Below are 211,669 nucleotides of genomic sequence, written 5' to 3'. Positions count from 1 at the left end.
AATTGGTAATTGGTAATTGGTAATTGGTAATTGGTAATTGGTAATTGGTAATTGGTAATTGGTAATTGGTAATTGGTAATTGGTAATTGGTAATTGGTAATTGGTAATTGGTAAGTAGATGAAAGTCTGATAATGAGCGTGAATCTTATAGTCCTCACTTATTACTTTATGAAAAACCTGCCCTTAAGAGCCAGTCCCCAATCAAATCCCCTTAAATCCCATCCCCATTTCTACCTCTTTTTGAGATTTAACAGTAGTAATTTGAGAAACCGCAGCCTTTCTGCGAGATTCTTGATATCTCTTACCAATTTGGCTGAAGAATATACTCACCAATATTAAGCTACCACCGACATATTGAGCCATAGTTGGAGCTTCACCCAGTATCAGGTAAGCTGCAATAATACCGACGATTGGCGAAAAAGAACCAACTAAAGAAGCTTGAGTTACCGTAGCAGTTTTCAAACCTTTAGTCCAGAATGATTGACCCACTACCACAATTAACCCACCATATAAAAACATCCACTGCCATAAAAATGGTGAGAATACATCAGTAAAATGGTGACTGCCATAGAGTATTAAAGCAGTAAAGAAAAAGACTATAGTTCCTAACCCAGTCCGAAAAATACTAGAAATGCCTAACGGAATCTGAGAAAGGTACTTTTTGCTGATAATCGTAGCAATAACTACCGCTACAGAACCTAGCGCCACCAGAAGTTCCCCTAAACCTAATTGCCAACCTCCCATATTTACCATACCTGCGGCTGGCGGTTGCAGGAGAATAGTCAGGATCACACCAAAAGAAGCCGCCACCGCACCCATAAATTCCCAAACACTTACCCGTTCTTTCAGCAACCAGACTGATAAAGCTAAAGTCAGAGGCGGTTCTATGCGTCCTACCAAAATCACATTATTCACGCTTGTCAGTGCTAATGCTTGAAAAATTAAGCCAGGAGCTAACGCACCTGATAAAATAGCTACGGCTGTCAGACTAATCCAATCCCGTCTTGATAGTTGTAGCAAAGTAGGTTTGTTCCACTGTCTACCATAGATGAGAAGCATCACTATTAAGGCACACAAATTACCTACAAATAGGACATTACACAATGAAATCGGATTACGTCCATCGACAAAGTGATGAGTACCGATTTCTGTCAGCTTGCGGGTAACTGCACTAGATGCGCCAAAAATCAAGATTGCTAACCAGAGATATGTTTGTCCCGAAATTCTGTGAATTAGGCGATATCGTCTTTTGGATGTAATCACAATAACATGATCATAATTAAAGCTGCGTTCATAATCATAAGTTGCTATTCTTTAGTTGAGCATGAGGCATTGCTGAGAAAATGCTGAGAATATACTAAATATATTTAACAGAGAATTTCAGCAAAATTCGGGAATTGCTTCAATAGGTTTTCAGTTACCAGTGGCATAGTTGAGATGTTCGGAATAACTCAAGCATCTAGGAAATAATATGAAACTTGCACCTTTGGTTGCTACTGTTGCTTTTACTGGTTTTTTAACTGTTTGGGACGCACCGTTAAAAGTAATTAATCCTGCACTAGTTCAAGCATCGGCTCAGGAATTATCTGTTAATCAGAAAATAGCATTAATCTCTAAAAATAAGGGTCAAATTGGTAGTGGAGACCAGTTGCGTCGTTTCTTTTATGGTGATTTAGAGCCAATTGGTATCCAACCTGGTGGTGCGGGTCAGGTAGTTAATCTTTATAACAAAGCTAACAATGTTACATTTTCTTACTGTTCAACTTATGATGTGATTGTGGCTGTGAAAAAAGGGAAGATTGCTAAGTTTGAACCTAATGAAGTGAAGTAGTTATCAGTTATCAGTTATCAGTTATCAGTTATCAGTTATCAGTGAAGAGGCTTATGGTATGGTGTAACAGCGCATCAACGCCTTCCACTACTTGGTCTGGTGTTTCACCTTCGTATTTAACTGATAACTGTTTACTGTTCACTGTTCACTGTTAAAGAAAAGGCTAAAGCCTTTACTACGAACTCTCAAGTAACTTATACATCTATGCAGCAAGCATTTCATCCTACAGTCATCCTGGGTGGTGGCTTTGCTGGACTATTTACAGCTTTGCATTTAAGTCAGCAAAATTACTCCCAGCCGATTATTTTAATTGAACAGCGCGATCGCTTTAGTTTCAAACCGTTGTTATATGAGCTACTAAGCGGCGAACTACACAGCGAACAAGTTTGTCCTCGTTATCAAGAACTCTTAGCTGGTAGCAAGGTTAGCTTTGTCAAGGATAGGGTGCAATCAATTGATTTATCTCAACGCCGAGTTTGTACAGCTTCTGGTGGTGTGTTCGACTATGGTAACTTAGTGTTAGCACTGGGTAGTAAAACTACTTACTTTAATACGACTGGGGCGGCCGAATATGCCATGCCATTTACATCCGGGGAAGAGGCGATGTCTGCGACGGGCTACGCCTACGCACTCCGCAAACACCTGCGTCATCGGTTATATCAAGCCCTGCAAACACCAAACCCAGAACATCGTCGCCTGCTGCTAACTGTGGCAATCATTGGTGCAGGCCCGGCTGGTATTGAACTAGCTTGTACGTTAGCAGATTTACTTCCCATCTGGTATGACGAGTTGGGTGGTGATGGTAGCGAAATTCGCATTGTCCTAGTTAACCGCAGTCGAGAAATTCTCAAAGGTGATGTTAATAGCCATTTGCGCTGCACTGTCCAGCGTGCGATGAAAAATCGGGTGATTCCTGTGGATTTTCTTTTTGATGCGGCTGTGACTAAAATTACATCTGAAGGTGTAGAGTATCAGCAGCATGAAAAAACACAGATGTTGCAGGCGGGAACCATCGCTTGGACTGCTGGAACTGCACCCAATCCTTTGTTAATGGATTTACCAGTTGCTCAAAATCGAGGGCGGTTACTGGTGACACCTACATTGCAACTATCTGATTTTCCCGAAGTCTTTGCGGCGGGAGACTGTGCGACACATAGCGAAAATCCCCAACCACCCACAGCCCAAGTAGCCTATCAACAAGGAATTGCGATCGCCCAAAATCTCAAGCGCATGAAGGAAGCTAAACCAACCATTCCCGTACAAATCCAAATGCGCGGTACTTTGATGAAATTGGGACTAAACGAAGGCGTGGCGAACTTATTCAACAAAGTGCAAATCAAAGGACAACCCGGACATCTAATTCGCCAAGGAGCATATTTACAACTATTACCCAACTCTGCCCATAACTTCAAAGTCACCACCGAGTGGTTAACAGACGAATTATTTCAACGTCACCGCGCCGTTACCCCCATGCAGTTAGGACAAACACCTTGGTTATCGGGAATTGCTACCGCCGCAGCTGCATTAATTTTAGCCACCCCTCTAGTTTGGCGGGCTGCCCAACCGATGCAATTTCAACAAAGTCTCATGTGGACGGGCGTTCCCACATTATTAAATTACCTTGCACCCCCCTCTCGATAAATTTTTCCTTGTTTTATATCTTGCATCATTATCTTATTGCAAAAATCCAAGCTTAAAATCCGGCGTTGCTGATTGAAAATATGAATTTGCCTCACGCAAAGGCGCAAAGACGCAAAGTTACAAAGAAAAATAAAAGCTAATTTCATATTTCATACTCTGATTCAGCAACGCCTAAAATCCTGATGATTTCGTAGGGTGGGCATTGCCCACCACTTGCTTATTGAGAAGGTGCAAGATTTCAGTTGTTGTTTTTCTGAATTTTTGAAGAGTTCACCATGAATTACTTACTCAACCTCCGCACAGCCGTTACAGTTAATCGCATTATCATGGGCTTGTTCTTCTTCCTCTCCGGTATTGCCAACTACTTAAATTTCAGCGTCAATAACGGTTTTTACCAAACAGTCACAACTCTAAAACTGCAAATCATCGGCCCGGGAATTCCCCCTGGATGGGAAGGTGTGGGGCCACTACCTTTATTGATTGCTGTTCCCTATGCTTGGTTGTTACCTTTAGCAGAAATCGTCTTGGGTGCGTTATTTGCCCTCAACTATTGGGTGCGGTGGACAGGTTTATTATTAATTCTCATGACATTTAGCATTATTCTGGCATTTGGTATTATCCCCGCAGGTAGTTTGTTTCCCAATGGTGCAGAAAGCTTTAATAAAAATATTATGTTTATGACTTTAATTTGGATGTGCATTGCTTACGATGCTTACGAACAGAAAATGAGCCGTCGTCGTACTCAAGCAATGGCTGATTATACTGTGAATGCTGCTGGCGAAGATATGTAATATCATGTGCGCTTAAACACTTATCATATATTGGGGGAAGCAGTTTTATCAAAGACGCGGTTTTATCTTGTCGCCTGTTGCACCAATGACGCTGATGGTAATGTGTTTTTGTAGAGACGTTGCATGCAACGTCTCTACAAGATTTATCAAGAGAGGCAGAGGGCAGAAGGCAGGAGGCAGGAGGAATACTGTTTTCTGTCCTCTGCCACGACCGGAGGGAGTAAGGTGAAACGCCGCACTAAAACGTTCGCGCAATTCGTTGCGTAGCAAAGTTTAGTGGCTTCAATTAAGGAGGGGTTTGAATCCCCTTCTTAATTGTTCCTCCTGCCCTCTGCCTCCTGCCCCCTGCCTTCTTCAATTAGTGCGGCTTCTGATAGAATCGGTGTTAACAGATTTAAACAAGGGGATTGTGGGCGATCGCTATAATTACTATCAGCGCTCTTATGATTTCGGTGAGGTCACACGATGGTCATCCTAACCAATAATCTCACTCTACCAGACCACACTCAACTACCAGAGTCCGATGGTAATTTTGTGTTCGCGAAGCGTGCCGGAGGCAAGAATTTCCAAGAACATCCCCAAAGTATTTTATTAACTGATTCTATCTTGCCACGATTACAAGAAATTCATCCTGATGGCTATTATTGTATAGGTCAAGATTCTGGTATCTACTGGCGGTTAACAGATCCGCCAGAAAAAGGTGCAGAAGCGCCAGATTGGTTTTATGTACCTAATGTTCCTCCAACTCTTAATGGTGAACTGCGACGTTCTTATGTGTTTTGGCAAGAGTTAATTGCCCCATTGATTGTTTTAGAATTTGTTTCGGGAACTGGAGAGGAGGAACGGGATAAAACTCCTTATAAAGGAAAATTTTGGATTTACGAAAATGTGATTCGTCCTGCTTACTATGGTATTTATGAAGTTAAAAAAGCATCTGTAGAAGTTTATCAATTAATTGGTAATCGTTACGAAAGAGTACCTGCTAATAGTAGAGGACATTATCCAATTGAGCCTATGGGTGTGGAGTTGGGTATTTGGCCAGGTCGTTTTATCTTAGATACAGAGTTACCTTGGTTGCGGTGGTGGGATGAACAAGGTAATTTACTGTTAACGGGTGATGAGCGGGCGGAACTTGAACGTCAAACTGTGGAATTTGAACGTCAACGGGCGGAAACTGAACGTCAACGGGCGGAAGCTGTAGAACAAGAGAATGCGCGGTTGCGTAAGAGGTTGCTTGCTTTGGGTATTGACCCTGATACCCTGGCTTAAGGTAGCTTAACTGAGATAAGTAGAACGGACTGAATAAATCAAGGTTTGTAGTAAGGACTTCAGTCCTCAAAAAAGGACTAAAGTCCTTACTACGAAATCAATCGTGATAACTTTACATTACTTAACATATGTTGATTTATTTTCGACCGCTTACTTATTTAAATATTTTGTCATCAAATAACGATTATGATCTGTAAATCCAACTTGGCGGTAAAAACCTTGGGCGGAAGTATTTTCTCGTTCAACTTCAAGATGTAATGCTTTAACATTGAGAGAGATGCAAACCTCTTCTAGAAACTTGATTGTTTGCTTGCCTATACCTTGACCTTGGAAGGCAGAATCGATGTAAATTTCATCAATAAAAGCATCGCGTCCTCCATATTCTAAGCTATAACTCAGTGTGAGAATGACATAACCAATGGCTTGATTCTGGTATTGAATTAACCAGATTCTCCCCAGAGATTCATCACTCAGCAGTTGAATTAACGCCTGACGTGCAAGAACAGTATTAAAAGTAAGGCTATTGTCTACTGCATACAGTTTCTGCATCAAGTTTAGGAGTAATTCAATGTCATTATTGTCGGCGGATTTAAAGTTAATCTGTATCATATATTTGCCTTAAAAATAAATAGTATTCTTATATTCACTCCCGTAGCACATAACCTACACTACGGACTGTATGCACTAAACGTTTCTCGTTATTTTCTTCCAACTTCAGCCGTAAATAACGAACATAAACTTCAATTATATTAGAATCGCCCATAAAATCGTAACCCCAAACTTTTTCTAAAATTTGGTCTCTAGTAAAAACTTGTCGCGGGTGTGAAAGTAGATATTCTAATAAGTCAAACTCTTTTGCTGTTAATTCAATTGCACGTTTACCACGAAATACTTCACGGGTACGGCGATTTAAACTCAAGTCTTCAAACTGTAATATATCATCATCTGTTTCTTGAGTCCGGCGTAGATGGGCGCGGATTCTTGCTAATAATTCTTCAATACTAAAAGGCTTAACTACATAATCATCGGCTCCTGCATCTAATCCTGCCACGCGATCGCTCACTTCATCTTTGGCTGTCAATAATATCACAGGCACTTTGTTTCCAGTAGCCCGCAAGCGGCGACAAAGTTCTACACCTGTCAATCCTGGTAACATCCAATCGAGAATGGCTAAATCTAGGGTTAATTCCCGCGCCAAGGTTAAACCTGTAATACCGTCATGAGCTACGCTTACCTGATAACCTTCACTACTCAGTTCTAATTCCACAAATCGCGCTAGTTTAACTTCATCTTCTACAAGCAGAATATGTGCAGTCATAATTTACACGCCTAACGCTGGTAATTTGAGAATAAAAGTGCTGCCATAGCCTGGTTCTGAGCGAACCCCCACCTGTCCCCCCATGCGTTCCACTAGGCGTTTGACTATGGATAAACCCAAGCCTGTCCCGCCAGTTGCGCGGGTACGAGATGTATCTACGCGGTAAAAGGGTTCAAAAATCCGCGACTGTTCCGCCAAAGGAATGCCACAACCATGATCAATAACTTGAATAACTGCCCAATTATCAGCCTGAGTTAGCTGTAAAGTAATTGGCTCATCTATATTTGAGTGTTTAACTGCATTGTCAATTAAATGATTTAATATCTGCATTAGCTGGGTGCGATCTGCTTTAGCTTTGATCGGAAATGGAGCGAGTTCCAAGAGAATTGCCCGGTACTCAAATTTTTCGCTCATCTGTGCCATGTCTGCAATCACATCATTGATGATTAGTTGTTCAGTTTGCAAAGGCATGGCACTGCTACCGGCTCTTGCTAAATCGAGTAAATCTTGTAATATATGCGTCATGCGTTCTGCATCTGCAACTGCCATTGTTAAAGCTTCTTTTTGCGAGTCGGCTAAGTTATGACTACGTTGCAAGCTTCTTTGCAGATAAGCATAAACCATACTCAGGGGTGAGCGTAACTCGTGGGCGATGTCGTTGGTAAACTGTCGCTGCTGTTCTCTAACATCGGTAAGCCTGATGAGTAAATCATTCCAGGTTTTGGCGATCGCTTTCACTTCACTGAGTGTTCCAGTTAACTTTGGCTGATAGGGTGTCAATTCTTGTGCATAGGTTGCTGCCCATTGATTCATCTGTTGTAATGGTAAGAGCGATCGCTTGACTAGTAAATGGGCGATCGTTATAGTGATAGCCACTACAAACAAACTCACAGTTTTCACATTTTGCATCAGTATTGACAGCTTGGGATCATCGTAAGAGATACCATACTCTTGAAAAGTTACCATGAAAAATTTTTTGATTTCCCAATCTAGCCAAATAGTAAAACTACTATAACTAAGAGTAAAAATAATGATGATTCCCGCAGTCAACCGAAATTGTAGTGAAGAGGGATTAATTTTTACTAAAGGAACCTTAGCTAATTGTCTTTTTAACAGGTTTACTAAATTCATGAGAATGGCTCATCTGTACACATTTAAGTAATTTCATCTCGTCAATTAAGTTTAAAATTGAGATAATTTCACTTTAATATATATTTTTGTGAGAAAGATGAGTTTTTCCTGAGTATAACTAGAGCTTTCGCTGAAAGACCTTTCTGCTACTATCCTAATTATCGTCTGTTAATTTTAGGCAAATATATTCAATAGACCTCTTGCAAAAGTCGTTCTTAGCGTTCTTTTCTTTGCGTTTTTGCGCCTTCTCTACGAGACGCTACGCGAATGCGTGAGACAAAAAAAGATTTATGCAAGAAGTCTAATATGTTAACTTGTTGGGTGGTGCGATCGCCCAACCCAACCTACAGAATTGATTTACTTTTTAGCAACTTCCTGCTGCTACACTTCATACTCACCAAATTGCTGAATCAATTTAGCAACTAAACCAGTCCACCCTGTTTGATGACTTGCACCAATTCCCGCCCCATTATCACCATGAAAGTATTCATAAAATAAAATCAACTCTTGCCAATGCGGGTCATTTTGAAACTTTTGTGTTCCCCCATAAACAGGACGTTTACCAACAGCATCCTTCAAGAAAATGCTAGTTAACCTTTGAGATAATTCTGCTGCTACTTCCCAGAGATTCATCATTTTACCAGAACCCGTAGGACATTCTAGTTGAAAATCATCCCCTAGATAATAATGAAACTTTTGCAGAGATTCTATTAGGAGAAAATTCACGGGAAACCAAATAGGCCCCCGCCAGTTAGAATTACCCCCAAATAAACTACTACTAGATTCAGCCGGCTCATAATCTACACGAAATTGACAACCGTTGACATCAAAAGTATATGGATGTTCCGCATGAAAGCGAGAAAGAGCGCGAACACCATAGGGACTAAAAAACTCACTTTCATCGAGCATTTTTTGCAGAATACTTCTTAACTTATCCCCTGGAACTATAGCCAGTAACCTTCTAGCACCAACTCCTTGAGTTTCCATACAAGCAACATTCTGCCGTAAATCTGGACGGTTTTTAATAAACCACTCCAGCCGCTTTTTAAAACCAGGAAGCATTTTTAATGTGTCTGGTTCAATAGTTTCAATAGCAAATAGAGGAATTAATCCAACTATTGAGCGCACTTTTAATGTAATCTGCCGTTCTGGTAGATGCAGCACATCGTAGTAGAAACCATCTGCTTCATCCCATAAACTAGCTTCCATTTCCCCAATTTTATTCATAGCATCAGCTATGTACAGAAAATGCTCAAAGAACTTACTAGCTATGTCTTCATAAACAGGATTAGTCTTAGCTAATTCTAGAGAAATAGCTAACATATTTAAACAATACATTCCCATCCAACTTGTCCCATCAGATTGGTCAATATGCCCACCTGTAGGTAAAGCTGCGCTCCTATCAAATACACCAATGTTATCTAATCCTAAAAACCCGCCTTGGAAGACGTTATTACCTTGATTATCTTTGCGATTTACCCACCATGTAAAATTGAGCATCAGCTTTTGAAATACTCTTTCTAAAAACTGTCTGTCTGCTCGTCCATACATCTTCTGTTCAATCTTGTAAACGCGCCAAGTTGCCCAAGCATGAACGGGGGGATTAACATCACTAAATGCCCATTCATAAGCAGGAATTTGACCATTGGGGTGCATATACCATTCCCGCGTTAAAACATCCAATTGGTATTTAGCAAAATCAGTGTCAATCATTGCTAAGGGGATGGTATGAAATGCTAAATCCCAAGCAGCAAACCAGGGATATTCCCATTTATCAGGCATAGAAAGAATGTCTTCATTGTAGAGATGAAACCATTCTTTATTTCTGCCATTTTGACGTTCTGGAGGTGGGGTTGGTGTGTGGGTATCTCCTTTTAGCCAATCCTCGATAATGTAATGATAATATTGCTTACTCCACAGCATTCCTGCAAATGCTTGACGCTGCACATTCCGCATATCTTCACTTAAGTTAAATGGAGTAATACGGTGATAAAATTCATCGGCTTCCCGTTGACGCTGGCTAAATATTACATCAAACTCTTGATTAAATGGGTTAGTTAAATTAGGTACATCACAAAGTCTTAATTTGATGACTTTCGTTTCCCCAGCACCAACTGTCAACACATAATTAACAGATGCTTTTGTCCCCACTTTATCAGGGTTTACTGCTGATTTTTGACCATTTACAATATAGTTATTAATCCCATCCTTAACATAAATAGATGTATTAGGAGTATTAAATAAGCGCTGATGATTTGTTTCGTTTTCTGTAAATAGGAGTTCCTTTGCTTGCTGGCAGTATAACCATCTTTTACCTAGAGTTTCATGAAATGCTACTATTGTGTGAAAGCCATTATCTGTAATTACTTCTTGTAAAACAGGTTTATTTGTATCTCCATGCCAACACCAAGTATTGCGAAACCAAAGAGTAGGTAATAAATGCAGTTTTTTTGCTTCGGCTCCCCGGTTAACTACTGTAATTTGGATGAGAATATCTTCAGCATTATTCTTGGCATATTCAACAAATACATCAAAATATTTGTTCCCATCAAATATACCTGTATCTAACAATTCAAATTCTATTTCTTTACGACTACGCTGTTGATTTTCTGTTACTAATTGGGAGTAGGGGAAGGCTTGATGAGGATATTTATATAGCGCCTTCATGTAGGAATGAGTGGGGGTGTTATCTAAATAAAAGTAATATTCTTTAACATCTTCCCCGTGATTACCTTCAGTTCCTGTTAAACCGAAGAGTCTTTCTTTGAGGATAGAATCTTCACCATTCCAAAGTGCGATCGCAAAACAAAGCCGTTGATGATTATCACAAATCCCTAATAACCCATCCTCACCCCAACGATAAGCACGAGAACGAGCTTGATCATGGGTGAAATAGTCCCACGCAGTCCCATTATAGCTGTAATCTTCGCGCACCGTTCCCCACTGGCGATCGCTCAAATATGGCCCCCACCTCCGCCAATGGGCTTTATGAGTTAGGGCTGCTTCTAATCTAATTTCTTCTTGGGTGAGGTTTTTGCTCATAGCATTCTACTTTTATTTTTCCTGTTCCAGTTAAAACTCAATGTTCATCAAGAGTTATAATAAAATTCTATGCTGTTAAGTGGGGTGATAGTTCATGATTCCCAAAAACCCACTGTTCCAAAAATGTCTTACGTACCTTGAATCATTGCCTAATATTCAGGTGACTATTCAAGCAGAGCCTTATGTTTCTAGCAATGTTTTGGCGGATGGCCAGTTAATAATTGAAAACGCTCATAAAAGTGTAAACTATGTATGTGAAATTAAAACTGGAATTACTTTAGATTCATTTGAACAAGTTGCAGAATATTTTACAAATTTACGTCAAAGACTAAAACCTGGGCAAAGAGCTTTACTTGTTACACGTAATTTATCTGGTTTAGTTGTCGAGCAGCTTTTAAAGAAAAATATTGAATTTATTGATATTGGGGGAAACATTTATCTCAATAGTCCAGAAATTTATGTTTTTGTACGCAATGAAGTTTCAAAACAGGATATAAATAAATCTTTAGTACTGACTGCTGCCGCTTTACAAGTCATGTATGCTTTGCTTCAACAACCAGAAATTCTTTCGTTACATAATGATTACGATGAAAAAATTGCGGATATTTCCGGTGTGACTCCCAAAACAGTAAAAAATACAATTAAAAAACTTGAAGAATTAAATTATATTAGACATAAACGTGAAGGATATGAAATTGTTGATTATGTCAAACTTCTTGAGCGATGGGAGTTAGGCTATGCTGAAGAGTTACGTGCAAAATTACTGCTCGGTACATTTAGCCCTATTGGAAAACGCAACTTCTGGGACGTTGCAGATGGAATCCGCCAGGATAAAAATTTATACGGTTACTTAATTGGTGGTGAACTGGCTGCCTCAATAATGACTGAATATCTTCATCCTATTAGTGTAACTCTTCATGTAAAGAAAAACATCAATGAACGTCAGATATTAGTCGATTTAAAATTGAAGCCTGATGCTGAAGGGAGTGTTGTCTTGCTTCAATGTTTTGGTCAAGACAATAAGCTAAACAATAATTTTGGACGATGGGAAAATAATCTTGCTCATCCATTATTAATTCATGCAGAGTTAGTTTGGAGTGGTAATAGTCGATTAAGAGAAACTGCTCAACGTATTTATGATCAATACATAATAAAAATAGCTCAAAAAAATGCTCACTTCTAACGAAAAACAAGTTTTAACTGAGCTATTAAGCATAATCAGCCAATTAAATTTACCAATGATTTTAGTGGGTGCAGGAGCTAGGTTATTAATGTTCGATCAGAAATTTGCTGTTCAAGGTAGGAGAACAAAGGACTGGGATGTGGCAGTATCTATAAATAACTGGGAAACTTATCAGCAACTTAGTGAATATCTTACCCAAGGTGATTCTCCTCGCTTTAAATCTACAAAAAACTCTCATAAGTTTAAACATATTGAAACTAATATAGAAGTTGATATTGTACCATTTGGAGAAATTGGTGAACCTGATCAAGAAATTGTTTGGCCTGACAGTGAAAACCCTATGAACGTTTTGGGGTTTGCTGAAGCTCTATCATCTGCTAAAACTGTTGATATTGAAAATTTAGAAATTCCAGTGATTGATACACCAGCTTTTATAGTTCTCAAAGTTTTCGCTTGGGGAGACCGTGGAGAACGTACTAACAAAGATTTAGACGATATTGAATTTATTTTACGAAAGTATGAAGATGAAGAACGAGTATATGATGAATTAGCAGAAGAACTGGCTGACGGAGTAGTTGAATTTCTGGATGCAAATATATATTTGCTTGGACAAGATATTTACAACATACTTCAAGAAAAAACTCTGATTGAATTAAATAAATTATTGGACAACTTGATTGAAAATTTAGATATTGATCAGCCAGAAACTTTAGGCTATATGTTAAACGTGTTGCGGAAAGGCGTTAGTTCTTTATCCTCACAAAGTTGAGCTAACAATTCTCCTCAATTGAATTGAGGTTATTTACCTCCATCTAGATTAATCGATTTTAACTTTGAGACTCATAAATTTTTTACTTGTCAATTACAGCTACTTCTTAAAAAGTCATTAATTACTCAAACTAGCTGCACCAAAAGTAGCATTGAATTGGCGACACCAAATAGCAACAGATTTGTATACTGCTAAGTTAATATTATTAGGAATTAGATAATTTTGAGTACCAATATATTTTTTTAAAGGAGCTATAACTATATAATCTCCTTTTTTTAAAGAATAAGCTGGTGGTTTAGTTGAGCCAATAACATTATCAGAGCGGTGAAGAACTACTACTAAGTCTGGCCCTGATGTGGAAGTTTTAAATGACTGATCAAGCTCAATAAAAGACCTACCTTCTTTTTGGGTGATGCGAACTGTTCCTTGAGTTGTGTGTTCTCCAGAAACGAATGTACCTGATTTGATAGTAGTTTTATTTGCAGATTTATTAGATGGGGCTGAAATATTTCCGTCAGTAGGTGTTATGGTTGTAGCTGCATTTGCAAAATTTGTAGTAAGTTGTTGATTTGATATTTGTCTGGTACAGCTAACAATAACTAGAAAAGCTAGTGAGATTGTTACTAACTGTTTAGCTTTCATAAATGAAAATTCCTGAAGACAATAATGAGGAAACTAACTTTTAACTTGGTATTTAATCTGATTATTGCTGTAGTCACTAGTTAAAAAATTATGAATATCTAAGGAATAGTATCTATAACTCTGATATTCTGTTGAGAAAATTATCAGCTATTTCTCAGCAAAATTTCAGGATTAATGTTTTATTTTGAAGAAATATTTTTTTATTTATGATCAAAGCAGATAATAAAACTTTACAAAATCAAATGTGGCAACGGGAGCGACGAGCGATCGCACTTTTATCTTCTTTAAACTATCGGACTGGGGAGCTAAATAGCTATCTGTATAATGTTGCCTGTGGAGTCAGCGAGTTATTAAATGTAGATTGGTCAGTAGTAACCTTGTGCCAACAAGGATTTGAGAAGGTACTAGCCAGTAGTATTGACATAGGTGAAGGCGAACACCTTTATTCACTGCACGGTTCACTGACAGGTACTGTTGTAGAAACTGGTCGCTCTTTAGTAGTGGAAGATGCAAACAAATACCCAGAGTATGGGGAAGCTCCCGAAGGATATTGCGCTTATTTAGGAATACCTTTACGGACTGCGGAAGGGGAAGTAATTGGTACTATCTGCTCTTTCCATCAACAACCACGAGAATTTAACGAGGAAGAAATTCAATTAGGTGAACTGTTTGCTGAACGTGCCGCTACAGCAATTGATAATTATCATTTGTATGAGCAACAATGCCAATTTAATCATCTTCTAGAGGCTGAGGTACAAAAGCGTACAGCAGAACTACGAGCAGCACAAGCCAAACTTGTAGAACAAGAACGACTAGCAGCTATTGGTGAATTTGCGGCAATGATTGTACATGAAATTCGCAATCCTTTGACGACAATGAGCATGGGATTAAAGTATTTCCAGAAAATCGTTGCAACTAAATCTGCACAAGAGCGATTATCATTAGCACTTGGTGAAGCCAGCAGATTAGAAAATCTCTTGAGTGAAATTTTACTTTATGCCAAACCCCAGGTGTTGCAAATATGCGAATTGGATGTAGACACATTTATGAGTGAATTGCTCAATTACACTAGCCAGATGCCAGAAGCAATCTCACGAAACATTGAATTTATCCCTGCTTCCGTTCCTATCAAAATTTTAGGTGACAAAGATAAGCTCAAGCAAGTTTTTATTAATATTGTCTGTAATGCCTGTGAAGCAATCTGCCCTGGAAATGCCATTAAATGGGAAGTAAAGATGTTATCTCCAGAGCAAGTTGGCATTAATGTTTGCAATGGTGGTGAACCAATTCCCCCGGAATTTTTATCAAAACTGACTCAGCCATTCTTTTCGACAAAACCTAGTGGTACTGGGTTAGGGTTAGCTATCACTAAACGCATCATTAATGCTCATGGCGGAGAATTATCTATTCAGTCTGATACGGCAACAGGTACTACAGTAACTGTTCAATTACCTGTGATTTATTAATAGTTACGCATCGATTATTTATTTCAAATAAATCAATAAATTTAACCCTGGTATAGTGCGGGAGAGTGTCCACAAAACTAGGGTGATGTAGAGTAAACCCAAAGTCCATTGATACCAAGCGAGGGTAGCAACAAGTCCTGGTAAATGTTCGTCACGCAGACGGATATCGTTAAAGCCTAATTTGACTAAATTATTCAGACTAAAATCATAATAATTCAGCCAGTTCCAACGGCGATCGCTAAGTAATGGCATATATCTTTCCCGAAAGGTTTGATTTCGGGGAATGACTGGTAAACGTCCAATGAGTAGGCGTAGTTGTCGGAAGGTTCCATCTTCGGTAAAGTAGGAAACTTTCAATAAATCATGATACCGACCTTGTTGATACAGACGCACTAATAACCCTACTGGTACAGGCACAATTATGATTAAAAGACAGGTTAATGTCAGTAAAGGCTGTTCCGCATTCTCAAAAATAGCGAATAAACTAATAAATTCTAAACAGGTGAAACTAATTAAGATAGAAACAGTTTCGTAGTATGTAGGAATAATTGCTATGGGTCGTAAACGACGGGTGCGATCTACTAACCAAAATAGTAACCCAAAATAGGCGATCGCTACTCCCCCCACACCAAACACTAACCAAAAGCTTGTACCATAGCCACTCAACAATAGTAATACGCTCAATGCTAGCCAGCGCAAAGCTTCTAGCAACCAAGTTCCCAGAGATAAAGGTTCTGCAACCACTAGGCGATCGCTCAATTTGGTATATATTTCTAAATCGATATCTGCTAAACTAAGTAACTCGCTGCTATTACGAAATGCTTTGACTTCTCGACGTTGAACAATTACATTTGCTTGAGTAGGAGAAAAACCCAAATTAATTAAACTTGTTACCGAAGCACTATTAATATTTGTGCCTATTAAACGCTTAGTTAACTCCTTTAGGCGTAATTGTTGTTTAGTATATTCTAACTGATTAGCATCAGCAACTTGCTGCTGCTGTCGGAAATTCTGCCCCAAATTCCGCAAGACATTTTGATTACCTTGTATTGTAGGTACAGAAAACATTTTACCAATCTGCCCAGGATTACCTAAAATTTTGGCTTGGTTAGAATTAAACGTTAATCCAGGCACATTTAAAAATGCTGCTTGGGAAAATATAACATCACTAAAATCAGCTTGATTGAGAATACTTGCACCACGTAAATCTACTTGCTGATTGAATAAAGCTTCGCGAAAAATTACAGCTTGTTCAAAAGTTGTTTCTGCTAAGTCAAGCTGCTGATTAAAACTAGCTTTGGTAAACCTGACTTGATTGGCAAACCTGACACCAGAAAAATCAGCCTTTTCTTGCCACTGCACAGTATTAAATTTAGCTAATTGCTTAAAAAAAGCTTGTTTAAAACTGACTGTATTTTCAAAAAAAGTTCCTTGAAAATTAGCAGCCTCTTGAAATTGTGCCTGTTTAAAATTAGCTTTATCGAAGAAAACACTATCTTGAAAATCACTAAATTGGCGAAAGCTAGTATTATGAAAATCTACAGGACGGCTAAATCTGGCTTCATTCCAGTTAGTTGTTTGTATAAATGTGGCATTGTTAGCATCAACAGATTGTAAAAAGAACGTATTGACAAAAGTGACTTCACCATTAAAGCGCGTTTGCTCTAGGGTTAATGCACCACGGAAAACAGTCACATCACTAGATAATGATGATTGAGTACCTAACAGCGATCTACAATCTTTAGAATGGGGTAAACCCACAGCTAATGATTGTAAGCAAACAAGGCGTAAACGTTCTAATTGTTCTTGTTCAGTAGCAGTGAAAATGGGGGCTATAGCCTGAGCATATAAAGGCGTTCTCAAACCCAAATCACTACCGACAAAATTCCCTTGAATCAGGGTATAACTCAAATCCAAACCCAGAGGTTTAGCGCCAGTTTTTTGTAGTTCTTTGCGTAGTAATTGATAAAAAGCATCACGAAAACCGGAGTTTTCTGGACGCAAATCGATTACCATCTGCCGCAAATCTACTGTTAAATTACCTTCGCGGAGAATTGGCGATCGCAATCTTTCTTGTAATAATTCTATAGTTAAAGGTGTGCGTTCTGATTGTGTTGGTGCAGCCAACACAGGTAAAGGAAGCAGCAACACCAACAACGCACACAAAATCAATAACTTCCAGCCAGCAAACAATCTAAGCAATGGGATTTCAACTTATTCATCGCTAAGGAGCAGAACAATTTTACCCGCAATGCTACCAGATTCAAGTAATTGATGAGCCTTAGCTGCATCTTCCAAGCCAAACTTATGACTCACAACAATTCTTAACTTACCCTGATCAATCCAATCAGCACATTCTGCCAAAATTTCTGCCTGATGTTGCTGCACCTCAACCAAGTTTAACAGCATCGGTGTCAGCATTATTTCCAAACCAATCCGCAAGTTGCGGTTTCTCGCCACCTTCCACACCGTATTTGCATCTGGTTCCAGTATCGTCACAATATCGCCGTAAATTCGCACGGCGGGAAAGGTTTTATGAAAAGTCTCACCACCAACAGTATCAAAAGCTAAATCAACCCCTTCGCCATTAGTCCAATCTAAAGCAGCTTGAGCAAAATCTGTTTGTTTATAATTAATGACATGATCAGCACCCAGTTGTCTAACAAAACGTGCCTTTTCCTCAGAACTAACAGTAGTGGCGACAGTCGCGCCTTTAAGTTTAGCTAATTGAATCGCCACATGGCCGACACCACCCGCACCCGCATGAATTAAAACTTTCTCACCTGGTTCTAATCTTCCCCGTTCATACAAAGCTTCCCAAGCAGTTATAAGTACTAGAGGCGCACCTGCGGCTTCAGCAAAAGAAAGAGACTCTGGTTTATGTGCAGCAAAGCGTTCATCAACAACAGTATACTCAGCGTAATTACCTTGATGTCCGCCTAAACCCCCGTTACAGAAATATACAGCATCCCCCACCCGAAAACGCTGCACACCAGCACCCACAGCTTCCACAATACCAGCACCATCACATCCTAAAATAGCTGGCATTTGTTCAGGGTAAAAAGTCCCACGCTTACGTAGTTTAGTATCAATAGGGTTAATACCTGCCGCCACCAAGCGGACTAAAAGTTCTGTACTCCCCACCGGAACAGCAGGGTTTGGTACTTCCTGCAATTGCAACACTTGAGGATTTCCCGGCGCTGTCATCACAACGGCTTTCACAATCTTTTCCTCCACGCTGAAATTATATGCACTAAGTGCCAATTTAGCGTATGCAAGGGGACAGTTGACAGTTATCAGTTATCAGTTATCAGTTATCAGTTATCAGTTATCAGTTATCAGTTATCAGTTATCAGTTATCAGTTATCAGTTATCAGTTATCAGTTGTTCTCCCCCACTTTTTTTCCCCTCCTGGGAGGGGTTGGGGGTGGGTTACTCCCGGTTGGTGAGTTTCGACTACGCTCAACTACCGCGTAGTCGAACCACATCTCCCCCATCTCCCCCCACTCCCCACCCAGTCCCCTACTCTATCTCCTCGCAACGAATTAACAACTTTTCCATCGCCTCTGCTAGAGAAATTAAATCACTCCAAGAAGAACCACTAACTAAACTTTGCGCGTGTGCTAGTCGGTTGCGTAATTGTTCAGCAGATTTGAGGAAGCGTTCACCAGAACGTTTTGATTTGAGTTCTAGTTGGTCAAATAGTTCTGGTTGATGTAAAACCAATTCTCGCTTGTCACAAAACTGGAGATAATCTAATAAATCTGTGGCTTCGTTTCTTTCTTGGCTTTCTCGCCATAGCCGTCGCGCCGCTTCTAAACGCTCAGGCTTAAGATATTTCTGCCAAGAATCTTGAGGATAGTAAAGCCGTACCAACCTCAGCAGGTTCATTTCTAATAAAGTCACTAAACCAAATAGCAACATCCTCACAGGTGCTTTCTGTAAGTCCCCACAGGTAATAATGCCACTTACCTGATTACAATCGAGGACAAACAAACGCGGATTTTGTTGCAAGACAGGTAGCAACTTCATCAAGGGTGTAGAAATAGCAATTAGTTCCTTGGGATGAAACACGCGCTGATAGTCACCACATTTACCAGACTTCGCTAGCATTAAACTAGAGCGTTCAACGTAGCCAGTGATAGTTTCTCCCGTTTCTACACCGACTACATCAAAATCTTGCGATCGCATCCAGCCTAACACCTCTACCACTTCCGCCTCAGCCGATACAGCTTTTAAGGGTTCTGCCACATATTCAATTGTGATATTGTTCTCAAATAACCCCCGCAAGTCTTGAGAACGTGATTTTAACTGTTTCATCTACTCATAATTAATAATTCGTAATAGTCTACAGTCAGGCTTGCGCCCAAGTAATTCGTAATTACGAATTTAACCTGAATTGATGATAGTCGTAGCTATTTAAACAACAGTCTCGCCTTCTTCTTCACACCTCGACAAAAAATTTCTCAAACTCTCCTCCAACTAATATTAATTAATATTTCCCACTCCCTAGTCGAGAGAAAAAACATTCCCCCTTCCCCCCTTCCCCTTTCCTGACAGGTGTAGGTTTTTTATTGGTGTTCCAAAAACCTTGGTTTGGGGTGTAAGGGTGTAGGGGTGTAGGGGTGTAGGGGTGGATGAAACAATGATTTTCTCGTTAGTTTTATAGTCCTTACTCACTGCTATATTAAAAACCTACACTTGTGAGCTTCTCCTTTCCCCTTTTCCCCCTTTCCCCTTCCCCCTTCCCCCTTTCCCCTTTCCCCTTTCCCTCCCCCCAAACTTCAAGCGCCCAGACTAAACAGCCTGAGCGCTTGAATATTAGGTTGCAGATAAACTTCTGCTAGGTTGTAAAATTAAGCAGGCATCATTTGCATGGATCTGCAAGCTTCGGCACATTTGCGACAAGCCATTGCACAATCCATCATCATTTGATCATCGCTCATTTGTTCACAAGTCATTGCACAGCGATCGCACATTTCGGCACATAGCATACAGGTGCGTCCCATAAATTCGGAGCCACCCATCATCATATTCATGCACATCATACACATTTCCGAGCAATCACGCATCATGCCCATCATGCTCATATCCATGTGCATACCGCCCTTGCTCATGCAGTAAGTCATGGTTTCCATGCACATTTTATGACAATCCATACAAGCTTTCATGCAGGCTTGCATTTGGGCAGTCATCATTTCCGTCATCATCATCATCATAGGAAGTACCTCGTGATTTTTTGATGTACAAATAGTCCTTTAACAGGGACTACTCATAACATTAATCCCATCCTTTTAGAGAGTCAATAGTCTGTTTCCTGCTGAGATTTATAAGTCTACTTTTCCGATATAAATAGCGGTATTTTTGACTAAATCTACATAGTTTGTAGGGGATTGTTTACAGAATCCTTGTTAATCAAGGCTTATAAACAACGGTAATCAGGTAGTATTTATTTAAGTCTGTGAACTTTTTCCTTTGGGATCAAATTACAAAGTTCAACTTGACTGGAATTACAGTTATTTTTTTGTTTAATATAATTAAAAAGATAGATTAATTTTTGTAAAAATATCTGCATTTAATCATTCTCTAGTTAGTTGTCGCGAAAAGGCTATCAAGACTTATAGTCTGTTCAGACTGGATGTAAGGCTATAGGGGCTTAGGGTTTTTTCTTCTCTAGTAAAAGTAAAATTACCGTAGTAGCTGTAGTAGCTGTAGTGGACTGTCTAGACTAAAATGTGGCAATAGATTTGGATAAATTTGAACGCAGATAAACGCAGATAAACGCAGATGAGGGTAGGGGCGCACAGCTGTGCGCCCCTACAGATCATTTACTTTAGCCTTGCCACGCCAGTAGGGTATGTTAGGCGCATACTTCCAACGTAGTTTGTCAGGGAATCATTATCTAAGGGTTTCCACAGGGAAAATAGGGCGGTGCGTAAGGCTAAAGCCACAACACAACGTCAATAAAGCGGTAGGAACTACCGTTTTTTGCCTCCGCTACGGAATATTGGCTTTTTCCTCCCTTTTTAAGGAAGTTAGGGGTGAGCAAAAGGTTGGGAAGGTGAAAGGTCAAATATACGGATGCTGTGGAGATCGCCCGATTATGACAACTTCCCTTTCCCGTAAGGGTGACAACGAGTTCTTAAACTTCTACAATAAGGAAACTCTGTCGCTTCTCTTATAAGCTTATAAGCGTTTTTATATTACTAAGATTTAAACAAGATTGTTAAATGAATTTAAAGTAACCAGATATTTGCTGATTATCACTTTGGATGGTATTATCCTTAATAAGGAATGTATAAAATTACTTACTCAAGAGGTCAAAGCAACGTCAATAATTTTTAGATAATGTTGGAAAGCTTATGTACTGTATACTTTATGTTGATGTCACTAACATCATTTTAGATGAGTAGTGTGTTAACATTCATTGCTATCTCCGAGATTTGCCCTCAGAAGTAACTGCAATTTGGTTTGGTCTTTTGTTTTATGCCGATAAATCATAGACTTTTCCAGGCATAGCAGTACATCAAAAAGTCAATAAACGTGGTTTTTAACCAATAACCTTTGTAAAACTTTACAAATTCACCAGATTTAGAGCATGAATAAAAAATGGGCTGTTAAGCGGATAACTGTAAATTTAGCTTCAAATGAAGCCGAAAACCTGGAAAAATATTGTGACCAAACCGGAAGACCAGCAACCGATGTGATTAGAGAGTTGATTCGGGGGTTAACTACAGCAAGTGCTGAGAATAGGAGTCATTCAAATTCTCTTTGATGCACATAGATAACCCCCCGTCTGTTGTACAAAAGATTTGTGAGTGCAATCACAGATCAAATTTTTAGCTTTCTAGATACGATTGGTCACCATATAGTACTGGATTTGATAAACCTCTTTTCTGTGACTTGGCTAGGCTTCAGGACTTTCTGACGTTTCCTTGTTGCAATTAATCTACTTTAGATAGTTTATTTCGGATGAAACTCTTTTAACTTAGAGTAGCAATAAGAACTTAGGCTACTGGTAACTTCTGGATGAGTTCCTCAATCACATTAGTTACCTCTTTACCAGTATGCTTACAGTAGTCTTCAAGATTCTGAGCTTCGTCTGGTGTCAAGTCTAAAGTGATTTGTCTAAATGGCGATAATTGGCTAGGGAATGTAAAACTGGCTGATGCAATTGTGTTTAGGTTGTTCATTGGCTTCGGTTCGTATATACCACATTAAATATTGCCAATTGAGAAAGGTTTTTACCAGTGAAGATCGAGATTTTAAGCTTAGACTTAAGATTTTTATTTACTTTCTTCAGAAAAAAATACTTTTTTCAATATGGTAACAAAGAAGTTATCCATTTTTTGCAGTGGGTAACTTCTCCACCCTGAATCTATGACGAGCGCAAACATCTACTTCATGGGACATTGTGGTTGTTTTCCATAGGAAAGTTCCTTGCGTCCCTACCAGAAAAAGTAGTAATGGTAGTTTACAGAGTATGGATGAAAGTGTAAAACAAACCATGCCTAAAAATATGATTGATGCAAATACTTTAGCGAAAACTCGAAAGCAATTAGATACGGCGATAATATCTGCTTGGCAGACAGTCAAGACGAATCGTCGCCCACCAGCCTTGACCCCCACTCGTTGGGTATGGCGGCTGGCTGGTTTTTACCATTTGTGCCACTCTACTCCACGATTGATGGAGGAAGCGAAAAAGCGTTTTGCTTCAGCAAATCGTCAAACCTTGGCGGAGTGGGCTGGACAGAAAGCTAGAGAAGAGGCTGGTCACGACCAACTGGCCTTGTTGGATATTAAATCTATGGGCTATCAGTCCGAAGCTGTTGTAGAAGTGCTTTTTCCTCCTGCGGCAAAGAGTTTGTTGAACTATTTTACCCGCAGTGTACAAGACTTAGATCCAATTGAATGTGTAGGTTATTCCTATACGGCAGAACGCTTAGGGATATGTATTGGAGAGGGTTACATTCAATCAGTAGAGAGATTGCTACCGCCAGGTATCAGAGCTACTCGTTGTCTACGGGCGCATAGTGCTATGAGTACTGAGGTAGAACACGTCAAAGAGACAGTGGAAATGATTGCCGGGTTAACTGAGGAAGAGTGCGATCGCGTGGCGAAGGCCTGTTACCAAGCTGCTTTGTTGCGTTTTAGCCCACCCCAAGAAGCTTACATATCAGATCAAGAGATTGAACAAATATTACAACCCCTAAAACTTGATGCTAACCATAGGTAGATTGTATTCATAACTTTTGACAATCTTTAAAATAGACAAAAGGTACTTGTTTAAAACAAGCATAACAGTGTAAAATTCAGCACAAAACCATAAAACAAGATCATGAACACACCAACAGCTATTCAACAGGAATCTTTAAATCTTGATAATTCTGCTATCCAACAGCAATCTCTAAGTCTTGATGATTCTTCTAACAGCCTCAACCAAAGCAGTTTACACATATTGGATGACATGGAGTTTGAGTTGGAAAGAATCATGTTAGAGGAACTTGCACATGGTGGATTGCCAAGTGACATTCCTATGGCTGATTTCTAGTTTTTACCTATCTGCACGGTTTAAGATAGGTTCTAACTTGTAACCTAATATCCCTCATCTGTCTAGCTTGTGGTAGCCAAAGGTGTAAAGTGGTTTAAAAGCTGCCTAGCCTAAATATATTGACAGTTTAGATAGTGAGGGAATAAAACTGTTTGAGGAAAACATCTTCTATCTATGAACATGATTCTTCAAATACGGGCTACTGTGCGTTTTTCTGTATATAGTAAACGCACTGTTTTTTCCGTTTAATCACAAAATGAGGCTGTTCTGCTTACACAATAGCTCCCAAACTTTTTAAAGTATTAATATTTGCCGTGGTTAAACCTTTAACCCCTCTGATATTCATTCCTTCATAATATTTTTTAGCTTTCAAAGTTTTTAAGCACTTGCTTGTGCTTATATCCCATACTCGAATTGTTTCATCAGCTCCACTGCTAGCTAAAGTTTTATTATCTGAGCTAAAATCTATTGACCAAACCCAAGCTGAATGTCCATGTAACGTTCTTTTGCATTCACCAGTATTAACATCCCATAACTTAATTGTGTAATCAGGACTACTACTAGCTAGAAGCTGACCGTCCCGACTAAAGGCGACTACTTTAACGATACCGTTAACACAAACCTCAAAAGTTTGGATACAAGCACCAGTTTTTACACTCCACAATCGGACTGTTCCATCATAACTGGCACTTGCTAGCAATTCACCATCTGGACTAAAAGCAATTGACCAAACCCAATTGGTATGACCCTCAAAAGTTCTTTTGCACTCACCAGTGGTGATATCCCATAACTTAACTGTTTGATCCCAAGCACAACTGGCAAGTATCTTTCCTTTAGGAGAAAAGGCAACTGACTGGATGGCAGCATGATGTCCCTGTAACGTTTGCAAATTTTGACCTGTGTTGATATCCCATAACCTGACTGTGAGGTCTTGACTGCCACTTGCCAATGTCTGTCCATCGGGACTGTAAGCAACTGACAAAACCAGAGCTTGATGTCCGTGAAAACTTTGCAGGACTTGACCCGTACTAATGTTCCATAACTTCACTGTTTGATCGTCACTACCAGTTGCTAATATTTGTCCATTTGGACTAAAAGCTACTGCTCTGATTGCAGCATAATGTGCTTGGAAAATTTGTAAAACTTGATCCGTATTAATATCCCATAACCTCACTATTTGGTCTTGATTGCCACTTGCCAATGTCTGTCCATCGGGACTGTAAGCAATTGACCAAAACTGGCTGGTATATCCACTGAAAGTTTTCAGACATTGACCAGTACTAACGTCCCATAATTTCATTGTTTGGTCTGCACTGCCACTAGCAAGAATATTTCCTTGTTGATCAAAAGCAACAGAATAGACCCAACCGGAATGTCCCTGAAGGGTTTTGAGACATTGACCTGTGCTAGCGCTCCATAGTTTTACTGTATGGTCGAGACTGGCACTAGCAATAAGGTTGCCTTGAGGATTAATAGCAACTGACCAGATCGCTGCATTATGCCCTTGTAGAGTTTTAATACATTCACCAGTGCTAAGGTTCCATAACTTTACTGTTTGGTCATCGCTGCTACTTACTATCGTCTGACCGTCAGGATGGATAGTTATTGAGCGTATCCCATCATGATGCCCCCGTAAAATTTTCAGGCATTCACCAGTGTTAACATCCCATAATTTAATGGTGTTGTCATCACTGCCGCTTAAGAACATCTGACCATCAAGGGTGAAAATCACACAAACTATCCAGCTTGTATGTGCTTGAAAACTTTTGAGGCATTGACCACTATTAACATCCCATAGTTTGATTGAGCGGTCATTGCTACCACTTACTAGTATTTTACCATCTGGGCTGAAGGCAACTCCCCACACCTCATGTTCGTGTCCTTGTAAAGTTTGTAGGCATTTCCCTGTATTCACATCCCACAATTTCACATTGTGGTCGCTACTACTGCTAGCCAAGATGCTACTATCAGGACTAAAGACTAGTGATGGAATCCAGTTACTATGACCTTGACAAGTAAGAATTTGCCTTGCATCTGCCACTTGGTATAAGCGAATTTCGCCATTAGTATCACCCATAGCCATAAGTTTGTTATTAGGGCTAAAAGCTATTGATAAAACACCACCAAAGGTTTCAGCAAAAATAGATTTAGTTAAATCAGCATTTTGGAAATTGACATTGTGCAGTTTTACATTCCGCAAGTCTGCTTGCCAAATTGTCATTTCTGAGAAATTATACCCTGTTAAATCTGTTTGTAGTTGACAAAGCAAATTCAGAATATTTCCACCTGTATAGCCTAGTTCTTGAGGAAATTCTTCTCGTAACTTGGCTAGGATTTTAGTTAATTTATTTTCAATAGCTTTTTTGCTTCTAAAAACGGTGATCAGCCCATCAATAACTGGTTTAAGGATGAGGCGATTTTGCGTTTCTCTGATATAATCTTTAGCTGTTGCCTTACTCAATGCGTGGCATCGAAAAAGCTGAATATTCTCAGTTGCAATCTCTTCACAGACTTGCTCTATCAATACCTGAGTGACATATTCCATGACTACAGGCTGTAGAGTGAAGCTAGTGGTACTTTTCTCAACTAGCGATCGCCTTACCAGAGATTCTAAAGCCTCCAGTAATTTTTGTAATGGTACTGGCGATAAAATATCATCTCGCAACTCTGATATTGATATCGGCTCACAATTAATTGCTAGCCAATACATGATTTCTTTTTCTAAATCTGATAACCGCTCAAACTGCTGGTCTAAAATATCACGAATATCACCAAAAACAAAAGTATTTTGTTGCAGAAACTCAGTGACATTACCGCCGAATACGTCTTCAATGGTAGTAGCAACTATTTTTAAAGCCAATGGATTACCTCCATAGCATTCAATCATGGCTTCCCATTCATCTTCTGCTGCTGATAATCCTTTGACTTTTAAAATTTCCTGCCCTTCCACTACCTTTAAACCACTTAGTTGTAGAGAGCGAACGGGTAATGATTTTCCTTCCAATAAACTTAATTCTTTAAATTTTTCTCGACTAGTCAGCACTAAGCAGCTTTGGTGAGTTGCTTCTCCTAAGCGTTTAAACATCTCACCATACTCCTCATATCCTTCTCGATATTGTCCAGCCCGACTCCCATAACGTAATATTGACTCAGCATTGTCCAATATCAGCAGACAGCGATGCTGTTGCAGATAATGAATGAGTCGTGATATTCTATCGCTGAGGCTTTCTGGTAAGTTAGCTTCTATTTCCTGACCTTCCGATAGGAACTGGAGTAACTGAGTGAGTACAGTCTTGAAGGGTGGCGCTTCTCGTAGCGATCGCCAAATCACACATTCAAATTCTTCTTGAATTTGTTGAGCCAGCTTGACAGATAGAGATGTTTTACCAATGCCACCCATCCCTAATAATGCGACCAATTGGCAGCGCTCATCAAGAATCCATTCCTCTAATGTAGCAAGCTCTTCTTTACGTCCATAAAAAACAGGAATAAAGTTAGCATCGCCCCAATCTAGACGAGTAGTTGAGTTGAGATAGTCACTCTCATGTAATTTTGAATTAAAAATTAAAAACAATTTTTCCAGAGTTTTTTTATCAACGCCTCCTTCCCGATTCAGTACTTTTGAGATTGTACTCGTATGCAGCCCTGAAAGCGTGCTTATTTCTTCTAGCGTGTAGCTATTGCCAAAGTTGTCGTTTGCTTCTGACTTACGCCTTGCTTCCTGAAGTTTTTGTAAACCCCTGGTAGTAAGTGCAACACCTCGTTTGCGTCTCGAATTCTGTAATACCATGTATCAAAAAATATAAATAAGCTTTCAGTTCTAAGGCTTTAGTAATAATTAAAATTATCGCATCTATTCAAGTTACTGAATGTATTCCCCCACTCTTTGGTCTAACCAGCCACAAAAATATAATAGGGGCTAGATGTAAGGTGACAGGCTAAAAAGCAGCTTACTATAAATCATAGTCTATGATCCATTTATGTCCTATATCCTCATTTATGGGGCGACTGCTGTAGATTTTTGATTATCCAGAGTCCAGTACCCACTACAAAGTCACAGTAATCTTATCCCATTTCCCGAAAATATTGATACCGTTAATATCCTTAGTTTTCTCAGCTTCCACAGTCGCTGTTCTTGATGTGACCAAAGAGAATTTCTGAGGCTATGCTATTTTTAAATGGCTGCATAATTGCTTGATATAATGGTTTTACACAGCGATCGCTTATAGCAGGATACAGGCTTGAAAGTCTTTTATTGTCGAGTTTTTATAATTATTATAATCTCTATATCTATGGGAATTACTGAATAAAATATTATATTATGTTGGTGTATGCTAGCAAAAAGCCACATCCTAAGTTATTACCATAAAACTGTTGATAGAGAAAAAACTACAACAAGTGCTAATGTATTTTAGCAAACAAACAAGTTATCTTGATCAATATCCAAATCAATCGTTACTACATCTATTTGCTTGATAGTATTATCCTGATATCTACAGATTAATAAGATAGTTAATTAACAATTCAGTTTGTAGTAAGGACTTTAGTCCTTTTTTAAAGATTAAAGGCATAGGAGAGTTAATAGTTAACCAAGTCTACTGTTTCTAATTCTTGCCATTCCTTATCTTGTTGATAATGAAGTAACATTAACTCTGCTTGTTCTGCTAATATACGTCGCCTTGCTTCTAATGACAACTGCATAAATTCGCGTCGGTTAATGTTGAGAGATTTTCCCGATATATCTACAGCCTCTGGCTGGGAATTATTTATCTGACTAGTAGGTTTTGATACTTCCATAAAGTAGAAGTGAATGCTTCTTAGTTTTTTGTAGCGATCGCCTACTCATTATACAAGCTTTTTCTGAGGATATAGTTGAGCGATTACCTACAGTAGGGCGGGGCATCGTCGCACTTAATTACAGCATATTTTCATTCTGACTAACTATAGTCAAACGGCAACGCATATATTATGGAATAATTGAATGTAGATTTGAGCCAATAATTCAACTCAGCTTCAGCCTAAAGTCAATATTCCTGCTGAATAATTCACTGATAGCGGTAATATTGTCAACCATTGTAAACCCAATAAAGGCTCAGAAATGCCTTCACCAGCTAATACAGGAATAATATACTCCTGTCCATCTATTATGACTTTACCTTCATATATATTAAAGAACGCTTCTCCTCTTGCCATTTGCATGATTTTATCGCGTTCAATTAAGCGCCATCCAATACTTTCAGCATCTTGTATATCAACCGCCAACCAGCCAGATGTAAATCCTGTATCTAATAAAACTTCAATAGAAAAACTATCTTCATCAGATGAAATAATTTCTATCTCAAAGATTAACTCTCCAAGTTCACCAAATTGACCAGAAATCATATCCGTCCACAAGCGCCTGTTTCATTGAGACGGAATGTCACCAGCCAACCAGTAGGATATTTTTCCCGCGCTTTTTTTTCAGCTACATTGTCATTTACATCAATAAAATAATCACCACTATTTGGTTCAATCACAATAAACCAGTTGTAATGTTCATTTATTAATTGCGGACAAACTCTGTCAAAAACAACACGCGCTTTTTGACAACGAGCGTTTCTTTCATCTCTCCGTCTAGCTAATTCTTCAGGTGGTAGGGTAAATTCTGGAAAGATTCTTCCTGGTTGACGACGGCGCACGGGTTTTTTATTAGTCATAGATAATTAACTCAAGTCTACTTACTACCTATGGTAGTTGGTGAACAAGAGAAAATAAAGCATAGGCAGGACTACGCGCACTAACTTTTTGCAAAAGTGCGATCGCCTACTCATTCTACAAGCTTTTTACAGAGGATATGGTTGAGCGATCGCTCTTACTCATTCAAAATAAATAACATTTAGAATCATTCTTCTAGCCACTGTTGATAACCACAAGTAAGTAAATGATTTTTTAAATTAGCAACAGCGTCAGCTTTAGGAATATTAATTGACTGTACTCGATACACATCGTTAAGCACCAAACTATATTCTTTACCAAGGTAGTAAGCGATTACTTCTGCTAAGTTCCTATCTGACATTTCCTCACTTAGTAACGCTAAAAGTGGTTCATAATCTTCTGCTGCAATACCATTAGGGAAAGTACATTGGATTAATTTATAGGTGCTTTGTAGATGAGGTAGAATTGTTGTTTGCATAAATATTGACCAATTTCCGTCTAGATGCTATCTCAAGCCAAATTCAGCAATCAATGCCGGTTTAGAAGCTAACAGACTTTCCAAACGGCTTTCTGCCCACAACTCAATTTTCATCGCTGAGTCTGATAGATTATGCCGCTCAACAAAGGTAACAGCATCAGCTGTAAAACGTCCTGTCGTAGCAATAATTAAATTATCTATTCGAGGCGGTTCCCAAAGTTTTACTTGGTCTTTTAAAGGACTAATATCTGGTAAAGAAATACTTTTATTAAGCCAACGCTTACACTGGATGATAGTTCTTTGACGTATTACTCCACTCAATGGATCGCGATAAACTCGATAAACAGACAAATCACGTCCCCGATCTGGGGCATTTGTGTGCATTAACCATTCAGCGTTTTCATAGCTCTGTTCTGAAGTAACTAGATTAAAGATTAAACGTTCAAAATCTGCTTCAGAAAGGTTGTTCCACTTTAATTTAGTAATAATATTTCCTGAAGGGTTTGATGCAACAAGTTCACCTAAATCTTGAATATCTACTGGAATTGGCTCATCTAAGGTATAAAGAGATTTATTGATTCCAGCTTTCACAGATGGCCAATCATAAAGAATAATATCTCTTAAATCATGAATTTCTGCAAATGAAAGATGGCGGCTCATATCACTCCAGCCTTTAGGCCGATTTACACTACTGCCGATTAATACATCTATTTCTTTTATGTTTTCTTTGACTTTTTGCAAAGCAGAATCTTTAATTTTCTTAGAAGCTATCTCTTGCCATCTTTGAACATCTTCTTCATTGTCGAAATCGATTGTATCTTCATAATCAATAGGATAATTTTCTTGTAGTTTTTCTAAGAGATGATCTATTTCATTAGAAATTTGTATAATTCGATTTTGAATAAGGTTTCGTCGCTTCTGATTGAATTTATATCTATATTCTCTTAACTCTTTACCAGGCTGCTCAATTTGACGCTCTACATCAATTTGATTTATTGTATCTCCAAATTCACGAGCATCTAAACGATTTTGAGCTATCTCATCTAGATCCCAAGGTATTGTTTGTGGTTTCCACCCATCAATCGACGGCAATCCTGTGAGTATATGTTTATATGAGCGTAAAGCATCCTCATACATAGGATTTGCAGCGAAAACAATGCCATTAGGTATATTTTTTTGTAACAAATCCCATTGTTTCTCAAGTTTAACTAAATTTGCCTCAGTAGCTTCAAATTGACGTAGTGCTTTATCTAATTGAGTCATATAATTCCGTAGCTAATAATCTACCTTCAATTGGTTCATACTCATCTCCTAGTAACCATGATTTTGCTGCTTCATAATTACTACTAGAAAATACAATCTTATAACCCTGTGCTGGGTCATAAATTTGACAGTTTTGCTCACTATCACAGAGTAATAAAAGAATGTATGAAGGCGATAACATCGGCTCTATCCATACTTCTGTAAATTCCCAGTTATTCTTGACTTGATCTGGTGCGGGGGATGATGTGGTATTGGTTGTCTGCATTATTCCTCTAACCACTCTTGATAACCACAACTATGTAATTTGATTTTTAAATTATCAATAACTTCAGCTTTAGGAATATTAATTGACTGTACTCGATACACATCGTTAAGTACCACGCTATATTCTTTACCAAGGTAGTAAGCGATTACTTTTGCTAGGTTCCTATCTGAAATTTCCTCACTTAGTAAAGCTACAAGTGGTTCATAATCTTCTACTTCAATACGATTAGGAAAAGCACATTGGATTAATTTATAGGTGTTTTGTAAATGAGGCGGAATAATTAGCTGCATTAGTAATATTCCAACTCAACAATTTTGAAGTATAGTTTTAAATTTCTTTTTTAACCGTTTGGAAATTAACCCACCTTGCTGAATTTTTGATAAAACTGAGGGTGAACAAGTACCTTTAGGAATAGGACTACCAGCACTAATTAAACCTGCAAGTACAGTAGGATTCATTATACGAGCATATTGGTATGCTACAACAGACTCACGCACAATAAAATTAGGTACATCCGCACCAGGTAGAAGAATACAAACAGCTTCCGAATTAGGTTTACGAGTTGTTATATTGACGAATAAATACTCAGTGTCAGAAGTTTGTGCTATAGCAATATAAAGATGCTGTCCATTCGGAGGTGTGTCTATTAAAAAAGCATCCCCCAGATTAATGGTGATGCTAGACATTCATAACCTCATCTAAATAGGCTTCCCGAATAGCTTCTTGTCTAATTTCCTCTATTTCTTCGTTACTTTTACCAACATTTTGCAGAATTTCTTCTACTGCAATGGGAATAGCAGAACCATGAGGATCTTGCCATTCTGGTAAATCATGAGTCCATTCAGCAACATGAAATGGGTCAAGATGTCCAAAGGTTTGATATACTTCTAAAATAATCTCTTCTTCCTCTTGACATAATTCCTCATTTCCTGGGTCTTTGAGTAATTCAACAGAATTTGCGCTACGACGAGAAATATACTCAGACCACAGAGGTAGAGCATCATCGACAGGTTGACCTTTAATTAGGTCATAAACACCACTAAGGACAGGCCCATAATCCATCGATACATAATGATCACCAGTGATTGGTTGATCCATGCGTTCTAAAGCAATACGATCAGCTATGTACAGCATCTTTAGTAAGCCTAAATATTTCATAGGCTTACCATGCAGCTTCAGAAATGTAGCAGCCGCTTCCACAGCTTTTTCAGGATGAAACCTAAACTGGATAGTCATAGTTACCCTTGAGAAGCATTATTAGTACATATATATTATAATAACTTAACATCTGAAAACTAACGTTAAAATTTATTATACAGATATAGTTACGTAGCATTATTAAACATATTGAAAGAGTAATATTTCTCTTTATTTACGTCTTTGGGCGAAATAAAAAACGGTAGAGAAATTATCCTCTACCGCTTGCTAATTTTCACTTGAGAATTAAATTCCCAACTTTAACTATGACTCAACACCTTGGGGTAATAACTCCCGACGCTGTTGAGAACTAACTTGCACAGTGCCGTTTTCATCGACATCAACAAAGGCGATATCGCCATCTTTGATGCGACCAGAAAGAATTTCTTCGGCGAGGCTATCTTCCAGCAAGCGCATGATGGCACGACGTAATGGTCTTGCGCCGTAGCTGGGGCTGTAGCCTTCTTGGATAAGTCTGTCTTTGAAGCGATCGCTTACTTCTAAAGTTATACCTTTTTCTGTCAAGCGACCAAATACTTCTTTGAGCATGATATCCGCAATCTCGGTAACTTCTGCCTTGCTCAACTGACGGAAGACGATAATCTCATCTAGACGGTTGAGGAACTCAGGACGGAAGTATTGCTTCAATTCTTCGTTCACCAAGGAGCGAATACGGTTGTATTGTGATTCGCTTTGGTTGTCGGCGAACTCGAAACCGATACCGCCGCCACCTTTCTCGATTACCTTGGAGCCGATGTTGGATGTCAAAATCAGCAAGGTGTTCTTGAAGTCTACGGTGCGTCCTTTAGCATCTGTTAATCGACCGTCTTCTAAAATTTGCAGCAGCATATTGAAGACATCGGGGTGGGCTTTTTCGATTTCGTCGAACAGTACGACGGTGTAAGGACGACGGCGGACAGCTTCGGTTAATTGTCCACCTTCGTTATAACCAACGTAACCTGGCGGTGAACCAATCAATTTACTGACGGTGTGACGTTCCATGTACTCGGACATATCCAAGCGGATCATTGCTTCCTCGGAACCGAAGAAGTATGAAGCTAAGGATTTCGCCAACTCGGTTTTACCTACACCAGTCGGCCCAGAGAAGACAAAGCTAGCAATGGGTCGGTTGGGGTTCTTCAAACCAACACGAGCGCGACGAATGGCTCGTGAAACTGCTTTCACCGCATCTTCTTGACCGATTAAGCGCTGGTGCAAGGTGTCTTCCATGTGCAGCAGCTTTTCCGATTCAGATTCGGTCAGCTTGTTGACGGGAACGCCTGTCCAAGAAGCAACGATGTGTGCAATATCTTCCTCGGTCACTACAGGCTCTTCACCTTCTGTGCCAGAAGCATTGGTCTTGCTTTGGGCGATCGCGCGAATTTCGGCTTTGATTTCCATTTCGCGATCGCGCAGTTCCCCAGCTCTATCAAAGTCTTGGGAACGGACAGCATCATCTTTTTCTTTTAAGATTTGGCGCAGTTCTTTATCTAACTCTTTGGCTGCGGGGGGCAGTTGGGAGTTGATCAACCGCACACGAGAACCAGCTTCATCAACCAAGTCGATGGCTTTGTCTGGCAGATAGCGATCGCTAATATAACGATCTGATAATTTCGCTGCTGCGACTAAAGCCTCATCGGAGATTTTCAGCTTGTGGTGTTGCTCGTAGCGATCGCGCAAACCATATAAAATTTCTATTGTTTCATCGACGGTAGGTTCACCGACCATTACTGGCTGGAAGCGCCGCTCTAACGCTGCGTCCCGTTCGATGTGCTTGCGGTACTCGTCTAAGGTTGTCGCCCCGATACATTGCAATTCACCCCGCGCCAAAGCTGGCTTGAGGATGTTTGCCGCATCGATTGCGCCTTCCGCCGCACCTGCACCGATGAGGGTGTGTACTTCGTCTATTACAAGAATTACATTTCCCGCTTGCCGAATCTCATCCATGATTTTCTTCAAGCGTTCTTCAAATTCACCCCGGTACTTGGTTCCAGCGACCAACAGACCGATATCTAGAGTCACAACACGCTTATCTTCGAGGATGTCGGGGACATCTTTGTTAGCGATGCGTGATGCTAGACCTTCGGCGATCGCGGTCTTACCAACCCCAGGTTCACCAATCAAGACTGGGTTATTTTTTGTACGGCGACCCAAAATTTGAATCACACGCTCGATTTCCTTGGCGCGTCCCACCACAGGGTCAAGCTTGTTATCAGTAGCCATTTGGGTCAGGTTAGAGCCAAATTCATCCAAAGTTGGTGTTTTGGTGCGTCCAGATTGACCAGTCGCTGAAACCTCGGCGGTTTCTCCCAACATCCTGATGACTTGGGTTCTTACCTTCGATAGATCCACCCCAAGATTCTCCAGCACCCTGGCTGCCACACCTTCCCCTTCCCGGATCAGGCCCAACAGCAGATGCTCGGTGCCAATGTAGTTATGCCCTAATTGGCGCGCTTCTTCTAGGGATAGCTCTAGAACCCGCTTTGCCCGTGGCGTAAACGGAATTTCCACGGCCACAAAGCCCGAACCCCGGCCTATGATTTTTTCTACTTCAATGCGGGCATCTTTGAGATTGACTCCCATCGATTTCAGCACCTTGGCCGCAACTCCCGTACCTTCCCCTATCAAACCCAGGAGGATTTGTTCGGTTCCAACAAAGTTGTGACCTAAACGGCGGGCCTCTTCTTGGGCCAGCATGATTACTTTAATGGCTTTTTCTGTGAAGCGCTCAAACATGGCTTTATCCTATCACCTGCGTCGTGCCGGTACGCTGATTTTAGCACAGGCTAAGAGTTTGGATGTCTGTATCTAAAGATAATCAGCATCCAAAAGCTATCACATCTGTTGATAGCCTGATAGTTATTCGTTTATTACTTTTGCCCTGCCAACTTTACTGAGGAGTTTGAATTTATTGGCATTTGTGGGCTTGAATAATATACAGCCGAAGATTAAGGTGGCTATTTTTATAAGCTGTCACAAATATCCATTATTAGCACAATTAGGGTACTAATATCAAGATTTTTTATCAAAAAATATCTTATTTAAAACACTTTTCGTTTAATTATTAAATAATCTAATGGGTTTACATCAAGAAAATTACATTATTTTTCATTAAGTTAGTCTTTTTCAATATCGACAACTAAGCCAAGGTGTGTATTGGGGACAGTTATCAGTTAACAGTGAACAGTGGACAGTGAAAATAACCTGACAACTGACAACTAATAACTGTCAACTGTCAACTGTCCAGTGACTATGAGCCAAGTCATCGAGAATAATAGTTTCCCAGTGTTGTAATTTCTTTTGAAACTGAGGATATTGTAAGTCGGGAAGCCAGAGAATTAGGGCATCTTCGCCATTATCTTGGTAATAACCCCGTCGCTTGCCTGCGGTTTTGAACCCAAATTTTTCGTATAAAGATATTGCTGCTGTATTGGAAGCACGAACTTCTAGGGTGGCTCGCTCTAAACCGCGATCGCCAGCTGTTTTGAGGAGAAAATATAATAAAGCCTGTCCCAAACCTTGACGGTGATATCGGGGATGAACAGCCACAATTGTAATGTGGGCTTCTTCTAAAATTGACCAAAAACAACCCATTCCCAGTAACTTGACAGTGGACTGGGGAGAAAATAAACCTAGCAAATCACTGTTGGGACTATCCAACTCTCTTTGGTAGCCCTCCATAGTCCATAGTCCACCAAAACAGGCTTGATCCAGTTCAAGGATTGCAGTTAAATCCTGCGCGGTGAGGGTTTTAAGTTTTAAGCTGGATAATATCACTTTTATCTTGGATAAGAATACAAACCCTTTGTAAACTGGGATCGGGACAATTAATCCAGTGAACAGTGAACAGTGAACAGTGAACAGTGAACAGTTATCAAGCGTATAGTGAAGGATTCACACCCCCAACTAACGCCCACCACTAATTACTGTGGTGTTTCTCCAAGAAACCAACTGATAACTGATAACTGATAACTGATAACTGATAACTGAGTAATTTTGCACAAGGACAACTTATATAGTTATGGTATCAACTCACCCGGTTGGGGTTCAAAATACTGGAACTCAGTATTTACCCGAACAAAACACAAGTACAATTATTTCGCCCAATCAGGAACTTTTACCTTTAACTGCCAAAATTAACGGTGAGGGAAACCTGGAAATCGGTGGGTGTGATGTCGCAACTCTAGTTGAGCAGTTTGGTTCACCTTTATATATATTAGATGAAGAAACCCTCAGAACAGCTTGTCGGCAATATCGAGATAGTTTCCAAAAGTATTATCCAGGCGAATCTCAGGTATTGTATGCTTCTAAAGCATGGAATTGTTTAGCTGTATGTGCGATCGCCGGCTCAGAGGGTTTAGGAATTGATGTCGTTTCCGGTGGTGAACTCTACACTGCACTAACTGCTGGTGTAAGTCCCGCAAAAATTTACCTCCACGGCAATAATAAGTCTCTGGAAGAATTACGTCTAGCGATAGATGCAGATGTCACCATTGTGGTAGATAACTGGTACGAATTGCGTACCTTGGCGAATTTAGCTCAAGGAGAACAGCCAATTCGGATGATGTTGCGGCTGACTCCGGGAATTGAATGTCATACCCACGAGTACATCCGTACCGGACACCTAGATAGTAAATTTGGCTTTGACCCCAACGACTTGAATGATGTTTTTCAGTTTGTCAGTCAGCAACCAAGTTTAAACTGTGTAGGTTTACACGCTCATATTGGTTCGCAAATTTTTGAACGCCAACCCCATCGGGATTTAGCGGCTGTCATGGTGCAATGGCTGCGCGATGCTAGCAAATACGGCTTAAATGTCACCGAGTTAAATGTTGGCGGCGGTTTGGGAATTAAATATGTAGAATCAGACGATCCACCAAGTATTGATGAGTGGGTGAAAGCGATTTGTGAAGTAGTACAACAAGCTTGTGCAGCCGAAAACTTGCCTTTACCAAAATTATTATCAGAACCAGGGCGATCGCTCATTGCCACAAGCTGTGTTACCGCATACACTATTGGATCTACAAAAACAATACCGGATATCCGTACCTACGTTTCCATTGACGGGGGTATGTCCGATAACCCACGCCCAATTACCTATCAATCAGTTTATCGGGCAGTAATTGCCAATAAATTGTCTGCACCCCATACAGAAATAGTAACTGTTGCGGGTAAGCATTGCGAATCAGGCGATATTCTGATTAAAAATGCCCAACTGCCAAAAACTGAACCTGGGGATATTCTCGTAGTTATGGCAACTGGTGCGTACAATTACAGTATGGCCTCTAACTATAACCGCCTACCCCGACCGGCAGCAGTTGTAGTGGCAAACGGCGAAGCAAACTTAATTTTGCAACGCGAAACCTATCAAGACTTGATTAGACAAGATCGTCTACCAGAAAGATTGAAGAACTAGTCCATAGTCAACAGTCAATAGTCCATAGTCCATAGAGCAATCTATGTAACTAATGACTAATGACTGTTGACTAATGACTATTGACTATTGACTATTGACTATTAGAATCCAGATGTCATGAAAGATTGGTGGAAGCAATGGCTGGCAAACCTGGGATGGTCACAGTCCTTGCTACTGGGGACTCTGGATATTGTATTGGTGTTGATGCTGACCTACATGATACTGGTGATCATTAATGAGCGCCGGACTTTGTGGTTGGTGCGAGGATTTATTGTGTTGATGCTGGCTTCAGCACTGAGTGGCAGATTCGGTCTACCCCTGCTAAATTTTGTTTTGGAAAAATTGGTGATTGGCTGTGCTGTGGCGATGGCTGTGGCTTTACAGTCAGAATTTCGCCGTTTTTTGGAACAATTGGGGCGTGGTGAATTTCGCCAATTATTACAACCAGCTAATTTAAGCATTCCCAAGTCTGATAGTGTAATTGATGAAATAGTCGAAGCGGTTAAGGAACTTTCAAAAAACCGTATCGGAGCTTTATTAATATTGGAAACCACTGGCCCCATTGATGAGCGAGATTTTTCTGTACCTGGCGTTAAGCTCAACGCCGATGTTTCTAAGGAACTTATACAGACAATCTTTCAGCCAAAGACCTTGCTGCATGATGGGGCTACATTAATTCGTGGCTCAAGAATCGTATCTTCGGGTATAATCTTACCGCTTTCGGGACGCACAGCCTCGCGCCAGTTGGGAACACGCCATCGGGCTGCAATGGGAATTACTGAGCGGGTCGAAAATTGTATATGTGTCGTTGTATCAGAAGAAACGGGTTCTATTTCCCTCGCCGAAAGGGGAACTCTTAATAGACCACTGACAATTAGGAAGCTCAAAGAGTCTTTAGAGGCTCGATTATCTCCGGTTGTGGATCGGGAAGCTGTGGCTCCTGGGTTGTTCAGTTTGGGTCGTCAAATTAGTGATCAGGCAATAGCACTGGTTTCACGTATACCCGGTTTACCACGTCTTCGACGCGCTGTGCATAGTTTACTTCCCCGTAGGGACAAGACCGCTTCTCGAGATAAAAAATGACAATACAACAAACTGAACTTTTACAATTACCCTCTGATTTAAAACGAGAACTACTGCCCAAACACGTTGCGGTGATTATGGATGGCAATGGTCGATGGGCAAAACGTCAAGGTTTACCCAGAATTATGGGTCATAAGCGAGGAGTAGACGCGCTCAAGGATCTGCTGCGTTGTTGTAGAGACTGGGGGATTCAAGCACTGACGGCTTATGCTTTTTCTACAGAAAATTGGAAAAGACCGCAGGAAGAGGTAGATTTTCTCATGACCCTGTTCCAGCGAGTTCTGCGTCAAGAACTGCGGGAAATGGTCGAGGAGAATGTGCAAATTCAGTTTGTGGGAAATTTAGCAGCTTTGCCGCGATCGCTGCAAGCAGAAATTTCCCGTTCTATGGAAGAAACTAAAAATAATCCTGGTATTAAGTTTTCCGTTGCCACTAATTATGGCGGAAGGCAGGAGATTTTACAAGCTTGTCGGGCGATCGCCGAAAAAGTCCAGCAAGGTCTACTACAGCCAGAGGAAATTGACGAAGAACTATTTGAACGCCACCTCTACACAGCCGGAATTGATGACCCAGACTTATTAATCCGTACTAGCGGGGAAATGCGCCTTTCCAATTTCTTACTCTGGCAAATGGCTTACGGAGAAATCTATATTACCAATACACTTTGGCCTGATTTTGACCGTGCAGAGTTTCACCGCGCCTTGTGTGCTTATCAGCAAAGAGAACGGCGGTTTGGGAAAGTTTAGGGACAGTTGACAGTTGACAGTTGACAGTTGACATAACCTGATAACTGATAACTGTTAACTGATAACTGATTTTCACGGGCCGGAAAACACTGCTTGTTCGATATCTTCCCGACTGAGGGAATATTTAAACGCGCGTTGAATGTCTTGTCCGTTTTCCCCGGCTTGGATGTAGCGGACTACTATTTGCTCGATATCTAACCAGAGTTCAGCTTGCCAACTTGGACGTTGTACAAACCAACAGTGAAGTTGTGTATCATCTTGTTGACAACCTTGGTCTTTTAGCCATTGTTCAATTTGTGGCAGAGGATGACTGTATAAGGGAGTGTTAGCAGGAAGCAGAGACATAATTAATTCAAAATTCAAAATGAACTAAACAGTTGTAACAAGTAAGAAATGGGCTGTATTGTGGCTGTTGATGGTTGTATCTGTGGGGGGAAAAGTGCATCACCACGAATGAAGGCGACTGTGATGGCTAGTAGCAGACAACCCACAAAAGTCAAGCCGAGAATGAATAAGGCGAAAATTTCGCCGGAGGAGAGTGGGCGATCGCTAGCATCAAGGTAAGCTGATTTTGAGTAGTCGTAATTGTAGGACACAGGACGATTCAAATCAGCTGGTGCTTGAATCACCCCAAAACGAGAATAACCGATTTTTAAGTCGTAATTTAAACGCCTTTCTGGATTACTAAGAGTGGCGTAGGCTTCGTTAATTTCCTGAAATTTCGACGTAGCAACAGGAGCAGGCAATTCCGTAGTATCTGGATGATATCGTTTGCTCAGTTCCCGATAAGCGCGGCGGATGTCGATTACCGATGCTGAGGGATGCAGCCCTAGCAAGGAATAGTATGTAGGGTCACTGCTTTTCGCCATTGCACCGTTTTGATTCACGGCTGTTTGATTCACTTTGCAATCAAGTTTTTTCTAATATTCTAAACCCATCACTAGCCACAAATGTCATAGAACTTTAGGCAGAAAAGCATTTTCAAGTTACGATAAATTTTATTCAGGACTCACGCAACTGCACTTGGGGTAGGGTGCGTCAGATGCGGAAAATCCTTTAATGTGTACGAAATTATTGGGGCTGACGCACCCCAGAGTTAGTTTGATGATGACATTTGCGTAAGTCATATTATTGCCGGAGTGCATTTTCTACTCAATGACCAAAGCCGCAGACATCAGCACCAAAAAATTAATCAGCCTAGCACCCGACAACTGGGTAAGATGGGTAACACAAATTCCTAATATCGTAGCCCAAGAAATTCTCAGTTCAGACTTTCAATGGATTAGCCGAGAAAGTGATGTGTTAATCAAGGTCAATAGTCCTGAATATGGTGAATTTCTCGTCCTCAACGAATTACAACTACGCTATCACCCCCAAATGCCCAGACGGATGCGGGCATATACAGCACTGGCAGAGGAAAAGTATAATCTACCTACTTACCCAGTATTAATCAATATTCTCAGAACCAGTAACGAAGAAATACTCTTTTATAGCAAACTTTGTTCACTCTAATATGTTAAAGGTCGTCAAAGTCAAGTTATATCCAGATACCCAACAACAGCAATCACTAGCGCAAGCTTTTGGTTCTTGTCGTTGGCTTTGGAATTATTGCTTGAACTTGATCAACCAAACATATAAGGAGACAGGTAAGGGTTTATCTGGGTACGAAGTTAAAAAGATAATCCCACAGTTAAAGAAAGAGTATGAATGGTTAACATTGACCTATTCACAATGTTTGCAGCAAGTCTGTCTAAATCTAGGAGTAGCGTTTAACAACTTTTTTGAAAAACGAGCTAAATACCCTAGATTCAAATTCAAGCATGGTAAACAGTCGATTCAATATCCTCAAAATGTTAAAGTTGCCGACAATCATTTAATCCTGCCCAAGATAGGTGAAGTATCAGCAATAATTCATAGACCAATCGAAGGTAAAGTTAAGACTGTAACCATATCTAAAAACTGTTCTAACCAATACTTTGCAGCTATTCTTCTTGACGATGGCAAAGACAAACCTTTGGCAAGTAAGAACGGTAAATCTGTAGGTATTGATTTGGGGCTAACTCACTTTGCTGTCACCAGCGATGGGTCTAAATTTGATAATCCTAGAATACTAACTAAGCATGAAAAGAATCTGAAGCTAAGACAGCAGCAGTTATCTAGAAAACAGAAAGGTTCTAATAACCGTGTCAAAGCTAGAAAAAAAGTTGCTATAGTTCATAGAAAAATAACTAACTGCCGTGAGGATTTTCTACATAAGCTATCGCGTAGGATAGTTAACGAAAACCAAGTTATTGTTGTGGAAAATCTTAATGTTAAAGGCATGATGCAAAACCATAAACTAGCTAAATCCATCCATCAAGTTGGATGGGGAATGTTTTGCACAATGCTTAAATACAAGGCAGAAATGTCAGGGAAAATATATCAGGAAGTTGATAGATTCTTCCCAAGTTCAAAAACCTGTCATGTTTGTCTTAATCAAGTTGGCAGTTTGCCACTGAATGTAAGATTTTGGACTTGTGACAATTGCCAAACTAGGCACGACAGGGATGTGAATGCTGCTATTAACCTCAGAGATGAGGGACTACGAATTTTGACAAGCCAGTCGCCTCAAGTCGGGAAACCCGCCCACGGCGCTGGCTCCTCTGGAACGGGGGATAAAGCCTGTCGCCCAGATGTAAGCCGGAGTAAGGGAGGACGCAAGAAATCCACTACTGAGCTTTCTGTTGGACAGGAAGCCTACACGCTCACCGTCAGGTCAGTGTAGGTAGTTCACTTCAAGAAATTATGAGGTGGGATATGGCTGTGTTAAGAGAGTCACCTTGGTATCAAGAAATTCTGCGCGAAGGCGAAGCACGCGGCAAGGTAAGCGGAAAACGAGAAGGAATCATTTCTAGTATTAGAATTAATTTAAACTTAAAATTTGGTGAAGATGGGTTACAGTTGTTGCCACAAATCAACCAAATTGATGATGAAGTTGAATTGAACGAAGTTTTTAGTAAGATAGCAACTGCCCAGACAATAGAAGAATTGCGACAAATATTATAGCTTTTTTGCTACTTTGTTTCATGAATCATATTTAGGGCAGATGCGGGGAAGATGGGTTACAGTTTTTGCCACAAATTAGCCAAGTGGACGATTTAGCTAGCTTACAGGAAATTCTAGATAAAATTTTGTCTGCCACAATAATTGAGGAATTGCGGCAGATGTTGTAGAGTGCGATCGCCTATATTAATTAAATTAACGTGAGTTCGATGAACCTCTCCCTCCCAACCTCCCTCTCCTACGAGGCTACGGTGTACACACATCTCTATGTTGAGCCAAACAGATCATTTGATCCCCCATTATCCCCCTTAATAAGGGGGACTTTGAGAGCTTCCCCCCTTTTTTAAGGGGGGTTAGGGGGGATCAAAACGCCGTGGGACAAGTTTATATGACTTGTGTGTACACTGTAGCTCCTACGAGGAGAGGGAGGAGAAACGAAAAAATCACCGTCTTACTCCCCTCTCCTTGTAGGAGAGGGGTTGGGGGTGAGGTCAAAACCGCACTGGTCGAACTCACGTTAAATTAAATCAGCGCGGGGTTTGAAGGTTTCAATTTGCCGAATCTTTTCGTACAATTCTTTTTCTTCCTGGCTAATAGTTTTTGGCGTAACTATTTGAATTTCTACCAATTGGTCGCCACGTTTACCATTTTCTGTAGGATAGCCTTTATTTGCCAAGCGGAATCTTTGACCAGACCTGACTCCAGGGGGAATGGTCATTTTCACTGGGCCATCTAAAGTCGGCGCTTCCACCTGTCCCCCCAAAACTGCTTCACTGGGTGTAACTGGTACTTGTGTGAAGATATTCGCACCATCGAGTTTAAATAATGGGTGGGGTTCAACGGTAATCTTTAAATATAGGTCGCCACCGCCCATACCTTGGTTACGCAGGCGGATAGTTTGACCTGTGACCATACCTGGGGGCATTGTCACTTCTAGCGATCGCCCATCCTCTAATCTAATACGTTCGTTACCACCAGAATAAGCTTTTTCTAAGGGTAAAGTTAATCTCGCTTCAATATCTCGCCGGGTTGGACGGGGTGGGTTTTTCGGGACTGTATACTCAACTCGGCTTTTTGGTGTACGGAATGGGTCTGCTGTCGTGGTTTTACTAGCACCATTTTTATTTTCCCTACGACCACCAACACCAATAACTTGATTTAAGAAGTCTTCAAAATTAGAAAACTGACTGGGGTCTACATTCTCATTCCCGTTACGTTCCCCTGTGCGACTATCACCCCAAGCCTTAGATTTAGGAGTTTGTTTAGGAAAGCCCTTTTGTTTCCAATAGCGGCTAAACTGGTCATATTGGGCGCGTTTAGTTGCATCGGAAAGCATTTCATAAGCTTCGCCGATCACTTTAAACTTCTCTTCCGCCTCTTTATTCCCCGGATTTAAATCAGGGTGATACTGTCTAGCTAACCGTCGATAATTCTTTTTAATTTCTTCGTTAGTGGCATCTTTAGATACTCCCAAAATTTCGTAGTAATCACGAAAATTCTGCAAATTCTGCATATTCATTTATTTAGCTTTTAAATTTTAGATAGTGGTAATTGATTAGTAATTACCAATTATTAAATACAAATTCAGGAGGGGACTCAATCAGTTATCAGTTATCAGTTATCAGTTATCAGGATATTTTGACTGTTCACTGTTTACTGATAACTGTTCACTGACAGACCCACTCCCGACTTTACAACCAATCATCGTCATCATCCCAGTTATCCTGATAGCTGGGGCGGGGTGGTTTGCGGGGTGGACGGTTGTCATAGGAGGGACGGTTATCTCGTCCATAATCTCTGCCGTAGTCCCTATTGTTGTAGGAGTCACGTTCTCGATAATTATCTCTGGGATAGTCGCGTTCTTTGTCTTTATCGCCCACAAAGATATCTTTGATGGTGGCGAATAAATCATCGTCTTCGTCCTCAGCATAATACTGACGAACTTCCCGATTTAGCTCATATAAAGCATCTTGCAGGTCGGCGTAAGCTTGATCAATCCCGCGATCGTCATTTTCTTTGAGACTGTCTTTAAGTTCTCGGCTGATATTATCGATGCGTTGGCGACGGTTACGGGCAAACTGCATGCCAAATTCTAAAGCAACTTCTCGCAGTTGTCTTTCGGCTTGGAGAATTAAAGCTTCCGAACGGGTGCGTTTTTCTACCCTTTCCTTCCGTTCCCGGTCGATATCGGCGTATTTTTGAGCATCCTGAATCATCCGGTTAACTTCGGCTTCACTGAGGGTAGAAGCGCCTTGGATGGTGATACTCTGTTCTCTACCTGTGGTTCTATCTAAGGCTGTTACCTGTAAAATTCCGTTGGCATCGATATCAAATGCTACCTGAATTTGGGGAATGCCTCGCGGTGCTGGGGGTATGCCGTAGAGTTTGAAACGTCCTAGCGATTTGTTATCACCTGCCATTTCCCGTTCACCTTGGACTACGTGAATTTCCACAGAGTTTTGGTTATTTTCTGATGTGGAGAAGATGTCGGAACGGCGGACGGGGATGGTAGTATTGCGGGGGATGAGTTTTTTCATCACGCCGCCGATCGCTTCCAAACCCAAGGACAAAGGTGTAACATCTAGCAGCAGTACATCTTTAAATTGTCCCGCCAGAATCCCGGCTTGAATGGCTGCACCCATTGCCACCACTTCATCAGGGTTAACGTTCTCGCTAGGTTCAATGCCAATCAAGTCGCGTACTAATTGTTTCACCATTGGCATTCGCGTAGAACCGCCTACTAGTACGACTTCCTCAATATCATCGGGTCTGAGTCCGGCATCTTTTAAAGCGCGTTTCACTGGGTTGCGGATACGTCCTAATAAGTCGCCACACAAACCTTCAAATTGGGCGCGTGTCAAACGAGTTTCTATGTGCTTGGGGCCTTCTTCCGTGGCGGTGATGAAGGGTAAGTTAATATCGGTGACGCTGACGGCAGAGAGTTCGATTTTAGCTTTTTCTGCGGCTTCCATCAAACGCTGCAAGGCTTGGCGATCGCTCCGTCTTAAGTCTACACCTTCTGTTTCCAGAAATTGCTCGGCTAACCAATCCACAATTTTCTTATCAAAGTCGTTCCCCCCCAGTTGAGTATCCCCACTGGTGGCTTTGACTTCAAATACTCCATCCCCCACTTCCAAAATCGATACATCAAATGTCCCGCCACCCAAGTCAAAAACTAAGATGGTTTCTGTATCACCCCTATCTAACCCATAAGCCAAAGATGCGGCTGTCGGTTCGTTAAGAATCCGCAACACTTCCAATCCGGCAATTCTGCCAGCGTCGCGGGTAGCTTGTCTTTGGGAATCGTTGAAATAAGCGGGTACTGTAATCACTGCGCCTGTGACTTGATCTCCCAGATAAGCACTAGCATCATCTGCCAACTTTTTCAGCACCATTGCCGAAATTTCTTCGGGGGCAAAATCTTTAGCCAAACGAGGACAGGAAATTTTGATATTGCCAATCTCATCTTTGCGGATAGTGTAGGGTACGCGCTTTGATTCTGGGCTGAGTTCGCCATACCTGCGCCCTATAAAGCGTTTAACTGCAAAAAAGGTGTTTTGGGGGTTGAGGACTGTTTGTCGCCGTGCCATTTGCCCTACCACCCTTTCGCCATCTTTGCTGAAGCCGACAACGGAGGGGGTTGTTCGCATTCCTTCTGCATTGGCAATCACCACCGGCTTGCCACCCTCCATTACGGCGACTACTGAGTTGGTTGTACCCAAGTCGATGCCGACTACCTTGCCCATGCGTTACTCTTCTCCTAACTGTGTTTTACTATATATATTATGATTAGGCAGAACTACCTCTAGCTTTTTGCTATGGAAGCAACTTGCCTCAATGGTATAACATCCATCATTTAGGCAAAAACCAGAGGAATTACAGCTTGAGGATTTAGTTGCAAGACTAGGATAACATTGACGATGCTGACTATGTTCTAGCCTTTGTGAATGTTGTCGCCTCATCTGTGAATTTTATGACCCCTTCAAGTTGGGAAATCCGACCCTACCTTATTTGCTAATTGTGTCAGTGGTCATACTAAGTTGCAGTCAAAGATAGTATCTTACTCTGTGCTACTTCCCTTTCCCCTCTTGGGAGGGGCTAGGGGTGGGTTACTTCCTTTCCTGCTCAAACAAACATCTTTAAACACAACTTGGTATCAGTTGTTAGTTGTCAGTTGTTTTTGATAAAAGTTTAATACCCTAACTAGTGTAGGTGGTTTTAGAATATAAGTAGGCCACTGACCACTGACAAACACTTGAATTTAAAAGCAAGATTACACAATCACCTCACGCAGATAGCAAGAGAACGTGACCCTTATCTAGCAACTGCTGGGCATTTTTTTGTTCAAGAATACATCCGTCAAGAATTGTCTCAATGGGGAAGTGTGGAAATCCACACCTTTGAAGTCAATAATCAGTCTTTTAATAATCTCATTCTCAATTTACCTCCGCAATCTAGCGGCAAACAACGACAGCTACCACCTATTTTAATTGGCGCACACTATGATGCTGTACCGGGAACGTCAGGGGCTGATGATAATGCTACAGGTGTGGTAGTTTTATTAGAATTGGCGAGAAAGTTTGCGGCTGCGCCAGCTAAGTATCCTTTGCGGTTGGTGGCGTTTGATATGGAAGAATATGGTTTGTTGGGTAGTACCGACTATGCCAGGTTATTGCGTCAACAACAGCAACCGTTACGGTTGATGATGTCTTTGGAAATGTTGGGGTATCGTGATTATACTCCTGGTTCGCAGAGATATCCCGCGCCGTTAGAAAAGTTTTACCCGAATACAGGTGATTTTATTGCTTTAATTGGCAATTTACGCACCCTGCCTGATTTAATTGGTATGAGTCGCAGCATTCGCCAAGCTGGGGTATCAAGTCAATGGCTACCAGTACCAAATCGGGGTTTGATTGTTCCCCAAACTAGGTTAAGCGATCATGCGCCGTTTTGGGATGTGGGTTATCCAGCAATGATGGTGACAGATACAGCTTTTATGCGGAATCCTCATTATCATAAAGCGAGTGATGCGATCGCTACTCTTGATTTAGATTTCCTCACAGGTGTGTGTGAAGGCTTGGAAGTGGCTATCCGGCGTTTATAAGCAGATACGGTTTAGATAAGAATAATTAACCGCCGATAAATAGGATAAACGCCGATAGATGCGGATGATTATGATTTTAACTAAAGCTCAAATAGAGCATTAGCCAACAATCTAACATCTTATTCATCTGCGTTCATCTGCGTTCATCTGCGTTCAATTTTTTTCAAATCTATTGCCACATTCTAGTGGACTGACACGACTAAAATGTTGCATTAATTAACCACAGAGGCACAGAGACACAGAGGTTAGAGAGGAAACTTATTGCACTATTTTAGCCTTGCCACGCCACTACAAGGTGTAAGTAAAATCGTTGACTAACATCCCAGGAGCCATAATACCTCCTAGCTGGCGGTTTTCGTAGGTTCCTACTTCGGGAATAAATTCTTGGAAGTCGGTCAAATCTACTAGATTTTCTCCCCAGAAGCGGTATAAACTGTCGTCAAAGCGGAGGTTTTCTATGGGGGCGACAATTTCGCCGTTTTCTATCCAAAAACAGGCGTAACGGGTCATACCTGTAATTCTACCTGTGGGGCGATCGCTCCAATTCAAATAATGTAAATTAGATACATATAACCCTGTATCTAAACTCGGCAAAATTTGCTCATAAGTTAAACTACCTGGGCTTAATTCTGGCGCACGTAAAGTTTCTGAACTATTCGCACCATTAGCAGTTTTGTTATATTCCTTGGCTGTGCGAGAACTAACTAAACTATTAACTAAAATACCTTTTTCAATTATCGGTAATTCTGGTGCAGTCATTTCTCCCAATTCGTTAAATCTTGGTACTAGTCCTCGTTGGAAATTTTCTTTAAAACTGAACAATGAGGAAAGCTGTTTGTCTTTGCGTGATAAAATTGCCAATGCACTATTACCTTGTTGAATATCTGCTTCGCTAACTGCACCCCAAGAAAGCATACTCAACAAATCAGCAACAGCCGCCGGGGCAAAATAAGTTTTATACTGTCCTCTTGGTAATTGTTTTGTAGGAGTAGATAGCAGTTGTAATTGCTGTTTACCTTCACTAATTTTTGCTGCATAAGCTTCTTTATGCCAATCACTCCCGGCAAATGTTCCTTTAACAGCTTGCCCAGAACTAATAAATAAAGAATAGTCTAAAGTGAAAGAATCGGTAGCAAACCAATGTTTTTGTCCACTGGAATCACCATAAGCTCTAATAACTACACCCCCAGCATATATCCCAGTAAAATCTAATTCTTTTACTGGTTCTAATACATTGGCTACTACTGCTTCTGCTGGCAATATATTACCTGTATGTACTTCTCTGCTAGTGTTATTTCCTGATGGCACTACCAGATAGGGGTCAATTGGTAATAAAGGTAATTCATCACGCAGTTCTTGTAAAGCTTGGTATGCTGCTTGCCAGTCTTTTTCCCAATTTCCAGTAAAAGGAAACTCACGAAAACTGCTACGTTGGTCTTTAATTAAAGTTAGTTGAATCCAACCATCAGCGACAAAACCTGTTTGGCGAACTTTGGCTTGATTAAATCGGGTAAATTGACTACGTTCACTACTCAGTGAAACGGTGAATTGTTCATTTTCTGCTTTCTTAATTAGCAGTGTTTCTAATAATTGATTAAAACTAACTTCTAAATTAGATATATCTTCAAGCTTCATAAATATCAAAAATAATAAGTTGAATAAAGGTAGCAAGATTCTTGTGTATAATAAGCATTCAGCACTTACTATAAATAGCTTTTGTCTTTTTAATTAACTTCTTGTGCATTATTAATAAAGACATGGTGGGCAATGCCCACCCTACAATTTTGAATTTTGCGGAAAGTTCTGTAGGCGGGTTTCCCGCCGTAGGAAACTTTCCAAGACGAATTTTGAATTTCTTAGCCGCCTCCAAAAACTTCTACATTAGCAAATACACATACTGGTGAACCATGACCTACCCAAATTGCCTGATTGGGTTCACCTTTACCACATAATGGTGTGCCATACATTTCCCAGTTGGAATTATCACCGACTTGAATGAGGCTGTGCCAAAATTCTGGTGTGGTGGCTCGATAGTTGGGATTACGCAGGGTTTTGGTGAGTTTACCATTTTCAATTAGTTTTGCATACTCACAGCCAAACTGAAATTTATAGCGGCGATCGTCAATTGACCAGGAACGATTAGATTCCATATACACGCCATGTTCTATGTTACTAATCATCTCATCAAAGCTGGCGTTTCCTGGTTCTAGGTTTAAGTTTGCCATACGGTCAATTGGAGGTCGATTCCATGAGGAAGCACGCGCACAGGCTACCCCCGGTACATTAGCTCTGGCTTGGCTTTCTAAACTGCCTAAACCCCTTTGTAAAACGCCTTCTTTGATTAAATATTCCCTTGTGGCTACTGCACCTGTATCATCAAATCCATAGCTGGCATATTCACCAACAACGGTGGGGTCAAAGGTAATATTCATCAATGGCGAACCATAAGTTAGTTTGCCAAAGTCGCTGGTGTTGACAAAGCTACCTCCGGCGTAGTTGCGCTCATCTCCTAAAATTCGGTCGATTTCTAGGGGATGTCCTATACTTTCATGAATTTGTAACATCATTTGGTCTGGGGCTAAGACCAAATTGGTACGGGTGGTTGGGCATTCTTGGGCAGATAATAATTCTATGGCTTGTTCGCCAATTTGTCGTACCCGTTGCCACAAATGGTCTTGTTTTAATAGTTCAATTCCGCCTTGGTAACAGTTGGCTTGGGAACCGTTGTTAGTACGTTGCTGGACGATCGCTCCATCTTGCGCGATCGCTCCATAATGTGTTCCAATAGTGACAAACTTCTGGTAAACCTCAGAACCGTTACTACTGACAAACCAACTCTCTTTTTCGTTAGTAGAAGCATTAGCACTGGTTTGCACAATCTTGTCATCTACTTTTAAGGTGTGACAAATTCGCACCAACAACTCATTAATTTCCCCTGGAGTGAGGGCGTTTAAGGGTTCTAAAAACGGTGAATGATACTCACCCACCACCTTGGGGCGTTCCGTAGCACCAAAGGGATAGATGTACCATTCACTAGCGGCTAGGGCTTGTTTGTAAGCAATTTCCGCCGCCGCTTGCAAGGATGTTAATTCTAGGGAATTGGTAGCAGCATAACCCAAGGAACCATTCACCAGAACTTCTAACATGGCTCCAATGGTGGTTGATTTACCATTATGCTGGGGCAAACCATCACGGACATAATGATGAGCAGCAGTTTCTTTTACTACTCTAATACCGATCCAATCAGCAGGGATTTTAAAACTAGCGATCGCTTTTTTTAACTCTGACCACATAACAATAATCTAGGGAATGGGTAATGGGTAATGGGTAATGGGTAATGGGTAATGGGTAATGGGGGAGTCATTATTTTATCTTCTGCTCCTCTGCTCTCTGCTTTTTATCAGTCCCCAGTCGCTTTTAATTTCTATGCCAACGTGTGCCTTGGGGGCTATCAATTAGGGTAATACCTTTGGCTTGTAGTTCGTTACGGATACGGTCGCCTTCAGCAAAATTTCTAGCTTTTCTCGCCGCTTGTCTTCGCTGAATCAAATCTTCTATATCCGCATCGCTTAAGCCATCTTGCTCATTTTTAGGTGCTTCTGGCTGCGCTGTTAAACCGAGAACTTCAGCTAAAGTAACCAATGTTTGCCATTGTATTTTTAATTCTTCTATCGGTGTTTCCGTCTTGCCCTCATGCAATAAAATGTTTCTTTCACGATGCAGTTTTTTTGCTAACTCAAATAATACTGTCAATCCACCAGGGAAGTTAAAATCGTCATTGACTGCTTCTGTAAACCGCTCAACATAGGGATTGGATGTTAATTCCTTCCCAGTCCCCAGTCCCCATTCCCCATTCCCCAACTCCCAACCAGCTAATAACCCATCTTTGATTGTGTGCCAACCATTGGTAGCAGCTGCGATCGCCTCATCGGTAAAATCGATGGGTGTACGATATTGCGCCATCAGCACGAATAACCGCACAGCCATCGGGTCAACTCCCCGCCCTAGTAAGTCGCGGATGGTGGTAAAGTTGCCCAAGGATTTAGACATTTTTTCACCGTCAACTTTGACCATACCGTTGTGTAGCCAGTAGGTTGCTAGGGGTTTACCTGTGACAGCTTCTGATTGGGCGATTTCGTTTTCGTGGTGGGGGAAAATTAAGTCAGCACCACCTGCGTGAATATCTATTGTCTCACCCAGGCGATCGCGTACCATTGCCGAGCATTCTATATGCCATCCCGGACGACCTGCACCCCAAGGTGATTTCCAAGCAGGTTCTCCAGGTCTGGCGGCTTTCCACAGGGCAAAGTCAAAGGGGTCTTTCTTTTTCTGATATTCTGGATCATCTACGTTAACGCGATCGCTTGCTCCCGCCTGCATATCCTCCAGCCTGCGTCCTGAAAGTTTACCATAATCAGCAAATTGCCGCACCGCATAGTAAACATCGCCAGCCGATGGATAAGCAAAGCCTTTGTTTTCTAACTCGTGAATTAAGCGCTGAATGCCGTTAATTGTGTGGGTAGCACGGGGATATTCATCGGCTTCTTTAATACCTAGCTGTGCCATATCCTCAAAATATGCCTGAATGAAACGTTCGGCTACCGCCTCCATTGAGGAATGTTCTTGCCGCGCTCGCTTGAGGATTTTATCATCAATATCGGTAAAATTTTGGACATAGCGCACCTCATAGCCCAGGAATTGTAAATAACGCCGTACCACATCCCAGACAATACAAGCTCTAGCATGACCCAAATGGCAATAATCGTACACCGTCACGCCGCAGTAATACATCTTAACCTTGCCTGGTTCGACTGTCTGAAAGGGTTCTTGACGGCGGGAGAGGGTATTGTAAACAGTTAGTGCCATAACAGAGTAATGCTGAAAGAAGATAAGCAATAATAGGGTAATGCAGCTCGGACTTTTGTCGAGTATCCCTATGCTAGTGTTTTCTGGACAATCTACGCTACCATTTTGCCATCCTGCTGGAAAGCAGTTGCCCCAAAAGTTCTCTAATTTGTTCTAATTTTGCGATTTCCTTGCTATGCAATCAGCAGTTACTCATAATTCTCAATCAATGGATGCTCCGAAACAAGGAATGCCAGTAACGATTATTACTGGATTTCTCGGTAGTGGTAAGACAACTTTACTTAATCATATCCTCAACAATCAACAGGGCTTAAAAACCGCCGTTTTGGTCAACGAATTTGGGGAAATCGGCATTGACAACGAGTTAATTGTTTCCACCGATGAGAACATGGTGGAATTGAATAATGGTTGTATCTGCTGCACTATTAATAATGACCTTGTTGACGCGGTGTATAAGGTTTTGGAACGGGAAGAAAAGCTAGATTATTTAGTTGTGGAAACAACTGGACTGGCAGACCCTTTACCAGTAGCCCTAACTTTTTTGGGTACAGAGTTGAAGGATTTAACCCGTTTAGACTCGATTATCACTGTAGTAGATGCGGCAAATTATAGCTTAGATTTGTTTAATTCGCAAGCAGCTTACAGTCAAATTGCCTATGGTGATGTGATTCTGTTGAATAAAACAGATTTGGTCGATGAAACTACCTTGAATGAGTTGGAAAGAAAAATCAATGAAGTCAAGGAAGGTGCGAGGATATTGAGGACGAAGCGATCGCAAGTTCCCCTCGCCTTAATTTTAAGCGTTGGTTTATTTGAGTCTGACAAGTATTTTGATACAGTCGATACTGACAGTCACGACCACCACGACCACGACCACCACGACCATTCAGCCTGCGGTCACGACCATCACGACCATGATCATTCAGCTTGCGGTCATGACCATCATGACCATGACCACCACCATGACCACTCTCACCATTTAGAAAATGATGGCTTCACATCAATATCTTTCCAAAGTGATAAGCCATTTTCTATTAGGAAGTTTCAGTATTTTCTAGATAACCAACTACCCACAAACATTTTCCGCGCTAAGGGTATTATGTGGTTTGACGAAAGTCCCAAACGCCACATTTTCCACCTCTGCGGTAAACGTTTTACTTTAGATGATGAAGAGTGGAAAGGTCAACCAAAAAATCAAATAGTATTAATTGGGCAAAACTTAGACCGTGAAACCTTGCTGACTCAATTAGAAAACTGTCTCTGTCTTCCTTCAACTAATCGTGGTAAAGGTTTTGGGAAGTAGAAATATAGTAACTTAGGCTCTTGAGTAGAGATAGAAATGTTTTTCACTGTAGAGACGTTATATATAACGTCTCTACATTATTTATGAGTCGTGATGCGTAAAACCCCCGTCATTCATGCGGGGGTAAAGCGCGAATTGCAGGTTTAAAAACGCATTCTCTACATAATCTTAACAGTATTAAGTAGAAATTAATGAGATAATAACTTTCTGTACCTCACTGACTGGAAAACCGCTATAATTTAGACTTTCCAAACATCCTCTTAGGCGTTTCCCTTGTCGCCTATGCCAAGAGGTAATTGCCTCTTATTACGTAAATGAGCAGACCTAGCGTTTATTTTGTTAATAGTTACTAAAGCAGTTACACTTAATATTCCTATGATCAGCGAAGACTCAGGTATAGGAGTTATAGAAAAGGATGTGAGGGGATAACCTGTAAAGAAACCTTGCTGACCTATTTCTACATAGTCATAAGTGTAGAACACATTATATGATGTTTCCCCTATAATGTAAGCAAATCCAAATTCATCCACTTTAGGAAAACCAGTGAATAAGAGATTATTATTATCAAGAAATGTTCCTGAAGCTAACAAACCATCTATTGCTTGACCATTTCTTGTTCCAGTAATATCTATAATTTCATAACTATTAGTAGCTGGATCGTAAGCGCTAGTTGTTAATATCCCACTAGCTGTAACAACGTCATTTGGATTAAGTACATTTCCTCCAGAGTATGAAAATTTAAACTTGGCAGCCGAAACCGGAGCCATCATACTTGTTAAAATACAGGCAGTACTGGTGATAGTAAGTGCTAATTTCTTTTCAAAATTCATGAACTTTTTCCTTGTATCTCAAAACAAACACAGCAGCAGAGAAGTTTTCTCAACTGATACCATTTCTAGATGAAGATGCGTTTTATTCTCTAGTGTATAGACGTTATATATAACATCTCTACATTATTTATTTGGCCCATCTTCATAGAAAATTGAGATTATTATGTATTGTTTTTAGTTTCCTGCCTCAACCCAACCCACGGCAATTTTATCTTTTAGCTCTAACTGAACTTCGCTAAAATTCTGAAACAGATTCAAACTTATAAACCCTTGTAAATGCTGGATTTCTTAATTTCTGATATCTTGCACCTTCTCAATAAGCAAGTGGCTCCCTGCACTCCCCACCCTACGAAATAATCAGTTTTTCAGCCTGTTATCTTGTCAATAAGAGAGTGGTGCAAGATGTAAGATTTTGAATTGGGAATTTTGAATTGGTATAAGGGCTAAGGTAGCACGTCAAAAGGCAGCATCATGTCATTATCTTCGTGATTAAGCATATGGCAGTGCCACACAAAGCGTCCAGTGAATGAATTACCAAAAGGTAAATTAGGTGCGGCTTTAGCACCAAAGGGAACGATGAGACGAATAACCTCAAAGGGATTGACCACCGCAGTATCCTTCCAACCTGCTTCATTTGCAGCTGGCAATCTTGGTGAACCTTTTAGATAAGGGGTAGGATCTGGTGGTGGATAACCATAAGGTACTGTAGGCCCACCGGGTGCGTTTTCCATGAGAACTTGACGTGGCCCGGTAGCTCCGTATGCTGCATAGTATGCAGTATCATTGACAGATTGGCGATTAAGAATCTGAAATGGTACTAAATGTAGGTGTATTGTGTGGGCAAATGGCTGTAAATTAATAATATTCCACTGCTCTACTGTGTCTACTCGTACTTGCTCTCTTAATTCTGGGTGGTGAGCTGCTTCATGCCAGTAAACTGCATTGAGCATCATCGCTAACACTTGAAAGTTAGGATTCAAAACTTCAGTCAGAACTAAGTTGCGTTCTCTTACTGGTTTGGTAGAAATCTTAGTGATCAGTGGACTATTCACTCGCAGCCTTTTAGGAATCGGTTTAGGAGCAGCAGCACCCTGATTCACAGTAAACTGCATAATTTCTGGCATTTGAAAGTAGCCTTGGTTAATCACCGTAGCCAAACCCTTGGGATAGGGTGCAGCAGCATCATTTTGAAGTATAATCTTGTCTCCAGGGAGATAACCAGAAAAGTCGATTAGCACATCAGCTCGTTCACCAGGCCCTAACAATAGCTTAGACAAATACACCGGAGCATTCAGCAATCCTCCATCACTGCCAATTTGAATTAGTTGCTTATTTGAGGACAGCTTAAGTCTGTAGAACCGCGAGTTTGAGGCATTGACGATGCGGAAGCGGTATAAGGTGCGGTCAACATTGAGGTTTGGCCAAGCTTTGCCGTTGACAACAGCAACGTCACCGTAAAACTCATGGTGCCATCTGGCGGGGAAAAATATCGCACCATCGGCATTGAACGCATGATCTTGCAGAATCAATGGTATTTCATAGGGCGCTCCGCCTGGGATACCAAGAGGGCCATTGCCACCTATAGGATCATCTTCATCCCTGATCAAGTACACTCCAGCTAGTCCAGCTTGCAGATTCAGGGCGGTCATACCAACGGAATGGTCATGATACCAGAGCATTCCGGCTTCTTGATTGTTGTTATAGTTGTAAACTTTGCTCTGCCCTGGCAGATATGTATCTTCTGGATAACCGTCGCTTTCAGCTTCAGTATTGCTGCCATGTAGGTGTATGACGGTTCGGGGATTGGTGATATCAGAGGGCATGACACCGTGCAGGTTCGTATCAACCGACTTGGCTAATGGATGAGTCCCAAGTTTGTTGAATGCCTGAATCTTCACAGGCGTTCCTCTTGTCACCTCGAAAGTAGGGCCAAGGTAAGAGTAGCCGCCATAACCCCAGGTAGGAACAGACCCTAAGCTGCTATGAAATGAGTGTGTACTTGAAGCTATATCTAAAGTGCTAGGTGGTGAAATAGGGTATGGTATGGGTAGAGATTCGGTAAATTTTGAGAGTGAAGGGGAAGCTGCATAAGTTTTCTTTGTTTTCAGTAGTTCGGGCAGCAGGATGCCAACTCCTAAACCTGCACTCATCATTAAAAATTGCTTTCTCGTTAACATTTATAATTATTTCACAACAAAAATTTGGACAATTCCTCAAGGAATTTTACTTACGGGAATTTGAGTTTATGGAGTTACAAGTTGATGAGCGATCGCACCTTGTTGACGAACAAAAAAAGGTTGCTTTTGTTCGACCTCTTTAGCTGCTAATAATGTACTCAATGTGTTAATTACATGAGTGCTTTCTTCTACAGCAGAGTTCATTCTTTCTCCCAAAAAGCTATGGGTTGCTTTGAACTCTTGAATCAGGGTATCTCGGTCATTCTCAACAATTAATTGTGCCAAGCGATTATAAGTAATTGCTAGTCGCTCAATAGCTTCCCGACGCTCTGGTGTAGCCAGCATAATATCTACTACCAATGGCGCAGACTGAGCAAACAAGCGCCCAACTATGTCTAGTTCTAGACGAAAAATCGGGCTAGCAAAATCTAAGCTACGCCGGATATCAATTTCTTCTTCTCCTAAAAAGACCCCAAGACTAAATGTCTGAAAGTTGCGAATTGCTTGCACAGCAATCATCATTTGGTCATGTTCTTCTGGTGTAGATATAATCAATTTTCCACCGTCATTTTCCATCAATGCCAATAGCCATTGAAACGCATCATCTCCCCGACCTGGACAAACTACAACTGTTTGGGATGAGAATGATTTAATACCCGGCCCAAACATTGGGTGTAATCCCATGACAGGCCCACTATGTTGCTCAAGCATAGCCTGTAGTATGGGAGTTTTAATACTAGCAATATCAGCTAAAGCAGTAGTTGGAGAAAGGTATTGAGCGAGTTTATGAATAACTTCTATTGTATATTCTATAGGAACGCAGACTAAGACTAAATCTGCTTTTTCTAGTAGGGATTGTGCTTGTTCCCAGTCTCCCACATCGAGAATACTGATGTCATGACCTGCGGCTGATAATTTCTGTTTGAAGAAGTATCCCATCATACCTCTTCCCCCCACTAGAGTCACCCGTCGTGGCTGAGTTGCCACAGGGGGTGACAATGTACTAGCAACAGCAGCAGTACAACCTGTAACTAGGTTTCTCCACAGGCATTCAGGAACACCAGCCTGCACTAATGAAAATGTAAAACTAGCTATTTGTTCTTCTAAAGCAATAGATGGTGATTTAGCTAAAACTGCAATTCTCTCACCTAGTAAATCGATGAGTTGCTGGTCAATTTTTTTCAGATTTTCTGGAAGCATGAGACCCCTGAAATTTATGATGAATTTTGCTCCAGTCTGCAAGGAAAAGCGATCGCCTAACTATATATCGCTAAATCAGGACGTAATTGTGCAGCTTCACGCAAATAAATTGGGTGTAATGCACTCTGAGACAGAGGAGTATTCAAGTGAATTAGCACCCGAATACAGCGCTTCAAACTACTTTCAACCTGCATTTGCTGCACATCTAACAGGGGAACAAGTTCCCAACCGGGACGACGACGCGCTACCGCAGCAGGAAACATGGCATCTAAGTCAGGAGTAGCGGAAAAAGTGACACTAACGATTTCCGTAGGATCTAATGGATTATTGACTTCTAAAGCATTCAATAACTCATCCACAGCTTCAGCGATCGCTTGTGCTGAGTTATGAGACACTGTAGTTGCACCCCGTAGTCCCCGTACTCGCCACTCTCCGAATTTCGCGGACATATCAGTTTTTTTAGTTACTTGATATTGATGTGTGCGTAATGTGAGCTGATCCATATTGATTTGGCCTTTTAATAGTTAATTTTTGACGTTGCTGCGAGATGAATTGAGATTTTTAACCTTTGCGGTATAAGTAAATTACAATTCATCCCATCCATCAGCAACGCCTAATTTTTATCTCAGCACTAACTCTTAGCTACATCAAAGTGGGTAAATCTGGGGTTAACAGTTCACCAAACCAGCATATTTTCTACATCTGTGTACCCAGTAGATATCTTTGACGCTGACGACGCAACAAAAACCAAGCGCCCACTCCTAATAATGCAGGCAATAATGTAGGTTCAGGAACTTTTTCAATTCGGGTTTGAACGGTTCCTGAATACAGCAAGTTTCCTATTGAATTAGGGAAATCCACATTTGGATAGACATCAAGGACGGCAGTAGTCGGAACTGTTGTGCGTATGGCGGTAGATCCACCAAATGAACCCTTTGGGTAATGAAAATAGGCTACAAATGTGTATTGCGACGCTGGCTGACGTTGCACAGCACGTACTTCCCACTCAAAATCGTCGGTTTCTGGTGCTCTAATACCATCTTCACGGCGAGGTAAAAAAACAATCGGATTACCAACGCTTCCTTCAAATACGCCAAATTCCCCTAAATCAAATTTATAATCATATCCTCCGCCATAATACGCAGTGGAGTTGGAGGAAACTGGAGTTCCTACAGCATTGCTATCGTAAGTAAAGTAACCATTTACTCCCTCACCCTCGAAGCTGAATTTATACAATGCTGCTTGAGCGGTATTGATGTGTGATGTTACTCCTACAAATAATGCTGTTGCACTGCAAATGGCCGAAAGTGATACTTTAGTTAATAGGTTCATGTCTATCATCTCTAAAAAAAGTTGATTGCAATTTAGTTCCCGAAAGTCACCTAAGAATGAAAAGTCTTAGTTTTGATAAATGTTGGCAATTTTCTAAATCTATTTTAGGAAAGCTGACACATCAAAAATCTCATAAACGGCTTAAATTTCATCACGGAAACCTGAATAAATCAACAGAGAACTGCTTTAATGGAACCGTTTGGCATGGTGTAATTAATCTTGCTTGGATAATAATTGTCGGTGCTGACGACGGAACACAAACCAAGCACCTACTCCTAATAATGCAGGCAATAATGCAGGTTCAGGAACCTTCTCAATCCGAGTTTGGACAGTTCCTACAAACGCTGCTTCGCCCAAAGTATTGGGATAATCTACGTTTGGGTAGATTCTAGCAAATGCGGTGCTTGGGACAGTAGTCCTTTGAGCCGTAGACTCCTCAAATGTACCTTCTGGATAAATAAAATAGCTTACTAAAGCAAACCCAGTTTGTGGTTCTCTTTCATCAGCATGTTCCTGTAACATGAATGTATCAACATCACCATCTCCAAATAGACCTGCTGTACCATTCTCCTCACGCGACAAAACGACAATAGGGGTAGCTACTTTACCTTGAAAAATACCTTTTTCACCCAATTCAAATTTGTATTCTGTGGCAGCACCAATGTATGCAGCCACACCCGTATCTTCGCTAAATGCTGGGAATGAGGTGTCATAAATAAAGTAACCATTTACTCCCTCACCCTCGAAGCTGAATTTATACAATGCTGCTTGAGCGGTATTGATGTGTGATGTTACTCCTACAAATAATGCTGTTGCACTGCAAATGGCCGAAAGTGATACTTTAGTTAATAGGTTCATGTCTATCGTCTCTAAAAAAAGTTGATTGCAATTTAGTTCCCGAAAGTCACCTAAGAATGAAAAGTCTTAGTTTTGATAAATGTTGGCAATTTTCTAAATCTATTTTAGGAAAGCTGACACATCAAAAATCTCATAAACGGCTTAAATTTCATCACGCCAACCTGAATAAATCAACAGAGAACTACTTTAATGGAACCGTTTGGCATGGTGTAATTAATCTTGCTTAGATAATAATTGTCGGTGCTGACGACGGAACACAAACCAAGCGCCTACTCCCAATAATGCAGACAATAATGCAGGTTCAGGAACCTTCTCAATTCTGGTTTGAACTGGGCCTGAATATAGCAAGTTGCCTATCGAATTAGGAAAGTCAACATTTGGATAAATATCAAGAATTGCGGTACTTGGGACTGTTGTGCGTAGAGCAGTAGATCCACCAAATGAACCCTTTGGGTAATGGAAGTAGCTTACGAATGCGTATGGCGATGGTGGTTGACGTTGAAAAGCACGTACTTCCCACATAAAGTCGTCGGTTTCTGGAGCTGCAAGCCCATCTTCACGGCGCGGAAAAAAAATAATCGGAATACCAACGGAGCCTTGAAATACTCCCTTATCCCCTAAGTCAAATTTAAAATCAAATCCCCCATTTGGATATCCTGTAGCGTTAGGTGACAAAGGACTACTTCCTATAGCATTGATATCGTAAGTAAAGTAACCTTTTATTCCCTCCCCCTCGAATATGAATCTATACAAAGCTGCTTGAGCGGTATTGATGTTTGATGTTGCTACTACAAGTAATGCTGTTGCACTGGAAATAGCCGAAATTGATACTCTAGTCAATAGATTCATGTCTATGGTTTCTTAAACAATTTTTAGTTGCTTTAGTTGCTGAAAGTAGCCGAGTTATAAGAGGAAATTTTAGCCTTCACAAGTTTCCGCACTTTTGGCAATGAGGAGTTTAGAAAGGTTGCTAAATAATTATTTGATGGTACATTAGCGCAAATTTGCCTGTAAAATCAATAGAGAATTACAAATCGAAAACTTTTCGTCTAAAGCTTTTTAGTCCTTCATTGGGCTAGATAGGTTAAGCCAAAATTCAACAAAATTGCCTTACTGATCAAAAGGCTAATAAAATGCTTGAATTTGTTAGCAAAAAGCTAAATCTTTCAATAGTTTTTTGTGAAAAAATATACCAGTTTTACTCATTGTCCTGAACTTTGTGCAAATAATAATTGTCGGCGTTGACGACGGATAATTAACCAACCACCCACGGCTAGTAATGCCGACACTGATGCAGATTCAGGAACCTTCTCGATGCTGGTCGTCACAGTTCCTTCAAATGTGTAGTCTCCTGTTGTATTAGGAAAATCCCAGTATGGGTAGACTCTGATCCTAGCGGTGTTAGGTACACTCGTGCGGATGTCAACAGAATTAGCAAAGCTTCCCCCTGGGTAACTAAAGCGAACCGACAAACCATATTGCTCTCCACGAGCAGCCGGAGGCACGTAAAGGATAAAGTCATCAGCATCACCATCGTAACCTAAGTTACCAGCGCGTCCCAGATAAACAATATTTCTGGCCTCATCATGTATATTTTGCTGTGACCCCCTAGTTCCTTGGGCGACAATATCCCCTACACTAATGGAATAGCTGACTACTGAGCCATCATACTCAGCAAGAGGAAAATCAGACCCTAAAGGTTCTATTCTTTTAACTGAGTCATCAAAGATAAATTCTCCTTTTGCTTCCTCACCCTCAAAAGTGAATTTAAACAGGGCTGCTTGAGCCGTTCTCATCCCTGCTGTTCCTAAAGCTAAAATTGTTGCGACGCTGATAGCAGTATTTATTAAGAACTTATTCAACAAAACCATTGTAGTTCACTCCTAATCTAGCTACACCTTGAAGTTGAGAATTTTATAGTTTGGGAAGCGGTCATCGAACTAACAGACGCTACCGCATAGCTGGCTGGCACAAATGAGTACGAGTTATGCTTGCGGTATGCGTAAGTAAGTTCAAAGTTATACTATACAATCAGCCACAGGAATAATCTTAATGAGTAATCAAAATTTTATTTTCTTGTTGAAGGCTGACTGAGGGAGCAGGAGCAGCGCCAAGTGCGACATCGCCCCAGCGCATTACACTTGCACCAGCGTTGGATGAAGAACCCATTGTATATACAAGAACAAGATCATTTTCTTTAATCTTGCCTGCTTGTGCAGCGTGGTAAAGATTGGCTATAGGAAATGTTGGGCCGATATTGGCATACAAGGGGTTGAGGTTAATGGTGCGTTCTGGCTTAATACCCAAAGCACGAGTACAAACTTGTGAATACCAAGCACTAGGGGTATTAAACACAAAGAAATCGATGTCATCTAAAGTAAGACCAGCATCGGCGATCGCACCATGACAGCATAGACGAATAAACCTGACTGTAGTCTCATTAAACATCTTACTTGCACCCTTACCACCCCGGATGAACATTTTGACGTTGCCTTGCTCATCAGTTGTGAACTCATTATAAAAAGCTCCGCAGGTAGCAGAGGTATTAGCAATTTTCGTCCCCATAATGCCTTGGTTGGGCTTCAGTTCACCAACTATAAAGGCTCCTGCACCATCACCAGACAAAAATGCCAAAGTATCATTTTCATCTGTATAGCGAGAGTAAGTAGTGGAGACGACCACTAGCACATTGCGATACTCCCCTGTTCGCACCAAAGAACAAGCTGTCTGGAGGGAAACTAAGGCCGATGTGCAAGTTGATTCAATATTCCATGCTGCACCAACAAGCCCTAATTTTCCTGCCAGAAAAGCTGCGTTACCTGGGGTAACTTGTTCAGGAAATAAAGATGTGACCAACATTAAATCGATATCATCAGGGGAGAGGTTGGCAGCCTCCAGAGCATCAACAGCCGCACCATACTCTAGACTGAGTGAAGTCTCTTCCGGTGCTAGCACCCGTCGCTCAACAGTACCGCGAAACGGATCTGACATATATGGTGCGACCTCTTGCGACCAAATATCATCGTCGGCCGTAGTTGAGGCGTTATCAGGAACAAACAGCCTGGCCAAAGTTTTTTGTTCAGCTTGGGCAACTAACTGGGGATAATGCTTTCTATAGTAATCGTTAGTGCGAATGATACTGGGAAATTTAACTGCTATTGCGCGAATACCTACTGATTTAACCATGATAAAAAACTCCTTATTGTTTAGCGCCTTGAGATATTAAACTTTTGATTCGACCGCCAATTGGTGCAGGTTGATTGGGTTCGATAATGACATCAACAACAAATGGTACAGGTGAAGCCATAGCTGTTGCTAAAGCTGCTTCTAGGTCTGATTCTTTATAAACGCGGATACCTTCGCCACCCATAGCACGGGCAAGCATGGCAAAGTCTGTCATAGGAATCTCTGTATCTACGCCTTTAAATCCTTGCAATGCCATTCCTTGGGCGCACATATTGTAGCGTCCGTCATTCAAGACTATCCAGACAGAAGGAATCTCAAATCTAACAGCTGTGCTGATTTCGTTATTCATCAGCATTGCACCATCCCCAACAATGGCAACGGCTTTGCCTTGACGACCCAAAGCTGCACCTACTACTCCAGTGGCGGCGTGACCCATCGCGCCAACCCCAGTGCTGATGCGGTAACGGTTTGGTTGTGAAAATCGCAGTAAATTAGTTGCCCAAGCGAAGGAATTACCAGCTTCAGCCATAACTACTGCATCGCTGTTCTCAACTATCACTCGTTGTATTGCATCCATGAGGATATTCGGTCTGACTAAACCATTGTCACGAGGAATGTTGGTATAACCTTCAGGACGAGGCAGGATGGAGTTAGCAGACCAATTGAGACGTTCTGGCAGATGTTGCAAAAGTGCTTTGAGAAACACTTTGATTTCTGAGTGAATAGATAATGTTGGCGCTAATGGATAGGCTGATCCTGGAACTTTTGGATCGATATCTACATGGATGAAACCATTAGCCGGAACCATAACCGGACTCCAGAAGGAACTAGGCTCACCTAAACGGGTTCCCAGTACGAGCAGACGTTGCGGAAGTTGCTCATACATATATTTTAAAACAGACTCATGACCACTGAATCCAGTAACACCAACATATTGGGGATGATGTTCTGGAAAGATGCCTTTAGCACGAGGCGATGTCATCACCGCCGCCCCAGTTTTTTGTGCTAACTCTTGAATCTCTTGGGCTGCATGACGAGCGCCAAAGCCAACCCAAATACCAAAAGATTCTTCTGATAAAAGTTTTGCACATTCAGCGATCGCTTCCTCGGTTACAGTTGGTACAGATTGAGAAAATGCGGTTGCTGTGGGTAACTGGGTCGCCAATGGTGCAGTTTGCACCTTGGTCGGCACACTAATATGGGCGACAAAACCTCCAGGTTGTGCTAAACCTTGGGCCAGTCTGCGAGAAACTTCTGGTAGTTCCTCTCCTGTCTCAACGATGCTTGCGTAGTTAAATAGAGGTTCTGAAGTGAAAATACCAGAAAATGGCATTGTATGAGAACTGGTTTCTTGACAAGCCCCACGACCACGATTACCTGCTGGGGTCGTAGCCGACAAGAGAATCACCTTTGCACCTTCTCCGCGTGCAGCTAAAATTCCCGTCAAGACATTGGTGATTCCTGGCCCTGTGGTGGTAAACACTACCACAGGGCGACCAGTTGTAAAATAAGTTTCGATGGCTGCAAAAGCTGCTCCAGATTCGTGGCGGAAGTGCATCAACTCGATATTGCTAGAGTTTAATGCTGCCCATAGCGGGCCGATACCACCCCCGGAAATACCAAAGGCATATGACACACCTGCATCTTCGAGGATTTGCACCAAAGCCTTACCCACCGTGATCTGGGTTGATTCTGAATCAGTAGCTTTTTCATCAGATGAAGGTGGAGAGAAAATGGAGGAGCCAGTAGCAGTTTCCCGACTAATATGATGAGTGGAAAACTCTTTTTTTTCTATTACTGTTCCAGGTGGTTTGACTGTTTTATGAGTAGATTGAATATTCATGTTTGCGACTTTAAATTCCTACTAAATATTGCACAAAAGCATTTTCAAACTGAAAGATTATATTTACATTTCTCTCAGGAAGAACACAAAAACTATTTCAGATACCGACAGTAGATAATTGTGGTGATTGCTGGCGTAAAACTCGCTTTAGCACTTTTCCAGTCGGATTTTTCGGCAGAGAATCTACAAATATAATCTCATGGGGAACTTTGTATGCCGCCATTCTCTCTTGACAGAATTCAGTGATTTGTTGTGCCGTAATCTGATGATCTGGTTTGAGAATTATATTGGCTTTGATTATCTCACCTTTGACGGTATCAGCAACCCCATAAACAGCCGCTTCCACAACTGCTGGATGTTGATAAATGACATTTTCCACTTCAGTTGGATAGACTTTAAATCCAGAGACGTTGATCATATCTTTGAGGCGATCAACAATGTAGAAAAAACCATCCTCATCCATGTAACCAATATCGCCAGTGTAAAACCAACCATTTTTGATTACTTCAGCAGTTTCAAATGGGCGATTCCAATAACCAAGCATGACATTTGGCCCACGAATAATTATCTGCCCAACTTCACCTGGTGGTAGTTGATGACCATGATCATCAACAATTGCCATTTCTACGTTCTCAATGGGAGCGCCAATAGACCCAAGTTTATATTTCAAATCGTGATTATAACAAGCACAGGGTGATGTTTCCGTTAGCCCATAGCCTTCATGAATTACTTTGCCATATTTATCCAACCAAGTTTGTGCTATCTCGACAGGCATTGGAGCCGCAGCGCTAAAGTAATAACGAATATCGCTGAAGTTGTAGCCAGAGGTTTCTGTACTGAGTAAGTTGATATATATTGTTGGCACTCCAAAGAACATGGTAATTTGGTCATGTGCAATGCTATGAAGAACTTGCTCCATTTTGAATCTGCGGTGTAAAATTATGGTCGCACAAACGTTTAAGCCGGCATTAAGAATGGCATTTTGACCAAAGCAATGAAATAGGGGCAAGAAAAGCAATAATCGGTCATTTGGAGTCATGCCACAACAACGGTTGTGTGCATACATATTGGAAATTACATTCCCGTGGGAAAGGGTGGCTCCTTTAGGAAAACCTGTTGTCCCAGATGTGTAGACAATGCAAGCAGGAGCGTGACGATCCATTGCTACAGCACGAGCATGAGGGGAGGCTTTCTCCATGAGTTCTGTTAAACTCACTCCTTTAGATGCTTTACCTTCTGCAATTAGAATGTGTTGCAATTGAGGTAAATCTGCCTCTGGTACTTGTTGACTTTGTACCTCTGTAGTAATTATTGCCTTAGCGTCACAATCATTGAGAATGTAACTAACTTCAGCATTTTTGAGCATGACATTGATGGAGACAGCAACAGCACCAATTTTCAGAATGCCCAGATAAGAAATGATAAATTCGGGAATGTTGGGCAGGAATAAAGCGACGCGATCGCCTTTTTTAATTCCTAATCCACTTAGACTGTTAGCTAGGCAATTTACTAGCTCGTTCAGCTGCTTATATGTAAAAGACTTATCTTCAAAAATCAGAGCGATTTTATCAGGATATAATTGACAACCCCGTTCGACATGACTGGCGATATTCATAACTAAAAAGACTCACTCAACTTCATTACGGTTGCCTACTTCCAAAGTCATTTATCAGCAGGATTCAGAATTTACTGTTAATAATGACTTTTGCGTATTTAGCTGACTGACGTTATCAATTTCAGGTCGTGGCTCTAATGTCATGAGGATGCCTTGACTTGTTTGCAGAGTTAGCAATGGTTGCCGTTCAACTGGGTGTTCAGGCACAAGATTAAGGCGGAAACGTTGACAAACCATTGCGACAATCAATTGAATTTCCGTTAAGGCAAAGATGTCACCTAGACACTGACGTTGACCGCCGCCGAAAGGAAAGTATGCGTAACGTGGACGACCAACAGAGCGTTCTGGTGTGAAGCGCTCAGGGTCAAAGCCTTCAGGATTATCCCAGAAAGTTGGCAGGCGGTGCGTCACAAACGGACTGAGCAAAAGCATCGAGCCAGCAGGAATATGATAGCCACCAATCACATCGTCATTCAAATTGTTGCGGGCATAGATCCATGCACCAGGGTAAAGCCGCATTGCTTCTTGAACAACCATTTTGGTATATTTCAGGTGCGGCAAATCCTCGAATGTTGGGGTTCTTCCTGCCAGTACTGTGACCAGTTCTGCCTGTAATTGGCGTTCCACAGTGGGATACTTAGAAAGCAAGTACCAGATCCAGCTAAGTGTTGCAGCTGAGGTTTCAAATCCAGCAGAGAACAGTCCAACTATCTGGTCATGTAATTGTTGGTCACTAAGTCCTCCACCAGACTCATCTTGAGTGTTCATGAACATGGAAAGTATATCATGAGCAGGATGATTGCCTTGTTTGCGTTCTTGGATGATACGGTTGGCAACTGTGCGGAGGGTATTGATTGCTTGTTGAAACTGGCGGTTTTCTGGCGTAGGAAAGCTAATAGGCAGCTTGATGACAGCCCACAAGCGATCGCTCAAGAACTTGTAGATGGTATTCCAAGCTTGAATTAATTCGCTGGTGTTGCTATCACCGTCGATACTCAAAGTCGTTTTCAGAAGAATCTTCTGTGTCAGATCGAGCATCTGTTCAGAGACATCAAGGGTTGCACCGCTAGGAATTTTTTGCCAGCGTTCTATCATCTGGGCTGTCAGTTGGGTCATGTCATCGACCATCGCGGCGATTTGCTGGCGGTGAAAAGATGGTTGCATGAGGCGACGCTGATAACGCCATGAGTCACCCTCGCTAATTACCAAGCCTTCACCAATTACTAGCTTGATGTCCTGAAAGTTTTCACCTTTTGTATAATTTTGAGGATTTTCTTGCAGGACATATTTCACACAATCTGGATCAGCAATCAAGTAAAGCTGTTGTGGCCCAATTGACCCCAGATTAACAACGTTGCCATACTCACGTGCTGCATTTGTGAGGAATTGCAACGGATTTGTTGACATTTGGGGAAAGCAGCCAATAATCGGGAGATTGCGTGGCCCAGGAGGTCTTTTCTGTTGAACCATTGTATTTTGTCTCCAAAAGCAAGGGCGAAAGGCTTTGGGTTCTTATGGATGATTTGTCTCACGCAGAGGATCAGAGTTTGAGGGAGTTTTGTGTAAGCTTTGCTCAGAACTAGTACAAGTGTGGCTATATCAGAGCTAGGACTGGAAGAGATTGTTAATTGCTTGCACAATCTTGCCACCATTAGCTATGTCGATGGCAATTTTGGCAATGTGTTCGTCTAGGGCTTGTTCGTCGTCGTTCCAGATGTAGGGACGGTCGGCTGAAGGTGGTTGTCCGACTACATCACGAATTGCCACATACAAATCTCTGGTTGCGGGTGAGAGGGTCGCACGAGCATCATAATGTTCAGCAGTGACGTATGTACGTAAATCAACTGCTTGCACACCAAACATCAGGGCCATCGCCATATATTGTTGGAAGATTCTCACTGATTGACGTGCTAAGTTGGCTGAAGCAAAACCTTGGCTATTAAGGTTTTGGTTATATTGTTCAGCATGGGTGGGGAAGCGATCAGCGATGGAATTTCCATAGAAGCTTAACAAGGGCATAATCGAGTTGCCACTTATTTGTAGACCTTTCAATCCCATATTCACAGCCCGCCCTTTATTACCTACCAAAGAGGCTGGTAATCCATTATTAAATTCAGGTGTCACCAAATAAGCTATTTGTACATCTAAATGTTTAGCCAACAAGCCGATGTAATAACGCAATTGATCCATGCCTACACCGATGTACTGCCCTAAGAAGTTACCGCCATGATAACTTGCTTGATTTTCCACATCGATCAGAGGATTGTCAGTAACAGAGTTTATTTCAATTTCTATCTGTTGCTGAATCTGCTCAATGCCATCCACAATTGGTCCCATATATTGTGGTAAGCAGCGTAAAGAATAACGGTCTTGAATAGGCTCTTCACCCCGATAGTTGTGAGAACCATCTAACTCATCACGAACTAGGCGTGAACCCATTAACAGGTTCAGCATTTGACTAGCTGCCCATTTTTGACCATTATGTGGTTTGAGTTGATGGATGAATGGGTGGAAGGATTGATTAGTGCCATTCAAACCTTGAATAGCTAAAGCATGTGCGCCCATTGCTACTTTTAATAAAACTTTCGTGTCGTAGACACAGTTAGCGGCAATGGCTGTCATTACGGAAGTGCCATTCATCATTGCCAAACTTTCTTTAGGCAATAGTTGTAATGGCTTTAAACCCAACAACTCTAAAGCTGTGAGGGCATTCATTTCTTCGCCGTTAAAGTCAACGGTGTAACACTTTTCTAAACCAATTAACGCGCCAGTAATGTAAGACAATGGCACTAAATCACCACTAGCACCAATTGAACCAAATTCATATACATGGGGTGTAACACCTGCATTGAGGAATGTTTCCATGCGTTGGATCAGTTCTAGGCGAATTCCAGATGCACCATGCAGGTGGGAGTTAGCACGCAACAGCATGGCAGCTCGCACATCAGCTAGTGGTAGTTTTTGTCCGGCTCCTGTTTTGTGATACCAAACTAAATTATTTTGTAATAAAGCCGCAGATTCAGGAGGAATGACCACATTTGCCATACCACCAAAACCACTGGTAACACCGTAAATGGGTTGACCAGATTCCACTGCATTTCTAATGTAGTCACAAGAAGCTTGAACCCCTTGCAAAATCTCTGGATGATTGGTTAACTGCACCTTTGCACCGTGACGTGCCACATGGACGACATCATTTATATTCAGGTTGCCATCGCCTACTTTCACAGTTTTGCTGGTATTTCCTAAAAAGCTTGCGGTTGCATGAGTTGTTTTGTCCTGATTTAAAGATGTTTGATTCATGAGATTTCTAGCCTTAATGAGGATTACGCAAATTAAGTGAAGTTAAAAATGCTACGAGAGGTAATTTTGTTGTCCGCATATTGCCAACAGAATCCGTAAGATGGGTGCAAGGCTTGACGAATAGATTGTTATCCTTGCTCATCAATCTCAATTCATTTTGAACATCTGCGGGATCAACAATACTTGAGAGGTTCTACATTCTGGGAAACGCAAACTTAGTTGATTGTCAATCTAACTTTTGTACTAATCAGATGATTTTATGCAATAGACTCAAGTGCTGATTGCCAATCAAACTTTGATACTTATCAGACTTAGCTGATGCTTTTATGCAAGAAACCAAAGTCAGGGCGTTGCATATATGGTCAAATGGGATGATAACTTTCATTATTGTGTGACGGAACAATTGATTCTACTATGCAACGCTAGCTGAGATTTAGACCCGCGCAGTAACCGGAAGATTTGCAAATTTTGGTTTCACAGCTAGATGATGATTGGAAGACCAGCGTCCACAGAATTTGGCGAGGCTGGCGATGTCTTGCATTAACTCTTCAAAAGCTGGCAATGTCAAGGACTGAGGCCCATCTGAGAGGGCTTTGGCTGGATTTGGATGTACTTCAATCATCAGAGAATCTGTACCAGATGCGATCGATGCCATTGACATAGTTGAGACGAACTCTGATTTACCTGTGGCATGGCTGGGATCAACCATAATTGGTAGGTGAGTGAGCGATCGCAATACGGGAATTGCAGATAAGTCTAAAGTATTACGTGTATACTGCCGATCAAATGTGCGAATACCCCGTTCGCAAAGAATTACATTCGGATTACCTGCTGCTAAAATATACTCTGCTGACATCAACCAATCTTCAATCGTCGCAGATAGACCCCGTTTCAAGAGTATCGGCTTACCTGTCGCACCAACTTTTTTGAGCAGAGAAAAATTCTGCATATTGCGTGCGCCAATTTGAATTACATCTGCAACTTCAGCAACTAAGTCTAATTCAGCTGCATCCATCAGTTCTGTAATAATTCCTAAACCAGTGGCTTCACGAGCTTTTGCTAATAAATCTAAAGCACTCTCACCGTGGCCTTGAAAAGCGTATGGAGAAGTCCGAGGTTTATATGCACCACCCCGCAGGAATTGCGCTCCAGAAGCTTTGACAACTTGCGCTGTCTCAATAATCATTTCTTCATTTTCTACAGAACAAGGCCCAGCTACTACTACTAATGGGTGATTCTGACCAAAGGTTACATCTCCATTGGGTGTGGCTACTACGACCTCGCTATATTCCCCATAACGAAACTCTAAAGAAGCTCGTTTGAAAGGCTTTTTCACACGGATAACTTGTTCAATGAATTGGCTAATGTTTTGCACCTGCTTAGGATCAATTTCCGCAGTATCACCTATCAAACCAATTACTGTTTTATGCTGACCTTTACATATCTCTGCCACCAGCCCATATTCACGAATTTCTAATGATACGCGCTCAATTTCTTCGTATAGAGTACCTGGTTTCATCACTAAAAGCATGGCTTCATTCTCCACAAAATTGCTTTTTTTTGTCTATTTAGACCTTAAGAAAACGTGAGTTCGACAAGCGTTGTTTTGACCTCTCCCCCAACCCCTCTCCTGACGGAGACGCTACGCAAACGCCTTTTAGGAGAGGGAGGTTGGGAGGGAGAGGTTCATCGAACTCACGTTAAGAAACAAGACCTTATCCATGAACCTTGTTTCATGGTTTATGCCTCTACTCTTCCTGTGATTTCTGTTCTCTTTATTTTTACAAGCTAGAAGGTAAAAGAAAGAAGAAATGTAGCAGGAATAAAAATTTGATTTTTTTATTTGTAGTGCATAACGCACCTCCTATCAATGCGCTTTTGAGCTATTACGCTTTTAAATTACATAGTCACTCATGAAGTTGGTAGTTAACATTTAATAATCAGTTTTCAGCAGCTAATAGTAAGCACAAAGAATGTGCTATTTTGATGAGCGATAGTTTGGTACATATGTTTTTACATGGCAAGTCTACACCTTCTTATCAAGAAGGTGGCAGGCATTTCTAACTCTCAGCAATCATCAACTTTTTCAGCTATGATTTTCATCATTAGAGAGTGGTGCAAGATGTAAATTTATACATCTATTGGAAATGCGACCATCCTCTTGAGCATCTGTTGTTATATCAGGAAAGACAACATCTGAAAAGGCTGCTGGGATTTAATTTCTGCTTTTTGTGAGAAATAAAGCGTCAACCTTTTACTAGACAGTAAGTTTAAGAGTCTTACTTCAATTGTTTTTCCGGTGTGACAAGGCTGAGGGCTGAGTTACTTGTTTAAACGCCTTATGCGAGTTAAAGCTTTCCTGTCACTCGTAAAGATTTTAGCTTTGCTTTTGCCGCCTAATCTTGCCTAATGAACAGAATTATGTTTTTTTCGGACTGTAACTCATATAAATCCATTTAAACTAGCCTTTTTGTGAGCTATATATACTAATCAATCCCATCCATACATTTTACGCAAAATCTTGGTTTTATTTTTCTTACATTCATTGACAAGCAATTTCAACTTTCCATAACTGTTAACTACAAGCATTAGCAAACACACAAAAACAGGTAAGGTATTTACTTCACAGATTCTCTATTCATTAAATGAGAACACCTGAAGGGAATTACAGCACCAACATTAAAATTCCCTTTATTAGCAAAGCTAGAAATTTACAGAACAATCCTTACATATAAGATAGTATCAGGCTTTGCCAAGTTAAAACATTAAGATTTACGAAAGAGTTGCGGTTGATACTCTGCAATAGTTGCCAAATTAACCACACACCCAGCAAGGGAATAATTGCAAATATATAAAATAAAGGCTACTGAAATAAACTTGTTCTCGCACTTTCCTAAATTATCAGTGTGGTAACTGTAATGAAAGTTGCACCGATTAAAGTTGTCCAAGCGGCAAGTTTTGCTGTTTCATAGTGAGTTTCTTGAAAGTTTTCTGTAGCTTGATATACAGTATCTCCAGATAATTTTATCAGTGCTGAGTATTAAGTTATTTATCTCCTGCTATACAAACCTACGCGAAGCGATACTAAATGATAGCAATTAAAAAAGTTTGGCAACACATCATATATTTTTCCTAATCTTTACCTGCTGGCTAATTTCAAATACAAACAGGACTTACGCAACTGGCACATGGGGTAGGGTGCGTCAGATGTGGAAAATCCACAGAATGTGTACGAAATTATTGGGGCTGACGCACCCTACAGTTAGTTTGATTATGACACTTGCGTAAGTCCTAACAAAGATGAATAGAGTTCTACCTAATTGGATTATGATGATGTGTAGTGGATGAAACAACACTATCCTAATTACGAATTACTTGTTACTAATTATTACATGGATGCTTTTGCTCCCACTCCGCCTGAATGGACAAACAAGGCAGTTCATGCTTACGAGTTTTGCTGTCCTAGTTGCCGTGCTAGTAGCTTAGAGGCTTTACAAGTTTGGATTAATCGGCGATCGCCTGTTTTAACAGAAGACCATCGGCGTAAATGGCAGGAGTTCTATCATTGTAACTGTGGTTGTGCTTGGTGGGGGTGGAGTAGCGATCGCCCACCATCCGATTTATCTAAGCAACAAGATGCTGATTGGCAATAAAAAAGCCCTCTGTTGCAGAGGGCTTTGATTATATAGTAACCGCTTTAGAGAGTCATTAGTTTTAGAAAGTGAAGGTTGTACGCAGAGTACCTACATAAATGGTATCGTTTCTGTCATTATGCTCTGGGTTGAAGATAACTAACAAAGCTGGGGTGACGGAAATGCGATCGTTGACTTGGATTCTGTAGAGTCCTTCTAGGTGATATGAAGTGTCAGCATCTTTTTGCTCTACACCAGCAGCAGACCTAACATCATTGTCAGTTACTTTAGGTGGCTGACCAAAGATAAAACCGAGTACGTTCCCCTCTCTACCAAAGTCTTGCAGTCCCAGGGTTACGCCCCAGTAGAACAGTTCTGCATTATCACCTGATCTAACGGTAGTATTGGCAGCAATTCCAGTACCATTAGATGCAGCTTCAGCATAGCTTAAACCAGCCCAACCACCAACTGTTATCGTACTACTAGGTCTGAAAGTAGCCTGAACACCAAAGTGGTTAGCAGAGGTAGCTACGTTACCGAAAGGTCTGTTTGCTAAGTCGCTACCAGTAGAACTAAACAAGTTGAGATTATTGTTAGTATTACCAAAGCTATTTTGATATGAACGCACGTAGGTGAAACCCAGATTTAAAGCTTGGCTGGGTTGGAAACCTACCTGAGCCAAAAGAGCATAGTCACCATCAAACAAACCTGCTCTACTGGAAGGATCGTTAGCTGTGTTAGGGCTTCCACCAGCTAGATATCCAACAGATGCAGTGAAGGGGCCTTGGGAATTAAAGTTAACAGTTACACCTGCGCCACCAGCACCTTGACGATAGATGGGGCTAAACCGACCATAGCGGGAAATAGCACCTCTGCTGCTGCTAGCAAAGACGGGGTTAAAGGTGTTTATGTTTTCGTAAAATTCACCAGTGTTAGCGTCAATTTTGACGCGAATTGCATCGCTCAAGTTGAAAGCATAGTTAATTTTATCAACTTCAACGCTGTTACTGGTATTGTTGTCGTAAGCCAGACGGGTCATGTTTGTCCCAGTTCCACCTGTCCCACTGTTGTTACCGATAACATTTCCCGCTTGCAGACGGATTTGCAATTGGTCTTTGCCGGTGAAGCTGCTATTTAAGCTTAGACGAGTCCGATAAGAGAATGTAACATTGCTGTCTAAATCTCTTGTTGCCCCATTGGGATTGTTGACAAGTGTACTGGAAGAGAGAGCTTGATCGCCTCCAAAAGAATCAGACACGCTGAAAACCGCTTCCCCAACTAACTTGGTAGTTGTAGAGAATTGATTTGCTTCCAACTCAGAAGTACGAGCTTCTAGCGCATCAACACGACCGCGTAAGGTTGCTAATTCAGCAGAAAATTCTTCTTGTAGGCGCTGTAGGGTAGCTAAATCTTCTTTTCTAACTAAATCTGCTGTGGCTGTGGCGATCAGTTCGTTAACTCTGTCTAAACAAGCGTTTAAACCAGCAGCAAATTCATAACGGGTTAAAGCACGATTACCACGGTATGTGCGGTTGGGATAACCTACAATACAGCCGTAACGCTCAACTAGAGATTGCAATGCTTGGAATGCCCAATCGGTTGGTTGAACATCGGTCAATTGTGATACAGATGTTACTTCCTGACCAAGCTCTTGAGATTGGGTAGCCTGTGCTAACTGGGAGACACTAGTTACTTTCTCGTTAGCTTCAGCTGCTAGGGCGCTATTGGTAGCAAACAGGGTAGCAGCAAAAACTACTGGGCTGAACCTTAAAGCATTCCAGAATAGTTTTGTCATATTTTTCAATTCACTCACACCATACAGTTAACATTCATGGTTAAATATTTTACTCCCTTATTCATAGGGAAATTTACACATGATGTCTGTATTGACTATACATCTTTAGGCATACCTAAGACAAGATAGTTACCCATTTTTTCAACTGATATTCATAATTTTTTTATTTGATAAACATAGAATAATGCGACGCTTGTAACGTACTAGCGCACCTTCTACTTCAAACTGTTGTAGTAAGCGTGTTACAGTTACTCTCGTTGTGTTCAATACTTCGGCTATTTCTTGATGGGTAATATACAGTTCAATGAGCCTACCCTGAGTTAAGTCTCGCCCAAATTTTTCACTTAGCCAAACTAAGAATTGCCATAGACGTAGAGCTACAGGTTTACGATGAACTATGCTTAAAAGCTCTTCACTATATTGAATATGAGCCAGTAGATCATTAGTGTATTTATGCCAATGATGTTGCGGTATGGCAATAGCTTCTACACTTGTCAAACATTCAATTTGATATGGGTTAATTTTGGATAAAGGATAGCCTATTAAATCCCCTGCTCCCCAATAGCCCAAAGTAATAAATGTACCGTCTTCGCTCCAAGTCAGGGTACGGACTACGCCACGGTCAATTCGCCAAAGCACGTTCTGATTAGGCGTAATGATTTCTTTGCGCGTAAATAGTCTTGATGACAAATGCCCGTTGGCGGTAGAGTCATTCAATACGGTAGCAGTAGTTTCGGTGAAGGTGATAGAAGACATTAAAGGAGCAGTTGTGGGATTGAGAATAGTATAAATGGAACAAAAGCCGGATAAATACTATGTAGTAAGTATTTCTTGAAAAAATCTTGAGGATTGTTGATTTGTCTTGAAAAGATAGGGGTTTTTGCAAAAAATATAAAAAATCAAGAGAAAATAATTTAAATCTCTAAATTAAGAAAATATAGTCTACAAAAAATCTCAATTAGACTCTAATGTTTTACTATCATATTTTCGCTATTATTCAACAGTTTGAGCATTAATTTGGTTCGATTATTCTATATTCAATTTCCTATGTGACAATAATTTTAGTAGTAGTAACCTACATATTTCTCGAAATACAGCAAAATCCGTAGATGAATAGATTTTTCTGATAACGGACAGGGTAATTAATCACTAGTAGGTTTTATAATTTGAGATATACCCAATTCAGAGCATCGTGGGCAATCAAGACCTTTTCCTCATACTTAGTGCCTATTTTTATCTGTTGTCAGGCTCAATATTAATGTTGTAAGTTTAAGAACAGGTAAACATTGGGTAAAATAACACTTAATTTAAGTTCTTCTGACTACAAAAGCCATGAGGGGAAGGGGGAAAGGGGAAAGGGGAAAGGAGGAAGACTTTAAGCTCCTGCCTTCTGCCTCCTGCTATAAAAAATATTGAGATATTATCACTTGAGATACAAACCTCTCCAACCTGGGACGTAGTAAAAACTTCTATGGGACAAAATTTACCAAGTACAGACACCAAAGATTTCTATCCCTTAACAAAGTCATGGTCCTTTTACAAACTTAGTATAAAGAATTGGCAACATTAGGGAAAAGACAGTCAACAATAGCCATAGCTAAACTAGGAGCCTTGCTAACCTATGCAGCCAATTCGTACATTCAACGTTTCTCCTTCCTTGCCGGCGCGACTGGAACCGTTGCGGCGGCTGGCGTATAATTTACATTGGGATTGGAACGTCGAGACTAAAGATTTATTTCGGCGCTTAGACCCGGATTTATGGGAATCTAGCCATCATAACCCTGTGTTAATGTTGGGGACAATCAGTCAGGGACGGCTGTTGGAAGTCGTGGAAGATGAAGGCTTTTTGGCACAGATGGATCGTGCCGATCGCCAACTGGATGACTATTTACAAGAACGTAGCTGGTATCAAAAGCAGCGTAGTCAGAAACCCAAAGAATGTTATGCCTATTTTTCGGCGGAGTTTGGGCTGGTAGATTGTCTACCTGTCTATTCTGGTGGTTTGGGGGTGCTGGCGGGCGATCACTTGAAATCAGCCAGTGATTTAGGGCTACCCTTGGTGGGTGTGGGTTTATTATACCAGCAAGGCTACTTTGCCCAGTATCTCAATGCCGACGGCTGGCAGCAAGAACGTTACCCAATTAACGATTTCTATAATATGCCTTTGCACCTAGAACGCAATGCCGACGGTTCGGAACTGCGAATTGCGGTAGATTATCCAGGGCGCAAGGTTTACGCCAGAGTATGGCGTGTACAGGTGGGGACTGTACCCCTGTACATGATGGATACCAATATTGAACCCAATAACCCCTACGACCAGGATATTACCGATCAACTCTATGGCGGTGATATCGATATGCGTATCCACCAAGAAATTATGCTGGGTATTGGTGGTGTGCAAATGTTGAAAGCCTTGGGTTATCAGGTAACGGCTTACCACATGAATGAAGGTCACGCCGCCTTCTCCGCCCTAGAACGTATCCGCTTGTTGATTCAGCAAGAGGGTTTGAGTTATGCGGAAGCTAAACAGGTGGTGAGTTCGAGTAATATCTTTACTACTCATACCCCAGTCCCGGCGGGGATTGACCTGTTCTCACCTGACAAGATTCTGTATTACCTTGGTTATTATGCAGATATCTTTAACTTACCCAAAGAGCAATTTTTAGGGTTGGGACGGGAAAATACGGGGGATTTATCTGCACCTTTTAGTATGGCGGTGTTGGCGTTGAAGATGGCAACATTTTCTAACGGTGTCGCCCAGCTACACGGGGTGGTTTCTCGCCAAATGTTCCAAGGTTTGTGGAAGAAGGTTCCCGTTGAGGAAGTACCCATCACAGCAATTACTAATGGTGTCCATGCGCGTAGTTGTGTTGCTAAGTCAACCCAGGAATTATACGATCGCTACTTAGGGCCAAATTGGTCATCAGCACCAGTGGATAATCAATTGTGGGAACGGATGGACGCAATTCCCGATGAGGAGTTATGGCGGAATCATGAGCGTTGCCGCTTGGATATGATACTGTATGTGCGCGACCATTTGGTGAAACATCTGCGCGATCGCGGTGCTTCCCCTTCCGATATCGCCCAAGCCCAGGAAGTCCTCGACCCCAATGCGTTAACTATTGGTTTCGCTCGGCGCTTTGCCACCTACAAACGTGCTACCCTGTGGATGCGCGACATTGAACGGATTAGGCGCATTTTACTAGCCGATAAAGACCGCAAGGTGCAATTTGTCATCGCTGGTAAAGCCCACCCGAAAGATATTCCCGGAAAAGAACTGATCCGCGAAATTAATCACTTTATCCGCGAACAACATTTAGAAAAACAAGTCGTGTTTGTTCCCAACTACGACATTCACATTTCCCGGTTAATGGTGGCTGGCTGTGATATTTGGTTAAATACACCCCGTCGTCCCAGAGAAGCATCGGGTACAAGCGGAATGAAAGCGGCGATGAATGGCTTACCTAACCTGAGTGTGTTAGATGGTTGGTGGGATGAAGCTGATTATGTCCGTACAGGCTGGGCTATTGGACATGGGGAAAATTACGATGATCCCAATTATCAGGATCAAATAGAAGCTAATGCGCTGTACGATTTACTGGAGAAGGAAGTCGTACCTTTATTTTACGACCACCGTGATGTCGATGGTTTACCTAGACCTTGGGTAGCGAAAATGAAAGACGCTATCCGCTTAAATTGTCCATTTTTTAATACAGCGCGGATGGTGCGAGAATATGCACAAAGGGCTTACTTCCCTGCAAGCGATCGCTATCATACCTTAACATCTGATAATTACGCCCCAGCTAAGGAATTAGCAAAGTGGAAAGCCACACTTAGTGACCACTGGTTTAATATCAAAATCAAAGATGTCGATGTATCCGCAGGCGCAGATATTGAGGTGAATCAAACTGTGGCTGTGAAAGCTAAGGTAGACTTGGCAACTTTAACCAATGATGATGTACAAGTCGAACTTTATCAAGGTGCGATTGATGCCAACGGGGATATAGTTAATGCTGTACCTGTAGTGATGGATTATCAAGGACAGGATAGCGGTGGGTTGAGTGTGTACACCGCTAACATTCTTTACTCATCCTCTGGTTTACAAGGCTTGTCTTTGCGGGTATTACCCAAACACCCACATCTTTCTAATCCTTACGAACCCAGGTTAATTGCTTGGGCGGAGTAAGTTTATCAGTTATCAGTTATCAGTTATCAGTGAACATCACCTGATAACTGTTAACTGACTCACCTAGTCTCTCATTTTCGGGATGACAATGTAACCTGTGGTGCGATCGCCTAAAACTAGGTTACGTTGTTCTCCCCAATACCACCAGTAAGCGGCTACGTAGGCACAGATTAAGCTATCTAGTTTATCTTCTGCGGCTTTGAGTTCTGTCCCTGTGTGGGGAATCTCATCAAGGGATAACTTTTTTATACACAAGGCAGGCTCAAAGGTGGGTAGGATATCGACAATATATTGATACAGTTTGATTAATTCTAAGCGGCGCTCACTAATGCGCCCTTTTTTATATTTGAGGATACGATCTAAATTAAATAGATGGACTATTGCGGGATGGGGAAAGACTTCTATTTGATATCTGCCTAATTTTTGTGGTTCGATGGTGGGTGCATGGACAAAACCACGGGATTCTAATTCTAAGCCAAAATTGATGGTGCGATCGGCAAAGGGTAGACCTTGGTTAGCAGGATAACAACCAGCGTGATATTTACCAAAATATTTATGTGTGAGTTTGTCAGGAAGACGACTTCCTGTAGCATTAGGTATGAGAGTAGGCGCATCTACAGCGACGAGTGCGGGTGTGTTGGGTTGTACCCAGGTATCGATCCAGGTGAAAATGTGAGCGATCGCATCCTGACGATCCAAATCCAGTATCTCCAACTTCCCATCAACCAATTCTAAACAACACAGCCCACTCGGTTGAGACTTCCACCCCAAATCAACACCAATAAATTTCATAAATAATTTAGCGTTCTCCTTCGCGCCTCTGCGTCTTTGCGTGAGCCTTTAAAAGCCTTTCAACATCCCCAAAATATCTATTAACTTCTCCTATCTTTCCTCAGCAAACCTATCCGTAGCCTCAATCAAAGCACTACGAATCCCCGCTTCACTCATCGAATGACCAGCATCAGGAACTACAATAAACTCAGCCTCCGGCCAAGCGCGATGTAATTCCCAAGCTGACACCATCGGACAAACCACATCATAACGCCCTTGGACAATCACAGCCGGAATGTCACGGATACGATGAACATTTAATAATAGCTGATCCTCTTGTGCAAAAAAACCTTTATTGACAAAATAATGACATTCAATTCTAGCGAAAGCATCAGCAAAATTATCTGCACCAAAAGTTTGCATTAACTGAGGATCAGGAAATAATCTGCTAGTGCTACCTTCCCAAATCGACCAAGCACGGGCTGCTGCTAATCTTACCTGCAAATCTGGGCTAGTTAATCTTTTATAATAAGCTGTGAGTAAATCATCGCGTTCATCTTCTGGAATTGGTTTGAGATATTCTTCCCAAGCATCAGGAAAAATATAACTAGCACCTTCTTGATAAAACCAGCGTAACTCTTTTTGTCTGAGTAAAAATATCCCGCGTAAAATTAAGCCTAAACAACGCTCTGGATGAGTTTGGCTATATGCTAATGATAAGGTGCTACCCCAACTACCACCAAAGACTACCCACCTTTCTATACCTAGATGTTCTCGGAGTTTTTCAATATCATTGACTAAATCCCAAGTGGTATTTTCTCTTAATTCTGCATGGGGTTGACTTTTACCGCAGCCACGTTGGTCAAACATCACCAAGCGCCATTTTTCAGGATGAAAATATTGTCGATAAAATGGTGGACAGCCCCCACCAGGGCCACCATGCAATAATACTACAGGCTTACCTTCAGGATTACCTGATTCTTCAAAATGGATTGTGTGTAATTGAGAGACTTGTAGTTTACCCTCTTTATAAGGTTCTCGGTTTGGATAAAGTTCACGCATATTTATATCTACAATAGTGAGTAAAATTAGTTTATTTTCTCAACCTTGCCCAAGCAAGAAATAACACAGCCGTAACTACAGCACATTTTACCTCAGTAAATTATACAAGGGCGGGCAAGATGCCCACCCCACAAGATTTATCATATTAAATGTGTAGTATATTTATTGGTTTTCGCTCAAATTCCACCAATAGAACTGTTGACTATGGACTATGGACTATGGACTATTGACTAATGACTATTGACTAATGACAAAATGAAATAGTTTTGCGATCGCCACTGTCATAAGGTGGGAATTTGAGATAACTAACTAAGATTTATGGGTAAGCAGCGCGTTCTGTCGGGAGTTCAACCAACTGGTAATCTACATTTGGGTAACTATTTAGGGGCGATACGCAACTGGGTAGAAATTCAAGACCAGTACGATAATTTCTTTTGTGTAGTGGATTTACACGCAATTACTGTACCGCATAATCCAGCTACATTGGCGGCAGACACTTATGCGATCGCTGCACTTTATTTAGCCTGTGGGATTGATTTACAATATTCTAGTATCTTTGTCCAATCCCACGTTTCAGCCCACAGTGAACTGGCTTGGTTGCTGAACTGCATCACCCCCCTCAATTGGCTACAAGATATGATTCAGTTTAAGGAAAAAGCGCTCAAGCAGGGGGAAAATGTCAGTGCTGGCTTGTTAATCTATCCTGTGCTGATGGCGGCGGATATACTACTTTACCAAGCCGATAAAGTCCCGGTAGGTGAAGACCAAAAGCAACACTTGGAACTGACCAGGGATATTGTTAATAGATTTAACCATCAATTCGCCAAAGATGAACCTGTGCTAAAATTACCAGACCCTTTAATCCGCAAGGAAGGCGCAAGGGTGATGAGTTTGACAGATGGGACACGCAAAATGTCCAAATCTGACCCCTCAGAGTTAAGCCGGATTAATCTTTTGGATACACCAGATCAGATTGTCAATAAAATTAAACGTTGTAAAACTGATCCAGTCAGAGGTTTAACTTTTGACGACCCAGAACGCCCAGAGTGTAATAACCTGCTAACACTGTATATGCTGCTGTCTGGTAAAAGCAAGGAAGAAGTAGCCGCAGAATGTCAAGATATGGGCTGGGGACAATTTAAGCCATTGTTAACAGAAACAGCTATTAACGCCCTTAAACCCATACAAGATAAATATCACCAAATCACAGCCGACAAAGGCTATCTAGAGTCAGTGTTACGCGATGGTAGAGAAAAAGCCGAAGCCGTCGCCAACCAAACTCTAGCAGATGTGAAAGCGGCGTTAGGCTATTCTGTACCTGTTTAATTGGTAATTGGTAATTGGTAATTGGTAATTGGTAATGAGGGACTGCTGGGTGAAGAATTATATTTCATTCTTCCCCAGTCCCCAGTCCCCAGTCCCTCCCCTTGTTCTTTCAGGTGGTCATTCGTTATACCCTAAGAATGAACACCAATAATAACGTTATGGAAGATAACCATAGCTGTACTGCTTTGAATTATTTTAGTAAAGCCGCGCAAGCGGGGGAATTTTTAGTTACCGCCGAGGTAGCACCACCAAAAGGGGGAAATCCCAGTCATATGATGGAAATGGCGGCGACTCTTAAGGGGAGAGTTCATGCTGTCAATATTACCGATGGTAGCCGTGCTGTGTTGCGGATGTCTTCATTGGTAGCATCGGCAATTTTGTTGCAACAGGGTATTGAACCAATTTGTCAGATGGCTTGCCGCGATCGCAACCGTATCGCTTTACAAGCCGACCTCATGGGCGCTCATGCTTTAGGTATTCGTAATATCCTAGCTTTAACTGGCGACCCAGTAAAAGCAGGCGACCATCCCGAAGCCAAAGCCGTCTTTGATTTGGAAGCTGTGCGATTATTACAACTAATTCGCAAAATGAATCAAGGTTTCGATTGCAACGATAAACCTTTGACCGATGGCGCTACCGATTTATTTGTCGGTGCAGCCGTAGATCCGCAATGTGCGAGTTGGTCAGGTTTACAAAGCCGCTTTGAACGCAAAATTGAAGCCGGAGCGCAATTTTTTCAAAGTCAATTAATCACTGATTTTGAAAGACTAGAAAAGTTCATGGATAAGATAGCTTCTGCCTATAATAAACCAATTTTGGCAGGAATTTTCTTATTAAAATCAGCAAAAAATGCCCAATTTATTAATAGGTGCGTTCCGGGTGTCAATATACCCGAACACATTATTGATAGATTAGCAAAAGCCAAAGACCCATTAGAAGAAGGTGTCAAAATTGCTGCCGAACAAGTACAGACAGCGCGTCAATTGTGTCATGGTGTCCACATGATGGCTGTCAAGCGGGAAGATTTGATTCCCCAGATTTTGGACTTGGCTGGTGTTGCGCCAGTTAATCAGGTGTTGGTGTAGGTTAAATCAGTTATCAGTTATCAGTTATCAGTTATCAGTGAAGAGGTGTATAGTGAGGGATAAAAAAGCGCCACCAAAGCTTTCCACTAATTGGTGTGGTGTTTCACTTTCTTATTTAACTGATAACTGTTTACTGTTCACTGTTCACTGTTAAAAGAGGCGATCGCATTTCTTTTAGCAATCACCAAATAATTCCTGTAGAGACGTTGTATACAACGTCTCTACAAGTTTATGGGAGATGGCGATCGCCTCTTTTTTATGAAAGCTTTTGTTCAATTTCTGCTTCGTTAAGTAATTTTATTCCAGAGGCGATCGCTTGTTGACGAATTTCCTACAATTTCTTAGCTAAGGGTGTTTGTGGAATATATTCTGTATTGATTGTTGTTGCTTCTGATTGGGATTTTAGGGCTTCAACAAACTCTAAAACCTGTTGCTGTTTTTCGGGTGTGAGTTCTCGCCAGCCTTCAAGCAACTGTTCTTCTTTTCCCATAATCCACCTCACTATAGAGCGATGGTTTCATTGTGACTCATGTTTTTGGTAATGATACAATCACAAAGCCACACCATGAACACAGTTCAATTATTCCAGAAACAACTGCAAATTGAGTAATGATGACTGTTTACAGGTGGGTAGACGCGCAGCAACTTGGCTCGGCGTAGAACTAGAAACTTAGTGCTGGTGTATTGTTAAAACTTTCTAAAATCCTTGATTAAGTATAATCTCGTAGGGAGTAATCGCTTATACTCTTATTAACAGGTTCTATTTTGCAAGCGATTAATATAAATTCAAACCTTGTCCCTTTAAAAACACTATAGCTTTCATCAACTTTGATTAATTACTATGACTCAAAGCCAAGGTAATGAACCCGCTTGGTGGGAATCAGTACAAAAAATATTAGATAACAAATTGGTCGGTTGGGGTGTACCGGGTATTTTTGTTGCTATTGCTGCGGATCATGCCAAAAATCGCCGATGGCAAGAGTTTGCGATTTTTTTAGGAATCACCTTTGTTGTTGCACTGATTATTAGAATTGGCAGTAAGCTTCTTCCCTATTTCGACAACTTTATAGACTGGATACTTACTACTCAAATTCCCAAATGGTGGACAACAATTAAAGATAGGTTTGGGGCTGAGTATCTTGCTACACTAACAGCCGAATGTCAAGAATACCAGGGACGCGGATTTAGTGGTGAAGGATTGGATCTAGAAAATGTGTTTGTCCCTTTGGGTTTTAGTGAACAGCCATTGAACAATCCTCAAGATTTGACTGCTACTAACGAAACTGAGCCAGAACAAAATCAGGATTCTCAGCAATTAGTCACTTATGTAAGTATTGCAACTCAGCAGGAAACCGAAATAGGAAATTTGCTGAGAAACATTACTCAAAAGAAATTGGCGTGCCGACGACTGGTAATTTTAGGCGCACCGGGTTCAGGAAAGACTACACTTTTAAGACATATTACGCTGCTGTTTGCTCTGCGAAAACAATCAAAATTGCATCGAGGTTTGCCTCAACTTACTCCTGTTTTATTGAGACTGAGAGATGTCGCTTCTATCATCGTTGCAGATACTAATTCCTCTCTAGCGCAAGTAATTGCTAAAGCGAGGAAAGATGAATCATCAAAAACTCAGGATTGGTTTAACAAGCAATTAAAAGAGGGCAAATGTCTGATAATGTTGGACGGACTTGATGAAATTGCAGATGATGAACATCGACGACAGGTAAGAGATTGGGTTTCTCAGCAACTGCAAAATTATCAGCATAGATTACCTTTTATTTTGACATCACGCCCCCAAGCTTACAATCAAGCTCCTCTGGCAGATACCCCAGCTTATTTTGTGCGGTCATTTACGACAGAACAGCGCAATACATTTCTTTTCAACTGGTATTTTAATCTAGAGAAGCGACGCAACGCAGGGAAACAGCCAGAAAAACAACTTAAGAAAATTGCCGCAGCCAAAAAAGACGAGTTAGTGCGTCAAATTGAGGCAGTTCCTTCACTGCGCTTGATGGCAACAAATCCTCTATTATTGGCATTAATTATTAATACTTATAAAGAGAAAACAAGCCTTGCTCCCACCCGAATAGGAATTTACAAGCAGATTTGTGATGTGCTTCTTCAAGGAAGACAATCTGCTTCTGGAACTACCCGATATCCACTCAAGCCAGAACAAAAGCAAGAAGCTTTGCAAGCACTCGCATTGGAAATGACCAAACGCCAAGTGCTTCAGTTTACTCTAGATGAGAGAAATCAGGACAGTAATATTTTTATCGCAAAAGATTTTCTGCAAGCAGAACTAGTTCAAATGGTGGAAGCGGGGAAAGAGTTTAAACCAGAATATTTTATTGAAAAAGATGATATCGGTGTCAGAGAATTGTTGAGCGATCGCAAACAAGAAAAGCTCTATGAATTTACCCATCGCACATTTCAAGAATATTTAACGGCGGTTGAACTGACAAAAGCAGAGCATGAGCCTTATTTATTAGAAGTTTTTACTAAAGATAAAAAATATCTAGATTGGTGGAGACAAACTATATTGTTCTATGCTGGTCAGGTAAAAATAGATAAACTGATTGATGCAGCCTTAAACAAACCAACTGTAGAAAACCTCACCCTTGCTTATGAATGTTTACAAAATAAGCTTAGAGTCAGTCGAGAAAAAGAACAGAAACTACTCGACAAGGTAGAACAGGGGTTGCGATCGAATGATGTGGAAGTTTTTAAGTTAGCAGCATCAGTGCAGCTAGAAAAAAGGTTAAACTATCTCAACGAAGATTGTTTTTTAGGGAGTTTAGAAACCGAAGACCAAGCTGGAATAGTCATTACGGAAACAGATCAAGAAATATGGAGAGGAAAAGTAATTGATGATACTGATATCACTGAGGCAGAATATCGGTTGTTTTATCTAGAGACAATCAACAGCAACTTAGACTTGACTCTTGAAATCAACCCAGGTGAGATAGACTTTGCACAAAGTAATGCGTTTTGTGCTTGGTTGAGTCAGAGAAGTAGAGAACGATTTGGTGACGCAGGAATATTTTATATACGGGAAACCTCAACAAACACATTTCGCCTAGTTCGGTTCCGTCTACCAGAAATGTATCGTCAACTCGCCTGTTATTTAGCAGCAGGTATGTTGAAAGAAGCTGATGAAGAAACATTTAAAGTGATGCTAAAAGTAGCCAAACGGGAAAAACAAGGTTACTTGGGACTAGATGATATTCAAGAATTTCCCTGTGAAGACTTGAGAATTATTGATCAATTATGGGTCAATTATAGCAATGGACGCTTTGGCTTTAGTGTTCAGAAAAAAATCTATCTTGATGTCGGAGGAATCTTAGAAGGAAGGGAAACAAGTTCATCTTTCAAGCAGGTTTTTGCTTTCTTAAAATCGATATATACCCGTTTTGGTGGTAAAGTGAGAGGTGAAGATGACAAACGCTGCAAAGCTTATGAACATTTTGGAGAGCGTGTGGGTTGGGTAGTTGACAAACATTGGATGGCTTCAAGTGAGACAAATTATCATACATCTGCTCCAAGAGGATACTTACCCTTGGTGAAGAATGTTGGAATTAAACAGAGGAGATCATATTTGTTTTCTCGCCTCGATAATTGTTGTAAAGCATAACATCTAAAACATTCAAAAGTTGGTAAGTATTAAATTGGAAAAATAATGGCTCAGATATTACTTGAAAATTTAGACCCTCTGATTCTAGAAAAACTAGAACATCTTGGCAAACAACACGGTAGGTCTTTGCAAGAAGAACTAAAACACATCCTCCAACAAGCCGCAGAAACAGCGACACAATACCACACTGGCGGCGACATGGAACAAGCCAGAGAAGCAGTAGCACGCGCTCAGGTAAGATATGCAGGAAGATTTTTTAGTGACAGCACTGAACTTATCCGTGAGGATAGAGAGCAGTGAGTCGGTATGTTTTAGATGCAAGTATTGCTATCAAGTGGTTTGTACCGGAAATTCACTCTGATGTAGCTAGGCGTTTACTGATAAATAAGGCTAGTTTTTTAGTACCTGATTTTTTCTTTGCAGAAATAGGAAATGTTTTTTGGAAAAGAGTCCGTCGTGGTGAAGATACGGCTGAATAATGTCAAACAAACACTGGCAGATTTAAATACAATTCCTTTAGAAGTTTACTTATCTCAACCCTTAATGCCACTGGCTTTAGAAATTGCCTTCCAGAAAGATAGGGCAGTGTATGATTGCTTATACTTGGCACTGGCTATTACAGAGCAATGCCAAATGGTGACAGCAGATGAAAAGTTTTACAATGCTCTGCAAACCAGTAACTACACAAATAATCTGCTGTGGGTGGAGAATATTTAATCAGTTATCAGTTATCAGTTATCAAGTTGATGTGGGTGATAACTGAGAACAATTAAAGTGCGATCGCTCCAGCACTGCTAAACTAAAAAACAACCCCTTACTACATGCAAAGGTAATCTTATGACCTCTGCAACTAATCTAGACACCGACCTCACCCCATTTCCTGACCATACGCAGCTACCAGAATCAGATGGGACTTTTGTGAAAAATTGGCAAGAACATCCTCAAAGTATTTTACTGACTGATTCAATTCAACCAGTCCTGCAAGAATTACATCCTGATGGTCAATATTGTATTGGTCAGGACTTGGGCATTTACTGGCGTTTAACTGACCCGCCAGAGAAAGGCGCAGAAGCACCAGATTGGTTTTATGTAGGCAATGTACCGCCTTTACTTGATGGGATAACGCGACGTTCCTATGTGTTTTGGCGAGAACACATCGCCCCATTAATTGTTTTGGAATTTGTTTCTGGGGATGGGAGTGAGGAACGAGATAAAACTCCTTGGAAAGGCAAATTTTGGATTTATGAGCAAGTGATTCGTCCTCCTTTCTATGGCATTTATGAAGTGAAGAAAGCTAGTGTAGAAGTTTATGAATTTATTGGGGGAAAATATCAGTTACTAGCAGCAAATGAACGCGGACATTATCCTATTCCTCCTTTGGGCGTTGAGTTAGGAATTTGGCAGGGACAATATCAAAATGCTGAATTACCGTGGCTGCGCTGGTGGGATTTACAGGGTAATTTGTTGCTAACTGGTGAGGAAAGAGCAGAACAAGAAAGCCAAAGGGCTGAACAGGAACGCCAACGGGCGGAACAGGAACGTCAACGGGCGGAACAGGAACGCCAACGGGCGGAACAGGAACGTCAACGGGCGGAACAGGAACGCCAACGGGCGGAACAGGAACGTCAAAGAAACGATCGCCTGATGGCACAATTGCGATCGCTCGGTGTAGAACCAGAAGTGTAAATTTTGGTGGAGAAAGTGCGATCACCTACGGTGGGGCGCAGCCCATCGCTCTCCTTGCCCCTTCATTGCTAAACTAAAAAACAACCCCTTACTACATGCAAAGGTAATCTTATGACCTCTGCAACCAATCTAGACACCGACCTCACTCCATTTCCCGACCATACGCAACTACCAGAGTCGGATGGTACATTTGTGAAGAACTTTCAGGAACATCCCCAAAGCATTCTACTCACCGATTCAATTAAACCAGTATTGCAACAACGCCATCCAGATGGGCAATACTGTATAGGTCAAGATAGCGGTATTTACTGGCGTTTAACTGACCCACCAGAAAAAGGCGCAGAAGCACCAGATTGGTTTTATGTGCCGAATGTACCACCGTTGCTTGATGGTCAAACCCGCAGGTCTTATGTGTTGTGGCGAGAACACATCGCCCCATTAATTGCTTTAGAATTTGTCTCAGGCGACGGTAGCGAAGAACGAGACAAAACGCCTTGGAAGGGGAAGTTTTGGATTTATGAACAAGTAATTCACCCAGCTTTTTATGGCATTTATGAAGTAAATAAAGCCAGTGTAGAAGTTTATGAGTTAATTGGTGGACAATATCAATTATTATCCGCTAATGAGAGAGGGCATTATTCCATACAACCTTTAGGCGTTGAGTTAGGTATATGGCAGGGAGAATACCAGAATATGGAATTACCCTGGTTACGTTGGTGGGATTTACAGGGTAACTTGTTACTGACTGGTGAGGAAAGGGCGGAACAGGAGCGTCAACGGGCGGAACAGGAACGTCAACGGGCGGAACAGGAACGCCAACGGGCGGAACAGGAACGCCAAAGAAACGATCGCCTGATGGCACAATTGCGATCGCTCGGTGTTGAACCAGAAGCGTAAATGTGTGAATTATGGAATCTAACGTTGAAATCCGTCGTTTATTTGAAGTAATGCCGGCTTCTGGGAGGATGACTGTCAAAATTGTCAGCAAACCAGAACAAACTCAGGTAATTGATACTGATTTTCCCCTGCCTTGGAATCAGGAAAGGTTAATATATATTAACTTTGATTTGTGGGGACGTTTGACCAAGCCCCAACGGGATTTATTAATCTTACAAAAAGTTTCTTGGTTAACGGGGATTACTTGGTTTAAACCAGATATTTATCAGGGTGTGGTGTTGGCTGGGCTGTTGGGTGGATTGGTGGAGTCGGCACAGTCTGATATTGTGGGTGTGGCGATCGCTTCTGGACTCAGTGCGATCGCGCTATTACGGATTTGGCGGAGTAACAAATCTCAAGATGCCCAGTTAAATGCTGATAACGCAGCGATTAAAGTTGCTCAACGCCGTGGTTATACCGAAGCTGAAGCAGCAGGGCATTTATTATCGGCAATTGAGGCTGTAGCCAAAATAGAAGGGCGTTCTAGCTTAGATTTTATCACTTTGATTCGTTGCCAAAACTTACGAGCGATCGCTGGCTTGTCACCAGTAGGAGTACCAGATAATTTTCAGTAATTTCTAGCACCAGACAAGGCAAAACTTCACAATGTCTAGGTGTTCAAAACCCTTGCAACCCTACACTTATTCTTTACAGATAACCTTGGCGCGTAAGTCCTGTAGATATTACTGGTTTAGGACTTACGCATAAAAACGAAAAATCAAGCGTTTGGGCAAGGGTATAGGGGTATAGGGGTGTAAATCTTTAAAACCCTTACACCCTTACACCCTTACACCCTTACACCCTTACACCCTTACACCCTTACACCCTTACACCCTTACACCCTTACACCCTGCCTCAACAGAAAACTTCGATGCGTAAGTCCTGTGGTTATTTTGCTGGTTTGTCATCTAAAATAGAATCCGATTGTGGGAAATTTTATCCACCAGCATCGCCGATGAAAACTGTGTTATTGATTAGAGACTAGAAGAAGCGTGTTTTTATTTAAGATGGGCTGCAAACCCCGCTACACTTACTAGAATCTGACAAACAATCAGGGAAACTACTGCACAATAGATAAAATGTTTATTAATTGGTGCTTACTCACCGTGTAAACATTCATATCAAAATTACTTAAATACCATCAAGCTATGAGAATTATCTAAAGAGTAATTACTTATAACTTCTATTAGATAACTTAATCTTAAGTGTGTATTAACATTTGTAATATCAATACAAATGAAGTTGACCCAGTAATTCTTGCGGGAGGGTAAGGAGATTTGAGGAATGCAAACTCAACAGCCGATCCCTGTTGACAGCAGTTCAGACAGCAAAAAAGTGTCATTAGAAGAGCCATCAACATCAACAGATGAACTCCCAACCATAGAATTTCCCTCACGCGGGAAACTCAAAGCAAGTTCTTGGCGTATCCATCAAAAAATCGGTTACGGCTACTTTGTGGCAATTGGGATTGGCTTTTTTGGCTCACTCACTGGCTTAGTGATTGCTAATTACTACCGAGGTAGAGAAGTTAGGGTATTTAATCAAGCTCAAGAACAAAGACAATTGTTAAGCGATTATAAAGATGCTGTAGTCGGGGCGCAATTGCACAGCTCCAACATTGTGGCATTTTTAGACGATCCCCAACGCCTACCAGTCAAAAAAGCCGAGTTCGTGAGAAATGTAGATAGAGCTAAGGCATTAGAGCCAAAAATTTCTCGGTTTATTAAAAGTAGACCTAAAGATTTAGCTGCAACAAGTGCCAATTTACAAGCTTTATTACAAGACTACAGATATTATTTGGACTCCTATGTCAAGCAAATACACAATGTTTTAGAAGATATTCAGCAGCCCGTACCACCAAAACAAGCAGCCCAAGTCAGAGGGCGGTTACTGGAAATTATGCGTGGTGAAACAGCCACGCAGTTAGATGAGCTATCGCGCAAGCTGTCCAATATTTTACAAACGGCTGAATTAAGGGAAAGTATCCGCCAAAAAGATGTTGAGGAAGCCAAAAGCGTTGAAAGATTAATTGTGATGGTGAGTATGTTGGTGTCAGTGGCGATCGCCGCTATTGTCGCATGGCGAACGAGTCGGGCGATCGCTGAACCAGTCATCACCGTCACCCAAGTAGCCGAACAAGTAGCCCGCAAACACAACTTTGACTTACGCGCCCCCGTCACCACAGAAGACGAAATCGGCTTACTAGCGAAATCACTCAATCGGCTGATTGAGCGGGTATCAGAACGTACCAAAGAATTAGAGCAAGCCAAAGAACTAGCGGAAGCCGCCAGCAAAGCAAAAAGTGTATTTCTTGCCAATGTCAGTCATGAACTACGTACACCCTTAAACGCTGTCATTGGCTTAAGCCAACTCCTCAAAGATGATGCAGCTGATCTCGATTTATCAGGAGACTTCACCGCCGACTTAGAAACCATCAACTCGGCGGGTAGACATTTACTCGAATTAATTAACGATATCCTCGACTTGTCGAAGATTGAAGCGGGGAAAATGACGCTTTATCCAGAAGTATTTGAGATTGGCACACTTATCAATAATGTTGTCTTAACTGTCAAACCTGCTATAGAAAAAAATGGCAACATTTTAGAAATTTACTGTGATCAAAACCTGGGTAAAATGTATGCTGATCAAACCAGGATGCGGCAGGTATTGTTAAACTTATTAAGTAATGCTGCCAAGTTTACCACAAACGGTAGAATAATACTGACAGTTAAAATAGATAAACAAGACCCTTCACTACAAGCTCCCCTTGGCGTAATTACATTTACAGTCAAGGATACAGGTATCGGAATGTCTCTTGCTCAACAACAACAGTTGTTTCAACCCTTTACCCAAGGTGATACCTCAACTACAAAAAAATATGGTGGTACAGGGTTAGGTTTAGCAATTAGCCGTCACTTTTGCCATATGATGGGAGGCGAAATTCTTGTCAACAGTCAACTAGGTGTAGGCTCTACTTTCACTGTGTATTTACCACTTCAGGAGCAGGGTTAGGAGTGGGGAGATGAGGGAGATGAGGGAGATGAGGGAGTGGGGGGAGATGAGGGAGATGAGGGAGATGAGGGAGATGAGGGAGTGAGGAGAAAAACTATGGACTATGGACTGTTGACTATGGACTAATGACTAATGACCAATGACCAATGACTAATAACAAATGACTACTGACTTTCTCAGCCATCTTAATCCTAGCCAACGTCAAGCAGTGGAACACTATTGTGGGCCGTTGTTAGTTGTTGCTGGCGCTGGTTCTGGTAAAACACGAGCGCTGACTTATCGAATTGCTAATTTAATTCTGAAACACCGTGTTGCACCTGAAAACATTTTGGCGGTGACTTTTACCAATAAAGCGGCGCGGGAAATGAAAGAAAGGATTCAACGTCTATTTGCTGAACAATTGGCGTTGTCAGAATATGGCACAAGGTTGGATTTACTGGCAGAATACGAACAAACTAAACTGCGATCGCGCGTTTACAAAGATGTGATCAAAGACTTGTGGTGTGGTACTTTCCACAGTCTATTTTCTCGCATTCTCCGCTTCGATATCGAAAAATATCAAGATGAAAAAGGGCGAAAATGGAATCGCAACTTTTCCATTTTTGATGAATCAGATGTGCAGGGTATTATTAAAGATATCGTTACTAAACAATTAAATTTAGACGATAAGAAATTTGAACCCCGTTCTGTACGTTACGCCATTAGTAATGCCAAAAACCAAGGTCTTTCACCCCAAGAATTTGAAAAGGAACAACCCAATTATCGGGGTAGGGTAATTGCTGATGTCTACAATCGTTATCAAGATAGACTAGCAGAAAATAATGCCCTTGATTTTGATGATTTAATTTTAGTTCCGACGCGATTATTTCAACAAAATGAGCAAGTTTTAGGTTATTGGCATCGGAAGTTTTGCCATATTTTAGTAGATGAATATCAAGATACTAATCGTACTCAATATGATTTAATTCGCTTGTTAGTTACGAATGGCGAAGATAGAAAAAGTGAGTGGGATTGGCAAAATCGCTCAGTATTTGTAGTAGGTGATGCCGACCAATCTATTTACAGTTTTAGAATGGCAGACTTTACCATCTTGCTAGAATTTCAGAATGATTTCGGTGATGGTTTGCCCGATGAAGATACCCGGACGATGGTGAAGTTAGAAGAAAACTATCGTTCCTGTGAAAACATTCTCCAAGCAGCTAACGAACTGATTGAGAATAATACTCAACGCATAGATAAAATTCTCAAAGCAACGCGGGGAGCAGGTGAGGAAATTTATTGTCATAAGGCAGATGATGAATTAGAAGAAGCTGATTTTGCGATTAGGCAAATTCGCACATTAGAACATCAAAATCCTGAATTAGATTGGGGTAGCTTTGCTATTCTGTATCGAACTAACGCCCAATCTCGTCCCTTTGAAGAATTGTTAGTCAGAAATCAAATTCCTTACACAGTTGTAGGTGGGATGAAGTTCTATGACCGCAAAGAAATCAAAGATGTCATAGCTTATTTAAGAGCGATCGCTAATCCATCTGATACAGTTAGTTTACTGCGAGTTATCAACACACCCCGGCGCGGTATTGGTAAAGCTACCATCGATAACTTAATCAATGCTTCCCAACAATTAGGCACAACTGTTTGGGAAATATTAAGTGATGAAACCTCAGTTAATACTTTAGCTGGACGTTCCGCTAAAGCTGTGAATGGTTTTGCCCAAATGATTGCACGTTGGCAAGAACAGATAGCTACAACCCCAGTCACAGAGATAGTTACGGGGATTTTAGATGAGTCTGGTTATGTGCAGGATTTACAAAGCCAGGGGACAGACGAAGCCGAAGATAGAATTCAAAACGTGCAGGAATTATACAACGCCGTCCTGCAATTTCAAGAAGAAAACGAAGATGTTTCTTTAACAGCTTTCTTGCAAAGTACAGCCCTCAGTTCTGATTTGGATAACCTCAAGGAAGGACAAACAGCAGTTTCTCTCATGACTCTGCACGCCTCTAAGGGCTTGGAATTTCCTGTCGTGTTTTTGGTAGGCTTGGAACAAGGACTATTCCCCAACTACCGTTCTATGAATGATCCCGCAGCTTTGGAAGAAGAACGCCGCCTGTGTTACGTGGGAATTACCCGCGCCCAAGAACGCTTGTATTTATCCTTTGCGCGTGAACGCCGCTTGTATGGTTCACGGGAACCTGCATTGCGATCGCAATTTCTCGACGAACTACCCGCAGAATTATTAACAACCCAGCACAATGTCCGGCAAACTTATACTAAACCAGCATCAACCAGCAATGGTAAACAAGCAGCTTCCAACAATTGGCAAGTAGGCGACAGAGTATTACATAAAACCTTTGGTATTGGGGAAATCACACACGTTTTTGGTGCAGGTGGTAAGTTATCTGTAGCGATTAAATTCCCTAGTTTGGGACAAAAGATAATTGACCCTAGAGTAGCCCAGTTGCAAAAGGTGGAGTGATACCCTCTCTTGATGAAGATGCACTTTATTCTTCACTGTAGAGACGTTGCATGCAACGTCTCTACATTATTTATTCGGTGCAAGTTCATAGAGGATTGGTATGAGGTAAAACAGTTTAGTTGAAAAGTTAAGTAACAAGACTGTTTTAATTGCTCAGTATAGCCCTTTCTTCGCTACGCAAAGCTACCGCGTAGCTTGCTTTTCCATATGAGTAGAAATAAATTGTTATAAAAAGAACTTAGTTTCTTTTTTATTTACTTATTTTACTTAAGTAGAATATTTATCTAGAAATTTGATACGAAATCTACAAACTTCTGTAATACTACTGACAAGTCTAGAGATTACCTTGATAATATCTCGCAATTGAGGATTTAACAATGTCTCTGACATTTATTGAAGAAACCTTAGAATATGTTGCAGAAGCAGTAGCAGAGTTATTCAGTCCCAATCATGATAACTATCCCTCAACTGGCTACCAACCTTTTGAAGGTGAACCATACAAAGACAAGCCATCTCTAGAATAAATTAGTCAGAATTTTCCGACTAATAGACGATAAATAGGAGAAAAAATTGCATATTTAAATGTAAGTCCAATGAGGATTTACAAGGCAAATAACATCCTTACTGACCGTATTTTATGTAAGGGTGTTATTTTTAAAACGACAGTTAAATTTTAAGTAATTCATATAGAATAAGTCAAACTATATTTAGAAATATAAATTTACGTCAATCAAGTTCGTAGTAAGGACTTTAGTCCTTATTACATACCTTAAATTATTTACATCGTCAGAAGTAGTTTATCAAGTAAAAAGTGGATTGATTGCTTTAAAAATAATTGTGGAGTATGTAGGCGATCGCAGCACAAAATGGAGTATATTGTCCATCATTATCTAGTTGTTCGTTGTCCTATTAGTTGGGATATAAGAATGGCAAGACAGTCAAGAATACTTGACTTACCTACGCCGTTGATACCAATAATTACAGTTGGCTCAGTTTGGTCGAACTCTAGCGTCAAATCCCCAATCCCGCGAAAAGATTGAATTTTTAGACGTTTGACTTTCATACAACATTTAACCAATTTCCTTGTTATCTATATAATAAGCATTTTCACCTGCTTATAGATACATCTGTTAAACATTTTTACTATTTATATAACGTTTCCTAGCTTGCAGATGTACACATTTATCTGCGTTCATCTGCGTTCATCTGCGTTCAATTATTATTTTTTGTCGCCCGGTCAGTTCGTAGTAAGGGCTTCAGCCCTGATTTGAGGACTAAAGTCCTTACTACAAACCTTTAATTATTTACGACGACCTACTTCGCCCTAGCAAAAACATCGCTGCATTTACAGTCACTGTGTTTACAGTAATCTCTGACGCTAATGAATTATTAGTAAATTACGGCTGAACACAATACGTTAAGGAGGACATTTTGAATAAGAATGTAGTCAGCTTAATTAGTTTTATAGCTGCCACTCTTTTCAGTATTGGAGCTATCATTTTGATTCAATCTATGAATATACCTGCTTTTATAACACTCAGTGTATCGCTGTTGAGTAGTTGTTTTCTATTAGTTTTTATTTCTATATATAATCTGATGACTCAATATAAAAAGCCCTAACAATAAGTTGTAGAGACGTTGCATACAACGTCTCTACAGGATTTAGAATTGGTATCAGCTAATTAATAGCCAACACTACCGCTATTCTTTCCCGGTTGAATAATTACTTGTGATTGTTGAATGTTTACCCTACCACGACCTCTAGCAATTTGTTGTTGAGCAAACATTTCTCGCAAAACCATTGCTGGGTCTACATAATTATTGGCGTATTTCAACCCCCAATGCAGATGCGGCCCAGTGGTGCGTCCGGTCATCCCTACTCTACCAATTCTCGCTCCTGTGGGTATTATTTGTCCTTCCCAAATTTGAATCCCACCGATGCGGTCAATTAAAAAACGGCGACCACTAGCTGTGTCTACATATCCTTCCATGTGACAATAGGTGTGTTCCCACTGGCCTGATTTGATGACGACGTGCGTACCACAGGCAGTTTTATCACCTACTTTAACCACTGTACCAGCCCACCAATTACGAATATAACTACCTTGAGGAGCAGCAATATCTAAACCACTATGAAATTCCCAACCATTACCGCCAGTAGCTGAAGGGCGATAACCAAAAGCAGAGGTATAAGCTTGAAAGTTCTCTACAGGAAAAGAAGCTGCTAACCAACCATTTCCACTTGTAGCTGTTCTACTTGGTCGTGTTTCTCTGGCTATAACCACTTCGGCTTTAGGTAATAAAGTTATGAAACCCAGTATATTTAAACCCAATGCTAAAAGTGTAGCTCCTGAAAATGCTACTTTTCGTTGATTATAATTCATTTTTGATTACTCAAGCCGCTTAATAGTAATTGAAGCCAATCTTTATAAATCTTTGATAAAAAACTTTGTGAAAACTACTTACAAAATTTATATTTAACTATTGCCAAACGTGATGTTTATCATTTTTTTATAATTTTTCTTTCCGTATATACTGAAAAATATCTATACATAGTCAAATACATTAAGATATAAAGCTTTAACCTGTCAAATCTATCTAAAAAATAACTAAATAACCTGTTAATACATGGTTTGTAACGAGTTAAACGTAATGTAAAATATAATACTTAATATTGAAATTTACGCATATAATTAGTTAATTGAGAAATGATGGCAAAATATGGCACAGCAGCAATTGATGAAAACTTACTTCAAAAGATGGTTGTCAAGTACTCAAAATATTGTTAGGTTTTATGCTTAAAATTGCTGAATATGTCGATTGACCCCAGTTGGGGTGTCAAGGCGACGATTTGCAGGAAGACCTCAAGCCATGCTGACTGAAATTTTACCTTTCTCGTTTGAATTAAACACAATTGCGATCGCCGGAGCAAGTTTGTGGTCTTTGGCGCTATATCTAGGCTTTTTCCCGGTGAGTGAGTGGGTCATCGAACAACTCAACCGTTGGTTCAACTTTGCCGAGCGATCGCTGTATACTAGCAAGTCAGAATTTGAAAAAACTCGCAAAGCCAGAGAATCCCAAAACGCCTTTTACGCCTCACTTTTCAGTATTGTGCCGTTTCTGGTAGTTGGCGGCTTATGCAATTGGGGCGTAGAAATCAGCTTAGGCCGCAGTTGGGCTATCAGCATGGGCTTACTAGCCTGTATGGGTTGCGGTGTTTACGAACTAGGCAGACGTGATGGACAATCAGATTAATTAGTCAGTTGTCAGTTGTCAGTTGTCATTAGTTAGTAGGGTGCGTCAGTTTCAATATTTTTTTGGTCTAGCTAGGGTTTCTTATACTGACGCACCCTAAATTTTGCATATTTTTTATCTGCAAGTCGCTTAATTATTATTTGCAGTTGACAAAGATTGTTCCAAAAAATTTTTGACAGGAGACTTAATATTATCAGACTGTCCTTTATCATTAACCATGAGTTGAATTACTGCATAAGCTAGATCGTGAAAGAAAGCTATAGACGAGCCTATTTCCCCAAAAGCACCCCATCTAAAATAAACTTCTCCAGATCCGAATATATTGCTGATGCCATTTTCTTGTAACTTTAATTTTGCACCCTCAAAAATACTAGAAGCGTACTCTTCAATAATGCCATTTCTCACTACATCTAACGATGATGCAAGCGAATTGTCAAGTTGAGGCTCCGATTCAGTAGAGATACAAACAGTCAATACTAATTTGCCAGAGTTATTTGGCATAAACATAGCACCTAAGCAGCCATACAGGAATCTAGCTCCTAAAGGCGCTAATATCTCTATCATAACTTCCGTTTGGGAAAGTATACCCGTTTTTGTATCATTCAAGGTTGTCTCTATCCTTTCTTCGACTATAGGATAATAAATAGGTCGATAATTGCCAGGAAAAACAAATGGTTCATCCTGCCAAATACGAGCTTTTCCCTGTAAGCCTAAATCAATAGTTTGCATAGTTATTCAAGTCCCCAAGCTTTTATCCAATTTTTATTAAAATCTTCTAATCATAAACTTTTTATCGTAAATAAAAGGGTTTAAGACCCCTACGTCTATAGGTAGTATCAGTTTCAGTCGGAGTTTAAATCCCCATCTGTTCGCGTAGCGTGCCGTAGGCAAAATGTCTTTAATGCGCGAATTTTGAATTTTGAATTTTGAATTGTTAACTCTTCTTCTACTAAATTTGCTAACTTTTCGGCTGCACCGCCTTCGCCGCGAACAAGGCGAAGTTTTGCTCTTATGTCTTCTAACTTTTCTGGATGATGCAAATAATCTACAACCATTTCCCCAACTTCTTGGGGCTGGAGTTTACCTACAAGTTCTGGAACTATTTCTTCCTGCGCCCAAATATTAGGCCATGCTAATAAACCTTTGCGTCTGAGAAATAACCAATTAATGATTTTGGCAAAGGTCGAACCCACACCAGGTAAATTGGCTAATAATCCTGGTAAACCATCCCAAGAACGCATAGCATCAAGTTGTTGTGTGGGTAGCAATACAATCATCGGCACACCTAAAGCGCCTAATTCGGCTGTGTTTGCGCCTACTGTGGTTAAGCAAATACTACATTGCGATAATATTTCATAAGCAGGATTTTCTTGACACAACTCTACAACTAAACCATTACTTGTTTTCATGATTGAGCGTTGATGGCTTTCCTCTGCGACAATTAAGGAAGCACTAGAGAAACCAAAAGTTTCCACAAATGGGTTTTTTTGGGAGTCGGCAAAACTGGCTAAAGTTTGTAAATCTAATGTTGGCGCTACGGGAATGACAAACTTTGTTTGGGGTATTTTACTGTGGATGTATTCGGCGATCGCTAAAGTTAAAGGTACACCTTGAGATAATTTAGCAGCTTTCGACCCTGGTAAAATACCAATGATTGGGGACTGGGGACTGGGGACTGGGGACTGGGGAGTAGAGGACTCGGCTGATAGCATGAGGTCGCCGACAACGGTGAATTTGTCGACGTATTTGGGGGAAACTTTAGCTGCGACTTGGGGTTTCATGACTCCGAAGCGGTCAATTAAGTTATGCCATCTAGCCTCCCATTCAGCATAGACTACTGTACGGTATCCGAGTTTTTTGCCGATGACTACGGGGAAAAACTGGTCGCCTCCGAGGAAAACAACTACACCTTGGCTTCTCCAATCCCAATTTTCCCAGGTTTTGCCCCAGAGTAAAAATTGCCAGAAATACTCTGCTGATTGTACTCGGTCTACTTCGGGGTAAGAAAGTGCGATCGCTGCTTCTTTGCCACTAGCATTAGGACATGGTGACAAAACTACAGAAATCCTCACCTGTTCACGGTCATTACCCAATTTTTCCCGCAAAGCCTTCACTACAGGACGCACCCAAGTTGTAATTTCGCCAGGGCCATTGGAAAGAATGAGAATATCTACTGAACTCATAAGTTAATAGTTAATTATCTGTAGGGCGCTGCACTGCCCACCAAAACCATGATATTGTGAACAATGCCTACATATACTTCTAAAACTAAGTATTAATTATACATAAGTAATTAAATAGACAAGATAATAATGAAAGTCCATGTTTGATAACGTCTGTAAATTCCTTGCCGAATCATTTTCCAGTGACTTTGCAACTTGGCTACTGAATGAACCAATCACACTGACTCAACTTAGCCCATCTGAATTATCACTTGAACCTATACGTGCGGATGCACTAATTTTGTTGCAGTCAGATGAAATTGTCCTCCATTTGGAATTTCAAACTAAACCAAGTGCTGAGATTCCCTTTCGGATGGCTGATTATCGGTTGCGAGTATATCGAAGATTTCCTCATAAGCGAATGCGTCAGGTTGTGATTTATTTACAACCAAGCGATTCTGAGCTAGTTTATCAAACTGAGTTTGTTTTAGAAAATAGCTGGCACAGATTTGAAGTAATTCGACTTTGGGAACAGCCAACCGAGACATTTTTGAATTTTCCTGGTTTGCTACCGTTTGCAACTTTAACCCAAACCGATGACCAAACACGAACCTTAGAAGAAGTTGCCGAAGTTATTGAATCGCTTCAAGATACTAGAATTAGAAGTAATCTTGCTGCGTCAACAGCAGTGTTAGCTGGGCTAATATTAAATAAAGACGTGATTAGAAGAATTTTGCGGAGTGATATTATGCGCGAATCAGTGATTTATCAAGATATCTTGCAAGAAGGGATTGAACAAGGGATTGAGCAAGGGATTGAGCAAGGGATTGAGCAAAGAAATCAAGAGATTGCCATCAAAATGATTAATAAAGGTATCAATTTGGAAACAATTGTTGATGTCACTGGTTTAAGCATTGAACAGTTACAACAATTACAGGCTCAACAACAAAATACTCAAACTGAGTGATATTATGCGCGAATCAGTGATTTATCAGGATATCTTGCAAGAAGGTATTGAAAAAAGAAATCAAGAGATTGCCATCAAAATGATTAATAAAGGTATCAATCTGGAAACAATTGTTGATGTCACTGGCTTAAGCATTGAACAGTTACAACAATTACAGGCTCAACAACAAAATACTCAACCTGAGTGATATTATGCGCGAATCAGTGATTTATCAGGATATCTTGCAAGAAGGTATTAAACTAGGTATTGAACAAGGTATTGAGCAAATGACTCAAGAGATTGCCACCAAAATGATTAATAAAGGTATTAGTCTGGAAATAATTGTCGATGTTACTGGTTTAACTCTTGAGCAAGTTCAACAATTACAGGCTCAACAGCACACTCAACCTGAATGATATTATGCAAGTACCTATGATTAATTATGTCTTATAGCGACTTCTCGCTGGCAAAAGTCAAACGCGAATTTAGTTTAACTACCGTTGAAAATGGCAGGTTCTTACCCGAAACACCATCTATAGAACCTAGCTATTATCTTAAAGAAGCTTTAAGTGAAGGGCTACCATTAGCAACAGCCACTGGTTCCCAAAAAGCTCGCTCAGAGTTAATTATCAGCCCTATTCTTTTGGAAGTTCGGAAAATTCTTGAACGCAAAGTTAGCTTTTTTTCAGGTGAGGATTTTACTGTTGCACCTGATTTAGGTTTAACTGGAGTCTGTGATTTTCTAATTAGCCGTTCACCAGAACAAATATTTATCGAAGCGCCTGTCATTGTCATTATTGAAGCGAAAAAAGGCGATTTAAAACCGGGTTTAGGGCAATGTGCAGCCGAAATGATTGCGGCACAAAAATTTAATGAAATCAATAATATAGCGATTAAAACAATATATGGTAGCGTTACCAGTGGTACGGTTTGGCGATTTTTAAAATTAGCAGGGCAAACACTAAGTATTGATTTAAAAGATTATACAGTTCCTCCAGTAGAAAGCCTATTGGGAATGTTGGTTTGGATGGTACGGGAAGGTTAGTTAATAATTCAAAATTCGTCTTGGAAAGTTTCCTACGGCGGTAAACCTGCCTACATAACTTTCCGCAAAATTCGCGCATTAAAGACATTTTGCCTACGGCACGCTACGCGAACAGACGGTGATTTAAACCCCATCTAAAAATGATACTACGTTTAGGATTAGGTGTTTTAAAACATTTGATTTCAAATAAATTTATCAGTATTGATTCTATATTTTCTTAATCTATAGTTCAGAAAAAATTTGTTTATATCAACTAATTAAGAAACAAAATTAACTAAAAATATAAGATACAGTTAGGAAATAAGCTAATTATCTTTCCAGAAAAGCTTTTTTGCCGTCATTAAGCAAATATGATCTATGGATATTTTTAACATATAAGTATAAATTTTTACTTTTTTAATCGCTGAAACTGATAAAAACCCTGGTTTCCTGCTGCTTTTGCTACAAAAATGAGAAGCTAACTAATGTCCATAAGCCTGCGCTGATGGTTTGCATAAACAAACTCAAAGTGGGAAAACGCTTACAGTGCTTGACTTACAACAACAATAATGCTTCAAAATACAAATGGGCAAATTGTTAAATTTTATTTACAAAGAGTGAGTATTTGCTTTTATTATTTATTAATGTTTGTTAACAAATTTTGCGATTTTTATATCGATTTGTGTCAGATAAACGAGAAAATGCCCATTTGGTAAGGTTTTTCTGATAAAAAACTCATATTGCCGAACAAAAGAACTGACCTTTGACGGCAAAAGTCGCAAAGGCAATTTAGTAGAGAACACGCATCAAAGGAGCCGAGGAAGCATGTTCACCCACGTCAAGTCCACCATTAGACACATTGCCCCTGATAATCTGGGCGGACGTAACTTAATTAAGGTGGTCTATGTCGTGCTTGAGTCCCAGTACCAAAGCGCACTGTCGCAAGCGGTTCGCACGATTAATTCCAATAATCCCAACCTGGCGATTGAAATCAGTGGGTATTTGATTGAGGAACTGAGAGATCCAGAGAACTACGAAGAGTTCCAAAGGGAGATTGCCAGTGCCAATATTTTCATCGCCTCACTGATTTTCATCGAAGACTTAGCACAGAAAGTAGTTGCAGCCGTCGAACCATACCGCGATCGCCTCGACGTTGCCGTAGTATTCCCATCAATGCCGGAAGTGATGCGCCTGAACAAAATGGGCAGCTTTTCTCTGGCACAATTGGGACAGTCCAAGAGTGCGATCGCCCAATTCATGCGGAAACGCAAGGAAAAATCCGGTGCGGGATTCCAAGACGGGATGCTCAAGCTTTTGCGGACATTGCCGCAAGTGCTGAAGTTTTTGCCAGTGGAAAAAGCACAGGATGCGCGGAACTTTATGCTCAGTTTTCAGTATTGGCTGGGAGGTTCGCCAGAAAACCTGGAAAACTTCTTGCTGATGCTGGCTGATAAATACGTATTTAAAACTGTAGATAAACAAAATACAGCATCCCTGGAATATCAAGCGCCAGTGGTGTACCCCGACATGGGTATTTGGCATCCTTTAGCAACCACCATGTTTGAGGATGTAAGAGAATACCTCAACTGGTACACAGCCCGTAAGGATATTTCCAGCGATTTAAAAGACCCCTTAGCGCCCTGTGTCGGGTTAGTATTACAACGCACTCACCTAGTTACTGGGGATGATGCCCATTATGTGGCGATGGTGCAGGAGTTGGAAGCGCTGGGAGCAAGAGTATTACCAGTATTTGCTGGTGGTTTGGACTTCTCCAAACCTGTAGATGCTTACTTCTACGAACCCACTACCAAAAATCCCTTAGTGGATGCGGTAATATCTTTAACAGGTTTTGCCCTGGTAGGCGGCCCGGCTAGACAAGACCATCCCAAGGCGATCGAAGCCCTGAAGAAACTCAACCGTCCTTATATGGTGGCGTTGCCCCTGATATTCCAAACTACCGAAGAATGGTTAGATAGCGATTTAGGCTTACATCCCATCCAGGTGGCTTTGCAAATTGCTATTCCTGAACTAGATGGGGCGATTGAACCGATTATATTATCGGGTAGAGATGGGGCGACAGGGAAGGCGATCGCACTCCAAGACCGCATCGGCGCAGTGGCTCAACGTGCTTTAAAATGGGCTAACCTCCGCCGCAAACCCAAACTCAACAAAAAAGTCGCCATCACCGTTTTCAGCTTCCCCCCCGACAAAGGCAACGTCGGGACAGCCGCATACCTAGATGTATTCGGTTCCATCTACGAAGTGATGCAGGCGCTGCGAAACAACGGCTACGACGTGCAAGACTTGCCAGAAAACGCGAAAGAGTTGATGGAACAAGTCATCCACGACGCACAAGCACAATACGCTAGCCCCGAACTCAACATCGCCTATAAGATGTCAGTGCCAGAATACGAAGCACTCACACCTTATTCCCAACGCCTAGAAGAAAACTGGGGGCCACCACCAGGAAACCTCAACAGCGACGGACAAAACCTATTAATTTACGGTAAGCAATTCGGCAACGTCTTCATCGGTGTACAACCCACCTTTGGTTACGAAGGCGACCCCATGCGGCTATTGTTCTCCCGTTCCGCCAGCCCACACCACGGCTTCGCCGCCTACTACACCTACCTCGAAAGAATTTGGGGTGCGGATGCAGTCCTGCACTTTGGGACACACGGTTCCTTGGAATTTATGCCAGGGAAGCAGATGGGGATGTCCGGCGAATGTTACCCCGATAACTTAATTGGTACAATTCCCAACCTCTACTACTACGCCGCCAACAACCCCAGCGAAGCGACAATTGCCAAACGCCGCAGTTACGCCGAGACAATTTCCTACCTCACACCACCCGCAGAAAACGCTGGTTTGTACAAAGGTTTGAAAGAACTCAGCGAGTTAATTGCTTCTTACCAAACCCTCAAAGATAGCGGTCGTGGTATCCCCATCGTCAACACGATCATGGATAAATGCCGTATCGTTAACTTGGATAAAGATATAAACTTGCCAGAAACAGATGCCAAAGATATGACCCCGGAAGAACGGGATAATATTGTCGGCAGCGTCTACCGCAAGTTGATGGAAATCGAATCACGGTTGTTACCTTGTGGCTTACACGTCATCGGTAAACCACCAAGTGCAGAAGAAGCGATCGCAACCTTAGTTAACATCGCCAGCTTAGATCGTCAAGAAGAAGAAATCCTCAGCTTACCCCGCATCATTGCCAACAGCGTCGGACGCAACATTGACGAAATCTATCAAAACAGCGACAGAGGCGTATTAGAAGATGTGCAACTGCTGCAAGACATCACCCTAGCAACACGCGCCGCCGTCCGCGCCTTGGTACAAGAACAAACCGACGCAGAAGGAAGAGTTTCCTTAGTTTCCAAGTTGAATTTCTTCAACATGGGTAAAAAGGAACCTTGGGTAGAAGCACTGCACAAAGCAGGTTATCCCAAAGTAGACGCTTCCGCCTTAAAACCCCTGTTCGAGTATTTAGAGTTCTGCTTGCAACAAGTATGTGCAGACAACGAACTCGGCGCATTACTCAAAGGTTTAGAAGGCGAATACATCCTCCCCGGCCCTGGTGGCGACCCCATCCGCAACCCCGATGTATTACCCACAGGTAAGAACATTCACGCCCTTGACCCCCAATCAATTCCTACTGCTGCGGCTGTACAATCAGCGAAAATCGTAGTAGATAGGCTATTGGCTAGGAACAAGGCGGAAAACAATGGAAAATGGCCGGAAACCATCGCCTGCGTCCTCTGGGGAACAGATAACATCAAAACCTACGGCGAATCTCTAGCCCAAATCATGTGGATGGTGGGTGTGCGTCCGGTTCCCGATGCGTTGGGACGGGTGAACAAGTTGGAGTTAATCCCCTTAGAAGAGTTGGGAAGACCTAGAATTGACGTTGTAATCAACTGTTCTGGTGTATTCCGCGACTTGTTCATCAACCAGATGAACCTCCTAGACCAAGCCGTGAAAATGGCAGCAGAAGCGGATGAACCCACAGAAATGAACTTTGTCCGCAAACACGCCATGCAGCAAGCCGAGGAATTAGGTATCAACCTGCGTCAAGCAGCCACCCGCGTATTCTCCAACGCTTCCGGTTCCTACTCCTCAAACATCAACTTGGCAGTAGAAAACAGCACCTGGGAAAGCGAAGCCGAGTTACAAGAAATGTACCTCACCCGTAAATCCTTCGCCTTCAGTGCCGATAACCCCGGTATGATGGAACAATCTCGCCAGATTTTTGAAAGCACCCTGAAAACTGCTGATGCGACTTTCCAAAACCTGGACTCCTCCGAGATCAGCTTGACAGATGTATCCCACTACTTCGACTCAGACCCCACCAAGCTTGTGTCAACTCTGCGTGGTGATGGTAAAACCCCAGCATCCTACATTGCAGACACCACCACAGCCAACGCCCAAGTCCGCACCTTATCCGAAACCGTCCGCCTAGATGCGCGTACCAAATTGTTAAATCCCAAGTGGTACGAGGGTATGCTGTCTCACGGTTACGAAGGCGTGCGCGAACTCTCCAAGCGGTTGGTTAACACAATGGGTTGGAGTGCAACAGCCGGCGCTGTGGACAACTGGATATATGAAGATGCGAACGAAACCTTCATCAAAGATGAAGAAATGCAGAAACGGTTGATGAACCTCAACCCCCATTCTTTCCGCAAGATGGTATCAACATTGTTGGAAGTGAATGGTCGCGGTTATTGGGAAACTAGCGAGGAGAATTTAGACCGCCTCCGCGAGTTGTACCAAGAAGTTGAAGACCGGATTGAGGGTATAGAATAACCCTTAAAATAGAGACGTTCTTAAGAATGTCTCTATTTTTTCAACCGTTTTTACAGATTGTAAAAAATGACCCTTAAGAAAATTAGAAATATAATTATAGATAGGTATGCCAGCTAAAGATGTTTTTCATGAAGTTGTCAAAACAGCTTTAGAGAAAGACGGTTGGCAAATTACACATGATCCACTCACAATTAGCGTGGGAGGAGTAAATGTTTCTATTGATTTAGCCGCCCAAAAGCTGATTGCCGCAGAACGCCAAGGACAAAAAATAGCAGTTGAAGTTAAAAGTTTTTTACAAAAGTCGTCTGCTATTTCCGAATTTCATACCGCGTTAGGGCAGTTTATTAATTATCGAGGTGCATTGAGAAGGATAAACCCTGACCGAGTTTTATATTTAGCAGTACCTTTAACAACTTACAAAACATTTTTTCAACTTGATTTTCCCAAAGAAATGATAGCAGAAAATCAAGTTAAGATGCTGATTTATGATGTAGAGCAAGAGGTGATTTTCCAATGGATAAATTAACTCAGTATCGTCAGCTTGTACAAGAAATATTACAAGAATATAGTGAGCAAAAACCAGCTAATGGAAATATAGAAGTTGAAACAATATTTGATAAAGAACGTGACCATTATCAAATAGTTCATGTAGGCTGGGAAGGTCAAAATTGGGTACACAGTTGTATCATTCACATTGACATTAAAGGTAGCAAAATTTGGCTGCAATGGAATGGTACAGAGGATGATATTGCTGCTAATTTAGTAGCTGCGGGAGTTCCCAAGGAAGATATTGTCTTAGGTTTTCAGTCTCCTTTTATGAGGCAGTTTACAGACTATGCTGTGAGTTAGCAAATATATGTATTGCCAGCTTGTACAAGCAATTTATTTTCATAATAAAATTTGATATGGATATACTCTTCAAAAAATTAGTAGATTCTACAAAGCCAAGTATTGACATAAGTTTGGTAGAAGAATTGACCAGTTTATATGAACACTATGGAATTGAGTATAAAAATAGCCTCACCCTTAATCAAGTTCAGAAACATCTATACGAAAATATTCAAAATAACCTTGTAGGTAATAAATTATACAGAACGCATCTCTTTATTATTAAAGATCAACTACTGCTAACTCATTTTATCAAATCAACAAGTTTGCAACCCTACCTTGGAATTATAGAGATTATTATTGACGCTATCAGGAGTAATGATCATACACCAGAGCAGTCAATCCGCCAGCTAGTGAGTCTTGAGTGTGAGGATAAATGGCGTACTGCGCTTCAATCAGCCTGGGATTTAACAGTTATTAGCCCACGAAAGCTTGAGTATAATTTACAAGATTTACAGAGAAGATATAAAAGAAAATTTGTAGTAAGCAACTCTGCAAAAATTTTGCAGAATGAAGGTTGCGAAATTGCCATTGAAAATGGCAGAGTTGTAATAGATGAATCTCAAGCAAGGAGAGTAGCTAACCGTATAGAAGCTGACATTAGATTGTTGGGCGGAATTGAAGCTTTGAGAAAATTATTTGAAATATTAAAGCCTTGTTATAACGAGAAACAAGGGAGATACCATTTAGGTAGAACCTTTAATAGTCTAATGCAAGCTGAACTTCCATCAATTCCTGTTGCATATCTGCTGAATCTGTGTGTTAAGTATCCACGAAAACAGATATTAGTAGCAATAGAAAGTTCTGCTCAAAGTTGGAAGAGAATACTAAAAATGTCTATTGCATTAACATCTATTCTAGATGTAGAAACAGATAATCAATTCGCTTTATGGTTTCACAGTACCGACACAATAATTCAATTCTTACAAGAACTAGCAGTATATGATAGCTTATTCTGTCCCGTTCAACTACGTTCCTCAGATGTTCCTAAAATAATCCAAGGGCTGTTTGCCTGGTTATCTGAAACTACTCAACAAAAGTTAGGATGGACTCCTGAGCAAGCAGCCATAATAGCTGAAAATATCCTGAAAATAGGTGAAGCTAAACTGCATCCAGTAACTTTCCAAACTAGACAATTAGAGAATCTACAATTAGAAATAGGAAAAGATGAAATTGATAGAATATTAAAAATTTATTCTCATGATGTTAGCTGTGTTAATTCAAATTTTCATATACCGCAGGATATAAGCGAGATAGACCCCAACAATTATTTTCATCATAAACCTTTAATTCGGCTAAGTAAAGATGAGTATTTATTAACTAGCTCTTCAATTTGTTCACCTGCTTTCTATGAAGCCATCGTATCGGAGATTCGAGTAGAAGTTGACAAAAATATTAATGATAAATTAGGACATAAAATAGAAGATTTTATTAAAGGCGAGTTTTCAAGCCGAGGAATAAAATTTAATTTTGGTGAGTACGGTGGCACTAAAAAAAGTGGTAGTGACGAAATCGATATTCTAGTAGAAGCATCCGATACTTTAATCTTTTTGGAAGTAAAGGCAAAAGCATTGATAAGAAGTTCAAAATGTGGAAATGATTTGAATCTATTGTTTGATTTATCTGAATCTTTACTTAAATCACAGATTCAACTAAATAAACATGAGATTTCTATCAGAAAAAATGGTTATATCTCTTTCAAAAATGGTTATATTTGTGAACTAAATGATAAAGATATCGCACGAGTCTCAATTACACTTCTCGATTTCGGAAGCTTTCAAGATAGAACTATATTCAAATTTCTAGAAAATATGTTATTGGGAAACTTTGATTCAAGCAATAATTTAAACACATCTGAAGCTAAAAAATTGAATAAATTGAATGACAAAATTAATGAATTTAAAATTCAGTTTAAGGAACTTATTAAACTAAATTCAACATGGGCAAATCATCCTTTCAATAACTGTTGGTTTCTAAGTGTACCCCAACTACTTATACTCCTCGATAATGTAACTTCTAGTGATGATTTAAAGCGTGAGCTTTGGAGAACTCGTAGCCGCACCACAAGTTCTTTAGATTTTTACAGAGAATACGAGTATGCAAGGCAACTTGCAGCAGCTAAAGATTCTATGTAAAGAATTAGGTAATTATGAGTCGAGGGAGAAAAGTTACATGGCTATCGCTCAGAACCATTAGCTTTGACTGTATAAACAATAATATTAACTCTTTGTAAATGTAAAAAGATGCGATCGCTTATCTCTCCATACAGGCGATCGCTTTTGACAATGTGTGGAGTGCGATCGCTCATCTCTAATGGCATGATATAGAAAGCAAGCGATGAGCCAATACAATGCAAAAACCGCTTAAACAAATAGTTATATCCGATCCAAAAGTAATGATGGGTAAACCTGTAATTGCAGGTACGCGCATCACGGTTGAATTGATTCTAGAAAAATTAGCTGCTGGTGAAACCCCAGAACAAATATTAGAATCACATCCGCGACTGACACGCGAAGCCATTCAAGCAGCTTTGGCATTTGCGGCTGAGGCTTTACGATATGATGTAATTTATCCGATTGTTGAGAACGCTTCTTGAAATTCCTAGCAGATGAAAATTTAGATTTGCAGATTGTTGAGCGTTTGCGCCAAGATGGTCATTTAGTCTGGTATGTTGCTGAAATGGAGCCAGGAATTTCAGATGATGTAGTGCTGGATTTGGCTAACCAGGAAGAAGCAATATTATTAACATCTGACAAAGATTTTGGTGAGTTAGTTTTTCGCTTGCGTCGTATTGCTTCAGGTGTTGTATTAATTCGATTAGCTGGATTATCAATAATCAGCAAAGCAGAAATTATCGCCAATACTATCAATGAACACAGTTCTGAATTACTGGGAGCTTTTACTGTTATTACACCAACAACTATTCGTATTCGTCGGCTTCAAAATTAAATACTGCAAATAAAGTATATTTTACTATGCTAAAGGCAGGTGTTAGCACAGCTTACAGTATGTATTGCTAACCGTGCCATCATAGAATCAACTCTCCTGTTAGCTATAGTAGGCGATCGCTTATCTCTCCATACAGGCGCTCTTCGCAGCTTACCGGAGGTATCGCCAACTATGCGATTATAGAATCAGCGATCGCTTATGCTAAATCATGAGTCAAACAGATAAACTACTGGCTAAGATATTATCAGGAACATCAGACAAAAACATTGCTTTTGAACAGTTGTGTCAACTCCTAATTAAGTTAGGATTTGATGAACGTATTCGCGGTAGCCATCATATATATACAAAAGACGGTATTGAAGAAATATTAAATCTTCAGCCCAAACAAGGTAAAGCTAAAGCGTATCAAGTCAAGCAAGTTCGTGAAGTAATTCTCAAATATCAGCTAGGAGGACAAGATGACTCTACGATATGAAATTAATATTTACTGGAGTGAAGAAGACGAAGCATTTATCGCAGAAGTACCAGAATTAGCTGGATGTGCTGCTGATGGAGAAACTTATCAAGAAGCACTGCAAAATGTAGAAATTATTATGCAGGAATGGATTGAAACTGCTCAAGAATTGGGTCGTTCAATTCCTGAACCAAGACAGCGTTTGATATCTGCTTAGTTGGAATAAGAATTAATAATTTTTACTTCGTATTCTAAATCTAATATACATAGACTATTTTTTTATTTGACAAACAAGCAATATTCGTAACTCACCAGAGGTATCGCTGTTGAGGAATGTAGAGTAAGCGATCGCCCCGTCACAGGCGATAATGGCATGATAGGGGCGTGAACTCCGAATTAAACTCCTCCCAGGCGGTCAAAAGGCCAAAAGCGGAATATAGCCCTACCGATGATATTCTCCTTGGGTAAATATCCCCAGTAGCGGGAGTCATTACTATTGTTGCGGTTGTCTCCCATGACGAAAAACTGGTTTTCTGGGACTCTCACTGGTGGAAATGGTTGACTTGGTGGTTCAGCAATGTAATCTTCTTGTAATGGTTCTCCATTGAGATAAACTCTACCATTACTCACGCTGATGATTTCCCCTGGTACGCCAATAATGCGCTTGATGAATGCTTGGTCTTTATCATATCCGCGTTTTTGCAGTTCTAGAGGTGGCTGAAAAACGACTATATCCCCGGTTTTTGGCTGCTCAAAATGGTAAGTGACTTTTTCCACTACCAAGCGATCGCCTTCATATAATGTAGGATACATTGACTCAGAAGGTATGTAGCGGGGTTCAGCGATAAAAGTACGAATAAATAGGGCTAAAATTAAGGCGATCGCAATTAGAATTAAATTTTCTTGCCAACCACGCCATCCTTTTGACGGTGCAGCAGCTTGTTGCGTATCATTTTCCTGAGTCTTCATATAATTTTGCTGTTGACTAATGACTAATAACTAATGACAATTCCCAAATTAAAAGATTACCCCAATTTGGAGTAATCTTTTGATGAATATGAGCATTATGTAATGATTTACAAATTGGTGTGATTACTTTATTTAGGACTGAATACCCCTAGTTCATCACACCACCAGTCTTATTCTTCTTCCTCTAAATCAACTTCTTCTTCGTCTTCATCACTAGCTTTAGCTACAGAGTTAGCGGAAACGACAGCGCCTTTGTCTAATTTCTCGCGTACCAGTTGTTTAATTTGTTCAGCAAATTCTGGCTTTTCTTCTAGGTACTTGATGGCATTATCTCGACCTTGAGAAATGTTATCGCCGTTGTAACTGTACCATGCACCCTTACGGATGAGAACACCAGTTTCTTCCGCTAAGTCTACTAAACAGCCGAGCGTAGAAACGCCTTTACCAAAAATAATGTCAAATTCCGCGATTCTAAAAGGCGGTGCAACTTTATTCTTAGCTACTTTCACTTTCACTCTGTTACCAAATTCATCGCTACCTTTTTTCAAGGTTTGAATGCGGCGAATATCTAAGCGGACTGAAGCATAGAATTTCAAAGCATTACCACCAGTGGTAGTTTCTGGGCTACCGTAGGTAACACCAATTTTTTGCCGCAACTGGTTAATGAAAATTACTGTACAGCCAGATTTACCAATGTTGCCAGTAATTTTACGTAGAGCTTGGCTCATTAATCTTGCTTGTAAGCCGACGTGGGCATCACCCATGTCGCCCTCGATTTCTGCACGGGGAACCAAGGCTGCTACTGAGTCGATAACTACGATGTCAACGGCGGCGGAACGCACCAGTTGATCAACAATTTCTAAAGCTGATTCACCGGTGTCAGGTTGGGATACCAACAAGTTTTCGATATCGACACCTAAAGCCCCGGCGTAGGTGGGATCTAGGGCGTGTTCAGCGTCCACAAAAGCAGCAATGCCACCTTGTTTTTGCACTTCCGCGATCGCATGGAGCGCTACAGTAGTTTTACCCGAACTTTCCGGGCCATAAATCTCAATCACCCGTCCCTTGGGTAAACCGCCACCCAATGCTAAATCCAAAGTGAGCGCTCCAGTGGAAATTGTTTCTACACGCATCCGGGTAGCATCACCCAGGCGCATAATTGTGCCTTTCCCGAAGCTGCGCTCAATCTGGTTGAGTACCATAGTTAGCGCTTTTTGCTTGCCAGAAGTATCGGTATTGATAGCCATTCCTGCCTCTAAAGTATATGGATTTAAGGATTGTGGGGTTTGGATGAGTAGAACAGATATACTATTTTAGCCAGAAAATTCTACTATTAGGGGTTCTTAAATTAAAAAGTAACGTTGAAAAGATCGTAACCCAATCACTACCTAATTGGGGTATTTTTGCAGAATTGTCATTGGACTGGGGAAAGGGGAAAGGGGAAAGGGGAAGGGGGAAGGGGGAAAGTTCATAATTTCTCCCTCATCTCCCCCTACTCCCTCATCTCCCTATTCCCCTCCAGGGAGGGGTTAGGGGTGGGTTTACCTCATCTCCCCCCACTCCCTCATCTCCCTCATCTCCCCAGTCCCTCAAACTGCTGCATAAACCGCCTGTCAAGCCAGTCTTTCCACCGCCAGAGTAATGGGTGGGGTGGTAAAGTTATATTGCCTCTGGTGGCGATCGCATTTCCGTCACCTGTACCGATTAAACTTAAGTATTGTTGCTGTGGTATGTAGGGTTTGAGTGGTTGTCCCTGCAACATCCGCCGCAGATTTTCATATAAAGGCTTACCTTGGCGTACTGCAAACACTCCGGCTTTCGGACGGGGATAATTAATCATGGTGGCGATGTCCCCAGTTGCAAATACTTCTGGATGTGTGAGTGATTGTAATGTGTCATTAACTAGAATAAAGCCTCGCTCGTCAGTGGCTAAACCTGTTGTCTTTAACCATTGGGGGGCTGAAGCTTGTGTTACCCAAAAAATTTTGTCACATTTTACTCTTAAGCCAGATTCACATTTAATTTCTAATAACTCATCACATGGTGCAATTTTGCATACCGTTTCCCCTAAGTGTAACTTGACATCGCGTTTAATTAATATTTGCTTGACCTGACGCTGTACTGATGGGTGATGATGGGACATTAATTCAGGATGACGATGGAATAAGTGAATTTCCAGATTACTTAAGGGTTGTTGGGCTTGTTGTAAGATGCGCTGTAGATGTGCTTGCATTGATAGGGCTAATTCTACGCCACCCGCACCACCACCGGCGATCGCAATCCTCATCTTAATTTGCGGATTTTGAGTTACGCTATCTACTACCTCATACCAATGCTCTAATAATTGCGACACGGGTTTAGCAGGAACTGCATATTCTGCTGCACCAGATACAGACATTGTGGCGGGAGTGCTGCCAATATCAATAGATAATAGGTCAAAATCTACTGGCGGACGTTTAGCACAAATTACTTTGTGGTTGTTTAAATCTAGTCCAACTACTTCATCTATATAAAACTGCGCTTGAGCAAAATTAGCTAATCTTTGCAGGTTAATATGACATTCATCGCGGCTGTAAACACCAGCAATATGTCCAGGTAACATTCCAGAGTATGGTGTATCTGAAGCTGGAGATATTAAAGTTAAACTGACTCCAGATAGAGGTTTTATGCCCAACATTCTCAGTAGAATCGCATGACTGTGACCCCCACCAACTATTACTAAATTGTTAGCAAGTGGCTGTATATTTCGCGGCATCTATTGATGATTGAATTAAATGATGTATTTGTTTTAGCTGAATTTAATTTACAGAAAAACTTTTCTGCCTACACAGCAAGTTGCAGGTAAATTGTAAAATTCAAGTGGCGTTGGGACGAACAGCCCGCCCTTATGTACCTCACTCAGATGAAATGCGCGGTATTTCACCAGTAATAACTAACAATAGACTTACTCATTACTTTTTCCAACTATCAACAATGATTATATCAATATTGTGTTATGGCTGATGTAACTATATTTAAAATTACCAAAAACAAGTAAAAAACACAACAAAATCTATCAAATAATTATTGATAAATTAACATGATTAATGTTGTAATTGATACACGATCAAGGAAATAGTGATATTTAATTTAATATTTTTACCAATTATCGTTACATTTACGAATACTCAAATTGGAAAAAATCATGCACAATAGCAAAACAAAAGTCATCAATTATTTTTTTGATTTATGTTAACTAACATTGTTAATGTTTATCGTACATTTGCACAAAATATACAATACAGCAATCTCATGGTTGATTTCATCAATGACAGGGTTTTGCCTTGTAAAAAAATGAACGTCTATGCAGAAATCCCTGTTACCAATCAATACTTAAAAACGGTGATAAAAGATTTACAGCATCCAACAATGGAAGGCAGACTAAATGCTGTTTATCAGTTAGAGCGGATAGCTCATAATTATCTTCAATATCACTGGCTTATCATGGAAGTTATCTGCACTTTTATACGTAATCATGCAGCCAATATTTCCTTATCACGGTCAGACAATAGCTCAACATTAATTATGCAAGCAGCTTTAGATGTGATTGCCAAGAGAAATATCAAACATGACCCTGAAAATCAACAATTAGATTTAAGTTATGTTGATATGCGAGGAGCAAATTTAAGACAAGGTAACTTAGAGGGAGCTAATCTCTATCGCGTTAATCTTGCTGGCGCAAACTTATCTGAAGCTAATTTATGCGGCACAATTCTCACAGCTGCTAACCTTTCTGGCGCTAACCTAGCTGGAGCAAATTTATCTCTTTCAATTCTCAGTGCAGCAAACCTAACTGGTGCAAACCTTTCTGGCGCTAACCTAGCTGGAGCAAATTTATATTTAGCTAGTTTGTCAGAAGTAATTTTACACGAGACAAGACTTAATGGAGCTAATTTAAGAGAAGTAAAATTTACGACTAGCAATAGTCATACTCTCTGTACCCAGCATCCAAAATCCACAAGTGAAAATGAATCAGATAACTAATTTTCTCATACTCAACTTGAATTTGTCCGCCAGCCCTAAATTATAAAATAATTGTTAATATTTCTTTTTTGTCAGCAAAATCTGAATTAATACTATCTTTAGTATATTTAAATTTAGAGTTAAATAGTGTATCATTTGGGAAAAATACAACAGTATTAATTGGGTGTGGTAAGGGATGATACAATTATGCCTGCGAATAAAACAGAAAAATTATGGCGTTGGTCAATTGGTATAAGCGTTATATTTGCTGTCACCGTAGCCTTGATTGTATTTGCATCACCCAATTCTGAAGGATTGACTATTCAACAAAAATTGCTTTTTAGGAATCAGGCGTTAACCACCACCGCGATCATTTTTTTAGGTTTAGGCGTAACAGTTAATGCTTACTATGCGGCAAAGCGGATAGATGTGCTAAATAAAAGCGCTTTAACTGCGGAAAAAAATTTAGAAATCACTGTTCAAAATGCTAAATTGTCCGAGAATCGGATAATTTCCGAGCGTCTGATGACTGCTATTACACAACTAGGACATGACAAGATTGAAACCCGCACAGGTGCAATTTATGTTTTAGAAAAAGTTGCACAGGATTTTCCGCAAGAACACTGGACAGTTATTGAAATCCTCACAGCTTTTATTCGAGAGAATGCTGCTGTGGGAGAGATAGAAGCACCAGAGGAAGATGACTCACAGCCAACATCTTTGAAAAGGTATCGGAAAGGGGAGCGCCGGAAAACACAGTCCTATTTGAATGTGACTGAAGAATCTCCAAAAATACGTAGAGATGTTCAAGTAGCCTTGACTGTCATTGCTCGCCGTAATTACTTACATGATGAGGAAAATCAAAAACTCGATTTGCGTAATATCAATCTCAGGCGAGTAGAGCTTTTAGGCGCTAATTTACAAAGAGCGGACTTACGTGGTTGTGATCTGCAAGGAGCAGATTTGCGTGGTTGCGATTTTAGCGGCGCAAACCTGGAAGGTGTCAAGCTTGCTGGTGCTATTCTGTTTGAGGCTAGCTTTGTGAAAGCGAATTTACAAGGAGCCGATATACAAGGCGCGAATTTAAATCGTGCTGACCTGAGTGGCGCAAATTTACGGAGTGCTAACCTTACGGGTGCGAGTTTACGTGCGGCTAACTTGCAAGGAGCCAATCTTTACAAAGTTAATTTACAACAAGCAGTACTCAAATTAGCAAATCTTTCTGGAGCAAAGTTATTTTTAGCTAACCTGCAAGGAGCTAAGTTAGGCAAGGCTGAGTTGTATCTTTGTGGTTTAATTGGTGCAAATCTCAATGGTGCAAATCTTAATGGGGTAAATCTTGCAGGAGCAAATTTGAATGCAGCTAAGTTACAACAAGCAGAAGTTTTATTTGCTGATTTCACTGAAGCAAGTTTGACTGAAGCAGATTTGGTAGGAGCTAATTTAATGGGAGCTAATTTGCAAAGAGCCACCCTTTACCAAGCAAATCTTTCTGGAGCGAATCTTGTAGGTGCTAACTTAGGGAATGCTAACTTCTGTGATGTGAAATTGGCGGGAGCAAATCTGACGGGGGTGAAAAATTTAAATCCCCAACAAATTAGTATTGCCATTGGCGATCGCACAACTCGCTTACCTGATAATTGGGAAATACCAATTCAATGGCGAGAATCTAGTTAATCTTGTAGGTGATAGGGGATAGGGGACAGGTTGGAAACCCAGTAATTAGCTGTTTGATGATTTTTTGCTGTCCTCATGTCTTTGGCAACTACGATATTTAAAACCAAGGACTTTGCTCTTTATCCCAACACTCATTTCGGCTCCAGGTTCTACCTGTATATTCACATTCGTATTGGTTTTTAATCCAAGGAACTGAAGTAGGATAGCTAGATTTGGTAAAAGAATTGATGTAAAAAAACAGGGATTTAACAAATACTATACTAGCCGTGAATAGTAGAGTTGAACTAGTAATATATATTGTTATTTTGAGGATCATCTCCCAGTATAACTTGCTTTTACTACTATGCAAGCGGTCTTTCATAAGCTTTCTCAATATTTGATCATGAGTAGTTTAAAAAAATTGGTACTGTTTACTCCCTGACATTTATTGAGCAATAAAAAATAGTTTTTATTGAACAACTCTCATAATTTACTGTGAATTTGTTGTACTTAAGTAACAGTACCATTTTTTATTTAAAAATAAGCATATTCATATAAACTTTTCATAATGTGGAGTTTTCATCCAGAAAATCTTCATGTAATTTCACTAAGTATTTACTACTTCTTTACTTACAGCAGGGGAGAGGCGACAGGTGACTGGTTCAAAACCCCATTACTATAAAGATTTTGTAATTTATCATTGTCCTAACCTATGTAGCTACTGCTATAAAAATAAAAAACTAGGTTTTTTGGACTTTAAACAAGGTGCAATCCAAAATCATTAAATCTTTGACTGATTGAGGCATATCTTTTACCGACAATTTGTTTTTTTATTTCAGTATATTTAACTAAAGTTAAGTTTAGTACGGCTGATATGCAGCAAGTTTGTTTTTCACGTAAAGAAAGACCAGATTTTTAAGATTTTCGTAAAGTTAAGGCTAAAAATGTGGAAAATACTTAATTTGTATTCAAATTTACTCAGTGTGTGAGATTCGGTAGCTTGCATTTTCTCCGAATTTCTGATTGCACAAATCACAAGCTCAATCCTCACTGCGATAGATATCATGAAAGAAGTAATTTGTGCAATTCGGGCTGGTTTAAAGCATAAATTGCTAAAAATTAATATATTGATTCAGTAGGTTTCAACTTGCCCATTCTTCAGTAAGTTTAATTAGCTATGCCCCTAGATTTAGAAAGATTTTATCAGGCTTGCAATCCTAGCAGACCTCTGATGATGGGTAATCCTAGCGATCGCCGTTACTATATCGATTTTGCGGCGGTACGGGGCGGTAAAATTATCGAGGCTTTACTGCGTACTATTACTAGAATATCACCAGACGCGCCCACTTGTCAGCTATTTACTGGGCATCTTGGCTGTGGCAAATCTACGGAGTTGCTACGCCTCAAGGCTGAGTTAGAAGAACAGCAATTTCACGTAGTTTACTTTGAGTCTACCCATGTCCTAGAAATGGCGGATGTGGATGTGACTGATATTTTACTAGCGATCGCTGGTCAGGTGAGCGAAAGTTTAGAAGCGATCAAAATTCGCCTCAAACCCAAATACTTTACTAGGTTATTTGGGGAGGTTGTCGATTTTCTGCAAACACCGATAGAATTGGGTGTGGAAGGTGAGTTATCTGTAGGTATTGCCAAAATCACCGCCAAGACAAAGGAAAGTCCCCAATTACGCCGACGCTTGCGAGATTACTTAGAGCCGCGTACACAAAGTATACTGCAATCTATTAATTCTGAATTGCTGGAGCGGGCTAACAAAGACCTCAAAGCCTTGGGGAAAAGGGGTTTGGTTGTGATTGTGGATAACTTGGATAGGGTAGCAATTCGACCTTTACCATCGGGAATATCCCTACCAGAATACTTGTTTATTGAACGGGGTGAACAGTTACGCAACCTCAACTGTCATGTAGTTTACACCATTCCCTTAGCGTTAACCTTCTCCAACAATAGCGCCGAACTGCAACATCGCCTGGGGGGTGGAGTAGCACCGAAAGTTTTACCGATGATACCTGTACGCCTGCGGTCTGGGGAAATTTTCACCCAAGGGTTAGCATTGATGCGCCAAATGGTATTGGCTAGGAGTTTTCCTGACATTCGGGCAAGCGATCGCTTAGAATTAACTACAGAAGTGTTTGATAGTTTAGAAACATTAGATAGGTTGTGTTTGATCAGTGGTGGTCATGTAAGAGACTTATTAGGATTACTGTTTGACTGCTTGCGCGAACAAGACCCACCCTTTGGAAGAGACTGTGTAGAATTGGTAATTCAAAGACAAAGGGACTACCGCGCCAACGCCATCGACCCCCACGAGTGGGAGTTAATCTTTCAGGTAATGCAAGAGCAGAGGGTTAAGGGTGATATTGAATATCATGCACTATTGCGGAGCTTATTTGTTTTTGAATACCGCGACCATCAAGGAGCTTGGTTTGCTGTTAACCCAGTGATAGCGGAGACACAAAAATTTCAGTCATGGTTGAACCAAACCCATCAGTAGATATCAAAGCAGCCAATGAGAGAGCTTTGCGGAGTTTGTGGAGAGCGATCGCCCTATCGCATGGTAACTTTTCTGTAGCCTTGGTTTGCTGTAACTATCGCGTCTTGCAACAGCAGACATTGCAACGGCTCGATGAGATGGCGACTGATGCTCACATTCACAAAGTTGTTCTACCCCATAATACCAGAAGTTTATACACTGCACTGCATCTAAATCTGCCCGAACAGCAACCGCCATCAGCCTTGATGGTGTTAGGGTTAGAAACCGTCGATGAAATTGACGACTTACTGCGCTCAATTAATCACATTCGGGATGAATTTCCCAAACGCCATTCCTTTCCCATGATTTTTTGGGTAAATGACGAAGTTTTGCAGAAAGTGATGCGTTTAGCACCTGACTTTGCGAGTTGGGCGGCGACACCGATTCGGTTTGCCATGACGACCCCAGAGTTGTTACAATTCTTGCGGGCAGAAACCGACACTTTATTTGCCAGAATTTTACCCAAAAATCTCGGACAAAGGCAACAGATACAAGCCACAGGAGAATACAAGACCCTAGAGCAAGTTTGGCAACATAGCAATGAACTACAATATGGAATTGCTGAGTTAGATGAGCGAGGAATTACCTTAGAGCCAGAATTGAACGCCAGTTTAAAATTTGTCTTTGGCTTAGATGATTATGTGAGCGATCGCATTCATCACGCCCTCCATCATTTTCAACAAAGTTTGCAAATTTGGCAACAGTTAGGGGATTGGGGACTGGGGACTGGGGACTGGGAAAGGGGAAAGGGGAAAGGGGAAAGGGGAAAGGGAAAGTTAATAATTTCTTCCTCATCTCCCCCCACTCCCTCATCTCCCCCATCTCCCCCCACTCCCTCATCTCCCCCCACTCCCCCCACATCCCCCACACTCAGACAAGGGGTGTTGCAATTCTTCATTGGTCTATGTTACTGCCGTCTGGGCGAGCAGAATCAGCTAGATCATCGTCATCATTGGGAGAGGGCGAAATCTTACTTTCAAGACAGCTTGGAGATTTTTCAGGTAGCGGGAAGACCGGATATTGCAGGGGTGTTAATTGGTCAACTGGCGGAGGTTTTGGAACATCTGCAAGCTTGGGATGAATTGGCAACTGTGGCGAAAACGGCGCTGGAATTGCATCATAATTATGGTAATCACATTCAACTGGCTTGTGATTACGGTTTTTTGGCGCAGGTAGCGTTACAAGAGTCGCGCTGGGTACAGGCGAGTATTTTGGCGCAGGTATCACTGTTCAAATTAGGGGAGGCGCAACAAAATAATGATGGCGACCCCCATCATTGTCTATTTCCCCTGTTGTTAGCACAGGTATATTACTTAATTTTAGCTAAAGCCCAGCAAAATTTGGGTGAGCAAACAGTGGCAGAGAAATATTTAGATAAAGCAGCCAAAGAGTTACCAGCAGCATTGGAACATAGCGCCCATCAATATGATGCCCATCGTTATATTAGACTATTGCGGACATTGCGATCGCTCTATTTTGAAGCCGGCAGATATCTGGAAGCCTACCGCATTAGACAACAACGGCGGTCGGTAGAACAGCAGTATGGCTTACGCGCTTTTATTGGTGCGGGGAGGTTACAACCCCAAAGACAGGCGACCAACCCGGCTTTGATGTCAGCTACGGGAACTAGTACCTTAGCTTTAGAAATTGCCGCTTCTGGTCGAGAACAGGATATAAATAATTTAATTGGCAGAATTAGCCGTGCTGACCAGAAATTGATTGTCATTCATGGCCCTTCGGGGGTGGGGAAGAGTTCTACTGTCACGGCTGGGTTAGTACCTGCATTACAAAATCGAGCGATCGGTGATCAGTTAGCTATGCCTGTGGTATTGCAAGTATACACTGATTGGGTGCGCGAATTAGGTAAATCTTTAACTGAGGCGGTAAATCATATTCAAGGGGATGCTGCGATCGCCCCGGAGGTTTTGCCGACCTCTACACCACCGATGACAATGGCGGATATCTTACAGCAACTACGCCAAAATGCTGACAACCATTATATCACAGTTTTGATATTTGACCAGTTTGAGGAATTTTTCTTTGCTTATGGCGATGACGTTCCCCCGACTGTAGGAAATCGTCAACAACAGCAAGAATTTGATAATTTCCTCAGTCAATGCCTGAATATATCCTTTGTCAAAATCATCTTTTCCATCAGAGAAGATTATTTACATCGTCTATTAGAATTTAAGCATCTTTCCCGCCTGGAAGCAATTAATAATAACATTCTCGATAAACAAATCCGCTATCAAATCAATAACTTTTCCCCCGAATATGCCAAACTCATCATTCAGAAATTAACAGAGCGATCGCAAATCAACTTAGAACCCGCCTTAATTGATGCTGTAGTCGCCGACTTATCCACCGAATTAGGAGAAGTCCGCCCCATCGAATTACAAGTTGTTGGCGCTCAATTACAAGATGAGAGAATTAACACCTTAAAACAATATCAACCATATCGACCAAACAAACTCATAGAAAGATACATCAAAGAACTCATCAAAGACTGCGGCCCAGAAAATGAGCGTGCAGCCTTACTTGTGTTGTATCTCCTAACAGATGAAAGTAACCAACGCCCTTTTAAAACCCGTGCAGAATTAGCTGCTGAACTAGCAGAATTAGAAGACCCAGACAAACTAGACTTAGTTTTAGACATCTTAGTTAGCTCTGGTTTAGTGGTATTATTTCCCGATGTACCCGAACGTTATCAACTAATTCATGATTATTTAGTAGATTTAATACGCTATCTCCAACAACAGGAATCAAGCTTACAGGCACAACTGAAAAAATTACGTCGCAAAGTACAGCAAAGTCAAAATGAAATTGAGCGACTAAAAAGCGAACTTAGTCAAACACAACAGCAATCTCAACAGATAGATACTTACCCACAACAGGGATTAGATTTACTTGCAGAATTAAGGGAACTACGCAAGCGAGAAGAATTAACTCAACTAGAAATTGAACAATTACGTGCCGAATTAAAAGAAAAAGAGTTAACCGCCCAACTAGCAGAAAGTCAAAAGCAACAAAGACTAAGTGAAACCAAACTTAATCGTTCACTAACAATTGCCCTAGCTGCTTCCTGTCTTGCCATTTTGGGATTAAGCTATTCTATTATCACCGGGGTAGATAACGAAATTAAAACCCTGAGTGTTTCCAGTAACGCTTTGTTTGCTTCCCAAAAAGGTCTCGATGCTGTCAAAGAAGGTATCAAAGCCGGGAGAAAACTGCAACGAGCCATTTGGGTAGATGCGAATACTAGAGAACAGGTGAAAACAGCACTGTATCAAGCCGTCGTGGGAGGGAGAGAGTACAACCGCTTAGAAGGACATCTCGCAGGCGTAAATAGTACCGTATTCAGCCCCGATGGTTCCCTCATCGCTTCCGCCAGCGCCGATAATACCATCGATATCTGGCGTAAAGATGGCAGCTTAGTTAACACCTTGTCCCAACATAATAATGTAGTGAATAGCGTAAGTTTCAGTCCCGATAGCTTGTTAATTGCCTCAGCTAGCCAAGACAAAACGGTAAAATTGTGGCATCGAGACGGTCAACTAATCACAACATTACCAGGACATAACGACGGTGTAAATATTGTCAGTTTCAGTCCTGATGGTCAGTTGTTAGCCTCCGCCAGTAGCGACAACACCATCAAACTCTGGACTAGAGAAGGGAAATTACGCACAACCCTATCAGGTCATAGTGATGCAGTCTTAGGAATAGCTTGGTCTGCTGATGGGTTGAGTCTCGCTTCCGTAGGTGCTGACAAAACCGTGAAATTGTGGAGTCGGGAAGGTAAACTAGTCAAAAGTTGGCGAGGTCATGATGATGCAATTTTGGCTGTAGCTTGGTCGCCCAATGGTGATATAATAGCCACAGCTAGTTTTGACAAGACTATCAAACTGTGGAATCTTCAGGGTAAATTATTAAAAACCCTATCAGGACACACCGCAGAAGTCGCCGCAGTTACCTTCAGCCCCGACGGACAAACCATCGCTTCTGCAAGTATCGACGCAACCATCAAACTTTGGAGTCCTCAAGGTTTACTTTTAGGAACTTTGAGGGGACATAACAGTTGGGTAAATACTGTCAATTTCAGCCCAGATGGTCGCAGTCTCGTCTCTGGTAGTCGAGACAAAACGGTGATACTCTGGCGCTGGGATGAAGTCTTGTTGCGAAACCCGAAAGCTGATGGTAGTGATTGGGTGACAAGTGTTAGTTTTAGTCCTAATGGACAGAATTTGGCGGCGGCGAGTCGAGATCAAACCGTGAAAATTCTCGACAAAGAAGGAAAATTAGTCAATACTTTCAAAGGTCATACAGCGCCTATTTGGGGTGTAGCTTGGTCGCCTGATGGGGAGATGATAGCCTCAGCTAGTAAAGATAAAACGGTGAAGTTGTGGAATCAACAAGGTAAGCTACTCCACACCTTACAAGGTCATCAAGATGGAGTTTTAGCTGTAGCTTGGTCATCGGATAGTCAAGTAATAGCTTCCGCCAGTAAAGATAAAACAGTGAAAATTTGGAGTCGGGACGGTCAACTACTACATAGTTTACAAGGTCACACCGATGCTGTCAATTGGGTAAGTTTTAGTCCTGATGGTAAATTGTTAGCCTCCGCCAGTGATGATACCACCATCAAATTATGGAGTCGAGACGGTGAATTACTCCACACCCTCAAAGACCATAGCCGCCGCGTCAATGGGGTAGCATGGTCGCCTGATGGGCAAGTTTTAGCTTCAGCTAGTATTGATGGCACAGTTAAATTATGGAATAGGGACGGTAGTTTGATCAGAAATCTTGGCGGTGATGGGGATACTTTCATCAGCGTCAGTTTCAGCCCCGACGGTAAGATGTTAGCCGCTAGCAGTGATAATCAAGTCTGGCTGTGGAATCAGAAGGGGAGTTTGCTGATAGTCTTGAAAGGCGACAAGGATGAATTAACTAGTGTGAATTTCAGTCCTGATAGTCAGACATTGGCAGTAGGTAGCGGTGATGGTCAGGTGATGTTGCAGAATTTAGCTGAGATTAGCTTAGGGAATTTGCTGAAGCGTGGGTGTAATTTGCTGCATGATTATTTACAGACTAATGCGAAGATGAGTAAGAGCGATCGCACCCTCTGCCCTAATAATCATCACCCTTCAGATTAAGACATTTACTCTGTAAACACAAAAATCAGCCGTTCAATATTGCTTCTCACACCTAAATAAATAGGTTAAAATCCTATCTAACAAACACATTGTATAACTTATAACTATGATGGATATCGTCGCCCCAATAGTTTCATTACTTGCGCCCCATCTGCCATTTCTGCTGAATGTGGGTGGTAAAGTTGCAGAAGGTGCATATCAACAAGCTGGTGCAGATGCTTGGGATACAGTCAAGGCTATCTGGGGTAAGCTGAAACCCAAAGTAGAAGCTAAGGAAGCAGCAAAAGAAGCTGCTATTGATTTAGCTGGAAATCCAGATGATAAAGCTTTACAAACTGTTTTGCAAGTCCAGTTACAAAAGATATTGAGTGCTGATACAGTCTTGGCTGAGGAATTAGCCCAGATTTTGCAAACATTGGCGGAGAAATCAGGGGACAATATTCAGATGGGTGCTAATGCTTATGACCAAAGCACAGTCAAGCAAGTCGGAAAAATAGAGGCTAATGAGGTGAGTTTTTAAACGCGGAGGGGCGCGGAGTGTTGATAAGTTTAATATGCGTTGACTAAACTTCTTGCATAAATCTTTTTTTGTCTCACGCAAAGGCGCAAAGACGCAAAGAAAAGAACGCTAAGAACGACTTTTGTAAGAGGTCTACTGAAATAAAATTGTCAGCTTTGCGCCTGTGTCTCTCTGAGGAAGTAAAGATATAAGTAAGGTTTGTTAAGGCTGGCGTTTGAGAAATTATGAATCAAATAAATTCTACTGAATATAAACACATTCTGATTGATGAACATAATGTGCCATTCATCAAAGGAAGTTCAATGAAAGTTGTGGAATTAGTTACTTCTATTCATGCTTATGGTTGGAGTCCAGAAGAATTACATTTTCAGTATCCACATTTGAGTATGAGTCAGATTTATTCAGCTTTAGCTTATTATTGGGAACATAAAGCAGAAATTGATGCTGATATGCAGCAACGTTTCGAGTATGCGGAAAGATTACGTTTAGAAGCCGGAGAATCCCCATTAGCTAAAAGACTCCGTGCAGAAGGATTAATTAAATGAGTCTTGCTTTTTATGGCTCATTTTGTATTGTAATCTAACAATGGCATCACCTAGAAAAATTTGTACCTATGCTGATTAATCATGGCGGAAGAACCAAACCCTAAGAAAGCAAAAATTATTAAGTTAGAGGGAAATGCTCAAAATCAGAGCAAACTAACTCAAGTTGGTTCAATTGAAGCTGAGAATGTTTATTTATCCACAGATGTTGTTCATATAAAAAGTAGTAGCAAAGCAGAATCACCAGGGGTTCTTAAAGCAGGAAATCCTGGTAAAAGTTTAGAACATTGGCAAGGACGAGAAACAGAATATGCTCAAATACAGCAATGGTTAACTGATAAAAATACCTTTTTAATTGGTATAGAAGGCATCGGTGGCATAGGTAAATCAACGCTGGCGACGAAAATTTATGAAGAAATTGCGGGTTTCCCCAAGCGATTTTGGGCTGATGTTAGTAATGGGGTAAGTTTTAGTGATTTAGCTCGTCAAGTTCTGGGTGAATTTGGTTTTCCTATTCCAGAACAAGAAGCGCAGTTAGTCGAGGCGTTGGTTAGGTGTTTACGTTCTGGTCAATTTTTACTAATTATTGATAATTTGGAAAGTTTATTACAACCTAATAGACAATGGGGAAGTCTATTTTATGGCGAGTTTTTCCAAGCATGGATAGAATCTGGCGCTAATAGTAAGGTATTAGTCACTACCAGGGAAAGACCAGAATTAATAGGCTTTGAATGGCTACCCTTGAAAGGGTTACAAGTAGATGAAGGGGTAGCACTGTTATCAGAATTAGGTATTAGAGGGAATTTAGCGGAGTTTGTCGAATTAGTAGATGGACATCCCCTACTGTTGAAATTGGTAGCAGGTTTATTAAAATATGAATACTCGCAAGACCCAGATTTAAAAAGATTAGCCGATTTAGGCTTAGGAAATTTACGGCAGTTGTTAACAAATCCCCAAGTCGTAGGTGTACATCGTTCGGAAAATGTGGGGATGAAGTTGGTATTGGATGCCAGTCTGAATAGACTTAATAAGTTACAAAAAGATTTATTACTGAATATTAGTGTTTATCGTGGTGTGTTTGACAGTGCAGCAGCAGTGGCGGTGTTACCTGGAAATTCAGAGTCAGAGATTGAGAGAGAATTAAGGGATCTGGTAAAGCGTTCTTTGTTGGAAGATAAACTCAATGGTAAACAACGTTTTGAGTTTCAGCCTGTGGTGTTGGAGTATGTGCAGTATAAAGCAGGTGATCAGACAGAAGCACATCAACGAGCGATTTATTACTATCTTGTGAATGTTAAACAAAAACCTTGGCAGACTAAAGAGGATATAAAAGAATATTTAGAAGTTTTTTATCATTGGTATCAATTAGAAAAGTATGATTCGGCATTTGATGTATTAGCATTTTGTGATAAATTTTTGTCCTTGCAGGGTTATTACACAGACCAAGTAGAACTATATGAGCAATTGGTCAGTAAATGGGAAGAAATTGGTGATAGGGAAAATTGGAATTACTGGGCTTCTCTCACGTCATTAGGTAATGCTAACAACTCCCTGGGACAATACCAACGGGCGATAGAGTTATTCCAGCAGTCTTTGAAGATATCTAGGAACATAGGCGATCGCAATGGCGAAGGTGCTACTTTAATCGGTTTGGGCAATGCTTACAACCCTCTGGGAAAGTACCAACAGGCGATTGAGTTCTTCCAGCAGTCTTTGGAAATCTTCAGGGAGATAGGCGATCGCAATGGTGAAGGTGCTACTTTAATAGGGTTGGGCAATGCTTACAACTCCCTGGGACGCTACGAACTGGCGATTGAGTCCTTCGAGCAGTCTTTGGAACTATCTAGGGATATAGGCGATCACAATAATAAAGTCCATTCCTTAATCGGGTTGGGTAATGCTTACCACTCCTTGGGAGAGTACAAACTGGCGATTGAGTCCTTTGAGCAAGCTTTGGAAGTATCCAGAAACATAGGCGCTCGTAATAGTGAAGGTAATTCCTTAATCGGTTTGGGCAATGCTTACAACCCTCTGGGAGAATACCAACGGGCGATTAAGTTCTTCGAGCAGTCTTTGGAAATATTTAGGAAAATAGGCGATCGCAAAGGCGAAGGTAATTCTTTAAACAATTTAGGCATTGCTCACGACTCCTTGGGAGAATACCAACGGGCGATTGACTTCTACCAGCAGTCTAGGGAGATATCTAAGGAAATAGGCGATCGCAATAATGAAGGTCATTCTTTAATCGGGTTGGGCAATGCTTACGGCTCACTGGGACAGTATCAACAGGCGATTGATTTGTTCCAGCAGTCTTTGGAGGTATCTGCGGAAATAGGCGATATTCGAGGGGAAGCAGAAGCTTGGTTTAATTTAGGTGTGACATTAGAAAACGTCAAGCGAGAAGCAGACGCGCTAGGTGCTTATCGCAATGCTTGTGAACTATATCAAAAAATGAGACTTGATGCTGATGTGCAAGATTGCAACAATGCAATTGAGCGTCTTTCTCAACCAAAAAAGCCTGTAGTTTCTCGCCGTGGTTTTTGGTGGGGGTTGCGTCGGTTGTGGCGTTGGGTTCGCTCTCTGTTTAGGCGGTAATTTTGTCTCACGCAGAGTCGCACAGCCACAGAGAAGAAACTTTATAGAGATACTATTTAATGAATTTAAACCCAAAAGAATTGATTATTACCAAATTGGAGCAGGGATTACCCGCTATTACTCCAGCCTTTGGTGCAGCATTAGCAGAAGCTTGTGCTGTTTGCTTGAATGATCAAGGACATATCCAAGGTGTAGAACTTCAAGTTCAAGGAGACTTAACAGATGTTTTCAAAATTTATTGGCAAGAAGTCACAGAGCAAATGTTGCGCTGTTGGAATGATAATGAATACACTACAGAACAGGCAGCCTATGGAATTACCCTGTTAATCATTCAAGAACTGACTGAATATACAGTTGTCGAACGTTCCCGCAGAGGAACTGGATTTGATTACTGGTTAGGCAAAAAAGGTGATAATAATCAACTCCCATTCCAAAATGCAGTTAGGCTAGAAGTCTCAGGCATCCGTCAGGGTGATGACAGTAAAATAAAAGCTAGAGCTAAACAAAAATTGGAACAAGTAAACTCTGTTGATAGTAGTCTACCAGTTTACATTGTGATTGTTGAGTTTAGTAAACCTTTGTGTTTTGTAGTGAAAAAATGAATAACATTCAAGATTTACATAAACAAGCAATGGATTTAGCTGAAATGGCACAAGTTGCTAAACTAAAAGGCGACTCTGTTTTAGCCTTGCAACTTTCCAGAGAAGCATTTGAAAAAGAACGGTTAGCAGCAGAATTAATCGTCAATAATCTGGCAGCAGAACCTACACGTTCAGTATTACATCTTAGTGCAGCAACTTTAGCAATTGATTGTGGAGAAATTGCAGCAGCAGAACGTTTAATTGCAATAGCTTTATCAGGAAATCCACCTCAAGAGATTGCCGAAGAACTCAAGGATTTATTTGTGCAGATTAACATTGATAAATATTTTGCACGTCGTGGTATTGAATTTGATTCAGCTAAACTATAATTATAAGTTTTATTAGGACTTACGCATGAAAACGAAAAATCAAGGGTTTTGGCAAGGGTACAGGGGTATAGGGGTGTAGGGGTGTAAAAGCGCTAAACCTATACCCCTATACCCTTACACCCTTACACCCTGTCTCGACAGATAACTTCAGTGCGTAAGTCCTGTTTATTATCTAACGAGGAATTGTAGGATTTCATCATTAACCGAGAATTAAACGCGCTGGGTGAGCGATCGCCATGCTGGTGAACATTAATATAAGCTGTTAATTTCCAACTTATGAATTTCCTGTAATTGTTAATTCTAAGTTCGCATTGATTGTTTCTTGCTTAATAAATTGCTCAAATAACTGAAAAAACTTATAAAAAGCATCTTTTTCATCAGTAGAATTGGCTAGAATAATACCATCCCACCCTTGACTAGCAGTAACATCATATTTATTCTGTATCCATTCTTGAAAATTATCAAAATTCTTCTCTTGTTCGGTGCGAGGTAATCCTAATTCCATTCTGGCTTGGCTATAACCCACCAATAACATATTCAATCTAGTAATAGAACATTGCCCTATGTACATTCCTGGTCTTTGCTTAATCCTTGCTAATAAATGATAAAGATATTCGTTTTTTACATCTAACATATTCGTTAATATCCTCAAAATTCTATCTCTGTAATTTCAAATTGCTGCCCAAAATGCACTAAGCCCTGAAACAATAGATTTGCCATCCATTCATTTCTAGAAATGCCTGCTGGGTGATGATTATCAAAAACTGTTTCTATACCATTAATGATAATGGCAACGCCTTGATGACGACCATTAGTAGAAATAGCTGCTTCAGGAAATGTTTCATCATAAATAAAGCTGTTCGCACCCGTAGATGCTCCTGTATATAATTTAATCAGTTTGCCAGGAATGTTTTCGGAAATTAAGTAAGCTTGAATTGCTTGACTACATTCCACACATTGAAAGTTTTCATAACTGCTAGCAATAGTCTGAATTTGGTGCAGTTGTTCGGCATTAATAGAAATTGAATAAACTCCTGCAAAAATGTAACATTTATATTTTAATCTACATTCTGCGCCAAAAATTATAGTTGGGTAATAGGTAATAGGACTTTACCCATTACCAATTACCCATTACCCATTACCTATTCGCCAAATATTGATACATCTGCCAACGTGCATCAACTTCAGCCTGGGCCTGTTCTAGCAATTGTTTAGCTAACTGGGGCTTACTTTTGGTCAACATCTTGAAGCGAGTTTCTTGGTACATTGATTGCTCTACTGATTGAGTAGGCGATCGCATATCTAACTGTAGAGGATTTTTACCCTGTTGTGGCAACAGTGGATTATAACGATACAACAACCAGCGTCCAGAATCTACCAAGGCTTTTTGATGCTGCATCCCCGTCGCCATGTTGATACCGTGGGCGATACAATGGCTGTAAGCAATAATTAAGGATGGGCCGTCAAAAGCTTCTGCTTCCAAAAACGCCTTGAGTGTTTGGTCATCCTTCGCACCCAACGCCACACTCGCCACATACACATTCCCGTAACTCATCGCCATTAAGCCCAAGTCTTTCTTAGGCGCTGGCTTACCACTGGCGGCGAATTTAGCAACGGCTGCCCTTGGCGTAGCTTTAGAAGATTGCCCCCCGGTGTTAGAATAAACTTCTGTATCCATCACCAAAATGTTGACATTGCGACCACTAGCTAACACATGGTCGATACCGTGAAAGTCAATGTCATAAGCCCAACCATCACCACCAATTATCCAGACACTTTTCTTGACTAAATAATCAGCAAGTGATTTAAGATTTTGCACCGCCGATAAACGCTGATGAACCTTTATATCATCCTCTTCCATCTGCGTGCATCTGCGTGCATCTGCGTTCAATATTTCATCCAACTTTTCCTTCAACAACGCTATCCGTTGACGCTGTTCCCAAATATCAGCCTCGGTTTTCTGTTCTGCATTGAGAATAGACTCAACCAACTTATCACCCACTTCGGCGCTGAACTGTTGCAGAAGTTCCGCCGCAAACTCGGCTTGCTTATCCAATGACAGACGATAACCAAAACCAAACTCGGCGTTATCTTCAAATAAACTATTAGACCAAGCCGGGCCTCGTCCTTCGGCGTTCTTCGTCCAAGGTGTAGTGGGGAGGTTTCCACCGTAGATAGAAGAACAACCTGTGGCGTTAGCAACCACTGCGCGATCGCCAAATAGTTGTGTTAATAGTTTTACATAAGGTGTCTCACCACAACCAGCACAAGCACCGGAAAACTCAAACAATGGTTCTAGTAGCTGCTGCTGACGAATTTGGTTAAGTTTTAACTTTGTCCGGTCAGGATTCGGTAAACTCAAGAAGAATTGCCAATTTTCCCTCTCTTGTTCTCGCAAGGGTAACTGTTGCGCCATGTTAATGGCTTTAAGTGAAGGTTCGGCTTTATTTTTGGCGGGACAGACATTCACACAGACCTCACAACCTGTACAGTCTTCCGGCGCTACTTGGATAGTAAACTTCTGCTTGGCAAAGTCTTTATCCTTTGCATCCACCGACTTAAATGTAGGTGGTGCATTCTCCAACTCGGTTGGCTGATATACCTTAGCGCGAATTGCCCCATGTGGACAAACCATCACACATTTACTGCACTGTACGCAGACATCCCCATCCCAAACGGGTATTTCTTCCGCAACGTTCCGCTTTTCCCATTTCGCCGTACCTGTGGGAAATGTGCCATCTGGTGGTAATGTACTTACAGGTAAGTCATCACCTTGCCACACCATGATTTTTAAGAGAACGTCCCGGACAAATTTGGGGGCGCTGGTGGGGAAGGGAAGGTTAGATGCGAATGTTTCCTCGTCTATCCATTTCCCTTTTTCCTCAAGGGGAACCTTCACCTGGTGCAAATTCTCTAAGGTTTGGTCTACCGCCTGTAAATTCATGCGGACAACATCCGCGCCTTTCTTACCATAGGTCTTTTCAATCGCTTGTTTAATTTTGGCGATCGCTTGCTCCTGTGGCAATACCCCCGCTAACGCAAAGAAGCACACCTGCATAATAGTGTTGATGCGTCCACCCATCCCACTATTACGGGCGACTTGGTTAGCATTGATGACGTAGAGTTTGAGTTGCTTATCAAGAATTTGCTGCTTTACTTTCAGGGGTAAATTTGACCAAACAGTATCCGCATCATAAGGACTATTTAACAATATAGTCGCCCCTTGTGCAGCAGCTTTTAACACTTCGATACGTTCCAAAAAGCCCCAGTGATGACAACCAATAAAGTTGGCTTGGTCAATTAAGTAGGTAGAACGAATTGGTTGCGGCCCGAAGCGCAGGTGGGAAACTGTCATTGAGCCAGATTTTTTGGAGTCGTAGACAAAGTAGCCTTGAGCGTAATTGTCCGTTCCTTCCCCAATAATTTTGATGGAATTTTTATTAGCCCCGACTGTCCCATCAGAACCCAACCCATAAAACATCGCCCGGACAACGTTATCTGGTTCTGTTGAAAAACTGGGGTCATATTCCAGGGATGTATGCGTTACATCATCATAAATACCGATAGTAAAATGATTCTTCGGCGTAGCTTGTGCCAAATTATCGAACACAGCCTTCACCATCGCCGGGGTAAATTCCTTCGAGGAAAGCCCATAACGACCACCAACAATTTTAGGTAACTGCTTCCCTGCTCCTTTCCCCTCCTGGGAGGGGCTAGGGGTGGGTTGCTCCCCTGCTTCATACAAAGCCGTCACCACATCCAAATACAAAGGTTCCCCCGCACTTCCTGGTTCCTTGGTGCGGTCGAGAACTGCGATCGCCTGTACACTCTTAGGTAAAGCCTGAATAAATCTCTCGACATCCAAGGGGCGAAATAATCTAACTTTGAGAACCCCTACTTTTTCCCCACGGGCGTTAAGATAATCTACTGTCTCATGTACCGTTTCACAACCGGAACCCATGAGAATAATTACGCGATCGGCATCACTCGCGCCGTGGTATTCATATAGTTGATAATACCTTCCTGTGCGTTCCCCAAATTTATCCATAATGCTTTGGACAATTTCCGGACAAGCATTATAGTAAGGGTTTGCACCTTCACGGGCTTGGAAGAAGACATCAGGGTTTTGCGCTGTCCCCCGTAATAGTGGACTGTCGGGAGTCAGGGCGCGGGCGCGGTGGGCGAATACTTTCTCTTCGTTGATCAGCGATCGCAAATCATCATCTGATAATAATTGCACTTTCTGCACTTCATGGGAAGTACGGAAGCCATCAAAATAATGCAGAAATGATACCCTAGTCTCTAAAGTAGCTGCATGGGCAATGAAAGCTAAATCATGACTTTCCTGCACCGAAGCCGAACACAACATCGCAAACCCTGTACCACGCGCCGCCATCACATCACTATGGTCGCCAAAAATGGATAGGGCGTGGGTAGCCAAAGAACGGGCTGCTACGTGAACCACAGTGCTTGTCAGTTCACCCCCAATTTTGTAGAGGTTGGGTATCATCAACAACAGCCCTTGGGAAGCAGTGAAAGTCGTACTTAGGGAACCCGTTTGCAAAGCCCCATGTACAGCCGCCGCCGCACCGCCTTCACTCTGCATTTGTACCACATGGGGAACTGTACCCCACAAATTGGTACGACCTTCCGCCGCCCAAGCATCCGCCCATTCACCCATTGCCGAAGAGGGGGTGATAGGATAGATGGCAATCACTTCATTCAATTTATAAGCAACACGGGAGACAGCCTCATTGCCGTCGATAGTTGCAAAGGTTTGGCTCATAATTTGCTCGTTGTCCTAGCCTCTATGTACTTTCAGAATGTGGAGACAGAAGAATCAATTCAAAATTCGTCTTGGAAAGTTTCCTACGGCGGGAAACCCGCCTACAGAACTTTCCGCAAAATTCAAAATTCAAAAAATCAGATACAACTTATAATTTTGCTTTTGTATCTGTTAATTGATTTTGACGAATTGGTATGAATTATTTACACCAAACTGTCAAATATATATTTATAAAAATGATATCAAGCTCGTCTAATTACTTATGATATGATTGTCACAGTGTGTAATAAGCAATAGCAAATAGGTGATTTTTTCCTACCATTACCCATTACCCATTACCCATTACCAACCATCACGATATGATAAGTATTGGAGCAGATATCATATGAGTATTTAGTCTCAGCTATTGTTTCAACTTTCTATAAATACTCCACATCTTAGTATTGCATTCACAATACTTTATATATAGAATCTCTTAAGAATGTACTCTCTTCACCAATCTATTAATTAATCAGCCTTCCAGAACATTGATCAGCTTCTCTGGGGTAGAGGTTCTAGCTTTTCTCTGTGCCTCTGTGCCTCTGTGGTAAAATAACACAAAGCTTAATTATTGTGTGATTTGTGTTGATTAATTATAGAAGATGGACGCGGCACAGTTGTATTGCGGATTAAGAGTATAGGAATACTTAAAGCTCCCAAAACCATCACAACCCCAGTAATTATCCACACAGCTAATCGATTCGGTTGATAATCACCCCGTTCTATCTGCCAGAATACCTGATTGTAACGCCATGCAGCTAGAGCGATCGCTAAAATTCCACACAGTACCAAAATAATCCCCAAATTCTCCGAGTTGAATATAGGATGTACAGTAGTTTCCCGTTGTGTAATTGTTGTATCAAGCTGACGGAGAAATAGCCCAAATCTTGCAATAGCGAACCCAAAACCAATCAAAGCAATAGAAGTCCGCAACCAAGCTAAAAAAGTCCTCTCATTGGCCTGATGTTCTCGCTGACGGTCTATTTTCGGCAGCTTATTCATGAGTAATCTGCTGGTAAAGAAGAACAGTAAGACCAAAATCTTACCAGTAAATTAGAAATTTTTCTACTCTTCACAAGTAATAATTATTACTTCATAATCTACTCTTTAAGTTATATCTCAGAGTAGTTTGATGGTAATCTTCCAGCTTTTTATTGTTGAAATCTCTTCTTTTCTGACCCCACGATATTAATATGTATGTCTGTTACAAACGAATTAAGATAAAGTAGTATCCCATGTATAAAAATAGTCAAGCCCAGAATTTCAAAACATTCTTCGATAGTGGTAATTATTTCAGAAATCAAAGATTCCTGATGATATATGTTAGGGAAAAAACATACACCCAATAACTCAATCCCTACTCCACCTATAACAACACAAGCAAAGGCTAAAACAAAGAATCTTTTAATCTTTTTAGGTAAATGCAACAAAAACTTAAAATAAACTAAAATAAAAATTAATACCAATAAAATATTTAAAATATCTAACCTTTGACCAGTAGATTGTACAATTCTATTTAATATACTATTTATTTTTTCATGTAACTCTAACAATTCATCGAAACTTAAATAAATAAAAGTAATTGCTAACCCATGCCAGTAGGCAGAATAACGGTTGTTTTCTCTTTGTTTTGCTAGGGCAACAAATTCTAATAACAGAGAACAAAATAGTAATATCAAACCTGTAACTAAAGTAGGAATATTCTGCTCTTCATTTAAGTCAAACATCCTAACCACACCAGACAATTTATCTCCATTCAAGAAATAAACATAAAACTGTCCTGAGAGACTAGCAAAACCGATAGCGATGGTAATGAATATAAGTAGTCGAGTTATTTGGTTTGGAGAAATTTTGAATTCCACTAAATCTACCTCTTGCTTTTATGTCTATAAGTCAAAACCAATACATAGTGATGAAAGCTTTTCTAGGAAAAACTTCAAATATGTTTTAATCTAAAATTATTTTTTTCTTAATTTTATCTTAATTAAGATATATAACAGATTAGGAATTTTATCAACTCAGAAAAATAATGCCGCTAACCTCTCTACGGACATAACACCTAACGAGATTCAGTCAGTAATGGTTAAGTATCTGCATTTTCGGAGAATCGATGAAAACCTTACGAATCTAACTTGCAGCCCAAAATAAGCTAAAATTCAAGCAGAACAAGCATTTCCCGCTCAGTGATAGCCTATGCTGGAGACTCTGCAAACACAAATTTATCAACTCGAACAATTCGCCAACACTCTGGTATCTGACCAACTAACTCACCTGAGTTTGCTGAGTATTGGTATCATTTTTGCCGCAGGGTTACTTACTAGTCTTACCCCCTGTATGCTTTCCATGCTACCAATTACCATTGGTTATATTGGTGGTTATGAAGCTAAAAATCGCTGGCAAGCTGCCGCCCAATCAACATGGTTTGCGTTAGGTTTAGCAACTACACTGGCAGGTTTAGGTATTATAGCCGCAGTGGTGGGCAAAGTCTACGGTCAAATAGGTATCGGTTTACCCATTATTGTCAGTATTATTGCCATCCTCATGGGGTTGAATTTATTAGAAGCATTACCTCTGCAATTCCCCTCCTTTGGTGGTACTGATTGGATTTCTCAAGATTTACCTTCCGGTGTGCGTTCTTACGCCATTGGTCTAACTTTCGGTTTGGTAGCCTCCCCTTGTAGCACACCAGTATTAGCCAGTATCCTGGGTTGGGTGGCGAGTACACAAGATTTGATTTTAGGTGCTGTGTTGTTAATTTCTTATACAGCCGGCTATGTAACTCCCCTGATTTTGGCAGGTACTTTCACCGCCTCAATTAAAAAGTTACTAGAATTGCGTCGCTGGTCTGGTTGGATTAATCCAGTTAGCGGTGCATTATTAGTAGGATTTGGTGTATTTTCTCTCATTTCTCGCATTCCCTTGACAGTTTTTAAGCAATGACTATAGATAATTCAGCTTCCACAACATCCCCTTGGTGGTCAGTACCGGGAAGAGTTTTGCGGCGAGAGTTTTTACCTGTACTGACAGATTTACGTCTAGCGATCGCACTTCTACTAATCATCGCTCTTTTCAGTGTCACTGGCACTGTCATTGAGCAAGGACAATCACCAGCATTCTATCAAGCAAACTACCCAGAACACCCAGCCTTATTTGGTTTTCTCACTTGGAAGGTAATTCAAGTAGTTGGTTTAGATCATGTTTATCGAACATGGTGGTTTTTATCATTACTAGTTTTATTTGGAACTAGCCTCACTGCTTGTACTTTCACCCGTCAATTACCAGCCTTAAAAGCCGCCCAACGCTGGAAATATTACGAAGAACCAAGACAATTTCAAAAACTCGCTTTAAGTGCAGAACTAGAAACTGGTTCTGTAGATTCTCTTACCCAATTATTACAAAACCGTCGTTATAAAATCTTTCAAGAAAAAGATGATATTCTCTACGCCCGTAAGGGAATAGTTGGACGTATCGGCCCGATTATCGTGCATATAGGTATTGTCACCATCCTTTTGGGGGGAATATGGGGGGCAATGACTGGATTTGTCGCCCAAGAAATGGTTCCCAGTGGCGATACTTTCCAGGTGACAAATATTATCGATGCTGGGCCTTTAGCAGCCGCCCAATTCCCCAGAGATTGGTCTGTAAAGGTCAATCGTTTTTGGATTGACTACACACCCAAAGGTGGGATTGACCAATTTTATTCAGATATGTCAGTTTTGGATAAAGCAGGCAAAGAAGTTGACCACAAAAAGATTTTTGTTAATCAACCTCTGCGTTATCATGGCGTAACTTTTTACCAAACTGATTGGGGTATTTCTGCTGTTCGTGTCCGCGTCAACAACAGCCCCATCTTTCAGCTACCGATGGCGCTTTTAAATACCAAAGGTCAAGGGCGTATCTGGGGAACTTGGATACCGACAAAACCTGATTTGAGTGAAGGCGTTTCTCTGTTAGCTAAAGACTTACAAGGTATGGTATTAATTTACGATGCTAAGGGTAAGTTGGTTGATACTGTCCGTAATGGAATGTCTACTCAAGTTAACGGTGTTACCCTGAAAATTTTAGATGTGGTGGGTAGCACTGGTTTACAAATCAAAGCCGACCCAGGCATACCAATTGTTTACACAGGCTTTGGTATTTTGATGTTGGGTGTGGTGATGAGTTACTTTTCACACTCGCAAATCTGGGCATTACAAAAAGGCGATCGCTTATATATTGGCGGTAAAACCAACCGCGCCCAAGTCGCTTTTGAACAAGAAGTTTTAGATATTTTAGAAAACCTCAGTTCACAGTCTGTACAAACCACTAGCCAACAGTCCTAGTCCCCCCTTCCCTAAAACAATTCCTGTCCTTTATTCCCCTCCAGGGAGGGGTTAGGGGTGGGTTAAATATCCCATCCCTAAAACAATCCCACTCTCTTTTTCCCCTCCAGGGAGGGGTTAGGGGCTTTCAAGGGCAGGTTTTTAAACCTTCGATAAATAGTTGAGAATATTCTCAATTATGAAACGTAGTTTTAACTGTTCAGACAATAATTTTGGTTTTAAAAGCCCAAAAATTTGTCTAATAAAAAAAGCCTGCCCTTGAAAGGGGGTTAGGGGTGGGTTAAATATCCCATCCCTGAAACAATTTAACTCTCTTTTTCCCCTCCAGGGAGGAGTTAGGGGTGGGTTAAATATCCCATCCCTGAAACAATTTAACTCTCTTTTTCCCCTCCAGGGAGGGGTTAGGGGTGGGTTAAATATCCCATTAGCACCTTTAAAAACCCATGCCAAATAAGATTATTCCCTACAATCCACTCTTAAAAGAGAAAGCTAAACAACTTCGCCAAAACATGACCCCAGGGGAAATAACTCTTTGGAAATATCTTAAAGATAAGCAAATGTGTGGTTATGATTTTGATCGCCAACGTCCTATCGATCAATTTATTGTGGACTTTTATTGTAAAGAGTTGATGTTGGCAATTGAGGTTGACGGCTATTGTCATGATAGTCAAGAAGCACAAGAGCGCGACATGGAAAGACAAGCGCGTTTAGAAGCTTTGGGAGTGAGATTTTTGCGCTTTCGTGAAGAGGATGTTTGCCGTGAGGTAGAGGGGGTTTTGGCGGTGATTGAGGAGTGGATTAAAACCCACCCCTAACCCCTCCCTGGAGGGGAATTTGGACAGTCTTAGTCTCTCACAGGGGGATTGAAACCCACCCCTAACCCCTCCCTGGAGGGGAATTTGGACAGTTTTAGTCTCTCATGAAGTAAAATAGACACCCTTAGCCCGTCTCCCCTATAGTTTTGTGTCGTCAAATTAAGACAAATATAAAAAATTATTAATAGCCGTATAGTTATAAAGACATTAATAGTTAAATGGTTTTGGGGCTAAAAACAGTCTGAATCTATATGAGCAGTGGTAATTGCTAGATAGATTCATACAACTCCTCTCTACATCCAGAACAAAAATCCTCAGAACTCTGGTATTGACCGTAAATTGACGGCCTTGGTAGTGGCTGTCTAAAATCTGGCGCTTGAATAACAAGGAAGCAAAAATGAGTAGCAATCTAGCCATTAAACTGCGCTCTGGCACTCAAAAAGCACACACAGCAGCAGAAAACGTGGGATTCATGAAGTGTTTTTTGAAAGGTGTGGTAGATAGAGAAAGTTTCGCCAAATTTTTAAGCAACTTGTATTTTGTATACACTGAACTAGAAGCAGCTATCAAAAGTCATGTAAATAATCCGGCGATCGCACCAATTTATTTTCCCGAACTAAATCGCCAAACCTCCTTAGAAAAGGACATGATGTTTTATTATGGCCATGACTGGCGCAACCTGATTTCACCCTCACCTAGCGCCCAAACTTATATCAAGCATATTCGAGAACTTGCCGCCACCGCACCTGCATTATTAATTGGTCATACCTACACCCGCTACATGGGCGACCTTTCCGGCGGTCAGATGTTACAAAAAGTTGCTCAGTCAACCCTCAAGCTATCTGGCTATGAGGGTACATCTTTTTATAACTTCGAGCAAATCCCCGACAAAAAAGCATTTAAAGACAAGTATCGACAAGCATTAGACTCTATACCAGTTGATGAAGCCACGGCTGATAAAATTGTTACCGAAGCCGTTAGTGCATTCCAATTCAATATGCAAATGGCTAAAGACTTAGAAGCCAATTTAATTAAAGCTTTGGGTCAAGCAGTATTTAATAACTTGACTAACACCCATAACCCAGGTAGCACTGAAGCGCCTGTAATGTGAGAGGTTAGGGGTTAGGGGAATGGGGGGAGATGTGGTTCGACTGCGCTCACCAACCGGGAGATGGGGGAGATGAGAGAGAAATTATTAACTTTACCCTTTCCCCTTTACCCTTTCCCCTTTACCCTTTCCCCTTTCCCCAGTCCCCAATCCCGCATTTGTTCACTCAACACATCATGCGCTGGCTTTGATATCTACACTAAAAAGCAGCTAGAAAATCAGGCTTGTCTTGGCAATTTGCGGTGCTTCAAAAAAACAAATTGCTTGTTCCCTACACCTATATAACCAACCACTAGTTAGTTATGACGGAAATCAAAATATCATTTGCCGAAAATTCAACAAGATAATACAGCCGATTGCAGGTGAATAAGGTAAAAATTTTCTGTAAAAACAGAATTTCCACCCTGTTCCCTGTCCCCTGCTATAAATAAGCGTTGTTGAATTTTGTAGCCAGATTTCTAAGGTATTTTGAGTCCCTTGTAGCGACACTAAGGGGTGTGGTTGCAGTACCTTGGAGGTTTTGATGGTTTTTGTATCCCCTGGTGTCAAGTTTGATCTAGACATGATCAAAAAATATGATACTCCTGCACCTAGATATACGAGTTACCCACCCGCTACACAGTTAAGTGAAGGATGTACCGCCGCCGACTATCAAAGTGCGATCGCCGCTTCTAATCAACGTGAATCACCGCTATCTTTGTATTTCCACATTCCTTTTTGTCAAAGTTCTTGTTACTTTTGCGGCTGTAATACGGTAATTTCTAACAACAAGAATATTGCCAAACCCTACTTAGAGCATCTGGTAAAAGAAATCAAGCATACAGCTAACTTGATTAATGTTGATAGAAAAGTTTTGCAAGTTCATTGGGGTGGTGGTACACCTAATTATTTAGAACCTCAGCAAGTACAATTCTTGTGGCAGAATATCACCAGTCATTTCCAAATTGACCCACAAGCAGAAGTTTCCATTGAAATTAACCCGCGCTACGTTGATCAAGAATACATTTTCTTTTTACGCGATATTGGCTTTAATCGCATCAGTTTTGGCATTCAAGATTTTAATCCCCAAGTGCAGGTAGCTGTTAACCGCATCCAACCAGAAGAGATGTTATTTAATGTGATGAGTTGGATTAAAGCGGCTGAATTTGACAGTGTAAATGTAGATTTGATTTATGGTTTACCCCATCAAAACTTACAAACTTTTCGGGAAACTGTGAAGAAAACCGTGGCGTTAGATCCCGACAGGATTGTAGTTTTTAATTTTGCCTACGTCCCTTGGTTGAAACCAGCACAGAAAAATATTCCTGTGGAAGCATTGCCAGAGCCACAGGAAAAGTTAGAAATTTTGAAAATGACTATTGAAGAACTGACTAATAGTCAGTATCTATTTATTGGCATGGATCATTTTGCCAAACCTAACGATGAATTAGCGATCGCTCAACGTAATCGCACCCTACAACGTAACTTCCAAGGCTACACCACCCACGCAGGTACAGAACTCTTAGGCTTTGGTGCAACATCTATTAGTATGCTGCATGATACTTATGTGCAAAATCATAAGCAGTTAAAAGAGTATTACCAAGCAGTAGCAAGCAATAATTTACCTATTAGTAAAGGTATCAAACTCACCAGCGATGATATTCTCAGGCGAGACGTGATTATGTGCATCATGTCTAACTTTTATCTGCATAAACCAGAAATTGAAGAAAAGTATCATATCAATTTTGATGAGTATTTTGCACAGGAATTAGACGCATTAAAACCACTTGAAGCTGATGGTTTAGTTAATCTTGCAAGCAAACATATTCAAGTCACAGAAATTGGTAGATTGTTAGTTAGAAATATTGCTGTTGTCTTTGATATTTATCATCATGTGCAAGACAAGCAATTCTCTCGAACTATCTAAAAATTTAGGTAGGGTGTGTTACGGCTGTGTAAGGAATTTATGAGTTTGTGAAAGTAAATATTAGCCGTAACGCACCATATTTATTGGTGCGTTAACGTGAGTTCGACAAGCGTTGTTTTGACCTCACCCCCAACCCCTCTCCTGACGGAGACGCTACGCGAACGCCTTTTAGGAGCGAAAAGTCTGAGCGGAGGTTTCCTCCGATCAGAACTTTTCAAGAGAGAGGGAGGTTGGGAGGGAGAGGTTCATCGAACTCACGTTGGCGTTACGCTTCGCCATAACGCACCCTACTGGACTGGCAAGGCTAAAATGTGGCAATAGGTTTGGATAAATTTGAACGCAGATGAACGCAGATGAACGCAGATGAACAAGATGATAGATTTTTCGCTAATGCACAAGTTTAGGCTTGCCACGCCACTACTAAACTGTACCCTGTCCCCTGTCCCCTGTCCCCTAATCTGCTAAATTTGCAACAACCCCTCTGGATTCACTGAAAGAAGCGATCGCCTCTGCAAAGCTTCGCGGTGTAAAATTTCATTGGCTGCTAATAAACCACTACTAACAGCCCTTTCCATTAAACCGCAAGGGAAAGGCATTTTTACCCAGTCACCAGCAAACACCAAGTTAGATATATTGGTACTTGTTTCGGGACGTTCACCATAACTATTTGGTGGATAACCAGAAAAATTATGTTGATTTACCAATTCCCGATGCAGTAGTTTGGCTTGTTTCAACTTAGGAACTATATCATATAATTCCGTTTCAAAGGTAGTTAGTAAAGCCTCTTGAGTGGGAAATTCTTTCTCTTTATAACAGTAAGCGTGTAACTCTACCACACTACCACCAGTGCGTTGTGACCAGTCGATAAATTGCTGCTGAATGCGATGATATAAAGTGATGCTGTCGGTTAAACGGTAGCCGGATAAGGAAGTAAAATTACTTTGTTCCCACTCAAAATCTTGGTCAAACCAAAAACGACAAACAGCAAAAGGATCAGCAATACTTAATTTTTCCACTTGCGATCGCACTATCGGATCTATATCTCCATTAATTTGCTTAAATAATTGTTGCACCCCAGGCACATCAGTAGCAAATACATAATAATCTGCACTAATTGTCTCTGGTAAAGGCGCATCATTAGTTGCAGCTACCAGTTGTAACTCTTCGTTTTGTTTCTGCACAACTTGCAACTTTTGTAAATTGCGCTTGGCTGGGCCTTTTAACACTTTACCATCAGCCGCAAACTCAGCCCCATGACAAGGGCAACGGAAGTTACCATTTGCCGCTTTTTTGACAGTACATCCTTGATGAGTACAAGTTAAAGAAATTGCTGTATCACTACCAGATTCTACAGCAAATACTTCATCGGCTGCACCAAAATATGCTGTTTTTTCGTCGGTAATAATTGAGTTACGTTTTACCCAAAAAGGTACATTGTTTTGGTTACTGCCAACATAATATTTTAAACCTTTTATTCTGCCATCTTCAGCGATAATTTCGCTGACTGTAGCATCAGTGATAATTTTACCACCGTTATTTTTCACATTCTTGGCAATGGGTTGGACTAAACTTGTCCCCATATCATCTTTTGTACCATTAAAAGCTAGCCCTTCTGGGTTGCCAAAAAAGTAAAAATGGAAGAATTGCATGAGTTCTCCCACACTCATAACATCGGGTGCATTCAAGCTAGATTTAGCAAAGGGGAGAAAATACAAGTCATATAAACCTTGAGGAAATTCTGTTTTCACCCAGTCAGCAACAGATATATTGTCATAGCGCTGATAGTTTTTTTCGCGCTGAAAACCTGTGATGGCTTGAAATACTTGTAAGTGCTTGATTTTGGTTAAATTAATCCCCCATTGGAAGCGGTTGGGAGAAGCGATCGCTAAATCTATAATATTCCAAGGGAAAGCTGAATGGCTAGGACGAAATACTTCTGGTTTGTACTTGTCCCCACGATAAACCACTGAATAAAAGTTGAGTGATTGGAAATTCTCTTTAATTCCCAATTCTGCCACTATACTTTTTAAGTTGTAGTATTGCGGGAAAAAACCATGAAAGCCATGTTCCATCCTGAAAGTTTCGCCAACAGCCTCTATTTGCCAACTGGCAATTTTTCCCCCTAGTTGTGGTGATTTTTCTACCAGTGTAACAGCAAATCCCCGTTGACTCAATTCATACGCACAAGCTAAACCCGCTAAACCACCCCCAATGACTACGACACTTTTTTCTTGATTCAGTAACCGGGGCAAATCCAAGGTATCTTTTTGAAATACAGTTGGTTTTGGCTTGCTAAATCTAGAGTATCCTGTTACTCCAGTAATTGCACCAACTCCAAACACCTTAAGTAACGTGCGGCGCGAAACATTGGTAGATTCTGGCAAATTAGGTAATAGACTCATTGGTTACAAAAATAACTCTTCAGAATGGGAAAATAACGTAAAACTATAGCGTTGAATCAGTAAATTTTGGGGTATTTTTCCCTAATCAATGTTAATACTAAACCCAATTATTTTGTCAGAATCAAAAAAAATGTCAATGGCTTAGAGGATCTTTGGCAAAGTGCAAAGTATACCAGTTGCCTTAGAGGTTGTTTGGAAAGATGCAAAATATACTTAAGACCCCTCTCCAAACCTCTCCCCGACGCGGGGAGAGGCTTTAAAACCCCCATTCCCTTGTAGGGAAGGCAGGGTGGTTTCATACAATCAGAGAAAAAAACTCGTCTTTTTCAAAGCCTTTCCCCCCGTGGGGGAGCCAGTTGCGTGGGCGGGTTTCCCGACTTGAGCTTGCCTGGCGTGAGAGGTTTGGAGAGAGGGCAAAATCTCTGCTACAACACCAGAAATCAGAACTGATAAATTTTTCTTTTTTTGTATGAAACCACCCTGCTATTCCCTTGTAGGGAAGGGGGGTAGGGGGGTTAGGTCTTTAAGATTTTGATGTCAGCAATAATACTTTTCAAACAACCTCTCAGAGGTTGTTTGGAAAGTCACGATTATCGCTCATTTTTCCCAACTAAACTTATCTGTTTTTAAGCGCAACTTTCCTGTGTAGAACTTGAATTATTGAGATATTCAACATCGCGCTAACGCCACCGCTAATATACGCTAAATTATTCAATAACTCTATCTCTTGCTGGTGTAAATACGCACCATCATCTGTGCCTCAGACATCAACTGGCTGGGAACCCTACCTATGACCAACGAAGAACTGCTGCAAATCATCAGACAAGCCGCCAGAGACAACGCCACAATATTAGACTTTTCTGGCAAAGGCTTGACAAAGCTGCCAGCAGAGATTGGACAACTTTCCAACCTCAGCCAACTTAACCTCAGAGACAATCAACTGACAAAGCTGCCAGCAGAGATTGGACAACTTTCCAACCTCAGCCAACTTAACCTCAGAGACAATCAACTGACAATGCTACCAGCAGTGATTAGTCAACTTACCAACCTCAGCGTGCTTTCCCTAGGTGAAAATCAACTGACAACGCTGCCAGCAGAGATTGGTCAACTTTCCAAGCTCCGCCAGCTTTACCTCAGTCACAATCAACTGACAACGCTGCCAGCAGTGATTAGTCAACTTACCAACCTCAGCGTGCTTTCCCTTAGTGAAAATCAACTGACAATGCTGCCAGCAGAGATTGGTCAACTTACCAACCTCAGCCTGCTTGACCTCAGAAACAATCAATTGACAACGCTGCCAGCAGAGATTGGTCAACTTACCAACCTCAGCCTGCTTGACCTCGGTGGCAATCAACTGACAACGCTGCCAGCAGTGATTGGTCAACTTACCAACCTCAGCCTGCTTGACCTCAGTGGCAATCAACTGACAACGCTGCCAGCAGTGATTAGTGAACTTTCCAAGCTCCGCCAGCTTTACCTCAGTGAAAATCAACTGACAACGCTGCCAGCAGTGATTAGTGAACTTTCCAAGCTCCGCCAGCTTTACCTCAGTGAAAATCAACTGACAACGCTGCCAGCAGTGATTGGTCAACTTACCAATTTAGAAACCCTGGATATCAGAAATAATCAATTGATGAATCTACCGTCGCAAATACAGCTACTAACTAAACTCAAAAAGTTAGATTTGCGCGGTGATGGTAATGCTAACTTGCAGATACCACCGGAAATTTTAGGAAGTTCACGTAATAGCTTAGATGAACCATCCAAGATTCTCAACTACTATTTCTCTCTGCAAGCGGAGGAGAAACAGCCCCTCAATGAAGCTAAGGTATTGCTGGTAGGACAAGGCAGTGTAGGCAAAACCTCTCTTGTTAAACGACTGATTGAAAATAGTTACGACTCCCAAGAGCGCAAAACTGAAGGTATCAATATTAAAAACTGGCAGATTTCCGTCAATGACCAGTCTATTCGTCTCAATATGTGGGACTTTGGCGGACAGGAAATTATGCACGCCACTCATCAGTTTTTTCTGACCAAACGTAGCCTTTACCTGTTAGTAATTGATGCCCGGATAGATGAACGGCAAAATGAACTGGAATACTGGCTACAGATGATTCAAAGTTTTGGTGGCGATTCCCCTATCATTATTGTTGGTAATAAGATTGACCAACATCCCCTCGACCTCGACCAAGCTGGACTACGTAAAAAATACCATAACATTAAAGATATTGTCCCTGTCTCTTGTCAAGATGGGAGAGGACTGAACGAATTGCAGTCAGTCATCACTCAACAAATTGCTGATTTAGAAAATATTCACGATCCACTGCCCAAAAGCTGGTTTCAAGTTAAAACCCACCTAGAACAACTAAAAAAAGATTATATTCCCTACAGTGAGTACGAAAAGTTGTGTCAGGATGAAAAAATTGCTAATACTACTAGTCAAATTACCCTAATTGAACTTCTACATAAACTGGGTATTATTCTTAATTTTCATGATGAGCCTCGTTTAGCAGAGATGGGAGTCTTAAATCCAGAATGGGTGACAAACGCTGTCTATAAAATTCTCAACGATAATCGACTTCTAACTAAGTGTCAAGGCATGATGGATAGTGCTGAACTAAACCGTATTCTTAATGACCCCCGCTATCCCCAAAATAAGCAATTGTTCATCGTCGATATGATGCAGAAATTTGAACTTTGTTTTCCCTTGGAGGATGGTAGATTTCTCATCCCCGACTTGCTACCCAAGGAAGAACTCGATACAGGGAATTGGGAAGATGTCTTAGCATTCCAATATCATTACAATGTATTGCCCACCAGTATTATCTCTCGCTTTATTGTGCGGATGCACCATCACAGTTATCAAAGGACTTGGTGGCGTAGTGGTATTGTTTTGAGATATCAAAGCAACCGTGCGTTAATCAAAAGTGATAGAGAAGACCGAAAAATTTTCATCTCCATTGATGGTTCCCTTTCTACAAGACGAGAACTATTAGCAATGATTCGTTCTCAGTTTGATGCTATTCACCAAACAATCAAAGGCTTAGATGCAAAAGAGAAAGTACCTCTTCCCAACCAACCAAATATAGTGGTGGACTATGAATATTTGCGAAAACTAGAAGATTTAGGGGAAACTAGCTTCATTCCCCCCGGCCCGAACTCGCAAAAAATCAGCGTCAAAGAACTTTTAGATGGCATAGAATCAGCAGCAGAGCGAGAACGACGACGTAAACCCCATACCCCGGAAAATTCTATGAGCGAACCACCACCAGAACCACCCAAACCATCGCCACAAAACTCACCTGCTGAACGAGGTATAGCGCTGGGTATGGCTTTAGTAGTTTTAATGCTATTTGTCTTCATAGTCATCTTTCTTGTCAGACAAAGTAGCACTTCAGGACAGAATCTTTTATTGCCATTGGTTAGGCTATTAGCAGCCGTGTTTGCTGGGATTATAGGTTATTTAGTTACAGGAAACCTTGGTTTAGAGGCACACGTACCTTTTAGTAAAACTCATATTAGAGCCACAGGAGCTTTTGCTGCATTTATTGTTGTATTACTTCTATTCTTTTATGGTATTCCGGCATCTGAAAATCCAACTCCGCCTAAACCTGTTTCATATTTTGGGCGGTTGATGTAGCAATACTATTTGATTTATGAAAATCAGTGAGCTTCAGATCCCCGACTTCTCAAAGAAGTCGGGGATCTTGTTAGTCACGTATGATTTAGCACAATAGTAGGGTGCGTCAGATGTGGAAAATCCTTTACTTTGTACGAAATTATTGGGGCTGACGCACCCTACTGGCGTGGCAAGGCTAAAAGGTTGCAAAAAATTTTCTTGTGGTGTAGGCATCTTGCCTGCACTGGACGGGCAAGATGCCCATCCCACAAGAGTTTGCTAATGCACAAAAGTAGTCTGGTCACGCCATTACAATAATTTTATTTTTACTTTATCAAGATTTACACACCAAGGTTATCTGTTAAGACTAGATGTAAGGGTGTAAGTTTTGAAGGTTTACACTCCTATACCCCTATACCCTTGCCTAAACTCTTGATTTTTCGTTTTTATGCGTAAATCCTGTTTATAAATCATCTCTCAGTCTAAATAACCTGTTGAAAATAAATCAATTTGTGTTAAGTAATGTAAAGCCGTAACAATTAAGTTTGTGGTCAGGATTTTAGTCTTGACTACAAAGTTTGATTGATTCATGTCATTTTACATATACCAATTTCTTATAAAATTGCGCTAAACAAATAATAGCTCGGCAGTTACATCAAGAAACGGTATTAGTGGATTTAATGAATCTGGTGGTATGTTACTGAAAACAAATTAAGGATATAAGCATGACTAGTATTTGGATTTGTCTAATTTTAGGATTAGTTGCAGGAATTATTAGCGGGATGACAGGTATTGGTGGCGGCATAATTATCTTACCCTCTCTAATTTTTTTATTAGGATTCTCCCAGCAACAAGCACAAGGGACTACATTAGCATTATTAGTTCTACCGATAGATTTATTAGCAGCTTGGGTTTATTACAAACAAGGATACGTTGATATTAAAGTAGCTGCACTCATTTGTTTAGGATTTATTTTTGGTGGCTGGTTGGGTGCAAAGGTAGGAACAAATTTACCTGCTGGAGCATTAAGCAAAATATTTGCAATTATCATGATTATCAGTGCTATCAAGGTTTTCTTTACCAATCCTGCTGAAGGTATATAAGCAGCAGAAAAGTTTTAGAACATGGCATTTTAATTGACAAGGTTTGGTTTTTCTACGGCGGTTTACTTAAGTATTGAATGAAACTAACTATAGTTTAAGCGGATATTTTGAGGAATATTTCTTAGGGAAGACTATCTGGAAGCTATCCCTAATTTAAAATTTGCAGAGTACAGCATCAGACTATTCTCTGTTCTCTGCTATATATCCTCAATTAGCCACTTGACATAAAACTGTACTAATTTCACTCAAGCCACCAAAATAGTCAAAAATTTAACTATGACCACTGATATCAAGCTGTTAGGAAATATCCAGAACAACAACTCATTTAACAATTCAGCAAATGAAGAATTGCCAGCAGCATCTGAAATCTTCCAATGGACAAAGCAGTGGTATCCAGTAGCAGTGGTAGAGTACCTTGATGCTAGCCGTCCCCATGCCATGCAATTATTAGGCAAGGATATTGTTTTGTGGCGGGATGGTTCTGGTCAATGGCGCTGTTTTGAAGATTTTTGTCCCCATCGACTAGTGCCACTTTCAGAAGGTCGAGTTGAAGCTGATGGTACACTTTTATGTGCTTACCATGCTTGGCGTTTTGACGCTCAAGGAAACTGTGTAAATATGCCCCAGTCTAAAGACGAACAGACTGCGGTTAGAAATTGTGAAAATCAAAAATTCTGTGCGGTGGTTTATCCTACCCAAGAACGCCAGGGCTTGTTGTGGGTATGGGCGGAAGCGGGAGAAAAAGCTCAGGAAGAAAGCCAGTTGCAGACACCGCGTATTGTGACTGAATTAGAAGATAATTTAGATAGGGTGGAAAAGTCTCCTTGGAACTTTCGCGATTTGCCCTATGGGTGGGATTATTTTATGGAAAATGTCTGTGATCCTGCTCATGTACCAGTTTCTCATCACGGGATTGTAGGCGATCGCTACAAAGATTCCAAATACTACGATATGATTCCTGTACGCCACATATCCACCCAAGATGGGTTTGCTTTTGAGATTCAACCAACACAAGGCAACATAGTACAGGCAATTCACGATTTTCAGCCACCTTGTTACATGAAAATTACCTCCACTTCCAAGGACGGTAGACAGTTAATTTTAGCTTTGTATGCTACCCCAACCCGTCCAGGCTGGTGTCGTCATATTGGTTGCCAAGTTTTCGTCAAAAATTCCCAAGGAAAGAAACCCCAAGGATTATCTTTTTTTGGACTACCCTTACCAATTTGGTTGGTTCATGTATTAGCATCGTTATTCCTACACCAAGATATGGTGTTTTTGCATTATCAAGAAGCAATTATTACCCAAAAAAGAAAGGGTAAATGGCTAGATGCAGTTTATACACCAAATCCCCAAGATAAAATGGTGATTGCATTACGTCGCTGGTTAGAAAATCGAGCTGGTGGTGGTATACCTTGGGCAGAAGCATATAACAATGACATACCTCAAGCCGAAAAAGATAAACAAAAATTGTTTGATGTATGGACAACACACACTCAAAATTGCACAGTTTGCCAAAATGCCCTAAAAAATATCAATCGTTTGACTGTCTTGAGTTATGTAGCTGCGACTGTCTGTTTATTTGTGGCGGTAATTCTTGATGCTAGAACTGTGGCTATGCAAGCAGTAGGTGCATCTCTGTTCAGCCTCCCCCCGATAGGATTTTGGTTAGCGCTTGCGGCTGGTATTTTGTTGGCTGTATTGGGATATCAATTAAAAAGGTTTAGCCGACTATTTTATGTATATGAGTTTGAACACGCTCATAATGATTAAGAAATGTATAGAAATCTGCTTTGATAGCTGAAGTATATAGGAAACAGGCAACAGGTTTGAAAGCCTGTGATTGTAAAGGTTTTATGATTGGCTGCTTCATGACTATGTAAATTTACTTGTATTGCTAATATTAATTTACAATCAAGTTATGTGAATATGTAGCTGTGTACGAAAACTAACTAGACTAACCGCTAGTTGGCAGGTAGTTTGACGAGTTCATAGTACAACACATGAAACAGCAAAAAACTCGACGCAGCCGGGGTGTAACTTTAACTCTCCAAGGCTGGGCTAAACTTCAAGATGCCAAAGAGAAAGCTGAATGGAAAGATAATGCTGGAGATGGCTTTTCTTTGGAAGAATTGAGCGATCGCCCACATCAACGCTATCATCAAAAGTGCAATCGCTTGGAAAAATAAGCTAACTTGAGAACAGCCTTTATATCCAATACTTCCAAAACTTGGAGGTTTTTCCAATGAAATGGACACTTGAAGAAGCCAAAACACAGCTAACTTCCATAATTAATGCTACTAGCCAAGAACCTCAGCTAATTTATACTCAAGAGGAACTAGTGGCTGCAATTGTAGACCCTGAGCTTTTTAAAGAATTTTTAAACTGGCGGCAAAAAACTGCAAAAACATCTGTAGCCCAAGCTTTTAAAGAACTTCAGCAGTTATGTAGCGAAGAAAACTATAGCTTAGAGATACCACTACGAAGTAAACTACCTACGCTCCCGCAAGCGGTGAGCGTAGGCTTTTAAGTAGCCCTGAACTGTCTGTACTGAGTTCACAACACAAACAGTTCGAGCCTCCAGGCTGGTTTACAAAAACAGCCCCAATAGTAGCAACATTTTTTGCTCCATTAAAATCAGCGTCACCACTCCAAGAACAAGCCTCATTAGTACATTTAAAACGCTTGTCAGAACGCAGTCCAATGTGCAGACATTGGTGGCAAGTTTGGCTGGTATATGCCGGAGGTACGGTAATCACTTCTACTCCGAACTGAACACCTTTGTATTCCAAGAAAGAACGCAATTGATAAAAAGACCAAGAGTTAGAACGTCTACGTTCTGTTTTACTCCTTGGCTTTTGATTGGTTCTTTCACGAATACCCGTTAAGTCTTCAATTGCCACTGCTGCATTATTTTTTAATGCGTCTTGAATAATGGACTTACTGATGTTGTGGTTTAGCCATTGCTGAAATCTCCTCTCCTTGCCCGACAACCGTTGCAAAATCTGTGTTGCCCTGCGGCGAGTAGACCTTGTGCCTTTCGTGGCTTTTTTCTGGAGAGAACTTCTCACCCTAGAAAATTTATCTCTAACATCGTTAATTTGTTTTCCATCCCACTTATCACCATTGCTAGTTGCAGCAATGTCTCGCCTTCCGAAGTCAACACCAATTACGTTATTAGATTTAATTGGTTCTGGTGCTTCGTCTTTAATTTGGATGTGGATGTAGTAGTTGCCATCACGATGTTTACATAGCTGTGCTGATGTAGGTTTTCTACCTTTTAACTTACCTCTTTGATAATTACCAGCATCAATTTTGATATGTTCCCTACCGTTCATTAAAGTCAAGCTAACAGTCCAGTCCTTCTCTCTAAACGAGAAAATTCTGGCATCATAATCAGCCGATGTTGGCTTAAATACTTTAACTGGCTTGTCTTTAAGTTTGGCAGTTTTGCGATTAGCTCCAACCCTGGCACAAGCACGAACAGCTAAATTTGCACTCAATCCAAATAAAGCGCGAATCTCGTTATAAACCAGATTTTGAATAGTGGTCTTGCTGGTTATTTGAGGCTTAACTTTCTGGTTGGCGTAGTTACACGCATCAGCAAAACCTTTCAGTACCAGTTCGATTTCTTCTGCTTGTTTTTGAGAGGGACTGAGTTTGCAAACTAGCGTCAGCACTTGTTCCATGACGCGCGACCTAATCACTTATGAATATAATACATCAAAGTAGTCGCGTTGTATCAAAGACTTATTTGGCAAAAACTCAACTGCCTCTCTCCCTGTTAAACCTGCGGTTTAATTTAGTCAAGAGGCGTTTCGTTTTTGCCCCGCAATTCCTCAAGGGCGCTGACCCTATCGGGTTCAGTGTGAGCCTCCTTGCGGTAGTAGGTGACCGCGAAAATAATTACCTACCTACAGTGCGTAGATGCAAAGTGGCGTATTACCAAACATTGCCCACATCACCCCATCACCAAAAGAGTGATCGCTAATTTGAGACAGTTGCTCAGAGTGCGATCGCCTATATCACCCCATCATCAGCAGTGCGTAGGCGTAGCTTGTCGTAGATATTGCAGTATCTTTCTCAAAATACTTAATTACTTTCTCATTTCTATAAATTCAGTTAGCAAACCGCAGTTTGTTAACTCATTTAGCTAAAATGCTTTCTCATTTCAGTGTTTTTCGCAAGCAAACCGCAGTTTGTTTATTCATTTAGTTAAAATGCTTTCTCATTTCAGTGTTTTCCGCAAACAAACCGCAGTTTGTTTATTCATTTAGGTAAAATGCTTTCTCATTTCAGTAATTCGCGTATTTATCAATACTATTGCTTGTAGCAAAAGTTTTTGTATATTTGCCAAAATTTTCTCAGGCTGATTGATACCGAGTTTTTTTAAAGTAGATAATATTAACTCTACAATTTGCTAAAGTGCGTATATGCGTAGACAAAGAAGTTCTCCAATATTAAAAAAAGCAGTGCGTCGTGCAGCCGGGATGAACTCAATTAATCCAAATTTAGATGTAGGTAATGGACTGACTCTACCTGCTTTTTCAAAACTAATTAATACAATGCAAACCAAAGAGAACGCATACAACAGCGCTCTTGCTAACCTGGATAAGTTGTATCAAGAAATGCTGGAAACAGAGCGTCAGTTAGCAGATATGACAGAACATATACTGATGGGAGTGGGCGTTGTCTATGGTAAAAGCAGTGTAGAGTATGGTATGGCAGGAGGTGTTCCCAAAAATCAACGCCGTAAGAGACTCCGAGGCGAGTCGCTAACTAATTCTCAGCAATCTTCATTTGTTCCTAGTGTAGAAGATTACAAAAATGGAAATCAACAAGCAATAAATACCTAAAAATTATGCGATCGCCTTGATGAGATAGTTTATAATTATGCACTTGGCAATCGCAATTAATTTTTTAGTTGATAGAAAACACATTTTTAACAGTCAACAGTTATCAGTTAAATACATTAGTAAAAAGCGTCAATATACGCTTTTTTATTCCCCACTATACGCTTGATAACTGATAACTGATAACTGATAACTGATTTAAGAGGCTTGATTTGTGATTGTTGTTGAAACATCAGCTTTTAATTTCACCCAAGCAAAGAAAGGAATTGCTAAAAGCTGAGTTGCAGAAGAGAAAATAATCAATGTTATCAGAGAATGGTCGTACAAAACACCCATGAAAGTGCTACCTAAAAACCAAGATAAACCATAACCAGTGCTGAAAATGCCGTAAGCAGTGGCGCGTTTATTCATGGGAACCATACCAGCGATCGCCGCTTTTAAAATAGACTCTTGCGCTCCCATACCAATACCCCAAAATGCTATGCCTAAAAGCGCTAGCTGGCTATCTCCTAAAAATACCAATGGGGCAAACAGACAAGAAAGAAATGCAGCAATAATTAAAATAGAAATGCCTAATCTATCAAATAGGTAGCCAAAAATTAAAGCGGCGATCGCATCAACACCCATAGCCAAAGCATAATATAAAGGAATGGTTTGTCCCGTGGCTATATTTGATTTTTGAAAATGGAAAGCAATGAGAGGGAAATCTGCATATCCCGCCGCAATAATTGCCACCGCACCTAAATAAATCCAAAATATTCGGGGTAATCCTTCTTGTTGCTTTTGCTCCTCAGTTTCCTCTTCAAAATCACTAGGATTAGGATAAATAAATTGTAATACTAACAACACTATCAATCCCAATACCGCAGGTACAATCAAAATCGTAAAGCCATGACGATATTCCCCTTGGAAATAAACCATTGCAGCCACAGCCAAAGGCCCCATAACTGCACCGGTTTGATCCATTGCTTCATGTAAACCAAAGCCAAAGCCTCTGCCAATTTGACTAACACCGTGGGAAAGCAGCGCATCTCTTGGGGGAGTACGTATAGCTTTACCAGTGCGTTCCGCCATCATCAGCCCTGCGGCTGCTTCCCATCTTCCAGCAAAAGCTAAAAGCGGTACAACGGCAGTATTCAAGATATAGCCTAATGTTGTGATTCCCCAATATTTGCGTGATTGGTCACTAAGATAGCCAATTACCAAGCGCAAACCATAGCCAATTAACTCACCAAAGCCCGCTACTAAGCCTACCACAGTGCCGCTAGCGCCCAAAACCTCTAAATAAGCCCCCGTAATACTCCGCGCCCCTTCATAAGTCGCATCGGCACAAAGGCTAACAAAACCCAATAAAATAACAAACCTCAAAGCGGCTGATTTCTGTGGCATACCATTCTTTATCAGTGAACAGTTATCAGTTAACAGTGAACAGTTATCAGTTATCAGTTAACAGTGAACAGTTATCAGTTATCAGTTAACAGTGAACAGTTATCAGTTAACAGTGAACAGTTATCAGTTATCAGTTAACAGTGAACAGTTATCAGTTATCAGTTAACAGTGAACAGTTATCAGTTATCAGTTATCAGTTAACAGTGAACAGTTATCAGTTATCAGTTAACAGTTAACAGTGAACAGTTATCAGTTATCAGTTATCAGTTAACAGTTATCAGTTATCAGTTAACAGTGAACAGTTATCAGTTAACAGTGAACAGTTATCAGTTATCAGTTAACAGTGAACAGTTATCAGTTATCAGTTAACAGTGAACAGTTATCAGTTATCAGTTAACAGTGAACAGTTATCAGTTATCAGTTAACAGTGAACAGTGAACAGTTAACAGTGAACAGTGAACAGTTATCAGTTATCAGTTAACAGTGAACAGTTATCAGTTATCAGTTGTCAGGTTATGTTCCAATACGGTTCAGATAAGAATAATTAACCGCCGATTAACGCCGATTAACGCCGATAAATCAAGATGTTTAAACAGTATTGTCACCGAATCTAGCCTTAACTGAACTGTATTGGGTTATGTTTACCTTTCACTGTCACCTTTCACTGTCACCTGTCACCTGTCCACTCATCAAAATCAACCGTAGAGGATCTAATGTTACGTACCAAGGAAATGGTTGTTCTTTCATAGTTAGCCATTTTTCCTTGAAGACTTCTGCTTGCAGATGGTAATCTTGGGGGCTGTTAGCGGGGGAATGGAGTGTGAGGAATAATGTCATGCGGTGGGGTGTTTCACTTGTCCGCACTAGCCAGCAAGGGAAGGTGTTCTCTTGGTTGGGGTCGTTGGTAAAGTTGATTTGATGGGCGCGGATGCCTATGTGCGATAATTCTTGAGGAATTTGTTCAATTACCTTGAGACTACAACCCCAATCAATTGCTTCTACCTGTTGCGGTGATTGCACAACGGCACTAGAAAAGTTTTTACATCCGGTAATTTGGGCAACACTCATAGTCGCAGGATGCTCGAAAATCTCATATTTAGAGCCATAATGCACTGGGCTACCATGTTCTAACACCAACAAATTCGGGCAGATACGATAAGCTTCTTCCATGTTGTGGGTGACCAATAAAGACGCACCTTTGTAGTCTGCGAGAGTTTGAGTCATTTGCTGTTCTAATTGACTACGCAGATGGGTATCGAGGGCGGAAAATGGCTCATCTAACAATAAGGCTTCTGGTTGACTGGCTAAAGCCCTAGCTAATGCTACCCGTTGTTGTTGTCCTCCAGAAAGTTGATGCGGATAACGATCGCCTAATCCCTGTAACTGCATCGCCACAAGTTGTTCTTGTACTTGCGATCGCATACTGTTAGTTGATAAATTTTTAGGTAAGCCAAAAGCAATGTTTTGTGCTACCGTCATGTGGGGAAATAGGGCATAGTTTTGGACTAAAAATCCAATGCGGCGATCGCGGCTAGGTAAGTTAATTCCCTGTTCTGAATCAAATAAAACCCTACCATTTAAAACTATCCGCCCCTGTATAGGCGTTTCAATCCCCGCAATACACCGCAAAATCATACTTTTACCCGCACCTGAACCACCCAACAACCCCAAAGGTTGCTCATCAGTAGTAAAAGCTACTTTTAACTGGAAACTCGATAATTGCTTCTCTATATCTACCAACAGTTCCACCCCAGAAGTAGACGCAGACAACAACGCCACCTCAGTTTCTGGTTCTCCTTGTCCCTGTTGTCTTGTTTGTCCCCCTTGCTTCCCTTGTCTTTGCTTCTCCCTTAACTCTTGCCAAAAGTTAACCGCGAAAATCCCTGATAGGGAAGTAGCCATAATCACAATCGACCAAAACCAAGCTTCCTCCGTCGCCCCTGCTTCTACAGCAAAATAAATAGCCATCGGAATTGTCTGAGTTTGTCCGGGGATATTACCAGCCAGCATTAAAGTTGCACCAAACTCACCCAAGGCGCGGGCAAAAGCTAAAGTAGTTGCAGCGACAATTCCAGGGAATGCTAAAGGTAAACTGATGCGCCAAAATATGGTTGCTTCACTAGCGCCCAGGGTTCTCGCTACCCGTAGCAAATTACTATCAATCTGTTCAAAAGCTCCCAGTGCAGTTTTATACATGAGGGGAAAAGAGACAACTGTCGCTGCGATCGCCGCCCCATACCATGTAAAAACTATAGTCAAGTCAAAAGGCTGCATCAGCTTGCCGACAGGGCCATTTTTACCGAAAAATAACAGTAACAAAAAGCCCACAACTGTAGGCGGTAAAATCAAAGGTGCAACAAAAATCCCCTCAATCAGTGATTTGCCCTTACCGCGATAACTCAACATCCAATAAGCACTAGCAATTCCTAAAAAGAAAGTAATGAATGTGGCGAGTAAGGAAGTTTTCAGCGATATCCAAAGCGGCGACAAATCAAATGGCATGATGATAGGTAGGTGAAATTTGTAATTCTTAATTACTATGGGTTTAGGGTTTTTTGAACAACGAGAACAGGTAATAATTCCTTTTTTAGCTCTAAATAATAATCTACCAACTTTTTATCAGAAAGGTTGGTAGATTACAACAGATTAGCTGTCAAGGTTTATTGATATTGATTTTTGACCAGCATCACGTCCGTTTTTCTATTCGCCTAAGCCCTAAACAATTACCAATTACCCATTACCAATTACCCATTACCAATTAAGTTTGCTTTTTGTAACTAGCCACCGCTTCCCGCAAATTCCCTTGATGTGAGGCTAAAAGTTGATTACCTGCGTCTTTATCCAAGCCAGTCCAGTGCATGAGCAGCGCCAGCTTTACCCATTTACCACTACGTTCTAATAAGAAACCTGCCGCTTCTCGACTTAAACCGGTGAGGTCTTGTAAAATGCGTAAAGCGCGATCGCGTAACTTTTGATTAGTGACTGCCACATCCACCATGCGATTGCCATAAACTTTACCTAGTTTAACCATCACACCAGTAGACAAAATATTTAACGTCAATTTAGTTACAGTACCAGCTTTGAGACGAGTGGAACCCGCCAATATTTCCGGCCCCGTTAACAACCGAATATCAACATCAGCTGCAAAACTTACTTGTTCTGTGGGAACACAAGCAATGAAAATTGTCAAGGCTCCGCGTTGACGAGCGGCGTTAATTGCACCGTGGACAAAAGGTGTAGTTCCACCCGCAGTAATACCCACAACAACATCAAGTTGGGTAATATGACGTTGAGCGATCGCCGCATCTCCATCTTCAGCGCGGTCTTCTAAATCCTCAGAACTGCGTACCAGTGCGCCAGCACCGCCGGCGATAATTCCTTGCACCAACTCTGGAGGTGTACAAAAAGTTGGTGGACATTCAGCCGCATCTAACACCCCCAACCTGCCACTAGTGCCAGCACCAATGTAAAACAAGCGTCCTCCCTGACGCAAGCGATCGGCTGTTCGTTCAATCGCCTCTGCAATCTCTACCTTAGCCGCCGCCACCGCCGCCACTGCCTTTTGGTCTTCACTATTAAACAACTCCACCAACTCCAAAGCACTGAGTTGGTCTAAGTTCAGACTCAGAGGATTGACTTGTTCCGTCAATAAATGCCCGCGTTCCTGCAAATTTGCCATGTATTTAATGTTAAGCGCCATAAAGTAATTTAGTCAAAAATCCTCAGCCCATAGTTATTCTTGACTAATGACTAATGAATAAACGACTAAGTTACAACAATCCTTCCAATTTGCGACGAATATTATCCAACTCAGTAGCAGAAAATTCTGTATCTTGTGCTGGTGGTACTTGGTCAGCCTCGAAAATTTCGTCGTCAGTATCCTCATCATCATACTGACTATCAGCTTGCCAGTCAGTTTCCTCCACATTAACCTCTGGAGGAATCACCAAGTCACTGTTTTCAGGGATAAATTCCCAATCATAACCAGCACTTTCGCAAAATTCCTTAATTTCTTCAGCATCAATTCCCTCTACCGTAGGCGTAGGGAAATCCTGAGCTTCCAACATCAGCGCAAAACGAACAGCATCATCTTGAGATTCAAACATAAGTATTTTATTGCGTAGCTTGCCACCGGAGGCATCGCCCACACGCACCGTATGAATCCCTTCATTTTCCGTATTAGCGTTAAAAATTAAAACAAAAACCCGCATTGGCGTAATCATCTATCCTTATGTTCCGAGGTCTATTGATTAATTAAACTTTTAGACCGTGTACCTGGGAAAGTCACAGCAATATTTTCACTTTACCAAGATTGGTCATTAGTCATTAGTCATTAGTCCATAGTCATTAGTTATTCTGCCCTGTTCCCTCATCTTCCTCATTTTCTCCACCTGAAACTGCCCTTTTGACAGCCCGTCTTTTCGCTCAGAACGGGAGGTTAAACAGTCCTGACTTTTCACGGGATCTGAAAAACCCCACTTCCATTCCTCTCCCCACTAGGAGAGAGGCTTTGATTTCTCCCCCGGCTGGGGGGTTAGGTCTAGCGTTAGCTTTTCCACATGACGTGAAAAGTCAGAAACAGACAAGGGACTAAAGAAGAATAACTATGGACTATGGACTATGGACTATGGACTATTGACTATTGACTATGGACTATGGACTATGGACTATGGACTATGGACTATTGACTATTGACTATGGACTATTGACCATTGACTATTGACCAATAACAAAGCAGACCAGTCAAACTGATCTGCTGATACAAATAATGAATTTTAGTCAAGATTTAATATTGGCGGGAGTAACCACCATTATTTCTTCCCCAACTACCACCACCGGAACGGGCGGGTCTGTCTTCCTTCGGACGAGCTTTATTAACTTTCATAACACGCCCCATCCATTCAGCACCATCTAGAGCTTGAATGGCGGCATCTTCTTCGGTTGATGATTCCATTTCGACGAAACCAAAACCGCGCAAGCGCCCTGTGTCCCTATCAGTGGGTAACTGAACACGTGTCACTGTACCGTACTCGGAAAATACTTTAGTAAGGTCGTCTTGAGTGACGCTGTAGGATAGGTTCCCTACGTATATTGACATGAAACTCTCCAGAATCCATTGATGCAGAGATGTTTATCCGGGAGCCGCTTGCAATTATTACTAACAACAAGATACGTATCGCCGTTAACTTCTCTATTTTAAATGTTACCACATCTTTATTATTAGTAAAGCTTTTAGCGATATTTTTGTGCAAATGTATGGTAAAATACGAAATTTTTATAATAACTATTAGCTTTGCCTAGAGAAATCTTCTGGATCGACTCCCCAATTTACCCAACGGATGGCTTCACGGGCTGATTTTGTCTGGGGTGGAACCCGCAAAACGTGAATAAATCCTGTGCTGGGGCAGGTCATTTTTAATAAATAGACTGGCTCAACATCTATAGGGTTGTCAATCTGCAAAAGGGTATATTCAGCCCAGCTATCTAGTTCCACTGCTTGCAGTTCTTGGCAGATCCGCGCGTAACCGATACCTTGGATTAAGATGCGGCGTAGTTCGGCGTTTGTTTCTGTGAGTAGCCATTGAGGTTTCCATCGCTGCGGGTGGAGTTTGCCGTACTTTTCCGGTAAGGTAACGCCATGATAGGAGTAGATGCTGTATCCGTCTGCAAACTGAATAGCTGTTTCGCCTTCAGCATGGAATCGATTTTCATTGTCAAATAATAATTTAGTGGGGCGATCGCAAATAAAACAACATTCTTCAAAAGGAAATATAAATACCCCTGCACGCACAACTTGATCGACAAATTGATAAACTTTAGGGTCGTAGTCACAATCAAGCTCTGAAGTAAAGAAATCGAACGTAGCAGCAGTAGAAAACCAATCAAATGAGGAAATGCCTTTTGGTTCTATTTTTTTACACCAAAACTGCCAAACTAACTCAGATTGATTTATGCTAAAAATCATCCGTAGTAAATCTAAGTTATTTTCTTCTCTTGCATCTAATTCTTCTAATTCATCTAAGGACTCTATATTTATCTTTTCTTCATTATTTAGATTTTGTATATCTATTAAATTAGCTTTATATAAAGAAGTTTTTTTGGCAAAGTCTTCTAGTTGATCATTGACAATTTTTTCTACATTTTTTGTGATATTTTTTTGCAGATGCTCTTGATTGGCATCTACCAGCATTTGGTTAATAGTAGTATACGGGCTATTACAAAAAATAACTTTTGGGGTTTTTATTCCCACCAATGAGTACATATATTCAACAATTTCTACTGCTTTCCTCCTATCAATTGGCTCAGATGAAAGGACTATATTTCGCCACCTCTCCAAGTAAGATGGAATCAAAGCTTTTTTCTCAGACGTTAGCTTATTTATCATTTTATTACTTTAAATTATCAAGTAATGTCTACAAAATTTTATACTTATATAACGTTAATAGCAGTTATGATATTTGCCTGTGAGAAGTAATTTTTGAGGAGTGTTTTAAAACGCAGAGGGCGCGGAGGAACGCGGAGGCTTTAGGTTGAGAGGTGGGGATTTTTAATCAGCGATATAACGCCAACCTTCAGGTTCGTATTCGCGTTGAATTTTTATTCTCCAATAACCTTGAGGAATGGGAATTGCTTTATGTTCTTCATGGGTTAGCAAGGCGGTTTCGGATAATACACGCAAGTAAAGTGTGCCATCTTTGTTGAATAATTGTGCCTCGCCCTGGGTGATGCGGTGCTTATGCCCTGTTACCTCGCCTTCGGCTAAAGTTAAGTGAGGTATCATTTCTCCTGTAACTTCTTGCACAGGTAGTAAAATAACATCGCCTTGACGAATTGGCTGCATAGTTCGTCTCCTGGGGATGAGTAAAAACCCCACTTCGCTTTTTGTTTCAAGTTTGCTTTAATTTTGGCACAGGAATTTGGGGACTGGGGACTGAGGGGAGATGAGGAAGCAGGGGAGCAGGGGAGAATAACAACTGACAACTGTCAACTGTCAACTGTCTCCTGCCTCTAAAATAAACTCACGGGGGATTTTGGAAAATCACAGTCGCCAATTATGCTGTTGATAAGTTAAAGATGGAAATAGCTGGAAATTCTATTAGCATTCTTCTAACATATGCTCTAGAAAGGACTAAGCCCGAAGTTTGAAGGATATTTAACCCCCAAACAATTTTTGATGAGGCTCAAACTCAAGCGATCGTAACGTTTCATCTTGACATTTCACCGAAATTAGCCCAATTTGACTGTTTAGCTTCATAGCTATTCTTTTTTTTGAAATTCCATGTCAACTCTCGTCATTGTCGAATCTCCAACCAAAGCTCGTACCATCCGCAACTACTTACCCAAAGACTATCGAGTAGAAGCGTCGATGGGTCATGTGCGTGATCTACCCCAGTCAGCTAGTGAAATTCCCGCCACTGTGAAAGGGGAAGCATGGGCGCAGCTTGGGGTAAATGTGGACGCTGACTTTGAACCAGTGTATGTTGTCCCCAAAGACAAAAAGAAAGTTGTCACCCAGCTCAAGGAAGCACTCAAAGATGCTGATGAACTGATTTTGGCAACTGACGAAGACCGGGAAGGCGAAAGTATTAGTTGGCATTTATACCAGATACTCAAGCCAAAAGTGCCGACAAAGCGGATGGTGTTCCATGAAATTACTCAGGAAGCTATCAAAAAAGCTTTGAAGAACTGCCGCAATATTGATGAGCAGTTAGTACGCGCCCAGGAAACAAGGCGAATTTTGGATCGCTTGGTGGGCTATACCCTATCTCCTCTGTTGTGGAAGAAAATTGCCTGGGGCTTGTCGGCGGGACGGGTACAGTCTGTTGCGGTGCGACTGTTGGTAAATAAGGAACGCCAACGCCGCGCTTTCCGTGAAGGTACATATTGGGACTTGAAGGCATACCTGGAGCAAAATAAAGGCCCATTTACCGCCCAGTTAATCACCCTAGCAGGCAGGAAAGTGGCAACAGGTAGCGATTTTGACCCTTCAACAGGACAAATCGCTGCCGGACGCAATGTGGTGCTGCTGAGTGAAGCAGATGCACAAGCACTACAAGAACGCCTCATAGGTAAAGTTTGGAATGTCTCAGAGGTAGACGAACGCCCAGTTACACGCAAACCCGCGCCACCGTTCACCACTTCGACATTACAACAGGAATCTAACCGGAAACTGCGCTTGTCAGCAAGGGATACGATGAGGATTGCACAGAACTTGTACGAGCAAGGGTATATTACCTATATGCGTACAGATTCGGTGCATTTGTCAGAACAGGCGATCGCAGCTGCTCGCAGTTGTGTAGAACAGTTATACGGCAAACAATACCTCAGCCCCCAACCCCGACAATACACCACCAAATCTAAAGGCGCACAGGAAGCCCACGAAGCCATCCGACCTGCGGGTAGCACCTTCCGCACTCCCCAAGAAACTGGCTTAAGCGGTCGCGAACTTGCCCTTTATGATTTGATTTGGAAGCGTACCGTCGCCTGTCAAATGGCTGACTCCCGCCAAACCCAAATCACAGTCCAGTTGCAAGTCGAAGATGCACTTTTCCGCGCTTCCGGTAAGCGTATTGATTTTCCTGGCTATTTACGCGCCTACGTTGAAGGTTCCGATGACCCAGATGCAGCATTGGAAGACCAAGAAATCATCCTACCTAACCTGAAAGTGGGGGATCATCCAGATTGTAAAAATATCGAAGCAGTGGGTCACGAAACCCAACCCCCAGCCAGATACACTGAAGCTACCCTAGTCAAAACCCTAGAAAGTGAAGGTATTGGTCGCCCTAGTACCTACGCCAGCATCATCGGTACAATCATCGATAAGGGTTACGCCCAACTGGTGAATAACGCCCTCATCCCCACTTTTACCGCCTTCGCTGTCACCGACCTGTTAGAGAAACATTTCCCTGATATCGTTGACCCCAGCTTTACTTCCAAAATGGAGCAAACCTTGGATGATATTGCTGATGGTGAAGCAGAGTGGCTACCCTACCTCCGGGACTTTTATTTAGGGGATAAAGGTTTGGAAACCCTAGTCAAAGAACGGGAAAGCCAAATTGATGCGACTAAAGCCAGAACCGTAGAACTAGAAAACTTAGCAGCTAAAGTTCGTATAGGTAAGTATGGGCCTTACATTGAGGTAGAAAATGGTGATGAAGTAGTTACCGCCTCAATTCCTAAAGATTTAACACCAGCCGACCTCGACCCCAAACAGGTAGAAGTCATTTTGCGGCAAAAAACTGTCGGCCCAGACCAACTCGGCCGTCATCCCGAAACGGGAGAACCAATTTACGTCAAAATTGGCGCTTACGGGCCTTACGTCCAATTGGGTGATAAGTCTGATGAAAACCCCAAACCCAAACAAGCCTCTTTACCCAAAGGTGTGACCCCAGAAAATATCACCTTAGAAACGGCTGTGGGTTTGTTGTCCCTACCCCGGACATTGGGAACACACCCAACGACCGGAGGCAAAATTCAAGCTAGTTTAGGACGTTTCGGCCCCTACGTCGTCCACGACCAAGGAAAAGAAGGTAAAGACTATCGTTCCTTGAAAGCAAGTGATGATGTCTTGACAATTACCCTAGAACGAGCGTTAGAGTTGATATCTGAACCGAAAAAAACTCGTGGTTCTACTAGTAGCAAATCAAAAGCGGCTCTACGCGAACTAGGTACACACCCAGAAGACGATGCCCCAATCAACATCTACGATGGCCCTTACGGCCCTTACATCAAACATGGTAAGACAAACGTAGGTATCCCTGAAGGTACATCAGTTGAAGATGTGACACTAGCTACAGCGCTGGAGTTACTATCAGCCAAAGCCTCAACCTCTAAAACCACACGCAAAACCACTAAAACCACAGCGACTAAATCCAAATCAACAGCAAAGTCTAGCACGGCTACCAAAAAGAAAGGAGCCTAACAGTCAACAGTCAACGGTCAACGGTCAACAGTCAATAGTTAAAAGATTATTAACGAAGGACTAATGACTATGGACTATGGACTATGGACTATGGACTATGGACTATGGACTATGGACTAATGACCTTTAACCAATGACCACCTTAAGATGCGGTGCGATAAACTGCGGATGTGATACTCTAAAAAGTAAGGGAGATAACAACATTGAATTTTTAAAATTAGCCTGGGGCTGTAATAAAAAAATATGTATCAGCCCGGTTGTAGGCTAGAGGTGCAAAATTACGCTAGTTTGAGCGTAGCTGTTAGTCAAAGTTGAGTTAGTATCTCAGGAGCGGTCAGTTTAATGGACTATATAGAAAAGGTACTGGAAAAGCTGAAAGAATTGGCCCGCAAGCTTATTGAGTCTCTGCTGGGGCCAGAAGCAGAGCCGGAACCGGAACTGATTCCGATTCCTGTAAACGATCGCTCGCGTCGTCGTTAAAAGCCTGAAGGTACAAAACTTGACAGTGCAACCTCTAAGTATTTTGGTGCTACATGGGCCAAACCTAAATATGCTGGGGAAAAGAGAACCCGGCGTTTATGGCTCTACAACTTTGGCTGAAATCAATAACTTACTAGCAGAAGTGGCGCTAAAGTTACAGGCTCAAGTGTTTCCCCTCCAGTCAAATCATGAAGGAGTGTTAGTAGATGCTATTCATGAGGCTCTGGGGAAATATCAAGGAATTTTGATAAATGCAGGAGCTTATACCCATACGAGCGTGGCTTTGCGAGATGCGATCGCTGCTGTAAATTTACCTACAGTAGAAGTCCATCTCAGCAATATCTACCGTAGAGAAGAGTTCCGCCATCATTCTTATATCGCCCCTGTGGTGATAGGACAGATAAGCGGTTTTGGTGTGCAAAGCTACCTGCTGGGTTTACAGGCGTTGGTGGAGCATTTGCGAGGGAGTGGGGGGAGATGAGGAGATAGTCTTTTACCTTTCCCCCTTCCCCTTTCCCCCTTCCCCCTTCCCCAATCCCCAGTCCCCCATCTAGTAGAGTTAAAATAACTTGCTTTTAACTCTGGAAAATTATGCGCTACTCGTTGGTTAGTAGATTTAGGGGAACTCTGCTTGGAGGAGTATTAGGGGAAAATTTAGCTCAAAGTGGAGGAAACAAGCAGGGTGAAAGTGACCCGAACTTTAGTAAAAGTATTATTCCTGGTGTCGAAAGTTTGATAACCTTGGGAAAACTAGATGTAGATGAGTGGCTGGGGCGTTATCAACAAGAATTTCTGACATCGCCTGTAGACTTAGGTCATAAAATAAACATAATTTTTGCCACAATTCCCATAGCAATTTTTTTTCACGAAAACCCGGTGAAGTTGCGTCAGAATTTGCTGCGGGTGTTGAAAATAGGCGATGATGACCCAGTGATGCGTGATTGTACAATGGCGATAGGATATGCGATCGCTCAATCACTGACAGAGAAATTACGTCGCCAAACCCTGATACCGCAAATTATCTCTTTCATTGGGGAAACGGAAACATTACTCCCCCAGAAGTTATTAATTATTGACAAACTATTAGAACAGCACGCAGGCTTAGAAAAATTGTCAGCCCAGTTGAGTAAGGAAGAAAAACTTTCTTACGTTGTGGCTGTGGCATTTTACTGCTTTCTCAGCACTTTAGAAGACTTTCGTTTATCGGTGTTGCGTGGCTTATCGCTAGAATCTGTCCACTCTCAAACAATAGCAGCTATTACTGGTGCTTTATCGGGAAGTTATAACAGTACTGTAGGTATTCCCGCCAATTGGCAGATTTCACTTTTATCAACCGACTCAGCAGTTCACGCAAGAAGTAATGCCCGCCAGATGTTAGAATTAGCCGATGCCCTTGGGGCTGTGTGGTCAGGAGTGTATAATCTTCCCTTAGATTTGAGGATGTTCTCAGAACCAGGATTTATTATGTCTAATCAATCGGTTCCACTTTCTGTATATGCAGCACCTCGTGTAATTCGCGGGGGTTAGGGGAGATGAGGAGGATGAGGGAGCAGTGGTTCTCCTTTGGAGACGCTAACCCTTTGGCGCAGCCTCTCGTAGAGAACGGCTGCGCTCACCAACCGGAGCAGAGGAGCAGAGGAGAAAATAATTACTCAGCATTCCCCAATGCTCTCATTTGTACAATTGGAAAAAAAGCTCATTGCATCAGCTTTTTAGACTCAAAGAGCTAGCAAAATGGCAAAATCGTTCAAAAATAAGAATTGGATGGGTGCAGCAAGCCTGAGTTGGGTGCATGAAAAGCGTTCCTCAGTCGTTTTGGCGATCGCAGTTGTATCCCTGACTGGGGTAATTGGTCATAAGTTATATAACCAACCCAGACTCAAAATAGGTACTGTTGCACCACAGACGATGAGAGCGCCTTATAATGCTAGTATCGAGGATAAACAACAAACTGAAGCTCACCGTAAAGCGGTGAGTAGAACTTCCGCACCAGTCTTAATGATTGATGCGACAATTAACGCACAGATCCACCAAAATTTACAAAAAACTCTGGATGAAGGGAGCGAAATCCGCATCAGTGCAGGTTCTTTTCCTTTTTATGATACTTCATTGCTGTCTCTATCGAGCCAACATTATCTGCGCTCTTGTCCTGAGTCGGAATGGCAGATGATTTTGGTGGCTTTGGATAAGACTAATCAAAAGAATCTGGGGTTATTGTGGCAAAAGTCCAGCCAAAAACACAAGTCCTCTAACGGTGGAACAAAAACTTCCCTAACACTTCCCTTACCCAAGGTATCCTCAACTGGGGAAAGCCAAGTCCCAGGTATCTCTATTGACTCTAATCAACTCAACAAATATGCTTCTCCCGCCGCAAAAACTGCTGAAGTCGCTACAAAAATGGAGTTTATGCAGGCGTTGGCAGAATTATCTACTTATCGTGTCACAACTTCCGAGCAGAATTTATCTTCACTAATCAATAAAATTTCTCAAGCAAGAGAAGCTTATGCCCAAGCGACTGTACAACTTTTACACATAGATACAATTACGACACAAACAATTTATCATGACACTGCTCTATTAGAATTATCAGATGATGAATGGATAAAAACTCAAAAGGGTGTTCGCCAAAGTGCGGAAAGGATTTTAGCTCAAGGTATTCCTGTAGGTTTACCAGATAATGTTTTAAAAAATGCTGTCAGTTTGCAAGTGAAGGCGCTTGTTCCCGATAATGCTGAATCTTTGGCGACTAAACTATTGTTGGCTGTGCTGCAACCAAATCTGAAGAAAGATGAGGAACAATCTAAAAAACAGGCTCAACAAGCTGCATCGATTGTTGAGCCTGTCATGGTTGAGATCAAAAAAGATGCAGTTATTGTCAAGAAAGGGAAGAAAATTAGTCAGTGGGATTTTCAGGTATTAGAGCATTATCAACTGATTAGCCGAGAAAATAATTGGCTGGCTTTGCTGAATTTGGGCGGCTTGGTGACGGGGGGAGTTTTTATCTATGTTTTAGTGGAGAAGCAAGGTAAATGCCCATTACGCCAACGCGATCGCCTGCTAGTTTTGTTGCTAACCTTGAGTATACCTGGAGTCTTAGCGACTGGGATATCATATACTACCTGGAGTGCTGTAGGTTTACTGTTAGGTAGCTTTTACGGGCGTAGGTTGGGCATGACAGTAATTGGCTTACTGTTGTTTATACTACCTATAAGTATGGAAATCAGCATCATTGGGTTAGTTGCTGGTGCGGCTGGGGGACTTTTAGGTAGTTACATTGCTTATACACTGCGATCGCGTGAGGAATTGGCGCTGTTGGGTGTAGCGATCGCCGGCACGCAGGGTGGTGTTTACCTGTTGATGAAAGTCTTAGTTGGTGCGGTTTTTGGTTCATCTTGGTATTTCATCCTCCAAGAAGCAGGGTTATTTACTTTATCTGGGCTGGTTTGGAGTATCGTGGCTTTGGGCTTAAGTCCTTACTTAGAAAAGCTGTTTGATTTAGTCACCCCAATTCGGTTAGCAGAATTAGCTAATCCTAATCGTCCGTTATTAAAACGGTTAGCCACGGAAACACCAGGGACATTTCAACATACCCTACTTGTAGCTACCCTGGCGGAAGCTGCTGCTAAGAAGTTGGGATGTAATGTGGAATTGGTGAGGGCTGGAACATTATATCACGATATCGGGAAAATGCACGATCCCCTGGGTTTTATTGAGAACCAAATGGGGGAGCCAAATAAACACGAAACTGAGATTAAAGATCCTTGGAAGAGTGCGGAAATTATTAAGAAGCACGTTAGTGAAGGTTTGGTAATGGCGCGGAGACATCTGTTACCAACAGCGATACAAGCTTTCATCCCCGAACATCAAGGAACGATGTTGATTGCCTATTTTCATCACCAAGCAGAACAGATGGCACAGACAGATCCTAAAATTGTCGTGAATGAAGCCGATTTTCGTTATGATGGGCCAATTCCCCAATCGCGGGAAACAGGAATAGTCATGCTAGCGGATGCTTGTGAGGCTGCATTGCGATCGCTTAAGGATGTCGATAATGAAAAAGCCTTAACCATGTTAAACAATATTCTCCGTGCTAGATGGCAAGACAATCAACTAATTGATTCTGGATTAACGCGAGAAGAAATGTCACAAATTGCCGAAATCTTTGTAGAAGTTTGGCAGCAATTCCACCATAAGCGTATTGCTTATCCTAAGTCAAAGTCGGGGAAGGAATAACCTCTTAACTCTGTCCCTCGTGACTCTGTGGTTAAATTAATTATTTTTACCATAGAGTCACAGAGAAGAATAGGAGTTTTCCCAGACAGGGCTACATACCCCAATCTTTAATCCGCAGATGTCACTAAATCTTGAACAATACGGCTTTTAATGACTCTTGCAGGCGTACCTACAGCTACCGAAAACGGTGGGATATCTTTGGTGACTACTGCGCCTGCGCCAATGACACTACCCTTACCAATAGTAACGCCATCTAATACTGTTACCCCATGCCCTAGCCAACAATCATCCTCAATCACAATACCTTGACAACTCACACCTTGGTACTTAATTGGTAATATGGGATCTGTAAAATTGTGATTGTTTGCATATATACCTGAATTAGCGGCAATCATGCAACGCTTACCAATTTTGATATTCCCAGGCCCAGCAATACAAACATTAGGCCCAATAAAGGTTTCCACATCAATGTAAATACAGGTATTGTCCAAACAACCTATATCAACGTTTCGCTCAATCGCTACTCTATCTGCCAAACAAAGTTTATTATTTGGATGTCCTTTAGCATCAAGACGAACACCCTTAAATAGATATACACCATTGCCAATTTCAATATTACTAGCGCTAATCAGTTCAACTCCATGCTGAATGTACACTCGGCTACCCAAGTGAGCAAAAATTAATCTATATACGAGATTTCTTAATTTTGTTCCTAGTAGCAGCGTAGGGATATTTCCTAAAACAGTGATTGCTAAAAGTTCTTGAAATCGCTGTAGCTTTGCAGAATATCTCTGATTATTCATGATTAAGTCATCCGATGAATGGTGTGAAAAATATCGCTGATTTGTTGGAGATGTATCGCTTATTTTGTAGTGCCAATCATCCTGATATTTATCGAGCATCAGATGACATGGGTAGTGATACATGAAATACCCACCATCTTGGATATGTTGAAAAGTATTTTTGGGTAAAAATCTAGGTTAATCACATCTGTAATACTTAGAAGAAGTGTCAAAATTAATAGACAGTTTCTCTGCATGACAATTTTGTGAGCGCTGTTGTTAGCAACAATACCTCTTGACAGCATTTGCTGATCAATTTGAGCAAGGTATTGCTTTTCCCGGCTTCGCTAATACAGCAACTCCGAAGTAGTTACAGTGTCTAACCTTAGACTATTTAATTGTGAATTTGGGTGTTGAAGACAGGCTAACTTAACAGTTGTTAGCTAATAACAACAGGTCACAATATTCATGTTTAGTCTGGCATCCGCTTTGCAGCGAATTATTTTTACACAACCAAATTTGACAAGCTTCCGTCAACAAAACCACATTTTGTACAGGCTAACCCAAACCTCATCAAGGAATTGCCCTACATAAAAATGTAAGTTTTGTTGAATGATACTTGGTATTTTCACTTCAATAAAACCAAGTTATGGTGGAGTATCTCCAACTTCAGCCATCACATTAAAATTCACCATTGGTGCAAACAAGTAAGCACTTCCTCGATTGCTATGGCGACTTTCCGGCAACGAATTTTTAGAGTATGCTGCTCTCATCATGTTGCACACTGATGATTTACGAACCAATCCAATCACGCTTACAGTCACATGAATGGAATTTGACAATATTTGCTCACCAGCATAACACATTTTATTTTTCGTGGCTCAATCTCAAGAAGTAGTTTATTTAATATTGTTGATGTCGGATAAATTTGATGTGCCGTTAGTAACAAAAAGAGGATTTTGTATAAATACTTTCATTGATTGTCCAATGAATATTCAACTCAAATATTACACGGTAATGCAAGTGTTTACTTAATTGGGCGATCGCTGATTTGAAAATGGGGAGTGGGTAATACCATTTCTCTATGAAGTTGAGCTTAATATCGCTTTATATAACTCACGCAAAGGCGCAAAGACGCAAAAGTTACTGTAATTATATTAAGCTCATTTTTACAGAGATTTGGTATAAAAAGTTCTTTCATGTTTGACTATAACTCTTGTTTCATTGGGACTGGCTGAAAATAACTACAACTGTAGAAATAGTTGTAGTGAATGAATCGTCCAAAAACAAGATTTTCGATAGATATCTGTTGACTGGTAAAATATACTCACCAAATTATTGAGTGTATTGTCATGACTGCTGAAGGTAATGTAGTAAATTCCGACAATAAAGGCGCTGATGCTATTGATGAAGCGATCGCTAAAGGCATCGATTTTGATGGTACGCCAATTCCGCCAGCGAAGCTAGAACTTTATACCAAAGTCATGGCGTTGGAAGCAAACAGACAACGTAGTGGTGTATCTAATACTATGCGATCGCGCATCGTGCGGATTGGCGCAAAACACATCCCCCAACAAGAACTCGACAAATTACTAGAGGAAGCAGGCTTCGCACCTCTGAAAGAAAAAGAAATTGCCTTTTACTACGGCGGTAAATAATTTTGTGCGTAGGCCTAGCCTACGCATCAATGGAAATATATTGCATAACAATCTTTCATGCGTCGGGATTCAATTTTTTACCAACTATTCCAACAATCTCCTGCTTTATTATTTGAGTTTTTGACAAATCCTCCAGAAAATGCTAATGAATATAAATTTGACTCGGTAGCTGTCAAAGAACCTAAGTTTGAAATTGATGGGGTCTTTTTACCACCAGACAATCAAAGTTCGGGTACTGTATATTTCTGTGAAGTGCAATTCCAAAAAGACGAAAAGCTTTATGAAAGGGTATTTGCAGAATCTTCACTGTATTTCTACCGCAACCGTGACAGGTTTAGCGATTGGCAAGTTGTGATAATCTATCCATCACGTAGTTTTGAACAAAGTGATATTCATCCGCATCGAACTTTACTCAACGGCAACCAAGTACATCGGGTATATTTGGATGAGTTGGGAGAAATTCGTTCCTTACCTCTATGGGTGGCGGTGATGGTATTAACTACTGTAGAGGAAGAAAATGCTCCCTCAGAAGCTAGGTATTTATTATCGAGAGCTAGAGAGGAATCCTCCTTACCAGAAAGCCGTGCAATAATTGAAATTATTACGACGATCATAAGTTACCGATTTGATCAACTGAGTCGAGCGGAGGTGGAGTCGATGTTAGACATCACACTGAGAGAAACGAGAGTTTTTCGAGAAATTAAAGAGGAAGCAAGGGAAGAAGGACGACAAGAAGGACGACAAGAAGGACGCGAAGAAGGACGCGAAGAAGGACGCGAAGAAGGACGACAAGAAGGACGGGAAGCAACAGCTCATGTTATTATTCGACTGTTGACGAAACGGTTGGGTGAACTGCCCCAAGATGTGCATTCTTTGGTTGCGGGTTTGCCTTTGCCAAGGTTGGAAGAATTGGGTGAAGCATTGCTAGATTTTACCACCGTGGCTGATTTACAAGCTTGGTTGCAGGCGCGAATGAATTAGTCTACTGGATTACAAGGCGATCGCACTTTGACCGTACAAATTATGATGGTAGGCGATCGCTTGTGATATTTACAAGGTTCTCACAGTTAAAAGCTGCGGTGGTGTAGAATCTGGTGGATAAATTACATCTAGTTGCACATTACGTCCAGTTGATGGTGGCATGGTAAACTGCACCAACGGTTCTAAAATCTGTCCAGTTCTGTGCCATAGATGCACGTAACGGATTTTTTCTTGTCCCTGGTCATCAAAGTAACGCAGCCTCACTGTACCCCGAAAGAATGGAAAATCTAGGGATGGTTTACGGAAGCGCACACCACCTTGAGATAGCTTATCTTCCTTCAAAGGTGTTTCCAGAGTGACTGACACTTTTTGAGTTTGGTTAGTATTATTTCTCAAAGGTAAGCTGAGTTTATATTCCACCCCATAATTACCATGTGCTTCATAAGCTGTATCAGGGTAGCGTACCAGCATCTTCGCAGTTTGGTTTTGTTCTGTACCCATTCGACCACCCCGCAACGTAACTATAGGATAAGAAATACCTTTACCAGCTTGAGGTATTGTTAAAGTGGTTGCTTTGGGGTTATCGGTTAGCGTAGCTTGCCATTGGGAACCTTGAGAAACACCAGCCACACGTCCATAAATCAAAGCCCCACTCGTAGCATTTGGGGGGGTAGGTGTTTTATCCCTTGGCCCGGCAAAGTTACCATTATTAAGTAAAGCTTGCCATTCAGCCAGAGTAGGCGCACGGTCAGAACCATCAGCGTTTTTCTTAGCAAACATGGCTAGGCTGGCTGCATATACTTTATCACTACTCCGCAAACGCAGAAAACTAGACCGCCCATTCACAGGTCTTTCCAAATTCCGCAACGGAATAGCATGATTTAGCAACATCCGGCTTTGTCCGGGAGGAATGACCAACTTCGCAGGAAAATCAGCCTGTCGCACTCCCCGCAGCACATCAGCAACAGCCCTCGCCCCTGGCCCAGAGTATACTTTACCGTCGTTGTTTTCTAAGTAAGGGGGTAAGGTGACAAAGGGTGCATCCTGCATCAAATAACTGGCGGCTTGCAACACTTCAACTGTCACTGGTTTTTTTCCAGGGTTATTGACAATTACCCCTAAGTACAGCGTTTGTAAATCTTTGGGTGTGTGGGTGTAATGGTGGGCGAATAAATCAAACCGACCTTGAAAGGGAAAATTAAGGTGTGCGGTTGGTGTTTTTTTACCGTTTGCTGGGAAGGTAGAAAGTAAAATACCCTCTGTTTTAATCCATTCTGGGCTATTACTGTTAAAAACGGGGATATTATCTAACTTTCCAGGTAAAGCCCTGATTTCTCCAGGTTGGACAATAATTTGGGGTTCTGGCTTGGGTGGAGTTTGGGCTAGTGCAAAATCATTTTGAGGATGAGTACCGCCGACAGTTTGAGTCAGGGTAAGTCCTAATAAAAATATAAATAAGGATGATAATTTAGTTTGCATAGAAAATGCAGTGTGAAAAATAACCTACACTAACTACACTTTCGGTTATGCGGGTTTCTGAAGGCGATGACCTCCGGCCGGTCGAAGACCATCGCTATTTTAAGCAATGCAAAATTAACCTGTACTATATATTATTCCTTTTCTGCATAAATATCAATATAATACTCAATTTGTTATATTTATAAGTTAAATTTGAAGTTAGTTTAGGGTTTCATGCCTGGAATCAATTAAATGGAAATACTTATTGAGTCAACAAAGGAATTTGAGCAGGATTTAGAGAAATTCAATAATAAAAATAAATTTAAGATAGTTAAGAAATTAAATCGTTATGTAGAGCTATTATCAAAACATAAAAATTTATTAGAAAATCAAGCTTTTAAATTAAAAGATATAAAACTGAGTGCAGATTATGAATCTTCTTTATATGCGTTGATTATTGATAAAGATATCAGGTTAATAATTACGATTGACGATGATCCAATTTTTGATGCCACGGTCATCACTTTATTTAGAGTAGTCCATACTGAAGATGCAGCAAAAGCCTACGCTTCAGTCGCTGAATCTCTCTACCAAGATTTTAGTGTACAAAATCAAGAACTTGAGGTTCGCTCTAACTAATGTCACGGATTAAGCCACTTTTAGATGAGCATGGTGTTATCCATGAAGCTATGGATATCTTACCTGATCATTTAAAAATTGATTTCCTAGAAGCCTTGGCTGAACTGGAAGATAATGAATGTCACAGGACTAGGAGTTTTCCCAAAACAAGACTCCGTAAAGTTAAGGGTATTAAGCAAGCGATATACCGTGCTGATATCGATAAGTTATCAGGTTGGCGGATTCACTTACAGTATATTGAGGGGAAGATTCATTTAAAAGATATTATTGATGGTCAACGTCATGATGATGTGATTGAAGTGATTAAGTCAAAAAAACATAGGTATGATTAGTAACATTCATACCCCCTTTGTCTACCCCATTCGAGCCAAGCTTTAGTCATTTCCTTTGTATTTCCTCTAAACTCAAAAGGTACAGGGTCTTCTCTAGCAATAGATTTTAATGCCCAAAACCAGCGTCCAGATTTATTTGCAATTTCTCTTAGTAGTAAAGGTATAACAGCCTCACCCATTCCTATGATTTGTTGGTATGCAGGGTGCATACACATTTGATTAATAGATGATAAGCCACGAGTTTCTTCACGCCATTGCTTGGCTAATTTCATGAAAATTGACTCTATTTCTGTTGGAATTGAGGTATGATGAAAAATATTAGAACTAGCTTCATCTGATATTAATAGTTCTTCTTTCTGAGTCAGTTGTGCTGCGTAAGCAATAGCAGCTTTTATATTTTCTAATGTTAGTGGTGGATAATCTTTAACTATTTCCTCAAATGTTAATCCTTCAGCAAGATTATCAAGAATGACTGAAACCATGATGCGTGTACCTGTGATACATGGTTTGCCGTGACAAATCTTAGGATTAATAGTAATGTGTTCTTGCCAGTTGTTCACGGTTTTGAGTGCTTTTGGCTAAGGTTGTTGATAGGCGATCGCTCTTTTTTTACTATTATGTTAGTTGCAACAGTTACACCATATTTAGATAGGCTCACCATCTTCGAGAGTATATAAATCTGGTTCATCATCTAAAAAGTCAAATGTTTTACTTCTGTTTGCAAGTTCTATAATTTCTGCTGTAGATGGATAGGAAGAATTAAAAAATAGTTTTCCTTCTAGAAGGCAGTATTCTTCTTCCGATAGAGATAATATTAATTTAACTACATATTCAATAATTTTATTGTTCATATTTTTCAGGTTGTCAATCACTTTCGCTCATTTTGATGGGAAGATTATTAAATTTGCATTAAACAGTGCCAAGGCTATTTCCATTTGTCCGTTTTTAGATTTAGCTGCCTCTTTGTTCAGTCTTTGCTGATAAACTTCTCTAACATCAGACCACAAAATTTTTGTAGTTGTATTATCTCCTTTTTGCTGTAGCATCTCTAGATATAGGACTGCGTATGCTGCATTAGGGCCTAATAATTTATTGTTATTGATTTCTATAATATCCAGATATTTACAGGTTCGACCGCTATCAACAATACGACCTAAATACCATAAGCCGTATGCAGCATTCTTTGGACAACCTTTTGTACCACAACTCTCTTTTTCACCACCTAATTTTTTGTATGCTTCATACCAGCAATTATTCCAGATTTTTCGTGTTCCCTCTCCATGAATAGGCATTGCATTCATAGTTTCTTGAAACCAAGGTATAATCGGTATTCCGAACAATAAGTCAGACATCATCTCTCCTTTAAGTCGTAATTATATAGGACTTACGCATTGACAGAGAAGCCAAAATAATAGGTATAGTTTTCAAGGCTTAGAGCTAAATTTTTCCACAATATTTTGGCGATCGCAAGCAATCAAGTGTGATTGACAAAAGCCTGAAATAACCTATTTACTGTGATACACAAGATAGTTATTTTGTACAGTGCGTAAGTCCTATTATATTGTTCCCTTCCTTAGCTCAAGAAATTCATAATTTTATATGAATTGACTATGAGTTAATAAGTTGAAGGGCGGGCAAGATGCCCACCCCACAAGAATAAATGTAATATTTGAGGTTATTCTAAAGTTTCCCAGAAGGCAAAAAACAACTTCACCACCCCAACAAAAAATCCCCCACTTTGCGGCGGGGGATTTAATTACTTACCTACAAAACTAGAAGCCAGATCAACCGAACTTACCAGCAGTGGAGGCGATGAGGAAGGCTGCGTAGGTGAGGACATAGCCGACGGTGAAGTGAGCTAGACCAACTACACGAGCTTGTACGATGGAGAGAGCAACAGGCTTGTCTTTCCAGCGAACGAGGTTAGCGATAGGAGTACGTTCGTGCGCCCATACTAGGGTTTCGATCAACTCTTGCCAGTAACCTCTCCAAGAGATGAGGAACATGAAACCAGTAGCCCAAACTAGGTGTCCGAAGAGGAACATCCAAGCCCAGACGGACAGGTTGTTCACACCGTAGGGGTTGTAACCGTTGATCAACTGAGCGGAGTTAGCCCAGAGGTAGTCACGGAACCAGCCCATGAGGTAGGTGGAGTTTTCGTTGAACTGAGCAACGTTACCTTGCCAAATACCCAGGTGTTTCCAGTGCCAGTAGAAAGTTACCCAACCTACTGTATTCAATGCCCAGAAGAGTGAGAGGTAGAAAGCGTCCCAAGCGGAGATATCGCAAGTACCGCCACGACCAGGGCCATCACAAGGGAAGGCGTAGCCGAAATCCTTTTTATCGGGCATCAGCTTGGAACCACGAGCATCCAAAGCACCTTTGACTAGGATGAGGGTGGTGGTGTGCAGACCCAAGGCGATCGCATGGTGTACCAAGAAGTCGCCAGGGCCAATTGTTAAGAAGAGGGAGTTTGTGCCAGAGTTAATGGCATCTAACCAACCAGGCAACCATACGTTACCGTAGTTGGGGTAAGCGGTGTAAGCAACACTGTCAGGGTTAGACAATAATGTGTCTAAGCCGTAGAGTACTTTACCGTGAGCAGCTTGAACGAACTGAGCGAATACAGGTTCAATCAAGATTTGCTTTTCAGGAGTACCAAAAGCTACTACTACGTCGTTGTGAACGTACAAGCCCAAGGTATGGAAGCCTAAGAATAGCGATACCCAGCTGAGGTGAGAGATAATCGCTTCTTTGTGCTGTAGTACACGGTCAAGGACGTTGCCTTTGTTTTGTTCGGGGTCGTAGTCACGAACCCAGAAGATTGCTGCGTGAGCAAATGCACCAACTAGCAGGAAGACTGCAATGTATTGGTGGTGGGTGTACAGCGCTGCCTGTGTTGTGTAGTCCTTCGCAATGAATGCGTAAGGAGGCAGGGCGTACATATGTTGTGCTACCAGTGAGGTAACGGTTCCTAGCGCTGCCAATGCCAAAGACAATTGGAAGTGTAGGGAGTTGTTGATTGTGTCGTAAAGACCTTGGTGAGGCAGGTTGAACTGACCTTCACTTCTGCTACCAGGGACTAAACCAGCTTTGGCGTTGAGCATTTCTTTGATGCTGTGACCAATACCGAAGTTAGTGCGGTACATATGACCAGCAACGATGAAGATAACAGCGATCGCCAAGTGGTGATGCGCCATATCTGTCAACCACAGGGATTCTGTCTGGGGATGGAAACCACCCAAGAATGTCAGAATCGCTGTACCAGCACCTTGGGTAGTACCAAAGATGTGACCTGCTGTATCAGGGTTTTGAGCGTATACGCCCCAGTTACCTGTAAAGAAGGGTTGCAAGCCTGCGGGGTGGGGTGCGGTGCTTAAGAAGTTATCCCAACCTACGTGCTGACCGCGAGATTCGGGGATAGCAACGTGAATCAAGTGACCAGCCCAAGCCAAGGAGCTAACACCGAACAAACCTGCCAAGTGGTGGTTTAGACGGGGTTCAGCACTCTTGAACCAAGAGAGGCTAGGACGGAACTTGGGTTGTAAGTGCAACCAACCAGCAAACAGGAACAATGCAGCCAACAACAACAGGAAGACGGAACCTGTGTACAGTTCGTTGTTGGTACGCATACCGATGGTGTACCACCAGTGGTAAACACCAGAGTAGGCGATGTTTACAGGGTTGCTAGCGCCACCTTGGGTAAAAGCTTCGATCGCTGGTTGACCAAAGTGGGGGTCCCAAATAGCGTGAGCAATTGGGCGGACGTGTAGAGGGTCTTTAATCCACTCTTCAAAGTTACCTTGCCAGGCTACGTGGAACAGGAGGCTGGATGCCCAAAGGAAGATGATTGCCAAATGTCCGAAGTGAGTAGCGAAAATCTTTTGGTAAAGATTTTCTTCGGTCATGCCATCATGGCTCTCAAAGTCGTTGCCCATTGCGATCGCATACCATATGCGCCGCGTGGTTGGGTCCTGTGCGAGATCCTGGCTAAATTTTGGAAATTTAGTTGCCATAGGTTTTGATATTTCCTCTGACCTTTAGCCATCATTTATCAGCTTAAGGGTAGTTATGAGTTTTGAGTTAAAGGTATTATTCTATATCCATCAACTCATCACTCATAACTAGATGTAGCTAGTTGCTAGCCTACAGAAAGTATGTGTGCGTGGAAGAATGCCCAGGTTGTAGCGATTCCTCCCAGGAGGTAGTGAGCCACACCAACAGCGCGACCTTGAGTAATGCTCAGAGCGCGGGGTTGGATTGAAGGCGCTACCTTCAGTTTATTATGCGCCCAAACGATGGACTCAATTAATTCTTGCCAGTAACCGCGACCACTGAACAAGAACATTAAGCTGAATGCCCATACGAAGTGTGCGCCTAAGAACATTAATCCGTAACCGGACAATGCACTGCCATAGGAGTTGATTACTTGGGAAGCTTGCGCCCACAAGAAGTCACGCAACCAGCCGTTGATTGTGATGGCACTTTGGGCAAAGTTACCACCAGTGATGTGAGACACATTACCAGCTGCGTCTACAGTTCCCCATACGTCAGACTGCATTTTCCAGCTGAAGTGGAAAATTACAATTGACAGGGAGTTGTACATCCAGAACAATCCGAGGAATACGTGATCCCAACCGGATACTTGACATGTACCACCACGACCGGGGCCATCGCAAGGGAAGCGGAAGCCCAAGTTTGCTTTGTCTGGAATCAGACGAGAGCTGCGAGCGAACAGTACACCCTTGAGCAGGATGAGAACTGTTACGTGGATGGTGAAGGCGTGGATGTGGTGGATCATGAAGTCGGCTGTGCCTAGTGCAATAGGCATCATTGCGACTTTACCACCAACAGCCAGAATACCGCCGCCAAAAGCGTAGCTAACAGGCTCTAAAGCGTTGGGTGCAGTGCCACCAGGAGCTAAGGTGTGCAGGTTTTGCACCCACTGAGCAAATACTGGTTGCAACTGAATTGCTGTGTCGGAGAACATATCTTGGGGACGACCCAAGGCACGCATGGTGTCATTGTGGATGTACAGACCAAAGCTGTGGAAGCCAAGGAAAATACTAACCCAGTTCAGGTGGGAAATAATTGCATCCCGGTGACGAATCACCCGATCCAATAGGTTGTTTTGGTTCACTACAGGATCATAATCCCGCACCATGAAGATTGCCGCGTGAGCAGCACCACCCACAATTAAGAATCCGCCGATCCAAATGTGGTGGGTGAAAATACACAACTGAGTAGCGTAGTCAGTTGCTAAGTATGGGTAGGGAGGCATCGCGTACATATGGTGCGCGATGATGATGGTCAAGGAACCCAAAAAGGCAAGGTTAGTAGCCAATTGAGCGTGCCAAGACGTGGTGAGGTTTTCGTAGAGACCTTTGTGACCTTCGCCGGTGAAGGGGCCTTTGTGGTTCTCTAGAATTTCTTTGATGCTGTGACCGATACCCCAGTTGGTGCGGTACTGGTGTCCAGCGATGATGAACAATACAGCGATCGCCAAGTGGTGGTGAGAAATATCAGTCAGCCACAAGCCGCCAGTCACTGGGTTTAAACCGCCCTTGAAGGTCAGGAAGTCAGCATACTGACCCCAGTTCAAGGTGAAGAATGGTGCTAAACCAGCAGCAAAGCCGGGGAATAGGTCGATCAACAGGTCTTTGTTCAGGATGAACTCATGGGGCAAGGGGATATCTTTTACAGCCACCCCTGCATCCAAAAGCTTGTTGATTGGTGCGGACACGTGAATCAAGTGTCCAGTCCATCCCAAGGAACCGCAACCTAGCAATACTGCCAAGTGGTGGTTTAGCATCGACTCCACGTTTTGGAACCATTCCAATTTGGGAGCGCGCTTGTGGTAGTGGAACCAACCAGCGAACAAGAACAAGCCTGCTAATACCAAGCCGCCGATAGCTGTTACATATAGCTGGAAGGAGTTGGTGATACCCCAGCCACGCCATACTTGGAACAAGCCAGAGGTGATTTGAATACCGTGGAATCCACCACCAACATCACCATTCAATATGTCTTGTCCCACAATGGGCCAAACGACTTGAGCACTGGGTCTCACGTTCAACGGGTCGCTTAACCAGGCTTCGTAGTTAGAGAACTTCGCGCCGTGGAAAATCATCCCGCTCAACCAAATTGTCACAACGGCTAAGTGACCGAAGTGAGCCGCAAATATTTTGCGGGAGATGTCTTCTAAATCGCTTGTATGTGTATCAAAATCGTGGGCGAGAGCGTGGAGGTTCCAAATCCAGGTAGTGGTTTTGGGGCCTCTAGCTAGAGTTCTGTCAAAGTGTCCAGGTTGGGCCCATTTTTCAAATGAGGTTGGAACCGGGTCTTTGTCAACGATGACTCTGGCTTTCTTTTCCTCTCGCTCCGGAGGACTTATTGTCATTCGACCTCCTCTGGTGATAAGGAATGAGGAATCATGAAACCACAAAGTGTCTTTAGTCGCCTTCTCCAGTGATGTGGCTGGAGTAGCGATGAAGGAGCTATGTGGAAATTTGTTTCTGTTGAATTATAAAGTCTTCAGTTGTACTTTGTTGGACACATTTTAACAATAATTCAAATTCGCCGAAATATTTGTCAACTCTGCCTTTGCACTGCAAACTTTCTCGCAAAAAGTCAATACTTTCTCGATTTAATTTACAAAGGATAACAATTCGTAAAACTTATGTTTTCTTATACCAGAAAAGGCACAAATCTGCTGAGTTCGCTTTTGGTATATTTGTTTTCCCATAACTTTTAATATTATCATCAGTGATTACTACAAATTGTAAAAAAAATCCTGATTTTGCTTTTTTTCTAAAAAGTCGTGGTATGTAATCAAGATTTCACCTAATAGGTCGTAGTTTGCGATCGCTGATTTCAGTCACAATAATTCAGGGCTTACCTGTGGGAGGGTATAGGGGTGTAAGGGTGTAAGCGTTTTAAACATCTGTACTTCTTTGTGCCTAAGACCCCTCTCCAAACCTTGTCACAGGTCAGCCCTGTAATTGTTTATCACTGGGTGTAAAGCATGAATCTTTGGCACAAACAGCCGTTGGGAAACTTCCTCCCTGGAAGTTTTGCGATTTTTAGGTGGCTCGTTACATTAGTCTTAGTCTTGGCGTTGGTTAGCTGTGGTGACAAAGCTGTAAGCCAGCAAGTACCCGTTACCTCTACAGCCAAACCTCAGCAGATTTCCGGGCAGTTTTCCGAAGTTTCGCCACCAGCAGTCATTCAAGAACTACGCTCAAGTTTAGAGATATATCAACCACAGGTTACTATAGTTACGCCTAAAGCTGATGAAGTCCTCAGTGACAACACAGTCAGCGTTACGTTTCAAGTTAAGGACTTACCAATCTTTAAGCACCCGCAATGGGAACTAGGCCCCCATCTTCACGTAATCCTCGATAATCAACCTTATATACCCGTATACGATTTAAGTCAGCCCCTAGTGCTGTCTGATTTGTCTCCTGGTACTCATACTCTGCGCGTCTTTGCTTCCCGCCCTTGGCATGAAAGTTTTAAAAATGAGGGTGCTTACGCCCAGACGACATTTCACATTTTCACCAAAAGCGAGGACAATAATCCCGATCCCAGCCTACCTTTGTTAACCTACAGCCGTCCTCAAGGTAGTTACGGGGCAGAACCAATCTTGCTAGACTTCTACTTAACCAACGCCCCATTACACTTAGCGGCTAAAGATAACCCCAATGATCAATTCAGTGATTGGCGTATTCGCTGCACTATCAATGGTGAAAGCTTTGTCTTCGATCGCTGGCAAGCAGTTTACCTCAAAGGGTTTAAAACTGGGAAGAACTGGGTAAAGCTGGAATTTCTCGATAATCAAGGCAACCCAGTTAAAAATGCCTTTAACACTACAGTCAGACTTTTTAACTACCAACCCAAAGGTAAAGATACTCTTTCCAGAATTGTCAGAGGGGAATTGAAAGCTGATGAGGTACGTGGCATTGTAGATCCTGGTTATGTAGTAAAATCCCCAGTTCCCGAACCCACGCCTACAGAAACTCCTACTCCAGAACCCCAACCGGAAGTAACCCCGACACCGGAAGTTACACCACCGCAACCAGAAGTAACCCCGACACCAGAAATTACACCACCCCAACTGGAAGTAACCCCGACACCAGAAATTACACCACCACAACCGGAAGTAACCCCGACACCGGAAGTAACTCCAACACCAGCAACACCAACTCCTAAAGCTGAAAAATCAGGATTTGGTAGATATTTCAGCCGTCCTCGGTCTGAACCATCACCCAGTGAGAGTCCTACACCACAACCAGAGGCGACCGTTATCCCTGAACCACAGCCAGAGGTAACACCCACACCCCAGGCGACTGAAACACCACAACCAGAGGGGACTGAAACACCATTGCCAATAGTTACCCCTGAACCACAGCCAGAAGAAACACCACAACCAGAGGAGATAGTTACACCCCAGGCGACTGAAACACCTGTAACTCAGCCGAAGAGAACAAACTTAGGTGATTATTTTAAACGTCGCCCAAGTTTTACAACACCTACTGCCACAGAGTAAACTAACCCTCTGTGCCTCCGTGCCTCTGTGGTTTAAAGAAGATTTTTCACCACAGAGACACAGAGAAGCTAAGATTTCAAGTTTTGGGCTAAAGCTTCCATAAAAGCGATCGCTCCCACAGGATTACCTATACTATCTAAGGCTGGACTGTAGGCTGCGATCGCTCCTTGGTCTGGTACTATGGCCAGTAACCCCCCACCAATACCCGATTTCATGGGTAAACCAATTTTCACAGCATACTCAGCAGACGCTTGATATAAACCACACCTCAACATAACAGCATTGACAACTTGCCGATGCTGTGATGATATTTCACCGTCTAAAGCTAATACCTTTCCTATCAAGGCTAAGTCCTCAACTGTACCAGATAAACAGCATATTTGTTCGTAAGTGTCAATAGCTATATCAATATTTTCTAAATATTTTTTTTCGACGAGATAGTTAGCGATCGCAATATTGGCAGGCGAACGAGATAATCTGACAGAAGCCAACATTGCCTCATCTAACTTGAGTTGACAACCTGCTAATCGGTTTAACCATTGGCGTAGAGAGTGAGTGCGATCGCTAGCGTCTTTTCCTGGTAACTTATCAGCTAGAGTTATCGCCCCACTATTAATCATGGGGTTACGCGGTCTTCCATTATCAGCCACTAGTTGTTCTAAAGAATTAAACGGTGCATCCGATGGTTCTACTCCAACCCATTGAAAAACCTGTTCCACCCCCAGATGCTCTAATAGATACAGCAGACTCAATGGTTTAATCACACTCATCAGTGGAAACACAGAAGATGTCTCCCCTGCACTGTAATATTGTCCAGATTTACAGCAGATGTGAACTGCAAACCAACTACGATTAGCCACAGCTAATCCTGGGATACGGTCAGCTACTTGTCCGTAATTTGCCCGCGCCTTCGCCAGTTGTACCCAATCAGACAAATTTATCCTGTCTATTCGGTCAAGCCTCATCACAACAGATACAGACCTAAAGATTAATTACTCAACTGTATTGCTTAATGGGAAATTTTTTATGGGCTTGGTGAGGCTAAACTTTTGGATTGGCAAAAATCTAACATCTCAATTATCGACGGTTAATTGTACTGTCAAGTTTTAGCCTTGTCAGTCCCTGACTTTTCACGGTATGTGGAAAAGTCGGAGGGTGTGGGGTGTGGGGTGTAGGGTGTGGTGAGGGTTTCAAGTTTTCCCTACACCCTACCCCCTACCCCCTACACCCTGCCTTAAAGAGGGTTTCAGGACTTCCCGTGAAAAGTCAGGTCAGTCCACTACTAACCACAGACACTGACCACTAACACGCACATTACTATAAGTAAAATTAATGTAATTTCTTGCGAAACTTAGCTGCGGATTTGCTAGTCATCCAGTATAGTTTGGCAGGGGTTTTTAATTAAATTTCTGCTAAATCACCCCATATATCCAATTAATCATCAGCAAATCACAGCAGCCAAAAATGAAACATCAGGGGTTTAACTTTTCTTCATTCAGACATTTATTTTCAGTTTTATCCTTACCAACTGGAATCACCGCCTTATTAATTGCTTCTAGCGGGTTCATGCTAGTACCCAATGCAGTCAAAGCAGGTGCTACACCCTCCCTAACAGCACAAGTTCCCACCACAGCCCCAGTAATTTATGTCAACCCAGCAACGGGTGCAGATACATCTGGCGCTGGTGCGGACGCAGCAAGACCTTATAAAACAATTAGCTTTGCACTCAATCAGGCGCAACCCGGAACGATTATTCAATTAGCACCGGGAAATTACAGCAGTGAGACTGGTGAACAGTTTCCTTTGATTCTTAAACCAGGAGTAACACTACGGGGTGATGAATCAGCTAGAGGTCAAGGTATCTTAATTACAGGCGGTGGTTTTTATACAAGTCGTACATTTGCCCGCCAAGATGTAACTATTTTGGCTAATAACGATACCACCATAGCCGGCATCACCGCCACTAACCCCAATCAACGCGGCACTGCTGTATGGGTAGAATCAAGTAATCCCAATATCAGAAATAATACCTTTACTAATAGTGTCAGGGATGGGGTTTTTGTCACTGGTACAGGAAACCCCATCATTGAAGGTAATATCTTTGTGCAGAACAAAGGTAATGGAGTTTCCGTAGCTAGAGCAGCTAGAGGGGAAATTCGTAACAACCTATTCCAAGATACCGGATTTGGGATTGCGATCGGTGGAACTTCCACACCTTTAGTCACAGAAAACCAGATTGTCCAGAACCAAGACGGTTTATACATCTCAGAAACAGCCAAGCCTGTTTTACGTAAGAACGTCATTCAAAACAATAAGCGAGATGGAGTCGTAGCCACTATTAATGCGGAACCAGATTTGGGTACTAATGAAAACCCTGGAGGTAATTTAATCCGCAGTAATACTCGTTTTGATGTGAACAACGCCACCAAAACAGTACGTATCCTAGCTGTTGGCAACGATATCGACCAGAAAAAGATTTCCGGTCAAGTCGATTTTGTCGCTGCTACTGTTAATCAACCCCCAGGTCAAGGTACAGCTTTTACAGATGTAGCCACAAATTACTGGGCAAGGGCTTATATTGAAGCCTTGGCTTCGCAAAATATTATTGCAGGTTTTCCTGATGGTACTTTTAAACCCAACGAACCCGTCACCCGCGCCCAATTTGCCACTATTATTACCAAAGCCTTAACACCAGCAGCAAAACGCAACGCCATTGATTTCCGTGATGTTAGCCGGAATTTCTGGGCTTATGCAGCAATTCAAAATGCTTATCGCAGTCAATTTGTTTCTGGCTATCCTGATGGCACATTCAAACCACAACAGGAAATCCCCAGAGTTCAGGCGCTGGTATCTTTAGCTAATGGACTTGGCTTAACTGCCAACAATCAGAATGTAATTTCCATCTATTCTGACGCTGGTCAAATTCCTGGTTATGCAGTTGGGCCAGTCGCAGCTGCGACCACAAGGCAATTAGTAATCAACTATCCTACCGTTAGCCAACTCAATCCTAATCGTCCAGCAACCAGAGCAGAGATTGCTGCTTTTGTTTACCAAGCGTTAGTTAATGCTGGACGCGCACAACCACTTCCATCATCTTATTTAGTTCAAGTTCCCCAGTAAAAAGCAGAGATAGCAGGAGAAGTTGGTTTAACAGTGAACAGTTATCAGTTAAATAAGTTGGTGAAACACTACACCAATGGGTGGAAGGTGTATTTTGTCGCTTGTTTATCCTCCACCATATGCAGTCAGGACTGATAACTGATAACTGATAACTGATAACCGATTAATCCAATTGCTCCTGCTGGCTCTTAACTCACATCTTGCACCTAACCGAATAAACCCGCAATAGGGAAATAAAAAGCGCAAAATATCACAAGATATCAAGAATATTAATTCAGTATGCTAGAGTTAAGTATATAACTACTGTGAGCAGTAATAGTACATAAAAAAGCTGCAAAAACGGGCTGATGCTGGGATGACGCATTGTGTGGCATCCTAGAGTGCGATCGCACTATGCGAGCAAATGTTGGAATTGCTTATAGCAGTTTCGCTATTCGTGAAATACTGTAGAGACGTTACATATAAAGTCTCTACATGGTATTGGGTATTACGCTTGTACCTCATCTACCCAAAATCTGCTGTAGTTGACTCAAAACATGAGAGAAAGGGCGTGAAATGTATTTCGATAAAAAGCAAGAAAAATGCTTGCCCACGCCCAAGAACTAGTTTATAGCCTGAAAGAACTGATGCCTACGCAGTACCAGAAAGATAATTTAGAAGCGATGCTGACTTTATTTTTAGAGGCACAAGGACACCCGTTACCCGAACACAGTCAGACAAAATCCCCAAGTGCAATCAGCCGATTTCTAAATATCAATCCTTGGTCAACTAGGGAGATGATTCGTGTGGTTCGTTCCACTGCATTAGAAACAGTTTTCCAGGTGTTAGCATCATCTGGTAAAGGGAGAAAGCCATTTTTACAAGTAATCATTGACTTAACAAATGCGCGAGAAACGAGGCAAATTTCCGGAGTTTAGTGATTTAATTAGAGTTTACAATGGTAAACGTGGTTTACATCTAGTCGTAGTTTATTTAGTAATTGGAAGATGCCGTATTCCTTGGAACTTTCGTGTTTGGAGGGGTAAGGGAACGCCATCTCCCGCACAGCTTGGGCTAAAATTGGTCAAACGATTACCTCAATCTCTAACTCAACACTTTGAAACAATCATTTTGGCTGATACAGCCTTTGGTAGTATAGAGTTCCTGGAAGGTGTACGTCGCTTAAAATATCATGCTGTTACAGGTGTATCTATTAGCCGCAAGTTAGCAGATGGTAGGCTTTTAAGACGATTACATAAGCAGGGTCAACAGGTTTATCTGTTTGGTTTAAAGTTTCCTGTTACCGTTTCTTGGTATTACTTAAAACGCGATAACGGCAAACTAGAAAAACGCTTTGTCTTATCTACTCGACCAATTAAAGCTTCTACTCTTAAGTGGTGGGGTAAGCGTCGATGGCAGATTGAAGGATGGTTTAAAACTGCAAAGCATCGTTTTGGCTTACACCGTTTTGGGCAAGGGACTCTGCTGGGTATGTATCGTTGGCTTATTCTTTCGCTGACTGCTTACCTTATTACCCATTGGACTTATCTCCATATAAAGTCTGCATCACCACCTGATTGGGGGCAAGCTGCACAGATAGCCCTTGAATCCCACATTCCGCACCCTAAACTGTCACACAGGGAAATTACGGAAATAAGAAAGAAAACTGAGGCTAAAAAATAACAGATTAGCGAAAAATAAATTGGCGAAAAAGAAAAACACCAAAAATGGGGTCAAAACCCATTCTCAATAAGGAGCAATAAGAAAGAACACCACCCAGAGGAGTCAACAGATAAATAAATGAAGATATTCAAGATAGAGATTATAAGTCAGACTAATAAATTGAGGTAAAAAACGAAATTATAGACATAGTAAAATAGAGCAGTAAATCAAACAGATTAGCTCCTAAATCTGATATGAACTAAATGAGCGAAGAGAAGAATTAAGTGGCTAATTGATAGTAACGAAAACAATCATCTGGTAAAATATTCAGGATAAAATCCCTATGTGGAGTCCAATTAGAGACGTGTTTTTCGTTGTTATATTTAACTAAATGAATACCCTGAAAGCATTGAAAAATCCAGCGTAAAGTATGGCGGTCAGTTGCTTTACCTAATTGATTTTGAATTGTTGATTTAGAATCTTTAAGAGCATTTCTAATTTGACGTTGAGCCAAGGTATAAACCAACAAACATAAGCCCATAATCATTGCCAAAGACTCTATTCTCTCAGGACTTTTGAGGAAAATACTGTCTGCAAAAAATAATGGGTCTTTGAGAAAACCGAACCCCCGCTCACATGACTGCTGGGCTTTATATTCACTGAGCATGGAATCATTGCACAGTTCCTTTGAATCTAAAACATTCGTAGCAATAATAAAACGTCCTGCACTCAGCACTTCCGTATTAATTTTACTTTCATCCTCCCAGACTGTAGCTGATATTTGGTAAGATATTTCTTCTGGAGAATCTTTTGTCTTAGATTTGACTTGAGTAAGCGTACTTTTGTGAATTTGGTGATATTTGAACTGTTTTGATAATTTTGATAATGCCTTGATAGCATCTGCTTCACAAGCAAATCTTTCTTGTGACAACTTTTTCAAATCCTGCACAGCTTTTGATTCTGCCTTGGTAATTTTCTGTGAGAGTTTACGCAAGTCGGATTCTCTTCTTTCTTGACTTTGCAACACTAACCATCTTTGTTCTATTCCGGCATAATTTTCTGTCTTTGATACTAATTTATATCCTGATATTGTACTATCAACAAATTCTGATTCTGGTAATGTTGAGATTAATGATTTTGCTGATTTTACGCTTAATGGTACCCGACATAACCAGCGTAATTCTGACATCATTTTTAGGTTTGATTCTGTATATAAAGCAGAGTCAGCAACGAGAAGACTATTAACTTCTAATTGTTTTTGATATTCTACTGCTATTTTAGCAAAGCATGATGAATCTGCTTGGTTTCCTGATGCTAGTTTTAAAAATATTGGTATGTCTCCATCTCCTAAACATATCATTTCTATGATGAATTGTTTTAAGTCAGGACGGTGGTCACGGGAATAACCGTAAGTGATGGTGATTTCTTGTGGTGCTTTTACTGCTATTTCTTCTAATTCTTGATTATTTTCTCCCTTTTGATTCTCAAATATTACTGATGGTAAACTTGAATTATATTGCCCATGCACGTGCATGGATGATGAGTCTAGATGTGATATTGATAGGGATACTCCAAATTTTTTGGCTGCTTTTAGGGCAATGATAAAAAATATTGTATCTAATCCTTTTATAAATAGTTTATCCATCACTCTCCCCAGTTTATCGTCGTTAAGATATTCTGGCTTTACTCCTGCTCCTACCAGATGCTCACAGGCTATTGTTTCAAAATATTGGGGAAACATATATAAGGGTTTCGATACAAATCCTAACCCGTTTAATATCATGGCTTTTACTACTTGACCCGAACTTACTTTCTCCCCTTTTTCGACTCCTATTAATTCATTTATTATTCCTACTACTCCTATTGAATCTATTATTCCTGATACTATCCCTAGATGGTCTATGTTCTGAATTTCTATTTCTTGGGGTTTTAATGTCACAACAGTTTTCTCCACTTCTTCTGTTGTCATCAATTATTCCTTGTTTTGTTATCAATTATTTTTTTTAATGCTTGAATTTTCTCTTTCTTTCAGTCCCGTTACGAAGTTTTGCTTTCTCACTCCATGCCTAGCTTAATACTACTTCCTCTCATTAAGTCTCTTCATCTTTCAATTACTTATAGTTATTATGTACTACTTACTAGTCCTTTTCGATATGTGACACTTAAGGGTGCGGAATGTGGGTTGAATCTATTTTCCCCAACATGGTCGTGTATCTTCTTTTACTTAATATTGAACGCCTTGTTCATCTTGCACGTAGTTGTGGTTTTGACATCCAATTTTCCAGGTGCAAGATATGAGTTAAAGCAGGGAGGAAGCATTCCTAAATCAGCAAAAATTGATTCTTGATTAAATTTTGCTGCCAAAAAAGGTCTAAAATATCTACTTTTTGCTCTAGGCTTAAATCAAAATTGTTAGATTTAAGATTGATTTGAGCATGATAATTGATAGGCATTGGCAAAGTATTATCTAAAGTACCATTTGGTTGATTATATTCTTGGTTAAGCAACTTAGAGGTCATTTATAAAGTAAATATTAAGTAGGGTGTGTTACGGCTATGTCAGGATTTGAGCGTTGGCGAAATGAGGAATTAGCCGTAACGCACCAGCAAATACGGTGCGTTACGCGCTGCTCTAACGCACCCGACAATTTAAGGTTTACTTTATAAATCATCTCTAATTGTCATTAGGCATACCATTTTGTATTCTTAATAATAAATATAAATTTTTCAGCCTTTACTTCACTACAAATAAACAGAAACTTACTCTTAATCCATCCTCTATATAGAGAATACGATTTAATGATTATAAAAATTTAAGTATTTGTAGAGTGGGCATTGTCCGCCCTAATAACCAAAATTGCAAATTACAACAAACCTCTTTTACCGTTAGGGCGTATTGTCATCCAATTGGTTTTAGCTAATGCTAATTGCTCATCAGTAATTTTTGCACCCGTGAGATTAGCACCACACAAATTAGCCCCCCGGAGATTGGCGTTACTGAGATAAGCATGACTGAGGTCTGCGCCGCGTAGGTCTGCTCCTTCCAAATCAGCCTGATGGAAATAAGCTCTACTTAAATTGGCATCCTTGAGATTAGCACGTGTCAAACTAGCTTTGCCAAAATCACTGTTATGGAGATTCGCTCCTTGGAGGTTAGTGTTTTGTAATTGAGCAGAATGAAAATTTGTTTCTGATAAGTCAGCACCTTGGAGATTAAGCAAGTTTAAATTGTGCAGAGCAAAATCTCGCCTCCCTTTAAGATAGGCTTTCATCAAAGTTTGACTATCTAATCTACGTATCACTTTAGATTGTTGAGGGGGTGAAGCATGACCATTACTATTACTATTTGGTAATGATGATTTTGCTGCTGCATCTTTAGCTCTTCTCGCGCGAATTGCTGCGGCTACTTGTGCTACCCCTAAACCAGTAGCCCCTACAGAGGGATGGCTATTGAACACCGCAGAAACTTCTGGACGGTTAATTGTTGGCTCTTTATCTGATTTAACTAACAGTCCTTGAGCTAAACTTTCTAAATATGGTTCAATCTCTAAGGCTTTTAACACATCTTTAGCTGTCTGGTAGCGGCTGCGTACTGATACTTCTAACATCTTCCGCAGCACACCAATTAAATGGTCACTTGCATGGACTAAGTGTTCCCACATAACTTCTCCAGTTGTGGGATTGTACTCTAAGTCTTTAGGAGTTTTTCCAGTAAGGAGATAAATACAAGTAACTCCTAATGCGTAGATGTCACTAGCGTAAACTGGTCGCATTGCCATTTGTTCTGGAGGTGCAAAACCAGGAGTACCAATTGCATAAGCTGTTAATGCTGTGTGTGCTGATTGGTTGATAACTTGGCTGACTTGGTTTTTAACTGCGCCAAAATCAATCAATACCATTCTGGAATCTTGAGAACGGCGAATTAAGTTAGCTGGCTTGATATCACGATGAATTACTTTATTTTCGTGGATATATTGCAGTAAGGGCAGAGTTTCGCTTAAAAACTGTTTGATACCAGCTTCGCTATAAGTACCGTTAAGTTTTACTTCCTGTTGGAGAGTAGAACCACTAATATATTCCTGAACTAAGTAAAATTGTTCTTTTTCCTCAAAAAAGTCTAGAAGTCTGGGTATTTGCGGATGATTACCGATTGTGCCTAGTGTTTTGGCTTCGCGCTCAAATAATTCTCGCGCCATCTGTAAAACTTGTGGTGATGTTCCTGAAGGACGTAGCTGTTTAATTACACAACTTGGTTCCCCTGGCAAAATTTGATCGTGGGCGAGAAAGGTTGCCCCGAAACCTCCTTGTCCCAGTAGTTTCATCACTCGATAGCGATCGCGCAACAGTAGCTGCGAGCCACAAGCCGCACACCTTTGGCTAAATGCTACATTTTCTGGATTGGGACAAATCGGATTTAAGCAGTAGCTCATGCACCGTTAACTCGCTGCTCGAATAAAGAATAAAAAAGCGTTGTACGCTGTTTCAATTATTGATATACAAATTCGACATCCACTAGGTAAGTTATGCTGGAACTCCTTTAAAGACTTGCTAAAGTTGCAACTGTATTACGTGGAGGTATTCTCATAATTGAATAACTTATTATACTAGGGCTTATTAGCAGTGTCGAGGTGAGATATCTGCAACTGTAATGTAGCTTTGCTTACGTAAGCGTACATGAGAATTTTTTCCAGATTTTAGAAAAAATTACAATCAACTCAATAAAATTACGTAGGTTGAATCAACCAGCAATGTGAAGGTTTTTTGATTACTCTTTTCAGGGGATAGGGGACAGGGAGAAGAAACAGCAAAGGCTTTCCCCCTTCCCCTCTTCTTCCCTTTTTTGAATATTGCGGCATAAATGGGTGTAACTGGCTATACTGAAAATTCCCAATTATAGCTATGAGAAAAATGGAGGTCAGTGTGTTTGATTTTGTGTTCCTGATAGCCTCTACTACACTGGCATCTTCTTTACAAACTAAATCACCTATCCCAACAACAGTTATGGTACAAAATACTCAAAAACCCACTCTCAGTTTGAATGTTAATCTCTTAGAAGTATACGAAACATTGACACCGCCGCCTGGCGCATCAAAAAACTATCCGGTTGGTCACGCTGTCGTCAGGTTAAAACTAGAAAATTCAACTCTCAATCATCTGCATATCAACGCGAAGAAAGTCGAAATTCAGCAAGCAGATAATCATAAAATTTTGATTTCTCAGGTAGTGCAACCCTTGAATTTAGCTGGATTACAGATTTTTGAGCAAGGTTTTTATTTGACTAATGCTCAAGGTTTTAGTGGTGCAAAAAAAGTCAAAGCTGTCTTCACCTATGAATTTAATGGCAAAACCTATAGTGCAGAGTCTCGCATATTAGATGTTGTTCCTAATCTTTAGGAAAGGGGAAGGGGTAAAGGGTAGGTTTTTAATAAAGTAACGTCTAATGTGAATAAAAATCTTGTAATTGGGTAGACATTTGTAGGGGCGGGTTCACCGGGATCATCGTTAATTGTTGATGATATTTGATTAACCCGCCCCTACCGAGTTTCATAAGCTCCAAGCATAGGCTATTTTTTGGATATAAAAGGTTTTTCTAATTCACATCAGACCTAAGTAATTAAGTGACGACTATAAGATTCACGCTCATTATCAGAGTTTCATCTACCCTATACCCCTACACCCTTACACCCTAAAACCAGTGTTTTTGGATCGAAGTGTAAAAAACCTCCCCTTGAAAGGAAAGGAGAAGGTGCTTAATATTAAGTTTTGTTAAGCAATACTTGAATATCTGTTCAGATATAGTAGTGTAATCACAAGCAAATACGGAGGAAACAATTATGACAACCGTCACTCAACTAAAATGCGCTTGTGAGACTTGCTTGTGTATCGTTTCTACAGACGATGCTATTAACAAAGATGGTAAATACTATTGCTCAGAAGGTTGTGCTGAAGGTCATCAAACCATCAAGGGTTGTCAGCATAAAGGTTGTGGCTGCTGAGAAGTGCTGAGTTATGAGGCTGAATGCTGAGTTATTATGTTTACTCAGCATTCAGTAATTAGTAATTAGAGACTAGATAGAACCTCGCGGGCGATCGCAATAGTTTGGTCAATATCTTCTTCGGTGTGAGCCAAAGATGTAAACCCAGCCTCGTATTGAGAAGGTGCTAAGTAAATACCACGCTCTAACATACCGCGATGGAAGCGTCCAAATTTAGCGGTGTCTGATTTTTTGGCATCTTCATAGTTATGCACCGGGCCGGAGGTGAAGAATAAGCCAAACATGGCGCTAAGATGACCACCACAAGCAGCATGACCAGTTTCTTGAGCCGCTTGCAGCAAACCATCTGCTAACTTCTTAGTAATCCGTTCCAGATATTCATAAGCACCCGGCTTTTGCAATAACTCCAGAGTTTTAATCCCGGCTGTCATTGCTAGGGGATTACCTGAAAGCGTTCCCGCTTGATATACAGGCCCCGCAGGCGCAATCAAGGACATGATTTCTCGACGACCGCCATAAGCGCCTACAGGCAAGCCACCACCAATAACTTTACCTAAAGTTGTCAAGTCAGGTGTAATGCCAAACTTTTCTTGTGCGCCACCATAAGCAATACGGAAACCAGTCATCACTTCATCGAACACGAGTAAAGCGCCATGCTCATGAGTTAGTTCGCGCAAGCCTTCCAAAAAGCCAGCATCAGGTGTAATAAAACCAGCATTACCCACAACTGGCTCTAGAATTACACCAGCGATTTGATCGCGGTTTTCCTCAAATAAAGCTTTGACGGCTTCCAGGTCATTGTATGGGGCTGTGAGCGTGCTGCTAGTTGCAGATTTTGGTACACCTGGGGAGTCGGGTAAACCTAGCGTAGCAACACCAGAGCCAGCTTTCACCAGGAACATATCAGCGTGTCCGTGGTAACAGCCTTCAAACTTGATGATCTTCTCTCGGTTAGTAAAAGCCCGCATCAGCCGCAACACAGCCATACAAGCTTCTGTTCCTGAGTTGACAAATCTTACCATTTCGATGCTAGGAACAGCAGCGATTACCATTTCCGCCAAAACATTTTCTAAATATGAAGGCGCACCGAAACTTGTACCTTTCTCTAAAGCTTCATGCAAAGCACTAATGACTTCTGGATGAGCATGACCACAAATAGCAGGCCCCCAAGTGCCAACATAGTCGATGTACTTGTTGCCATCTACATCCCAAATGTATGCGTCCTTAACACGGTCAAATACGATGGGTTGACCGCCTACAGATTTAAAAGCACGTACTGGGGAACTAACTCCACCTGGCATGAGGTTTTGAGCGGCGGCAAAGATTTCTTGTGATTTGGCGGTTTTAATAGTGGTATTTACCAAGGGTCTCTCCTATCAGTGGGCAAGTAAAAAAAGCTCTATCTGAGGATAGGGTCAAAAATTGTCTAGAACTTCTATCGTATAAAATAACCAGAACCAAAGAAATAACAATATGTTATACAAGTCGAACGAAGACTTGCCTTTAGAAGTCCGCACTCAATTATCACAGCCCCATCAAGACCTTTACAGAGCAGCTTTTAACTCGGCTATACATTGGTATGGTAACGTGTCCAAAGCCCACCATGTCGCCTTAAGTGCTGTGAGAATGCAATCGGCAATGGCCGGGACTGTTGTTTTACCAGTATGAGAAAAATCACAGAAAAATTCATGCCAGCTGCTCTCATTCCAATGGTATCGTGATACGAATCATTCTCATTCAATTTAGCTGGTATGTCTCTGATCGATTCACTCTCACCGCAAAATGTTATTCCCGTCGAAAAAATTCGCTACGATGAACGGGGTCTAGTGCCAGCGATTGTGCAAGATTATCTGGATGGCACTGTTTTAATGATGGCGTGGATGAATCGGGAGTCATTACAAAAGACTTTAGATACAGGCGAAACTTGGTTTTGGAGTCGTTCCCGACAAGAGTTGTGGCATAAAGGCGGGACTTCTGGACACACCCAAAAAGTGCAAAGTATTCGTTACGACTGTGATAGTGATGCACTGCTAATTAGTATAGAGCAAGTTGGAGATATTGCTTGTCATACTGGTGAACGCAGTTGTTTCCATCAAGTGGCAGAAAAAATCGTGCCACCGCCTGCGGATACTTTGTCTCAGGTATTTCAGGTAATTTGCGATCGCCGCGACAACCCTACAGAAAGTTCCTACACCTGCAAGTTACTAGCAGGCGGCGATAACAAGATTTTAAAGAAGATTGGCGAAGAATCGGCTGAGGTAGTCATGGCTTTTAAGGATGATGACAAAGAAGCGATCGCTGGTGAAGTAGCCGATTTGCTATATCATACTTTGGTCGCTTTAGCTCACCACCAAGTAGATGTGAAGGACGTTTATCGGAAGTTGCAGGAACGGAGGCGTTAGGGACTGGGATTGGGGGATGAGGGAGTAACCCACCCCTAACCCCTCCAGGGAGGGGAACAGGGGGATGAGGGAGAATTGACAGTTTTTCTCCCCCCACTCCACTCCCTCATCTTCGGTTGAGGAGTTGCAAGATTGTAATGGCGATCGCCAAAATCCCAATTTGCGGATGTATCGGAGATAACTAGGTTACTAACTGGGATGGCAGGGCAAGTTTCATCTGCTTAATTGTTATCAAAAGTTAATGTTTTTGTAATTCTTATTATTCGCTGAAATTTTCCTCACCGATTCCACAAGTTTTCCACAGGGATTTTCGCAGTTTTCCACAGGCTGTTTACGAGGTAATAGGCTGTTGCCCTGTTACTGGGGATTTCTGATTTAGGTGATGAGGGAGTAGTAGAGACTGAGTTTTTATTAACTAATGTAACAGAAATGGGCTTTAAACATTGATTATTACGTTCACATCTGTTTTTTATACCATCGTTTTTAACATTTCGCAGCATTGACAAACCCACCCCCTGATGTCGCACAATAATTCGACCTGGGTTTGTAGTTTGTTCAACGGTTGACATCAAAATTCCACAGGATGCCTGCCCGACTATTATCAGCAATTAGCTCACTACAAGCAATCTATACCCTTGACTGACCTCAAAGAAGGAAAATGTTATGAATTCGACAGTCAGTATTTTTACAGAAATACCTGAAACTCTCCACGAATCGCTGAAAAATTACTTAGAAACACATCCCGATTGGGATCAAAATCGCGTATTGACAGCAGCGCTATCATTATTTTTACTGCAAAACGGAGATAGCGATCGCCGTGCTGCCCGTGTGTACTTAGAAACTTTATTTCATCACTGCTAACTAAAAAAACTGTACCGATTTGCCATTCTCAAGTGCTGGTACGGTCTGTACTATTTCCACCTATCCCAAATATACGTAAGGTGGGCAATGCCCACCCTACAAAAACTACAAAAACTTATATTTTCTCAAACATTAAGTCTAATTATTGTTAGGACTTACGCAAATGTCATAATCAAACTAACTGTAGGGTGCGTCAGCCCCAATAATCTCGTACACATCAAAGGATTTTCCATATCTGACGCACCCTACCCCAAGTGTCAGTTGTGTAAGTCCTAACAACTAGAATTAATGCGCTCCGAAGAGTTAATTGAAAATTGGTATGAAATCCAAAGGAATCTATCTCTTCAAGTGGCGCGTGACTTTATTTTGGAACACTTAACACATAAGTTTAAATTGACTGTATAGTCTCAATTTTCTGTCAATGCGTAAGTTCTAACATTAAATAATTAGTCAAGGTTGAGATGCTAATTTTTGCACAACCTAGACTAGATACCCACAAGTTCAAAAGTTTGCTAAAAGGGTATAAAAATCTTACTTTTTTTAGCTCCTATTTAAGCATTGGCTTCTACCTGTGAGTGGGTGGGACATTCAAATTTATACCCAACTCCTCGCACAGTCTGAATTAATGCTGGTTGGCTAGCATCTATTTCAATTTTTTTGCGAATTTGACCAATATGTACATCTACAACTCGTTGGTCGCCAACGTATTCATAATCCCAAACTTCCTGAATTAGTTCGGCTCGTCGCCAGACTCGACCTGGATGGCTGGCTAAGAAATGTAACAGGTCAAATTCCAAAGCAGTTAAGGGTACGGGTTGGCTATTAAGTGTCACCTCACGCCGTACAGGATCAATCATCAGTTTTTCAAATGTTAAGCGTTTTTGTTCTGCGGGATTGATAACGCGCTGTCTTCTTAAAATTGCGCCAACTCTGACTTCTAATTCTCCCAGACCAAAGGGTTTGGTGAGATAATCATCAGCACCTTTAGCAAAGCCGCGAATCTTGTCAGCTTCATCAGCACGGCTAGTCAGCATCAGAACAAAAACACCATTACGGCTTTGCATTTCTTGGCAGAGGTTAAAACCAATGACATCTGGCAAGTTGACATCCAAAATTACCAAATCTGGGTTAAATTGCTCAAATAGAGACAAAGCTGTCTTACCATCTTCGGCAGCCTCTACCTGATAGTTTTGTTTGATCAAAAAGCGTTGGATTAAATTCCGAACCGCAGGGTCGTCATCAACTACAAGAATCTTGGCAGGAGCCATGACCATCTCTTTGCACAAAAATTATAAGATTAACAGCAGTATGGCGTAAAAACGCAGTCCCACTTGGGATTTTTCAAAAAAGTACACGCACTAGGAATAAATTCCCATTACGATCCACATAATAGTGTAATCACAATGTGGAATAACGACACCAGGAAGCCTGTAGTACTAATTCCTACATTTAGATGTAGGGATTGTAATTGCCGACTTGACGTTCCGTTATTTCCGGGATTTAGCCACGGTCGTTTTTTTACTAACGAGCGTATTTGTTTCTCAAGTTTAATCGAAATTTAAAACTTTTCAATTTTAAATCTTTACCTGAATTGAGGCTACCATCTAATTTAGTGCCTCAAAGAAGGAAAATTTCTTTATGGTACGGTAAATTGCCACATCTGGAAGATAAAAGTTATTTTTTTCATAAAATAGCTCTTAAGTATCCTTAGCTTAAACTCTAGAGTAGAGCTAGAATTGGTCAACGGCATGAGGGGATACACGGAGTTATAGCGATATGTTAAAGTTGCTATAGTTAAAATTTACGGCTTAATCTAACTAACCCGTGTTAATATCCTGGTAGGGCATAAAATACGGTCGATACATTTGTTGTCGATCAAAATAAAACCTAAAATTGTTTCCTTAGATTAAAGACTGCCCCCGACTAAGGCTGAAGTATAAACTCCCATGAGCGATCAAAGTCCCTACGAAAAACTTGGGGTATCGGAAGATGCTAGCTTTGATGAAATTCAAGACGCTCGCAATCGTCTATTTGAGAAATACAGTGGCGATAGCAAGAGTATAGAAATCATCGAAGCTGCTTACGATGCAATTTTAATGGATCGTTTAAGGATGCGCCAAGAAGGTAAAATCAAAGTCCCTGAACGTATCCGCTTTCCAGAACTGAGAGTGCAATCACCTCCTAAAGAAAACCTAAAGCCCCGCGAGCAGTCGCCTGCATGGCTGCAAAAAATTCTCGATCAGCCTTCAGGGACAGATGTGCTTTGGCCAGGGGCTTGGTTTTTAGGTTTGAGCGCTATTAGCGTTTTTTACCCAGCCGCAGGCGATCAAGTTTTGCAGTTGACGTTGGTATCTGGTGTAATAGTTAGTATTTTCTTTCTTAACCGTAAAGAAGGCCGATTTGGTCGAGCAGTTTTGTTTACTCTGGTAGGCCTGATTTTAGGCTTAATTAGCGGTGGACTAATTGCCAGCTTGCTCTTACCACAAATACCCGTTCTTACAATCACCGCAAATCAGTTCTCGACGGTATTAACTTTTATATTATTGTGGTTGGTTAGCAGTTTTTTACGTTAAGTCGATTCCGACTTCCAGGCAAACCGCCCAAATATGACAATATATAACCCCTACCTGCGAAGGAAGGGGTTTTTAATTTAGTTATTGGTCATTAGTCAACTGATAACTGATAACTGATAACTGATAACTGTCAACAGCTATCTCATAGCAACAGCCGATACAGGTACAGATGTTTTCGCTTCTAGGATGATTTCTACGGCTGCACTCAAGTTTGGCACGATTAGATCAGGTTGGTACAGTTTTAATTGAGTGCGATCGCGTATTCCAGATTCTACTGCAATCACCTTAATACCATGCTTTTTCGCCGCCGTAATGTCGGCTTCGGTGTCTCCTACCATCCAAGTATCGGCGGCGGGTGGTAATTCAGCCAATGCTTTCTTCATTAACAGAGGCTTGTCGTCAATATCGCGGGTTTTTACGTAGTCGTTGCTGAGACAATAACAGCGATTTTCTGGGAAAAATTTCCCTAAATCATACCTCTGAAAAGCATAGTCTAGTTCCCACACCCGGCGCATCGTCATCACGGCTAAATCAACACCGGCTTGTTGAACCTTAGCCAACACATCTAAAGCGCCTGGGATGGGTCTGTCATATTGAAAGTAAGGTTCTGTATGTACTGTTTTACGGCGCAATTGGGAGAATTCTTGTGCTTGTGCTTCATCCAAACCAGAACGCAGGGCGATGTCTCTTTCGGGAAGGTGCGATCGCTTCATTTGCCAAAATTCTGCTTTGGATAGTTGCCGTACTGGCTGGCCTGGACGTTGAGTTTTCTCTAAACAGAATAGGTACACACGGTAGTACCTTTCTGAAACATCCATAATCGGCCCGTCGAAGTCAGTAATCAGTCTCAGCATCGCGCAACTAAATGTTAAATATTATTAATATTATTGTAACTGTTGTGATGAATCGAAATCTAAATACAAAGTAATAAAAGTGATAAGTAATTAATAATTAACTATTAAGAAAATCCTATATCCACTACTTACGCACTGAGGTTGTCTGTTGAGGCTGGGTGTAGGGGTGTTAAAAATCTTTATCGCCCTTTCAAAACAGCCTCAACGAAACAAATTTCACAACCAATCATATAAAACGGCTTTTCCCCAATCCCCAGCCCCTAACTTTAAATGGTAGTTTTAAGTTACATTTATATATTGCGTATATTGCGAAATATTACTTTACCCTCATGACTGGAGAGCATTACCTTGGGAATAGAACTACGCAGTTTCGTATTTCTCGACAGCCTGCAACCACAACACGCAGCTTATATAGGAACAGTAGCCCAAGGTTTCTTGCCATTACCGGGAGATACATCATTGTGGATTGAAATTTCTCCCGGTATCGAGATTAATAAAATTACTGACATAGCCCTCAAAGCCGCCTCTGTTCGCCCTGGAGTGCAAGTAGTTGAGAGGTTATACGGTCTATTGGAAGTACATTCAGGCTCTCAAGGCGAAACGCGGGCTGCTGGTCAAGCAATTTTGGCGGCGCTAGGAGTGAAACGAGAGGAGTGTCTCAAACCGCGCGTTGTTTCTAGCCAAATTATCCGCAATATAGATGCTTACCAAACCCAACTAATCAATCGGACGCGACGGGGACAGCTATTACTAGCTGGGCAAACTTTATACGTGTTAGAAGTTGAACCTGCTGCTTATGCAGCCCTAGCAGCCAATGAAGCCGAGAAAGCAGCCTCAATCAACATTTTGGAAGTTCAGGCTGTAGGTAGCTTCGGCAGATTGTACTTAGGTGGGCAAGAAAGGGATATTCTCGCGGGTGCGGCGGGAGCGCGGACAGCTATAGAAAGCGTAGCCGGACGAAGTAATTCCCCGTTTGGTCGCCAGGAATAAAGGAGAGACAATGGCAAATTTAGAGCATCTAGCTTTGTTACAAGCAGGTGCAGTGAGATGGACTGAGTGGAGACAAAAAAATCCGCAACTTGAACCAGACCTCAGCACCGCCAACTTACAGGAGAATAATCTTAGAGGCGCGAACCTCCAAGGGGCTAATCTCAGCCGAGTAGATTTAAGTCATGCTTTGCTTGTACGCGCTAACCTTAGTAGTGCTGAACTCAGTAGTGCTAACTTACATCAAGCTAAACTCAGCGAGGCTAATCTGAGTGCAGCTAACTTCAGCGTCGCTAACTTGAGCCAAGCCGTACTCACGCAAGCAGATTTAAGCCACACTAATCTTATAGGTTCTGATTTGAGTGGGGCAAAACTCAGAGGTGCTATTTTGACAGAGGCTAATTTGATTGGTACTGACTTAAGCGGTGCTGATTTGAGAGATGCTGATTTAGGTGCAGCAAAACTAATTCGTTCTCACCTCTGTTTTGCCAACCTCATCGCCGCACATCTCATTGCGGCTGATTTGAGTGAGGCGAATTTATATCAAGCAGAAGTGATGGAGGCTTACCTCTACAAAGCCAACTTGTACAAAGCTAATTTGCACAAAGCGCATTTAGGTAGTGCGTACCTATTTCGAGCTAACTTAACTGAAGCCGACTTGAGAGGCGCTGATTTATCATGGGCTAACCTCACCAATGCTAACTTAGGCGGGGCTAATCTTAATGGCGCTAATCTTAGAGGTGCGAATTTGAATGGTGCAAACCTCAATGGGGCTAATCTTCAAGATGCAATTATGCCTAATTTGTAGGTGGGGAGTGGGGTAGGTGAATTTGATAAGTTTGTAGTCAGCATTTTAGTGCTTAGAGTGATCAGGACTAAAGTCCTTACTACGAACCCATTCATAAATTTTGGCTATTTATTTGATTTCTCCTCAACCTCGTTGCTAAATTCGCTCTTTTTGAGAAAAACCGCTAAACACAAATAAGTACCCATCAATTTAATCAGGCTCAAAGCTTGACTTTTTAAAATAATATAAGTCCCTAATCCTATTAAGATGAAGGGGATAATTTGGCTACCATAGCGAGTTAAGATATTAGCTATTGTTCTTTGATAAGTTAATTTATAAGCTACATAACACCAAATACCTAAAAGGATAAAAAATGAATTAATAATTACAAAAAAACTGATTACATTACTATTGGCAAATAATGGCAAATATACACTGACGTTATCACTGCCGTTAGCAACAGTTATAGCTGCTACACCATAAGCTTGAGGGGTAAGCAGTTCGGCAAATGTTGCGGGTTTGGATGTGGTGATATCTGGTTGCAATTCCTCTGTTGTTACTTCTCGATTTACTAAAGTGCTAATACCTATGATAATGGGTAATAAACCTAGTAATCCAATCCAACGTGGCGGTAAAATTATGCCTCCAAAAAAACCCGGCAGGCTAAGAAGTATCAATGCTGTAAAACCTAAATACTGACCAGCTACTATTTGCCAAGGGCGAAAGTTAGCATTTACTTGAGAAAAAAACAGCAATAGAATCAGAATATCATCAATATTTGTGGCAATGAACGCAACTATTCCTGTACTAAATGCAGTGAATAATTCATTCATTTCTATTTATCCTAATTTAATGAGAAACTTTTTATAAACTAAACCTTAAGCTGGGTGTGTTATGCTTTTAGCCTCAACACCGCCACTTATTATGGTCTGTTAGGCGCTCTAATATTGCATTATCCCACAATCAAACATCTTATTCATCTGCGTTTATCTGCGTCCATCTGCGTTCAATTTTTTCCAAATCTATTACAGTATTTTAGCCTTGCCGCACCACTACTAGCTTGTCTAGACTAAAATTTTGCATTGGTTAACCACAAAGGCACGGAGACACAGAGGTTAGAGAGGAAACTTATTGCACTATTTTATCCATGCCACGTCACTACAATTTAAGGTTTATTAAGCGAAAAATGCTGTAGGAGTATTACAGTTGCCTTCTGCTTAATTTGGTAATCTTGAATTAAGACGAATCAGCGTTCTGTTTATTGTTCGGCAAGCTGAATGCTACCGCCTTTTTGCAATTTCTGATAATGCACATGAATCAGTTAGTAACGGCTTTTACTGAAAGTTTGGTTGCTTTCGCAGCCACAAATATTGATGACATTATTATTCTACTGTTACTATTCTCACAAGTGGATGTTAATTTTCGTCGTCGCCATATTTGGCTAGGTCAGTTTTTTGGTTTCACCATCATCATTTTAGCCAGTTTACCGGGATTTTTTGGTGGCTTATTTATACAACGAGAAATAATAGGATTGCTAGGAATATTACCGATAATTATCGGTATCAAACAATTATTTACATCAGCAGAAGAGAGTACACAAATACAAGCAGTAACTACTGAGTTTAAAGAATCTGCTCCGACGAATCCTATATTATCCTTTATCTTCAGTATTTTACATCCTCATACTTATAAAGTGGCGGCAGTGACTGTTGCTAATGGTGGCGACAATATTAGCATTTATATTCCTTTATTTGCTGGTCAAAGCCTTGTGAGATTGGTTGTAATATTAGGGGTGTTTTTTTTCATGGTAGCGGTCTGGTGCGCTATTTCTGACCTGTTGAGCCGTCAAGCTCCTATTGCTTATATTTTCAGCCTGCATGGGAAAAATATTATCCCCTTTATATTGATTGGTTTAGGTTTATTTATCATGTATGAAAGGGGTACATTCAGCTTGCTGCTCAATCTGAAGCTTTGAGCAATATTGGATTTAAACTTGATAAACTAGCTTCCAACTTACCATCATTAAGATTGCATAAACGATAAATCTTAAGGGGCGTTGTGGTGTAATTTGGCATATCTTTGCACCTAGTAATACCCCTGGAACAGAACCTAGCCATATGGGCAATACTAGACCCCAGTTAACTGTTCCTAAACTAAGATGCCCTAGAGATGTAAATAACAAGAGAATTGCTGCTTGGGAAATGTCTGTACCTACTAGTTTACGAGCATCTAGACGGAAAAAGCCAATTAGCACTAAGGCAAATACTGAACCTGATGAGACGCTAGTTAAACCAACTACGCATCCTAAAACTGCTCCCACTGTTACTGTAAGAATACGACCCCAATTCGTTGTTAAATCGAACTTTGGTAGTTCGGGTAAACTAAATTTAGGGAAGAAAGTCATTAGTAACAATTGTACTAAGGCTAACAGTGTAATTAACAGAATTGTTACGCCAAGTAAGCGGAGCAGAAGACTATCTAAATTATGCTCACCAGTGCGTTTAATTAGGTGCAGAATTGCCACACCAAACAGTGAACCGGGAACGCTTCCTAATGCCAGCCATTTTACTACTTCTTTGTCTAGGGTTTGCTGTTGGCAATGCTTGACGCTACCTACTACTTTCATGAGGGTAGCGGCTACAACGTCGGAACTGACTGCAACTGAAGGCGGTACTTGGAAGATGAAAATCAACATTGGGGTAATTAAAGAGGCTCCGCCAACACCTGTTAACCCCACGATAATACCAACTAAGAAGCTTAAAAGCGGTAGCAACAAATCCATACTCCTATTCCACAAACAGGGTTTCAAATACGATCAGGTCAAGACGGTAGTCGGTTTAAGCCATACTAGGAACACAAGACATTGAATAAACTCCGGCTTGATGGTAGACAAAAGCTTCTGGTGGCAATTCTGGGAATGCAAACAAATCAATTAAGAGATTGTCAAGGACTTTATAGGTGTAAATCCCGGTAATCAGCCTTTAGTAACTGTTCTGTCAGGCTTTTTTCTGTTAAGCTCATTTTTTGGATGAATTATTGCAGCTTTACATAAAATTACGGTAATCTCATCAATTTACCGTATTTTACCCATAATTGGGATCAAACGTCTAGAGTATTTTTTGGCGATCGCAATTTGTGGGGCTGGGGAGACTTTGCGGTTTGTATTTAGTGCTGGGGCTGGCTGAGTGCGATCGCGACAATATAAAAGCAGTCTGATTTTTTGGTGGTATACAAAGACAGTAAATTGTCTGCGATCGCTTTGAAAAACTAAGGCTGGAGATAGTTGACAGTTGACAGTTGACTAATAACTAATGACTAATGACAACAATCTGATAGTATTTTGTGTAATTTCCTGCTGACCAGGAAAAATTATTGAATGGAAATCAAGTACATTGATATCGAAGAGGAGTGACATGGGACTTAGTAATGGACTCTCGAACCCAGCGAAAAAGGCTTTGGTTGTGGATGATTGTTGTCGCATGATAGATGCACAACTCGCTTCTAAGTCAGGTTTGAGTGGTATGGCTTTGAAAACTGCTTTCGCCGCCTTAAAGGGAATTAAGCCTGGATATATACCCAGTGTAGTAGAACAACTCCTACCACAGTGCTTTGATGCGCTTGATCCTATATGGAGTGAAGGTGTGCAGCAAGGTGATCCAGTTGGACATTTAGTTGAAAATCGTTCTCGTACAGCTGACGCACTACTCAGCATTACTGATGCTAGAGTTCAGCAATCAACACGCCAGCTGGTGCGGAAAACTTATGATAAATTCCGTGGTTCAGCCAAACAACACGTAGAAGAAGCTGTACCAGATTTTGCTAAGGTTATTGAAAGATACGCTAAGGATTAAATAATAAGAACTTAGGGATTAGGAATTTAGGGTTGTCCGCTTGTGGACTGGTAAGTGCTGACACTGCCAGAATGAAGCATGAAGAAAATGTGAAGCTTCGCTATACTTCGTGAGAGCAATTGGAGCGCATTTTTGACTCGGACTATTCTTTGATTGGGAAGGTAGTAAAAACCTGAAGATAAAAGTTCAAGCTTTTGGTTGAAGACTCATTCCTATTTCAAAACCTAGCAGATGTGTTTATTAAGATTAAAAAGAATTGACAATCTACGTTTTATTAACGTGGATTGTCAAAACAACTATTCGTTAAGCAATGACCAGAATATCATTTGATATAATAGTCAGTAGACCAAAAAATCTTTCAGAACCCTTAGCAACCGTTAATTTGAGTTGATAAAATTAAAAGGGTAAGGAAGGTAAAAATGTATTTTAGTTTATAGTTGCAGTTACAGAGTTAGCGATCGCAGTTTTTGCCGCTAGGTTCTTTTTAGCCTTTCTCATTGCACCGAGGGCTAATAGTCCGCCTAATGCAGGAATTGTTGCGCCACCAGGGATATCGAAGGGTACAGCAGTACTTACAGGTACAAATGTAACTTGTGCAGGGTTGTTATTTATGACGGAAGGTGAGGCTAGTGTCCCACCACTGGCAATATTGAATGAATCGTTACTGCTTGAAGCAGCAAATAAATTTCGTGGAAAAGTAGAATCACCGAGGCGAAAACGAAATGCAAGATAGTTACCATTAAAAGATTGAGTATTAGATGTTACCAAAAGATCCGTCCCAGTTACTGAAGTTGAATTATAAGTAAATGAATTTACTTGGACTGAATAATTGGAATTACCAATAAGTTGTAAACCGTTAAAAATACTCAACGCTCCAGGTGCATTAGTAATTGTGAGAGAACTAGCCGCAGCAGTGGCTGTACTTATAGTATCTGGAAGTACGAGTGTTCCGGTGACTGTTCCTGATTCAGAACCAATATTATTAGGCAATGAAAAGCTAAAAGTCAGAGCATGAGCTGGAGATGTGCTGGCAAGGATACTGAATGCTGCTATGGCAGCTCCAACTAATGCAGAATTACGCGCAAGCTTCATAGAAACCAATTCCTGTAAAAATCAATTAATCCAAACAATAAGTAACATTGCAACTATTCAAATGAAATCTTATGTACAATCAATCCTGAATATATTGATTGTATAAATAAGACTTTAGTTACACGATTACCTATCATAATTACCTATCACCCATATCTGTCAATAGATAGATGATAAATTTTACTTTATTTATTTGCGTATGTAAAAATACTAAAGAAAATTTCTGATTTCAATATAAAAATCAAATCATCAAGTATTTACACTTAAAGCTATTCTTGATTCTTATTGAGCATTAAGTATTGATACTGAAAATTGTAATCAATTCCAGTTGGTTAGCTAGATTGTCATCAAAAAGAATCTACATTTTAATTGACATATAGCGGTTCTGTGTCTAGTGAAGTACAATTTTGACCTCTCTCCAAACCTCTCTCCTAAAAGGAGAGAGGCTTTGAATTGTTCCCCCTTCCCGCTTCGGGAAGGGGGTTAGGGGGTTAGGTCTATTTGCATACCTGTACCTCACTAGATTGATAATGGCTATAACCCTCTTCTGTCACTTTCCGAGTATTCTGAATAAAAGGATGAAAAGAAAAAACTCTGGAAGGTAAGCAGGGCAATGGATGTAGAATTACAAATCCTCAAACATTTGGCAAGAG

General features: G+C 41.1%; 176 protein-coding genes and 3 pseudogenes. 89 read left to right on the top strand and 90 right to left on the bottom strand.

Going from position 1 to position 211,669, the window contains the following annotated elements:
* Nucleotides 1–201: 201 nt before the first annotated feature.
* The gene (locus tag H6G83_RS08075; protein WP_390821443.1) at nt 202–1,260 is read right to left on the bottom strand and encodes a DMT family transporter; all 1,059 of its coding nucleotides are present in this window, start codon (nt 1,258–1,260) and stop codon (nt 202–204) included.
* A 211-nt stretch (nt 1,261–1,471) separates the two neighbouring features.
* On the opposite strand from H6G83_RS08075, the gene H6G83_RS08070 reads away from it, so the two are divergent.
* The 4 genes from H6G83_RS08070 to H6G83_RS08055 all read left to right on the top strand — a co-directional run bounded on the left by H6G83_RS08070 (nt 1,472) and on the right by H6G83_RS08055 (nt 5,532).
* Entirely contained in the window at nt 1,472–1,831 is a 360-nt protein-coding gene (locus H6G83_RS08070) for a hypothetical protein (RefSeq protein WP_190469586.1), read from the top strand.
* A gap of 204 nt (nt 1,832–2,035) precedes the next feature.
* A complete protein-coding gene (locus H6G83_RS08065) occupies nt 2,036–3,472 on the top strand; it encodes an NAD(P)/FAD-dependent oxidoreductase (RefSeq protein WP_190469584.1) in 1,437 nt (478 codons plus the stop codon).
* A 275-nt stretch (nt 3,473–3,747) separates the two neighbouring features.
* Complete coding sequence (locus tag H6G83_RS08060) at nt 3,748–4,263, top strand: DoxX family membrane protein (protein ID WP_190469579.1); 516 nt, start codon at nt 3,748–3,750, stop codon at nt 4,261–4,263.
* Nucleotides 4,264–4,728: 465 nt separating this feature from the next.
* Nucleotides 4,729–5,532: a Uma2 family endonuclease gene (locus tag H6G83_RS08055; RefSeq protein ID WP_190469576.1), complete on the top strand. Its 804-nt coding sequence runs from the start codon at nt 4,729–4,731 to the stop codon at nt 5,530–5,532.
* A 150-nt stretch (nt 5,533–5,682) separates the two neighbouring features.
* On the opposite strand, the gene H6G83_RS08050 is transcribed toward H6G83_RS08055, so the two are convergent.
* The 4 genes from H6G83_RS08050 to H6G83_RS08035 all read right to left on the bottom strand — a co-directional run bounded on the left by H6G83_RS08050 (nt 5,683) and on the right by H6G83_RS08035 (nt 11,023).
* Nucleotides 5,683–6,141 (bottom strand): GNAT family N-acetyltransferase, encoded by a 459-nt coding sequence (locus H6G83_RS08050; RefSeq protein ID WP_199328361.1) that lies wholly within the window; start codon nt 6,139–6,141, stop codon nt 5,683–5,685.
* 34 nt (nt 6,142–6,175) lie between these two features.
* Nucleotides 6,176–6,850, bottom strand: a complete 675-nt coding sequence (locus H6G83_RS08045) for a response regulator transcription factor (RefSeq protein ID WP_190469573.1) — start codon at nt 6,848–6,850, stop codon at nt 6,176–6,178.
* Between the two features lie 3 nt (nt 6,851–6,853).
* On the bottom strand, nt 6,854–7,981 hold the full coding sequence (locus tag H6G83_RS08040) for a sensor histidine kinase (protein WP_190469570.1): 1,128 nt from the start codon (nt 7,979–7,981) through the stop codon (nt 6,854–6,856).
* Between the two features lie 381 nt (nt 7,982–8,362).
* Complete coding sequence (locus tag H6G83_RS08035) at nt 8,363–11,023, bottom strand: MGH1-like glycoside hydrolase domain-containing protein (protein ID WP_190469568.1); 2,661 nt, start codon at nt 11,021–11,023, stop codon at nt 8,363–8,365.
* Nucleotides 11,024–11,183: 160 nt separating this feature from the next.
* Between H6G83_RS08035 and H6G83_RS36210 the strand changes: the two genes are divergently transcribed.
* The gene (locus H6G83_RS36210) at nt 11,184–12,206 is read left to right on the top strand and encodes a type IV toxin-antitoxin system AbiEi family antitoxin (RefSeq protein WP_199328360.1); all 1,023 of its coding nucleotides are present in this window, start codon (nt 11,184–11,186) and stop codon (nt 12,204–12,206) included.
* Nucleotides 12,193–12,975, top strand: a complete 783-nt coding sequence (locus H6G83_RS08025; RefSeq protein ID WP_190469562.1) for a nucleotidyl transferase AbiEii/AbiGii toxin family protein — start codon at nt 12,193–12,195, stop codon at nt 12,973–12,975. The genes H6G83_RS36210 and H6G83_RS08025 overlap by 14 nt, the downstream gene beginning before the upstream one ends.
* Nucleotides 12,976–13,092: 117 nt before the next feature.
* Here H6G83_RS08025 and H6G83_RS08020 read toward each other — a convergent pair whose 3' ends face one another.
* Entirely contained in the window at nt 13,093–13,617 is a 525-nt protein-coding gene (locus tag H6G83_RS08020) for a DM13 domain-containing protein (RefSeq protein WP_190469557.1), read from the bottom strand.
* 206 nt (nt 13,618–13,823) lie between these two features.
* Between H6G83_RS08020 and H6G83_RS08015 the strand changes: the two genes are divergently transcribed.
* Nucleotides 13,824–15,083, top strand: a complete 1,260-nt coding sequence (locus H6G83_RS08015; protein ID WP_190469554.1) for a GAF domain-containing sensor histidine kinase — start codon at nt 13,824–13,826, stop codon at nt 15,081–15,083.
* A gap of 18 nt (nt 15,084–15,101) precedes the next feature.
* Here H6G83_RS08015 and H6G83_RS08010 read toward each other — a convergent pair whose 3' ends face one another.
* The 4 genes from H6G83_RS08010 to H6G83_RS07995 form a co-directional block, all read right to left on the bottom strand.
* Complete coding sequence (locus tag H6G83_RS08010) at nt 15,102–17,255, bottom strand: pentapeptide repeat-containing protein (protein ID WP_190469616.1); 2,154 nt, start codon at nt 17,253–17,255, stop codon at nt 15,102–15,104.
* A gap of 42 nt (nt 17,256–17,297) precedes the next feature.
* Nucleotides 17,298–18,305 (bottom strand): zinc-dependent alcohol dehydrogenase family protein, encoded by a 1,008-nt coding sequence (locus tag H6G83_RS08005; protein ID WP_190469551.1) that lies wholly within the window; start codon nt 18,303–18,305, stop codon nt 17,298–17,300.
* A gap of 300 nt (nt 18,306–18,605) precedes the next feature.
* Nucleotides 18,606–19,403: a hypothetical protein gene (locus tag H6G83_RS08000; RefSeq protein ID WP_190469548.1), complete on the bottom strand. Its 798-nt coding sequence runs from the start codon at nt 19,401–19,403 to the stop codon at nt 18,606–18,608.
* 536 nt (nt 19,404–19,939) lie between these two features.
* Nucleotides 19,940–20,302 carry a four-helix bundle copper-binding protein gene (locus H6G83_RS07995; protein ID WP_190469544.1) on the bottom strand — a complete coding sequence of 121 codons (363 nt, stop codon included), beginning with the start codon at nt 20,300–20,302 and terminating at the stop codon, nt 19,940–19,942.
* Between the two features lie 1,379 nt (nt 20,303–21,681).
* Here H6G83_RS07995 and H6G83_RS07990 point away from each other — a divergent pair.
* The gene (locus H6G83_RS07990) at nt 21,682–21,858 is read left to right on the top strand and encodes a ribbon-helix-helix domain-containing protein (RefSeq protein ID WP_190469541.1); all 177 of its coding nucleotides are present in this window, start codon (nt 21,682–21,684) and stop codon (nt 21,856–21,858) included.
* Between the two features lie 232 nt (nt 21,859–22,090).
* On the opposite strand, the gene H6G83_RS07985 is transcribed toward H6G83_RS07990, so the two are convergent.
* Complete coding sequence (locus H6G83_RS07985) at nt 22,091–22,276, bottom strand: CopG family transcriptional regulator (RefSeq protein WP_190469538.1); 186 nt, start codon at nt 22,274–22,276, stop codon at nt 22,091–22,093.
* A gap of 290 nt (nt 22,277–22,566) precedes the next feature.
* On the opposite strand from H6G83_RS07985, the gene H6G83_RS07980 reads away from it, so the two are divergent.
* The gene (locus H6G83_RS07980) at nt 22,567–23,319 is read left to right on the top strand and encodes a hypothetical protein (RefSeq protein ID WP_242044486.1); all 753 of its coding nucleotides are present in this window, start codon (nt 22,567–22,569) and stop codon (nt 23,317–23,319) included.
* Between the two features lie 102 nt (nt 23,320–23,421).
* Nucleotides 23,422–23,634, top strand: a complete 213-nt coding sequence (locus H6G83_RS07975) for a hypothetical protein (protein ID WP_190469535.1) — start codon at nt 23,422–23,424, stop codon at nt 23,632–23,634.
* A 271-nt stretch (nt 23,635–23,905) separates the two neighbouring features.
* On the opposite strand, the gene H6G83_RS07970 is transcribed toward H6G83_RS07975, so the two are convergent.
* From H6G83_RS07970 to rimI, 12 genes are all read right to left on the bottom strand, one after another.
* The gene (locus H6G83_RS07970; protein WP_190469532.1) at nt 23,906–27,424 is read right to left on the bottom strand and encodes a WD40 domain-containing protein; all 3,519 of its coding nucleotides are present in this window, start codon (nt 27,422–27,424) and stop codon (nt 23,906–23,908) included.
* Between the two features lie 788 nt (nt 27,425–28,212).
* Nucleotides 28,213–28,431, bottom strand: a complete 219-nt coding sequence (locus H6G83_RS07965; protein ID WP_190469529.1) for a hypothetical protein — start codon at nt 28,429–28,431, stop codon at nt 28,213–28,215.
* 216 nt (nt 28,432–28,647) lie between these two features.
* The gene (locus H6G83_RS07960; protein WP_190469526.1) at nt 28,648–29,016 is read right to left on the bottom strand and encodes an aspartyl protease; all 369 of its coding nucleotides are present in this window, start codon (nt 29,014–29,016) and stop codon (nt 28,648–28,650) included.
* Nucleotides 29,013–29,330 (bottom strand): hypothetical protein, encoded by a 318-nt coding sequence (locus H6G83_RS07955; RefSeq protein ID WP_190469522.1) that lies wholly within the window; start codon nt 29,328–29,330, stop codon nt 29,013–29,015. Before H6G83_RS07955 ends, H6G83_RS07960 begins: the two co-directional genes overlap by 4 nt.
* Before the next feature lie 185 nt (nt 29,331–29,515).
* Nucleotides 29,516–29,806, bottom strand: coding sequence for a DUF3349 domain-containing protein (locus H6G83_RS07950; protein ID WP_190469521.1), 291 nt, complete (start codon nt 29,804–29,806; stop codon nt 29,516–29,518).
* Nucleotides 29,807–29,833: 27 nt separating this feature from the next.
* Entirely contained in the window at nt 29,834–31,069 is a 1,236-nt protein-coding gene (locus tag H6G83_RS07945) for a restriction endonuclease (protein WP_190469517.1), read from the bottom strand.
* On the bottom strand, nt 31,053–31,334 hold the full coding sequence (locus tag H6G83_RS07940; protein ID WP_190469514.1) for a hypothetical protein: 282 nt from the start codon (nt 31,332–31,334) through the stop codon (nt 31,053–31,055). The genes H6G83_RS07945 and H6G83_RS07940 overlap by 17 nt, the downstream gene beginning before the upstream one ends.
* Complete coding sequence (locus H6G83_RS07935) at nt 31,334–31,624, bottom strand: DUF3349 domain-containing protein (RefSeq protein WP_190469512.1); 291 nt, start codon at nt 31,622–31,624, stop codon at nt 31,334–31,336. Before H6G83_RS07935 ends, H6G83_RS07940 begins: the two co-directional genes overlap by 1 nt.
* A 15-nt stretch (nt 31,625–31,639) precedes the next feature.
* Complete coding sequence (locus H6G83_RS07930; protein WP_190469509.1) at nt 31,640–32,020, bottom strand: hypothetical protein; 381 nt, start codon at nt 32,018–32,020, stop codon at nt 31,640–31,642.
* Nucleotides 32,013–32,570 (bottom strand): Panacea domain-containing protein, encoded by a 558-nt coding sequence (locus tag H6G83_RS07925; RefSeq protein WP_190469507.1) that lies wholly within the window; start codon nt 32,568–32,570, stop codon nt 32,013–32,015. Before H6G83_RS07925 ends, H6G83_RS07930 begins: the two co-directional genes overlap by 8 nt.
* A gap of 225 nt (nt 32,571–32,795) precedes the next feature.
* Nucleotides 32,796–35,267 carry an ATP-dependent Clp protease ATP-binding subunit gene (locus H6G83_RS07920; RefSeq protein ID WP_190469505.1) on the bottom strand — a complete coding sequence of 824 codons (2,472 nt, stop codon included), beginning with the start codon at nt 35,265–35,267 and terminating at the stop codon, nt 32,796–32,798.
* A 492-nt stretch (nt 35,268–35,759) separates the two neighbouring features.
* Nucleotides 35,760–36,308 (bottom strand): ribosomal protein S18-alanine N-acetyltransferase, encoded by a 549-nt coding sequence (rimI, locus tag H6G83_RS07915; RefSeq protein WP_190469503.1) that lies wholly within the window; start codon nt 36,306–36,308, stop codon nt 35,760–35,762.
* A 244-nt stretch (nt 36,309–36,552) separates the two neighbouring features.
* Between rimI and lysA the strand changes: the two genes are divergently transcribed.
* From lysA to H6G83_RS07900, 3 genes are all read left to right on the top strand, one after another.
* Nucleotides 36,553–37,947: a diaminopimelate decarboxylase gene (gene lysA / locus H6G83_RS07910; RefSeq protein WP_190469500.1), complete on the top strand. Its 1,395-nt coding sequence runs from the start codon at nt 36,553–36,555 to the stop codon at nt 37,945–37,947.
* A gap of 117 nt (nt 37,948–38,064) precedes the next feature.
* Entirely contained in the window at nt 38,065–39,030 is a 966-nt protein-coding gene (gene cdaA / locus H6G83_RS07905; RefSeq protein ID WP_190469498.1) for a diadenylate cyclase CdaA, read from the top strand.
* Nucleotides 39,027–39,776: an isoprenyl transferase gene (locus tag H6G83_RS07900; protein ID WP_190469495.1), complete on the top strand. Its 750-nt coding sequence runs from the start codon at nt 39,027–39,029 to the stop codon at nt 39,774–39,776. Before cdaA ends, H6G83_RS07900 begins: the two co-directional genes overlap by 4 nt.
* Nucleotides 39,777–39,848: 72 nt before the next feature.
* Here the strand turns inward: H6G83_RS07900 and H6G83_RS07895 are convergent, their stop codons facing one another.
* Both H6G83_RS07895 and H6G83_RS07890 read right to left on the bottom strand, forming a co-directional pair.
* Nucleotides 39,849–40,121 carry a DUF3143 domain-containing protein gene (locus H6G83_RS07895; RefSeq protein ID WP_190469492.1) on the bottom strand — a complete coding sequence of 91 codons (273 nt, stop codon included), beginning with the start codon at nt 40,119–40,121 and terminating at the stop codon, nt 39,849–39,851.
* Nucleotides 40,122–40,135: 14 nt separating this feature from the next.
* Nucleotides 40,136–40,645: a J domain-containing protein gene (locus H6G83_RS07890; protein ID WP_190469614.1), complete on the bottom strand. Its 510-nt coding sequence runs from the start codon at nt 40,643–40,645 to the stop codon at nt 40,136–40,138.
* Nucleotides 40,646–40,931: 286 nt separating this feature from the next.
* Between H6G83_RS07890 and H6G83_RS07885 the strand changes: the two are divergent.
* The 3 genes and pseudogenes from H6G83_RS07885 to H6G83_RS07875 form a co-directional block, all read left to right on the top strand.
* Nucleotides 40,932–41,258, top strand: a pseudogene (locus H6G83_RS07885) (transposase); the annotation flags it as partial.
* A 31-nt stretch (nt 41,259–41,289) separates the two neighbouring features.
* Nucleotides 41,290–42,540: an RNA-guided endonuclease InsQ/TnpB family protein gene (locus tag H6G83_RS07880; protein ID WP_190469489.1), complete on the top strand. Its 1,251-nt coding sequence runs from the start codon at nt 41,290–41,292 to the stop codon at nt 42,538–42,540.
* Between the two features lie 32 nt (nt 42,541–42,572).
* Nucleotides 42,573–42,821, top strand: a complete 249-nt coding sequence (locus H6G83_RS07875) for a hypothetical protein (protein WP_242044482.1) — start codon at nt 42,573–42,575, stop codon at nt 42,819–42,821.
* 514 nt (nt 42,822–43,335) lie between these two features.
* On the opposite strand, the gene H6G83_RS07870 is transcribed toward H6G83_RS07875, so the two are convergent.
* The gene (locus H6G83_RS07870) at nt 43,336–44,331 is read right to left on the bottom strand and encodes a DnaJ C-terminal domain-containing protein (protein ID WP_190469611.1); all 996 of its coding nucleotides are present in this window, start codon (nt 44,329–44,331) and stop codon (nt 43,336–43,338) included.
* A 178-nt stretch (nt 44,332–44,509) separates the two neighbouring features.
* Complete coding sequence (gene dnaK / locus H6G83_RS07865; RefSeq protein WP_190469482.1) at nt 44,510–46,564, bottom strand: molecular chaperone DnaK; 2,055 nt, start codon at nt 46,562–46,564, stop codon at nt 44,510–44,512.
* 509 nt (nt 46,565–47,073) lie between these two features.
* On the opposite strand from dnaK, the gene H6G83_RS07860 reads away from it, so the two are divergent.
* Entirely contained in the window at nt 47,074–47,922 is an 849-nt protein-coding gene (locus H6G83_RS07860) for a M28 family peptidase (protein WP_190469479.1), read from the top strand.
* A 288-nt stretch (nt 47,923–48,210) separates the two neighbouring features.
* Here H6G83_RS07860 and H6G83_RS07855 read toward each other — a convergent pair whose 3' ends face one another.
* The 3 genes from H6G83_RS07855 to cysS form a co-directional block, all read right to left on the bottom strand.
* A complete protein-coding gene (locus tag H6G83_RS07855) occupies nt 48,211–49,557 on the bottom strand; it encodes a TldD/PmbA family protein (RefSeq protein WP_190469476.1) in 1,347 nt (448 codons plus the stop codon).
* A gap of 221 nt (nt 49,558–49,778) precedes the next feature.
* Nucleotides 49,779–51,215, bottom strand: coding sequence for a TldD/PmbA family protein (locus H6G83_RS07850; protein ID WP_190469473.1), 1,437 nt, complete (start codon nt 51,213–51,215; stop codon nt 49,779–49,781).
* 124 nt (nt 51,216–51,339) lie between these two features.
* Nucleotides 51,340–52,788 carry a cysteine--tRNA ligase gene (cysS, locus tag H6G83_RS07845; RefSeq protein WP_190469471.1) on the bottom strand — a complete coding sequence of 483 codons (1,449 nt, stop codon included), beginning with the start codon at nt 52,786–52,788 and terminating at the stop codon, nt 51,340–51,342.
* A 175-nt stretch (nt 52,789–52,963) separates the two neighbouring features.
* Between cysS and H6G83_RS07840 the strand changes: the two genes are divergently transcribed.
* Nucleotides 52,964–54,091: a CobW family GTP-binding protein gene (locus H6G83_RS07840; protein WP_190469468.1), complete on the top strand. Its 1,128-nt coding sequence runs from the start codon at nt 52,964–52,966 to the stop codon at nt 54,089–54,091.
* Between the two features lie 260 nt (nt 54,092–54,351).
* On the opposite strand, the gene H6G83_RS07835 is transcribed toward H6G83_RS07840, so the two are convergent.
* From H6G83_RS07835 to aroF, 14 genes are all read right to left on the bottom strand, one after another.
* Nucleotides 54,352–54,921 carry a hypothetical protein gene (locus H6G83_RS07835; RefSeq protein ID WP_190469465.1) on the bottom strand — a complete coding sequence of 190 codons (570 nt, stop codon included), beginning with the start codon at nt 54,919–54,921 and terminating at the stop codon, nt 54,352–54,354.
* Nucleotides 54,922–55,364: 443 nt separating this feature from the next.
* Nucleotides 55,365–57,098, bottom strand: a complete 1,734-nt coding sequence (locus H6G83_RS07830; RefSeq protein WP_190469462.1) for a multicopper oxidase family protein — start codon at nt 57,096–57,098, stop codon at nt 55,365–55,367.
* 66 nt (nt 57,099–57,164) lie between these two features.
* Nucleotides 57,165–58,298: a bifunctional chorismate mutase/prephenate dehydrogenase gene (gene tyrA, locus H6G83_RS07825; protein ID WP_190469458.1), complete on the bottom strand. Its 1,134-nt coding sequence runs from the start codon at nt 58,296–58,298 to the stop codon at nt 57,165–57,167.
* Nucleotides 58,299–58,354: 56 nt separating this feature from the next.
* A complete protein-coding gene (gene aroH / locus H6G83_RS07820; protein WP_242044490.1) occupies nt 58,355–58,747 on the bottom strand; it encodes a chorismate mutase in 393 nt (130 codons plus the stop codon).
* 247 nt (nt 58,748–58,994) lie between these two features.
* Nucleotides 58,995–59,630: a PEP-CTERM sorting domain-containing protein gene (locus H6G83_RS07815; protein WP_190469452.1), complete on the bottom strand. Its 636-nt coding sequence runs from the start codon at nt 59,628–59,630 to the stop codon at nt 58,995–58,997.
* Between the two features lie 213 nt (nt 59,631–59,843).
* A complete protein-coding gene (locus tag H6G83_RS07810) occupies nt 59,844–60,488 on the bottom strand; it encodes a PEP-CTERM sorting domain-containing protein (protein WP_190469449.1) in 645 nt (214 codons plus the stop codon).
* Nucleotides 60,489–60,701: 213 nt separating this feature from the next.
* Nucleotides 60,702–61,337 (bottom strand): PEP-CTERM sorting domain-containing protein, encoded by a 636-nt coding sequence (locus H6G83_RS07805; protein ID WP_190469445.1) that lies wholly within the window; start codon nt 61,335–61,337, stop codon nt 60,702–60,704.
* A gap of 353 nt (nt 61,338–61,690) precedes the next feature.
* Complete coding sequence (locus H6G83_RS07800) at nt 61,691–62,359, bottom strand: PEP-CTERM sorting domain-containing protein (RefSeq protein ID WP_190469442.1); 669 nt, start codon at nt 62,357–62,359, stop codon at nt 61,691–61,693.
* A gap of 178 nt (nt 62,360–62,537) precedes the next feature.
* Nucleotides 62,538–63,674 (bottom strand): 3-oxoacyl-ACP synthase III family protein, encoded by a 1,137-nt coding sequence (locus H6G83_RS07795; protein ID WP_199328359.1) that lies wholly within the window; start codon nt 63,672–63,674, stop codon nt 62,538–62,540.
* A 13-nt stretch (nt 63,675–63,687) separates the two neighbouring features.
* Nucleotides 63,688–65,517, bottom strand: a complete 1,830-nt coding sequence (locus H6G83_RS07790; RefSeq protein ID WP_190469439.1) for a thiamine pyrophosphate-dependent enzyme — start codon at nt 65,515–65,517, stop codon at nt 63,688–63,690.
* 97 nt (nt 65,518–65,614) lie between these two features.
* Nucleotides 65,615–67,132 carry a class I adenylate-forming enzyme family protein gene (locus H6G83_RS07785; RefSeq protein ID WP_190469436.1) on the bottom strand — a complete coding sequence of 506 codons (1,518 nt, stop codon included), beginning with the start codon at nt 67,130–67,132 and terminating at the stop codon, nt 65,615–65,617.
* A 54-nt stretch (nt 67,133–67,186) separates the two neighbouring features.
* Nucleotides 67,187–68,602 carry a cytochrome P450 gene (locus H6G83_RS07780; protein ID WP_190469433.1) on the bottom strand — a complete coding sequence of 472 codons (1,416 nt, stop codon included), beginning with the start codon at nt 68,600–68,602 and terminating at the stop codon, nt 67,187–67,189.
* A gap of 135 nt (nt 68,603–68,737) precedes the next feature.
* Complete coding sequence (locus H6G83_RS07775) at nt 68,738–70,435, bottom strand: HAL/PAL/TAL family ammonia-lyase (RefSeq protein ID WP_190469431.1); 1,698 nt, start codon at nt 70,433–70,435, stop codon at nt 68,738–68,740.
* 433 nt (nt 70,436–70,868) lie between these two features.
* A complete protein-coding gene (gene aroF, locus H6G83_RS07770; protein WP_190469428.1) occupies nt 70,869–71,966 on the bottom strand; it encodes a 3-deoxy-7-phosphoheptulonate synthase in 1,098 nt (365 codons plus the stop codon).
* Between the two features lie 1,861 nt (nt 71,967–73,827).
* Between aroF and H6G83_RS07765 the strand changes: the two genes are divergently transcribed.
* Nucleotides 73,828–74,088, top strand: a complete 261-nt coding sequence (locus H6G83_RS07765; protein WP_190469605.1) for a hypothetical protein — start codon at nt 73,828–73,830, stop codon at nt 74,086–74,088.
* 61 nt (nt 74,089–74,149) lie between these two features.
* On the opposite strand, the gene H6G83_RS07760 is transcribed toward H6G83_RS07765, so the two are convergent.
* The gene (locus H6G83_RS07760) at nt 74,150–75,862 is read right to left on the bottom strand and encodes an iron uptake porin (protein ID WP_190469425.1); all 1,713 of its coding nucleotides are present in this window, start codon (nt 75,860–75,862) and stop codon (nt 74,150–74,152) included.
* 141 nt (nt 75,863–76,003) lie between these two features.
* Entirely contained in the window at nt 76,004–76,618 is a 615-nt protein-coding gene (locus H6G83_RS07755) for a Crp/Fnr family transcriptional regulator (RefSeq protein WP_190469422.1), read from the bottom strand.
* Nucleotides 76,619–77,483: 865 nt separating this feature from the next.
* Between H6G83_RS07755 and glgP the strand changes: the two genes are divergently transcribed.
* Nucleotides 77,484–80,048, top strand: a complete 2,565-nt coding sequence (glgP, locus tag H6G83_RS07750; RefSeq protein ID WP_190469418.1) for an alpha-glucan family phosphorylase — start codon at nt 77,484–77,486, stop codon at nt 80,046–80,048.
* 63 nt (nt 80,049–80,111) lie between these two features.
* Here the strand turns inward: glgP and H6G83_RS07745 are convergent, their stop codons facing one another.
* Nucleotides 80,112–80,840, bottom strand: coding sequence for a DUF429 domain-containing protein (locus tag H6G83_RS07745; RefSeq protein ID WP_190469415.1), 729 nt, complete (start codon nt 80,838–80,840; stop codon nt 80,112–80,114).
* A 90-nt stretch (nt 80,841–80,930) separates the two neighbouring features.
* Complete coding sequence (pip, locus tag H6G83_RS07740) at nt 80,931–81,881, bottom strand: prolyl aminopeptidase (RefSeq protein ID WP_190469413.1); 951 nt, start codon at nt 81,879–81,881, stop codon at nt 80,931–80,933.
* A 318-nt stretch (nt 81,882–82,199) separates the two neighbouring features.
* Between pip and trpS the strand changes: the two genes are divergently transcribed.
* Both trpS and H6G83_RS07730 read left to right on the top strand, forming a co-directional pair.
* The gene (gene trpS, locus H6G83_RS07735; RefSeq protein ID WP_190469411.1) at nt 82,200–83,207 is read left to right on the top strand and encodes a tryptophan--tRNA ligase; all 1,008 of its coding nucleotides are present in this window, start codon (nt 82,200–82,202) and stop codon (nt 83,205–83,207) included.
* A gap of 158 nt (nt 83,208–83,365) precedes the next feature.
* Nucleotides 83,366–84,292 (top strand): methylenetetrahydrofolate reductase, encoded by a 927-nt coding sequence (locus H6G83_RS07730; protein ID WP_190469603.1) that lies wholly within the window; start codon nt 83,366–83,368, stop codon nt 84,290–84,292.
* Between the two features lie 331 nt (nt 84,293–84,623).
* Here H6G83_RS07730 and H6G83_RS07725 read toward each other — a convergent pair whose 3' ends face one another.
* Nucleotides 84,624–84,782 carry a hypothetical protein gene (locus H6G83_RS07725; RefSeq protein WP_190469409.1) on the bottom strand — a complete coding sequence of 53 codons (159 nt, stop codon included), beginning with the start codon at nt 84,780–84,782 and terminating at the stop codon, nt 84,624–84,626.
* Between the two features lie 351 nt (nt 84,783–85,133).
* Between H6G83_RS07725 and H6G83_RS07720 the strand changes: the two genes are divergently transcribed.
* The 10 genes from H6G83_RS07720 to H6G83_RS07680 all read left to right on the top strand — a co-directional run bounded on the left by H6G83_RS07720 (nt 85,134) and on the right by H6G83_RS07680 (nt 96,560).
* Nucleotides 85,134–87,923 carry a GUN4 domain-containing protein gene (locus H6G83_RS07720; RefSeq protein ID WP_190469406.1) on the top strand — a complete coding sequence of 930 codons (2,790 nt, stop codon included), beginning with the start codon at nt 85,134–85,136 and terminating at the stop codon, nt 87,921–87,923.
* 45 nt (nt 87,924–87,968) lie between these two features.
* On the top strand, nt 87,969–88,223 hold the full coding sequence (locus tag H6G83_RS07715; RefSeq protein WP_190469403.1) for a FitA-like ribbon-helix-helix domain-containing protein: 255 nt from the start codon (nt 87,969–87,971) through the stop codon (nt 88,221–88,223).
* Nucleotides 88,220–88,402 carry a type II toxin-antitoxin system VapC family toxin gene (locus H6G83_RS35215; RefSeq protein WP_242044480.1) on the top strand — a complete coding sequence of 61 codons (183 nt, stop codon included), beginning with the start codon at nt 88,220–88,222 and terminating at the stop codon, nt 88,400–88,402. Before H6G83_RS07715 ends, H6G83_RS35215 begins: the two co-directional genes overlap by 4 nt.
* On the top strand, nt 88,356–88,640 hold the full coding sequence (locus tag H6G83_RS07710; RefSeq protein ID WP_242044479.1) for a type II toxin-antitoxin system VapC family toxin: 285 nt from the start codon (nt 88,356–88,358) through the stop codon (nt 88,638–88,640). The genes H6G83_RS35215 and H6G83_RS07710 overlap by 47 nt, the downstream gene beginning before the upstream one ends.
* A 120-nt stretch (nt 88,641–88,760) precedes the next feature.
* The gene (locus H6G83_RS07705) at nt 88,761–89,609 is read left to right on the top strand and encodes a Uma2 family endonuclease (protein WP_190469400.1); all 849 of its coding nucleotides are present in this window, start codon (nt 88,761–88,763) and stop codon (nt 89,607–89,609) included.
* Between the two features lie 111 nt (nt 89,610–89,720).
* A complete protein-coding gene (locus H6G83_RS07700) occupies nt 89,721–90,506 on the top strand; it encodes a Uma2 family endonuclease (protein WP_190469397.1) in 786 nt (261 codons plus the stop codon).
* Between the two features lie 11 nt (nt 90,507–90,517).
* Nucleotides 90,518–91,120: a DUF3318 domain-containing protein gene (locus H6G83_RS07695; protein WP_190469395.1), complete on the top strand. Its 603-nt coding sequence runs from the start codon at nt 90,518–90,520 to the stop codon at nt 91,118–91,120.
* A gap of 709 nt (nt 91,121–91,829) precedes the next feature.
* On the top strand, nt 91,830–93,557 hold the full coding sequence (locus H6G83_RS07690) for a sensor histidine kinase (protein WP_190469393.1): 1,728 nt from the start codon (nt 91,830–91,832) through the stop codon (nt 93,555–93,557).
* A gap of 160 nt (nt 93,558–93,717) precedes the next feature.
* On the top strand, nt 93,718–96,036 hold the full coding sequence (pcrA, locus tag H6G83_RS07685) for a DNA helicase PcrA (RefSeq protein ID WP_190469390.1): 2,319 nt from the start codon (nt 93,718–93,720) through the stop codon (nt 96,034–96,036).
* Nucleotides 96,037–96,413: 377 nt separating this feature from the next.
* Entirely contained in the window at nt 96,414–96,560 is a 147-nt protein-coding gene (locus H6G83_RS07680; protein WP_190469387.1) for an isochorismate synthase, read from the top strand.
* Nucleotides 96,561–96,922: 362 nt separating this feature from the next.
* Here the strand turns inward: H6G83_RS07680 and H6G83_RS07675 are convergent, their stop codons facing one another.
* Nucleotides 96,923–97,099, bottom strand: coding sequence for an AAA family ATPase (locus tag H6G83_RS07675; RefSeq protein ID WP_242044478.1), 177 nt, complete (start codon nt 97,097–97,099; stop codon nt 96,923–96,925).
* 619 nt (nt 97,100–97,718) lie between these two features.
* Nucleotides 97,719–98,420: a M23 family metallopeptidase gene (locus H6G83_RS07670; RefSeq protein WP_190469384.1), complete on the bottom strand. Its 702-nt coding sequence runs from the start codon at nt 98,418–98,420 to the stop codon at nt 97,719–97,721.
* Nucleotides 98,421–98,907: 487 nt separating this feature from the next.
* Here H6G83_RS07670 and H6G83_RS07665 point away from each other — a divergent pair, with 487 nt between their 5' ends.
* On the top strand, nt 98,908–99,291 hold the full coding sequence (locus H6G83_RS07665) for a hypothetical protein (protein WP_190469381.1): 384 nt from the start codon (nt 98,908–98,910) through the stop codon (nt 99,289–99,291).
* A 129-nt stretch (nt 99,292–99,420) separates the two neighbouring features.
* Here H6G83_RS07665 and H6G83_RS07660 read toward each other — a convergent pair whose 3' ends face one another.
* Nucleotides 99,421–100,020, bottom strand: a complete 600-nt coding sequence (locus tag H6G83_RS07660) for a hypothetical protein (protein WP_190469379.1) — start codon at nt 100,018–100,020, stop codon at nt 99,421–99,423.
* 113 nt (nt 100,021–100,133) lie between these two features.
* Nucleotides 100,134–101,474 (bottom strand): glycosyltransferase family protein, encoded by a 1,341-nt coding sequence (locus H6G83_RS07655; RefSeq protein WP_242044477.1) that lies wholly within the window; start codon nt 101,472–101,474, stop codon nt 100,134–100,136.
* A gap of 139 nt (nt 101,475–101,613) precedes the next feature.
* Here H6G83_RS07655 and H6G83_RS07650 point away from each other — a divergent pair, with 139 nt between their 5' ends.
* The 8 genes from H6G83_RS07650 to H6G83_RS07615 all read left to right on the top strand — a co-directional run bounded on the left by H6G83_RS07650 (nt 101,614) and on the right by H6G83_RS07615 (nt 111,258).
* Complete coding sequence (locus tag H6G83_RS07650; protein ID WP_190469375.1) at nt 101,614–102,420, top strand: Rpn family recombination-promoting nuclease/putative transposase; 807 nt, start codon at nt 101,614–101,616, stop codon at nt 102,418–102,420.
* 4 nt (nt 102,421–102,424) lie between these two features.
* Nucleotides 102,425–102,607 (top strand): hypothetical protein, encoded by a 183-nt coding sequence (locus H6G83_RS07645; protein ID WP_190469373.1) that lies wholly within the window; start codon nt 102,425–102,427, stop codon nt 102,605–102,607.
* 4 nt (nt 102,608–102,611) lie between these two features.
* Entirely contained in the window at nt 102,612–102,815 is a 204-nt protein-coding gene (locus tag H6G83_RS07640) for a hypothetical protein (RefSeq protein ID WP_199328358.1), read from the top strand.
* A 26-nt stretch (nt 102,816–102,841) separates the two neighbouring features.
* Nucleotides 102,842–103,444, top strand: coding sequence for a hypothetical protein (locus H6G83_RS07635; protein ID WP_190469370.1), 603 nt, complete (start codon nt 102,842–102,844; stop codon nt 103,442–103,444).
* An 804-nt stretch (nt 103,445–104,248) separates the two neighbouring features.
* A complete protein-coding gene (locus H6G83_RS07630; protein WP_190469367.1) occupies nt 104,249–108,235 on the top strand; it encodes a magnesium chelatase subunit H in 3,987 nt (1,328 codons plus the stop codon).
* A gap of 106 nt (nt 108,236–108,341) precedes the next feature.
* On the top strand, nt 108,342–108,761 hold the full coding sequence (locus H6G83_RS07625; protein WP_190469364.1) for a XisH family protein: 420 nt from the start codon (nt 108,342–108,344) through the stop codon (nt 108,759–108,761).
* Nucleotides 108,749–109,084 carry a XisI protein gene (locus H6G83_RS07620; protein WP_190469361.1) on the top strand — a complete coding sequence of 112 codons (336 nt, stop codon included), beginning with the start codon at nt 108,749–108,751 and terminating at the stop codon, nt 109,082–109,084. Before H6G83_RS07625 ends, H6G83_RS07620 begins: the two co-directional genes overlap by 13 nt.
* Before the next feature lie 56 nt (nt 109,085–109,140).
* Complete coding sequence (locus H6G83_RS07615; protein ID WP_190469358.1) at nt 109,141–111,258, top strand: hypothetical protein; 2,118 nt, start codon at nt 109,141–109,143, stop codon at nt 111,256–111,258.
* Nucleotides 111,259–111,299: 41 nt separating this feature from the next.
* Here H6G83_RS07615 and H6G83_RS07610 read toward each other — a convergent pair whose 3' ends face one another.
* A complete protein-coding gene (locus tag H6G83_RS07610) occupies nt 111,300–111,443 on the bottom strand; it encodes a hypothetical protein (protein WP_190469356.1) in 144 nt (47 codons plus the stop codon).
* 30 nt (nt 111,444–111,473) lie between these two features.
* Here H6G83_RS07610 and H6G83_RS07605 point away from each other — a divergent pair, with 30 nt between their 5' ends.
* From H6G83_RS07605 to H6G83_RS07585, 5 genes are read left to right on the top strand one after another with little or no spacing between them, the layout of a single operon-like run.
* A complete protein-coding gene (locus H6G83_RS07605; RefSeq protein WP_190469354.1) occupies nt 111,474–111,719 on the top strand; it encodes a DUF433 domain-containing protein in 246 nt (81 codons plus the stop codon).
* Nucleotides 111,716–112,072, top strand: a complete 357-nt coding sequence (locus tag H6G83_RS07600; RefSeq protein WP_190469349.1) for a DUF5615 family PIN-like protein — start codon at nt 111,716–111,718, stop codon at nt 112,070–112,072. Before H6G83_RS07605 ends, H6G83_RS07600 begins: the two co-directional genes overlap by 4 nt.
* 39 nt (nt 112,073–112,111) lie before the next feature.
* Entirely contained in the window at nt 112,112–112,255 is a 144-nt protein-coding gene (locus H6G83_RS07595; RefSeq protein ID WP_190469346.1) for a hypothetical protein, read from the top strand.
* Between the two features lie 25 nt (nt 112,256–112,280).
* Nucleotides 112,281–112,547, top strand: a complete 267-nt coding sequence (locus H6G83_RS07590; RefSeq protein ID WP_190469342.1) for a type II toxin-antitoxin system HicA family toxin — start codon at nt 112,281–112,283, stop codon at nt 112,545–112,547.
* Nucleotides 112,531–112,743, top strand: coding sequence for a type II toxin-antitoxin system HicB family antitoxin (locus H6G83_RS07585; protein WP_190469339.1), 213 nt, complete (start codon nt 112,531–112,533; stop codon nt 112,741–112,743). Before H6G83_RS07590 ends, H6G83_RS07585 begins: the two co-directional genes overlap by 17 nt.
* A gap of 179 nt (nt 112,744–112,922) precedes the next feature.
* On the opposite strand, the gene lepB is transcribed toward H6G83_RS07585, so the two are convergent.
* The 3 genes from lepB to H6G83_RS07570 form a co-directional block, all read right to left on the bottom strand.
* Complete coding sequence (lepB, locus tag H6G83_RS07580; RefSeq protein WP_190469337.1) at nt 112,923–113,495, bottom strand: signal peptidase I; 573 nt, start codon at nt 113,493–113,495, stop codon at nt 112,923–112,925.
* Between the two features lie 170 nt (nt 113,496–113,665).
* Entirely contained in the window at nt 113,666–114,742 is a 1,077-nt protein-coding gene (recA, locus tag H6G83_RS07575) for a recombinase RecA (RefSeq protein WP_190469334.1), read from the bottom strand.
* A 326-nt stretch (nt 114,743–115,068) separates the two neighbouring features.
* A complete protein-coding gene (locus H6G83_RS07570; RefSeq protein WP_190469331.1) occupies nt 115,069–116,250 on the bottom strand; it encodes an FAD-dependent oxidoreductase in 1,182 nt (393 codons plus the stop codon).
* Nucleotides 116,251–116,723: 473 nt separating this feature from the next.
* Between H6G83_RS07570 and H6G83_RS07565 the strand changes: the two genes are divergently transcribed.
* From H6G83_RS07565 to H6G83_RS07525, 9 genes are all read left to right on the top strand, one after another.
* Nucleotides 116,724–117,518, top strand: coding sequence for a pentapeptide repeat-containing protein (locus H6G83_RS07565; RefSeq protein WP_190469328.1), 795 nt, complete (start codon nt 116,724–116,726; stop codon nt 117,516–117,518).
* Nucleotides 117,519–117,704: 186 nt separating this feature from the next.
* On the top strand, nt 117,705–119,174 hold the full coding sequence (locus H6G83_RS07560; protein WP_190469326.1) for a pentapeptide repeat-containing protein: 1,470 nt from the start codon (nt 117,705–117,707) through the stop codon (nt 119,172–119,174).
* A gap of 1,156 nt (nt 119,175–120,330) precedes the next feature.
* Nucleotides 120,331–121,662, top strand: a complete 1,332-nt coding sequence (locus H6G83_RS07555) for a P-loop NTPase fold protein (RefSeq protein ID WP_190469323.1) — start codon at nt 120,331–120,333, stop codon at nt 121,660–121,662.
* Entirely contained in the window at nt 121,638–126,851 is a 5,214-nt protein-coding gene (locus tag H6G83_RS07550) for a WD40 domain-containing protein (RefSeq protein ID WP_190469319.1), read from the top strand. The genes H6G83_RS07555 and H6G83_RS07550 overlap by 25 nt, the downstream gene beginning before the upstream one ends.
* A 106-nt stretch (nt 126,852–126,957) precedes the next feature.
* On the top strand, nt 126,958–127,371 hold the full coding sequence (locus H6G83_RS07545) for a hypothetical protein (protein ID WP_190469317.1): 414 nt from the start codon (nt 126,958–126,960) through the stop codon (nt 127,369–127,371).
* A 224-nt stretch (nt 127,372–127,595) separates the two neighbouring features.
* A complete protein-coding gene (locus H6G83_RS07540) occupies nt 127,596–127,916 on the top strand; it encodes a DUF433 domain-containing protein (RefSeq protein ID WP_190469315.1) in 321 nt (106 codons plus the stop codon).
* An 81-nt stretch (nt 127,917–127,997) separates the two neighbouring features.
* Entirely contained in the window at nt 127,998–130,508 is a 2,511-nt protein-coding gene (locus H6G83_RS07535) for a tetratricopeptide repeat protein (RefSeq protein ID WP_190469313.1), read from the top strand.
* A 59-nt stretch (nt 130,509–130,567) separates the two neighbouring features.
* Nucleotides 130,568–131,110 carry a hypothetical protein gene (locus H6G83_RS07530; RefSeq protein ID WP_190469312.1) on the top strand — a complete coding sequence of 181 codons (543 nt, stop codon included), beginning with the start codon at nt 130,568–130,570 and terminating at the stop codon, nt 131,108–131,110.
* Entirely contained in the window at nt 131,107–131,478 is a 372-nt protein-coding gene (locus H6G83_RS07525; RefSeq protein ID WP_190469308.1) for a hypothetical protein, read from the top strand. The genes H6G83_RS07530 and H6G83_RS07525 overlap by 4 nt, the downstream gene beginning before the upstream one ends.
* Nucleotides 131,479–131,752: 274 nt before the next feature.
* Here the strand turns inward: H6G83_RS07525 and H6G83_RS07520 are convergent, their stop codons facing one another.
* From H6G83_RS07520 to H6G83_RS07500, 5 genes are all read right to left on the bottom strand, one after another.
* Entirely contained in the window at nt 131,753–132,112 is a 360-nt protein-coding gene (locus H6G83_RS07520; RefSeq protein WP_190469305.1) for a hypothetical protein, read from the bottom strand.
* 14 nt (nt 132,113–132,126) lie between these two features.
* Nucleotides 132,127–132,480, bottom strand: a complete 354-nt coding sequence (locus tag H6G83_RS07515) for a papain fold toxin domain-containing protein (protein WP_199328362.1) — start codon at nt 132,478–132,480, stop codon at nt 132,127–132,129.
* 136 nt (nt 132,481–132,616) lie between these two features.
* On the bottom strand, nt 132,617–136,264 hold the full coding sequence (nifJ, locus tag H6G83_RS07510) for a pyruvate:ferredoxin (flavodoxin) oxidoreductase (protein ID WP_190469301.1): 3,648 nt from the start codon (nt 136,262–136,264) through the stop codon (nt 132,617–132,619).
* Between the two features lie 603 nt (nt 136,265–136,867).
* The gene (locus H6G83_RS07505) at nt 136,868–137,305 is read right to left on the bottom strand and encodes a YidH family protein (protein WP_190469298.1); all 438 of its coding nucleotides are present in this window, start codon (nt 137,303–137,305) and stop codon (nt 136,868–136,870) included.
* Nucleotides 137,306–137,454: 149 nt separating this feature from the next.
* On the bottom strand, nt 137,455–138,165 hold the full coding sequence (locus H6G83_RS07500) for a hypothetical protein (RefSeq protein WP_190469294.1): 711 nt from the start codon (nt 138,163–138,165) through the stop codon (nt 137,455–137,457).
* 331 nt (nt 138,166–138,496) lie between these two features.
* On the opposite strand from H6G83_RS07500, the gene H6G83_RS07495 reads away from it, so the two are divergent.
* The 5 genes from H6G83_RS07495 to hemN all read left to right on the top strand — a co-directional run bounded on the left by H6G83_RS07495 (nt 138,497) and on the right by hemN (nt 144,454).
* Nucleotides 138,497–139,243 carry a cytochrome c biogenesis protein CcdA gene (locus tag H6G83_RS07495; RefSeq protein WP_190469292.1) on the top strand — a complete coding sequence of 249 codons (747 nt, stop codon included), beginning with the start codon at nt 138,497–138,499 and terminating at the stop codon, nt 139,241–139,243.
* Complete coding sequence (locus H6G83_RS07490; RefSeq protein ID WP_190469287.1) at nt 139,240–140,625, top strand: cytochrome c biogenesis protein; 1,386 nt, start codon at nt 139,240–139,242, stop codon at nt 140,623–140,625. The genes H6G83_RS07495 and H6G83_RS07490 overlap by 4 nt, the downstream gene beginning before the upstream one ends.
* 443 nt (nt 140,626–141,068) lie before the next feature.
* A complete protein-coding gene (locus H6G83_RS07485) occupies nt 141,069–141,440 on the top strand; it encodes an endonuclease domain-containing protein (RefSeq protein WP_190469284.1) in 372 nt (123 codons plus the stop codon).
* Nucleotides 141,441–141,837: 397 nt separating this feature from the next.
* Nucleotides 141,838–142,551: a biliverdin-producing heme oxygenase gene (locus H6G83_RS07480; protein ID WP_190469282.1), complete on the top strand. Its 714-nt coding sequence runs from the start codon at nt 141,838–141,840 to the stop codon at nt 142,549–142,551.
* A 520-nt stretch (nt 142,552–143,071) separates the two neighbouring features.
* The gene (gene hemN, locus H6G83_RS07475; protein WP_190469279.1) at nt 143,072–144,454 is read left to right on the top strand and encodes an oxygen-independent coproporphyrinogen III oxidase; all 1,383 of its coding nucleotides are present in this window, start codon (nt 143,072–143,074) and stop codon (nt 144,452–144,454) included.
* A gap of 461 nt (nt 144,455–144,915) precedes the next feature.
* On the opposite strand, the gene H6G83_RS07470 is transcribed toward hemN, so the two are convergent.
* A complete protein-coding gene (locus tag H6G83_RS07470; protein ID WP_190469276.1) occupies nt 144,916–146,856 on the bottom strand; it encodes an FAD-dependent oxidoreductase in 1,941 nt (646 codons plus the stop codon).
* 790 nt (nt 146,857–147,646) lie between these two features.
* On the opposite strand from H6G83_RS07470, the gene H6G83_RS07465 reads away from it, so the two are divergent.
* From H6G83_RS07465 to H6G83_RS07445, 5 genes are all read left to right on the top strand, one after another.
* Nucleotides 147,647–150,496 (top strand): leucine-rich repeat domain-containing protein, encoded by a 2,850-nt coding sequence (locus tag H6G83_RS07465; RefSeq protein ID WP_190469273.1) that lies wholly within the window; start codon nt 147,647–147,649, stop codon nt 150,494–150,496.
* Nucleotides 150,497–151,200: 704 nt separating this feature from the next.
* A complete protein-coding gene (locus H6G83_RS07460; RefSeq protein WP_190469271.1) occupies nt 151,201–151,578 on the top strand; it encodes a sulfite exporter TauE/SafE family protein in 378 nt (125 codons plus the stop codon).
* A gap of 276 nt (nt 151,579–151,854) precedes the next feature.
* Nucleotides 151,855–153,351 (top strand): aromatic ring-hydroxylating dioxygenase subunit alpha, encoded by a 1,497-nt coding sequence (locus H6G83_RS07455; protein WP_190469269.1) that lies wholly within the window; start codon nt 151,855–151,857, stop codon nt 153,349–153,351.
* Between the two features lie 230 nt (nt 153,352–153,581).
* Complete coding sequence (locus tag H6G83_RS07450) at nt 153,582–153,767, top strand: hypothetical protein (protein ID WP_190469266.1); 186 nt, start codon at nt 153,582–153,584, stop codon at nt 153,765–153,767.
* A 56-nt stretch (nt 153,768–153,823) separates the two neighbouring features.
* Nucleotides 153,824–154,108, top strand: coding sequence for a prevent-host-death protein (locus tag H6G83_RS07445; protein WP_190469262.1), 285 nt, complete (start codon nt 153,824–153,826; stop codon nt 154,106–154,108).
* On the opposite strand, the gene H6G83_RS07440 is transcribed toward H6G83_RS07445, so the two are convergent.
* Complete coding sequence (locus tag H6G83_RS07440; protein ID WP_190469258.1) at nt 154,074–155,267, bottom strand: RNA-guided endonuclease InsQ/TnpB family protein; 1,194 nt, start codon at nt 155,265–155,267, stop codon at nt 154,074–154,076. The genes H6G83_RS07445 and H6G83_RS07440 overlap by 35 nt on opposite strands.
* Before the next feature lie 744 nt (nt 155,268–156,011).
* Between H6G83_RS07440 and H6G83_RS07435 the strand changes: the two genes are divergently transcribed.
* Nucleotides 156,012–156,434 (top strand): hypothetical protein, encoded by a 423-nt coding sequence (locus H6G83_RS07435; protein WP_190469255.1) that lies wholly within the window; start codon nt 156,012–156,014, stop codon nt 156,432–156,434.
* Nucleotides 156,435–156,629: 195 nt separating this feature from the next.
* Here H6G83_RS07435 and H6G83_RS07430 read toward each other — a convergent pair whose 3' ends face one another.
* From H6G83_RS07430 to H6G83_RS07400, 7 genes are all read right to left on the bottom strand, one after another.
* Nucleotides 156,630–157,820, bottom strand: coding sequence for an MFS transporter (locus H6G83_RS07430; protein WP_190469252.1), 1,191 nt, complete (start codon nt 157,818–157,820; stop codon nt 156,630–156,632).
* Between the two features lie 654 nt (nt 157,821–158,474).
* Nucleotides 158,475–160,322 carry a molybdate ABC transporter permease subunit gene (gene modB, locus H6G83_RS07425; protein WP_190469249.1) on the bottom strand — a complete coding sequence of 616 codons (1,848 nt, stop codon included), beginning with the start codon at nt 160,320–160,322 and terminating at the stop codon, nt 158,475–158,477.
* A gap of 256 nt (nt 160,323–160,578) precedes the next feature.
* Nucleotides 160,579–161,499 carry an N-acetylmuramic acid 6-phosphate etherase gene (murQ, locus tag H6G83_RS07420; RefSeq protein WP_190469597.1) on the bottom strand — a complete coding sequence of 307 codons (921 nt, stop codon included), beginning with the start codon at nt 161,497–161,499 and terminating at the stop codon, nt 160,579–160,581.
* A gap of 91 nt (nt 161,500–161,590) precedes the next feature.
* Nucleotides 161,591–162,043, bottom strand: coding sequence for a DUF3110 domain-containing protein (locus H6G83_RS07415; RefSeq protein WP_190469246.1), 453 nt, complete (start codon nt 162,041–162,043; stop codon nt 161,591–161,593).
* A gap of 563 nt (nt 162,044–162,606) precedes the next feature.
* Nucleotides 162,607–162,918 (bottom strand): RNA recognition motif domain-containing protein, encoded by a 312-nt coding sequence (locus tag H6G83_RS07410; protein ID WP_190469243.1) that lies wholly within the window; start codon nt 162,916–162,918, stop codon nt 162,607–162,609.
* A gap of 189 nt (nt 162,919–163,107) precedes the next feature.
* The gene (locus H6G83_RS07405; protein ID WP_190469238.1) at nt 163,108–164,205 is read right to left on the bottom strand and encodes a DUF6745 domain-containing protein; all 1,098 of its coding nucleotides are present in this window, start codon (nt 164,203–164,205) and stop codon (nt 163,108–163,110) included.
* Nucleotides 164,206–164,367: 162 nt separating this feature from the next.
* The gene (locus H6G83_RS07400; protein WP_190469235.1) at nt 164,368–164,661 is read right to left on the bottom strand and encodes a hypothetical protein; all 294 of its coding nucleotides are present in this window, start codon (nt 164,659–164,661) and stop codon (nt 164,368–164,370) included.
* A 438-nt stretch (nt 164,662–165,099) separates the two neighbouring features.
* On the opposite strand from H6G83_RS07400, the gene topA reads away from it, so the two are divergent.
* The 5 genes from topA (at nt 165,100) to H6G83_RS07375 (ending at nt 172,455) form a co-directional block, all read left to right on the top strand.
* Complete coding sequence (gene topA, locus H6G83_RS07395) at nt 165,100–167,742, top strand: type I DNA topoisomerase (RefSeq protein ID WP_190469232.1); 2,643 nt, start codon at nt 165,100–165,102, stop codon at nt 167,740–167,742.
* Nucleotides 167,743–168,123: 381 nt separating this feature from the next.
* Complete coding sequence (locus H6G83_RS07390) at nt 168,124–168,222, top strand: DNA topoisomerase I (protein ID WP_162470529.1); 99 nt, start codon at nt 168,124–168,126, stop codon at nt 168,220–168,222.
* A gap of 25 nt (nt 168,223–168,247) precedes the next feature.
* Nucleotides 168,248–168,703: a type II 3-dehydroquinate dehydratase gene (gene aroQ / locus H6G83_RS07385; RefSeq protein ID WP_190469229.1), complete on the top strand. Its 456-nt coding sequence runs from the start codon at nt 168,248–168,250 to the stop codon at nt 168,701–168,703.
* Nucleotides 168,704–168,813: 110 nt separating this feature from the next.
* Nucleotides 168,814–169,749, top strand: a complete 936-nt coding sequence (locus H6G83_RS07380) for an ADP-ribosylglycohydrolase family protein (RefSeq protein ID WP_190469227.1) — start codon at nt 168,814–168,816, stop codon at nt 169,747–169,749.
* A gap of 207 nt (nt 169,750–169,956) precedes the next feature.
* Nucleotides 169,957–172,455, top strand: a complete 2,499-nt coding sequence (locus tag H6G83_RS07375; RefSeq protein WP_190469222.1) for an HD family phosphohydrolase — start codon at nt 169,957–169,959, stop codon at nt 172,453–172,455.
* A 107-nt stretch (nt 172,456–172,562) separates the two neighbouring features.
* Here the strand turns inward: H6G83_RS07375 and H6G83_RS07370 are convergent, their stop codons facing one another.
* Together H6G83_RS07370 and H6G83_RS35835 are read right to left on the bottom strand one after the other, a co-directional pair.
* On the bottom strand, nt 172,563–173,258 hold the full coding sequence (locus H6G83_RS07370; RefSeq protein ID WP_190469219.1) for an acyltransferase: 696 nt from the start codon (nt 173,256–173,258) through the stop codon (nt 172,563–172,565).
* A 626-nt stretch (nt 173,259–173,884) separates the two neighbouring features.
* Nucleotides 173,885–174,013: a hypothetical protein gene (locus H6G83_RS35835; RefSeq protein WP_255449162.1), complete on the bottom strand. Its 129-nt coding sequence runs from the start codon at nt 174,011–174,013 to the stop codon at nt 173,885–173,887.
* A gap of 576 nt (nt 174,014–174,589) precedes the next feature.
* Between H6G83_RS35835 and H6G83_RS07365 the strand changes: the two genes are divergently transcribed.
* Complete coding sequence (locus H6G83_RS07365; RefSeq protein ID WP_190469215.1) at nt 174,590–174,895, top strand: small RNA NsiR4-regulated ssr1528 family protein; 306 nt, start codon at nt 174,590–174,592, stop codon at nt 174,893–174,895.
* A 57-nt stretch (nt 174,896–174,952) separates the two neighbouring features.
* Nucleotides 174,953–175,876, top strand: coding sequence for an Rpn family recombination-promoting nuclease/putative transposase (locus tag H6G83_RS07360; protein ID WP_190469212.1), 924 nt, complete (start codon nt 174,953–174,955; stop codon nt 175,874–175,876).
* 69 nt (nt 175,877–175,945) lie between these two features.
* Here the strand turns inward: H6G83_RS07360 and H6G83_RS07355 are convergent, their stop codons facing one another.
* A complete protein-coding gene (locus H6G83_RS07355) occupies nt 175,946–177,355 on the bottom strand; it encodes a DUF3370 domain-containing protein (RefSeq protein WP_190469210.1) in 1,410 nt (469 codons plus the stop codon).
* A 231-nt stretch (nt 177,356–177,586) separates the two neighbouring features.
* On the opposite strand from H6G83_RS07355, the gene H6G83_RS07350 reads away from it, so the two are divergent.
* Both H6G83_RS07350 and H6G83_RS07345 read left to right on the top strand, forming a co-directional pair.
* Complete coding sequence (locus H6G83_RS07350; RefSeq protein ID WP_190469209.1) at nt 177,587–177,973, top strand: hypothetical protein; 387 nt, start codon at nt 177,587–177,589, stop codon at nt 177,971–177,973.
* The gene (locus tag H6G83_RS07345; protein ID WP_190469205.1) at nt 177,973–178,305 is read left to right on the top strand and encodes a hypothetical protein; all 333 of its coding nucleotides are present in this window, start codon (nt 177,973–177,975) and stop codon (nt 178,303–178,305) included. Before H6G83_RS07350 ends, H6G83_RS07345 begins: the two co-directional genes overlap by 1 nt.
* On the opposite strand, the gene H6G83_RS35210 is transcribed toward H6G83_RS07345, so the two are convergent.
* From H6G83_RS35210 to psaA, 5 genes are all read right to left on the bottom strand, one after another.
* A complete protein-coding gene (locus H6G83_RS35210) occupies nt 178,302–178,865 on the bottom strand; it encodes a DUF433 domain-containing protein (protein WP_313935379.1) in 564 nt (187 codons plus the stop codon). The genes H6G83_RS07345 and H6G83_RS35210 overlap by 4 nt on opposite strands.
* 84 nt (nt 178,866–178,949) lie before the next feature.
* Complete coding sequence (locus tag H6G83_RS07330; protein WP_190469203.1) at nt 178,950–179,156, bottom strand: hypothetical protein; 207 nt, start codon at nt 179,154–179,156, stop codon at nt 178,950–178,952.
* 27 nt (nt 179,157–179,183) lie between these two features.
* A complete protein-coding gene (locus H6G83_RS07325; RefSeq protein ID WP_190469200.1) occupies nt 179,184–179,657 on the bottom strand; it encodes a DUF6979 family protein in 474 nt (157 codons plus the stop codon).
* A 432-nt stretch (nt 179,658–180,089) separates the two neighbouring features.
* Nucleotides 180,090–182,321, bottom strand: a complete 2,232-nt coding sequence (psaB, locus tag H6G83_RS07320) for a photosystem I core protein PsaB (RefSeq protein ID WP_190469197.1) — start codon at nt 182,319–182,321, stop codon at nt 180,090–180,092.
* Between the two features lie 125 nt (nt 182,322–182,446).
* A complete protein-coding gene (gene psaA, locus H6G83_RS07315) occupies nt 182,447–184,705 on the bottom strand; it encodes a photosystem I core protein PsaA (protein ID WP_190469195.1) in 2,259 nt (752 codons plus the stop codon).
* A gap of 624 nt (nt 184,706–185,329) precedes the next feature.
* Here psaA and H6G83_RS07310 point away from each other — a divergent pair.
* On the top strand, nt 185,330–186,853 hold the full coding sequence (locus H6G83_RS07310) for a hypothetical protein (RefSeq protein WP_190469194.1): 1,524 nt from the start codon (nt 185,330–185,332) through the stop codon (nt 186,851–186,853).
* A 68-nt stretch (nt 186,854–186,921) separates the two neighbouring features.
* Here H6G83_RS07310 and H6G83_RS07305 read toward each other — a convergent pair whose 3' ends face one another.
* Nucleotides 186,922–187,818, bottom strand: a complete 897-nt coding sequence (locus H6G83_RS07305) for a glutaminase (RefSeq protein ID WP_199328356.1) — start codon at nt 187,816–187,818, stop codon at nt 186,922–186,924.
* A gap of 499 nt (nt 187,819–188,317) precedes the next feature.
* On the opposite strand from H6G83_RS07305, the gene H6G83_RS07300 reads away from it, so the two are divergent.
* Entirely contained in the window at nt 188,318–189,973 is a 1,656-nt protein-coding gene (locus H6G83_RS07300; RefSeq protein ID WP_190469186.1) for a DUF1565 domain-containing protein, read from the top strand.
* A 581-nt stretch (nt 189,974–190,554) separates the two neighbouring features.
* Nucleotides 190,555–191,575 (top strand): annotated as a pseudogene (locus H6G83_RS35205) (transposase); the annotation flags it as partial.
* A 319-nt stretch (nt 191,576–191,894) separates the two neighbouring features.
* Here H6G83_RS35205 and H6G83_RS07285 read toward each other — a convergent pair.
* The 3 genes from H6G83_RS07285 to H6G83_RS07275 all read right to left on the bottom strand — a co-directional run bounded on the left by H6G83_RS07285 (nt 191,895) and on the right by H6G83_RS07275 (nt 196,043).
* Nucleotides 191,895–193,583: an IS1634 family transposase gene (locus H6G83_RS07285; protein ID WP_190469181.1), complete on the bottom strand. Its 1,689-nt coding sequence runs from the start codon at nt 193,581–193,583 to the stop codon at nt 191,895–191,897.
* Nucleotides 193,584–193,935: 352 nt separating this feature from the next.
* Nucleotides 193,936–194,133, bottom strand: a complete 198-nt coding sequence (locus H6G83_RS07280) for a hypothetical protein (RefSeq protein WP_190469178.1) — start codon at nt 194,131–194,133, stop codon at nt 193,936–193,938.
* Between the two features lie 344 nt (nt 194,134–194,477).
* Nucleotides 194,478–196,043: a serine/threonine-protein kinase gene (locus tag H6G83_RS07275; RefSeq protein ID WP_190469175.1), complete on the bottom strand. Its 1,566-nt coding sequence runs from the start codon at nt 196,041–196,043 to the stop codon at nt 194,478–194,480.
* Nucleotides 196,044–196,512: 469 nt separating this feature from the next.
* On the opposite strand from H6G83_RS07275, the gene H6G83_RS07270 reads away from it, so the two are divergent.
* Together H6G83_RS07270 and H6G83_RS07265 are read left to right on the top strand one after the other, a co-directional pair.
* Nucleotides 196,513–197,007, top strand: coding sequence for a hypothetical protein (locus H6G83_RS07270; RefSeq protein ID WP_242044476.1), 495 nt, complete (start codon nt 196,513–196,515; stop codon nt 197,005–197,007).
* Between the two features lie 440 nt (nt 197,008–197,447).
* On the top strand, nt 197,448–197,609 hold the full coding sequence (locus H6G83_RS07265) for a metallothionein (protein WP_190469172.1): 162 nt from the start codon (nt 197,448–197,450) through the stop codon (nt 197,607–197,609).
* A 65-nt stretch (nt 197,610–197,674) separates the two neighbouring features.
* On the opposite strand, the gene hemL is transcribed toward H6G83_RS07265, so the two are convergent.
* A complete protein-coding gene (hemL, locus tag H6G83_RS07260) occupies nt 197,675–198,973 on the bottom strand; it encodes a glutamate-1-semialdehyde 2,1-aminomutase (protein ID WP_190469170.1) in 1,299 nt (432 codons plus the stop codon).
* A gap of 109 nt (nt 198,974–199,082) precedes the next feature.
* Here hemL and H6G83_RS07255 point away from each other — a divergent pair, with 109 nt between their 5' ends.
* Nucleotides 199,083–199,277: a ChaB family protein gene (locus tag H6G83_RS07255; RefSeq protein WP_190469167.1), complete on the top strand. Its 195-nt coding sequence runs from the start codon at nt 199,083–199,085 to the stop codon at nt 199,275–199,277.
* Between the two features lie 83 nt (nt 199,278–199,360).
* The gene (gene hisIE, locus H6G83_RS07250) at nt 199,361–200,011 is read left to right on the top strand and encodes a bifunctional phosphoribosyl-AMP cyclohydrolase/phosphoribosyl-ATP diphosphatase HisIE (RefSeq protein ID WP_190469164.1); all 651 of its coding nucleotides are present in this window, start codon (nt 199,361–199,363) and stop codon (nt 200,009–200,011) included.
* A gap of 278 nt (nt 200,012–200,289) precedes the next feature.
* Here hisIE and H6G83_RS07245 read toward each other — a convergent pair whose 3' ends face one another.
* Nucleotides 200,290–200,580, bottom strand: coding sequence for a hypothetical protein (locus tag H6G83_RS07245; RefSeq protein WP_190469160.1), 291 nt, complete (start codon nt 200,578–200,580; stop codon nt 200,290–200,292).
* Nucleotides 200,581–200,674: 94 nt separating this feature from the next.
* Here H6G83_RS07245 and H6G83_RS07240 point away from each other — a divergent pair, with 94 nt between their 5' ends.
* A complete protein-coding gene (locus H6G83_RS07240) occupies nt 200,675–200,872 on the top strand; it encodes a DUF2811 domain-containing protein (protein ID WP_067763520.1) in 198 nt (65 codons plus the stop codon).
* 276 nt (nt 200,873–201,148) lie between these two features.
* Nucleotides 201,149–201,277 (top strand): annotated as a pseudogene (locus H6G83_RS36510) (IS701 family transposase); the annotation flags it as partial.
* 146 nt (nt 201,278–201,423) lie between these two features.
* On the opposite strand, the gene H6G83_RS07235 reads toward H6G83_RS36510, so the two are convergent.
* Nucleotides 201,424–202,140 carry a response regulator transcription factor gene (locus H6G83_RS07235; RefSeq protein ID WP_190469157.1) on the bottom strand — a complete coding sequence of 239 codons (717 nt, stop codon included), beginning with the start codon at nt 202,138–202,140 and terminating at the stop codon, nt 201,424–201,426.
* Nucleotides 202,141–202,818: 678 nt separating this feature from the next.
* On the opposite strand from H6G83_RS07235, the gene H6G83_RS07230 reads away from it, so the two are divergent.
* Nucleotides 202,819–203,445 (top strand): CPP1-like family protein, encoded by a 627-nt coding sequence (locus H6G83_RS07230; RefSeq protein ID WP_190469155.1) that lies wholly within the window; start codon nt 202,819–202,821, stop codon nt 203,443–203,445.
* 137 nt (nt 203,446–203,582) lie between these two features.
* Here the strand turns inward: H6G83_RS07230 and H6G83_RS07225 are convergent, their stop codons facing one another.
* Nucleotides 203,583–204,299, bottom strand: coding sequence for an HAD family hydrolase (locus H6G83_RS07225; RefSeq protein WP_190469152.1), 717 nt, complete (start codon nt 204,297–204,299; stop codon nt 203,583–203,585).
* A gap of 348 nt (nt 204,300–204,647) precedes the next feature.
* On the opposite strand from H6G83_RS07225, the gene H6G83_RS07220 reads away from it, so the two are divergent.
* Both H6G83_RS07220 and H6G83_RS07215 read left to right on the top strand, forming a co-directional pair.
* On the top strand, nt 204,648–205,289 hold the full coding sequence (locus H6G83_RS07220) for a hypothetical protein (RefSeq protein ID WP_190469149.1): 642 nt from the start codon (nt 204,648–204,650) through the stop codon (nt 205,287–205,289).
* 10 nt (nt 205,290–205,299) lie between these two features.
* Nucleotides 205,300–206,094 (top strand): pentapeptide repeat-containing protein, encoded by a 795-nt coding sequence (locus H6G83_RS07215; protein ID WP_190469146.1) that lies wholly within the window; start codon nt 205,300–205,302, stop codon nt 206,092–206,094.
* Between the two features lie 104 nt (nt 206,095–206,198).
* Here H6G83_RS07215 and H6G83_RS07210 read toward each other — a convergent pair whose 3' ends face one another.
* Nucleotides 206,199–206,906, bottom strand: coding sequence for a cadmium resistance transporter (locus H6G83_RS07210; protein ID WP_190469143.1), 708 nt, complete (start codon nt 206,904–206,906; stop codon nt 206,199–206,201).
* A 479-nt stretch (nt 206,907–207,385) separates the two neighbouring features.
* Between H6G83_RS07210 and H6G83_RS07205 the strand changes: the two genes are divergently transcribed.
* Nucleotides 207,386–208,048 (top strand): cadmium resistance transporter, encoded by a 663-nt coding sequence (locus tag H6G83_RS07205; protein WP_190469140.1) that lies wholly within the window; start codon nt 207,386–207,388, stop codon nt 208,046–208,048.
* Nucleotides 208,049–208,060: 12 nt separating this feature from the next.
* Here the strand turns inward: H6G83_RS07205 and H6G83_RS07200 are convergent, their stop codons facing one another.
* Entirely contained in the window at nt 208,061–208,855 is a 795-nt protein-coding gene (locus H6G83_RS07200; protein ID WP_190469137.1) for a sulfite exporter TauE/SafE family protein, read from the bottom strand.
* Nucleotides 208,856–209,486: 631 nt separating this feature from the next.
* Here H6G83_RS07200 and H6G83_RS07195 point away from each other — a divergent pair.
* Nucleotides 209,487–209,924 (top strand): DUF6918 family protein, encoded by a 438-nt coding sequence (locus tag H6G83_RS07195; RefSeq protein ID WP_190469134.1) that lies wholly within the window; start codon nt 209,487–209,489, stop codon nt 209,922–209,924.
* 426 nt (nt 209,925–210,350) lie between these two features.
* Here the strand turns inward: H6G83_RS07195 and H6G83_RS07190 are convergent, their stop codons facing one another.
* Nucleotides 210,351–211,016: a hypothetical protein gene (locus H6G83_RS07190; RefSeq protein WP_190469131.1), complete on the bottom strand. Its 666-nt coding sequence runs from the start codon at nt 211,014–211,016 to the stop codon at nt 210,351–210,353.
* Nucleotides 211,017–211,669: the final 653 nt, after the last annotated feature.

Source organism: Anabaena azotica FACHB-119 (genome assembly GCF_014697625.1).
Classification (GTDB): domain Bacteria; phylum Cyanobacteriota; class Cyanobacteriia; order Cyanobacteriales; family Nostocaceae; genus Trichormus; species Trichormus azoticus_A.
This window is presented reverse-complemented; position numbering and strand designations above follow the sequence as displayed.

Bases quoted from the DNA above. Each gene is read 5' to 3' on its own strand.
- H6G83_RS08070 (WP_190469586.1), top strand. From the start codon at position 1,472: ATGAAACTTGCACCTTTGGTTGCTACTGTTGCTTTTACTGGTTTTTTA.
- H6G83_RS08065 (WP_190469584.1), top strand. From the start codon at position 2,036: ATGCAGCAAGCATTTCATCCTACAGTCATCCTGGGTGGTGGCTTTGCT.
- H6G83_RS08060 (WP_190469579.1), top strand. From the start codon at position 3,748: ATGAATTACTTACTCAACCTCCGCACAGCCGTTACAGTTAATCGCATT.
- H6G83_RS08055 (WP_190469576.1), top strand. From the start codon at position 4,729: ATGGTCATCCTAACCAATAATCTCACTCTACCAGACCACACTCAACTA.
- H6G83_RS08050 (WP_199328361.1), bottom strand. From the start codon at position 6,141: ATGATACAGATTAACTTTAAATCCGCCGACAATAATGACATTGAATTA.
- H6G83_RS08045 (WP_190469573.1), bottom strand. From the start codon at position 6,850: ATGACTGCACATATTCTGCTTGTAGAAGATGAAGTTAAACTAGCGCGA.
- H6G83_RS08040 (WP_190469570.1), bottom strand. From the start codon at position 7,981: ATGAATTTAGTAAACCTGTTAAAAAGACAATTAGCTAAGGTTCCTTTA.
- H6G83_RS08035 (WP_190469568.1), bottom strand. From the start codon at position 11,023: ATGAGCAAAAACCTCACCCAAGAAGAAATTAGATTAGAAGCAGCCCTA.
- H6G83_RS08025 (WP_190469562.1), top strand. From the start codon at position 12,193: ATGCTCACTTCTAACGAAAAACAAGTTTTAACTGAGCTATTAAGCATA.
- H6G83_RS08020 (WP_190469557.1), bottom strand. From the start codon at position 13,617: ATGAAAGCTAAACAGTTAGTAACAATCTCACTAGCTTTTCTAGTTATT.
- H6G83_RS08015 (WP_190469554.1), top strand. From the start codon at position 13,824: ATGATCAAAGCAGATAATAAAACTTTACAAAATCAAATGTGGCAACGG.
- H6G83_RS08000 (WP_190469548.1), bottom strand. From the start codon at position 19,403: ATGAAACAGTTAAAATCACGTTCTCAAGACTTGCGGGGGTTATTTGAG.
- H6G83_RS07995 (WP_190469544.1), bottom strand. From the start codon at position 20,302: ATGATGATGATGATGACGGAAATGATGACTGCCCAAATGCAAGCCTGC.
- H6G83_RS07990 (WP_190469541.1), top strand. From the start codon at position 21,682: ATGAATAAAAAATGGGCTGTTAAGCGGATAACTGTAAATTTAGCTTCA.
- H6G83_RS07985 (WP_190469538.1), bottom strand. From the start codon at position 22,276: ATGAACAACCTAAACACAATTGCATCAGCCAGTTTTACATTCCCTAGC.
- H6G83_RS07980 (WP_242044486.1), top strand. From the start codon at position 22,567: ATGGATGAAAGTGTAAAACAAACCATGCCTAAAAATATGATTGATGCA.
- H6G83_RS07975 (WP_190469535.1), top strand. From the start codon at position 23,422: ATGAACACACCAACAGCTATTCAACAGGAATCTTTAAATCTTGATAAT.
- H6G83_RS07970 (WP_190469532.1), bottom strand. From the start codon at position 27,424: ATGGTATTACAGAATTCGAGACGCAAACGAGGTGTTGCACTTACTACC.
- H6G83_RS07965 (WP_190469529.1), bottom strand. From the start codon at position 28,431: ATGGAAGTATCAAAACCTACTAGTCAGATAAATAATTCCCAGCCAGAG.
- H6G83_RS07960 (WP_190469526.1), bottom strand. From the start codon at position 29,016: ATGATTTCTGGTCAATTTGGTGAACTTGGAGAGTTAATCTTTGAGATA.
- H6G83_RS07955 (WP_190469522.1), bottom strand. From the start codon at position 29,330: ATGACTAATAAAAAACCCGTGCGCCGTCGTCAACCAGGAAGAATCTTT.
- H6G83_RS07950 (WP_190469521.1), bottom strand. From the start codon at position 29,806: ATGCAAACAACAATTCTACCTCATCTACAAAGCACCTATAAATTAATC.
- H6G83_RS07945 (WP_190469517.1), bottom strand. From the start codon at position 31,069: ATGACTCAATTAGATAAAGCACTACGTCAATTTGAAGCTACTGAGGCA.
- H6G83_RS07940 (WP_190469514.1), bottom strand. From the start codon at position 31,334: ATGCAGACAACCAATACCACATCATCCCCCGCACCAGATCAAGTCAAG.
- H6G83_RS07935 (WP_190469512.1), bottom strand. From the start codon at position 31,624: ATGCAGCTAATTATTCCGCCTCATTTACAAAACACCTATAAATTAATC.
- H6G83_RS07930 (WP_190469509.1), bottom strand. From the start codon at position 32,020: ATGTCTAGCATCACCATTAATCTGGGGGATGCTTTTTTAATAGACACA.
- H6G83_RS07925 (WP_190469507.1), bottom strand. From the start codon at position 32,570: ATGACTATCCAGTTTAGGTTTCATCCTGAAAAAGCTGTGGAAGCGGCT.
- H6G83_RS07920 (WP_190469505.1), bottom strand. From the start codon at position 35,267: ATGTTTGAGCGCTTCACAGAAAAAGCCATTAAAGTAATCATGCTGGCC.
- lysA (WP_190469500.1), top strand. From the start codon at position 36,553: ATGGTATCAACTCACCCGGTTGGGGTTCAAAATACTGGAACTCAGTAT.
- cdaA (WP_190469498.1), top strand. From the start codon at position 38,065: ATGAAAGATTGGTGGAAGCAATGGCTGGCAAACCTGGGATGGTCACAG.
- H6G83_RS07900 (WP_190469495.1), top strand. From the start codon at position 39,027: ATGACAATACAACAAACTGAACTTTTACAATTACCCTCTGATTTAAAA.
- H6G83_RS07895 (WP_190469492.1), bottom strand. From the start codon at position 40,121: ATGTCTCTGCTTCCTGCTAACACTCCCTTATACAGTCATCCTCTGCCA.
- H6G83_RS07890 (WP_190469614.1), bottom strand. From the start codon at position 40,645: ATGGCGAAAAGCAGTGACCCTACATACTATTCCTTGCTAGGGCTGCAT.
- H6G83_RS07880 (WP_190469489.1), top strand. From the start codon at position 41,290: ATGTTAAAGGTCGTCAAAGTCAAGTTATATCCAGATACCCAACAACAG.
- H6G83_RS07875 (WP_242044482.1), top strand. From the start codon at position 42,573: ATGGCTGTGTTAAGAGAGTCACCTTGGTATCAAGAAATTCTGCGCGAA.
- H6G83_RS07870 (WP_190469611.1), bottom strand. From the start codon at position 44,331: ATGCAGAATTTGCAGAATTTTCGTGATTACTACGAAATTTTGGGAGTA.
- dnaK (WP_190469482.1), bottom strand. From the start codon at position 46,564: ATGGGCAAGGTAGTCGGCATCGACTTGGGTACAACCAACTCAGTAGTC.
- H6G83_RS07855 (WP_190469476.1), bottom strand. From the start codon at position 49,557: ATGAAGCTTGAAGATATATCTAATTTAGAAGTTAGTTTTAATCAATTA.
- H6G83_RS07850 (WP_190469473.1), bottom strand. From the start codon at position 51,215: ATGTGGTCAGAGTTAAAAAAAGCGATCGCTAGTTTTAAAATCCCTGCT.
- cysS (WP_190469471.1), bottom strand. From the start codon at position 52,788: ATGGCACTAACTGTTTACAATACCCTCTCCCGCCGTCAAGAACCCTTT.
- H6G83_RS07840 (WP_190469468.1), top strand. From the start codon at position 52,964: ATGCAATCAGCAGTTACTCATAATTCTCAATCAATGGATGCTCCGAAA.
- H6G83_RS07835 (WP_190469465.1), bottom strand. From the start codon at position 54,921: ATGAATTTTGAAAAGAAATTAGCACTTACTATCACCAGTACTGCCTGT.
- H6G83_RS07830 (WP_190469462.1), bottom strand. From the start codon at position 57,098: ATGTTAACGAGAAAGCAATTTTTAATGATGAGTGCAGGTTTAGGAGTT.
- tyrA (WP_190469458.1), bottom strand. From the start codon at position 58,298: ATGCTTCCAGAAAATCTGAAAAAAATTGACCAGCAACTCATCGATTTA.
- aroH (WP_242044490.1), bottom strand. From the start codon at position 58,747: ATGTCCGCGAAATTCGGAGAGTGGCGAGTACGGGGACTACGGGGTGCA.
- H6G83_RS07815 (WP_190469452.1), bottom strand. From the start codon at position 59,630: ATGAACCTATTAACTAAAGTATCACTTTCGGCCATTTGCAGTGCAACA.
- H6G83_RS07810 (WP_190469449.1), bottom strand. From the start codon at position 60,488: ATGAACCTATTAACTAAAGTATCACTTTCGGCCATTTGCAGTGCAACA.
- H6G83_RS07805 (WP_190469445.1), bottom strand. From the start codon at position 61,337: ATGAATCTATTGACTAGAGTATCAATTTCGGCTATTTCCAGTGCAACA.
- H6G83_RS07800 (WP_190469442.1), bottom strand. From the start codon at position 62,359: ATGGTTTTGTTGAATAAGTTCTTAATAAATACTGCTATCAGCGTCGCA.
- H6G83_RS07795 (WP_199328359.1), bottom strand. From the start codon at position 63,674: ATGGTTAAATCAGTAGGTATTCGCGCAATAGCAGTTAAATTTCCCAGT.
- H6G83_RS07790 (WP_190469439.1), bottom strand. From the start codon at position 65,517: ATGAATATTCAATCTACTCATAAAACAGTCAAACCACCTGGAACAGTA.
- H6G83_RS07785 (WP_190469436.1), bottom strand. From the start codon at position 67,132: ATGAATATCGCCAGTCATGTCGAACGGGGTTGTCAATTATATCCTGAT.
- H6G83_RS07780 (WP_190469433.1), bottom strand. From the start codon at position 68,602: ATGGTTCAACAGAAAAGACCTCCTGGGCCACGCAATCTCCCGATTATT.
- H6G83_RS07775 (WP_190469431.1), bottom strand. From the start codon at position 70,435: ATGAATCAAACATCTTTAAATCAGGACAAAACAACTCATGCAACCGCA.
- aroF (WP_190469428.1), bottom strand. From the start codon at position 71,966: ATGCTTTTAGTGATGAAACCAGGTACTCTATACGAAGAAATTGAGCGC.
- H6G83_RS07765 (WP_190469605.1), top strand. From the start codon at position 73,828: ATGGATGCTTTTGCTCCCACTCCGCCTGAATGGACAAACAAGGCAGTT.
- H6G83_RS07760 (WP_190469425.1), bottom strand. From the start codon at position 75,862: ATGACAAAACTATTCTGGAATGCTTTAAGGTTCAGCCCAGTAGTTTTT.
- H6G83_RS07755 (WP_190469422.1), bottom strand. From the start codon at position 76,618: ATGTCTTCTATCACCTTCACCGAAACTACTGCTACCGTATTGAATGAC.
- glgP (WP_190469418.1), top strand. From the start codon at position 77,484: ATGCAGCCAATTCGTACATTCAACGTTTCTCCTTCCTTGCCGGCGCGA.
- H6G83_RS07745 (WP_190469415.1), bottom strand. From the start codon at position 80,840: ATGAAATTTATTGGTGTTGATTTGGGGTGGAAGTCTCAACCGAGTGGG.
- pip (WP_190469413.1), bottom strand. From the start codon at position 81,881: ATGCGTGAACTTTATCCAAACCGAGAACCTTATAAAGAGGGTAAACTA.
- trpS (WP_190469411.1), top strand. From the start codon at position 82,200: ATGGGTAAGCAGCGCGTTCTGTCGGGAGTTCAACCAACTGGTAATCTA.
- H6G83_RS07730 (WP_190469603.1), top strand. From the start codon at position 83,366: ATGGAAGATAACCATAGCTGTACTGCTTTGAATTATTTTAGTAAAGCC.
- H6G83_RS07725 (WP_190469409.1), bottom strand. From the start codon at position 84,782: ATGGGAAAAGAAGAACAGTTGCTTGAAGGCTGGCGAGAACTCACACCC.
- H6G83_RS07720 (WP_190469406.1), top strand. From the start codon at position 85,134: ATGACTCAAAGCCAAGGTAATGAACCCGCTTGGTGGGAATCAGTACAA.
- H6G83_RS07715 (WP_190469403.1), top strand. From the start codon at position 87,969: ATGGCTCAGATATTACTTGAAAATTTAGACCCTCTGATTCTAGAAAAA.
- H6G83_RS07710 (WP_242044479.1), top strand. From the start codon at position 88,356: ATGTTTTTTGGAAAAGAGTCCGTCGTGGTGAAGATACGGCTGAATAAT.
- H6G83_RS07705 (WP_190469400.1), top strand. From the start codon at position 88,761: ATGACCTCTGCAACTAATCTAGACACCGACCTCACCCCATTTCCTGAC.
- H6G83_RS07700 (WP_190469397.1), top strand. From the start codon at position 89,721: ATGACCTCTGCAACCAATCTAGACACCGACCTCACTCCATTTCCCGAC.
- H6G83_RS07695 (WP_190469395.1), top strand. From the start codon at position 90,518: ATGGAATCTAACGTTGAAATCCGTCGTTTATTTGAAGTAATGCCGGCT.
- H6G83_RS07690 (WP_190469393.1), top strand. From the start codon at position 91,830: ATGCAAACTCAACAGCCGATCCCTGTTGACAGCAGTTCAGACAGCAAA.
- pcrA (WP_190469390.1), top strand. From the start codon at position 93,718: ATGACTACTGACTTTCTCAGCCATCTTAATCCTAGCCAACGTCAAGCA.
- H6G83_RS07680 (WP_190469387.1), top strand. From the start codon at position 96,414: ATGTCTCTGACATTTATTGAAGAAACCTTAGAATATGTTGCAGAAGCA.
- H6G83_RS07675 (WP_242044478.1), bottom strand. From the start codon at position 97,099: ATGAAAGTCAAACGTCTAAAAATTCAATCTTTTCGCGGGATTGGGGAT.
- H6G83_RS07670 (WP_190469384.1), bottom strand. From the start codon at position 98,420: ATGAATTATAATCAACGAAAAGTAGCATTTTCAGGAGCTACACTTTTA.
- H6G83_RS07665 (WP_190469381.1), top strand. From the start codon at position 98,908: ATGCTGACTGAAATTTTACCTTTCTCGTTTGAATTAAACACAATTGCG.
- H6G83_RS07660 (WP_190469379.1), bottom strand. From the start codon at position 100,020: ATGCAAACTATTGATTTAGGCTTACAGGGAAAAGCTCGTATTTGGCAG.
- H6G83_RS07655 (WP_242044477.1), bottom strand. From the start codon at position 101,474: ATGAGTTCAGTAGATATTCTCATTCTTTCCAATGGCCCTGGCGAAATT.
- H6G83_RS07650 (WP_190469375.1), top strand. From the start codon at position 101,614: ATGTTTGATAACGTCTGTAAATTCCTTGCCGAATCATTTTCCAGTGAC.
- H6G83_RS07645 (WP_190469373.1), top strand. From the start codon at position 102,425: ATGCGCGAATCAGTGATTTATCAGGATATCTTGCAAGAAGGTATTGAA.
- H6G83_RS07640 (WP_199328358.1), top strand. From the start codon at position 102,612: ATGCGCGAATCAGTGATTTATCAGGATATCTTGCAAGAAGGTATTAAA.
- H6G83_RS07635 (WP_190469370.1), top strand. From the start codon at position 102,842: ATGTCTTATAGCGACTTCTCGCTGGCAAAAGTCAAACGCGAATTTAGT.
- H6G83_RS07630 (WP_190469367.1), top strand. From the start codon at position 104,249: ATGTTCACCCACGTCAAGTCCACCATTAGACACATTGCCCCTGATAAT.
- H6G83_RS07625 (WP_190469364.1), top strand. From the start codon at position 108,342: ATGCCAGCTAAAGATGTTTTTCATGAAGTTGTCAAAACAGCTTTAGAG.
- H6G83_RS07620 (WP_190469361.1), top strand. From the start codon at position 108,749: ATGGATAAATTAACTCAGTATCGTCAGCTTGTACAAGAAATATTACAA.
- H6G83_RS07615 (WP_190469358.1), top strand. From the start codon at position 109,141: ATGGATATACTCTTCAAAAAATTAGTAGATTCTACAAAGCCAAGTATT.
- H6G83_RS07610 (WP_190469356.1), bottom strand. From the start codon at position 111,443: ATGCCATTAGAGATGAGCGATCGCACTCCACACATTGTCAAAAGCGAT.
- H6G83_RS07605 (WP_190469354.1), top strand. From the start codon at position 111,474: ATGCAAAAACCGCTTAAACAAATAGTTATATCCGATCCAAAAGTAATG.
- H6G83_RS07590 (WP_190469342.1), top strand. From the start codon at position 112,281: ATGAGTCAAACAGATAAACTACTGGCTAAGATATTATCAGGAACATCA.
- H6G83_RS07585 (WP_190469339.1), top strand. From the start codon at position 112,531: ATGACTCTACGATATGAAATTAATATTTACTGGAGTGAAGAAGACGAA.
- lepB (WP_190469337.1), bottom strand. From the start codon at position 113,495: ATGAAGACTCAGGAAAATGATACGCAACAAGCTGCTGCACCGTCAAAA.
- recA (WP_190469334.1), bottom strand. From the start codon at position 114,742: ATGGCTATCAATACCGATACTTCTGGCAAGCAAAAAGCGCTAACTATG.
- H6G83_RS07570 (WP_190469331.1), bottom strand. From the start codon at position 116,250: ATGCCGCGAAATATACAGCCACTTGCTAACAATTTAGTAATAGTTGGT.
- H6G83_RS07565 (WP_190469328.1), top strand. From the start codon at position 116,724: ATGTTAACTAACATTGTTAATGTTTATCGTACATTTGCACAAAATATA.
- H6G83_RS07560 (WP_190469326.1), top strand. From the start codon at position 117,705: ATGCCTGCGAATAAAACAGAAAAATTATGGCGTTGGTCAATTGGTATA.
- H6G83_RS07555 (WP_190469323.1), top strand. From the start codon at position 120,331: ATGCCCCTAGATTTAGAAAGATTTTATCAGGCTTGCAATCCTAGCAGA.
- H6G83_RS07550 (WP_190469319.1), top strand. From the start codon at position 121,638: ATGGTTGAACCAAACCCATCAGTAGATATCAAAGCAGCCAATGAGAGA.
- H6G83_RS07545 (WP_190469317.1), top strand. From the start codon at position 126,958: ATGATGGATATCGTCGCCCCAATAGTTTCATTACTTGCGCCCCATCTG.
- H6G83_RS07540 (WP_190469315.1), top strand. From the start codon at position 127,596: ATGAATCAAATAAATTCTACTGAATATAAACACATTCTGATTGATGAA.
- H6G83_RS07535 (WP_190469313.1), top strand. From the start codon at position 127,998: ATGGCGGAAGAACCAAACCCTAAGAAAGCAAAAATTATTAAGTTAGAG.
- H6G83_RS07530 (WP_190469312.1), top strand. From the start codon at position 130,568: ATGAATTTAAACCCAAAAGAATTGATTATTACCAAATTGGAGCAGGGA.
- H6G83_RS07525 (WP_190469308.1), top strand. From the start codon at position 131,107: ATGAATAACATTCAAGATTTACATAAACAAGCAATGGATTTAGCTGAA.
- H6G83_RS07520 (WP_190469305.1), bottom strand. From the start codon at position 132,112: ATGTTAGATGTAAAAAACGAATATCTTTATCATTTATTAGCAAGGATT.
- nifJ (WP_190469301.1), bottom strand. From the start codon at position 136,264: ATGAGCCAAACCTTTGCAACTATCGACGGCAATGAGGCTGTCTCCCGT.
- H6G83_RS07505 (WP_190469298.1), bottom strand. From the start codon at position 137,305: ATGAATAAGCTGCCGAAAATAGACCGTCAGCGAGAACATCAGGCCAAT.
- H6G83_RS07495 (WP_190469292.1), top strand. From the start codon at position 138,497: ATGCTGGAGACTCTGCAAACACAAATTTATCAACTCGAACAATTCGCC.
- H6G83_RS07490 (WP_190469287.1), top strand. From the start codon at position 139,240: ATGACTATAGATAATTCAGCTTCCACAACATCCCCTTGGTGGTCAGTA.
- H6G83_RS07485 (WP_190469284.1), top strand. From the start codon at position 141,069: ATGCCAAATAAGATTATTCCCTACAATCCACTCTTAAAAGAGAAAGCT.
- H6G83_RS07480 (WP_190469282.1), top strand. From the start codon at position 141,838: ATGAGTAGCAATCTAGCCATTAAACTGCGCTCTGGCACTCAAAAAGCA.
- hemN (WP_190469279.1), top strand. From the start codon at position 143,072: ATGGTTTTTGTATCCCCTGGTGTCAAGTTTGATCTAGACATGATCAAA.
- H6G83_RS07470 (WP_190469276.1), bottom strand. From the start codon at position 146,856: ATGAGTCTATTACCTAATTTGCCAGAATCTACCAATGTTTCGCGCCGC.
- H6G83_RS07465 (WP_190469273.1), top strand. From the start codon at position 147,647: ATGACCAACGAAGAACTGCTGCAAATCATCAGACAAGCCGCCAGAGAC.
- H6G83_RS07460 (WP_190469271.1), top strand. From the start codon at position 151,201: ATGACTAGTATTTGGATTTGTCTAATTTTAGGATTAGTTGCAGGAATT.
- H6G83_RS07455 (WP_190469269.1), top strand. From the start codon at position 151,855: ATGACCACTGATATCAAGCTGTTAGGAAATATCCAGAACAACAACTCA.
- H6G83_RS07450 (WP_190469266.1), top strand. From the start codon at position 153,582: ATGAAACAGCAAAAAACTCGACGCAGCCGGGGTGTAACTTTAACTCTC.
- H6G83_RS07445 (WP_190469262.1), top strand. From the start codon at position 153,824: ATGAAATGGACACTTGAAGAAGCCAAAACACAGCTAACTTCCATAATT.
- H6G83_RS07440 (WP_190469258.1), bottom strand. From the start codon at position 155,267: ATGGAACAAGTGCTGACGCTAGTTTGCAAACTCAGTCCCTCTCAAAAA.
- H6G83_RS07435 (WP_190469255.1), top strand. From the start codon at position 156,012: ATGCGTAGACAAAGAAGTTCTCCAATATTAAAAAAAGCAGTGCGTCGT.
- H6G83_RS07430 (WP_190469252.1), bottom strand. From the start codon at position 157,820: ATGCCACAGAAATCAGCCGCTTTGAGGTTTGTTATTTTATTGGGTTTT.
- modB (WP_190469249.1), bottom strand. From the start codon at position 160,322: ATGCCATTTGATTTGTCGCCGCTTTGGATATCGCTGAAAACTTCCTTA.
- murQ (WP_190469597.1), bottom strand. From the start codon at position 161,499: ATGGCAAATTTGCAGGAACGCGGGCATTTATTGACGGAACAAGTCAAT.
- H6G83_RS07415 (WP_190469246.1), bottom strand. From the start codon at position 162,043: ATGATTACGCCAATGCGGGTTTTTGTTTTAATTTTTAACGCTAATACG.
- H6G83_RS07410 (WP_190469243.1), bottom strand. From the start codon at position 162,918: ATGTCAATATACGTAGGGAACCTATCCTACAGCGTCACTCAAGACGAC.
- H6G83_RS07405 (WP_190469238.1), bottom strand. From the start codon at position 164,205: ATGATAAATAAGCTAACGTCTGAGAAAAAAGCTTTGATTCCATCTTAC.
- H6G83_RS07400 (WP_190469235.1), bottom strand. From the start codon at position 164,661: ATGCAGCCAATTCGTCAAGGCGATGTTATTTTACTACCTGTGCAAGAA.
- topA (WP_190469232.1), top strand. From the start codon at position 165,100: ATGTCAACTCTCGTCATTGTCGAATCTCCAACCAAAGCTCGTACCATC.
- H6G83_RS07380 (WP_190469227.1), top strand. From the start codon at position 168,814: ATGCGCTACTCGTTGGTTAGTAGATTTAGGGGAACTCTGCTTGGAGGA.
- H6G83_RS07375 (WP_190469222.1), top strand. From the start codon at position 169,957: ATGGCAAAATCGTTCAAAAATAAGAATTGGATGGGTGCAGCAAGCCTG.
- H6G83_RS07370 (WP_190469219.1), bottom strand. From the start codon at position 173,258: ATGAATAATCAGAGATATTCTGCAAAGCTACAGCGATTTCAAGAACTT.
- H6G83_RS35835 (WP_255449162.1), bottom strand. From the start codon at position 174,013: ATGATGAGAGCAGCATACTCTAAAAATTCGTTGCCGGAAAGTCGCCAT.
- H6G83_RS07365 (WP_190469215.1), top strand. From the start codon at position 174,590: ATGACTGCTGAAGGTAATGTAGTAAATTCCGACAATAAAGGCGCTGAT.
- H6G83_RS07360 (WP_190469212.1), top strand. From the start codon at position 174,953: ATGCGTCGGGATTCAATTTTTTACCAACTATTCCAACAATCTCCTGCT.
- H6G83_RS07355 (WP_190469210.1), bottom strand. From the start codon at position 177,355: ATGCAAACTAAATTATCATCCTTATTTATATTTTTATTAGGACTTACC.
- H6G83_RS07350 (WP_190469209.1), top strand. From the start codon at position 177,587: ATGGAAATACTTATTGAGTCAACAAAGGAATTTGAGCAGGATTTAGAG.
- H6G83_RS07345 (WP_190469205.1), top strand. From the start codon at position 177,973: ATGTCACGGATTAAGCCACTTTTAGATGAGCATGGTGTTATCCATGAA.
- H6G83_RS07330 (WP_190469203.1), bottom strand. From the start codon at position 179,156: ATGAACAATAAAATTATTGAATATGTAGTTAAATTAATATTATCTCTA.
- H6G83_RS07325 (WP_190469200.1), bottom strand. From the start codon at position 179,657: ATGTCTGACTTATTGTTCGGAATACCGATTATACCTTGGTTTCAAGAA.
- psaB (WP_190469197.1), bottom strand. From the start codon at position 182,321: ATGGCAACTAAATTTCCAAAATTTAGCCAGGATCTCGCACAGGACCCA.
- psaA (WP_190469195.1), bottom strand. From the start codon at position 184,705: ATGACAATAAGTCCTCCGGAGCGAGAGGAAAAGAAAGCCAGAGTCATC.
- H6G83_RS07310 (WP_190469194.1), top strand. From the start codon at position 185,330: ATGAATCTTTGGCACAAACAGCCGTTGGGAAACTTCCTCCCTGGAAGT.
- H6G83_RS07305 (WP_199328356.1), bottom strand. From the start codon at position 187,818: ATGAGGCTTGACCGAATAGACAGGATAAATTTGTCTGATTGGGTACAA.
- H6G83_RS07300 (WP_190469186.1), top strand. From the start codon at position 188,318: ATGAAACATCAGGGGTTTAACTTTTCTTCATTCAGACATTTATTTTCA.
- H6G83_RS07285 (WP_190469181.1), bottom strand. From the start codon at position 193,583: ATGACAACAGAAGAAGTGGAGAAAACTGTTGTGACATTAAAACCCCAA.
- H6G83_RS07280 (WP_190469178.1), bottom strand. From the start codon at position 194,133: ATGACCTCTAAGTTGCTTAACCAAGAATATAATCAACCAAATGGTACT.
- H6G83_RS07275 (WP_190469175.1), bottom strand. From the start codon at position 196,043: ATGAGCTACTGCTTAAATCCGATTTGTCCCAATCCAGAAAATGTAGCA.
- H6G83_RS07270 (WP_242044476.1), top strand. From the start codon at position 196,513: ATGAGAAAAATGGAGGTCAGTGTGTTTGATTTTGTGTTCCTGATAGCC.
- H6G83_RS07265 (WP_190469172.1), top strand. From the start codon at position 197,448: ATGACAACCGTCACTCAACTAAAATGCGCTTGTGAGACTTGCTTGTGT.
- H6G83_RS07255 (WP_190469167.1), top strand. From the start codon at position 199,083: ATGTTATACAAGTCGAACGAAGACTTGCCTTTAGAAGTCCGCACTCAA.
- hisIE (WP_190469164.1), top strand. From the start codon at position 199,361: ATGTCTCTGATCGATTCACTCTCACCGCAAAATGTTATTCCCGTCGAA.
- H6G83_RS07245 (WP_190469160.1), bottom strand. From the start codon at position 200,580: ATGTCAACCGTTGAACAAACTACAAACCCAGGTCGAATTATTGTGCGA.
- H6G83_RS07240 (WP_067763520.1), top strand. From the start codon at position 200,675: ATGAATTCGACAGTCAGTATTTTTACAGAAATACCTGAAACTCTCCAC.
- H6G83_RS07235 (WP_190469157.1), bottom strand. From the start codon at position 202,140: ATGGCTCCTGCCAAGATTCTTGTAGTTGATGACGACCCTGCGGTTCGG.
- H6G83_RS07230 (WP_190469155.1), top strand. From the start codon at position 202,819: ATGAGCGATCAAAGTCCCTACGAAAAACTTGGGGTATCGGAAGATGCT.
- H6G83_RS07225 (WP_190469152.1), bottom strand. From the start codon at position 204,299: ATGCTGAGACTGATTACTGACTTCGACGGGCCGATTATGGATGTTTCA.
- H6G83_RS07215 (WP_190469146.1), top strand. From the start codon at position 205,300: ATGGCAAATTTAGAGCATCTAGCTTTGTTACAAGCAGGTGCAGTGAGA.
- H6G83_RS07210 (WP_190469143.1), bottom strand. From the start codon at position 206,906: ATGAATGAATTATTCACTGCATTTAGTACAGGAATAGTTGCGTTCATT.
- H6G83_RS07205 (WP_190469140.1), top strand. From the start codon at position 207,386: ATGAATCAGTTAGTAACGGCTTTTACTGAAAGTTTGGTTGCTTTCGCA.
- H6G83_RS07200 (WP_190469137.1), bottom strand. From the start codon at position 208,855: ATGGATTTGTTGCTACCGCTTTTAAGCTTCTTAGTTGGTATTATCGTG.
- H6G83_RS07195 (WP_190469134.1), top strand. From the start codon at position 209,487: ATGGGACTTAGTAATGGACTCTCGAACCCAGCGAAAAAGGCTTTGGTT.
- H6G83_RS07190 (WP_190469131.1), bottom strand. From the start codon at position 211,016: ATGAAGCTTGCGCGTAATTCTGCATTAGTTGGAGCTGCCATAGCAGCA.